General features: G+C 74.9%; 182 protein-coding genes, 1 tRNA gene, 3 pseudogenes and 2 riboswitches. Of the genes and pseudogenes, 88 read left to right on the forward strand and 98 right to left on the reverse strand.

Annotated elements, in window-relative coordinates; all coding sequences use genetic code 11:
* Positions 1-104: 104 nt before the first annotated feature.
* From KJP73_RS08070 to KJP73_RS08085, 4 genes are read left to right on the forward strand one after another with little or no spacing between them, the layout of a single operon-like run.
* Positions 105-257 carry a hypothetical protein gene (locus KJP73_RS08070; protein WP_213282287.1) on the forward strand — a complete coding sequence of 51 codons (153 nt, stop codon included), beginning with the start codon at positions 105-107 and terminating at the stop codon, positions 255-257.
* A gap of 1 nt (position 258) precedes the next feature.
* Positions 259-1971, forward strand: coding sequence for a hypothetical protein (locus tag KJP73_RS08075; RefSeq protein WP_249669214.1), 1713 nt, complete (start codon positions 259-261; stop codon positions 1969-1971).
* Entirely contained in the window at positions 1968-2696 is a 729-nt protein-coding gene (locus KJP73_RS08080) for an ABC transporter ATP-binding protein (RefSeq protein ID WP_213282288.1), read from the forward strand. The genes KJP73_RS08075 and KJP73_RS08080 overlap by 4 nt, the downstream gene beginning before the upstream one ends.
* Entirely contained in the window at positions 2693-3952 is a 1260-nt protein-coding gene (locus tag KJP73_RS08085) for an ABC transporter permease (RefSeq protein WP_213282289.1), read from the forward strand. Before KJP73_RS08080 ends, KJP73_RS08085 begins: the two co-directional genes overlap by 4 nt.
* A 21-nt stretch (positions 3953-3973) precedes the next feature.
* Here the strand turns inward: KJP73_RS08085 and KJP73_RS08090 are convergent, their stop codons facing one another.
* The 7 genes from KJP73_RS08090 to KJP73_RS08120 all read right to left on the reverse strand — a co-directional run bounded on the left by KJP73_RS08090 (position 3974) and on the right by KJP73_RS08120 (position 11066).
* Positions 3974-4405, reverse strand: a complete 432-nt coding sequence (locus KJP73_RS08090) for a heat shock protein transcriptional repressor HspR (protein ID WP_213282290.1) — start codon at positions 4403-4405, stop codon at positions 3974-3976.
* A gap of 46 nt (positions 4406-4451) precedes the next feature.
* Entirely contained in the window at positions 4452-5456 is a 1005-nt protein-coding gene (locus KJP73_RS08095; RefSeq protein WP_213282291.1) for a DnaJ C-terminal domain-containing protein, read from the reverse strand.
* 145 nt (positions 5457-5601) lie between these two features.
* Positions 5602-6240: a nucleotide exchange factor GrpE gene (locus KJP73_RS08100; RefSeq protein WP_213282292.1), complete on the reverse strand. Its 639-nt coding sequence runs from the start codon at positions 6238-6240 to the stop codon at positions 5602-5604.
* Positions 6237-8099: a molecular chaperone DnaK gene (gene dnaK / locus KJP73_RS08105; protein WP_213282293.1), complete on the reverse strand. Its 1863-nt coding sequence runs from the start codon at positions 8097-8099 to the stop codon at positions 6237-6239. Before dnaK ends, KJP73_RS08100 begins: the two co-directional genes overlap by 4 nt.
* Positions 8100-8286: 187 nt before the next feature.
* Positions 8287-9516, reverse strand: a complete 1230-nt coding sequence (locus KJP73_RS08110; RefSeq protein ID WP_213282294.1) for a DUF418 domain-containing protein — start codon at positions 9514-9516, stop codon at positions 8287-8289.
* Between the two features lie 137 nt (positions 9517-9653).
* On the reverse strand, positions 9654-10538 hold the full coding sequence (locus KJP73_RS08115) for an AraC family transcriptional regulator (RefSeq protein WP_213282295.1): 885 nt from the start codon (positions 10536-10538) through the stop codon (positions 9654-9656).
* A gap of 99 nt (positions 10539-10637) precedes the next feature.
* Positions 10638-11066 carry a hypothetical protein gene (locus KJP73_RS08120; RefSeq protein WP_213282296.1) on the reverse strand — a complete coding sequence of 143 codons (429 nt, stop codon included), beginning with the start codon at positions 11064-11066 and terminating at the stop codon, positions 10638-10640.
* Between the two features lie 131 nt (positions 11067-11197).
* On the opposite strand from KJP73_RS08120, the gene KJP73_RS08125 reads away from it, so the two are divergent.
* The gene (locus tag KJP73_RS08125) at positions 11198-11779 is read left to right on the forward strand and encodes a dihydrofolate reductase family protein (protein WP_213282297.1); all 582 of its coding nucleotides are present in this window, start codon (positions 11198-11200) and stop codon (positions 11777-11779) included.
* Between the two features lie 17 nt (positions 11780-11796).
* Here the strand turns inward: KJP73_RS08125 and KJP73_RS08130 are convergent, their stop codons facing one another.
* The gene (locus KJP73_RS08130; protein WP_213282298.1) at positions 11797-12519 is read right to left on the reverse strand and encodes a dienelactone hydrolase family protein; all 723 of its coding nucleotides are present in this window, start codon (positions 12517-12519) and stop codon (positions 11797-11799) included.
* 204 nt (positions 12520-12723) lie between these two features.
* Positions 12724-13713 (reverse strand): cold-shock protein, encoded by a 990-nt coding sequence (locus KJP73_RS19510; protein ID WP_349628299.1) that lies wholly within the window; start codon positions 13711-13713, stop codon positions 12724-12726.
* A gap of 83 nt (positions 13714-13796) precedes the next feature.
* Here KJP73_RS19510 and KJP73_RS08140 point away from each other — a divergent pair, with 83 nt between their 5' ends.
* Together KJP73_RS08140 and KJP73_RS08145 are read left to right on the forward strand one after the other, a co-directional pair.
* The gene (locus KJP73_RS08140; RefSeq protein ID WP_213282299.1) at positions 13797-14186 is read left to right on the forward strand and encodes an HNH endonuclease; all 390 of its coding nucleotides are present in this window, start codon (positions 13797-13799) and stop codon (positions 14184-14186) included.
* A gap of 125 nt (positions 14187-14311) precedes the next feature.
* Positions 14312-15874, forward strand: coding sequence for an SDR family oxidoreductase (locus KJP73_RS08145; protein WP_249669215.1), 1563 nt, complete (start codon positions 14312-14314; stop codon positions 15872-15874).
* Positions 15875-15890: 16 nt separating this feature from the next.
* On the opposite strand, the gene KJP73_RS08150 is transcribed toward KJP73_RS08145, so the two are convergent.
* The 4 genes from KJP73_RS08150 to KJP73_RS08165 form a co-directional block, all read right to left on the reverse strand.
* Positions 15891-16709 carry a class II glutamine amidotransferase gene (locus KJP73_RS08150; RefSeq protein ID WP_433995157.1) on the reverse strand — a complete coding sequence of 273 codons (819 nt, stop codon included), beginning with the start codon at positions 16707-16709 and terminating at the stop codon, positions 15891-15893.
* Between the two features lie 96 nt (positions 16710-16805).
* Positions 16806-17471 (reverse strand): TetR/AcrR family transcriptional regulator, encoded by a 666-nt coding sequence (locus KJP73_RS08155; protein WP_213282301.1) that lies wholly within the window; start codon positions 17469-17471, stop codon positions 16806-16808.
* Positions 17472-17637: 166 nt separating this feature from the next.
* Complete coding sequence (locus KJP73_RS08160) at positions 17638-18876, reverse strand: Nramp family divalent metal transporter (RefSeq protein WP_213282302.1); 1239 nt, start codon at positions 18874-18876, stop codon at positions 17638-17640.
* Between the two features lie 77 nt (positions 18877-18953).
* The gene (locus KJP73_RS08165; RefSeq protein ID WP_213282303.1) at positions 18954-19646 is read right to left on the reverse strand and encodes a hypothetical protein; all 693 of its coding nucleotides are present in this window, start codon (positions 19644-19646) and stop codon (positions 18954-18956) included.
* Between the two features lie 125 nt (positions 19647-19771).
* Between KJP73_RS08165 and KJP73_RS08170 the strand changes: the two genes are divergently transcribed.
* Positions 19772-20926 (forward strand): GNAT family N-acetyltransferase, encoded by a 1155-nt coding sequence (locus KJP73_RS08170; RefSeq protein WP_213282304.1) that lies wholly within the window; start codon positions 19772-19774, stop codon positions 20924-20926.
* A gap of 5 nt (positions 20927-20931) precedes the next feature.
* On the opposite strand, the gene KJP73_RS08175 is transcribed toward KJP73_RS08170, so the two are convergent.
* Genes KJP73_RS08175 through KJP73_RS08185 form a run of 3 tightly spaced genes read right to left on the reverse strand, consistent with a single transcriptional unit; the run spans position 20932 to position 24834 of the window.
* Positions 20932-21972 carry an ABC transporter ATP-binding protein gene (locus tag KJP73_RS08175; protein ID WP_213282305.1) on the reverse strand — a complete coding sequence of 347 codons (1041 nt, stop codon included), beginning with the start codon at positions 21970-21972 and terminating at the stop codon, positions 20932-20934.
* Positions 21969-23723, reverse strand: coding sequence for an ABC transporter permease (locus KJP73_RS08180; RefSeq protein ID WP_213282306.1), 1755 nt, complete (start codon positions 23721-23723; stop codon positions 21969-21971). Before KJP73_RS08180 ends, KJP73_RS08175 begins: the two co-directional genes overlap by 4 nt.
* A gap of 4 nt (positions 23724-23727) precedes the next feature.
* On the reverse strand, positions 23728-24834 hold the full coding sequence (locus KJP73_RS08185) for a thiamine ABC transporter substrate-binding protein (RefSeq protein ID WP_213282307.1): 1107 nt from the start codon (positions 24832-24834) through the stop codon (positions 23728-23730).
* Between the two features lie 72 nt (positions 24835-24906).
* Positions 24907-25039, reverse strand: a riboswitch (TPP riboswitch).
* A 156-nt stretch (positions 25040-25195) separates the two neighbouring features.
* On the opposite strand from KJP73_RS08185, the gene KJP73_RS08190 reads away from it, so the two are divergent.
* Positions 25196-25483 (forward strand): DUF4235 domain-containing protein, encoded by a 288-nt coding sequence (locus KJP73_RS08190; RefSeq protein ID WP_213282308.1) that lies wholly within the window; start codon positions 25196-25198, stop codon positions 25481-25483.
* Between the two features lie 31 nt (positions 25484-25514).
* On the opposite strand, the gene mnhG is transcribed toward KJP73_RS08190, so the two are convergent.
* The 6 genes from mnhG to KJP73_RS08220 are packed head-to-tail and all read right to left on the reverse strand — an operon-like array spanning position 25515 to position 32397.
* A complete protein-coding gene (gene mnhG, locus KJP73_RS08195; RefSeq protein ID WP_213282309.1) occupies positions 25515-25922 on the reverse strand; it encodes a monovalent cation/H(+) antiporter subunit G in 408 nt (135 codons plus the stop codon).
* Positions 25919-26542: a monovalent cation/H+ antiporter complex subunit F gene (locus tag KJP73_RS19225; protein WP_249669216.1), complete on the reverse strand. Its 624-nt coding sequence runs from the start codon at positions 26540-26542 to the stop codon at positions 25919-25921. Before KJP73_RS19225 ends, mnhG begins: the two co-directional genes overlap by 4 nt.
* Positions 26539-27135 carry a Na+/H+ antiporter subunit E gene (locus KJP73_RS08205; protein ID WP_213282310.1) on the reverse strand — a complete coding sequence of 199 codons (597 nt, stop codon included), beginning with the start codon at positions 27133-27135 and terminating at the stop codon, positions 26539-26541. Before KJP73_RS08205 ends, KJP73_RS19225 begins: the two co-directional genes overlap by 4 nt.
* Positions 27132-28760, reverse strand: a complete 1629-nt coding sequence (locus KJP73_RS08210) for a Na+/H+ antiporter subunit D (RefSeq protein ID WP_213282311.1) — start codon at positions 28758-28760, stop codon at positions 27132-27134. Before KJP73_RS08210 ends, KJP73_RS08205 begins: the two co-directional genes overlap by 4 nt.
* Positions 28757-29272 (reverse strand): Na(+)/H(+) antiporter subunit C, encoded by a 516-nt coding sequence (locus KJP73_RS08215; protein WP_249669217.1) that lies wholly within the window; start codon positions 29270-29272, stop codon positions 28757-28759. The genes KJP73_RS08210 and KJP73_RS08215 overlap by 4 nt, the downstream gene beginning before the upstream one ends.
* Positions 29269-32397, reverse strand: coding sequence for a Na+/H+ antiporter subunit A (locus tag KJP73_RS08220; RefSeq protein ID WP_213282312.1), 3129 nt, complete (start codon positions 32395-32397; stop codon positions 29269-29271). Before KJP73_RS08220 ends, KJP73_RS08215 begins: the two co-directional genes overlap by 4 nt.
* 302 nt (positions 32398-32699) lie before the next feature.
* Here KJP73_RS08220 and KJP73_RS08225 point away from each other — a divergent pair, with 302 nt between their 5' ends.
* Positions 32700-34958: a (Fe-S)-binding protein gene (locus tag KJP73_RS08225; protein WP_213282313.1), complete on the forward strand. Its 2259-nt coding sequence runs from the start codon at positions 32700-32702 to the stop codon at positions 34956-34958.
* Between the two features lies 1 nt (position 34959).
* Here KJP73_RS08225 and KJP73_RS08230 read toward each other — a convergent pair whose 3' ends face one another.
* The 3 genes from KJP73_RS08230 to KJP73_RS08240 all read right to left on the reverse strand — a co-directional run bounded on the left by KJP73_RS08230 (position 34960) and on the right by KJP73_RS08240 (position 37191).
* Complete coding sequence (locus KJP73_RS08230) at positions 34960-35169, reverse strand: hypothetical protein (protein WP_213282314.1); 210 nt, start codon at positions 35167-35169, stop codon at positions 34960-34962.
* Entirely contained in the window at positions 35166-35537 is a 372-nt protein-coding gene (locus KJP73_RS08235; RefSeq protein WP_213282315.1) for a hypothetical protein, read from the reverse strand. Before KJP73_RS08235 ends, KJP73_RS08230 begins: the two co-directional genes overlap by 4 nt.
* Positions 35538-35634: 97 nt before the next feature.
* Positions 35635-37191: an MFS transporter gene (locus KJP73_RS08240; protein WP_213282316.1), complete on the reverse strand. Its 1557-nt coding sequence runs from the start codon at positions 37189-37191 to the stop codon at positions 35635-35637.
* An 84-nt stretch (positions 37192-37275) separates the two neighbouring features.
* Here KJP73_RS08240 and KJP73_RS19515 point away from each other — a divergent pair, with 84 nt between their 5' ends.
* Positions 37276-37791, forward strand: coding sequence for a TetR family transcriptional regulator (locus KJP73_RS19515; protein WP_213282317.1), 516 nt, complete (start codon positions 37276-37278; stop codon positions 37789-37791).
* 319 nt (positions 37792-38110) lie between these two features.
* On the opposite strand, the gene KJP73_RS08250 is transcribed toward KJP73_RS19515, so the two are convergent.
* Positions 38111-38566 (reverse strand): MarR family winged helix-turn-helix transcriptional regulator, encoded by a 456-nt coding sequence (locus tag KJP73_RS08250; RefSeq protein ID WP_213282318.1) that lies wholly within the window; start codon positions 38564-38566, stop codon positions 38111-38113.
* Positions 38567-38692: 126 nt separating this feature from the next.
* On the opposite strand from KJP73_RS08250, the gene KJP73_RS08255 reads away from it, so the two are divergent.
* The 3 genes and pseudogenes from KJP73_RS08255 (at position 38693) to KJP73_RS19240 (ending at position 43346) form a co-directional block, all read left to right on the forward strand.
* Positions 38693-39898 carry an MFS transporter gene (locus KJP73_RS08255; protein WP_213282319.1) on the forward strand — a complete coding sequence of 402 codons (1206 nt, stop codon included), beginning with the start codon at positions 38693-38695 and terminating at the stop codon, positions 39896-39898.
* A gap of 151 nt (positions 39899-40049) precedes the next feature.
* Positions 40050-42776: pseudogene (locus tag KJP73_RS08260) on the forward strand (cation-translocating P-type ATPase); the annotation flags it as partial.
* A gap of 42 nt (positions 42777-42818) precedes the next feature.
* Complete coding sequence (locus KJP73_RS19240) at positions 42819-43346, forward strand: type II toxin-antitoxin system Phd/YefM family antitoxin (RefSeq protein WP_433995161.1); 528 nt, start codon at positions 42819-42821, stop codon at positions 43344-43346.
* Between the two features lie 7 nt (positions 43347-43353).
* On the opposite strand, the gene KJP73_RS08265 is transcribed toward KJP73_RS19240, so the two are convergent.
* The 5 genes from KJP73_RS08265 to KJP73_RS08285 all read right to left on the reverse strand — a co-directional run bounded on the left by KJP73_RS08265 (position 43354) and on the right by KJP73_RS08285 (position 48656).
* Positions 43354-45231: a glycoside hydrolase family 15 protein gene (locus tag KJP73_RS08265; RefSeq protein ID WP_213282321.1), complete on the reverse strand. Its 1878-nt coding sequence runs from the start codon at positions 45229-45231 to the stop codon at positions 43354-43356.
* 19 nt (positions 45232-45250) lie between these two features.
* A complete protein-coding gene (locus tag KJP73_RS08270) occupies positions 45251-46144 on the reverse strand; it encodes an SDR family oxidoreductase (protein WP_213282322.1) in 894 nt (297 codons plus the stop codon).
* Positions 46145-46264: 120 nt separating this feature from the next.
* A complete protein-coding gene (locus tag KJP73_RS08275) occupies positions 46265-47380 on the reverse strand; it encodes a hypothetical protein (protein ID WP_249669218.1) in 1116 nt (371 codons plus the stop codon).
* 14 nt (positions 47381-47394) lie between these two features.
* Positions 47395-47970, reverse strand: a complete 576-nt coding sequence (gene dcd, locus KJP73_RS08280; protein WP_213282323.1) for a dCTP deaminase — start codon at positions 47968-47970, stop codon at positions 47395-47397.
* Positions 47971-48125: 155 nt separating this feature from the next.
* A complete protein-coding gene (locus KJP73_RS08285; RefSeq protein WP_213282324.1) occupies positions 48126-48656 on the reverse strand; it encodes a hypothetical protein in 531 nt (176 codons plus the stop codon).
* 215 nt (positions 48657-48871) lie between these two features.
* On the opposite strand from KJP73_RS08285, the gene KJP73_RS08290 reads away from it, so the two are divergent.
* The 3 genes from KJP73_RS08290 to KJP73_RS08300 all read left to right on the forward strand — a co-directional run bounded on the left by KJP73_RS08290 (position 48872) and on the right by KJP73_RS08300 (position 52439).
* Positions 48872-51373 (forward strand): GH36-type glycosyl hydrolase domain-containing protein, encoded by a 2502-nt coding sequence (locus KJP73_RS08290; protein WP_213282325.1) that lies wholly within the window; start codon positions 48872-48874, stop codon positions 51371-51373.
* Positions 51374-51597: 224 nt separating this feature from the next.
* Positions 51598-51671 (forward strand) — tRNA-Gly (locus KJP73_RS08295).
* Between the two features lie 138 nt (positions 51672-51809).
* Positions 51810-52439: a hypothetical protein gene (locus KJP73_RS08300; protein WP_213282326.1), complete on the forward strand. Its 630-nt coding sequence runs from the start codon at positions 51810-51812 to the stop codon at positions 52437-52439.
* Here the strand turns inward: KJP73_RS08300 and KJP73_RS08305 are convergent.
* Entirely contained in the window at positions 52378-52899 is a 522-nt protein-coding gene (locus KJP73_RS08305) for an Lrp/AsnC family transcriptional regulator (RefSeq protein WP_213282327.1), read from the reverse strand. The genes KJP73_RS08300 and KJP73_RS08305 overlap by 62 nt on opposite strands.
* Positions 52900-52948: 49 nt before the next feature.
* Here KJP73_RS08305 and KJP73_RS08310 point away from each other — a divergent pair, with 49 nt between their 5' ends.
* The 3 genes from KJP73_RS08310 to KJP73_RS08320 all read left to right on the forward strand — a co-directional run bounded on the left by KJP73_RS08310 (position 52949) and on the right by KJP73_RS08320 (position 56973).
* Positions 52949-53404 (forward strand): DUF2000 domain-containing protein, encoded by a 456-nt coding sequence (locus tag KJP73_RS08310; protein ID WP_249669219.1) that lies wholly within the window; start codon positions 52949-52951, stop codon positions 53402-53404.
* A gap of 96 nt (positions 53405-53500) precedes the next feature.
* Positions 53501-56029, forward strand: coding sequence for a circularly permuted type 2 ATP-grasp protein (locus KJP73_RS08315; protein WP_213282329.1), 2529 nt, complete (start codon positions 53501-53503; stop codon positions 56027-56029).
* Positions 56026-56973 (forward strand): transglutaminase family protein, encoded by a 948-nt coding sequence (locus KJP73_RS08320; RefSeq protein ID WP_213282330.1) that lies wholly within the window; start codon positions 56026-56028, stop codon positions 56971-56973. The genes KJP73_RS08315 and KJP73_RS08320 overlap by 4 nt, the downstream gene beginning before the upstream one ends.
* A gap of 837 nt (positions 56974-57810) precedes the next feature.
* On the opposite strand, the gene KJP73_RS08325 is transcribed toward KJP73_RS08320, so the two are convergent.
* On the reverse strand, positions 57811-58386 hold the full coding sequence (locus tag KJP73_RS08325; RefSeq protein ID WP_213282331.1) for a DinB family protein: 576 nt from the start codon (positions 58384-58386) through the stop codon (positions 57811-57813).
* Positions 58387-58538: 152 nt separating this feature from the next.
* Between KJP73_RS08325 and KJP73_RS08330 the strand changes: the two genes are divergently transcribed.
* The 3 genes from KJP73_RS08330 to KJP73_RS08340 all read left to right on the forward strand — a co-directional run bounded on the left by KJP73_RS08330 (position 58539) and on the right by KJP73_RS08340 (position 61367).
* Positions 58539-59246 carry a heme oxygenase (biliverdin-producing) gene (locus KJP73_RS08330; RefSeq protein WP_213282332.1) on the forward strand — a complete coding sequence of 236 codons (708 nt, stop codon included), beginning with the start codon at positions 58539-58541 and terminating at the stop codon, positions 59244-59246.
* A 57-nt stretch (positions 59247-59303) separates the two neighbouring features.
* On the forward strand, positions 59304-59933 hold the full coding sequence (locus KJP73_RS08335; protein ID WP_213282333.1) for a TetR/AcrR family transcriptional regulator: 630 nt from the start codon (positions 59304-59306) through the stop codon (positions 59931-59933).
* 93 nt (positions 59934-60026) lie between these two features.
* On the forward strand, positions 60027-61367 hold the full coding sequence (locus KJP73_RS08340) for a GGDEF domain-containing protein (RefSeq protein WP_213282334.1): 1341 nt from the start codon (positions 60027-60029) through the stop codon (positions 61365-61367).
* 141 nt (positions 61368-61508) lie between these two features.
* Here the strand turns inward: KJP73_RS08340 and KJP73_RS08345 are convergent, their stop codons facing one another.
* The 7 genes from KJP73_RS08345 to KJP73_RS08375 form a co-directional block, all read right to left on the reverse strand.
* Positions 61509-63482: an NHL domain-containing thioredoxin family protein gene (locus KJP73_RS08345; protein ID WP_213282335.1), complete on the reverse strand. Its 1974-nt coding sequence runs from the start codon at positions 63480-63482 to the stop codon at positions 61509-61511.
* Positions 63483-63566: 84 nt separating this feature from the next.
* Positions 63567-63785 carry a hypothetical protein gene (locus tag KJP73_RS08350; protein WP_213282336.1) on the reverse strand — a complete coding sequence of 73 codons (219 nt, stop codon included), beginning with the start codon at positions 63783-63785 and terminating at the stop codon, positions 63567-63569.
* Between the two features lie 42 nt (positions 63786-63827).
* The gene (locus KJP73_RS08355) at positions 63828-64859 is read right to left on the reverse strand and encodes a hypothetical protein (RefSeq protein WP_213282337.1); all 1032 of its coding nucleotides are present in this window, start codon (positions 64857-64859) and stop codon (positions 63828-63830) included.
* Between the two features lie 145 nt (positions 64860-65004).
* Positions 65005-65238, reverse strand: coding sequence for a DUF6458 family protein (locus tag KJP73_RS08360; protein WP_213282338.1), 234 nt, complete (start codon positions 65236-65238; stop codon positions 65005-65007).
* 178 nt (positions 65239-65416) lie between these two features.
* Positions 65417-67537 (reverse strand): prolyl oligopeptidase family serine peptidase, encoded by a 2121-nt coding sequence (locus tag KJP73_RS08365; RefSeq protein ID WP_433995158.1) that lies wholly within the window; start codon positions 67535-67537, stop codon positions 65417-65419.
* 12 nt (positions 67538-67549) lie between these two features.
* A complete protein-coding gene (locus KJP73_RS08370; protein ID WP_213282339.1) occupies positions 67550-69694 on the reverse strand; it encodes a cytochrome c oxidase assembly protein in 2145 nt (714 codons plus the stop codon).
* On the reverse strand, positions 69694-70470 hold the full coding sequence (locus KJP73_RS08375) for a copper resistance CopC family protein (RefSeq protein WP_213282340.1): 777 nt from the start codon (positions 70468-70470) through the stop codon (positions 69694-69696). Before KJP73_RS08375 ends, KJP73_RS08370 begins: the two co-directional genes overlap by 1 nt.
* A 170-nt stretch (positions 70471-70640) precedes the next feature.
* On the opposite strand from KJP73_RS08375, the gene KJP73_RS08380 reads away from it, so the two are divergent.
* Both KJP73_RS08380 and KJP73_RS08385 read left to right on the forward strand, forming a co-directional pair.
* Positions 70641-71342 carry a JAB domain-containing protein gene (locus KJP73_RS08380; RefSeq protein WP_213282341.1) on the forward strand — a complete coding sequence of 234 codons (702 nt, stop codon included), beginning with the start codon at positions 70641-70643 and terminating at the stop codon, positions 71340-71342.
* A gap of 5 nt (positions 71343-71347) precedes the next feature.
* Entirely contained in the window at positions 71348-71755 is a 408-nt protein-coding gene (locus KJP73_RS08385; RefSeq protein ID WP_249669220.1) for an NUDIX hydrolase, read from the forward strand.
* A 4-nt stretch (positions 71756-71759) separates the two neighbouring features.
* Here KJP73_RS08385 and KJP73_RS08390 read toward each other — a convergent pair whose 3' ends face one another.
* The 5 genes from KJP73_RS08390 to KJP73_RS08405 form a co-directional block, all read right to left on the reverse strand.
* Positions 71760-72338: a dihydrofolate reductase family protein gene (locus tag KJP73_RS08390; RefSeq protein ID WP_213282343.1), complete on the reverse strand. Its 579-nt coding sequence runs from the start codon at positions 72336-72338 to the stop codon at positions 71760-71762.
* 150 nt (positions 72339-72488) lie between these two features.
* Positions 72489-72878 (reverse strand): hypothetical protein, encoded by a 390-nt coding sequence (locus KJP73_RS08395; protein WP_213282344.1) that lies wholly within the window; start codon positions 72876-72878, stop codon positions 72489-72491.
* A 3-nt stretch (positions 72879-72881) separates the two neighbouring features.
* Positions 72882-73004 (reverse strand): hypothetical protein, encoded by a 123-nt coding sequence (locus tag KJP73_RS19520; protein ID WP_283770225.1) that lies wholly within the window; start codon positions 73002-73004, stop codon positions 72882-72884.
* On the reverse strand, positions 73001-73249 hold the full coding sequence (locus KJP73_RS08400) for a hypothetical protein (RefSeq protein WP_213282345.1): 249 nt from the start codon (positions 73247-73249) through the stop codon (positions 73001-73003). Before KJP73_RS08400 ends, KJP73_RS19520 begins: the two co-directional genes overlap by 4 nt.
* A 66-nt stretch (positions 73250-73315) precedes the next feature.
* Complete coding sequence (locus KJP73_RS08405; RefSeq protein WP_213282346.1) at positions 73316-73504, reverse strand: hypothetical protein; 189 nt, start codon at positions 73502-73504, stop codon at positions 73316-73318.
* Between the two features lie 127 nt (positions 73505-73631).
* Between KJP73_RS08405 and KJP73_RS08410 the strand changes: the two genes are divergently transcribed.
* Entirely contained in the window at positions 73632-74108 is a 477-nt protein-coding gene (locus KJP73_RS08410; RefSeq protein WP_213282347.1) for a PPOX class F420-dependent oxidoreductase, read from the forward strand.
* Positions 74109-74144: 36 nt separating this feature from the next.
* Here the strand turns inward: KJP73_RS08410 and KJP73_RS08415 are convergent, their stop codons facing one another.
* The 12 genes and pseudogenes from KJP73_RS08415 to hisC form a co-directional block, all read right to left on the reverse strand.
* The gene (locus KJP73_RS08415) at positions 74145-74522 is read right to left on the reverse strand and encodes a hypothetical protein (RefSeq protein ID WP_213282348.1); all 378 of its coding nucleotides are present in this window, start codon (positions 74520-74522) and stop codon (positions 74145-74147) included.
* A 73-nt stretch (positions 74523-74595) separates the two neighbouring features.
* Entirely contained in the window at positions 74596-74976 is a 381-nt protein-coding gene (locus KJP73_RS08420; protein ID WP_213282349.1) for a hypothetical protein, read from the reverse strand.
* A complete protein-coding gene (locus tag KJP73_RS08425; RefSeq protein WP_213282350.1) occupies positions 74973-76337 on the reverse strand; it encodes a TNT domain-containing protein in 1365 nt (454 codons plus the stop codon). The genes KJP73_RS08420 and KJP73_RS08425 overlap by 4 nt, the downstream gene beginning before the upstream one ends.
* On the reverse strand, positions 76334-76660 hold the full coding sequence (locus tag KJP73_RS08430; protein WP_213282351.1) for a type VII secretion target: 327 nt from the start codon (positions 76658-76660) through the stop codon (positions 76334-76336). The genes KJP73_RS08425 and KJP73_RS08430 overlap by 4 nt, the downstream gene beginning before the upstream one ends.
* 5 nt (positions 76661-76665) lie before the next feature.
* Complete coding sequence (locus tag KJP73_RS08435) at positions 76666-77037, reverse strand: YbaB/EbfC family nucleoid-associated protein (RefSeq protein WP_213282352.1); 372 nt, start codon at positions 77035-77037, stop codon at positions 76666-76668.
* Between the two features lie 69 nt (positions 77038-77106).
* Positions 77107-78577: pseudogene (locus KJP73_RS19630) on the reverse strand (dihydrolipoamide acetyltransferase family protein).
* Between the two features lie 53 nt (positions 78578-78630).
* On the reverse strand, positions 78631-79608 hold the full coding sequence (locus KJP73_RS08445; RefSeq protein ID WP_213282452.1) for an alpha-ketoacid dehydrogenase subunit beta: 978 nt from the start codon (positions 79606-79608) through the stop codon (positions 78631-78633).
* A gap of 8 nt (positions 79609-79616) precedes the next feature.
* Positions 79617-80744: a pyruvate dehydrogenase (acetyl-transferring) E1 component subunit alpha gene (gene pdhA, locus KJP73_RS08450; RefSeq protein WP_213282353.1), complete on the reverse strand. Its 1128-nt coding sequence runs from the start codon at positions 80742-80744 to the stop codon at positions 79617-79619.
* Positions 80745-80899: 155 nt separating this feature from the next.
* Positions 80900-81340 (reverse strand): response regulator, encoded by a 441-nt coding sequence (locus tag KJP73_RS08455; protein WP_213282354.1) that lies wholly within the window; start codon positions 81338-81340, stop codon positions 80900-80902.
* 2 nt (positions 81341-81342) lie between these two features.
* Positions 81343-82971, reverse strand: coding sequence for a sensor histidine kinase (locus KJP73_RS08460; protein ID WP_249669223.1), 1629 nt, complete (start codon positions 82969-82971; stop codon positions 81343-81345).
* Entirely contained in the window at positions 82968-84200 is a 1233-nt protein-coding gene (locus KJP73_RS08465; protein ID WP_349628300.1) for a PP2C family protein-serine/threonine phosphatase, read from the reverse strand. Before KJP73_RS08465 ends, KJP73_RS08460 begins: the two co-directional genes overlap by 4 nt.
* A gap of 108 nt (positions 84201-84308) precedes the next feature.
* Positions 84309-85373, reverse strand: a complete 1065-nt coding sequence (hisC, locus tag KJP73_RS08470) for a histidinol-phosphate transaminase (protein ID WP_213282356.1) — start codon at positions 85371-85373, stop codon at positions 84309-84311.
* Positions 85374-85495: 122 nt separating this feature from the next.
* Between hisC and KJP73_RS08475 the strand changes: the two genes are divergently transcribed.
* From KJP73_RS08475 to KJP73_RS08485, 3 genes are all read left to right on the forward strand, one after another.
* Positions 85496-85879, forward strand: coding sequence for a phage holin family protein (locus KJP73_RS08475; protein ID WP_213282357.1), 384 nt, complete (start codon positions 85496-85498; stop codon positions 85877-85879).
* Positions 85880-86035: 156 nt separating this feature from the next.
* Positions 86036-87313: a hypothetical protein gene (locus KJP73_RS08480; protein WP_213282358.1), complete on the forward strand. Its 1278-nt coding sequence runs from the start codon at positions 86036-86038 to the stop codon at positions 87311-87313.
* A 96-nt stretch (positions 87314-87409) separates the two neighbouring features.
* Positions 87410-88831 carry a hypothetical protein gene (locus KJP73_RS08485; protein ID WP_213282359.1) on the forward strand — a complete coding sequence of 474 codons (1422 nt, stop codon included), beginning with the start codon at positions 87410-87412 and terminating at the stop codon, positions 88829-88831.
* A 217-nt stretch (positions 88832-89048) separates the two neighbouring features.
* On the opposite strand, the gene KJP73_RS08490 is transcribed toward KJP73_RS08485, so the two are convergent.
* Complete coding sequence (locus KJP73_RS08490; RefSeq protein ID WP_213282360.1) at positions 89049-90608, reverse strand: GAF domain-containing protein; 1560 nt, start codon at positions 90606-90608, stop codon at positions 89049-89051.
* A 178-nt stretch (positions 90609-90786) separates the two neighbouring features.
* Here KJP73_RS08490 and purB point away from each other — a divergent pair, with 178 nt between their 5' ends.
* On the forward strand, positions 90787-92244 hold the full coding sequence (gene purB, locus KJP73_RS08495) for an adenylosuccinate lyase (RefSeq protein ID WP_213282361.1): 1458 nt from the start codon (positions 90787-90789) through the stop codon (positions 92242-92244).
* 31 nt (positions 92245-92275) lie between these two features.
* Here the strand turns inward: purB and KJP73_RS08500 are convergent, their stop codons facing one another.
* Positions 92276-93535: a glutamyl-tRNA reductase gene (locus tag KJP73_RS08500; RefSeq protein ID WP_213282454.1), complete on the reverse strand. Its 1260-nt coding sequence runs from the start codon at positions 93533-93535 to the stop codon at positions 92276-92278.
* A gap of 49 nt (positions 93536-93584) precedes the next feature.
* On the opposite strand from KJP73_RS08500, the gene hemE reads away from it, so the two are divergent.
* The 16 genes from hemE (at position 93585) to KJP73_RS08580 (ending at position 111486) form a co-directional block, all read left to right on the forward strand.
* On the forward strand, positions 93585-94751 hold the full coding sequence (gene hemE, locus KJP73_RS08505) for a uroporphyrinogen decarboxylase (protein WP_249669224.1): 1167 nt from the start codon (positions 93585-93587) through the stop codon (positions 94749-94751).
* A 143-nt stretch (positions 94752-94894) separates the two neighbouring features.
* A complete protein-coding gene (locus tag KJP73_RS08510) occupies positions 94895-96406 on the forward strand; it encodes a protoporphyrinogen/coproporphyrinogen oxidase (RefSeq protein ID WP_213282363.1) in 1512 nt (503 codons plus the stop codon).
* A 65-nt stretch (positions 96407-96471) separates the two neighbouring features.
* Entirely contained in the window at positions 96472-97428 is a 957-nt protein-coding gene (gene hemC, locus KJP73_RS08515) for a hydroxymethylbilane synthase (RefSeq protein ID WP_213282364.1), read from the forward strand.
* Positions 97425-98351: a uroporphyrinogen-III synthase gene (locus KJP73_RS08520; protein ID WP_213282365.1), complete on the forward strand. Its 927-nt coding sequence runs from the start codon at positions 97425-97427 to the stop codon at positions 98349-98351. Before hemC ends, KJP73_RS08520 begins: the two co-directional genes overlap by 4 nt.
* Positions 98348-99388 carry a porphobilinogen synthase gene (gene hemB / locus KJP73_RS08525; RefSeq protein ID WP_213282366.1) on the forward strand — a complete coding sequence of 347 codons (1041 nt, stop codon included), beginning with the start codon at positions 98348-98350 and terminating at the stop codon, positions 99386-99388. The genes KJP73_RS08520 and hemB overlap by 4 nt, the downstream gene beginning before the upstream one ends.
* Complete coding sequence (gene hemL / locus KJP73_RS08530) at positions 99385-100698, forward strand: glutamate-1-semialdehyde 2,1-aminomutase (protein WP_213282367.1); 1314 nt, start codon at positions 99385-99387, stop codon at positions 100696-100698. The genes hemB and hemL overlap by 4 nt, the downstream gene beginning before the upstream one ends.
* 340 nt (positions 100699-101038) lie before the next feature.
* Entirely contained in the window at positions 101039-102709 is a 1671-nt protein-coding gene (locus KJP73_RS08535; protein WP_213282368.1) for an ABC transporter substrate-binding protein, read from the forward strand.
* A 79-nt stretch (positions 102710-102788) separates the two neighbouring features.
* Positions 102789-103916 carry an ABC transporter permease gene (locus KJP73_RS08540; RefSeq protein ID WP_213282369.1) on the forward strand — a complete coding sequence of 376 codons (1128 nt, stop codon included), beginning with the start codon at positions 102789-102791 and terminating at the stop codon, positions 103914-103916.
* A 1-nt stretch (position 103917) separates the two neighbouring features.
* Positions 103918-104973, forward strand: a complete 1056-nt coding sequence (locus tag KJP73_RS08545) for an ABC transporter permease (protein WP_213282370.1) — start codon at positions 103918-103920, stop codon at positions 104971-104973.
* Positions 104970-106682 carry a dipeptide ABC transporter ATP-binding protein gene (locus tag KJP73_RS08550; protein WP_213282371.1) on the forward strand — a complete coding sequence of 571 codons (1713 nt, stop codon included), beginning with the start codon at positions 104970-104972 and terminating at the stop codon, positions 106680-106682. The genes KJP73_RS08545 and KJP73_RS08550 overlap by 4 nt, the downstream gene beginning before the upstream one ends.
* Positions 106683-106842: 160 nt before the next feature.
* Positions 106843-107325 (forward strand): hypothetical protein, encoded by a 483-nt coding sequence (locus KJP73_RS08555; protein ID WP_213282372.1) that lies wholly within the window; start codon positions 106843-106845, stop codon positions 107323-107325.
* Positions 107315-107491 (forward strand): hypothetical protein, encoded by a 177-nt coding sequence (locus KJP73_RS08560; RefSeq protein WP_213282373.1) that lies wholly within the window; start codon positions 107315-107317, stop codon positions 107489-107491. Before KJP73_RS08555 ends, KJP73_RS08560 begins: the two co-directional genes overlap by 11 nt.
* A gap of 72 nt (positions 107492-107563) precedes the next feature.
* Positions 107564-107845 (forward strand): metal-sensitive transcriptional regulator, encoded by a 282-nt coding sequence (locus KJP73_RS08565; protein WP_213282374.1) that lies wholly within the window; start codon positions 107564-107566, stop codon positions 107843-107845.
* Between the two features lie 29 nt (positions 107846-107874).
* On the forward strand, positions 107875-108108 hold the full coding sequence (locus KJP73_RS08570) for a heavy-metal-associated domain-containing protein (protein WP_213282375.1): 234 nt from the start codon (positions 107875-107877) through the stop codon (positions 108106-108108).
* Entirely contained in the window at positions 108105-110648 is a 2544-nt protein-coding gene (locus KJP73_RS08575) for a heavy metal translocating P-type ATPase (protein ID WP_283770226.1), read from the forward strand. Before KJP73_RS08570 ends, KJP73_RS08575 begins: the two co-directional genes overlap by 4 nt.
* Before the next feature lie 85 nt (positions 110649-110733).
* Entirely contained in the window at positions 110734-111486 is a 753-nt protein-coding gene (locus KJP73_RS08580; RefSeq protein ID WP_213282376.1) for a copper homeostasis protein CutC, read from the forward strand.
* An 18-nt stretch (positions 111487-111504) separates the two neighbouring features.
* Here the strand turns inward: KJP73_RS08580 and KJP73_RS08585 are convergent, their stop codons facing one another.
* Genes KJP73_RS08585 through KJP73_RS08600 form a run of 4 tightly spaced genes read right to left on the reverse strand, consistent with a single transcriptional unit; the run spans position 111505 to position 114174 of the window.
* On the reverse strand, positions 111505-112293 hold the full coding sequence (locus KJP73_RS08585; RefSeq protein ID WP_213282377.1) for an ABC transporter permease: 789 nt from the start codon (positions 112291-112293) through the stop codon (positions 111505-111507).
* Complete coding sequence (locus tag KJP73_RS08590; RefSeq protein ID WP_213282378.1) at positions 112290-113189, reverse strand: ABC transporter ATP-binding protein; 900 nt, start codon at positions 113187-113189, stop codon at positions 112290-112292. The genes KJP73_RS08585 and KJP73_RS08590 overlap by 4 nt, the downstream gene beginning before the upstream one ends.
* Positions 113186-113488, reverse strand: a complete 303-nt coding sequence (locus KJP73_RS08595; protein WP_213282379.1) for a transcriptional regulator — start codon at positions 113486-113488, stop codon at positions 113186-113188. Before KJP73_RS08595 ends, KJP73_RS08590 begins: the two co-directional genes overlap by 4 nt.
* The gene (locus tag KJP73_RS08600) at positions 113485-114174 is read right to left on the reverse strand and encodes a hypothetical protein (protein ID WP_213282380.1); all 690 of its coding nucleotides are present in this window, start codon (positions 114172-114174) and stop codon (positions 113485-113487) included. The genes KJP73_RS08595 and KJP73_RS08600 overlap by 4 nt, the downstream gene beginning before the upstream one ends.
* 177 nt (positions 114175-114351) lie before the next feature.
* Between KJP73_RS08600 and KJP73_RS08605 the strand changes: the two genes are divergently transcribed.
* The gene (locus tag KJP73_RS08605) at positions 114352-115224 is read left to right on the forward strand and encodes a CPBP family intramembrane glutamic endopeptidase (protein WP_433995159.1); all 873 of its coding nucleotides are present in this window, start codon (positions 114352-114354) and stop codon (positions 115222-115224) included.
* Positions 115225-115228: 4 nt separating this feature from the next.
* Here the strand turns inward: KJP73_RS08605 and KJP73_RS08610 are convergent, their stop codons facing one another.
* Complete coding sequence (locus tag KJP73_RS08610) at positions 115229-115846, reverse strand: DUF308 domain-containing protein (protein WP_249669225.1); 618 nt, start codon at positions 115844-115846, stop codon at positions 115229-115231.
* A 175-nt stretch (positions 115847-116021) separates the two neighbouring features.
* Between KJP73_RS08610 and KJP73_RS08615 the strand changes: the two genes are divergently transcribed.
* Positions 116022-118562, forward strand: a complete 2541-nt coding sequence (locus tag KJP73_RS08615) for a flippase-like domain-containing protein (protein WP_213282381.1) — start codon at positions 116022-116024, stop codon at positions 118560-118562.
* A 6-nt stretch (positions 118563-118568) separates the two neighbouring features.
* Here KJP73_RS08615 and KJP73_RS08620 read toward each other — a convergent pair whose 3' ends face one another.
* Both KJP73_RS08620 and KJP73_RS08625 read right to left on the reverse strand, forming a co-directional pair.
* A complete protein-coding gene (locus KJP73_RS08620) occupies positions 118569-118745 on the reverse strand; it encodes a hypothetical protein (RefSeq protein WP_213282382.1) in 177 nt (58 codons plus the stop codon).
* 13 nt (positions 118746-118758) lie between these two features.
* A riboswitch (cyclic di-GMP riboswitch) is annotated at positions 118759-118834 on the reverse strand.
* Positions 118835-118970: 136 nt separating this feature from the next.
* Positions 118971-120947, reverse strand: a complete 1977-nt coding sequence (locus tag KJP73_RS08625) for a penicillin-binding transpeptidase domain-containing protein (RefSeq protein WP_249669226.1) — start codon at positions 120945-120947, stop codon at positions 118971-118973.
* A 301-nt stretch (positions 120948-121248) separates the two neighbouring features.
* Here KJP73_RS08625 and KJP73_RS08630 point away from each other — a divergent pair, with 301 nt between their 5' ends.
* From KJP73_RS08630 to KJP73_RS08640, 3 genes are all read left to right on the forward strand, one after another.
* The gene (locus tag KJP73_RS08630) at positions 121249-122556 is read left to right on the forward strand and encodes a hemolysin family protein (protein ID WP_213282383.1); all 1308 of its coding nucleotides are present in this window, start codon (positions 121249-121251) and stop codon (positions 122554-122556) included.
* Between the two features lie 97 nt (positions 122557-122653).
* Positions 122654-123067, forward strand: a complete 414-nt coding sequence (locus KJP73_RS08635; RefSeq protein WP_213282384.1) for an ATP-binding protein — start codon at positions 122654-122656, stop codon at positions 123065-123067.
* Between the two features lie 41 nt (positions 123068-123108).
* Complete coding sequence (locus KJP73_RS08640; protein WP_213282385.1) at positions 123109-123657, forward strand: potassium channel family protein; 549 nt, start codon at positions 123109-123111, stop codon at positions 123655-123657.
* 31 nt (positions 123658-123688) lie between these two features.
* Here KJP73_RS08640 and KJP73_RS08645 read toward each other — a convergent pair whose 3' ends face one another.
* Positions 123689-124144, reverse strand: coding sequence for an SHOCT domain-containing protein (locus KJP73_RS08645; protein ID WP_213282386.1), 456 nt, complete (start codon positions 124142-124144; stop codon positions 123689-123691).
* Between the two features lie 166 nt (positions 124145-124310).
* Between KJP73_RS08645 and KJP73_RS08650 the strand changes: the two genes are divergently transcribed.
* Complete coding sequence (locus KJP73_RS08650) at positions 124311-125234, forward strand: NADP-dependent oxidoreductase (protein WP_213282387.1); 924 nt, start codon at positions 124311-124313, stop codon at positions 125232-125234.
* A 55-nt stretch (positions 125235-125289) separates the two neighbouring features.
* Here KJP73_RS08650 and KJP73_RS08655 read toward each other — a convergent pair whose 3' ends face one another.
* From KJP73_RS08655 to KJP73_RS08670, 4 genes are read right to left on the reverse strand one after another with little or no spacing between them, the layout of a single operon-like run.
* Positions 125290-126897 (reverse strand): ATP-binding cassette domain-containing protein, encoded by a 1608-nt coding sequence (locus tag KJP73_RS08655; protein WP_213282388.1) that lies wholly within the window; start codon positions 126895-126897, stop codon positions 125290-125292.
* A complete protein-coding gene (locus KJP73_RS08660) occupies positions 126894-127754 on the reverse strand; it encodes an ABC transporter permease (protein ID WP_213282389.1) in 861 nt (286 codons plus the stop codon). The genes KJP73_RS08655 and KJP73_RS08660 overlap by 4 nt, the downstream gene beginning before the upstream one ends.
* Complete coding sequence (locus tag KJP73_RS08665; protein ID WP_213282390.1) at positions 127751-128776, reverse strand: ABC transporter permease; 1026 nt, start codon at positions 128774-128776, stop codon at positions 127751-127753. Before KJP73_RS08665 ends, KJP73_RS08660 begins: the two co-directional genes overlap by 4 nt.
* Before the next feature lie 8 nt (positions 128777-128784).
* Positions 128785-130446: an ABC transporter substrate-binding protein gene (locus KJP73_RS08670; protein ID WP_213282391.1), complete on the reverse strand. Its 1662-nt coding sequence runs from the start codon at positions 130444-130446 to the stop codon at positions 128785-128787.
* 127 nt (positions 130447-130573) lie between these two features.
* On the opposite strand from KJP73_RS08670, the gene KJP73_RS08675 reads away from it, so the two are divergent.
* From KJP73_RS08675 to KJP73_RS08685, 3 genes are all read left to right on the forward strand, one after another.
* Complete coding sequence (locus KJP73_RS08675) at positions 130574-131161, forward strand: TetR family transcriptional regulator (protein WP_249669227.1); 588 nt, start codon at positions 130574-130576, stop codon at positions 131159-131161.
* Between the two features lie 122 nt (positions 131162-131283).
* Entirely contained in the window at positions 131284-131556 is a 273-nt protein-coding gene (locus KJP73_RS08680) for a hypothetical protein (protein WP_213282393.1), read from the forward strand.
* Between the two features lie 78 nt (positions 131557-131634).
* The gene (locus KJP73_RS08685) at positions 131635-133017 is read left to right on the forward strand and encodes a UTP--glucose-1-phosphate uridylyltransferase (protein ID WP_213282394.1); all 1383 of its coding nucleotides are present in this window, start codon (positions 131635-131637) and stop codon (positions 133015-133017) included.
* An 82-nt stretch (positions 133018-133099) separates the two neighbouring features.
* Here the strand turns inward: KJP73_RS08685 and KJP73_RS08690 are convergent, their stop codons facing one another.
* Positions 133100-136762, reverse strand: a complete 3663-nt coding sequence (locus tag KJP73_RS08690; RefSeq protein ID WP_213282395.1) for an immunoglobulin domain-containing protein — start codon at positions 136760-136762, stop codon at positions 133100-133102.
* Positions 136763-136864: 102 nt separating this feature from the next.
* Between KJP73_RS08690 and KJP73_RS08695 the strand changes: the two genes are divergently transcribed.
* From KJP73_RS08695 to KJP73_RS08710, 4 genes are all read left to right on the forward strand, one after another.
* Positions 136865-137227, forward strand: coding sequence for a DUF6916 family protein (locus KJP73_RS08695; protein ID WP_213282396.1), 363 nt, complete (start codon positions 136865-136867; stop codon positions 137225-137227).
* A gap of 50 nt (positions 137228-137277) precedes the next feature.
* Positions 137278-137775, forward strand: coding sequence for a phage tail protein (locus KJP73_RS08700; protein ID WP_213282397.1), 498 nt, complete (start codon positions 137278-137280; stop codon positions 137773-137775).
* Between the two features lie 10 nt (positions 137776-137785).
* Entirely contained in the window at positions 137786-138820 is a 1035-nt protein-coding gene (locus KJP73_RS08705) for a phage tail protein (RefSeq protein WP_213282398.1), read from the forward strand.
* A 180-nt stretch (positions 138821-139000) separates the two neighbouring features.
* Positions 139001-140254, forward strand: coding sequence for an APC family permease (locus tag KJP73_RS08710; RefSeq protein WP_213282399.1), 1254 nt, complete (start codon positions 139001-139003; stop codon positions 140252-140254).
* Positions 140255-140265: 11 nt separating this feature from the next.
* Here KJP73_RS08710 and KJP73_RS08715 read toward each other — a convergent pair whose 3' ends face one another.
* Together KJP73_RS08715 and KJP73_RS08720 are read right to left on the reverse strand one after the other, a co-directional pair.
* Positions 140266-141255, reverse strand: a complete 990-nt coding sequence (locus tag KJP73_RS08715) for a Gfo/Idh/MocA family protein (protein ID WP_213282400.1) — start codon at positions 141253-141255, stop codon at positions 140266-140268.
* 10 nt (positions 141256-141265) lie between these two features.
* A complete protein-coding gene (locus tag KJP73_RS08720; protein WP_213282401.1) occupies positions 141266-143551 on the reverse strand; it encodes an ATP-binding protein in 2286 nt (761 codons plus the stop codon).
* Positions 143552-143712: 161 nt separating this feature from the next.
* Between KJP73_RS08720 and KJP73_RS08725 the strand changes: the two genes are divergently transcribed.
* Positions 143713-144534 (forward strand): alpha/beta fold hydrolase, encoded by an 822-nt coding sequence (locus tag KJP73_RS08725; RefSeq protein ID WP_213282402.1) that lies wholly within the window; start codon positions 143713-143715, stop codon positions 144532-144534.
* A 132-nt stretch (positions 144535-144666) separates the two neighbouring features.
* Entirely contained in the window at positions 144667-145515 is an 849-nt protein-coding gene (locus KJP73_RS08730; protein WP_213282403.1) for a PhzF family phenazine biosynthesis protein, read from the forward strand.
* A 37-nt stretch (positions 145516-145552) separates the two neighbouring features.
* On the opposite strand, the gene KJP73_RS08735 is transcribed toward KJP73_RS08730, so the two are convergent.
* From KJP73_RS08735 to KJP73_RS08760, 6 genes are all read right to left on the reverse strand, one after another.
* Positions 145553-146509 carry a glycoside hydrolase family 113 gene (locus tag KJP73_RS08735; RefSeq protein ID WP_349628301.1) on the reverse strand — a complete coding sequence of 319 codons (957 nt, stop codon included), beginning with the start codon at positions 146507-146509 and terminating at the stop codon, positions 145553-145555.
* The gene (locus KJP73_RS08740) at positions 146506-148977 is read right to left on the reverse strand and encodes a glycoside hydrolase family 2 protein (protein WP_213282404.1); all 2472 of its coding nucleotides are present in this window, start codon (positions 148975-148977) and stop codon (positions 146506-146508) included. The genes KJP73_RS08735 and KJP73_RS08740 overlap by 4 nt, the downstream gene beginning before the upstream one ends.
* The gene (locus tag KJP73_RS08745) at positions 148974-149828 is read right to left on the reverse strand and encodes a carbohydrate ABC transporter permease (RefSeq protein WP_249669228.1); all 855 of its coding nucleotides are present in this window, start codon (positions 149826-149828) and stop codon (positions 148974-148976) included. The genes KJP73_RS08740 and KJP73_RS08745 overlap by 4 nt, the downstream gene beginning before the upstream one ends.
* The gene (locus tag KJP73_RS08750) at positions 149825-150754 is read right to left on the reverse strand and encodes a carbohydrate ABC transporter permease (RefSeq protein ID WP_433995162.1); all 930 of its coding nucleotides are present in this window, start codon (positions 150752-150754) and stop codon (positions 149825-149827) included. The genes KJP73_RS08745 and KJP73_RS08750 overlap by 4 nt, the downstream gene beginning before the upstream one ends.
* 93 nt (positions 150755-150847) lie before the next feature.
* Complete coding sequence (locus tag KJP73_RS08755; RefSeq protein ID WP_213282406.1) at positions 150848-152155, reverse strand: ABC transporter substrate-binding protein; 1308 nt, start codon at positions 152153-152155, stop codon at positions 150848-150850.
* Positions 152156-152293: 138 nt separating this feature from the next.
* A complete protein-coding gene (locus KJP73_RS08760) occupies positions 152294-153310 on the reverse strand; it encodes a LacI family DNA-binding transcriptional regulator (protein ID WP_249669229.1) in 1017 nt (338 codons plus the stop codon).
* A 101-nt stretch (positions 153311-153411) separates the two neighbouring features.
* Here KJP73_RS08760 and KJP73_RS08765 point away from each other — a divergent pair, with 101 nt between their 5' ends.
* On the forward strand, positions 153412-153900 hold the full coding sequence (locus KJP73_RS08765; RefSeq protein ID WP_213282407.1) for an NUDIX domain-containing protein: 489 nt from the start codon (positions 153412-153414) through the stop codon (positions 153898-153900).
* A gap of 12 nt (positions 153901-153912) precedes the next feature.
* On the opposite strand, the gene KJP73_RS08770 is transcribed toward KJP73_RS08765, so the two are convergent.
* Positions 153913-155391 (reverse strand): amidase, encoded by a 1479-nt coding sequence (locus tag KJP73_RS08770; protein ID WP_213282408.1) that lies wholly within the window; start codon positions 155389-155391, stop codon positions 153913-153915.
* Positions 155392-155479: 88 nt separating this feature from the next.
* Here KJP73_RS08770 and KJP73_RS08775 point away from each other — a divergent pair, with 88 nt between their 5' ends.
* Positions 155480-156160: a M23 family metallopeptidase gene (locus tag KJP73_RS08775; RefSeq protein WP_213282409.1), complete on the forward strand. Its 681-nt coding sequence runs from the start codon at positions 155480-155482 to the stop codon at positions 156158-156160.
* Between the two features lie 89 nt (positions 156161-156249).
* Here the strand turns inward: KJP73_RS08775 and KJP73_RS08780 are convergent, their stop codons facing one another.
* On the reverse strand, positions 156250-156540 hold the full coding sequence (locus KJP73_RS08780) for a hypothetical protein (protein WP_213282410.1): 291 nt from the start codon (positions 156538-156540) through the stop codon (positions 156250-156252).
* A gap of 372 nt (positions 156541-156912) precedes the next feature.
* On the opposite strand from KJP73_RS08780, the gene KJP73_RS08785 reads away from it, so the two are divergent.
* Positions 156913-157932 carry an LLM class flavin-dependent oxidoreductase gene (locus KJP73_RS08785; protein WP_213282411.1) on the forward strand — a complete coding sequence of 340 codons (1020 nt, stop codon included), beginning with the start codon at positions 156913-156915 and terminating at the stop codon, positions 157930-157932.
* 50 nt (positions 157933-157982) lie between these two features.
* Here KJP73_RS08785 and KJP73_RS08790 read toward each other — a convergent pair whose 3' ends face one another.
* Positions 157983-159227: a threonine/serine ThrE exporter family protein gene (locus KJP73_RS08790; RefSeq protein WP_249669230.1), complete on the reverse strand. Its 1245-nt coding sequence runs from the start codon at positions 159225-159227 to the stop codon at positions 157983-157985.
* Positions 159228-159410: 183 nt separating this feature from the next.
* Here KJP73_RS08790 and KJP73_RS08795 point away from each other — a divergent pair, with 183 nt between their 5' ends.
* The 6 genes from KJP73_RS08795 (at position 159411) to KJP73_RS08820 (ending at position 166283) form a co-directional block, all read left to right on the forward strand.
* Entirely contained in the window at positions 159411-160928 is a 1518-nt protein-coding gene (locus tag KJP73_RS08795) for an MFS transporter (protein ID WP_213282412.1), read from the forward strand.
* Between the two features lie 35 nt (positions 160929-160963).
* Positions 160964-162040, forward strand: a complete 1077-nt coding sequence (locus tag KJP73_RS08800; protein WP_213282463.1) for a M24 family metallopeptidase — start codon at positions 160964-160966, stop codon at positions 162038-162040.
* Between the two features lie 80 nt (positions 162041-162120).
* Entirely contained in the window at positions 162121-163587 is a 1467-nt protein-coding gene (locus tag KJP73_RS08805; protein WP_249669231.1) for an APC family permease, read from the forward strand.
* Entirely contained in the window at positions 163584-164036 is a 453-nt protein-coding gene (locus tag KJP73_RS08810) for a hypothetical protein (protein WP_213282413.1), read from the forward strand. The genes KJP73_RS08805 and KJP73_RS08810 overlap by 4 nt, the downstream gene beginning before the upstream one ends.
* A 4-nt stretch (positions 164037-164040) precedes the next feature.
* Positions 164041-165384: a dipeptidase gene (locus tag KJP73_RS08815; RefSeq protein ID WP_213282414.1), complete on the forward strand. Its 1344-nt coding sequence runs from the start codon at positions 164041-164043 to the stop codon at positions 165382-165384.
* A gap of 83 nt (positions 165385-165467) precedes the next feature.
* Entirely contained in the window at positions 165468-166283 is an 816-nt protein-coding gene (locus KJP73_RS08820) for a transglutaminase-like domain-containing protein (protein ID WP_213282415.1), read from the forward strand.
* Here the strand turns inward: KJP73_RS08820 and KJP73_RS08825 are convergent.
* Positions 166280-166891: a TetR/AcrR family transcriptional regulator gene (locus KJP73_RS08825; protein WP_213282416.1), complete on the reverse strand. Its 612-nt coding sequence runs from the start codon at positions 166889-166891 to the stop codon at positions 166280-166282. The genes KJP73_RS08820 and KJP73_RS08825 overlap by 4 nt on opposite strands.
* A 141-nt stretch (positions 166892-167032) precedes the next feature.
* On the opposite strand from KJP73_RS08825, the gene KJP73_RS08830 reads away from it, so the two are divergent.
* A complete protein-coding gene (locus tag KJP73_RS08830; RefSeq protein ID WP_213282417.1) occupies positions 167033-168508 on the forward strand; it encodes a DHA2 family efflux MFS transporter permease subunit in 1476 nt (491 codons plus the stop codon).
* Between the two features lie 40 nt (positions 168509-168548).
* Positions 168549-169313: pseudogene (locus tag KJP73_RS08835) on the forward strand (NADPH-dependent F420 reductase); the annotation flags it as partial.
* A gap of 19 nt (positions 169314-169332) precedes the next feature.
* Here KJP73_RS08835 and KJP73_RS08840 read toward each other — a convergent pair.
* On the reverse strand, positions 169333-170319 hold the full coding sequence (locus KJP73_RS08840) for an aldo/keto reductase (RefSeq protein ID WP_213282419.1): 987 nt from the start codon (positions 170317-170319) through the stop codon (positions 169333-169335).
* Between the two features lie 155 nt (positions 170320-170474).
* Between KJP73_RS08840 and KJP73_RS08845 the strand changes: the two genes are divergently transcribed.
* The 8 genes from KJP73_RS08845 (at position 170475) to KJP73_RS08880 (ending at position 178887) form a co-directional block, all read left to right on the forward strand.
* The gene (locus KJP73_RS08845; protein WP_213282420.1) at positions 170475-171350 is read left to right on the forward strand and encodes a helix-turn-helix domain-containing protein; all 876 of its coding nucleotides are present in this window, start codon (positions 170475-170477) and stop codon (positions 171348-171350) included.
* Between the two features lie 154 nt (positions 171351-171504).
* Entirely contained in the window at positions 171505-172542 is a 1038-nt protein-coding gene (locus KJP73_RS08850) for a LacI family DNA-binding transcriptional regulator (protein ID WP_213282421.1), read from the forward strand.
* 83 nt (positions 172543-172625) lie between these two features.
* Positions 172626-173921 (forward strand): sugar ABC transporter substrate-binding protein, encoded by a 1296-nt coding sequence (locus KJP73_RS08855; protein WP_249669232.1) that lies wholly within the window; start codon positions 172626-172628, stop codon positions 173919-173921.
* 157 nt (positions 173922-174078) lie between these two features.
* Positions 174079-175008: a carbohydrate ABC transporter permease gene (locus tag KJP73_RS08860; protein ID WP_249669233.1), complete on the forward strand. Its 930-nt coding sequence runs from the start codon at positions 174079-174081 to the stop codon at positions 175006-175008.
* Position 175009: 1 nt separating this feature from the next.
* On the forward strand, positions 175010-175975 hold the full coding sequence (locus tag KJP73_RS08865) for a carbohydrate ABC transporter permease (RefSeq protein WP_213282423.1): 966 nt from the start codon (positions 175010-175012) through the stop codon (positions 175973-175975).
* A 1-nt stretch (position 175976) separates the two neighbouring features.
* On the forward strand, positions 175977-177356 hold the full coding sequence (locus tag KJP73_RS08870) for a glycoside hydrolase family 32 protein (protein WP_213282424.1): 1380 nt from the start codon (positions 175977-175979) through the stop codon (positions 177354-177356).
* Between the two features lie 50 nt (positions 177357-177406).
* Positions 177407-178345, forward strand: a complete 939-nt coding sequence (locus KJP73_RS08875; RefSeq protein ID WP_213282425.1) for a carbohydrate kinase family protein — start codon at positions 177407-177409, stop codon at positions 178343-178345.
* 104 nt (positions 178346-178449) lie between these two features.
* A complete protein-coding gene (locus tag KJP73_RS08880; RefSeq protein WP_213282426.1) occupies positions 178450-178887 on the forward strand; it encodes a hypothetical protein in 438 nt (145 codons plus the stop codon).
* 14 nt (positions 178888-178901) lie between these two features.
* Here KJP73_RS08880 and KJP73_RS08885 read toward each other — a convergent pair whose 3' ends face one another.
* From KJP73_RS08885 to dnaB, 5 genes are all read right to left on the reverse strand, one after another.
* The gene (locus KJP73_RS08885) at positions 178902-179066 is read right to left on the reverse strand and encodes a hypothetical protein (RefSeq protein WP_213282427.1); all 165 of its coding nucleotides are present in this window, start codon (positions 179064-179066) and stop codon (positions 178902-178904) included.
* A 638-nt stretch (positions 179067-179704) separates the two neighbouring features.
* On the reverse strand, positions 179705-181450 hold the full coding sequence (locus tag KJP73_RS08890) for an ABC-three component system protein (RefSeq protein WP_213282428.1): 1746 nt from the start codon (positions 181448-181450) through the stop codon (positions 179705-179707).
* Positions 181440-181691, reverse strand: coding sequence for an ABC-three component system middle component 6 (locus tag KJP73_RS19710; protein WP_433995160.1), 252 nt, complete (start codon positions 181689-181691; stop codon positions 181440-181442). Before KJP73_RS19710 ends, KJP73_RS08890 begins: the two co-directional genes overlap by 11 nt.
* Positions 181675-182622, reverse strand: a complete 948-nt coding sequence (locus KJP73_RS08895) for an ABC-three component system protein (protein WP_213282429.1) — start codon at positions 182620-182622, stop codon at positions 181675-181677. The genes KJP73_RS19710 and KJP73_RS08895 overlap by 17 nt, the downstream gene beginning before the upstream one ends.
* Before the next feature lie 745 nt (positions 182623-183367).
* Complete coding sequence (dnaB, locus tag KJP73_RS08900; RefSeq protein ID WP_213282430.1) at positions 183368-184738, reverse strand: replicative DNA helicase; 1371 nt, start codon at positions 184736-184738, stop codon at positions 183368-183370.
* A 362-nt stretch (positions 184739-185100) separates the two neighbouring features.
* Here dnaB and KJP73_RS08905 point away from each other — a divergent pair, with 362 nt between their 5' ends.
* Complete coding sequence (locus KJP73_RS08905) at positions 185101-186417, forward strand: MATE family efflux transporter (protein WP_249669234.1); 1317 nt, start codon at positions 185101-185103, stop codon at positions 186415-186417.
* Here the strand turns inward: KJP73_RS08905 and KJP73_RS08910 are convergent.
* From KJP73_RS08910 to KJP73_RS08935, 6 genes are all read right to left on the reverse strand, one after another.
* On the reverse strand, positions 186404-186700 hold the full coding sequence (locus KJP73_RS08910; protein ID WP_213282432.1) for a hypothetical protein: 297 nt from the start codon (positions 186698-186700) through the stop codon (positions 186404-186406). The two genes, KJP73_RS08905 and KJP73_RS08910, sit on opposite strands and share 14 nt — an antisense overlap.
* Positions 186701-186821: 121 nt before the next feature.
* On the reverse strand, positions 186822-187271 hold the full coding sequence (rplI, locus tag KJP73_RS08915; protein ID WP_213282433.1) for a 50S ribosomal protein L9: 450 nt from the start codon (positions 187269-187271) through the stop codon (positions 186822-186824).
* Between the two features lie 14 nt (positions 187272-187285).
* Positions 187286-187522, reverse strand: a complete 237-nt coding sequence (gene rpsR, locus KJP73_RS08920) for a 30S ribosomal protein S18 (protein WP_013772910.1) — start codon at positions 187520-187522, stop codon at positions 187286-187288.
* 125 nt (positions 187523-187647) lie between these two features.
* Positions 187648-188181, reverse strand: coding sequence for a single-stranded DNA-binding protein (locus KJP73_RS08925; protein WP_213282434.1), 534 nt, complete (start codon positions 188179-188181; stop codon positions 187648-187650).
* Between the two features lie 68 nt (positions 188182-188249).
* Complete coding sequence (gene rpsF, locus KJP73_RS08930; RefSeq protein WP_213282435.1) at positions 188250-188543, reverse strand: 30S ribosomal protein S6; 294 nt, start codon at positions 188541-188543, stop codon at positions 188250-188252.
* Between the two features lie 163 nt (positions 188544-188706).
* Entirely contained in the window at positions 188707-191076 is a 2370-nt protein-coding gene (locus tag KJP73_RS08935; RefSeq protein WP_213282436.1) for a penicillin-binding protein, read from the reverse strand.
* Positions 191077-191427: 351 nt separating this feature from the next.
* On the opposite strand from KJP73_RS08935, the gene KJP73_RS08940 reads away from it, so the two are divergent.
* On the forward strand, positions 191428-192084 hold the full coding sequence (locus tag KJP73_RS08940; RefSeq protein WP_213282437.1) for a PadR family transcriptional regulator: 657 nt from the start codon (positions 191428-191430) through the stop codon (positions 192082-192084).
* Positions 192081-193175 carry an inositol-3-phosphate synthase gene (locus KJP73_RS08945; RefSeq protein ID WP_213282438.1) on the forward strand — a complete coding sequence of 365 codons (1095 nt, stop codon included), beginning with the start codon at positions 192081-192083 and terminating at the stop codon, positions 193173-193175. Before KJP73_RS08940 ends, KJP73_RS08945 begins: the two co-directional genes overlap by 4 nt.
* 120 nt (positions 193176-193295) lie before the next feature.
* Here KJP73_RS08945 and KJP73_RS08950 read toward each other — a convergent pair whose 3' ends face one another.
* Positions 193296-193772 (reverse strand): hypothetical protein, encoded by a 477-nt coding sequence (locus tag KJP73_RS08950; RefSeq protein ID WP_213282439.1) that lies wholly within the window; start codon positions 193770-193772, stop codon positions 193296-193298.
* Positions 193773-193831: 59 nt separating this feature from the next.
* Here KJP73_RS08950 and KJP73_RS08955 point away from each other — a divergent pair, with 59 nt between their 5' ends.
* A complete protein-coding gene (locus KJP73_RS08955) occupies positions 193832-195127 on the forward strand; it encodes an MFS transporter (protein ID WP_213282440.1) in 1296 nt (431 codons plus the stop codon).
* A gap of 25 nt (positions 195128-195152) precedes the next feature.
* On the opposite strand, the gene KJP73_RS08960 is transcribed toward KJP73_RS08955, so the two are convergent.
* Positions 195153-196622, reverse strand: coding sequence for a CCA tRNA nucleotidyltransferase (locus KJP73_RS08960; protein WP_433995163.1), 1470 nt, complete (start codon positions 196620-196622; stop codon positions 195153-195155).
* Positions 196623-196777: 155 nt separating this feature from the next.
* Between KJP73_RS08960 and KJP73_RS08965 the strand changes: the two genes are divergently transcribed.
* From KJP73_RS08965 to KJP73_RS08980, 4 genes are all read left to right on the forward strand, one after another.
* Positions 196778-197326: an NUDIX hydrolase gene (locus tag KJP73_RS08965; RefSeq protein WP_213282442.1), complete on the forward strand. Its 549-nt coding sequence runs from the start codon at positions 196778-196780 to the stop codon at positions 197324-197326.
* Positions 197323-199668: a DUF6049 family protein gene (locus KJP73_RS08970; RefSeq protein WP_213282443.1), complete on the forward strand. Its 2346-nt coding sequence runs from the start codon at positions 197323-197325 to the stop codon at positions 199666-199668. Before KJP73_RS08965 ends, KJP73_RS08970 begins: the two co-directional genes overlap by 4 nt.
* The gene (gene murJ, locus KJP73_RS08975; RefSeq protein ID WP_213282444.1) at positions 199665-201374 is read left to right on the forward strand and encodes a murein biosynthesis integral membrane protein MurJ; all 1710 of its coding nucleotides are present in this window, start codon (positions 199665-199667) and stop codon (positions 201372-201374) included. Before KJP73_RS08970 ends, murJ begins: the two co-directional genes overlap by 4 nt.
* Positions 201375-201560: 186 nt before the next feature.
* The coding region (locus KJP73_RS08980; RefSeq protein ID WP_213282445.1) for a protein kinase family protein at positions 201561-202901 on the forward strand (1341 nt) is incomplete at its 3' end.

Genomic DNA, 202901 nt, shown 5'->3' on the forward strand with positions numbered 1-202901 from the left:
CCTGCTGCACCTCGTGGTTCACCGCCATGGACGCCTTGACGTAGTCGATCTCCTCCTGGCAGGTGAAGTCGGCCCTCGCCGCGTTCACCGACAAGGAGATCGCGATGGCGACGGCCGACTTCACCTGCCAGGAGGAGATCGACTACGTCAAGGCGTCCATGGCGGTGAACCACGAGGTGCAGCAGGAGTTCGTCGACACCCACCGCGACGAGCTCGAGGCGTGGGCCGAGGCCGCCACCGCCGCGCGGGACGCCTGACGTGCGGGCAGGGCACGAGACCGGCACCGAGGACCTGGGCGAGCCGGATGCCGGGCGTCGCGGTGCCCTCGGCACGTGGTGGCGCAACGGCAACCGCACCCTGCCCCTGCTGGGCGCCGTCGCGGTCGTCAGCCTGGTGGCGGGGCTGGGGCTGAGCCGGCTGGTGATCAACCCGGCCGACGCGGCGGCCCGCACCGCGCCGCCCGCCGCCGGCCCGATCACCGTCCCGGTCGAGAGCCGGGAGCTCAGCAACGACGTGACCATCCGCGGCGACGTGGTGTTCGACGGGGCCGCCGAGGTCCGGGTCGAGACGGCGGACCTGGGCGAGCGCGCGGTCGTCACCGGCCAGGTCCCGGAGGTCGGCGCGACGTTCGACCCCGGCTCCGTCGCCCTGGAGATCGCCGGGCGGCCCGTCATCGTGCTGCCCGGTGCCCTGCCGACCTACCGGACCCTGCGCGTCGGTGTCTCCGGGCCGGACGTGCTGCAGCTCAAGGCCGCCCTCGGGGCCCTGGGCATCGGCGCGGGCGACCCGACCTCCGACGACTACGACGCGGCGACGGCCGCCGGCGTGGCGGCCCTGTACCAGCGGGTCGGCTACCCCGTGGCGCCGGCCTCGGACGAGGAGACGGAGGCGGTCGACGCCGCCGAGCAGGCCGTGCGCTCCGCCCAGGCGGAGGTCGCCGCCGCCGAGGGCGCCCTCGGCGGCGCCGGTCGCGGCGGCACGACGGCCGCGCAGGTCGCGGAGGCCGACGCGGCGGTCCGCGCCGCGCAGCGCGCCCGCGAGGTCGCCGAGGCCGCGCTCGCCGACCTGCAGGCCGGGTGCGGCACGGGGGCGGTCACGGAGTGCGGGTCCGCCGCGTTCGCCGCCGCGCGCAACGCCGTCGCGGACGCCGCCGACCAGGTGGGTGTGGCCGCCGCCGCCCGGGCGCAGCTCGACGCCGCGCCCGACACCTCCGCGGAGCGCGCGGCCGTGACCGCGGCCCGCCAGGCGCTCGCCGACGCCCGGACGGCGCTGACCGAGGCGCAGCAGCAGACCCTGACGACCCTGCCCGCGAGCGAGGTCGTGTACCTCGAGACGCTGCCCCGGCGCGTCGACTCCGTGGACGTCCGCCGCGGCGGCACCGTCGACGGCCCGGTGATGAGCGTCTCGGGCGCCACCCTGCAGGTGGAGGCGAGCGCCGCCCGCGCCGACGCCGCCCTGCTCACGGTCGGCGCCACCGGCACCGTCGTCGCCGGGGACCTGGAGGTCCCGGTCACCGTCACCGAGATCCGCGCGGCCGGCGACGACCCGGGCTCCGGCGGCTCGGGCGAGGGCGAGGGCGGCGAGGGCGACGGCGGGTCCGGTGACGGCGAGTCGTCCGCCGGCCGCTCCACGGTCGTGCTCGTCCCCGGCGAGCTCCCGCCCGAGCAGGTCGCGGCGCTCCAGGGCAGCAACGTCCGGGTGACCATCCCGGTGTCGTCCACGGGCGGCGCGGTGCTCGCCGTCCCGCTCGCCGCCCTCACGGCCGGCCCGGGAGGCGAGTCGCGCGTGGAGGTCATGGACGACGACGGCACCACCGCGCTGGTCGAGGTGACCACCGGCCTGGCCGCCGACGGGTACGTCGAGGTCACGGGCGTCGAGCGGGACCTGTCCGAGGGCGAGCTCGTCGTCATCGGCGAGGCCGGCTCCGGCGACCAGGCGACCGCCGGCCCGACGTCCGGGTCGGACGGGTGACGGAGCTCGACGCCCGGCTCGACCCCGTCGAGCCGGGCGACCTGGCGCCGCCGCCGCCCGTCGTGGAGCTGCGGCAGGTCACCCGCGTGTTCCCCGGCGACCCGCCGGTGCACGCCCTGCACGCCAGCGACCTGCGCGTGGACGCCGGCGACTACCTCTCCGTCGTGGGGCCCTCCGGCTCGGGCAAGTCGACGCTGCTCAACCTGCTGGGGCTGCTGGACCGGCCGAGCTCGGGCGAGTACCTGCTGGACGGCGTCCCGACCGGCACCTCCTCCGAGGCGGTGCGCTCGGCCCTGCGCGGCGGCCGCATCGGCTTCGTGTTCCAGTCGTTCCACCTGCTCCCGCACCGCACGGTGCTCGACAACGTCCTGCTGGCCACCCTGTACAGCGGCGTGCCGCGCGCCGAGCGCCGGGAGCGGGCCCTCGCGGCGCTCGACCGGGTGCACCTGTCCCACCGGCTCGGGTTCCGGCCGACCGTCCTGTCCGGCGGGGAGCGGCAGCGGGTGGCCGTCGCCCGGGCCGTCGTCACGTCCCCGCAGGTGCTGCTGGCGGACGAGCCGACCGGCAACCTCGACACGCACAACTCCGCCGACGTCCTGGACCTGTTCGACGAGCTGCACGCCGACGGCCTCACCCTCGTCGTCATCACCCACGACGCCGCCGTGTCCGCCCGGGCGCAGCGGCGGGTGCGCATCGCCGATGGCCGCCTGAGCGAGCTCGCATGAGGGGCGCCGTGCTGACCGCCCCGCCCCGGCCGCCCCGCGCGGACCGGTTCGGGCTGCGGGACCTGGTCGGGGAGGCCGCCGCCGGCGTCGACGCGCGGCCCGGGCGGCTGTTCCTCACCATCCTCGGGACGGTGCTCGGCATCGCGTCCGTCGTGGTGACCGTGGGGCTCGCGCAGACCGCGGCGGGGCAGATCGCCCGCCAGTTCGACGCCGTCGCCGCCACGCAGGCCATGGCCACCGCGAGCACCACCCGCACGGCCGACGGGTCCCAGCGGGCGAACGCCCCCCTGCCGTGGGACGCCGACGAGCGCGCCGGGCGGCTGGCCGGGGTCGAGGCCGCCGGCCTGGTCGCGGCCGTCGACACCGGGGACGCCACCGTCACCGCCGTGCCCGTGAACGACCCGTCCCAGCCGGAGCCGGTGTCCCCGCCGGTCCTCGCGGGCAGCGGCGGGCTGCTCGACGCCGTCCGCGGGACCGTCGTCACGGGCCGGTTCTTCGACGCCGGCCACGACGCGCGCGCGGACCGGGTCGTCGTGCTCGGCGCCCGCGCGGCGGACCGGCTCGGCGTCGCGCGGGTGGACCGCCAGCCGTCGGTGTTCATCGGCGACCGCTCCTACACGGTCATCGGCGTGGTCGACGACGTGCGGCGCCGCAGCGACCTCCTGGACGCCGTGATCCTGCCGCTCGGCACCGCGCGGGCCGACTTCGGGCTCGCCGCACCCGAGGAGCTGCACCTGCGGATCGCGGTCGGCGCGGGGCCGGTCGTCGGCGACCAGGTGCCCGTCGCGCTGAGCCCGAACGCCCCGGAGACCGTCACCATGCAGGTCCCCGCGAGCGGCTCCCGCGTCCAGGAGTCGGTCCAGGCGGACGTCAACACGATCTTCCTCGCGCTCGGCGGCGTCGCCCTGCTCATCGGCGGGCTCGGCATCGCGAACGTCACGCTGCTGTCCGTGATGGAGCGCGTCGGGGAGATCGGCCTGCGGCGGGCCCTCGGCGCGCGGCGGCGGGACATCGGAGCGCAGTTCATGCTCGAGTCCGTCGCCGTCGGCCTGCTCGGCGGGCTCATCGGGGCGGCGCTCGGCGTCGCGACGGTCGTGATCGTGTCGGCCGCGCAGTCCTGGACGCCGATCCTCGACACGGCGGTCGTGCTGGCGTCCGCCGCCGGCGGCGGGGTCATCGGGCTGCTGGCGGGGATCTACCCGGCGCTGAAGGCGGCCTCGGTCGAGCCGATCACCGCGCTGCGCGGCGGCGTCTAGGCGCAGCGTCGTCCGGGCGTGTCAGCGACCGCCCGGCCGCCAGAGCACGATCGCCCCGGCCTGCCGCTCGGCGTCGCCGGCGGGCTCCCGCGCGGCGCGCCGCTGCCCGCGGCCCATCGCCACCACGTCCCCGGACGGGTGCGCGGTGAACACCCGGCGCCCGGGCTCGGCGAACGCCCGCAGGTACTCGACCTGCCGGCGCAGCCGCTCCACCTCGTTCTCCAGCTCGAGGATCCGCTTGATCCCCGCGAGGTTCACGCCCTCCTCCTGGGAGAGGCGCTGCACCTCGCGGAGCGTGGCGATGTCCCGCAGGGAGTACCGGCGGCCGCGCCCGCGGGTCCGGCCGGGCTGCACGAGCCCCAGCCGGTCGTACTGCCGCAGGGTCTGCGGGTGCATCCCCGCGAGCTCGGCGGCCACGGAGATCACGTAGACCTGTGCCTCGTCGGACACCATCACGACCACCTCCCCCGGATCCGTCGGGCGACCGGTGCCGCCCGCCTCACTCCTTGGCGCGCGCGAGCAGCTCGGCCCGCGGGTCCTCGCCGGACGTCGCGATGCCGAACGCCTGCACGGCCTCCTTCGCCGCGGCGCTCAGCCGCTGCGGCACGACCACCTGGACCGTGACGAGCAGGTCCCCGGTGCCGGCGGGCGTCTTCACGCCGCGGCCCTTGACCCGCAGGGTGCGCCCGGACGGGGTGCCCGCGGGGATCTTCAGCCGCACGGAGCCGCCGTCGAGCGTCGGCACGGCCACCTCGGCGCCGAGCGCCGCCTCGTCGAACGCGACCGGCAGCGTCACCCGCAGGTTGCTGCCGTCGAGCGCGAACACCGGGTGCGGGGTCACGCGGACGGTCACCTCGAGGTCACCGGCGGGTGCGCCGTTCTCCCCGGGCCGGCCCTTGCCGCGCAGCCGGATCTTCTGCCCGTCGCGCACGCCGGCCGGGATGCGGGCCTTCACGGTCCGCCCCTCGACGCCCAGCGCCACGGTCGAGCCCTCGACCGCCTGCCGGAACGGCAGGGTCGTCACGGCGGACAGGTCGGCGCCGCGTCGGCCGCCGCGGGGCTGGCCGAAGCCGCCACCGCCGCCGCCGAACAGCCCGCCCAGCAGGTCCTCGAACCCGCCGTTGCTGCCGCCGCCCGTGGTCGCACCCTGCGGGAACCGCACGCGGCTGCCGCCGCCGGCACCGCCGAACACGCCGCCGAACAGGTCCTCGAAGCCGCCGGCCTGCGCGCCCCCGGGGCCACCGGCACCGGCGCGGAACCGCGCCCCGCCGGCCATCGCGCGCAGCTGGTCGTACTGCTGGCGCTGCTCCGGGTCGGACAGCACGGCGTACGCCTCGCCGACCTCCTTGAACTTCGACTCCGCGACGGCGTCCCCCGGGTTGTGGTCGGGGTGCATCGTCCGGGCGAGCTTGCGGTACGCCTTCTTGATCGTCGCGGCGTCGGCGTCCTTGGAGACGCCGAGCACGGCGTAGAAGTCCTTCTCCAGCCAGTCCTGCCCGCTCATCACGCCTCCTTCCTCGTCGTCGTCCCGCTCATCCTGGCCTGTGCCGGCGCCTGCGCGGGCCGTTCCGCGGTCAGGGGCGGGGTGAACCCGGCGGGCACGGTCGCGTGGGTGCGCGACCGTGCCCGGCGGGTCCTGCTGCTGCTCGTCACGCCTCCGGGTCGACCACGGCCACCCGGGCGGCCCGCACGATGCGGTCGCCCATCCGGTAGCCGGGCTGGAGGACCTGCTGCACGGTGGGCTCCGTGACGTCGGCCGAGTGGCCGTGCATCAGGGCCTCGTGCACCGTCGGGTCGAACGCCTCGCCGGCGGAGCCGAACCGCTCGATGCCGAACCGGCCGAGCGTCGCCTCCAGCTTCTCGGCGATCGACGCGAACGGTCCGACCAGGTCGCCGTGCTGGCGGGCGAGCTCGATGTCGTCGAGGACGCTGATCAGCGCCTCGGCGACCGCGGCGACGCCCTGGTCCCGGGCGGAGGCCGCCTCGGTCTTGGACCGCTTCACGTAGGCCGAGTACTGCTGCTCGAGGTTGAAGTAGTCGGCGTTGCGCCGCTGCAGCTCGTCCAGCCGCTCGGCGGCCAGCTTCTGCGCCTCCACCAGGCCCTCCAGCACCACGGCCTCCTCGGCGGCGTTCGCCGCCTCCTCGGCCTCGGCGAGGACCTGCTCCTCGGGCGTCGGCTCGCGCAGCTGCCCCGTCTCCGGGTCGATGCGGCGCTTGTCGGTCACGCGGGGGCCCTCCTCGGGGTCGGGCTGACCCGACCCCGAGGCGGCGGTGAACTCGTCGCTCACTTCTTCTCACCCTCGTCGTCGACGATCTCGGCGTCCACCACGTCGTCGTCCTGCGACGCACCGGCGTCCGCCGCGCCCTCGGCCGGCTGCTCACCGGCGGGGGCCTGCTGGTTCGCGGAGTACAGCGCCTCGCCGATCTTCTGGCTGGCGGTGACCAGGGCGGTCTGCTTGGCGGTGACCTCGGCGAGGTCGGTGCCCTCCAGCGCCTTCTTCAGGCCGTCCACCGCGGAGCGGACCTCGGACTTCACGTCGTCGGACAGCTTGTCGTCGTTGTCGGTCAGCAGCTTCTCCGTGGAGTACACGAGCTGCTCGGCGGAGTTGCGGGTCTCCGCCTCCTCGCGACGCTGCTTGTCCTCGGCGGCGTGCGCCTCGGCCTCCTTGACCATGCGGTCGATCTCGTCCTTCGGCAGGCCGGAGCCGCCGGAGATCGTCATCGACTGCTCCTTGCCCGTGCCGCGGTCCTTGGCGGACACGTGCACGATGCCGTTCGCGTCGATGTCGAAGGTGACCTCGACCTGCGGGACGCCGCGCGGGGCCGGCGCGATGCCGGTCAGCTCGAACGTGCCCAGCGGCTTGTTGTCCCGCGCGAACTCGCGCTCGCCCTGGAACACCTGGATCAGCACCGACGGCTGGTTGTCCTCGGCCGTCGAGAAGATCTCGCTGCGCTTGGTCGGGATGGCCGTGTTGCGCTCGATGAGCTTGGTCATCACGCCGCCCTTGGTCTCGATGCCGAGGCTCAGCGGGGTGACGTCGATCAGCAGGACGTCCTTGCGGTCGCCCTTGATGACACCGGCCTGCAGGGCGGCACCGACGGCCACGACCTCGTCCGGGTTGACGCCCTTGTTGGGCTCCTGGCCACCGGTGAGCTCGCGCACGACGTCGGCGACGGCCGGCATGCGCGTCGAGCCGCCGACGAGGACGACGTGGTCGATGTCCGCGACCTTGATGCCGGCGTCGCGGATGACCGCGTGGAACGGCGCCTTGGTGCGCTCGAGCAGGTCGGCCGTCATCTGCTGGAACTGCGCCCGGGTGAGCTTCTCGTCCAGGTGGATGGGGCCGTTCTCGCTCATCGACAGGTACTGCAGGCTGATGCTGGTGCTGGTCGCGGACGACAGCTCCTTCTTGGCCTGCTCCGCCGCCTCGCGCAGCCGCTGCACGGCGATCTTGTCCTTCGACAGGTCGACACCGGTGGAGTTCTTCACCTGGCCGACCAGCCAGTCGACGATCCGGTTGTCCCAGTCGTCGCCGCCGAGGCGGTTGTCGCCGGAGGTCGCGCGGACCTCGATGGTCGAGAAGTCGTCGTCCTTGCCCACCTCGAGCAGGGAGACGTCGAACGTGCCGCCGCCGAGGTCGAAGACGAGGATGAGCTCGTCCTCCTTGCCCTTCTCGAGGCCGTAGGCGAGGGCCGCCGCGGTGGGCTCGTTGACGATGCGCAGGACGTTCAGGCCCGCGATCTGGCCGGCGTCCTTGGTCGCCTGGCGCTCGGCGTCGTTGAAGTACGCCGGGACGGTGATGACCGCGTCGGTGACGGGCTCGCCCAGGTACTCCTCGGCGTCGCGCTTCAGCTTGCCGAGGACGCGGGCGGAGATCTCCGGCGCGGAGTACTTCTTGTCGTCGATCTCGACGGTCCAGTCCGTGCCCATGTGGCGCTTGACGGACGAGATGGTCCGGTCGACGTTGGTGACGGCCTGGCGCTTGGCGACCTCGCCGACCAGCACCTCGCCGGTCTTGGAGAACGCGACGACCGACGGGGTCGTGCGGGCGCCCTCGGCGTTGGCGATGACGGTGGGCTCGCCACCCTCGAGGACGGCGACCACCGAGTTCGTGGTGCCCAGGTCGATACCGACTGCTCGTGCCATGTGAGTGCCTCTTCCTTCGTCGTGCTGCGTCGCCCGGCGCTCGCGTCGCGCACGGGACGCGGCGCTCCGGACTGCCTTGAGCCTGCTGCACTCAAGTCTGCGACGCGGCCGCGCTCCTGGCAACTTCCCGGCGTCGAACTTGAGTCCACCCCGCTCAACATGGCGACGGCGGCGGGCATTCCCGGGATCATGACCCTGACGGCCGCACCGCCGCCCGCGGCCGGCCGTAGGCGAGTCGCCGGAGGGCCACCTCGAACGGGCCCCGGCGCCCGGCCCGACGCAGCGCGACGGCGACCGCCACCGTGACCAGCCACACCCCGACGGCGAGCAGGGCGGCCTGCGCGGTGGAGATGCGTCCGCCCAGGCCCAGCCCCCAGTCGCTCAGGAGCGGCGCGAAGATCACCGACTGCAGCAGGTAGCAGGTGAGGGACCGCTCACCCACGGCCGTGACCGCGGACACGGCGCCCCGGCCGGTCCGCCCGCCCCACACCGCGGCGACCCAGCCGAACAGGCACACGTAGCCCAGGCCCATCACGTCCCCGGCGACGTGGTGGACCAGCTCGGCGAGCGCCAGCGGCGTGTGCCCCGGACGCCACACCTGCGCGACGGCCAGCGCGTACGGGAGGCTGCCGAGGAGGCTCAGCGCGGCCGCCCCCGCGGCGACCTGCCCGAGCCGGCGTCGGTGCTCGGCCGGCCGCGTGAGCCAGCCGGCTCGCGCCAGGAGGATCCCGACCACCAGGTGCGGGACGAACATCAGCGTCAGCGTGTACAGGGACGTCACGGTCGCCGTCGCGCCGACGCGCTCCAGCGCCGAGGACAGGTACGTCGTCGTCGCCTCCGCCCCGGCGACGTCGCCGCCCCCGGGGTCCGAGGGCAGGAGCAGGACGAGCCCTCCGACCGTCATCGAGACGGCGTACGCGACCCCGGCCCACCACAGCAGTGCCGTGCGGGAGCGGTGCAGGAAGAGCAGCGCCACCAGACCGGCGGCTCCGTACGGGGCCAGGATGTCGCCGCCGTAGAGCAGGGCCGCGTGCAGCAGCCCGAGCACGACGAGTCCCACGCCGCGGCGCGCGAGGACCCCGCGGGTCGCCCTCCGGTCGGCACCCCGCGCGGCGAGCCGCCCCGCGATCGTGGCCAGCCCGAAGCCGTAGAGGATCGCGAACATGGGCCTGCTGTGGCTGTCGGCGACGAGCGTGACGACGCCGTCGACGAGGTGGTCCAGCGCCGAGCCGCCGGCCGGGCGCCCACCGGCCTCGTTCCAGCCGTCGTCCGGCCAGAGGTAGCCCCACACGTTCGCCGACGCGATCAGCAGCAGCAGCATCCCGCGGGCCAGGTCCGGCGCGAGGGAGCGCGGCGGAGGTGGGGACGCAGGGGCGTCTCGCGGCTTCGGTGCCGTCAGGGTCTCGTCGTGGCTCATGTCCGTGACGCTAGGGACGCGGGAGGAGCAGCCCCATGGGGCAGACCCCCGGATGCGCAGGGAGGCAGACCCACGGGTGGCGCCCGAGGTCGCGCCCCTGGCGACCGTCCGTCGAGCCGGCGTGACCGCACGTGCGCTCAGCCAGCCTCCACCGGCAGCCAGAGCTCGACCGTCGCGGTGCTGAAGTCCTCCGCGCGGTCGAGCACCGCGACGACCTCGGGGCCGGGTCGCAGGCGCCACGGGTTCGACGGGAACCACTCGGTCGCCGTCGCCACCCACAGGTCCTGGAGCGCCGCGGGGTAGGGGCCGGCGGCACGGAAGACCGCCCACGACCCGGCCCCGACCGCGAGCACGTCGAGGTCGCCGGGGACGTCCACCGCGTCCGTGACGGCCACGCCGTGCAGGTACGTCAGGTCGGTGCCCTCCCGGCGGTCGGGGTCGAGGTCGGCGCTCACGGCGAGCAGGCCGCGGGGCTCCGTGTCGCCGAGGGCCTTCAGCCGCAGGTGCTCCTGCGGGTCCAGCGAGGCGACGTGCCGCTGCACGGCGGGGTTGACGCCCTCGTGGACGAGGGGGACCCGGGTGGCATGCCCCGCCAGGCGGAAGTCGGGGCGGGAGACGATGCGGACGTCCATGGGAGACGCTCCTTCGACGGTCAGGCGGAACCTCAGGCGAGGCTGGGCGCGGAAGGGGCCACCGTCACGTCGTGCCCTGCCCGGGCTGACCCCGTGCACGGCGTGGAACGCGCGGCCGAACGCCTCGGCCGACCCGTACCCGTAGCGCACGGCGATGCTCAGCAGGTCCTCCGACCGGCCGACGACGTCCGCTGCGGCCACCGTCATCCGCCGGCGGCGCACGTACTCCGACAGCGGCATCCCCGCCAGCGACGAGAACATGCGCCGCAGGTGGTACTCGGTCGTCCCGACGGCGGTGGCCAGGCGGGCGACGTCGAGCTCCTCGGTGCGGTCGGCCTCGGTGAGGTCGGCCTCGACGAGGTCCACGAGCCGGTTGAGCGAGGTGATCACGGTGCTCCCTTCCGCCCACGACTCTGCCGCGCGCGGACGTCGCCGGACCCGATCATCGCGGTCCGGTGCGATCAAGCGCCCGGTGCCCGGCGCGACGGGTCAGTCGACGTCGAGCGACAGCAGCAGGATCTCCCGGTCCACTGCAGCGGGCGGCCCCCACACCGTCAGTCCCTCGTCGGTCCGCAGCCAGGCGGCCGTCCCGTCGCCGCCCCAGTTCGAGGCGGCCCACTCCTCGCCGGGCCGGTCCGTGCTGCTGGCCGACCCGTTCGCGACGCCGACCTCGATCGTCTGCCCGTCGGGGAACGTCAGCGTCCAGCCGCGCAGGTCGCACGTCGTGTGCTCGGCGAGCTCCTCGACGGGGAGCACCCGCACGTGCCGGCACAGCGGCAGCGTGCCGCGGACGTCCACGCCGGTCGGGGCGCAGCCGGCTACCACGAGCACCGACAGCGCGAGCGTCACCAGGACCGGACCCGCGCCGTCCCCGCGCACCGCCCTCGCCAGCGCCGTCCTCATCGCGACCCCACCCACGGCGCGATCGTACGGCTCACGCCGCCGACGCCGAGGCAGAACCGGGGTCCGCACCTGGCCGTGGGCGGCACCGCGCGAGTAGCGTTCCGCGCCTGGGTCCGGAGCAGCACCCACGGCGAGGAGCAGCAGCGATGACGGCGACCTACACCTTCGACGTGTTCATGAGCCTCGACGGCTACGGCTCCTACGGGCCGCCCGGGGACTGGGGCGGGTACTGGGGCAAGCAGGGCCCGGAGCTGCTCGACCGCCGCAGCGCGCTGTACGACGGCGAGCAGCGCACGGTGTTCGGGGCCACGACGTTCCGCCAGTTCGTGACGATGCTCGCCGAGAGCACCGAGGAGTCCGAGGTCCGCGACGCCTGGGTCGACCGGATGCGGCACCTGCCGGCGACGGTGGTGTCCTCGACCCTCCGGGAGCCGCTGGACTGGCCCGACGCGACGGTGGTGGACGGCGACGCGGTCGAGGTCGTGACCCGGCTGAAGGCGGAGTCCGACGTGCCGCTGCGGTCGCACGGGAGCCTGTCGCTGAACCGGGCGCTGCTCGCCGCCGGCCTGGTCGACCGGCTGCACGTCACGGTGTTCCCGGTGGTCACGGGCAGGAGCGGGACGAGCCCGGTGCTCGCCGGCGCCCCTGACCTGGACCTCGAGCTGCTGGAGAGCCGGCTGCTCGACGGGCGCACGCAAGAGCTGGTCTACCGGCCCGCCGCGCGCTGACGGCGGGCCGGCAGCCGTCACCTCAGGTGCCGGTCGAGGAACCGGGCGCCGTCCGCCAGCTCGAACCGCGGCGTGCCGAGGTGCCCGCCGGGGTTGGCGTGCAGCGTCTTCTCGGCGCTGCCGAACGCGTCGAACAGGCCGAGGGCCCGGTCCCGCGGGTTGCCCTCGTCGTCCCACTGCAGCAGGAGCAGCAGCGGGACCGTCACCCGAGGGGCCAGCTCCCGGACGGCGCGCGGCACGTAGCCCCCGGCGAACAGGCAGGCGGCCGCGACGCGCGGCTCGGCGACGGCCAGGCGGATGCCCAGCGCCGCCCAGCCGGAGTACCCGACGGGTCCGGTGATCCCGGGCAGCGTGAGCAGGGCGTCCAGGGTCGCCCGCCACTCCGGCACCGCGCCGTCGACCAGCGGGCCGACGAGGGACTCGAGGATCTCGTCGACCGGCTCGCCGGCCTGCAGGGCCCGGCGCAGATCGGCCCGGGCCCGCTGGGCGGCGGCGGGCACGGGCCGCTCGCCGCAGCCCGCCGCGTCGATGGAGGCGACCGCGTAGCCGTGCTCCGCCGCGTGGAACCGGGCGCGCGCCACGAGCCTGGCGTCCGACCGGGGCAGCCCGTTGTTGTGCGCGATGAGGACCAGCGGAGCCGCGGCGGGCCCGCGGGTCCAGAGGGTGCCGGGGATGTCGCCGAACGCGAAGTCGCGCTCGAGGACGCCGCCGTCGAGGGGTCGTTCAGAGGTGAAGTGCATGGTCGTGCCTCTCAGGAGCGTGGACGGCGCTCCCGGACGACCTACCGCCCGACCGTGACCCCGCAGGGGAGCACCCATGTCGTCGCTGCGTCCACGGGTACCACCTCCTCGGTCTCTCGCACGGTTCCGGCAGGCTAGCCGCGGGGCGGGCGGCCGGGACAGCACATTTCCCGGCCGCGCCGCCCCGCACCGCCCCGCGCGAGGTCAGGCCAGGTCGACGCGGTCGGCCTGCGGCCCGCGGTCGCTCTGCCGCACCTGGTACCGGACCCGGTCGCCCTCGTAGAGCGCGTCGGTGTTCTGCAGGACCGACACGTGCACGAACAGGTCCGGCCCGCCGTCGTCGGGCGTGATGAAGCCGAAGCCGCGGTCCGCGTCGTAGCGCGCGACCACGCCGGCGCCACCGCGCGCCGAGCCCCGGGACGCCGTGGGGCGACCCGACGCGCCACGGCCTGCCCCGCCACCCGGCGCGCCACGCCCGCGGGACGCCGAGCCGCCCACGAGCCGCACGTCCTGGGCCTGCGTGCCCTTCTCGCCGACGGTGACGCGGTACGTCACGCGGTCGCCCTCGGCCAGCTCGGTGGCGCCCCCGGCCAGCGACCGGGCGTGCACGAAGACGTCGTCGCCGCCGGTGTCGGGCGTGACGAAGCCGAAGCCCTTGCCCGCGTCGTACCAGGTCACGGTGCCGTCGGCGCCGTCGGACGGCACGCCCTGCCGGCGGGCGTCGGCGCCGAGCGGCAGCAGGTGGTCGGCCTGCGGGCCCTTCTCGCCCTCGACGACGAGGAACGCGACGCGCTGCCCCTCCTCGATCACCCCGCCGCCCACGATCGCGGAGCTGTGCACGAAGATCTGGTCGTCGCCGCCGTCGGGCGTCAGGAAGCCGTAGCCCTTGGCCGGCTCGTACCAGGCGACCGTGCCGAGCCGGCCGAGGGCCGCGTCGACGGCGCTCCCGCCCGTGACCCGGACCTGCCGGGCCTGCGGGCCGCGGTCACCCTCGCCGACCTCGAACTCGACGGTCTGCCCCTCCCGGAGCGACGACGTCCCGTCGTCGTTGCCGACGATCTCGGACGCGTGCACGAACAGGTCCTCGGCGTCGTCGTCGAGGGCGAGGAAGCCGAACCCCCGCTCGGCGTCGAACCAGCGGACAGTTCCCTGGGGCACGGTGGTACTCCTCGTGGTGATGGCGGTTGCTGCCACCCAGTGTCCCCCGACGCGATCGCAGACGCGTCACCGCCGCCGGCCGGACCCGCCGCGGGGTCCCAGGGCGGTAGCGTCGCCGCGTGGTCCGACGCCGCACGCTCTCCTCCGCCACGGCCTCGCCGTCGACCCGCGCGCGCTACGCGAGGCGCCGTCGCCGCCGGGTCGCCCTCGCGGACAACGACCTGAGCCCGGCGGAGTGGGACGACCTCGTCGCGGCCTGGGGCGGGTGCGCCTACTGCGGGGCGCGGACCACCGCGCTGCAACGGGACTGCGTGCTGCCGATCTCGCGCGGCGGTCGCTACACGCTCGGCAACGTCGTCCCGGCGTGCGCCTCCTGCAACGCGAGCAAGCACAACGACGAGGTCACCGGGTGGCTCCGGCGCAAGAAGCTCGACGAGCGGGCCTTCCTGGTCCGGCACGCGACGATCGTCCGGGCCCTGCTCCCGGCCGAGCCGGCCGAGCCCGCCTGAGCCGTCCTGAGTCGTCGTCAGCCCGGTGTGACCGGACGCACCGTCGGTTCCGCGACCCCTCCGCGTACGATCTTCGGGGCCCCGCGCGACCGCGGCGCCCTCTCCCCTCCCAGGACGGACGGCGCATGAGCGCGCAGACGACCACGCCCGGGCAGCACCCCGGCGAGGCCCCCGACGGCACGACGGATGCGACGGCTCCCGAGCTGCCCGGTGTCGACGTGCCCGGTGCCGAGCTGCCCGGCGTCGACCCCGCGGACTTCGCGACGTTCCTGCGGGTCGCCGACCAGGTCGCCGCGCTCGACCAGACGCACCCGCAGCACGCCGCTGCCCGCCGCGCTGCCTCCGGCATGTTCAAGGCCGCCAAGAAGCACCGCCGGACCGAGAAGCGCCGCGCGATCTCGGACGCCGACGCCGCGGTCGTCGCCGCGACCGCGACCGGCAGCCCGGGCCGGATCGACGACGAGACCAACGGCCTGGGGCTGACGTCCGCGGCGACCGGCGCCACCGCCGGCGTCCTGCTGCGCCCGCGGGCCTGCTACGTCTGCAAGCAGGACTACACCGTCGTCGACGCGTTCTACCACCAGCTCTGCCCGGACTGCGCGGCGCTGCACCACGCCAAGCGGGACGCCCGCACGGACCTGACCGGCCGCCGCGCGCTGCTCACCGGCGGGCGCGCCAAGATCGGCATGTACATCGCGCTGCGGCTGCTGCGCGACGGCGCGGACCTGACGATCACCACGCGGTTCCCCCGTGACGCGGTCCGCCGGTTCAGCGCGATGGAGGACGCGGGCGACTGGCTGCACCGCCTGCACGTCGTCGGGATCGACCTGCGCGACCCGGCGCAGGTGGTCTCGCTCGCCGACCACGTCGCCGCGCAGGGGCCTCTGGACATCCTCATCAACAACGCCGCGCAGACCGTCCGCCGCTCACCCGGCGCGTACGCGCGGATCGCCGAGGCCGAGCTGGCGCCGCTCGCCGACGACGCCGCGCGGATGATCACGACGTTCGGACGCACGAGCGACGCCCACCCGCGCGCGCTCGCCGGGTCCGTCAGCGAGCTCACCAGCCCGGCCCTGGCGATCGAGCGGGCGGCGCGGGAGGCGGACGAGCTCGTCGCGCAGTCGCTGACCGCGCAGGCCGCGAGCCTCGAGCGGCTCGTCGCGGGCACCTCCATCGACGCCGGCGGGCTGGTGCCCGACGTCGCCGAGTCGAACAGCTGGGTCGCGACGGTCGACGAGGTCGACCCGATGGAGCTGCTCGAGGTGCAGCTCTGCAACCAGACCGCGCCGTTCATCCTGGTCAGCCGCCTGCGCCCGGCCCTCGCCGCGTCGCCCGCCCGCCGGACCTACATCGTCAACGTCTCCGCCATGGAGGGCGTGTTCTCCCGCGGCTACAAGGGCCCCGGGCACCCGCACACCAACATGAGCAAGGCCGCGCTCAACATGCTGACCCGCACGAGCGCGGGCGAGATGCTGGCCGACGGCATCCTCATGACGGCCGTCGACACCGGCTGGATCACGGACGAGCGGCCGCACCCCACGAAGGTGCGGCTCGCGGAGGAGGGCTTCCACGCCCCGCTCGACCTGGTCGACGGCGCGGCGCGGGTCTACGACCCGATCGTCCGCGGCGAGGCCGGCGAGGACCTGTACGGCTGCTTCCTCAAGGACTACGCGCGCTCGCAGTGGTGACCGGGCCGCGCCGCGCTCACGCCACGGAGACCGCCGGCGCGAACGGCAGCAGCTCCTCCTGCCCGTCCTCGACCACGAGGCAGGTGCTCTCCGGCACCTCGAGCCACGCACCGCGCAGGTCGCCGAGCGGCTCCGAGACCACCACCCGCGTGTCGTCGGACAGCCCGTGCAGCACCGGGTTGTCCGGGTACTGGGCGCGCAGCACGGAGACGTCGCGGTTCCGGAACAGCGACCGCGACCGCCCCTCGGAGGAGTAGCGGCAGGCCCACAGCCGCTGCCCGTCCGTGACGGTGACGGTGCCCTGCATCGGGAACGCGATCCCGTGCTTGTGCCCGACGTCCTCGACCAGCCCGACGGCCGCCGCGAGGGCGGCCGGCGGGTCGTCCGTCAGGCCCATCGAGAGCGCGAGGAAGAACAGCGTCTCGGAGTCCGTGGACCCCTCGATCAGCGGGAACAGGCTCGGGTCGACGGCCATCTGCAGGTCCCGCTTGAGCGTGCTGAACGCCGTGATGCCCCCGTTGTGCATCCCCAGCCACTGGCCGTACCGGAACGGGTGGCAGTTGGTCCGCTGCACCGGGGTGCCCGTCGTCGCCCGCACGTGCGCGAACACGACGCCCGACCGGATGTGCAGCGAGAGCTCGCGGAGGTTCTGGTCGCTCCACGCCGGCTCGACGCTGCGGAACAGCCCGGGGATCGGCGAGTGCTCGTCGTACCAGCCGACGCCGAAGCCGTCGCCGTTGATCGGCTCGACCCCCAGGTGGCTCTCGCGGCTCTGCATCACGAGCGAGTTGGCAGGCTTGTACAGCAGCTCGTCGAGCGTCACGGGCGAACCCATGTAAGCGATCCAGCGACACATGTCGGCCTCCTGGCGTGGGGTCCGCGCCGGTGCGGACCCGGTGCGCCTCACTGTGCACCGTGCCCTCGCAGGGGCTCAGGCCTCCGGGTCGAACCGCGACGGCACGAGGTCGGCCAGCAGGGCGCGGTGCGCCCACCTCGCCCACGCCAGGCTGCTCCACCCGGCACGCCGGACGAGGGCGTTCCACGTCTCCGGGCCGAGGACCAGCGTGACCAGGTCCGTGGCCTGCTCCGCGGAAAGGCCGGGGCGCAGCACCCCGTCCCGCTCGCAGGCCTCGACGAGGGCACGGTGCACCTCCCGGCGCCGCCCCTCGTCGCGGGCCCACGCGTCGGCGAGCACCGACTCCCCCGCGGCGCCGAGCCGGACGAGGTCCAGCACCGGGCCCGCGCGGCCCATGAGCTCTGCCGAGCCCCGGACGTGCAGGAACACGCGGCGCACCGGGTCGGGCTCGTCCGCCACGGCCCGCACCCACGGCTGGTCGGCGAGGTCCCGGGAGGCGTCGCGCCGGTCCGCCCCGTCGACGGCGTGGTCGAGGCACCCGACGAGGATGTCGGCCTTGGTCGGGTAGGAGTAGTAGACGGTCTGCACGCCGACCCCTGCCTCCCGGGCGACGGCGGTGATGGCGGTGCCGCCGTACCCGTCGGCGAGGAACAGCCGGGTCGCCGCGGCGGCGACGCGCGCGCGGGTCGCGACGGCGCGCCGGGTGCGGCCGTCGACCGGGGCGGTGTCGCTGCTGCTCACGCTGCAAACGGTAGCAGCGCTACGGAATCCATTCGGTAGTACTGCTCCAACAACACCGAGAGGACACCCCTCGCCTGTCGACGCAACGGCTCGCAGAGGCGCGTTCTGCCATCTCGGCGCAGGTCAGGGCGTGGGCGTTGTTTCCGGAGCGGCACTACCGAAAGGCTCATGCGCCCGTCGCGAGGAGCACCAGCAGCGCGACGTTGAGCACCACCACCAGCGCCACCACCACGACGAGCGCCGCCTGCAGCCTCGGGCCGTTCGCGTGCGCGCCCATGAGGGACCGGTCACGGTTCAGCCGCACCAGCGGGATCGCGGCGAACGGGATGCCGAAGCTCAGCACCACCTGGCTGACCACGAGCGTCCACGTCGGGTCGGCGCCGACCCCGAGCAGCACCAGCGCCGGGACCAGCGTGATCGCCCGCCGCAGCAGCAGCGGGATCCGCCGGTGGATCAGGCCCTCCATCACCGCGGCGCCGGCGTAGCAGCCGACCGACGTCGAGGCCAGCCCGGAGGCCAGCAGCCCGAGGGCGAACACCACGCCGATGCCGCCGCCCAGCGCCCCGGAGATGGCGGCGTGCGCGCCCTCGATCGTGTCGGTGCCCTCGACGCCGCGCAGGTTCGCCGCGGCGAGCAGCAGCAGGCCGATGTTCACCGTGCCGGCCACCGTCAGCGCCGACCCGACGTCCCACCGCGTCGCGCGCAGCAGCCGGTCGCGGGTGCCGGCGTCCGGGACGGGCCCGAAGCGGTCCCGGCTGAGCGCCGAGTGCACGTAGATCGCGTGCGGCATCACGGTCGCGCCCAGCATCGACGCCGCCAGCAGCACCGAGTCCGTCCCGGCGAACCGCGGGACGAGGCCCCCGAGCATGCCGGCAGGGTCGGGCGGGCCGACCAGCAGGCCGCACAGGAAGCCCACGACGATGACGAGCAGCAGCCCGGCGATCACCGCCTCGAACCGCCGCTGCCCGTACCGGTTCTGCGTGGCGAGCAGCAGCATCGAGACCACCCCGACGATGACGCCGCCGAGCACGAGCGGCAGCCCGAACAGCAGGTGCAGCGCGATCGCGCCGCCGACGACCTCCGCGATGTCGGTCGCCGCCGCCACCACCTCGGCCTGCGCCCAGTACGCGAGGCGCGGCCCGCGGCGCAGCCGCCGGCCCAGGACGCCGGGCAGGGACTCCCCCGTGACGATGCCGAGCTTGGCGGACTGGTACTGCACGAGGACGGCCATCGCGTTCGCGGCGACGAGGACCCACAGCAGCAGGTACCCGTAGCGGGCGCCGGCCGTGAGGTTCGCGGCCACGTTCCCGGGGTCGACGTACGCGATCGCCGCGACGAACGCGGGTCCGAGCAGCGGCAGCAGCCGCCCCCGCGAGGCCGTGCTCCGGTCAGCTGTGGTGGTCACCGCACCTCCAAGTTCGGGTGTCCGAACTCAGTCTAGGGGCGCGCTGTCCCGGGCCGCACGGCCGGCACCCCGGCGCGTCAGGCCGCGGCAGGCTCCAGCTCGCGGCGCCACCGGCCGGCGACCCGCCGGAAGCCCACCCGCTCGAGGTAGGCGCCGGTGTCGCGGGCGTCGTCCGCGACGACCAGCGCGCGCAGGCCCGTGCCGGCGAACACCCCGCTGCGCCGGTACACGAACTCGCCCGGCGTGAAGTCGCGGAATCGCGGCGTGACGTAGTCGAGCTCCACCTCGCCGACCTCGCCGCCGGTGTCGCGGACCACTACGACGCCCACGGTCTCGTCGCCCCGGAGCACCAGGTACGCCCACCGTCGCCCGGTCGCCTCGGCGCCGGTCGCCCCGGCACCGGTCGCCTCGGCACCGGGGGCCTCGGCACCGGGGGCCGGCACCGCGAACGACGGGTAGAAGCCGGCGATGTCGTCGGCGTGCACGCCCAGGACGTGCCGCAGGTAGTGGTCGCCGGCGCCGACGGGCACGACCTCGTACACCTCGGCGTCGTGCCGCTCGCGGGTCAGCCGCCACAGCCAGTACGCGTCGATGACGGCGATGACGGCGTTCATCACCGCGAACGGCCAGATCCCGACGACGGCGTTGTAGGCCGCCGCGATCACGGACCCGGCGAAGTTCATCCAGCGGAATCGCAGGACACGCGCCTGCATCAGCGACACGACGACGAGGGCGGAACCGACCCACCCGATGATCTCCAGCAGCGGCATGGCGCGACGGTACCGGTTCGGCGCGCCGCGGCACGCGGGACGTGAATCAGTGGCGTCACTACGAGAACCCGCGACGGCCCGAATTGCCCTCGACCACGCCCGCGCGGCGGGCCGACGATGGCCGCATGGCCACCGACGCCCTGCCCTCCGCCGCCACCGCCCGGACGAGCCCGCCCGTGCACCTCGCGCCGCTCCCGGTCCCCGCCGCGCTGGACGCCCCGGACGCCTGGCTCCTGCACGGCATGGTCGAGGCGGCCAACGCGGCGCGGCTCGCGACCTTCGGGAACCTCGACGAGGCCCGCCTCCCCGGTGAGACCCTGGCGAGCCTGCAGCACCAGGAGTACGAGCAGAAGCTCCGGTTCGTCGCGCTCGACGCGCCGGAGCCCGACGGGCCGGCGGACCCCGCGCGGGTGCTCGGCTACGCCGCGCTGAACCTGCCCCGGCAGGACAACACGCACACGGCGTACGTGCAGGTCGACGTCCGGCCCGAGCACCGCGGCCGGGGTGTGGGCTCCGCGCTGCACGACCTCGCGCTCGCCACCGCACGGGAGCACGGCCGCACGACGGTCACCGCCGCCACCGACCAGGCCTCCGAGCCGGAGGCGGGGCCCGGCACGGTCGTCCCGGGGACCGGCACCGGGCGGGTGCGCGCCACCGACCCGGGCGTCGCGTTCCTCCTGCACCGCGGGTGGCAGCTCGAGCAGGTGGAGCGGCGCTCGATGCTGGACGTCCCCGTGCCGCCGATCGCGCTCGCCACGCACGCGGACGCCGCCGCCCGCGCGGCCGGGCCCGACTACCGCGTGGTGACGTGGGAGCGGCGCTGCCCCGACGAGTGGGTCGACCACTTCGCCCACCTGCAGACCCGGATGAGCACCGACGTCCCGCTGGGCGGGCTGGACCTGCGGGAGGACGCGTGGGACGCGGCGCGGGTGCGGGCCGCCGAGGAGCAGTACGCGGCGCGCGGGATGACGTACCGGGTGGCAGCGGCGGTGCACGAGCCCACCGGCGCCCTCGTCGCGTACACCGCCCTGGTCAGCCGCCCGGACACCGACGCGTACGTCTACCAGGACGACACCCTGGTCCTGCGCGAGCACCGCGGCCACCGCCTGGGCATGCTGGTGAAGACGGCGAACCTCGCCCGGCTCGCGCAGGTGCAGCCGGGCGCGCGGCGGGTCGGCACGTGGAACGCCGAGGAGAACGCGCACATGCTCGCGATCAACGTCGCCCTGGGCTTCCGGCCGGCCGGCGGGTCCGGGGAGTGGCAGCGGCGCCTGGACTGAGCGCGTCAGCCCCCGACGACCGCCACCGCACCCTCGTCCGCGACCAGGCGCACCGTCGCCCCCGCGTCGGGGACCGTGCCGCCGGCCGGCAGCCCGGCGGTCACCCGCACGTCCTCCGGGTCGAGCACGGCGACGACCTCGACCCGGCCGCGCCGGGTGCGCCGGTCCGCGACGACCGCCGACCGCAGCGGCGCCCCCTGCGGCGCGGGCTCGTCCGCACCGAGAACGCGCCACCCGCCGGGGGCGACGGCCAGGGTGCCGGGCACCAGGTCGCCCTCCAGCGCGGCGGCCGACCCCCACCCGGCGGCCGCGAGGAACGTCCGGTACCCCAGGAACTCCGCGACCTCGCGATCCGCCGGGCGCCGCCACAGCGCCTCGGGGGCGTCGACCTGCAGCAGCCGGCCCGCGGCCATCACCGCCACCCGGTCGGCGACCGTGAACGCCTCGTCCTGGTCGTGCGTGACGAACAGCGCGGTGGTGCCGGTGGCGACGAGGACGCGGCGCAGGTCGTCGGCCAGCCGCTCGCGCAGGGACCGGTCGAGCGCCGACAGCGGCTCGTCGAGCAGGAGCAGCCGCGGGCGGGGCGCGAGCGACCGGGCCAGGGCGACGCGCTGCCGCTCGCCCCCGGACAGCGTCGCCACCGGGCGGTCGCCGTAGCCGGGCAGCCCCACCAGGTCGAGCAGCTCGGCGACACGGGCGGCGCGGGCCGCGCGGTCGACCCCGGGCAGCCCGTACGCGACGTTGCCGGCGACGTCGCGGTGCGGGAACAGCTGGCCGTCCTGGAACACCAGCCCGAACCCGCGCCGGTGCACGGGCACGGGCGCCAGGTCCTCCCCCGCCCAGCGCAGGCTCCCGGCGGCGGGCGGTTCGAGGCCGGCGACCACGCGCAGCAGCGAGGACTTCCCGCAGCCGGACGGACCGAGCAGCGCGAGCACCTCCCCCGCGGGCACGTCGAGGCTCACCCCGTCGACGGCGACGACGTCGGGCGCCCCGCGGTGCGGCCCGGGGTACCGGACCACGACGTCGCGCACGTGCAGTCCGGTCACAGCTCTCCTCCCACCGGCCCGCGCAACCGCTCCGCGAGCGCCATCACGCCCGCGGTCAGCCCGGCGAGCACCACGCCGGCCGCGAGCGCCATCCCGTAGTTGTCGGCACCCGGCTGGCCGATCAGCCGGAAGATCACGACCGGCAGCGTGGGCCGGTCCGGGCGGGCCAGGAACGCGGTCGCCCCGAACTCCCCGAGCGACACCGCGAACGCGAACCCGATCGCGAGCCCGACCGAGCGGGCCACCAGCGCGCCGTCGACGGTCGCGAGCACCCGGGCGGGCCCGGCGCCGAGCGTCCCGGCCGCCTCGCGCAGCCGGGGGTCGATCGCGCGCAGCACCGGCAGCACGGTCCGCACCACCAGCGGCACGGCGACGACAGCCTGCACGACCGGGACGAGCACGCCGCTGGTCCGCAGGTCGGTGGTGATGCCGAACGGGTGGCCCAGCGTCAGCAGCGCGCCGAACCCGACCGTCACGGCCGACACCCCGAGCGGCAGCATGAACACCCCGTCCAGCACCCCGACGGCGCGGCGGGCGGCCGGCCGGCGGGGCCGTCGTGACACCACGAGCGCGACGAGGCACCCCACGACCAGGGCGATCAGCGCGGCGTCGACGGCCGCGCGCAGCGAGTTCCCCAGCGCCTCCCACACCGTCACGGTGAGCGCGTTGCGCCCGCCGGTCGTCCCGAGCGCCCGGTAGTGGTCGAGGCCCCAGCCGTCCGGGGTGCGCAACGACCCGGCGACCAGGTTCCCGAGCGGCAGGGCCAGCAGCAGGAGGACGACGGCGGTGACGGCACCGGGCAGCGGGTGCGGGCGCCCACCGGCGGCGGCCGCGGTCTCCACCAGGGACAGCGCGCGCTCCCGCCGGGCCCGGGCGCGTCCGGCGAGCGCCAGCGCCCCCGCCACGACGACCACCTGCACCACGGACAGCACCGCCGCGGCGCGCAGGTCGAGGAACTGCGTCGTCTGGATCCAGATCTCCGTCTCCACCGTCCCGAACCGCATGCCGCCCAGCACCAGCACGGTGCCGAACGCCGTGGCGCAGAACAGGAACACCAGCGAGGCGGCCGAGGCGATCGCCGGGGCCAGCGCGGGCAGCGTCACGGTGCAGAACGCCCGCGCGGGCGACGCGCCCAGCGACCGGGCCGCCTGCTCCGGGCGCCGGTCCAGCCGCTCCCACATGCCGCCGACCGTGCGGACGACGACCGCGTAGTTGAAGAACACCAGGGCGGCGACGATGGCGGCGAACGTCCCGTCCAGGTGCAGGAACCCGAGCGGGCCGTTCTCCCGCAGCAGGGCGCGGAACGCGACGCCCACCACGACGGTGGGCAGCACGAACGGCACGGTGACGAACGCACGCAGCACCCCGCGGCCCGGGAACCGGCACCGGTAGAGCACGTAGGCCCCCGGGACGCCGAGCAGCACGGACAGCACCGTGCCGATCGCGCCCTGGGCCAGGGTCAGGCCGACGATGCGCCAGGTGCGGGGCCGGGCGAACACCTCCGCGAACCCGGACAGGTCGAGCGACCCGTCCACCACGAAGCCCCGGGCGACCAGCGTCACCACCGGCCACGCGAAGAACACCCCGAGGAACACGAGCGGCACCGCGCCGGCGAGCGTCCACAGCGCCGTGCGGCCCACGACCCAGCCGCGGGCCGGGGGGCGGAGCGGCGGGAGGTCCGGGACCTGCGGACGCGCGGACGTCCCCGGCCGGCCGGAGCCGGTCGGGGACGGTCGCGTCGTCGTGCTCATGCGGTCAGCCGGTCACCAGGTCGGTCCACTCGCGGAGCCAGGCGTCCCGGTTCGCGGCGATCTCGGCCGGCGCCACCTCGTGCGGCGCGTCGGACAGGGGCGCCCACTGCTCCCACTCCTGCGGCAGGTCGACCGCGGAGCTGACCGGGTACATGTACATGGAGCCGGGGATGTCCGCCTGGACCTCGTCCGACAGCAGCCAGTCGATCAGCTGCTGCGCGCCCTCGGGGTTCTGCGCCCCGGCGAGGACGCCCGCGTACTCGACCTGGCGGAAGCACGTGTCGAGGAGCGCGCCCGTGGTCGGCTCGCCGCCGCCCTCGGGGATCGTCTCGGGCGGGGAGGAGGCGTAGGACAGCGCGATGGGCCGCGGGCCGCCGCCCCCGCCGCCGGAGAAGTCCGTGTAGTACGCGTCGGACCAGCCCTCGGCGACCTTCAGCCCGTTCGCCGTCAGGTCCGTCCAGTACTGCTGCCACCCGTCCTCGCCGAACGCGCCGACGGTCGCCAGCAGGAACGCCAGGCCCGGGCTGCTCGTCGCGGCGTTGGTGACCACCGTGAGGTCCTTGTACCGCGGGTCCGTCAGGTCCTCGAGCGTCGTCGGCTCGGGGATCCCCTGGGCGGTGAACCAGGCGTGGTCCACGTTGAGGCACACGTCGCCCTTGTCGATCGCGGTCAGCGAGCCGGAGTCGTCGGGCGCGAGCGCCGCGGCGTCCTCGGCCGCGGGGACCTGCGACGTGTACGGCTCCAGGACGCCCTCCTCGATCGCCCGCGACGCGAAGGTCGTGTCGATCCCGTACACCGCGTCGCCCAGCGGGGCGTCCTTGGTGAGGATCAGCTGGTTGACCAGCGCCCCGCCGTCACCGGGCGCGACCTGCTGCACGGTGAGGCCGGACTCCTGCTCGAACTGCTCCAGCAGGCCGTCGCTCACGTGGAACGAGTCGTGCGTGACCAGCGTGACGGTCCCGGCGCCGCCGGACGCGTCGCCCGACGCCTCCGGGTCCGACCCGCCGCCCGTGACGGAGCACGCGGTCAGCGCGAGGGCCGTCGCCGCGAGGGCGGCCGAGGCCGCGGTGGTGCGCCGGGACGTCCGGCGGTGTGCGCGCGTGCGCGCCATGGTGTCCTCCTCGAGAAGCAGGAGGGGGTCGCCGCGCGTCGTCGCACCACGGTCGTGGCACGACGGCACGAGGCGACTGAGATCCCGACTCCCTACGCCGGTGCTAACCGGATCAGGTGCGAGGGTCTGCGGTCCGTCCGCACTCTCAGCGTCGGTCGGGCGCCACCTCGCGGTGGCTGTCCGGGACGCTCCCCTGTCGTTCGCAGGCGAGAGTACACCGCCCGTGCGCACCCGGTCGGGGGCGACCGCCGGGCGCCCGTGACCTGCGGCGCGGCAGCCGCGGCGCTAGCGTGGGGCGAGCACCCGCCGGACGGCAGCCGCCGTCCGAGCCGTCCGCGCACAGCCCGACGCAGGAGGTCCCGTGGCCGACGAAGAGACCCAGTCCACCCTCGCGAAGGTCACCGGCCTCATCGTGGCCGGCGCCGTGGCCTGGATCGCCAGCAAGGCGGTCGACACCGCCTGGAAGGCCGCGGTCGGGCACAAGCCGCCGAAGCCCGAGGACGACGCCCCGGACATCCGGATCGGCGAGGTCGTGGCCGCGTCCGCGATCACCGCCGCTGCCGTGACGATCGCGCGGGTGTTCGCCACCCGCGGGACCAAGAAGTTCGTCCAGCGCGTCGACAGGAACCGCCGCCTGCCGCAGCACTGAGGTACCGCAGCACGGCCCTCGCACCCCGGGGTCAGCGGCCGTCGGCGTCCCGCCGGTGGTCCGACTCGCCGTCGCTGTCCCCGGTGTGCGACCCGGCGCGCTCCTGCGCCGCGGTCAGCTCGTCCACGACGAGCAGGTCCCGGCGCACCTTGCCTGTCCGGAACCCGGCGCGTCCGACGAGGTGCGCGGCGACCGGTGCCGTCAGCATCTGGAACAGCGCGACCAGGACGAGCGCCCACACGGCGCTGCCGGACCGCAGCCGCAGCGACAGCCCGATCAGCACGAGCACCAGCCCGAGCACCTGCGGCTTGGTGCCCGCGTGCATCCGGGACAGCAGGTCGGGGAACCGCAGCACGCCCACGCCGGCGGCGAACGCGAGCAGCGCGCCGCCCAGCAGGCACACGGCGGCGGCCACGTCGGCGACGGCGTCCCAGCTCATCGGGTCCCTCCCTGGTCGTGGTCGCGGCGGCGGCCCGCCACCGGGTCGTCCTCGGCCCCGTGCATCCCGGCGTCCCGCGCGGCGGCGTCGTCCCGGTCGTCCTCGCGGGCGACGGCCTCACCGGCGTCGTCCTTGCGGGCGACCGACCGCTCCTCGTCGTCGCGCCCGCCGTCCTCACCGACGGCGGCGTGCTCCGCCCGGGCCTCGTGGGCCTCGCGGGCGGGCGCCGGCGCCTCGACGGGCGAGGCGTCGGCCTCCCGGGCGCGGCGGGCGCGTCGCTGCGCCTGGGCCTCCTCCTCGGCGCGGATCCGCTCGGCCTCCTCCTGGGCGATCTCCTCGCGGGACCGCACCCGGCCCTCGCCGGCCGGTTCGACGGACGCGAAGCGGGAGATCGTCACCGACCCGACGAAGCCGACCAGGGACAGCACCACGAGGATCGGGACGACGTCGGTGCGCCGCTCCACCGACGCGTACAGCGCCAGCGCCGCGACCACGACGGTCACCAGGATGTCCAGCGCGACGGTCCGGTCCAGCATCGACGGCCCGCGCTCGGCGCGGATCAGCGCGAGCGCCCCGGCCGCGGTGAGCAGGACCGCGCAGATCACGACGACGGCGGTCATGCGCGCACCTCCGTGCGGTCGGGTCCGGCCGGGCCGGTCCGTCGGCGCCGCGGCTCCAGGCCGGCGGCGCGCATCTCGGCGTCCGAGGCGAAGGCCCGCAGCACGCGCTCCTCCTGGTCGAGCACCGACTGCCGCGCCGCCTCGACGCCTCCCGACTGCTCGACGTCCAGCACGTGCAGGTACAGCATCCCCGTGAGGCGGTGCGCCTCGACGACGAGCGAGCCCGGCACCAGCGAGCACAGCTCGGCGGTCATCGTCAGGTAGAGGTCCGAGTGGCTGCGCAGCTGCACGCCGATGACGGCGCCGTGCGGGGTGTGCCGGGGGCGCAGCGCGACCCACGAGACCTCGACGGACGCCCGCACGAGGTCCCACGCGAATCGCGCGACCAGCACGACGAGGCCCCACGGGTGCACCCGGCCGTGGAAGTCGATCGGGGTCATCCGCAGCAGGCCGGTCACCAGCACCGCGACCACGGCGCCGGCGAGCACGTTGCCCACCGTGAAGTCGCCCCAGAGCAGCACCCAGACCACGACGAGCCAGATCATCGTGGGCCACTGGGTGGCGAGCCGCCGGCGGCGGGGGTGCAGGCTCACGGGCCCTCCCCCTCGGCGTCGGCGGGCACGGCCTCGGCGGGCGCCGAGTCATCAGCCACGGTGGCGTCAGGCACGGTGTCCTCGTGCGCCGCCTCGGCGACGTCCGCGGACTCGCCCTCGCCGCGCCCGCCCTCGGGCAGCACCGCCTCGACGTACCCGGACCGGTCGGACAGCGCCTCGGAGGCGCGCTCCGCGTACCCGTACAGCGGGCCGGCGCCGATCGTCAGCGCGAGGCCGAGCCCCACCAGGGCCGCGGCGGAGCCGACCATCCCGACGGGCAGGTGCGTGTCGGGCAGCGGCTCGGGCGGCGTCTGCCAGAACGCCTTGTTCCACGCCTTGATCAGCGCGTACAGCGTCAGCAGGGAGGTCAGCACTCCGCCGACGACCAGCGCCAGCGCCAGCGGCGTGCCGTCCTGGACGCCCGCCTGCAGCAGCCCGACCTTCCCGAGGAACCCGGACAGCGGCGGGATGCCGCCGAGGTTCATCGCCGGGATGAAGAACAGGATCGCCAGCACCGGCGCGATCTTCGCGAGCCCGCCCAGGGACTCCAGCGACGTCGACCCGCCCCGCCGCTCGATCAGCCCCGCGACCAGGAACAGGCCGGTCTGCACGATGATGTGGTGCGCCACGTAGTAGATGGCCGCGGCCCAGCCGGACTGCGACGCGAGCGCGATGCCGAAGATCATGTAGCCGATGTGGCTGACCAGCGTGAACGAGAGCAGCCGCTTGAGGTCGTCCTGCGCGACGGCGCCCAGGATGCCGACCACCATCGTCGCGAGCGCCGCCCACATGAGCACGTCGTCCATGCGGCCCTCGGGGAACAGCAGGGACTGCGTGCGGATGATCGCGTACACGCCGACCTTGGTCAGCAGGCCGGCGAACACGGCCGTGACCGGCGCGGGTGCGGTCGGGTACGAGTCGGGCAGCCACGCCGACAGCGGGAAGATCGCCGCCTTGATCCCGAACGCCAGCAGCAGCATCACCTGCAGCACCAGGCGCACGCCGGGGTCGATCTCGGGCAGCCGCTCCGCGAGCTGCGCCAGGTTCACCGTCCCCGTCGCGGCGTAGATCATGGCGATCGCCACCAGGAACAGCAGCGACGAGAGCAGCGCGACGACGACGTAGATGCTGCCCGCGCGGATCCGCTCCCCCGTGCCGCCGAGCGTGAGCAGCACGTAGGAGGCCGCGAGCAGGATCTCGAAGCCGACGTAGATGTTGAACAGGTCCCCGGACAGGAACGCGTTCGCGACGCCCGCCGCCAGGATCAGGTACGTGGGGTGGTAGATCGACACGGGCGCGGCCTCGTCGCCGTCGGCCTCGCCCTGCGCCAGCGAGTACAGCTGGACGCACAGCGTGACCGCCGCGGAGACGGTCAGCATCAGCGCCGACAGCCGGTCCGCGACCAGGTCGATGCCGACGGGCGCCGCCCAGCCGCCGATGTCGACCACGAGCGGCCCGTCGTCGGCGAGCACGAGCAGGCTCGCCGCGACCACCAGCACGATGCTGAGCGCGGCGACGCTGATGATCCGCTGCAGCCGGGGCCGGCGGTACAGCGCGAGCGCGAGCCCCGCGCCGAACAGCGGCACGACGACGGGCAGCGGCACCAGCCAGGTGAACTCGTTCATCGGCCCGCCTGCCCCTGCTCGCCGGCGCCCGCGGGCACGGGGCCGCCGTCGTCGTCGGTCTCGTCGCGGGTCTCCGCGGCCTCCTCGTCGAGCGTGGTCGTGGTGTCCTCGGTGTCGGCGTCCTCGAAGGCGCGCTCGTCGCGGGCCGCGAGGCGGGCGATGCGGCGGTCCTCGACGTCGTCCTGCACCTCGTCGTGCCGGTGCAGCTGCCAGGACCGGTAGGCCATCGCCAGCAGGAACGCCGTCATGCCGAGCGTGATGACGATCGCGGTCAGCACCATGGCCTGCGGGAGGGGGTCGCTCATCCGCCCCTCCTGCTCCAGGCCGACGATGGGCGGCCGGCCCGCGGCACCCCCCGCGACCAGGAACAGCAGGTTCGCGCCGTTGCCGATGAGGATGACGCCCAGCAGGACGCGGGACAGGCTCCGCTCGAGCAGCAGGTACACCCCGGCGGTCACCAGGACGACGATGACGCCGACCAGCACCAGGTTCGGGCTCATGTCGATGCTCATGCCGGGCTCCCGTCGCCGTGCCGCGCGCCGGCAGCGCCGGACCTGCCGGAGGGTGCGCCGCCGTCCCCGACCAGGCCCGCCGCCGCGGCGTCCACCGTCACCTGCTCGCCCGGGTCCGCGTCGCCGCCCACGGCGCTGTCGACGTCGCCCTCGCCGTCCGCCTCCGCCTGCCGGTCGATCTCGGCCCCGAGGCTGCGCAGGATGTCGAGGACCAGCCCGACGACCACCAGGTAGACGCCGATGTCGAAGAACAGGGACGTCACGAGGTGCAGGTCGCCGATCAGCGGCAGGTGGATGTCGATGATCCACGACTGCAGCACCGTGCCGCCGAAGACCAGCGCGCCCAGGCCCACGCCGGCCGAGAGGAACAGGCCGCTGCCGAGCAGCAGACCGGGCTGCACGGGCGCCGCCTCGCCGAGCTCGTACCGGCCGCCCGCGAGATAGCGGACGATCAGCGCGATGCCCGTGACCAGGCCCGCCGCGAACCCGCCGCCGGGGGCGTTGTGCCCGGAGAACAGCAGGAACAGCGAGTACACGATCATCGTGTGGAACAGCAGGCGGACGACCACCTCGAAGACGACGGACCGTCGCCGCGGCGCCAGGGTCCGCCCGGCCCGCAGCCACTCGCCCGAGCGGTACGAGGGACGCTCCTGCGCCGGGCGGCGCACCGCGGCCATCGGGTCCTCGCCGCCGCCCCACACCTGGCGCTGCTCCGGGGCGTCGCCCGCGCGGAAGATCGCCCCGCCGCGGCGCCGGAGGAACACCAGCGAGGCCACGCCCGTCGCCGCCACGAGCAGCACCGAGATCTCGCCCATCGTGTCCCACGCGCGGATGTCGACGAGGGTCACGTTCACGATGTTCTTGCCGCCGCCGAACGCGTACGCCTCCTCGGCGAAGTCGACCGACACGGGCTCGTGCACCCGGGCGCCGGGCACGACGAGCGCCAGCGCGCCGACGGTCAGCCCCACGGCGAGCCCGATGCCGAGCCGCACCCAGCGGGAGCCGACCAGCGGGCGGTCCGAGAAGTACGGCGGCAGCCGGCGCATGACCAGCACGAACACCACCAGGGTGACGGTCTCGACCAGCACCTGCGTGAGCGCCAGGTCCGGGGCGCCGTGCAGCAGGAACAGCGCCGCGACGCCGTACCCGGAGACGCCCAGCAGGATGACCGCCTTGAGCCGGCGGCGGGCGCGGGCGACCAGCACCGCGGCGACGGCGACGAACAGCCCGACGACGAGCTGCGCGGGGCCGTCCCAGGGGCGCGTCTGCGCGGGCAGCCGCGTGTACGCGACCAGCGGGACGGCGACCGCCACGACGAACACCACGAGGATCCCGCCCAGGTAGAACGGCAGCGAGCCGCGCTGGGTGAGGGCGGTGACGTCGGCGGCGACGTCGTCCAGGCGGCGCATCAGCCGCCGGTACACCCGGTCGGCCTCCGGCACGTGCGGCACCGCGGCCTGGGCGACCTCGACCGGGCGGCGCGCGAGGAACAGCAGCACACCGGTGACCAGCACCGCCACGGTGATCCCGAGCGCGGGGGTGACGCCGGCCCAGAGCACCAGGTGCCCGGGCTCGCCGGCCGGGTACGCGTCGGCCTGCGGGGCGAGCAGCTCCTCGCCGAGCCCCGGCAGCAGCGCCACCGCGAGCCCGAGGACGGCGAGCAGCAGGGCCGGCCACACGAGCAGCAGAGAGGGGCGGCCGACCGGGGCGGGCTCGGCGCGGTCGTCGTCCGGGTGGGCGGAGTGGTCGACCGGCTCCTTCGCGTCCTTCCCGTCCTTGCCCGCGTCGCGCGCGGCGGACAGGGCGCGGACGGCGGCCGGGGACAGCACCGGCTTCGTCGCGAACGCGCCCCACCACAGCCGCAGGCCGTACGCGACGGTGAGGGCGGAGCCGACCGCGACGGCGGCCAGGACCACCAGGCTGAGGGTGTCGCCGCCGTGCAGGAACGCCTCGAGCGCCGCCTCCTTCGCCACGTACCCGGCGAACGGCGGCGCGCCGATCATCGAGAGCGTCGCCAGCCCGCCGGCCAGCGCGGTGACGGGCAGCGCGCGGCCCACCCCGGACAGGCGGCGCAGGTCACGGGTGCCGGTCGCCGCGTCGACCACGCCGACCACGAGGAACAGCGCCGCCTTGAACATCGCGTGCGCGCCGACGAGCGCCAGGCCCGCCAGCGCGGTCGCGCGGGTGCCGAACCCGATCAGCAGCACGATCAGCCCCAGCTGGCTGACGGTTCCGAACGCGAGGATGAGCTTGAGGTCGTGCTGCCGCAGCGCGCGGTACCCCCCGAGCAGCAGCGTCCCGCAGCCGAGCACCACGACGATCCAGCGCCAGGCGGGCAGGTCCGAGTAGGCGGGGGCGAACCGCGCGACCAGGTAGACGCCTGCCTTCACCATCGCCGCGGCGTGCAGGTAGGCACTCACCGGCGTCGGCGCGGCCATCGCCGCGGGCAGCCAGAAGTGCAGCGGGATCAGCGCCGACTTGCTGATCGCCCCCACCAGCACGCAGACCACGCCGGCCGTCACCAGGCCGCCGTGCGGCGGGTCGGCGATCAGCGCGGACAGCCGGTACGTCCCGGCGGCCTCGCCGAGCATGACGAGGCCCAGCAGCATCGTCAGGCCGCCGGCCGTCGTGACGACGATCGCCTGCATGGCCGCCCGGCGGCTCGCCTTGCGCTCGTGGTAGTGCCCGATGAGCAGGTAGGAGAAGACCGTCGTCAGCTCCCAGAACACGAACAGCAGCAGGGTGTCGTCGGCGGTGACGAGCCCGAGCATCGCCCCGGCGAACGCGACCAGCACCCCGCTGAACCGGCCGAGGCCGCTGGCGTGCTCCTTGAAGTACGCGGAGCAGTACACGAGGACCACCGCGCCGACGCCCCCGACCAGCAGCGTCATCAGCCACGACAGCGTGTCGAGCCGGAACGCGAGATCCAGGCCCAGGCCGGGGATCCACTGCACGACCTGCGTGGGTCCGTCGCCGTCCACCACCGCGCCCGTGAGCGACAGCGCCCACACCGCGGCGGACAGCGGCGCGAGCGCGAGCACCCAGAACGCCTTCCGGCCGATCCACGCGACGAGCGCGGGCGCGACGAGGGCTGCGACGAGGTGCACCGCGAGGAGCTGCAGCACGTCCGCTCCGTCCTGTCGTGGGCGGGTGGTCGGTCGGTCGGGCCCACCGGCCCGGGCCCGCGCCGCGAGGGCGGACGCACCGGCGGCCGGCGGTGGTGTGGTGTTGTCAGCGGGCGTCGAGAGGCAGGTACAGCGACGCACGGCGACGCGCTGCGCGCAAGCGAGCAGGTGCCGACCGTGGTCGAGGGATTACCTGCACTCTATCAACCGATGGCTCAGCGGCCCGGGTGAGGTGCGCCACCGGGGGGGCCGACCAGGACCTCCGGGCACCGGGGCCACGGGCGGGCGGTTAGCGTGGGCGGGTGGACGCGCTCCGGATCACCTGCCTCGCCGTGGTGGTGGCCGCCACGGTCGTCGGCGTCGCGGTGTTCGCCCGCGGAGCGCTCCGCCTGACGCGCACGATCCGGATGGGCCGCCCCGCCCCGGGCCGCCTCGCACCCGTCGGCCGGCGGACCCGGCAGGTGGTGCGCGAGATGCTCGGGCACGGCCGGTTCCAGCACACCCCGGTCGTGAAGGTCGCCCACTGGACCGTCATGGTGTCGTTCCCGGTGCTGTTCTTCACGCTCGTCACCGGGTACGCGCAGGTGGTCGAGCCCCGGGCGACGCTGCCGCTGCTCGGGCACCTCGCGCCGTGGGAGTGGCTGACCGAGGGCATCGCGTGGCTGTCGCTCGCCGGCATCCTCGCCCTGATCGCCGTCCGGGTCCGCACGACCCCCCGGGACCTCCCGCCCACCCCGGCGCGCGCGATCGCCGCCGCGGGCGCCGGGCGGGGCGACGGCACGGGACCGGCCGCCACGGAGCCCGCGCGACGCTCCCGGTTCTTCGGGTCGCACACCGGCCAGGCCGTGGTCGTCGAGGCGACCGTGCTGCTGGTCGTGCTCGCCGTGCTCCTGCTGCGCGGCCTCGAGCACGAGCTCGCCGTGCGCGACGGCTCCGCGCTCGCGAGCGTCTGGCACTTCCCGACCACCGCGTGGATCGGCGGGCTCTGGTCCGGCGCCGCGACCTCCGCGGTGGAGGCGGCGGTCGTCGTGTGCGCGACCGTGAAGATCGTCGTCTCGATGACGTGGTTCGTCGTCGTGGGCCTGCAGCCGACGATGGGCGTCGCGTGGCACCGGTTCCTGGCGGTGCTCAACGTGTACGCGCGCCGCACCCCGGACGGCGCCCCCGCGCTCGGCCCGCTGCCGCCCGTGCGGGTCGGCGACCGCGACCTCGACGTCGCGGCCCTCGAGGACCTGCCGGACGACGCGCGGCTCGGCGTGCGCGCGGTCGAGGACCTCACCTGGAAGGGCCTGCTGGACGTCACCACGTGCACCGAGTGCGGCCGCTGCCAGGACCAGTGCCCGGCGTGGGCGACCGGCAAGCCGCTGTCCCCCAAGCTCGTCACGCTCGCGCTGCGCGACCACGCCGCGGCGACCGCCCCCTACCTGCGCGCCGCCCGCGCCGGGCAGGACGTCGAGCCGGGGCACGTCGACGTCGACCTGGTGGCCTCCGGGATCATCGACGCCGACGCGCTGTGGGCGTGCACGACCTGCGGCGCGTGCGTCCAGCAGTGCCCCGTCGACATCGAGCACGTCGACACCATCGTCGACATCCGCCGCTACCAGACCCTCATGGAGTCGGCGTTCCCCGCCGAGCTCGGCGGGACGTTCACGAAGCTCGAGCGGCGCGGCAACCCGTGGGGGCTCCCCGCCCGCCAGCGGCTGGACTGGGCGAAGGACCTGGACTTCGACGTGCCCGTCGTCGGGGCGGACGTCGGGTCGGCGGCCGAGGTCGACTACCTGTTCTGGGTCGGCTGCGCCGGCGCCTACGAGGAGAAGGCCCGCCGCACGACCCGCGCCGTCGCGGAGCTGCTGCACACCGCCGGGGTCTCCTTCGCGGTGCTCGGGGACGGCGAGGGCTGCACCGGCGACCCGGCCCGGCGCGCGGGCAACGAGGTGCTCTACCAGATGCTCGCGTCCGCGAACGTGGAGACCCTCACCGCCGCGCAGGCCCGTGCCGTGGTCGTCACGTGCGCGCACTGCTTCAACACGCTGTCCCGGGAGTACCCGCAGCTCGGCGGCCGGTACGACGTGGTCCACCACACCGAGCTGCTGAACCGGCTCGTCGCGGAGGGCCGGCTCACCCCCGTCGACCGCTCCCCGGGCACGGACGCCCAGCGCGTGACCTACCACGACCCGTGCTACCTCGGCCGGCACAACGAGGTGTACGAGCCGCCGCGGGAGCTGCTCGCCGCGATCCCCGGCGTCGAGGCCGTCGAGATGCCCCGCACGCGCGAGCGCTCCTTCTGCTGCGGCGCCGGCGGGGCGCGGATGTGGATGGAGGAGTCGATCGGCACGCGCATCGGGACGGCCCGTGCCGCCGAGGCGGTGGCGACCGGGGCGGACGTGGTCGCGACGGCCTGCCCCTACTGCACGGTCATGCTGACCGACGGGGTGGCTGCGGCGGCCTCCCCGGCTGCCTCGGGCACGACCGGGGACGGCGTGGACCGCGCGGGGGTCGGCGTCCCGGAGGTCACCGACATCGCGCTGCTGCTGCTCGACCGGGTGCGCGCGGCGGGTTGAGTCAGCGGCGTGGCCACGGCCAGCGCCACCGTCGCTGCCTGCGCGGCACGACGAACGGCTGGCTGTACGGCAGCGGCGTGTGCGCCATCCGCATGATCCACGCCGGTGTCTCCCGACCGGCCTTCGCGTTGGCCCGCACGAGGATGCGCGCGGCGTACACGTCCGACTCCTCCACCGCCCGCGTCAGCCGGACACCGTCGTCGGGAGTCACCGGGCCACCTCGGGCTCGTCCCCGGCCGGCGGCACCGCGGTCGAGCCGTCCGCGGTCGAGCCGTCCTCGGTCGAGCCGTCCTCGGTCGCGCCGTCCTCGGTCATGTCGTCCAGCCGGGCGACGGCGAACCTCGCCAGGACGTCGACCTCCTCGAAGCCGGCAAGAGCGCTGCTCGAGAGCGCGTCGGTCAGCGCGAGCCCAACCGCCCGCTGCGCCGGGGTCCCGGCCATCACGTGGTCGAGCGACCACTGCGCCCGGCGCCACCACTCCGCGCGCCGGTCGGCGCGGTCACGCTGGACGATCGCGCCGATCCCGACGAGCAGCGCCACGGTCGGTGCGAGCAGCACCACCCACGCCGTCGAGGTCATCGGCCTCTCGCTCCGTCGTCCATCACGGCACCGTAGCCAGGGCCCAGAGCGCGAGCGCAAGTCCACTTCCCGCGCCTGGGGACGCCGGGCTCCGTCCTCAGCCCGCCGTCGCCCGCCGGAGGGTCACGAACGACACGACCGCCGCCGCCACCGCCACGACCGCGCCGACCGCCGCCGCGTGCTGCGTCCCCGCGTCGAACGCCAGCCGCGCCGACTCGAGCAGCGCGTCCCCGGTGGTCGCGTCGAGCCCGTCCGCGACGGACACCGCGCCGCCGAGCGTCTCCCCGGCGGCCTCCGCCTGGTCCGCGGTGAGCGTGCCCGGCAGGCCGACCCGCGCCCGGTAGGTGGCGTTGAGCACCGACCCGAGCAGCGCCACGCCGAGCGTGGTCCCGAGCTCGTAGGCGGTCTCCGAGATCGCCGACGCCGCACCCGCCTTCTCCGGCGGGACGGCGGTGGTGATCTGGTCGTTGGTCAGCGTCTCCGCGAGCCCGACCCCGACCCCCATGACGACGAACGTCACGGCGACGGTGACGGGCGTGGGGACGTCCCCGACGAGCGTGAGGACCCCGTAGCCGACCGCGGCCAGCAGGAAGCTCGACCCGATCAGCGTCCCCGGGCGCACGTACCGCACCAGCCGCACGGCCAGCAGGCCCGCGAGCACGGACGCCGCCAGCCCGGGCACCAGCACGAGCCCGGCGTCCATCGGGCTGAGGCCCGCGGCGAGCTGCAGGAACTGCGAGACGACGACGAGCAGCCCGGAGAAGCCCAGCACCGACAGGAGGTTCGCCGCGACCGCGCCCGAGAACGTCGGCCGGGTGAACAGCGCCACGTCGAGCATCGGTGACGCGAGCCGGCGCTGCCGGCGCACGAACGCCCAGCCCGCCGCGAGGCCGACCAGCACCCCGGCGACGGTCGAGCCGGTCACGCCGTGCTCCCCCACCGCGATCACCGCGTGCACCAGGGGCAGCATCGTGGCGAGCGACAGCACGATGCTCCACGGGTCCAGCGGGCCGGGCGCCGGGTCCTTCGACTCCGGCACGAGCAGCAGCGCGAGCGGCAGCAGCACCAGGAGCACCGGCACGTTGAGCAGGAAGACGGACCCCCACCAGAAGTGGGTGAGCAGCGCACCGCCGACGACCGGCCCCAGCGCGGCACCCCCCGCGAAGGCGGACGCCCAGATCGCGATGGCCAGCCGGCGCTGCCCGCGCTCGAGGAACACGTTCCGGATCAGCGACAGGGTGGACGGCATGAGCGTCGCGCCGAAGACGCCGAGCAGGGCCCGGGACGCGATGAGGAGCGCGGGGCTGGTCGACCACGCCGCGAGCAGCGACACCAGCGCGAACCCGGTGGCCCCGACGAGCAGCAGCCGGCGCCGGCCCACCCGGTCGCCGAGGCTCCCCATGGGCACCAGCAGGCCCGCGAGCATCAGGGGGTACGCGTCGACGATCCACAGCAGCTCGGAGCCCGACGCCCCGAGGGCGGCCGTGATCGAGGGCAGCGCGAAGCTGAGGACGGTGTTGTCGACCGAGATGAGCAGCACGGGCAGCATCAGCACGACGAGCACCGCCCAGGGGCGGACGGGGCGCCCGCGGTGCGTCAGCGGAGCGGGCGTGGCGGTGCGGGCGGAGGGGCCGGTGGTGGCCGGGGCGGACATGGTGGTGACCTCGTTCGTCGGGGCTGGACGACGGTTACTGTACCGTCTGGACGGTATAGCGTCACGGCCGGTACGGTCATTCCCATGTCCGCGACCCGCGACCGCCTGCTCGACGCGTTCGAGGGCCTGCTGATCGCCCACGGACCGCGCGCCGCCACGCTGGACGCGGTCGCCGCCGCGGCCGAGGTGTCGAAGGGCGGGCTGCTCTACCACTTCCCCAGCAAGGCGGCCCTGGTGCAGGGGCAGCGCGAGCGCCTCGCGCTGCTGGGGGAGGCCGACGTCGCCGCGATGCGCACGGCACCCGAGGGCGCGGCGGAGTACTACCTGCGCGGGTCGACGGAGTCCGGCGGCCCGCTGGATCGCGCGCTGATCGCGGCCGTCCGGCTCGCCGAGGAGTCCGACGACGACGCCACGGCGGTGCTCGACGAGCTCCGTGGCCGCTGGTACGAGGCCCTGCTCGCCGAGCTCGAGGACCCCGCGGTGGCCCACGTCGTCCAGCTCGTCGGGGACGGGATGTACTACAACGCGGTCACCGGGGTCCGGGACGACACGGCACTGGCCGACGCCCGCGCGGTGCTCGCCCGCCTGCGCGACCGCTGAGGCCCGCGGGCGGCACTCGCCCACGGCAGCACGACGAGAGCCCCGCGGCAGGTGCCGCGGGGCTCTCGGAGGTCATGGCGTCCGGCGCGTCAGATGCGCACGCGCCGGGGGTTGCTCACCGACGTCCAGGCGATCTCCTCGCGCTGCGCGTCCGCCGCCTGCTGGTCCTTGGTCGTGTGCTCCATGACTCGCCCCCCTCGATCCGGATCCGTTCACCCATCCTGCTGGGCGAATTGCCCGGTTGCACCCCCTGCGGGTGAACAGCACGTAAAACATGGCGAGGATCACTCACCCCGGCCCGGCCCGCCGGCCGCACGCGTCAGACGACCGCGGCCACCGGGAGCGCGTGCAGCGCACCGACGAGCGGCGCCAGCTCGGGCGTGGCCTCCCCCTGCGCGAGCGCGTCCGCGAGCGCCACGTCGTGCGTCGGCCGGGCAGCCCGGAGCAGGGCCTCGCCGGCCGGCGTCAGCTCGGTGTAGATCCCGCGCCGGTCGTCCTGGCACAGGACGCGGGTCAGCAGCCCGCGGTCCTCCAGCCGCGTCACCAGCCTGGTGGTGGCGCTGGCGCTGAGCGCGGCGGCGCGGGCGAGCTGCTGCATCCGCATGTGCCAGCCGTCCTGGCGCGACAGCGCGTCGAGCACCGTGAACTCCACGACCGACAGCTCGTGGCCGGACTGGAGCGCGCGCTCGAGCGCCCCCTCGATCAGCCCGTGCAGCGCCGCGAGCGAGCGCCAGCCCTGCGCGCGCACCTGCACCGCGTCGTCGGCGATCCCCATGAGTCCTCCTCGTCCGGCGGTCATCGTAGCGCGCTTGCGCCGATAGGGCGCGCGTGCAAGCATCGGCTCTTGCGTCTGCAACTAGTGCAGACGCGGGATGTTGCACTCACCAGCACGGAGGCCCGGATGCCACTCGCCCTGCTCGCCCTCGCCGTCGGCGGCTTCGGGATCGGGCTCACAGAGTTCGTCATCATGGGCCTGCTGCCCGAGGTGGCCGCGGACTTCGGGGTCACGGAGCCGGTCGCCGGCTACCTCATCTCCGGCTACGCGATCGCCGTGGCCGTGGGCGCGGTGGGCCTGACCGCCGCCGTCACCCGGTTCGACCGCAAGCGGGTGCTCGTCGGGCTCATGGTCCTGTTCATCGCGGGCAACCTGCTGTCCGCGCTGGCCCCCACCTACGGCGTCATGATGGGCGGCCGCATCCTGGCCGCCCTGTGCCACGGCGCCTTCTTCGGGATCGGCGCGGTCGTCGCGGCGGGCCTGGTCGCACCGGAACGGCGCGCGGGTGCCGTCGCCACCATGTTCGCGGGCCTGACCACCGCCAACGTGCTGGGCGTGCCGTTCGGCACGCTGCTCGGCCAGGAGCTCGGGTGGCGCTCGACGTTCTGGGCCATCACGGCGATCGGTGTCGTGGCGCTGGTCGGCATCCTCCTGCTGGTGCCCGCCGCCTCCGCCCAGGACGGCGCACCGGTCACGAGCGTCCGCGCCGAGCTCGCGGCGTTCCGGGAGCCGCAGGTCTGGTGGTCCGTGGTCATCACCGTGCTCGGCTACGGCGGCATGTTCGGCGGGTTCACCTACATCGCGTTCACGCTGACGGACGTCTCCGGCTTCGCCTCCTCCACCGTCCCGTGGTTGCTGGTGGTGTTCGGCGTCGGCATGTTCGCCGGCAACCTGCTCGGCGGGCGCGGTGCGGACCGCGCGCTCACCCCGACGCTGGTCGGCGTGCTCGTCGCGCTCACGCTCGTGCTCGTCGCCTTCGCCCTCACGGCGGGCAGCCGGCCCCTCACCGTCGTCTGGCTCGTGCTGATGGGCGCGTTCGGGTTCGCCGCCGTCCCGGGCCTGCAGATGCGGATCATGCGGCACGCCGCCGGTGCCCCCACCCTCGCGTCCGGCGCCAACATCGCGGCGTTCAACATCGGCAACGCGCTCGGCGCCTGGATCGGCGGCCTGACCATCGGGGCCGGGCTGGGCTACACCTCACCGCTCTGGGCCGGCGCGGCCATCACGGTGCTCGGCGTCGTGGCGCTGCTCGCCGCGTCCGGCTTCGAGCGTCGCGCCGCCGCGTCGCCGGCCGTCCCGCCCGCCGCCGAACCGGCCGTCGCGGCCTCCTGACCGCCGGGACCACCGTCCCGCACGTGGGTGCCGCGGGGCATGGCATCCCGCGCGCGACCCCCGCCCGTCGTCCCCAGGGAGACGGCGGGGCTCGATCCGGACGGACGGGGCGTGCCACGATGGCCGGGCAGCCGACCCGTCAGGTGGTGACATGACGACGACCTCCGTGCCCGCGACAGCCTCGTCCGCGAGCCCCGCAGCACCCGTCCCGATCCCGTACGCCGAGCCGCCCGCCGCCGTCCTGGCGCAGCTGCGCTCGGACCCGGGCGGCCTGGGCGCCGCCGAGGCGGAGCGCCGGCTCGCCGACGTGGGCCGGAACCGGCTCCCCGCGCCGTCCCGGCCCAGCGCCCTGCGCCGGCTCCTCGGGCACTTCGACGACATCCTCATCTACATCCTGCTGGCGTCGGCGGTGCTCAAGGCGATCCTCGGCGACTGGATCGACTTCACGGTGATCCTCGCGGTGGCCGTGATCAACGCCGCCGTCGGGTTCCTCCAGGAGGGCCAGGCCGAGCGGGCGCTCGACGGCATCCGCACGATGCTCTCGCTGGACGCCCAGGTGCGGCGCGACGGCGAGTGGCGGGTCGTCGACGCCGAGACCCTGGTGCCGGGAGACGTCGTCCGGGTCCGCTCGGGCGACCGCGTCCCCGCGGACCTCCGCCTGATCGAGGCGACGAACCTCCAGGTCGAGGAGGCCGCGCTCACCGGCGAGTCGGTCCCCGCCGCGAAGCACGTCGACGCGGTCGGCGCCGACGCCGGACTGGGCGACCGGGCCTCGATGCTCTACTCGAGCACCATCGTCGCGGTGGGCACCGGCGTGGGCGTCGTCACCGCGACCGGCTCCGGCACGGAGATCGGGCGCATCCAGTCGATGATCGCCGAGGTCGACCACCTCGACACCCCGCTGTCCCGGCAGCTCGCGAAGTTCGGCCGGACGCTGTCGCTCGGCATCCTCGCGATGGCGGCGTTCATGCTGGTGGTCGGCCGGGTCATCCACCAGTGGGACATCCCCGAGCTCGTGTCGGCCGCCATCGGCTTCGCGGTGGCGGCGGTCCCCGAGGGCCTGCCCGCCCTGGTGACGGTCACGCTCGCGCTCGGGGTGCAGCAGATGGCCCGCCGCAACGCGATCACGCGCAAGCTCACCGCGGTCGAGGCTCTGGGCTCGGTGACGACGATCTGCTCCGACAAGACCGGCACGCTCACCAAGAACGAGATGACCACGCGGACCGTCGTGACCGCCGCCGCGACGTACCAGGTGGAGGGCCTCGGCTACGCGCCGGAGGGGCGCGTCACGCTCGACGGCGCCGCCGCCCCGCTCGACGCGCACCCCGATCTCAGGGCCCTGGTCACGGCCGCGGCCGCCGCGAACGACGCGCGCATCGTGCAGGAGAACGGGCAGTGGAAGGTCGTCGGGCAGCCCACCGAGGGAGCGATCGCCACCCTCGCGCTCAAGGCCGGCGCGGACGTCTCCGGGGTGGAGCGGCTGGCCGAGCTGCCGTTCGAGTCGGCGACGAAGTTCATGGCGACGCTCGACCGCGTGCCCGGCGCCGGTACCCGGGTCCGCACGGTCGGCGCGCCCGACCGGCTCCTGGACCGGTGCAGCCACCAGCGGGGAGCCGACGGCCGTGCCGAGCCCCTGGACCGCGCCCACTGGGAGGGCGTCATCGACCGGCTCGGCGGCCAGGGCCTGCGCACGCTCGCGGCGGCGGAGCGGCCCGCCGCCGACGACGCCACGTCGCTCGACGCGGCCGACGTCGAGGAGGGCCTCGTCTTCCTGGGCGTGTTCGGCATCGTCGACCCCCCGCGGCCGGAAGCCGTGCAGGCCATCGCGGACTGCCACCGCGCGGGCATCCGCGTCAAGATGATCACCGGAGACCACGCCGGCACCGCGACCGCCATCGCCCGCGAGCTCGGGATCGTCGCGGCGGACGGCGACGTCCACGCCCTCACCGGGGCGGACCTGGAGGCGATGACCCAGGAGCAGCTGCGCACGCGCGTCCGGGACGTCGACGTCTACGCGCGCACCAGCCCCGAGCACAAGATCCGCATCGTCCGCGCCCTCCAGTCGCACGGCGAGGTCGTGGCGATGACCGGGGACGGCGTGAACGACGCACCCGCGCTCACCCGCGCGGACGTCGGCATCGCGATGGGCATCAAGGGCACCGAGGCGACCAAGGAGTCCGCCGAGATCGTCCTGGCCGACGACAACTTCGCGACCATCGAGCGGGCCGTCGAGGAGGGGCGGCGGATCTACGACAACATCCGCAAGTCCGTCGTGTTCCTGCTGCCCACCAACGGGGCCCAGTCCCTGGTCATCCTGGTGGCGGTGCTGTTCGGCCTCACGCTGCCGCTGGCGCCCGTCCAGATCCTGTGGGTCAACCTCGTCACCGCCGTGACGCTCTCGCTCGCGCTGGCGTACGAGCCGGCCGAGCCCGGCGTCATGTCGCGTCCGCCGCGCAAGCCGGGCGGATCGGTGCTCTCGCGCGAGTCGCTCGAGCACGTCGTCGTCGCGTCGTTGCTCATCGGCGGCGCGACCCTCGGGGTCTTCGCGATCGAGCGCGCCCGCGGTACCGCCACGGACGTCGCCCAGACGACGGCGGTCACGATGCTCGCCCTCGGGCAGCTCGCCTACCTGTTCAACTGCCGGTTCCTCGGCGAGTCGAGCCTCACGCCGCGGGTCCTCCGCGGGAACCGCGTCGTGTGGATCGCGTCCGGCGCGCTCATCGTGCTGCAGCTGGTGTTCACGTACGTCCCGTTCATGAACTCCTGGTTCGACTCCGCACCCATCGGGCCGCGCGAGTGGGCGCTCACGCTCGGGTTCGCGATCATCGTCTTCCTGCTGATCGAGGCGATGAAGGCCGTCACCCGCGCGCAGGACGCCCGCCGGCACGCGCGCTTGGCTGCCGCTGCCGGCCCCGGCGCAGTGACCGTCGAGGAGGCCGGTGCGCGGCTGCCGGAGCTGCTCCGGTCCGTGGAGCACGGCGACGAGGTCACGCTGACCCGCGACGGGAAGCCGGTCGCGCGGATCGTCCCGGCGCGGGCCGCCCCGGCACGGCGCACCAGCGGCCGGCGGGGTCCGGCGGTCGCGCCCTCCGCGACCACCACGGCGATCCAGCTCACGCCGCCGCCGGCGGACGAGACCCCGGACGCCGGCCCGGCGGACCGTCTGCCGGCCGACGCCCCCGCGGGCGCGGCGGCCGTGCCCGGCTCCTCCGCTGCCGGCGCCTCCGCGCTCGACGCTGCTCCCGCGGAGCCGGAGGTCCCCGGTGCGCGGGCGGCGGGCGGTCGACCGACGGGGTCGACCGACGCGACGATCGTGCTGGAGCCCGTCGACCCGGACGGCACCCCCGCGCCCGGCACGCCGACCCGGCGACGCGAGCGCCGGAGCGCGACGGCGGCGACGGAGCAGCTCGGCCAGGTGGACCCGGAGGGACCGACGACGGCCGGCTGACCGCGGCTCAGCCGCCCGCCGCGTCCTCCCGCAGCGCGGGCGCCAGCGTGAGCGCCGCCTGGACCAGCGCCAGGTGGCTGAGCGCCTGCGGCAGGTTGCCGAGGAAGTCCCCCGTCCTGGCGTCCACCATCTCCGGCCACACGCCCACGTCGTTCGCGAGACCCAGGAGCTCGTCCATCCACTCCCGCGCCTCGTCGGTGCGGCCGACCAGCGCGAGCGCGGACACCCCCCAGAACGCGCACGCGACGAACGCCCCCTCCTCGTCCTGCATGCCGGAGTACCGGTGCAGCAGCGGCCCGTCGCCGAGCTCGGCCCGCAGCGCGTCGACCGTCCGGCTCATCCGCTCCCCGGTGTCGAACCCGCTGCGCGCGTGCAGCAGGATCGAGGCGTCCAGGGCGTCGCTGCCGGGGTGCATGACGTACGCGCCGCGCTCCGGCGACCAGCAGTTCTGCTCGACCCAGGCGCGGATCCGCTCCGCCTCCGCGCGCCAGCGGTCGGCGTCGCCGGGGATCTGCCCGGCCTCCGCCAGGTGCACGGCGCACTGCAGCGCCTGCCAGCACCCGAGCTTCGAGGTGGTGTGGTGCTGGTCGTCGGGCAGCTCCCACATGCCGGCGTCCGGGCGCTGCCACGCGTCGCACGCCTCGTCCGCCACGGCCGCGAGCAGCCGCGCGGTGTCGGCGTCCAGCAGGTTCCCGGCGTCGACGTAGCCCCGCACGACGGCCAGCACGTCCCCGTACACCCCGAGCTGCCGCTGCCCGTCCGCGCGGTTGCCGGTGACCACGGGGCCGATCCCCCGCCAGCCCGGCACGTCGGTCCGCTCCCGCTCGGGCGGCAGCCCGCCGCCGAGCGTGAAGAACACCTGCAGCCCGTGCTCCCGCAGGGTCCGGAGCACCCACGAGATCGAGGCGTGCACCTCCTCCCGGAGCCCGAAGCCGATCCAGGCGTCGAGCGTGTACGCGGCGTCCCGGACCCACGCGTACCGGTAGTCCCAGTTCTTCCCGCCCGCGCGGCTCTCCGGCAGCGACGTCGTCCCCGCGGCGGCGATCGCGCCCGTCGGGGAGTACAGCAGGAGCTTCAGCGCGAGGGCGCTGCGCTGCACGGCCTTGCCCCACGGCCCGTCGTAGTGGAACTCCCGCGTCCAGGCCCGCCAGTTCTCGATCGTGCGGTCGACGCCGCGGTCCACGTCCGCGGGGTCGGGCAGCAGCACCGGCTCACGCTCGGTACCCACGACCGCGACGAGGTGCCGGGAGCCGGCCGTCGCCTCGAAGACGCCGGTGCACGCGCGGTCGTCGGACGTCGTGGTCATCTCGCCGAGCGTCCGAACGGACAGGGTCAGGCCGTCGGCCCGGAGCACCGGCCCGTGCAGCGTCGTCTGCACCCAGGGGGAGGCGGTCCCGAGCACCGTCCCGGGCGCGACGCGCCACGCCATCGGGACGGACCCGGACAGGCCGTCCACACGGCGGGCGAGCTCCGTCCACGGCAGCCGCCCCGCCACGCCCGTGTTCATCGCGTCGGTCACCCGCACCGAGCCGCCGTCCGTCACGTAGGTGGTGACGAGCACGTTCGTCCCGACCACGTACTGGCGCCGCAGCCGGAACGGGACCGTGGGGGCGAGCTCGACCCGCCCGCCCCCGTCCGCGTCGAGCAGCGCCGCGAACACCGGCGGCGTGTCGAGGTCGGGCAGGGGGAACCAGTCGACCCGGCCGTCGTCGGCGACCAGGGCGAGGGTGCGCCCGTCCCCCAGCGCCGCGTACGCGCGCAGGTCCGCGTACCCGTCGGTGCGGGGGGTCGGGTCGCGCAGGTCCTCCGCGGCGGCGTGCCCGGAGCCCTCGGTCGCGTGCCCCGCGTCGCCGTCGAGGTTCTGCAGCCCCGGCTGCTCGGTCACGCGCGCTCCCGGTCCGCCGTCACGGGGTCGGCGTCCCCCCGTTGACGTTCAGGGTCTCGCCGCTGACGTAGCTGGACTCCGGCGACGCGAGGAACACGTACGCGGGCGCCAGCTCGGCGGGCTGCCCGGCGCGCTCGAACGGCGTCTGCTTCCCGAAGTCCGGCAGCTTCTCCGGCGGCTGGCCGCCCGCGGTCTGCAGCGGGGTCCAGATCGGGCCCGGGGCGACCACGTTGACGCGGATGCCCTTCGGGGCGAGCTGCTGCGCGAGCGCCTTCGACATCGTGTTGATCGCGGCCTTCGTGGTCGCGTAGTCGACCAGGATCGGCGACGGGTTGTACGCCTGGATCGACGACGTGTTGATGATGCTCGCGCCCTTCGGCAGGTGCGGGAGCGCCTCCTGGATGATCCAGAACATCGCGTGCACGTTGGTCCGGAACGTCAGGTCGAACGACTCCGACGTCAGGTCCGCGAGGTCCTCGACGTACTGCTGCCGCCCCGCGATGTTCGCGACGACGTCCAGCCCGCCCAGCTCGTCGACGGCGGTCCGCACCAGCGAGCGGGCGTACGACTCGTCCGCGATGTCACCCGGGGCCAGGACGATCGTCCGGCCGGCCGCACGCACGACCTCGGCGACGTGGTCGGCGTCCTCCTGCTCCTCGGGCAGGTAGCTGAGCACGATGTCCGCGCCCTCCCGCGCGAACGCGATCGCCACAGCTCGCCCGATGCCCGAGTCACCGCCCGTGACCAGCGCCTTGCGGCCCGTCAGCCGGCCGGTCCCCCGGTAGGTGTCCTCGCCGTGGTCGGCCTGCGGGCGGAGGTCCGCGTCGAGCCCCGGTCCGTCCTGGCTCTGCGCGGGCGGCTCCGGCATCCGGTACTGGGTGATCGGGTCCTGGAAGGTGAACTGGTCGGCCATGCGAGGTCCTCCGTGCTCGGACGGGTGCGAACGCGCCACGCCCGCCGCAGTCGTGCTCGGCGGGCGTGCGCCGCCATCGTCGGACGGGGCCCAGCGGGCCGCAACCGCGGGCGGAGAGCGTCAGAGGTCCACCGGGTCGACCAGGAACCCGGCCATGTCGGCGATCTCCCCGCCGACGTCGGCGTGCACCTCCCGGGCAACCCCACGGACCACCCGGGCGGCGCGGCCGCGGGCGACGCGGTGCGGCAGCGACGGCCGCTCGGACTCCAGCTGCTCGACGTCCGGGGGCTCCCACCGCACGCGGTACGCGACGACCTCGCCCTGGGCCCAGTCCAGCGCGGACAGCACGACCGGGACGTCCAGCTCCGCGGCGACCTCGACGACGACGATCCCGTCGACCCCGAGGTCGATCTGGACGCCGAACGCCTCGGACGGCGGCGGGTTCGCGCGCATGTGCGCGTCGTAGGCGTCGGCCTCCGCGTGCAGCCGGCGCCGCTCCTCGGGGTCGGCGACGCCCGCACCGGCCCGGTCCCGGGCGGCGAGGGCAGCGCCCGCCTCCTCGGGCGTGGCGCGCACGGGGACGTCCACGTCCGTCGCGACACCGGGTCCGTCGAGCCGGGCCCGGGGCGCGACGCGCCGCACCGCGGTGAGGACGACCCTCGGCTCCACCCAGCGGTCGGTGAGCACGGCGAGGTCGAGCGCCGCGTCCATCTCGGGCTCCAGGACGACCCCGGACTCGACCCGCAGGGCGCCGCCCAGGCGGCGGGCGGCGGCGACGAGCCACTGGACCACCCGCTGCTCCTCACGGACCGGCCCCGCGGTGCCGAACGCGCGGCGCAGGCCGTCGCGGTCACCGCCGAACGCCGGGCCCTCCGCGCGCTCGCGCGGGCAGTCCACCACCCAGGCGGTCCGGCTGCCGGTCGGCAGACCCCAGCGCGCGACCTGCGCCGGTTCCAGCGCGTACGGGCCGGTGAGCGTCGAGAGCCGGCCGAGCCGCAGCACTCCCGGCGTCGCGAGCGGCACCACGCCCCGGGCGGCGCCGGAGGCACGCCGGCCGGACGGCACCCGTGGGGGGCGCTCCCAGCGCGCGGACGGGAACCGGCTGGCGGCGAGCACCTCGACCTCGTCCGGCGCGACGCCCTCGGGCAGCACCAGGAGGTGCCGGCCGGGCGGGGGCGTCACGGCGGCACGCGCGCCGGCCGCGACCTCCGGCAGCGGGGGGAGCAGGCTGGTCACGTCCGGGACCGCCGTCAGACCTGCGTGCGGTGGAAGTTCTGCCAGGACCGCGAGGCGGTCGGGCCGCGCTGACCCTGGTAGCGGGAGCCGGTCGCCCCGGAGCCGTACGGCTGCAGCGCCGGCGACGACAGCCGGAAGAAGCACATCTGCCCGATCTTCATCCCGGGCCAGAGCGTGATCGGCAGCGTCGCCACGTTCGACAGCTCGAGCGTCACGTGCCCGGTGAAGCCCGGGTCGATGAACCCCGCGGTCGAGTGGGTGAGCAGGCCCAGCCGGCCGAGGGACGACTTCCCCTCCAGGCGGGCCGCGATGTCGTCGGGCAGCGTGACCTGCTCGTACGTCGCCCCGAGCACGAACTCCCCGGGGTGCAGCACGAACGGCTCGTCCGGGTCGACCTCGACCAGCCGCGTGAGGTCGGGCTGGTCCTGCGACGGGTCGATGACCGGGTACTTGTGGTTGTCGAACAGCCGGAAGAACCGGTCCAGGCGCACGTCGATGCTCGACGGCTGCAGCATCGCGGGGTCGTAGGGGTCGAGGACCACCCGTCCGGAGTCGAGCTCGGCGGTGATGTCGCGGTCGGAGAGCAGCACGGGACCACGGTACCGACCCGGTGCGGGCCGGAGGTCCTTCCCGGCGGCAGCGCGGCTCCGGTAGCGTCGTGACATCGCCCAGGGAGCTGATCCCCGTGGAAGTCGAGGGCCCGGGACCATGTCCGGAGGACGTGGCGCCCGGGCCCTACGCACGCCTAGACGTCGACGACCGCAGTGACGATGCCGGACGCACGCCGCCGCCACTCCCCGCCACGCGCCCACGACCAGGCGACGACGTCCGGCACCGACAGCAGCGGCTCCTGGCCCGCACGCAGGTGCTCGTACCGGAGCGTGTCGCGGCACCCTGCGGCGCGCGTGAGCTCGATGAGGTCGCGTCGGTCGCGGGCGTCCTGCGTCTCGTCGGACTCGATCACGAGCCGGTCGCTCCGCCCGGCGACGTCAGCGACGAGCCGGGCAAGGCAGGCCCGTCGGCGCTCGATCTGCGTCGACGCAGGTGAGGCAGCTGCGCGGTAGAGCGTCGTGGCGACATCGAGCCGTCCGAGCGCGGACAGGATCGTCCGCCGGCGGCGGTCCGGCTCGTGGCGCATGTGCAGGCGGTTCTGCCGCGGGGGCACGAGCGCGCGGACGGCGGACCGCGCCGCCGGGACACGTCCGGGCTCGACCATCGTCGCCGCGAGCAGGTAGTCGGCGGCCTTCGACTCGTCGACGTACACGTGGACCGTCACGGCGGGCAGCCACGGGTGGAGGGCATGCCGGGACGCTAGGCGCCGCCGGGCGCCGCTGAGTGGGACCTCCGCTCCGGCCGGCCCGCGGTTCCGCGGTGTGCCGGAGGCCCCGAGGGTCCTGGCGGAGCCGCCTCGGACGGGCGCTATGCTGACCGGCGTCGCGGGTGTGGGAGCGCTCCCGCGCGGCAGAGCACCCGACACCGAGAGGCGCAACGATGCGGTACGGCCACTTCGACGACGAGGCACGCGAGTACGTCATCACGACGCCGCACACGCCCTACCCGTGGATCAACTACCTCGGCTCGGAGGAGTTCTTCTCCCTGCTCTCGCACACGGGCGGCGGCTACTCGTTCTACCGCGACGCGAAGATGCGCCGCCTCACGCGCTACCGGTACAACAACATCCCCACCGACGAGGGCGGCCGCTACTTCTACGTCAACGACGGCGGCGACGTCTGGACCCCCGGCTGGCTGCCGGTGAAGGCGGACCTCGACCACTTCGAGACGCGGCACGGCCTCGGCTACTCCCGGATCACCGGCGAGCGCGGCGGCCTGCGCGTCGACACGCTGTTCTTCGTGCCGCTCGGCGAGACCGCCGAGGTGCAGCACGTGACGCTCACCAACACCTCCGACGCCGAGAAGACCGTCAGCCTGTTCTCGTTCGTCGAGTTCTGCCTGTGGAACGCCCAGGACGACCAGACCAACTACCAGCGCAACCTGTCGCTGGCCGAGGTCGAGGTGGAGCTGGACGGCCCGAGCGGCTCCGCGATCTACCACAAGACCGAGTACCGCGAGCGGCGCGACCACTACGCCGTGTACGGCGTGAACACCCGGGCCGACGGCTTCGACACGGACCGTGACACGTTCGTGGGTCCCTGGAACGGGCTCGGCGAGGCGGCCGTCCCCCGCGCCGGCAGGTCGGCGGGCTCCGTGGCCTCCGGCTGGTACCCGATCGGGTCGCACCAGGTCGACGTCACGCTCGCGCCCGGCGAGAGCCGCTCGCTCACCTACGTGCTCGGCTACGTCGAGAACCCGCACGAGGAGAAGTGGGCGCCGGCCGACGAGGCCGCGGGCGTCAAGGCGCTGCAGGTGGTGAACAAGGAGCGGGCGCACGCGCTGCTCGCCCGGTTCGCGACCACCGAGCAGACGCTGGCGGCGTTCGAGGCGCTGCGCGCGTACTGGACCGACCTGCTGTCCACCTACTCGGTGCGCTCCACCGACGAGAAGCTGGACCGGATGGTCAACATCTGGAACCAGTACCAGTGCATGGTCACGTTCAACATGTCCCGCTCGGCGTCGTACTTCGAGACCGGCATCGGCCGCGGCATGGGCTTCCGCGACTCGAACCAGGACCTGCTGGGCTTCGTGCACCTGGTCCCGGAGCGCGCGCGGCAGCGGATCATCGACATCGCGTCGACGCAGTTCCCCGACGGCTCGGCCTACCACCAGTACCAGCCGCTGACGAAGCGCGGGAACAACGACATCGGGTCCGGCTTCAACGACGACCCGCTGTGGCTGATCCTCGGCGTCGCGGCCTACATCAAGGAGACCGGTGACACCGGGATCCTCGACGAGCCCGTGCCGTTCGACAACGAGCCCGGCTCCGAGGTCCCGCTGTTCGAGCACCTGACCCGCTCGTTCCGGTTCACCGTCGAGAACCGCGGCCCGCACGGGCTGCCGCTGATCGGCCGCGCCGACTGGAACGACTGCCTCAACCTCAACTGCTTCTCGACCGAGCCGGGCGAGTCCTTCCAGACGACCGAGAACCAGGCGGGCGGCGTCGCCGAGTCCGTGTTCATCGCCGCGATGTTCGTGCACATCGGCCCGGAGTACGCCGAGCTCGCCGAGCGCCGCGGGCTCACCGAGCTGGCCGCGAGCGCCCGCGCCGACGTCGAGGCCATGCGCGCCGCGGTGCTGGAGCACGGCTGGGACGGCGAGTGGTTCCTGCGCGCGTACGACTTCTACGGCAACCCGATCGGCACGGACGCGAAGCCGGAGGGCAAGATCTGGATCGAGCCGCAGGGCTTCGCCGTCATGGCGGGCATCGGCGTCGACTCCACCGACCCCACCGCCCCGGAGCACGCCGCCAGCCCCGCGGTCCGCGCGCTGGACTCGGTCGAGGAGCACCTGGCGACCCCGCACGGCATGGTCCTGCAGCACCCCGCCTACACGAGCTACCAGATCGAGCTCGGCGAGGTCTCCACCTACCCGCCCGGGTACAAGGAGAACGGCGGCATCTTCTGCCACAACAACCCGTGGGTGATCATCGGCGAGACCGTCGTCGGCCGCGGCGAGAAGGCGTTCGACTACTACCGCCGGATCACGCCCGCGTACCGCGAGGACATCTCCGACGTCCACAAGCTCGAGCCCTACGTGTACGCGCAGATGATCGCGGGCAAGGAGGCAATCCGGCACGGCGAGGCGAAGAACTCGTGGCTCACCGGCACCGCGGCGTGGAACTTCGTGGCCGTCTCGCAGCACCTCCTCGGCGTGCGGCCCGCGTACGACGGCCTGGTCGTCGACCCGCAGATCGGCCCGGACGTGCCGTCGTTCACCGTGACCCGTGTGGCCCGCGGTGCCCGGTACGAGATCACGGTGACCAACTCCGGGACGCCGGGCGCGCGCGGCCGGCTGGTCGTGGACGGCGCGCCGGTCGAGGGCTCGACGGTCCCCTACGCCCCCGCGGGCAGCACGGTGCGCGTCGAGGTCACCGTCTGACGCGGTCGTGCGGCGCCGGGGTCGTCCGGTCGGCACGAGGTCGTCACACGAGCACGAGGTCGTCACACGAGCACGAGGTCGTCACTCCTGCGTGACGACCTCGTGCCGAGGTGACGACCTCGGCGACCGACGGCGACCGACGGGGGCGGACGGGGCGGACCGGGCCCGGGCGGGGCGGCGGACCCGCTATGCTGGACGCGCGTTCCCCCGGCGACGGGGGTCACGCGGGTGTAGTTCAATGGTAGAACTTCAGCTTCCCAAGCTGATAGCGCGGGTTCGATTCCCGTCACCCGCTCCACCGAGGGCCAGGCCGGCAGTGTCCGGACCTGGCCTTCGTCGTCCCCGCCCTGCGCGACTGAGTGGTCCCCCTACGCAGGCCGGAGGGGCCCGCGGCCGTCGCTACGGTTCCGTCGCAAGCGCCGACGGAAGGGCACCCATGAACCCCCGCCAGATCTCCCGGATCGACCTGCGCCTGCCTCGACGCTGGTGCGGGTGGCGCCCCGGCGACGGTCTCCGGGCCGCGCACCGGGCGGCCGACGCGCTCACCGCCGGACCGGTCGCGGCGGCGCGGCTGCGGTCCGCCCTGGAGGCCGTCGACCGGGTCGTCGCGGGGCACGGCGGCCGGCCGGTCCGCGCGGGCGCGTGGGTCCCCGACCCGAGCGGCGACGTCGTGGCGGGGCTGGCGTGCGAGCTGCTGGCGGACGTCCCCGCCGGCCCCGACGCCGCGGGCACCTACCTGGACCTGGTCCGGCGCCGGGTCCGCCGCTCGCACCGCACGCCGACGCGGGTGGGGTACCACGCGGTCACCCGGCGCGACCTCCCGGCGGGACCGGCGGTCGTCGCGCTGCGCAGCCACGGGGCCCACCGGCACGAGGTCGTGTGGACGGTGTTCCCGCCTGGTGCCGCGGAGGCCGTCGAGCTGCGGTTCGACACGCTCGACCAGGACCGCTACCCGCACCTCGTCGACGCCGCGGACGGCATCGCGCAGGAGCTCCGCGTCACCCTCACCGCCCCGTCGGTCGCCGGCGCGTCGGCGGGTCGCCCCGGGGAGCTCGGCCCGCGCTGACCACGGGCTCGACCCGCCGCTTGCGCAGGTGCTCGTAGACCACGGACGTGCGGACGTCGGCGATCTCGGGGCGTTCGGTCAGCCGGTCGATCACGAAGGCGTAGAGGCTCTCGTTGTCCGGGACGGCCACGTGCACCAGGAAGTCCTCGGTGCCGCTCGTGACGAACACCCCGAGCGTCTCGGGCAGCCCCACCACCCACGACCGGAAGCCCTCGATGTTGCGCCGCGACGGCGGCCGGATGCGGACGGCGACGAGGGCCTGCACGGGCCGGCCGATCTCCGCGAGGTCCACCTCGAGCGTCGCGCCGCGGATCACGCCGCGGTCGCGGAGCGCCCGGGTGCGGTCGAGGGCGGTCGTCGGCGCGACACCCACGGCGGCGGCCACGTCCCGGTTGGTGCGCCGTGCATCGTCCTGCAGCTCCCGCAGGATCGCCGTGTCGAGTGCGTCGAGATCGGCCATGCGACGAGCGTATCCGTATGACGTACGGGCTCGTTGCTGTGCCGTCGCCGTGGGCTTCGACCCCGAGGAGATCCGCACCGGCGAGCCGACCCGCGCCGCCCGGCTCAAGTGGGTCGTCGTCGTCGACGACCAGCTGGCCCCGGGTCAGGCCGCCAACGCCGTCGTGTGCGTCACGGCGGCCACCGCCTCGGGCGTGACCGGCCTGCTCGGCCCCGACGCCGCCGACGCGGACGGCACCGTGCACCCCGGGCTCCCCTGGGCGGGCTGCACCGTGCTGGGCGCGTCCCGCGCCGAGCTCGCCGCGGTGCGGGCGAAGGCCCACGCGGCCCCGGGCGTGCACGTGAGCGACATGCCCGCCGCCGCCCAGCGCACGCGCGTGTACGACGAGTACCTCGCGGAGGTCGCCGCCCGCCCGTCCGAGGACCAGGAGTACCTCGCGGTCAGCCTCGTCGGGCCGCGCAACCGGGTGGACAAGGTGGTGGGCCGGCTGCGCCTGCTCGGCTGAGCGGACCCCCGGCTGCCACACTGGGCCGCGCGCCGCCCACGCGGCGATCCGCGGGCTCGACGCGCCCGGGAGGCGACGGACGCGCGGAGGCGGCGGATGACGGACGTGCTGTCCACCGGCGGCGTCGGCCTGCGCCCTGCTGCCGTGGACCCGTCGGGTGCCGGCCCCGACCGCCTCCCCGCGCTGCGGGAGGCCGCCGATCGGCTGCTCGCGGACCACGGCGTCACCTACGGCTCCCCGGCGGACGACGACGGGGACGGGGACGCCGCCGCGAGCGCCTGGCGCCTCGACCCGCTCCCGGTCGTGCTGGACGACGCGGACTGGGCTCCCCTGGAGGCGGCGCTCGTGCAGCGGGCGGAGCTGCTCGACGCCGTGCTGGCCGACCTCTACGGCCCGCGGCTGCTGCTCCGGGACGACCTGCTGCCGCCCGAGCTCGTCCTCGGGCACCCCGGGTTCCTGCGCGCGGTCGACGGCCTGCACCTGCCGGGCGGGCACGACCTCGTGCTCACCGCGACCGACCTGTGCCGCGCGCCCGACGGCTCGTGGGTCGCGGTGTCGGACCACACGCAGGCCCCGTCCGGTGCGGGCTACGCGATGGAGGACCGCCGCGTCGTCGCGCAGGTGCTGGCCGACGTGTACCGGCAGACCCCCATCGCCCGGATCGGCCCGTTCTTCCACGCGCTGCGACAGGGACTCGCGCACGCCGCCCCGCCCGGGGACCACGAGCCACGGGTCGTCCTGCTCACCTCCGGCCCGTCCTCCGCGACGGCGTTCGACCAGGCGTACCTCGCGTCGATGCTGGGGCTGCCGCTCGTCGAGGGCAGCGACCTGGTGGTCCGCGACGGGCGCCTGTGGCTGCGGGGGCTCGGCGGGCGGGAGCCGGTGGACGTGGTGCTGCGCCGCGTCGACGCGGACTGGTGCGATCCGCTGGACCTGCGCGCCGGGAGCCGCCTCGGGGTGCCCGGGCTCGTCCGCGCGGTGCAGGCGGGCACGGTGAGCGTCGTGAACCCGCTGGGCGCCTCGGTGCTGGAGAACCCGGGCCTGCTGGCGCACCTGCCGGCGCTCGCCCGGACGGTCCTCGGGCGGGACCTGCTGCTGCCGCAGGCCGCCACCACCTGGTGCGGGCGCCCCGAGGGGCTCGCGCACGTGCTCGCGCACCTGGACCGCCTCGTGCTCGAGCCCGTCGCCCGGGGGACCGACCCGGTGCAGGGCTGGACGCTGGACGCCGCCGCCCGCGAGCGCCTGCGCGACCGCATCGCCGCCGAGCCCGCCGCGTGGGTCGGGCAGGAGCCCGTCGGGGGCGCCGCGCGGTCCCGGTCCGCGGTGCTGCGGACGTTCGCGGTCGCGGCACCCGACGGCTACCGCGTGATGGCCGGCGGGCTGGCGCGGCTGGCGCCCGACGACGACCACCCCGTCGTGTCGCACGCGCACGGCGCCGTGGCGCGGGACGTGTGGGTGCTGTCCGGCGGTGCCGACCCCGCGCCGGACGAGGCGCCGGACGAGGCGGCGGACGAGGCGCCGGACGGCGCCGGCACGGCCGCCCGGGCGGGCAGGGCCCCCGGGAGCGGCATCGCGCCGCGCTCGGCGGAGAGCCTGTTCTGGCTGGGCCGGTACACCGAGCGGGCCGACGGCACCGTCCGGGTCCTGCGCGCCCTCGCCGACCGCTGGGACGACTTCCACCGCACGCCCGCCAGCCCCGGCGGCCGCGCGCTCGCGGTGCTGCTCGACGCGGTCGGCGCCCGCGCGCCCGGGTCCTCCGACGACGACCGCCCGGACCTGCACGCCCTGCTCGTGGACCGGGCGCTGCCGGGCAGCGTCGCGTTCGCGGTCCGCCGGCTGGCCGAGGCGCAGGCCGTCGTCCGGGACCAGATGTCGGCGGACCTCTGGCTGCCGCTGGCCAGCATGGCCCGCACGCTGGCCGCCCAGCGGCGCACCGCCGCCGCCGGGACCCCCCGGCCGACCGACCTGCGCGCCGCCCTGGACCGCATGCTGGAGGCGCTGCTCGCGGTCGCGGGGATCGAGGGCGAGGGGCTGGTCCGGGACGTCGGGTGGCGGCTGCTCGACGCCGGCCGCCGGGTCGAGCGCGCGCAGGCCCTCGTCGCCGCGCTCGCCGCCACGGTCACCGCACCGCGGCCGCCGGACGTCGAGGCGCTCGTGCTGGAGTCGGTGCTCCTCGCGCACGAGTCGGCCATCACCTACCGGCGGCGCTACCAGACCCGACCCGCGGTCCCGGGCGTGCTGGACCTGCTCCTGCTGGACGCGGACAACCCGCGGTCGCTCGCCTACCAGCTCGACCGGCTGCGGGACGACCTGGCCCGGGTGCCGGCCCCCGCGGGCGCGACGGAGCAGCAGGACCGGCTGCTCGCCGACGTCCGGGACCTGCTCGCGGAGCTGGACCCCGTGGCGGTGGGCGCGGCCGCGGTCGTCCCCACGGCCGCCACGGCGGCACCGGCCACCGGGCGCGAGCGGCTCGCCGAGATCCTGGACTCGCTCGCGTGGCGGCTGCGGGCGATCGCCGACGAGGTCGCCCGGGTGCACTTCGCGCAGCCCGCCCCGGCGCGGTCCGTGGCCGAGGAGTGGGGCGTCGGCGCCTCGCCGCAGGACCGGTCGGGGACGGGGGCGTGACCGGCCGCCGCTACGAGCTCGTCCACACGACGACCTACCGCTACCCCGGCCCCGTGACCACCTCCTACGGCCGGGCGCTCCTGCTGCCCCGCGACCTGCCCGACCAGCGGCGCCACACCGCCGCCGTCACCGTGGACCCCGCCCCCGCCGACGCCGCCGAGCACCGGGACTGGTTCGGCAACACCTCGTCGTACTTCGCCGTCACCACCGCGCACACCACGCTCACCGTCACTGCCGCCGCGACGCTCACCGTGAGCCGCCGGCGCGCCGAGGTCGCCGCGCTCCCGGGGCTCGCGTGGGAGGCGGTGGCGCGGCTGGTGGCGGACGGCGGGACGGGCCCGGACGGCGTGCCGCTCGTGGACCGGCGGGAGGCGCTGCTGCCGTCGCGGCACGTCCTGCCGTCGGACCCGGTGCGCGCGTGGGCGGCGGCCTCGTTCACGCCCGGGCGCGCGTACCCCGAGGTGCTCGCGGACCTCGCGCACCGCATCCGCACGGAGCTGACGTACCGGTCCGGGTCCACGACGATCGCCACGACGCAGGCGGAGCTGCTGGAGTCCCGCACCGGCGTCTGCCAGGACTTCGCGCACCTCATGCTCGCCGCGCTGCGGTCGTACGGGCTGCCCGCGCGGTACACGAGCGGGTACGTCGAGACGCTGCCACCCCCCGGCCGCCCGAAGATCCGCGGCGCCGACGCGTCGCACGCCTGGGTGTCCGCCTGGGTGCCGGGCGCGGGGTGGGTGGAGGTCGACCCGACGAACGACCAGTTCGTCGGGGACCGGTACGTCGTGCTGGGCTGGGGACGGGACTACGGCGACGTCCCGCCGCTGCGGGGGGTCATCTTCACGGAGGGCGGCGGCGCACGCCCGGAGGTGTCGGTGGACCTGCACCCCCTCGACGCCGACCCGGACCCGGCGTCCGCCCCGACGTCCGTCCCCATGCCCTGAGCGGACCCCGGCCTGCGTCCACCGGGCGTGCACACGGCGTCCACAGGCCGCGCCCGCACGTCACGCTCGGCCCGTGACCCCGTGCACAAGCTGGGGACAACTCCTGTGGACTGAACCGGACATATCGCCCTTTGGGGTGGTGGGGAGGGCCGTTCGGGCGACGCCGCCCTGTGGACAAGTGGACATCCCTGTGGGCAACCGTCCCCGGGCACCAAGAAGGGCCCCTCGGAGTAAGCGTCCGAGGGGCCCTTCCCTGACCGTCGTCCTCTCGTCCCCGACGGGTCGGGGACCGGCGACCGCGCTGACGGTGCGGCTCCGTCCCGGCACCCGGTGGCGACCCCAGGGGGACACCGCCGCGGGCGGGACGGCGACGATCCGGCCTTCGGGCCTCCTACGAACCGCTGCGTCGTCATCCGCAGCCCTCCAGGTCGCCCTGGCGGGGTGGTCCGTCGTTCTCCGTCCGGCCTCGACCCCGCCGGTGACGCCGCCGCGCGAGCCCCGTCGAGCGGGTCCTCCCGCGGCGGGCAGTACGTCCGCCGAGATCGATGGAGCAGTTCTAGTCCCGCCCTCCGGAGCGCCGCAAGGGTCTGACGGACCGGATTCTCGTCCACCGCGCCGTGCACATGTTGTCCACAGGCTCACCCGCGTGAACGTGCGGAGATCACAGCCCTGTGCACAACATCTGTGGACGACGGAGGCGTCGGCGCGCCTCCGCAGCGGGCTCTGCGCGCGCCCGTAGCGTCGCCCGCAGAGCGAGGCCCCTCGGAGTAAGCGTCCGAGGGGCCTCGTCGCGCTCCGGGGCCCCGGACCCGGTCCGGAGCCGTAGCCGCTGCCGGGTCAGGCGCGCACGTCGTGCAGGTGGTGCACCACGTCGTGCAGGAAGTACTGCCCCAGGGTCGTCACGGTGAACGACGAGCCGTTCGACCGCCGGCCCGACCGGTCCCACTCGTCGGGACGGACCGCGGCGAACCGGGCGGCCAGTGCCGCGGCGGCGTCGGCGAGCTCGTCGGCGACGCGGCCCGGGTCCTGCAGGTCGTACCGCTCGGCGACGGCGGTGGCGTCCTGGTCCCAGTTCGGGAACTCCGGGTCGTCCTGCTCCAGCATCAGCCGCAGCCGCTCGCCGAACACCCGGTGCACGTCGCGCACGTGGGCGCCGTACTCGAGGGTCGACCACACGGTCGGGGCGGGCCGCTCCCGCACGTCGAGCCGGTTCAGCGCCGCCCGCCACCGCGGGACGAGGTCGTGCACGGTGCCGGCGATGTCCGGTCCCGCGACGTCCGCGCCGGTGAAGCCGCACTCGGGGCAGCGCTCCCGCAGGACCCAGGTCCAGTCCTTGGCGTCGGGCTCGGCCGGGGTGTACGCGTCCGCGGCGGACGGAGGCTGGTCGGGTGCGGGGGCGGCGTCTGCAGTCACCACCGCACGCTAACCCGCGCGGCCTGCGGCACGGGAGCCCTTCCGCCGACCCCCGTCACCGGAGTACAACAGAGGGTAGGCAATCCTTACTTCATCCGGTACGTTCTGACACGACGTCATATCGACGTCCGCCGACCGGCCCAGGAGCCTTGATGACCACCACGCACGACCTGCCCGCCGCGGTGCCGCACGCCGTCCTGGCGGGAACCGGGGACGCCGCGGCGACGCCGCCCCTGTCGCTCCTGCTGCGCGAGGGCACGCGCGCGGAGCACGAGGCGGCCGAGGGCGCCGCCTTCGTCGACGACCTGCTCACCGGCCGCCTCACCACCGCGGCGTACGTCGACCTCGCCCTCCAGCTCCACACGGTCTACGTCGCGCTCGAGGAGGTCGCCGAGGACGTCCGCCGCACGCCGGAGGGCGCCGGCGTCGTGTTCGACGAGCTGCGCCGCGCCCCGGCCATCGCCGCCGACCTGGAGCACCTCGTCGGTCCAGGGTGGCGCGCGCAGGCCGCTCCCCTGCCCGCGACGGCCGCGTACGCCGACCGCATCCGCGCCGGTGGGTCCTCCGTCGGCCGGTACGTGGCGCACTCGTACACGCGCTACCTCGGCGACCTGTCGGGCGGGCAGGTCATCGGCCGGATGGTCCAGCGGCACTACGGCGTGGCGGACGCGGGGGTCGGGTTCTACGCGTTCCCGCAGATCCCGAAGCCGAAGCCGTTCAAGGACCTGTACCGCGAGCGCGTCGACGCCCTGGGGTTCACGACCGCCGAGCGGGAGGCCGTGGTCGAGGAGGCCCGCGCCGCGTTCCGGCACAACCGCGCCCTGTTCGCCGCGCTCGGCGAGGTGCACCGGGCGGCCTGACGTCCGGTTCGCCCGAGTTCCGCCCCGGGTGCTGACGTTCCGTGCGAGAATGTCAGCATGCCCAAGATCATCGGCGGCTCGCTGCACGAGCACCGCGAGCAGACGCGGCTCAAGCTGTTCGGCGCGCTGTCCCGGCTCATGGCCGAGCGCGGGTTCGACGCGATCACCCTGGCGGACATCGCCCAGGCGGCCGGCGTGGGGCGCACCGCGGTGTACAACCACTTCGCCGACAAGGAGTCGATGCTCGTCGGCTTCATCATGCACGAGACGGCGCAGTACGTGGCGGCCCTCGAGGCGGAGCTCGCCGGCGTCGACGACCCCACCGACCAGCTGCGCGCCTACGTCCGCGCGCAGTGCGTCCTCAAGCGCGACTACCACCTGGCCCCCGGCCCGGACCTGCGGTCGGTGCTGTCCCGCAGCACGCAGCAGCGGGTGCGCGAGCACGTCGTCATGGTCGAGGCCATGCTCCGGCGCATCCTCGCCGCCGGCATCGAGTCCGGCGAGTTCCCCGAGCAGGACCTCGGCACCACGGTGTCCCTGGTCAACGCGTGCCTCAGCAGCCGCGCCCTGCCGGAGGAGGGCCCGGCCCGGGACCGGGCCATCGAGTCAACCGTCCTGTTCGTCCTGCGCGCCGTCGGCGCCGGCGACCGCGTCCGCGCCCGTCTGCCCGAGGCCGTCCCCGCCTGATCCGCCGCGTGAGGACGCGCCGTTCACCCGCACGGCGGCGCCCGTCCGGTGCGCCCGGGTGTGGTCGGGCCCGTGACGGGCGATGATGGGCGCGTGACCGACGCCCAGCCGCCGGCCCGGACGAGCGCGCCCCGCGGTGACGGGGACGACGCCCGGCACTTCGCCCTGCTCGCGCACCGCCTCGGCGGCTGCACCACGCTGCCCGAGGTCCACGAGGCCGCCGTCGTCGCCGCCCGGGACGTCCTGGGCGCCGGGGTCGCGGCCATCGCCCGCATCGAGCAGGACGACTGGGAGGTCCAGGCCGCCGAGCCGGCCGACGAGGTCGCCGCCGCGCAGGACGCCCTGAAGGACGGGGAGGCCGTGCGCGCCCTCGTCCGGCACCAGGAGACATGGCTCTCCGCGCCGGGCGACGACCCCGTGCGGCCGCACCCCGCGCTCGCCGCTCCCGTCGTGGTCAACGGAGACCTGTGGGGGCTGCTGTGCGCCGTCCGCGACGAGCGCGCGGCGGCGTTCACCCCCGACGACGCCGCCCGCGGCGAGGTGCTCGGCGCCCTGGTCGGCGCGCACGTCGCCCGCCTGGACCTGGCCGAGCAGGTGCGGCACCTCGTCTCGGACGACGCGCTGACCGGGCTGAGCACGCGCCGGGTCGCCGACGAGGCCGCGCACGCCGCCATCGCGTCCGGCGACGAGACCTGCATCGTCATGTGCGACGTCGACGGCCTCAAGCGGGTGAACGACGAGCTCGGCCACGACGCCGGGGACGAGCTGCTGCGCAGCGTGGCCGGTGTGCTCCGCCGCGCGAGCAGCGGGCTGCCCGGGTCCACCGCCGCCCGCATCGGCGGCGACGAGTTCTGCATCGTGACGTCGGGGATCCCCCGGACGACCGTCGTGCAGGTGATGGACGCGACCGTCAACGACAGCGCGCTCCCGCACGGCGCCTCGCTGTCCTACGGCATCGCGTCCTCCGCGCGCGGCTCCCTGGGGGCCGCGCCGACGCCCCGGTCGCTGTTCCGGCGGGCCGACGCCGCGCAGTACCACGCCAAGCGCTCCCACGCGGCGGCGCGCGCACGCCAGTACCGGGCCGACGACCCCGGCGCCGTGCTCAGCCGCACCGTGTCCGCCGCCGTCACCGCGCTCTCCGCGACCGGGCCCGCGGTGCTCACGCGGCTGTGCGCCCTGGCGGCCGCGACCACCGAGGCCATGGGCGGGTCCGGGTGGTCCGTCGCGCGCGAGCCCGGGCCCGAGGGCGAGGGGCGGGTGGTCGTCGCGCGCGGCGGGACGTCGTCGCTGCACGTGAGCGGGATGCGGCAGCTGGAGCTCACCCGCGGCCCGTGGACGGCCACCGTCGAGTCCACCCTGCCCGCGACGGACGACGGCACCGTCGAGTCGACGCTGGACACGCTGGTGTCGCTGGCGGTGCTCGGCGCGTCCTGACGATCGCCCGAGCGCCGGCCGGTCGGCGGGCGCGGGGGTCGACGGGCGCGGCCGAGGTCGTCAGTCGTGCACGAGGTCGTCAGTCCTGCGGGACGACCTCGTGCCGGTGTGACGACCTCGGGCCGGCTCGGCGGCGCCGCGTCAGCCGTGCAGCGGGAGCGTCAGGGTCGCCGGGGCGGCCGCGGCGACGCGCACCGGCACGCCCCAGTCCTGGGAGTTCAGGTGGCAGGCGGGGAACTCGATCGCGGGGTCGGCGTCGCAGCTGGCCGCGCGGGCCGTCACGTGGAGCACGCCCTCGCCGACCTCCGGGTTGATCCGCAGCGTCCGGGTGAGCGGCACGTCGTCGCCCGCGCCGTCGAGCAGCAGCTCCGGCGGGGTGGCCGACACGCGCAGCATCGTGGACGCCCCGTACCGGTCGTCGTACTTCTGCCCCGCGGCGGGGGTGAACACGACGTCGAGCGCGAGCTCCCCGGGCGCGATCTCGGTGACGGGGCGCTGCGTCCGGTGCGCCCCGGAGTCGAGGACCTCGCCGGCCAGCGTGGCCGGCAGGGCCACCCGGGTGAGCCGGTGCGCCGCGGACTCCACGACGAGCAGCGTCACGCCGCCCGCCTCGGGGTCGGTCTGCACGACGATGCCGCTGGGCTCCGCGAGCCCCGTCGCGAGGGTGCTGACCTCCCCCGGCGTGCCGGCGTCGCCGGGCGCGAACCGGCGGACCGCGCCGTTGTAGGTGTCGGCCACCACCACGGAGCCGTCGGGCAGCACCGCGACGCCCAGCGGGTGCTGCAGCAGCGCCTGGTCGGCGGAGCCGTCCCGGTGCCCGAAGTCGAACAGCCCCTCCCCGACGGCCGTGCCCACGGTGGCGGCGGCGTACGCGTCGGCGGGCCCGGCGCGACCGGCGTCCGGGGCCTCGACGCCCGGGTCGATCCAGCGCAGCGCCGACACCTCGGAGTCCGCCAGCCACAGCCGGCCGCCCGGGGCGAGCGCGACGCCGGAGGTCTGGGCGAACCAGGCCTCGCGGGGGTCGCCGTCGACGAGGCCCTCGTTCATCGTCCCGGCGACGGGCTCGACGGCACCGGCCACGGGGTCGAACGCCCAGAGCTGGTGGTTGCCCGCCATCGCGACGAGCGCCGTGCCGGTCTGCGGGGACCACGCCACGTCCCACGGGGACGACAGCGGCACCGACGTGGCCGCCCGCGGCGCGCCGTCGGTGCGCCACAGGTCCGTGCGCCCGGGCAGCGGCGACGGCACGGTCGGCTCCCCGACCAGGTACTGCGCGCCCGTGCCCGCGACGGTGGTCACCCGGCCGTCCGACAGGCGCACCCCGCGCAGGGCGTGGTTCACCGTGTCGGCGACCAGCACGTCGTACCCGACCGCCGCGGCGACGTCCTCCGGCAGCAGCGCCAGCCCGTTCGGCTCACTGAACCGGGCGTCGCCCGGCTCGCCGTCCACCAGGCCGCGCTCCCCCGACCCGATGCGGCGCAGCAGCGTCTCGCCGTCGGCGGCGAGCTCCGCCACCGAGTGGTGCCCGGCATCGGCGACCAGGAACGTCCCGCCCGGCAGGGCGACCGCCTTCGCGGGGAACCGCAGCGTCCCGGCGGTCGGCTCCGGCGGGACGTACGGGCCGGCGCCGCGGTGCAGCGTGCCCTTCGCGTCGTGCTCGGCGACGAGGTCCTCGACCAGGCGCTCGACGTTGGTCTGGTGCCCCTCGCCGGCCATCTGCGCGACGACGTAGCCCTCGGGGTCGATGACGACCAGCGTCGGCCAGGCGCGGGCCGTGTAGGCGGACCAGGTCACCAGCTCGGGGTCGTCCAGGACGGGGTGGTGCACCTCGTACCGCTCGACCGCCGCGGCCAGGGCCACCGGGTCGGCCTCGTGCACGAACTTCGGCGAGTGCACCCCGACGATCACGAGGACGTCGCGGTACCGCTCCTCGAGCTCACGCAGCTCGTCCAGGACGTGCAGGCAGTTGATGCAGCAGAACGTCCAGAAGTCGAGCAGGACGATCTTGCCGCGGAGGTCCGCGAGCGCGACGTCCTGGCCGCCGGTGTTGAGCCAGCCGCGGCCGACGAGCTCGGACGCGCGGACCTTCGGGAGACGGGTGCTGCTGGTGGTCACGGGGACAGTCAACACGACGCGCGGGGACGGTGTGCCGCACCGTCCGGAGCGCGAGCGGACGGGTCGTCAGCCACGCCGCCGCGGTCAGGCCTGCGCCTCGACCGCCCCGACGACGCGCACCCGCACGGCGACCCCGTCGACCGCGGCGGGCAGCCCGGCGGCGTCCGCACGCGACGCGACGCTGACCTGCAGCCGGTAGCCGTCGTCCCCCCGGGCCAGTCCGATGCCCCGGACCCCGTCCCGGCCCCCCAGGTCGCGTCGCAGGTGCTGCTTGGCAGCGCGGGCGCGGTCGATGTCGGCCATGCGGTCACCGCCCTCGCCCCTCGTGCCGGTCGCGGCGGGGCGTCAGGCGGGGGGCGGACCCACCAGCCGGGCGCCGAGCGCCGTGAGCACGGCGTCGATCGGGTTGACGTACGTCAGCCCGGTGCCATTCTCGCCCCCCGTCTCGGACCCCGCAAAGAGCAGCCCCAGGGCGACGCCGTCCGCCCGGTAGACGAGCGAGCCCGAGTCCCCGCCGCGGGAGAACGGGCCGCCACCGGTGGACTCCACCTCGATCTGGTCGTCGAAGCGCAGCTCGCCGAGCTCCTCGCCGTAGCCGACGACGACGTCGTCGAGCTCGATGGCGGTCACCCGGCCCTGCGTGACGGCGGTGGTGCGGCCGATCTTCCCGACGCTCTCCCCGCCGACCGCGACGGCCGTCCGGGTCACCGCGCCGACGGGGTAGGTGGGCTCGACGGCCGGGTCGTCCAGCAGCGCGACCGCGCAGTCGACGGTCCCGGTGCGGCCGGGCACCAGGGGGACGGTCGCGGCGAGCGTGCCGACGCGGTCCTCGGGCGCCGTGCCGCCGTCCGCCGGGCCGGGCTGGAGCACGAGGTCGCCGGTCCGGGCGCGGGGTGAGCCGGCGAGCACGTGGTAGTTCGAGAGCGCGTGGACGGCCCCGTCGACGGTCACGAACGCGCCGAGGGTGCCGGCGCTGACGTCCACGTGCGCGATCGACACCCCGGGGCGCAGCGGGCGGACGCGTCCCGTCTCGCCGACGGCCTGCGCGGTCGCGACGGGCGGCCGCGGGGTCGGGATGCCGGTGCCGGTGTCCGTGCCGGCGGCGAGCGCCCGGATCCTGCCGGTGCGTCGCACGTCGGCGACGGGCCCGACCTGCTCGGCGACGCGCCGGGCGACGCTGCGGACGCCCGGCACGCCCAGCCGGTACCGCACGGCCACGCCGTACGAGCCGTCGAGCCGCGGTGCGAGCCCGAGGGCGACCGCCGCCGGGCGGGGGGCATCCACGGCGGACGCCTCCGCCACCACGCCCCGCTGCGCGAGCTCCGCCACGTACGCCGCGAGCTGCTGCTTCAGCCGGCGCGCCTCGTCCTGGTCCATGTGCCCTCCCCCTGCCGGCCCTGCACCGGCGGGCCCATCCTCACGCCGACCACCGACACCCCGGTCCTGCCCTCGCAGTGGAGCGTCCGGCCCGACTCGCCGCGGCGTGTCCGGCCGGACGCTCCACCCGGGTGCGAGGAGCGGGTCAGACCGCCGGCGGGGGCGGCGGGGTGCGGCCCTCGTAGCGCTCGACGACCTCGCGGTGCGAGGTGTTCGCCCGCTGCCGGGTGAGCACGAGGGCGAGGATCAGCGCGAGGATCCCCGCGCCCATGCAGATGTAGCCGATGACCGTGAGGTCGACGTTCGCGATGTTGTCGCTCACGCCGAACGCGAGGATCGCGCCGATGACGATCAGGGCGATGCCGCCTCCGATGCCCATGGTCGGACTCCTTCCACCGGCCCGGGCGCGGATGCCCGGGTCTGGGGACGAGTGTGGCGTCGGACCTGCGATCACGCGCGCCGAGCCACCGTCGCGAGGGACGAGCCGTCCGGTTGCTCAACATTCCGGTTGAGCAACGCCGGGGTGTCCGACCGGTCGCGGGACACCCCGGTCCGCGTCAGCCGAGCACCTCCGGCAGCGGGGGCAGCTCGTCGCCGGACAGGCCCAGCACGTGCTCCGCGAGGAACGCGTCGACCACCTGGTACCAGACCTTCGCGTGCTGCGGCGTGAGCACCCAGTGGTTCTCGTCCGGGAAGTACAGGAACCGGTGCGGCGTCCGCCCGTCCTCGTCGGCCGCGAGCGCGGACCGGGACAGCAGCTCGTACCAGAGCCGCAGACCCTCGCCGATCGGCACCCGGTAGTCCTTGTCGCCGTGCACGACCAGCATCGGCGTGACGATCTTGTCGACCGACAGGTGCGGGGAGTTGGCCAGCGCCATCTCCGGTGTCATCTCCCGCTCCCAGTAGAAGGAGTGGTCGGTGGTCGGGCCGAACTGGTCGAGCGCCCACAGGCTGGCGTGCGTGACGATCGCGCGGAACCGGTCGGTGTGCCCGGCGACCCAGTTGGCCATGTAGCCGCCGAACGAGCCGCCCATCGCCGCGGTGCGGGTCTCGTCGACGTCCGCCCGCGCGACGGTCGCGTCGGTGACCGCCATCAGGTCGGTGAACGGGGCGGAGCCCCAGGCGCCCCAGCCGCGCTGGACGAAGTCCTGGCCGTAGCCGGTGGACAGCGCGGGGTCGGGCAGCAGCACCGCGTAGCCGCGGGCCGCCATGATCCAGGGGTTCCACCGCCACGACCAGGCGTTCCAGGACCCGAGCGGCCCGCCGTGGATCCACAGCAGCAGGGGCGCGGGCGACGCGGCCGACGCGCCGTCGGGCAGCACGAGCCACGCGCGCACCTCCGCGCCGTCCTCGGCGGTCGCGGTGACCTCCGTGAGCGTGCCGGGCAGCTCGGGCAGCGGCGCCGGCGCGGGCAGGGCCACGGCCTCGACCGGGGTGCCGGTGGCGAGCGCGACCGCGAGGTCCACGCGCACGGGGTGCGACGGCTGCGTGTACGACGTCCGCAGCGCGTACAGGGTGCGGCCGTCGGGGCTCACCTGCAGCTCGTTGAGCACGGCGTCGTCGGCGGTCACCCGCGTCACCGCGCCGGAGTCGAGCGCGACGTGGAACACCGGCCCGCGGCCGAGGTCGTCGGCCTGGACGAGCAGGCCCGCGCCGTCCGGGGTCCACACGACCTCGTGCGGCCAGCGGTCCCAGTCGGGGGCCACGCGCTGCGGCTCGGCGCCCGCCGTCGTCAGGTCCAGCACCCACAGCTCCACGCGCGGCGCCTCGGTCGGCGTGGTGATCGTCTCCCGGACGTAGGCCACGCGACGGGAGTCCGGCGAGACCACCGGGGACGAGACGTCGGCCGCCGGGTCGTCGACGAGCACGCGGCGGGTCCCCGTGGCGACGTCCACGGCCACCAGCTGCTGCCGGACGGCTCCGCGCGCACCGGCGCGGGTCCAGGACGTCACCAGCGTCCGCCCGTCGGGCGACAGCACCGCGTCCTGGTGCTGCAGGGCGGCGCCGGCGTCGGGCGCGAGGTCCCGCAGGTCCAGGCGGGGCGCGGGCGCACCGGCCTCCGGCGACGCGGCCACGGTGGTCAGGTCACCGGCGAACAGGTGCGGCGCGGCGGGACCGAGGTCGTGGTCCCAGTACCGCACGGGGTACGTGCTGTGCAGGATCGCGCTGACCTTGGCGTCCTTGCGGGCGCCGATCAGGCGCTCGTCCTCGGCGTCGTCGGTCGCGCGGGGCAGGACGTCGGAGGCGACGACCACGACGGGGGCGTCCTGCGCGACGACGACGCCGCCCACGCCCGCCTTCCGGCCGGCGACGACCCGCGCCTCGGCGCCGTCGGCGGGCAGCAGCCAGAGCGCAGCCGGCGGCTCGTCGTCCGGTGCCTCGGCGTCGGCGTCGGGTCGCCCGGAGGTGAACAGCAGGTCCCCCGTCGAGGCGAACCGGGCGGACGACTCGCCCTTCGCGGAGCGCGTCAGGCGCCGCGCGGGCCGGATCCCCTCGGGGTCGACCTCCCACAGGGCGGTGACGTAGCGGGTGCGCTTCGCGTCGAGCGTCGACACGGCCGTGACGAGCCGGGTGCCGTCCGGGGACAGCGCCAGGCCCGACATCCGGGGCAGGGCGACGTAGGCGTCGAGGTCGTGGAAGGGGGTGGGCGGCGTGGGCTCAGCTGCGGCGTCGGTCACCCCGCCGTCCTATCACGACCGGCGCGGCTCGCTCTCGGGAACGGCCTGGTCGTCCCCAGCCGCGCCCCCGGCGGGACCGGCCACGGCCCGCCCGTCCCGCGCCGCCAGCCGCGCGAGCATCGCGTTGTACTCGTCCATCTCGACGTCGCCGTCGCGGTCGACCTTGCGGTCGCGGCGCCTCGCGGTGCGGTCGTCGTCGCGGGCCCACGCGAACGCGACGCCGATCGCCAGCGCGAGCGTCGGCAGCTCGCCGATCCCCCACGCCACGCCGCCGCCGCGCTGCTGGTCCTCGATCGCCGACGGGCCCCACTCGCGGCCCAGCAGGCCGAACCACTCGGGCACCAGCAGCACGTCGCCGGACGTGAGGGCGACGCCGAAGAACGCGTGGAACGCCATCGTGGCGAACAGGAGCAGCAGCCGCTGCGGATACGGCGGCCGCTGCGGACCGGGGTCGATGCCGACCAGGGCGTTGACGAACAGGTACCCGGCGAGCGAGAAGTGCACGACCATCACGTAGTGGCCGACCTCGGAGGTCAGCGCCCACGCGAACACGTCGGTGTAGTAGAAGACGATCATCGACCCGGCGAAGTTCACCGCGGCGACGACCGGGTTCGCGAAGAACCGCCCCCAGGGGCTGTGGACCAGCAGCAGCAGCCACTCGCGCGGCCCCCGGGACAGGTCCGGCCCGGCCTTCCCCGCGCCGGACCGCGTCCCGCGTGACGGCAGCGCCCGGAGCGCGAGGGTCACCGGCGCCGACAGGGCCAGCAGCACCGGCACGACCATCGCCAGGATCATGTGCTCGACCATGTGGGCGCTGAACAGCACGTGCCCGTACATCGCCGGGCCGCCGGAGGTCGTCCAGAAGAACAGCACCATGCCCGCGACCCACGACACCGTGCGCAGCCACGGCCACGTGTCGCCGCGCCGCCGCAGGCGCACCACCCACCGCACGTAGACGACCAGGCCGGCGACGGCCGCAGACGCCAGCAGGACGTCCCACCGCCACTGCGTGACCCAGCTGAGCGTCGTCGGCTCGGGCGGCAGGGCGTGGCCGGTGACGATCTCCGCGGGAGTCGGGTCGGTGATCGCCTCGTCGGGGACCGGCGGCGGGGACGCACCCAGCGCCACGGCCACCCCGGACACCGCGCCCATGACCGTCAGCTCCACCAGCACGAGGCGCCAGAACAGCCACGTGGCGGGGGCGCGCTCGTCGCCGGCCAGCCGGGACACCACCCGCCGCCGGTGCGCCAGCCCGAGCAGCCCGAGGACGCCGAACAGGGCGATCTTCGCGAGCAGCAGCACGCCGTACCTGGTCCCCAGGTCGGCCCACGACCCCACGCGGATGATCGAGTTCACCGTGCCGGACACCGCGACCGCGGCGAAGCACCAGCCGGCGATCACGGAGAACCGGGCGACCGCCGGCGCGAGGTCGGACCCGAGCCGGTGGGCCAGCGGCGACAGGGCCGTCAGGGTGCCGATCCACAGCGCCGCGCCCAGCAGGTGCAGGAACATCGAGGAGGTCGCGAGGTCGTGGCTCGCGGCACCGGCCGCGTGGCCGGTCTGCGCGGCCTGCCACAGCGCGACGACGACGACCGCGGCGATGCCGGCGGCACCGAGCGGCGACGTCGTCATCAGCGCGAGCGCCGTGACCACCGCCGCGGCGACCGCCACGAACAGCAGCACCCGCCCGAGCTCGAACTGCGTGACGAACTGGCCGAGCTCCCCGCCGAACGCCGGGTCGGTGAGCGGCAGCCCCGCGACGTTCGCGTAGGTCAGGACCAGCTCGACGACGGCCGCGAGCGTCCACACCGCCGCGGCGACCGCGGTGACCCCGGAGGCGACGCGCGCGGCGGCACCGTCCTGCCGCCGGACCAGCACGGTGATCAGCAGCACCAGGCCGCCGAGGGTGGCGGACGCCGCGAGCTCGGAGGCGGTCGAGGCGACCGGGAGTCCCCACCGCACGAGCGCGCCCGGGTCCCGCAGCGCCGTCGGGGCGGCCGCACCGGTGAACGCCACGCCCGCGACCACGGTCGCCAGCGCCGCGACGGCGAGGGCCGCCAGCCGCAGCCAGCGGTCGGAGCCGCCGGCGGGGTCCGTCCCGCGGGTCGTGCGCGCGGGGCGGGGTCCTGCCGGTGCTGCGGCGACGCCGGGAGCCATCAGTCCTCCGCCCGGCCGTCCCTCGCCCGGCGCCGCTCGCGCACGACGAACACGGTCACGGCGCCGGCGGCGAGGACCGCGACGACGATCGCGACGAGCACGCCGGCCTCGAGGCCGGCGCCCTCGTCCTCCGCGAGCTCCTCGGACTCAGGAGCCAGCGTGGCGAAGGTCTTCCCCTGGGGGCTCGCCTGGCTGGTCGTCGACGGCTCCGGGGCCGCCTGCACCGGTGCGGCCGAACCGGCGGACGCCGTGAAGCCCAGCTCCCCTGACAGCGGGTGCCCGTCGGCGGAGGTGACGCGCCACTGCACGGTGTAGTCCCCGGCGGGCAGGCCGGCCGCGAGCGCCTGCGAGACCGTGGTGTCGACCAGCTCCGGGGTGCCGGTGCTCACCGTGCTCCCGTCGGGTCCGACCACGACGATCTCCGTGCCGAGCGCCTGCGCCGGCTGGTCGAACGTCAGCGTCACGTGGGTCGGCGGCGTCGCGACGGTCGACCCGTCCGCGGGGTCGGTGCCCTGCAGGGCGTTGTGGGCGTCGGCGCGCGTCGCCGTCGCCAGCACCGCCGCGAGCCCGAGCAGCACGGCGAGCAGCAGCGCGGCGACGCGAGGCGCGACGGCCGGGGCCGGGCGGGCCACCGCGCGGGCGCGGACGGGGCGGGACGGGGCGGCGGGCGCGGACCGGCGCTCGGGAGACATCACCCGCCCATCATCTCCCGGGTCCCCGGCGGACCGCTCCGCGGGCGGAGCACCGGCGGGGGTGATGTCGGTGGTGTGCGTCATAGTGGCGGCCTGCACGTGCCGCCGGCCTCCCGCCGGCACACCCGGTCCGGCCGGCACCCGCTCTCCCCGCTCCTCCCCGGGAGGTCCACCGTGACCCCGTGCAGCGCGCCGGCGAACCCGGCCTGTGGACGACGGCGTCGGGCCCGGGTCCCGACCCTAGGGTCGAGAAGGTGACGACCCCGATGCTCGCCGACCTCGACCCCGACCAGCGCCCGCGCGAGCGGATGCTGCGGCTGGGCGCCGACGCGCTCTCGGACGTCGAGCTCGTCGCGCTGCTGCTCGGTTCCGGACGGCGCGGGTCCAGCGCGCTGGACACCTCCCGCGACCTGCTGGCGGCGCACGGCGGGCTGACCGGTCTCGCGCGGGCCGACTCCGCCGCCCTCCTCGCGACGCCCGGCGTGGGACCGGCGAAGGCGACGCGGGTGGTCGCCGCGCTGGCACTCGCCCGCCGGTTCGGCACGTCGACCGACCGCCGGGAGACCGTGCGGACCCCCGCCGACGTCGCGCGGATCGCCCGCCCGCTGCTGCGTGGCCCCGCGGACGGCCGGGTGGTGGCGGTGGCGGGCGACCGCGCGTCCCGGCTGCTCGGGGCCGTCGTCGTGCCGGGCGCCGACGCGCACGCGACGCCGTTCGCCGTCCGGGAGGTGCTGGCCGAGACGCTGCGCCGCGGCGGCGTCACCCTGGCGCTCGTGCACCGGCACGACCCCGGCGACCGGCGCCCGCACCCGGCGGACCTCCTGGCGACCGCCGCGGTCGCCGAGGCCGCCGCGGTCACCGGTGTCCGGCTGCTCGACCACCTCGTCCTCACCCCCGACGCCTGGACCAGCGCGGCACCCGGTGCAGCACCCGGCGCCGAGAGCGCGGCAGGATGAGCGGCGTGACCGACCTCGAGCAGCAGCCCCTCATCCGGATCGCCGCGGCGGTCATCGTCGACGACGCCGGCCGGTGGCTGCTCGTCCGCAAGCGCGGCACGACCGCGTTCATGCAGGCGGGCGGCAAGATCGAGCCCGGCGAGGACCCGCGCGCGGCCGTGGTCCGGGAGGTCGGCGAGGAGCTCGCGGTGGTCGTCGACCCGGCGCGCGTGCGCGACCTCGGGCGGCGCGACGCGGCTGCCGCGAACGAGCCCGGCCACCGGCTGGAGGCCCACGTGTTCGCGGTCGACGGGGTGACCGGCGCGGTGGCGACCGCGGAGATCGAGGAGGCGGTGTGGGTGACCCCCTCGGAGGCGGCCCGGCTGCCGCTGGCGCCGCTCACCGTGGACCTGCTGGCGGCCGCCGGCGCCTAGGGCGTCAGCGCGACGACTCCGACGAGGGCCGCGGGCGGTAGCGGAGCAGCAGGACACCGTTGCCGAACCGGCGCTCGTCGAGGAGCTCCAGGCCGAGACCGGCGTCGGTCGGGAGCGCGGGCTTGCCGCCGCCCACGGTGACCGGCCAGACGAACAGGTGGCACTCGTCGACGAGCCCCGCGGCGAGCGCCTGCGCCGCCAGGTCGGCGCCCCCCACGGTCAGGTCACCGCCCGCCTCAGCCTTGAGCCGGCGGACGGCGTCGACGTCGAAGACGCGCTCGATCGACGTGCGAGCGGTCGGCACCGTCGTCAGGGTCGTGGAGTAGACGATCTTGCGGGGTGCCTGCCAGACGCCCGCGAACTCCGCCGAGAGCTCGGACTGCGCCGCGAGCTCGGGCATGGTCTCCCAGCCGGCCATCGCCTCGTACAGGCGGCGTCCGTACAGGAACGTCTCGACGGGCCGGATCAGCTCGGTGTACGCGGCGAGCAGGCCGTCGTCCATCGGGCCGAAGTCGAAGGCGCCTCGGCGGTCCTCGATGTAGCCGTCGAGGGACATGTTCGTGATGTACGTGAGCGTGGCCATCTGCTACCCCCTCGGAGACGATGGCACGGAGCATCCCACCGCCGCCGCGACCCGGGAAGAGGTTCTTGCGGGTCTCCGCCGCTCACGGCACCTCTTTCACGTGGGAGGTGGGTGCCCGACGACGCGGGCTCGCACCCGGCTGACGGCGGCTCAGTCCCGTGCCTCGCGACGCCCGCGCTGCTCCCGCTCGAACCGCTCGATCAGCTGCTCCTCGGTCATGGTGTCCCGCCAATCCACGTGCTCCTCGCGCACCCCGGCACGCGGTCCGCGGTTCCGTCCTGCCGCCAGTCGCGTCACCTGCTCGATGAAGAGCTCCCGTGCCTCGGCCAAGGACGCGGACCTCCCCACGAGGGTCTTCCGCCCCATGTCGGCGTACCGGACCTCGTAACCCTCAGCGGTGAGCCGAAGATCCACGTACTCGCTGCTGAGGACCGTCGGAAAGCCATCGACGTGGAAGTCGAGGCCTTCCAGGAACCCCATACCCAGGCACTCGGCCCGAATAGTCGCGAGCGCCGCGTGGTCGGCCTTGTCCTCACTCACCGTTCACACCTCCCGGAGTCGAAGGCGCCACGGCGGTCTTCGATGCGTCTGGTAGCGGGCCAGCTTCTCCGCGGGTGACAGCGCCAGCCACTCGTCGATGCTGTCGTACGGGTCTCCGCCGCTCACGGCACCTCTTCCCCGCCCGCTGCCGGCCTGACGACCTCGGTGACCGTCGGCAGCCGACCCTTCTCGCTGCTGATGTCCCCCGGTCGCAGGGGGCGTCCTCGACGGCGGACGGCGTCGTCCAGCGCTCGGGCGTGGAGCGCGGCGATCTCGGCGCGTCGCTCGTCCTCGCTCATGGCGTCCAGCACGTCGGAGCTCCAGGTGCTCGGGTCCGGACCGGCGTCGTGATCTCCGCCCTCCGCGGTCATCGACTGCCCTTTCTGCCCGCCGAAGCGGACCTGTGCTCTGGTGCCGTCGGGCTGAGCCGACACGCCTCAGCGTGTCGAGTAGCTGAACTGCCAGTCGAGTGCGGAAAGAGCGTCGAGACTCAGCTCGGGGTGCCGCTGCCGCATGGTCGCAAGCGCGACATCGCAGCCCTTCTGCCATCCGAGCGACGCCCAGTCGATGTCGATCAGGTGCATCTCGCGTGCGAGCGCCAGGACGCGGTCGATGGTCGGCGCCACATGGAGACCGCGATCATCCCGGTCATCGAGAGAGCAGCGTAGCCGCGGATTCCGCGCGACGGCCGCGCGGACCACGCGCAGCCCCTCCGGAAGGACGCCGTGGGCCGCGCGGCCTAGGGTCGGCGGCATGGCCCGATCCATCGCGACGACGCGCACCGTCGACCTGCCCGAGCTCCTCGACTTCGTCCGCCCCCGGCACCACCTGCTCCTCGTGACCACGCGGCGCGACGGCCGGCCCCAGGTCTCACCGGTCAGCGGTGGGGTCGACACCGAGGGCCGCATCGTCATCTCGACGTACCCGGGGCGCGCGAAGACCGTCAACGCCGAGCGCGACCCGCACGTGTCGGTCTGCGTGCTGTCCGACGACTGGAACGGCGCCTGGGTGCAGGTCGACGGCGACGCCGAGGTCCTGCACATGCCAGAAGCGGAGGATGCCCTCGTAGACTACTACCGCTGCATCGCGGGCGAGCACCCCGACTGGGACGAGTACCGCGCCGCGATGCGGGTGCAGGGCAAGAGCCTGATCCGCGTCACGCCGACCCGCTGGAGCCCGATCGCGACCGGCGGGTTCCCGGCCGACGTGGCTGCGCGGCTCGACGGCTGACACCCGACCCTGTAACTGAACCTGCCGGGTCGGGTGTCAGCGCGGCGGGCCGTACTTCCGCTCGAACTCGGCCAGGTACTCCTCGTCGCTGAGGCCGGCGCCCCAGTGCACGACAGGCCGGGTCTGCCCGGCGTACGGCCCGCGCCCGCGCCCGGCGGCGAGCCACGCGACCTCCTCGACGAACTGGGCGGCGACCGCGTCCACGGTCGACGCAGTCGCCACCGTCCGGTGCCGGCCCATGTCGACGTAGTCGACGGTGCACATACCAGGTTCGGCGCGCAGCTCGACGTGCTCGCTGCTGAGCGAGGTCGGGAAGCCGTCGACGTGGAAGTCGAGCCCCTCGACGAACCCGCTGGCGAGGCACTGCTCGCGCAGCTCGGCGAGCCGGGGGTCGGCGGGGGTGGTGGGGCTCACGGGCTGACCTTCCGGAGGATGCCGACGGCGACCAGGCCACCGCGCCAGGGGGCTCGCCTTCCCGCTCGGAGCGCTACACGGTGCCCGGACCGAAGTCACGCTCGAACGCCGCCACCGCCTCGTCGTACGACAAGGGTGGGACGGTCTCGCTACGGGAGCGTCCCGCATACGGTCCTCGCCTGCGCCCCGCCGCCAGCCACGCCACCTCCTCCAGGAAGACGTCTCGCACGCTCTCGATCGTGGCGCCTTCCGCGATGACGCTCTCGCGCCCCATGTCCGAGTAGAGCGCCTGCCATCCGGAGGGTGTTTTGACGAGGACGATCAGCTCGCTGCTCAGCGGCGCATGCGAGCCCTCGATGAAGAAGTCGACCCCGCTGACGAAGCCGCGCGCGAGACACTCGTCGTAGAGCTCGCGAGCCGCATGACCCGTGGGCGGGGGTGTCGCGTCGCTCATGTCGCCTTCCTGATGATCCCTAGACGTTCCAGCATGTCCTGCTTGAGTGCTTGGGTGACTACCGACCCGTCGGGCTGGACCGCGGTCGTGACGAACTGGTGCTGGACGCCCCCACCATCCTGACCGAACCATCCCGCGATGCGCGACGTCTCCAGCTGCACGCGCCCGGACTGCACGAGCGGGTGGTTCGTGTCGACGGTCCAGCCGGTCCGCTCGAAATTCAACCGGTCCGGAGGGAGGGACCGCGCACCGAAGGGAGTATCAGCGGGCGAGAAGTAGGTACCGCCACCACCACCGATCCGGTCCAGCGGGAGGTGGTCCGTCCCGGTGAGCGGGCGGACCGACACCGTTCCCGGAACAGCACCGTCATGGGGAGGCCAGTTCCAGGACGGCTCCCCGTGGCTGGTGTGCGAGTGGTACTGCTCCGCGAACTCCTCGCGGGTCAGTCCGCCGAAAGGGTCGTAGTCCGGTTCGACGATCCGGACGTTGTCCGGGTGGATGTGCGGGTCGAGCAGCTGGTCGTACGTCGACCGGCGCGCCCCATCTCCGACCGTCATCCCGCTCGGGTGCGTCGGCACGCCGTCCCCGGCACCCCGAGCTGAGCCGGGCAGCCGACCGCGGACACTGCCCGCCAGCTCGGCCAGCGCGTCCTTCAGTGCCGACAGCAGGTTCTTGAGCGACCGCGCCGAGGTCAGCACGTCGGTCACGGACGTCCCGACCCGTGCCGCGAGCTGCCCGACCCGGGTGGTGACCTGGCCGACGACGTACGGGGTGGCGAGCCCGACGGTGACGACGAGCTCCGCGGCCCAGGAGATGATCGCGCCGACGAGCGAGGCGAGGGTGTCGCGGACCAGGTCGTGCACGACCTGCACCACGGTGGAGCAGGTGCGCAGCGCGGAGCCCATCGCGGAGGCGGAGCCGCCGGCGGCACGGACCCGGTCGGCCAGACCGTTGGCGTAGGCGGCGTAGGCGGCCACGGACGCGCCGGACATGGCCTCGAGGTCGGCCGTCACCACGCGGTTGAGCTCGTCGCCTGCGGAGGCCATGGACGCGGCGATGTTGTCCCAGGTGGCCGCGTGGCCGAGGACCGCGCCGGCGTCCCCGGTCAGGTCGTTCAGCCAGCCCTTCAGCGGCTCGAGGTGTTCCATCAGCCAGCCGAGACCGGCCCCGATCAGTGAGCCCAGCGGGTCCATGACGGTGGCGGCGGTGTCCATGGCGACGCCGACGCCGGACAGGCCGGCGGCGAGCCAGTCACCGGACTCCAGGGAGGACGACAGGTCGGTCAGCGACTCGAGCAGGCCTGCCCCGCCGAACGCGGTGGACGTGTCGACCGGCGCGGCGACGAGGGGGTTGGCCGTCATCGGTGCCCACCCAGGCCCTGGGCCAGCGTGTGCATCCGCTGCTCGACCCGCGCGTCGGCCTCGTCCATGGAACGGGCCATCGCGCCGAGCTCGGTGACCATCGCGTCGGTCGCCTCCCGCACGGCTGACACGGCGTCGCGGGCGGTGGCGTCGACGCCCGACACGATGCCGGGCAGGAACGAGCACAGGACACCGAACGCGCCGTCGTGCAGCTTCACCGACGCGGCTGCACTCTGGGCGACGCCGAGCTCGTCGGCGACCTGGGCCACCCGCGAGGCGTGCCGGCGCAGGACGTCGGTGTCGACACGGAGCTCGGCAACCACAGCCGTCACCGCAGACGCGCGGCGAGCTCGCCGCGCAGGTGCTCGGTGACCCCTGAATCCGGTCCGAAGGCCTGCTCGGTGAGCTGCAGGGCCTGCCGCCCGGCGTCCCGTGCCGCAGTCCGCACGGTGTCGAGGACGAGCGCCGACAGGTCGCGGGCGGTGAGGTCGACGGCGGCGTCGGCGAGCACCAGGTCGAGCAGCTGGCCCGACGGGTCCACCTCCGCGGTGACCTCGCCGCGCGGGCTCCGTGCGGTGCCGCGCACCCGGGCGAGCTGCTCCTGAACCTGCTGCGCCAGCACCGCGCGCTGCTGGGCAGCGGCGATGTCCGCCTGCACCCGCTCGATGGCCGCGTCCGGGTCGTCGAAGAAGGAGGTCACGCCGGGCAGGCTACCTGGGCTCGCGCCGTGCGCGCGCGAGGTGACCGGCACGGTTCACCCGACCGCCCGTCATCCCCAGACGAGCGCCTGCGCCGGGTCCGCGAGCACCGCCGCGACGTCCGCCAGCACCAGCGACCCGAGCGCCCCGTCCACCAGGCGGTGGTCGACGCTGAGCGCGAGCTGCGTGACGTGGCGGATCTTGATCTTGCCCTTGTGCACCCACGGCTGCTCCCGGATGGCGCCGAACGCGAGGATCGCCGCCTCCCCGGGGTTGAGGATCGGGGTGCCGGTGTCGATGCCGAAGACGCCGACGTTGGTGATCGTGATGGTGCCGTCGGACATGTCCCGCGGGGTGGTCTTGCCGGCCCGGGCGGTGGACGTGAGGGAGGCGAGGCCCTCCGCGAGCTCGTGCAGGCCGAGGCGGTGCGCGTCCTTGATGTTCGGGACGACGAGGCCGCGCGGGGTGGCCGCCGCGATGCCCAGGTTCACGTAGTGCTTGTAGACGATCTCCTGGGCGGCGTCGTCCCAGGACGCGTTGACGTCCGGGTGCCGGCGCACGGCCATGAGCAGGGCCTTCGCGGCGATGAGCAGCGGCGTGACGCGGACGTCCGCGAACTCGCGGTCCTCGCGCAGGCGGGCGACGAGCTTCATGGTGCGGGTGACGTCGACGGTGTGGAACACGGTGACGTGCGGCGCGGTGAACGCGGAGGTGACCATCGCCTCGGCGGTGCGCTTGCGGACCGACTTCACCGGGACGCGCGTCTGCCGGCCGTCTGGCGACACGGTGCCGGACGCGAGCCACGGCTGGTCGTCACCGGCGTAGGTCGCCAGGGTGCGGGGCTCGGCGCTCGCCTGCTGGGCCAGCACGTCCTCGCGGGTGACGATGCCGCCGGGGCCGGTGGGCTGCACGGAGTCGAGGTCCACGCCGAGGTCCCGGGCGAGCTTGCGCACCGGAGGCTTCGCGAGGGCGTGGCCGTTGGCGCGCGGCAGCGGGGGGAGCCGTCACCGGCCGCACCTCCACGGCGCCCGCGGAGGAGTCCGGTCCCGCCGCTCCGGCCACGGGGTCGCCCTCGGCGGAGGTGAACCGCGCGCGACGCCGGGTCGGTGCGGACGCGGTGCCGTACCCCACGAGCACCGCGCCGCCGGCCTCCTCGTCAGCGGGGGCGGCGGCACCCGGAGCCCCGGACGGCGCCGCGGCCGCGACGGGGTCCGCGTCCGACGTCGGCCCGGACACCTCGACCTCGGGGCCGGCCCCCACGGCGCCGGGCGTCCCGCCGGCAGGCGCCTCCCCGGACGGGTCGGTGTCGATCTCGATGATCGGTGTCCCGACCTCGACGGTCTCGCCCTCGGCGACGAGCAGCCGCGTGACGACCCCGGCGTACGGGCTCGGCAGGTCGACGAGCGACTTCGCGGTCTCGATCTCGACGATCGTCTGGTTGATCGCGACGGTGTCCCCGACGGCGACGTGCCAGGCGGCGATCTCGGCCTCGGTCAGGCCCTCGCCGGCGTCGGGGAGGCGGAACTGCTGGTAGGACGGCACGGGTGCTGCTCCTCGGGTGGTGCGGGAGGCCGGATGGGGCGGTCGGCGGTGGCTCAGTGCGCGAGCACGCGGTCGACGGCGTCCAGGACGCGGTCGAGGCCGGGCAGGTACTCGTGCTCGAGCTTCGCGACGGGGTACGGGGTGTGGAACCCGCCGACGCGGAGCACCGGCGCCTCCAGGTGGTAGAAGCACTCCTCCGTGACCCGCGCGGCGACCTCGGCCCCCGTCCCGTACAGGACGGGCGCCTCGTGGACCACGACGCAGCGGCCGGTGCGGCGCACCGACGCGGCGACGGTCGTGATGTCGAGCGGGGAGATCGTGCGCAGGTCGACGACCTCGACGCTCCGGCCCTCGGCGGCGGCCGCGTCGGCCACCTTCAGCGCGGTGGCGACGGTCGGGCCGTGCGCGACGAGCGTGACGTCGGTGCCGGGGCGCAGCACGCGCGCGCCGTCCATCGTCGACGGGGCGGTCAGCGCGTCGGCGTCGGTGTCGACGTCGCCCTTGTCCCAGTACCGGCCCTTCGGCTCGAAGAACAGCACCGGGTCCGGGGAGGCGATGGCCTGCTGGATCATCGTGAACGCGTCCTGCGGGTCCGACGGGCTGACCACGCGGAGCCCGGCGGTGTGCGCGAACAGCACCTCGGGGGACTCGCTGTGGTGCTCGACCGCGCCGATGCCGCCGCCGAACGGCACCCGGATGACGACCGGGAGGGTGAGGCGGCCGCGGGAGCGGTAGTGCATCTTCGACAGCTGCGTGGTGATCTGGTCGAACGCCGGGAAGATGAACCCGTCGAACTGGATCTCGCAGACCGGGCGGTAGCCGCGCAGCGCGAGGCCGATCGCCGTGCCGATGATGCCGGACTCCGCGAGCGGGGTGTCGACCACGCGCTCGGTGCCGAAGTCCTTGGCCAGCCCGTCGGTCACGCGGAACACGCCGCCGAGGGGGCCGATGTCCTCCCCCATGAGCAGGACCTTCGGGTCGCGCTCGAGAGCCTTGCGCAGGCCCGTGTTGATCGCCTTGGCGAACGTCATCCGCTGCGTCACCGGTGGTCACCTCCCGAGAACGAGGCCTCGTACTGCTCGAACCAGGCACGCTCGGCGTCCACCACGGCGTGGGGGGTCGCGTACACGTGCTCGAACATCGTGCTGGTCTCCGGCCGGCCGAGCGCGCGGGTCGTGGTGCGGATCCGCTCGCCCAGGGCGTCGGCCTCCGCGGCCAGCTCGGCTCGGAAGGCGTCGGACAGCTCGCCCGTGGCGACGAGGTGCGCCTCGAGCCGGTCGATCGGGTCCCGCTGGCGCCAGTAGTCCTCCTCGGCGGAGGACCGGTACCGCGACGGGTCGTCGGACGTGGTGTGCGCGCCCATCCGGTACGTGAACGCCTCGACGAGGGTCGGGCCGCCGCCGGACCGGGCGCGCTCCAGCGCCTCCGCGGTGACGGCGTAGCAGGCCAGGACGTCGTTGCCGTCGACGCGGACGCTCGGCACGCCGAAGCCCGGGCCCCGGGCGGCGAGCGGCACGCGCGCCTGCTTGGTGGTCGGCTCGGAGATCGCCCACTGGTTGTTCTGCAGGAACAGCACGAGCGGCGCGTTGTTCACCGCCGCGAAGACGAGCGCCTCGCTGACGTCGCCCTGCGAGGTCGCGCCGTCGCCGAAGTAGGTGACGACGGCGGTGTCCCGCTCGGGATCGCCGGTGCCGACCGCGCCGTCACGCTGGACGCCCATGGCGTACCCGGTCGCGTGCAGCGTGTGCGAGCCGATCACCAGGGTGTACAGGTGGAAGTTGAACTCCTCGGTGTCCCAGCCGCCGTGGTCGACGCCCCGGAACAGCCGCAGGACCTGCGTGAGGTCCAGGCCGCGGGTGTGCGCGACGCCGTGCTCGCGGTAGGAGGGGAACACGTAGTCCTGCGGGGCGAGCGCGCGGCCGGAGCCGATCTGCGCGGCCTCCTGGCCGAGCGACTGCGCCCAGAGGCCGAGCTCGCCCTGCCGCTGCAGCGCGGTGGCCTCGGTGTCGAACCGCCGGACCAGCACCATGTCGCGGTACAGACCGCGCAGGGCCTCCGCGTCGAGGTGCGCGACCCGGTGCGCGTAGTCGGGGTGGTCCACACGCTCGCCCGTGGGCGTCAGCAGCTGGACCAGGCCGTCGTCGGTGAGCGGACCGCTGGGGCTCACGCGGTACTCCTTCGCCTGGGGGGCGCCCTCGGGGACCGGGGGCCTGTCTAACCTACGCCAGCGTAGGCTACGCAACCGTAGGTCCACGGTCCCGGGCCCCGTCAAGACGGGACCGCCCCCGTTGTGGGGTCCCGACAACCCCCGCCGCCCGCGCCTCAGCGCTGGGGCAGGCGCACGACCTCGACGAAGAACTCGTCGATCTGGCGGACGACCTCGATGAACCGGTCGAAGTCGACGGGCTTGGTCACGTAGGCGTTCGCGTGCAGGGAGTACGACCGCACGACGTCCTCCTCCGCCTCCGACGTGGTCAGCACGACGACCGGGATGCTGCGCAGCGCCTCGTCGTTCTTCATCGCCTCCAGGACCTCGCGCCCGTCCATCCGCGGCAGGTTGAGGTCGAGCAGGACCAGGTCCGGGGTGGGGGCGTCGGCGTGCTCGCCCTCCTTGCGCAGGAACGCCAGCGCGCTGACGCCGTCGGACACGACCTGCAGGCGGTTGGCGACCTTGTTGTCCTCGAACGCCTCACGCGTCATGAGGACGTCACCCGGGTCGTCCTCGACGAGCAGGACGTCGATGACCTTGCCGGTGCGTGCCACGTTCACTCCGATTCCTGGGCGGCCTGCGCCGCCACGGGGACCTCGGCGGGGACCGCGGCCGGCAGCGTCCAGCGGATGCTGGTGCCGGGCCCGTCGGTCTCCCCGAGCCAGATGCGACCGCCGTGGTACTCGACGATCTTCTTGCACAGGGCCAGGCCGATGCCCGTCCCCTCGTACACGTCCTTGGGGTGCAGCCGCTGGAAGATCACGAAGACCCGCTCGGCGTACTGCTGGTCGATCCCGATGCCGTTGTCGCGGCACTCGAGCTCCCAGGAGTCTCCCACCTGCGACGCCGTGATCCGGACGGTCGGGACGCGCTCGGGGTCGCGGAACTTGATCGCGTTGCCGACCAGGTTCTGCAGGAGCTGCACGAGCAGCGCGCGCTCCCCCCGCACGACCGGCAGGGGGTCGTGGGTGACGACGGCGCCGGACTCCTCGACCAGGTGCTCCAGGTTGTCGAGCGCGCCCGCGAGCGCGTCCTCCAGGGGCACGTCGGCGAGCTCCCCGCCGATCCGGCCCACCCGCGAGAAGCCGAGCAGGTCCTGGATGAGCTGCTGCATCCGCTTCGCCCCGTCCACCGCGAAGGCGATGTACTGGTCGGCGCGCTCGTCCATCTGGCCGCCGTACCGCTTCTGCAGCAGCTGCGTGAACGACGCGACCTTCCGCAGCGGCTCCTGCAGGTCGTGCGACGCGACGTACGCGAACTGCTCCAGGTCCCGGTTCGACCGGCGCAGCTCCTCGGCCTGCTCGGTGAGGCGGTCGTGCGCCTCGGCGATCTCGGCGCGCGACCGCTCGACCTCCTGCACCTGGACCACCAGACCCAGGCGCATCCGCTCGACGTCCGCGGCCAGACCCGCGATCTCGCCGGGCCCGGTGGACGTGACGGGGTGGTGCAGGTCCCCCTCGCTCACCGCGCGCGCGTCGGCGGCCAGGGCGTCCAGCGGCTCGGTGATCCAGGACCGCAGCGTCCGCCACAGCACCGCGCCGGCGACGAGGCCGGCGATCACGAGCGCGACCAGGGAGCCGATGACGATCCGGGTCCACGCCGCGAGGTCCGAGGCGGCCTCGTCGCGCCGGTCGCGCAGCACGTCGAGGTAGTCCTCGACCGCCGCCCGCGTCCGGTCGAACAGGACCCGGCCCTGCTCGATCTCCTCCGGGGTGACCGCCGCGGGACCGCCCTCGGCGACCGCGGCGATGGTCGGCCGGGCCCACTCGACGTCCCACCGCTCCGCGGCCTCGACCGCCACGGCGGCGGCGTCCTGGACCCCCGGGTCCGAGGCGGCCGCGGACCGCGTGACGGCGGCCAGCGACGACGTCGAGTCCATTGCGCGCTCGTACGGCTCGAGCGTGCCCTCGAACCCCGTGAGGGCGTAGCCGCGCACGGCCGTCTCGGCGTCGACCAGGCGGGTGTACGAGGTCTCGCCCTCGGTGATCGCCGTGAAGTACCGGTCCGTGACGGCCTCCTGGGCGTCGAGCATCCGCCACAGCGCGATGCCCGAGCCCACGAACACCAGGCCCAGGACGACCCCCGCGGCGACGAGCGCGAGCCCGAGGCGGCGGTGCAGCGTGACACCGGCGCGCGCGGGGGCGGGCCTCGTGGCGGTGGGCGCCCCGGGCAGGGTCGCGGTCACCGGGCGTCCCCGTCCCAGCCGAGCACGACGAGCGCGGTGTCGTCGACGAGCTCGCCGCCGTGCCGCCGCCGGACCTCGTGCAGCACCTCGTCCACCACGCCGGCGGGCACCGTGCCGAGCGCGTCGTCCACCAGGGCCAGCAGCCCCTCCTTGCCGATCCGCTCCTGCGTCCCACCGACGGTCGCCTCCAGCACCCCGTCGGTGTACATCATCAGGCGCCACCGGGACCCGAGCTCCAGGCGCCGGGGCTCCCACGTGCCGTCGACCGGGATGCCGAGCGCGCGCCCGCGCAGCTCCGTCGGCAGCAGCACGGACGGGCGCCCCGCGGCCGGGTCGCCGAGCAGGAACGGCACGGGGTGCCCGGCCAGGTACAGGTCCGCGGCCGTGCGGTCGGCCGACACCTCGATCATCGACATCGTCGTGAAGACCTCGTCGCGCGCCCGCTCGGACGCCAGCACCCGCTCCAGCAGCGGCAGCAGGTCCGCCGTGGGGGTGTCGGCCAGCACGAGCGTCCGCCACGCCGTGCGCAGCACCGCCCCGAGCGCGGCCTCGTCCGGGCCGTGCCCGCACACGTCGCCGACCACGGCCAGGACGCTGCCGTCGGGGCGCTCGACCACGTCGTAGAAGTCGCCGCCGAGCACGCCGTCGCGGCCGGCGCGGTAGCCGACCAGCACCTCGAGGCGGTCGTCGCGCACGGACGGGCGGGGCAGCAGCGCGCTCTCGAACCGCACCGTCTCCTCCGCGCGGACCATCGAGCGGTACAGCGCCCGGTCCGCGGCCTGGAGCCGGCGGCGCTGGACGGCGTACCGCACGGACCGCCCGAGCAGCTCGCCGTCGACCTCGCCCTTGACGAGGTAGTCCTGGGCGCCCGCGGTGACGGCCTGCAGGCCGGTCTCGGTGTCGGTGCGGCCGGTGAGGACGACGACCGCGGGGGCGCCGGCGGCCAGGAGCCGCTCCAGGGCGCCGAGGCCGACGGAGTCCGGCAGCCCCAGGTCGAGCAGCACGCAGTCGACGTCGAGGCGGGGCGTGGCCTCGTCCAGCGTGCGGGCGCGCTCCAGGCGGACGTCGAGCCCGGCGTCCGCCAGGTGCTCCTCCACGAGGAGCGCGTCGCCGTCGTCGTCCTCGACGAGCAGGATGGCGATAGGTCCGTCGTCGGTGAGGCCGATGGGGTCGCCGGAGCGGGCGGTCCAGGACGGGGCGTGCCCGTCCGGGGTCGTGCTCTGCGTCACCCGTCCACCTCTCTGCGCTGCCCGCAGCATAGGCGCCGGGCGCCCGCGGGCGGGCAATTCGGACCGGCATCCCGGGCGCCGTCGGCAGGCCCGGGGGTGCCCGGGGCGTCAGCGACGGAAGTCGCGCGCCACCTCGAGGACGACGTCCGTGGCCTCCGGCTCGCCGACGCTGATCCGCACGCCGTCCCCGCCGAACGGCCGGACGAGCACGCCGGCCCGGGAGGCCTCCTGGGCGAACCTCGCGGCGTCGTCGCGCAGGTCGAGCCACACGAAGTTCGCCTGGCTGTCCGGCACCTCCCAGCCGTGCGCGCGCAGCCCCGCGAGCATGCGGGTGCGCTCGCGGACGATGCCGTCGACCCGCGCGAGCAGCTCGTCGGTCGCCCGCAGCGACGCCACGCCCGCGAGCTGGGCGAGGTGCGACACCCCGAACGGCGTCGACGCGGACCGGATGCCCGCGGCGAGCCGCTCGTCCGCGACCGCGAAGCCCACCCGCAGGCCCGCGAGCCCGTACGCCTTGGAGAACGTCCGCAGGAGCACCACGTTCTTGTGCGCCGCGAGCACCGCGAGCCCGTCCGGCGCCTCGGGGTCGCGCACGAACTCGACGTACGCCTCGTCGAGCACGACCAGCACGTCGCGCGGGACCGCGGCGAGGAACGCGTCGAGCTCGTCGGCGTGCACCGCCGGGCCGGTCGGGTTGTTCGGGGTGCAGACCAGGACCACGCGGGTGCGGTCGGTCACCGCGGCGGCCATCGCCGGGAGGTCCAGCCGGCCGTCCGCGCCGACCGGTACGGGCACGCCGACGGCCCCGGCCAGCGTCACCGCGATCGGGTACGCCTCGAACGAGCGCCACGGGTGGACCACCTGGTCCCCCGCATCGCAGAACGCCGCCAGCACGTGGCCGAGGACCGCGACCGAGCCGCAACCCGCCACGACCTGCCCCGGCCGCACCCCGAGGTGGTCCGCGACCGCCTCGGTCAGCTCCGTGGCGTACATGTCGGGGTAGCGGTTCACGTCCACCGCGCCGTCCGCGATCGCCGCGACGACCGACGGCAGCGGGGGGTACGGGTTCTCGTTCGAGGACAGCTTGAACGCCGCCGCCCCGACGGGCACCCGGGCACCCGGGACGTACGGCGGCAGGCTCGCGAGGGCGGGGCGCAGGGGGACGTGCTTCACGCCGCCAGGATGCCACCGTGCGCGCCGCCGCCGGCACGGGCGGCCACCCCTCGGGCACGACGCGACCGCGGCGTCCCGCCGACGGGCTGCCGCGAGGAGGGCCTCGATGGCAGGATCGGCGCATGAGCTTCGTGCTGCGGGTCCTGATCAGCGGTGTCGCCCTGTGGCTGGCCGAGGTGCTGCTCTCGGGCATCACGATCGTCGGCGCCGACACGACGTGGGGCAGGATCGGGGTCATCCTGGCGGTCGCCCTGGTGTTCGGGATCGTGAACGCGGTCGTCAAGCCGATCGTGAACGTGCTGTCGATCCCGCTCTACATCCTCACGCTCGGCCTGTTCACGCTGGTGGTCAACGCGCTGATGCTCATGCTGACGGCCTGGATCACCGAGCAGACGTCGTGGGGCCTGCGGATCGACGACTTCGGCGACGCCTTCCTCGGCGCGCTCATCGTGTCCGTCGTGTCCTTCGGCCTGAGCGTCGCGATCCCGCGCAGCCGCGAGAGCTGACGACTTCCGCCGCGTCGCCGCAGGTCGCGGCGGCGCGGTCACCCGACCGGGGTAACGCCCTCTTGCCGACCCCGGGAAGCCCTCCTACGGTCGATGTGACCGGGGCCACACCGAGGTGGTGCGGGCCCACGGCGTGAGCCATCAGGGGGAGCCACCATGACGACGCGAGAGCCGGACGCACCGCGTGTGCGCTCGCTCGCGTCGCGGTGGCTCCGGCGCGGCCTGTACGCGGCGGGCGGGCTGACGCTCGCCGGTGCGGCGATGGTCGGCCTCGCACCCGCCGCCTCCGCCCAGGACGCCCCGCCCCCGCACGCCCCCGCCGGGGGGCTGCTCGGCGGCGTCGCCCAGGCCGCCGCCGCGGTGGTCCATCCCGTCGTCGCGCCGGTCGTGCACGCCGTCACGCCGCCCCCGGCCGCACCCACGCCTCCTGCGGCACCGCCCGCGGCAGCCGCTCCGGCGTCCGCCGCTCCGGCGTCCGCCGCTCCGGCCGTGCCGGCGCACGCCACCCCCGCACCGGCGACACCGCCGGCCGCCGCCGAGCCCGTTGCGCCTGCCGTGCCAGCCACTCCCCCCACGCCCGCTCCGCCGGCCGGGCCCGCCGCGACCGGGATCGGGCACGCGCTCGCCGCGGTCACGACACCGGTCGCCGACCACGTCGTGCGGCCCGCCGCCGCGGCGGTGCGGCCCCTCGTCGAGGACGCAGCCGCGACCCTGGTGGCGCCCGTCGCCGAGGCCACGCAGCCCCTGTCCCCGGTGGTCGGCCCCGTCGCCTCCGAGGCGGTCGTACCGGCGGCCTCGCACGTGCCGGCGTTCGTCCACGACCTCGTCGGCCCGCTGCTGGACCCGGTGGCCGGGACCGCGGGGCCGGCGCTCCGGCCCGTGGCCGACGCCGTGAGCGACGGCGTGCTCGGCCCCGTGCGCGGCGCGGTCGACGGCACGCCCGTCGGCGACCTGCTCGACCCCCTGCTCGGCGTCCTCGGCCCCGTCGTGGGTGCTGTCCTGCCCACCGGGCCGGCGGTCCTCGGCCCGCTGCCGGCGCCCCTGGTCGGGCCGGTGCTGGGCTCTGACGGGGCGTGGTGGACCACCGCGCGCGACCACGAGGCCCCTGGCGCGGCCGGGACGCCCGCCTCGGGCGTCGACGCCCCCTCGGCCACCAGCGCCTCCGCCGACCCCACCCGGCCCGGCGACGACCAGCGCTCGGGCGCCTTCCCCGTGGGCGGCGACAGCCGGCCCGGTGCGCCCGAGCCGAGCGCCCCGGCACCGACCGGCTCCGGCGGCTCCGGCACGCCGCTGCGCTCCCCCGCCACGCCGGACGTGCTGGCGGTCCTCACCGCCGCCGCCCTGGTGCTCGGCGGCTCCCGTCTCCTCGCCGTGGCCCGTGGCCGCGTCGAGCTCCCCCTCCGCCTGCGTGAGGTCCCCGTCTTCCCTGCTTGAGTCCGGCCCCCGCGCCGGTGGCGTCCTCCGCCACCGCAGCGCGCACGGCCAGCGCGCCCCACCGTGGCGCACCGACTCATCGCAGGGAGAACGACCATGCACGCATCCATCCGACGGGCGTGGCAGACCACGCTCCTCGCCGGCGGCCTCGTCGTCGTCGGAGCCGTCGCGGCGCACGCCGCCGAGGACGACGGCATCCTGTCCGGCACCGACGTCGCCGCCCCGGCCGACGTCTCGGTCGACATCACCGGCCTCGCCCTGGGCGTCCTGGGCGACGCCACGTCCACCACGCCGGCGGCGGCGCCCAGCGCCCCCGCCGCGGCACCCACGGCCACCGTCGCAGGGGGTGACGCCTCGGGCGTCGCCTCGGGCACCGCGGTCGCCGCACCCGTCCAGGTGCCGGTCGACGTCTCGTCCGTCGCGGTCGGCGTCCTCGGCGACGCGTCCACCACCGGCACGACCACGGCGAGCGCCCCGGCCGCCGCACCGGCACCCGCCGCCACCGTGGTGCCGGGCGACAGCGAGGGCATCGCCTCCGGCACGGCGGTCGCCGCGCCGGTGCAGGTCCCGGTCGACGTCGACGGCGTCGCCCTCGGCGTCCTGGGCGACGCCACGACGACCGGCGCCGCCGAGGCGCCCGCCACGGGTGCGACGACCGGCGCGCCGGCGGCGACGGTGGGCGGCGGGGACTCCGACGGGGTCGCCACCGGTACCGCGATCGCCGCGCCGGTCAGCATCCCCGTGACCATCGGCGACGTGGCGCTCGGCGTCCTCGGCGACGCGGCCACGACCGGCAGCACCGGCACCGGGTCGGGCAGCAGCACCGCACCGACGGCCACCACCGGCACGGGCGACGCCGAGGGCATCGCCTCCGGCACCGTCGTCGCCGCGCCGGTCTCCGCGCCCGTCACCGTCGACGGGCTGGCGCTGGGCGTCCTCGGAGACGCCGCCACGACCGGCTCGGGCTCCGGCTCCACGACGGGGTCCGGGGAGACTGCCCCGACCGTCGCCAGCAGCCGCCTGGTCCCGCGCCTCCTCGCCGCTGTCCCGGTCGCCGTGCCGGTGACGGTCGGCGACGTCGCCCTGGGCCTCGCCGCCGACGCGACCGTGCCCGCCGGCGTCGGGACGGGGAGCACCGTGCCCGGCACCGCCACCCCGGGCACCGCCACCCCGGGCACCACCGCCCCGGGCACCACCACGCCGGGCACCACGGCCGGGACCGGCATGCCCACCACGGGCACGCCGACCACGGGCGTCACCACCGGCGGCACGACCACGGGCACCGCGACCGACGGCGGGGCGACGACCGTCACCGACGCGGCCTTCCTCTCCGCGGTCCTCGCGGCGGGCGACCTCGCCGCCGCGCTCGGGTCGTCGGCCGCGGTCGCGGCGGGCGTGACCGCTCCGGCGACGCTCGCCACGACGGGCGCCCCCGCCGGGCTCGTCCCGATCGCGGCGGTGGCCCTCGTCGGCCTCGGCGTCCTGCTCCGCCGCCTCCCCCGCGTGGTGCTCACCTGACCACGGGGCTCTGATCCCATCGACCGGCGGCGGGTGCGGGACCTCCGCCGGTCGATGGTCCGCTGACACCCCTGACCTCCCGCACCGACCGGGCCGCACGCAGGCCCGTCGTCCGTGGCGAAAGGAGCCACACAGCGAGCGACCACCGGCCGGTGACGGGTGCGGGCCCGTCACCGGCCGGAGGCCTGCCCGCGGGGGGCCGTCAGGACGTGGCGGCTCAGGAGGCGCGGAAGGACTGCGCCATCTCGCGCTGCTGGTCGAGCACGTCGCTCATCCGCGCCTGGACCTCGTCCATGCGGCGGATCGTCGTGCTCACCGACTCGATGCCCCGTGACACCGCGGCGGTGTTCGCCTGGATGTCCGCGACCTGCTGCTCCACGCGGGCGGTCGCGGACGACGTGCCCCCGGCGAGGTCCTTGACCTCCGTTGCGACGACGGCGAACCCCCGGCCGGCCTGGCCGGCGCGGGCTGCCTCGATCGTCGCGTTGAGCGCCAGCAGGTTGGTCTGGTCCGCGATGGAGGAGATCACGCGGATGACGTCGCCGACCGCGGACGACGACTCCTCGAGCGTCCGGACCTCCTCGGCCATCGCGGCGGTCTGCGAGACGGCCTCCTCGGCGACCCGCACGGCCTCCGCGGCGCTCTCCGAGAGCTGCGCGACGCTGCCGAGCAGGGCCTCCGACGCGGCGCGGTCGCGGGCCGACGCGCGCAGGATGTCGAGCCGCTGCGACACGAGGCGGGCGACGTTGCGCAGGGACCCGCGCCGGCTGTCGCTCAGCTCGATGGTCTGGGTCGTGAAGAAGTCCATGGTGCCCAGGACCTCGTCGCCGACGATCACGGGGATGCAGACGCCCGACCGGACGCCGGCGCGCTGCGCGGCGGGGGCCCGCACGCAGTCGGTGAGCTCGCCGAGGTCGCGGACGAACACGAGGTCCCGGGCCCGCCAGGCGCGGCCGGCCAGGCCCACGCCCTCCGCGAAGCTCGCGGTCAGGGTGACGCGCCGGAACTCCTCGCCGGCGGTCCCGGACTCCACCGCGAACCGCAGGACGCGCGCCTCGGGGTCGACGGTCCAGTACGAGCCGTAGTCCCAGCCGAACTCCTCACGCACCGTGTCGAGCGCGGTCTTCAGCGCGTCGGCCTCGTCGCGGCACGCGCCGACCTTGGCCACCGAGGTCGTCACCGCCTGCTGGTCGCGGGCGACCTGGGCGATCGCGTCCGCGGCGCTCTGGGCGACGAGCGCCTGGGACACCGTCCGCGCCAGCACGTCGAGCACGAGCACCTGGTCGGGACCCGCCGCGCGGACCTGACGCGACAGGAAGTCGAGCACGGCGACGACCTTGCCCTCTCGCCACAGCGGCATCGTCATAGCGCCGCGCGCGCCGGCCCGCAGGAACACCTCGCCGCGCTCGCAGTTCGGCGGGTGCTGCTGCAGGTCGGCGACGGGCAGGACGCCGTCGCGCTGCCACGCGAGCCCGCACAGCCCCACGCCCTTGCGCATGCGGTAGCTCGGGGACATCCCGGTCAGCTCGCGGGACAGCTCGCCGCTCTGCGCCGCGAACACCAGGTCGCCGCTCGCCTCGTCGACCTGCCACGCGGACGCGTAGTCGTACCCGAGGCCGGTGCGGATGGCCTCCAGGACGTCGGGGAAGCCGCCGGTGCCGCTCAGCGTGCCGAGCGCCCGCACCACGTCGTCGAGGGCCCGCAGCTCGCGGCGCACGTCCGCGGTCTCCGGAGCGGCCTCGACCGCGCGGCGCCGTCGCCCCATCAGTCCTGCCATGTCGTTCCCCTCGCGTCGCTCACCGTGCACCTTGCGTCCTCGCGCACGGCATCCCCCTGAGTGGCCTGCCGATCGGTCGTGCGGAGACATTGCTGAGGGATACACGCGTACGCCCGCGACGGTGCTGGTCAGACCCACGGACCCGGGCGTCGTGCGGGTCCGTGGGAGGATGCGGCCCATGCCCGCGCACGACAGCAGCCCGTCCGCCGCCGCCCGCACCTCCCTCGCGGACGCCCGGCCGCCGATCGCCCTCGGCCCGCTCGACGGCCGGTACCGCCGGACCGTCGCGCCGCTGGTCGACCACCTGTCCGAGGCGGCGCTGAACCGCGAGCGCGTGCACGTCGAGGTCGAGTGGCTGATCCACCTCACCTCCCACGGCGTCGTCCCGGGCGCGCCCGCCCTCTCGGACGCCGAGCAGGCGTACCTGCGCGCGGTGGTGACGGACTTCGACGCCGACGACGTCGCCCGGCTCGCGGAGATCGAGCGCACGACGGTGCACGACGTGAAGGCGGTCGAGTACTTCCTCAAGGAGAAGATCGCCGCCGCCCCGGGCGTGCTGGGCGAGACCGTCCTGCCGTCCGTCTCGGAGCTCGTGCACTTCTGCTGCACCAGCGAGGACGTCAACAACCTGTCCTACGCCCTGATGGTGCGCGGGGCGGTGCACGACGTGTGGCTGCCCGCGGCCGACGGGCTCGTCGACGACCTCGCCGCCATGGCGCGCGACCTGGCCGACGCCCCGCTGCTGGCGCTCACGCACGGGCAGCCGGCGACCCCGACCACCCTCGGCAAGGAGCTGGCCGTCCTCGCGCACCGCCTGCGGCGCCAGCTGCGCCGCGTCGAGGGCGCGGAGTTCCTGGGCAAGCTCAACGGCGCCACCGGCACGTACGGGGCGCACGTCGTCGCGGTGCCGGGCGCCGACTGGCCCGAGGTCAGCCGCACGTTCGTCGAGCACCTCGGCCTCACGTGGAACCCGCTGACCACGCAGATCGAGTCCCACGACTGGCAGGCCGAGCTCTACGCGGACGTCGCGCGGTTCAACCGCGTCCTGCACAACCTGGCCACCGACGTGTGGACCTACATCTCGCGCGGGGTGTTCATCCAGATCCCCGTCGCGGGCGCGACCGGGTCCTCGACCATGCCGCACAAGGTCAACCCGATCCGGTTCGAGAACGCCGAGGCGAACCTCGAGCTGTCGTGCGCCCTGCTCGACACCCTGGGGGCGACGCTCGTGACGAGCCGCCTGCAGCGGGACCTCACCGACTCGACTACCCAGCGGAACATCGGGCCGGCGTTCGGGCACTCGCTGCTCGCGATCGACAACGTCCGGCGCGGGCTCGGCGCCCTGTCCGTCGACCGCGCGCTGCTGGAGCGCGAGCTCGACCAGAACTGGGAGGTCCTGGGCGAGCCCGTCCAGTCCGCGATGCGCGCCGCGTCCGTCGCCGGGGTGACCGGCATGGAGAACCCGTACGAGCGGCTCAAGGAGCTGACCCGCGGCCGGCGCCTCACCGCCGACGACATGCGCGAGTTCATCGGCGGGCTGGGCCTGCCGGCCGACGTGACCGAGCGGCTGCAGGCCCTGACGCCCGCCGGCTACACCGGCCTGGCCGCCGAGCTGGTCGCGTACCTCGACCGCTGAGCGCGGCTCGGGCTCAGGCTCAGGCTCAGGCTCAGCGCCCGGCGGGCACCGCGTCGCGGGCGGGGGCCGGCACCGTCACCGCGGCCAGGTCCGCGAGCGCCGTCGCGTAGGCCGCCACGTCGCCGGCCCGCGCGGCCTCGCGTGCGCGGACGGTCGGGCCGTGCAGCGCGGACCGCACCCGGCGGCGCAGCGCCCGGGCCGCGCGCTCGTCCAGCCCGTCGACGGCTGCGGCGAGCTCCTCGTGCACGCGGCGGCGCTCGGCGACGACCGGCGGGTTCCACTGGCGGGTGCGCAGGTCGCGCTCGAAGGTCGCGGCCTGCTCGGCGACGAGCGCGCGGGCCTCGGCGACCGTGGCGGAGTGGCCGTCGGGCGCGTGCTCCGCGACGGTCGTGAGGCTGACCAGCCGGACGCCGGGCAGCTCGCCGACGGCCGGGTCCACGTCGTGCTGCAGGGCCAGGTCGACGACGGCCAGCGGCCGGGCGCCGACGGCCGCCTCGGCCGACCGCGCACGGACCAGGGCGTCCACGTCCAGCACGGCCCCGGACGCCCCGCTGCACGCGACCACGAGGTCGACCCCGGCGAGGCTGGCGGCCAGGTCGTCGGTCGCGGCGGTGACCCCGCGCTGCGCCGCGAACTGCCCGGCCCGGCCGCTGGCGGAGTAGACGAGGACCTCGCCGCAGCCGCGGGCCTTGAGCGCGGCGAGGCTCGCCCCGGCGTAGGAGCCGGTGCCGATGAGCAGGCACCGCACGTCCGCCCAGTCGGGCAGCCCGTCCTCGACGAGGTCCAGCGCGACACCCACGACGGAGCGGCCCGCGGCGCCCAGGCCGGTGCGGTGCTCGACCGCGCGCGACGTGCGGGAGGCGGCCTGGAACAGCCCCTCGAGGTCGGACGTCGTGGTGCCGTCGCGGCGGGCAGAGGTCAGCGCTCGGCGCACCTGCCCGGCGATCTCGCGCTCCCCGACGACCATCGACTCCAGGCCCGAGGCCACCGCGAACAGGTGCTCGACGACGCCGGGCCCGGTCGCGGGGGCGAGGGAGGCCTCGACGCGCTCGGTGGTGTAGCCGGAGCGGGCGGCGACGGTCGCGGCGACGGCGGTCCGGGCGGCGGTGGCGTCGGCGGCGTCGTCGACGTCCAGGTACAGCTCGAAGCGGTTGCAGGTCGCCAGGACGACCGCCCCCGCGACCGAGTCGCAGCCCGTCACGATCTCCCGTCCGACCGCGTGAGTATCGGCGGACAGCCGCTCCAGCACGGACAGGTCGAGGTCGTGATGGCTCGCCACCAACGACAGCATCACCACGCCTACGATTGAATCACTCCAGGGAAGACGGGGCACAATCGCTGTGATGTCGACTTCGTCACGCCCCTCCGCGCCGCCCGCCGGCGCCCCGGCGATCCCCGAGCCCCCCGCCCCGCTGCCCTCGCTGCCGGACGGCACGGGCCTGCCCGCCGACCACCCGCTGGTCGACGGCCGGACCGCGCACGCCCCGCTGGTCGACGCCTACCGCGGCCGCACCCCGGCACGGCGCCCCGTGTGGTTCATGCGGCAGGCGGGCCGGTCGCTGCCCGAGTACCGCGAGGCCCGCCGCGGCACCGCGATGCTCGACGCCTGCCTCACCCCGGACCTGGCGTCCGAGATCACGCTGCAGCCCGTGCGGCGGCACGGGGTCGACGCGGCGATCTTCTTCTCGGACATCGTGATCCCGCTGCGGCTCGCGGGCGTCGACGTCGAGATCGAGCCCGGCGTCGGGCCGGTGCTGGGCGCGGCGGTGCGCACGGCGGACGACGTGGCGCGGCTGCGGGCCGGGTCGCCGGCGGAGTCGCTGACCGCCGAGGTGCTCGCCCCGGTCACCGAGGCGGTGCGCCTGACCGTCGCCGCGCTGGGCAGCACCCCGCTGATCGGGTTCGCCGGCGCGCCGTTCACCCTGGCCGCGTACCTGGTCGAGGGCCGCCCGTCGCGGGACCACCTCGCCGCCCGGACGCTCATGCACGCGGACCCGGACACGTGGCGCGCGCTGACCGAGTGGGCCGCGGACGTCACCGGCGCGTTCCTGCGCGCGCAGGTGCTGGCCGGCACGAGCGCCGCGCAGCTGTTCGACTCCTGGGCCGGCTCCCTGTCGCTGGCCGACTACACGCAGCGCGTGGCGCCGGCGTCCACCCGGGCGCTGTCGCACGTCGCCGACCTCGGGGTCCCCCGGGTGCACTTCGGCACCGGCACCGGCGAGCTGCTCGCCGCCATGCGCGACGTCGGGGCGGACGTCGTCGGCGTCGACCACCGCATCGGACTGGACGAGGCGGTCCGCCGGCTCGACGGCCGGGTGCCCGTGCAGGGCAACATCGACCCCGCGCTGCTCGCCGCCCCCTGGCCGGTGCTGGAGGCGCACGTGCGGGACGTGGTGGCGCGCGGCGCCGTCGCGCCCGGGCACGTGGTCAACCTCGGCCACGGCGTCCCGCCCGAGACCGACCCCGACGTGCTGACGCGCGTCGTGCGGCTGGTGCACGAGATCTGACCCGGAGGTCCCACCCGCGCGCGCCGCGGGACCGGCAGGGTGGGCACGAGCACGAGGCGAAGGAGCGGACCACGAGCGAGCAGGACGACCGCGCGACGGACGGCGGACGCACGCACGCGGCGGACGCGGCGGACGCGCCGGACATGCTGGACGGCGGGGGCCGCCTGGTGGCCGGCGCGGACCGGCCGGACCGGCCGCACCAGGCCGGCCAGGTGCACGACGCGGTCGTGGTCGGCGGCGGGGTCGCCGGGCTGGTGGCCGCGCGCGAGCTGGCCCTCGCCGGGCTGCGCCCGCTGGTGCTGGAGGCGTGGCGGGCCCCCGGCGGCGTCGTCGGCCGGCACGAGGTCGACGGCCTGCTGCTGGACGCCGGCGCCGAGTCCTTCGCGACGCGCGGCGGCGTGGTCGCGGCGCTCGCGGACGAGCTCGGCCTCACGGACCGCGTCGTCACCCCGGAGCCGCACGGCGCCTGGGTGCGGCTGCCGCACGGCGCGGGCCCGCTGCCCCGCACCGGCCTGCTCGGCATCCCCGCGGACCCGTGGGCCCCCGACGTCCGGCGCACCTTGGGGACGGTCGGCTCGCTGCGCGCCGCGCTCGACCGGGTGCTGCCCGCGTCGGTGGGCCTGCGCGCGGAGGTCCCGACCCTCGGCGGCCTGGTGCGGGCCCGGATGGGCGCGCGCGTCCTCGACCGGCTGGTCCGGCCCGTGGTCGCCGGGGTGCACGCGGCCGAGCCGGACGACGTCGCCGCGGACGCGGTCGCGCCGGGTCTGGCCGCGGCCGTGCGGCGCGAGGGTTCGCTCGCCGGCGCCGTGGCGGCCATGCGCGCGCTCGCCCCGGCGGGCTCGGCGGTCGCCGGGTTCCGGGGCGGGCTGCACGTGCTCGTCGACGCGCTCGCGTCGGACGTCGAGGCGCGCGGCGGGGTCGTCCGCACGGGCACCCCGGTCGTGGCGGTCGAGCGCACCGACGGGATGTTCCACGTGACGGTGACCGGCGGGGCCGACGGGACCGGCGGGGCCGACGGGCCGGAGGTGCTGCGCGCGCGGCGGCTCGTCGTCGCCACCCCGCGCGCGGTCGACCTGCTCGCCGGCGTCGCGCCCGACCTCGCCGGGCTGCACACCGACCCCGGCGCGGACATCGTGCTGGTCACCCTCGTGCTCGACGCCCCGGAGCTGGACTCCGCGCCCCGCGGCACCGGCGTGCTGGTGGCACGCGGCGTCCAGGGCGTCCGAGCCAAGGCGCTGACGCACGCGACCGCGAAGTGGGGCTGGCTCGCCGAGGCCGCGGGACCCGGCCGGCACGTCGTGCGGCTGTCGTACGGCCGGGCCGGCGACGACGCGGGCGACCCCCTTCCCCGGGACCTCGGCGCGCTCACCGACCTGGCCCTGCGCGACGCCGCGGCCGTGCTGGGCGTCCCGCTCACGTCGGCCCAGGTCCGGGCCGCCGCGCGGGTCCCGTGGTCCCAGGGGCTGCCCGTGCCGAGCGCCGCGCACCGCCGCACCGTCCAGCAGGTGCGCGCGGCCGTCGCGGAGGTGCCCGGGCTCGCCGTGGTGGGCGCGTGGGTGTCCGGGAACGGGCTCGCCTCCGTGGTGCCGGACGCCCGGGCGACCGCGGCCGCGGTCGCCGCCGTCGGTGCGCCCGCCGCGCCCGACGCGCCGTGAGCGCCGTCCCCAGGGCTGACCAGGCCGTTTCGACATCCTCGCCGAGGGTGACCGACACTGGGGTCATGCCCCTGACGGTCCGGGTCGGAACCCGTGCGAGCGCGCTCGCCCTGACGCAGACGGGACACGTGGCCGACGCGTTGACCGCCCTCGGCGCGGGCGAGCACGAGCTGGTCCGGGTCCGCACCGACGGCGACCGGCTCACCGGGTCGCTCGCGACGCTCGGCGGCACCGGCGTGTTCGTGACCGCGCTCCGCGACGCCCTCCTGGACGGCCGGTGCGACGTGGCGGTCCACTCGTTCAAGGACCTGCCGACCGCGGCCTCCCCGGGGCTCGTGGTCGCCGCCGTGCCGCTCCGGCAGGACCCGCGCGACGCCCTGTGCGCCCGCGACGGCCGGACGTTGGCGACGCTGCCCGAGGGGGCGTCCGTCGGCACGGGCTCCCCGCGCCGGGCCGCCCAGCTCCGGGCCGCGCGGCCCGACCTGAAGGTGGTCGACATCCGCGGCAACGTGGACACGCGGCTGCGGCGCATCGAGGACGACCTGGACGCGGTCGTGCTGGCCAGTGCGGGGCTCGCCCGGCTCGGGCGGCTGGACGCGGTGACGGAGGCCCTCCCGTTCGACGTGATGACCCCCGCCCCCGCCCAGGGCGCACTCGCCGTCGAGGTGCGCACCGAGGACGCCGCGGACGGCAGCCCCCTCGCCCGGGCCCTCGCCACGCTGGACCACCGCCCCACGCACCTCGCCGTGCTGGCCGAGCGCGCGCTGCTCAGCCGGCTCGAGGCCGGGTGCGCCGCGCCGGTCGGGGCGCACGCCCGGCTCGGCGACGACGACGTGCTGACCCTCGAGGCGGTGGTCCTGCGGCCGGACGGCTCCGCCTCCCTGCGCCGCACAGGCTCCACCACGCTGGCGGGCACCGAGGACCACGCGCGCTCGGCGCTGGCCGCCGCCGCGCTGGGCACCCGCCTGGCCGACGAGCTGCTCGCCGACGGCGCCGCCGACCTGGCGGGACTCGGGGCGTGACGGGCCCGCAGACGCCGCAGGTCGTCACCGCCGGGCCGCTCGCCGGGCGCACGGTGCTGGTCCCGCGCGAGACCCCCGGCCCCGACCCGCTGGTGATCGCCCTGCACGCCGCCGGTGCCCAGCCGCTCGTCGTGCCGCTGATCCAGACCGTGCCGCCGCTCGACCCGACGGAGCTCGACGACGCGCTCCTCGCCCTCGAGGTCGGCTACTACGCGTGGGTCGCCGTCACGAGCGCCGCCGCCGTGCCCGTGCTCGTGGACCGCGCGGACGAGACCGGCAACACGCTGCCGGACCTGCTCGCCGGGTGCCGCGTCGCCGCCGTCGGGGGGACGACCGCGCGGGCGCTGCGCGAGGCCGGCGTCCGGGTCGACCTCGTCCCCGTCGGCACGTCCTCCGCCGCGACGCTGCTCGCCGCGTGGCCGCCCGTGGGCGACGAGCCGCAGCGCGTCCTCCTGCCGCTCGGCGACCTCGCGTCGCCCACGCTCGCCGAGGGGCTGACCGCCCACGGGTGGCTCGTCGACGTCGTCGTGACCTACCGGACGGTGCCCGGGCCGGCCCCGGAGCCCGAGACGCGCGCGTCCTGGGCGGCGGGCGACGTCGACGCCGTCCTGCTGACCTCCGGCAGCACGGCCCGCAACCTGCTCACGATGCTCGGCGCCCCGCCCGCGGGCACGCTCGTGTGCTGCATCGGCGAGTCCACGGCCGCGGAGGCGCGCCGCGCCGGCCTCCGGGTGGACGCCGTCGCCCAGGACCAGACGCCGGGCGGCCTCGTCGCGGCGCTGGCCGGGGCGGCACTGGCCTCCGCGGCCCCGGCGGCCGGCACGAGCAGCCCGGACACCCCCGCACCCGACCCCGACGGCTCCGCGGCCCACCCCGCCGCGCAGCCCACGACGGGCCCCGACCCCGACGGAGAGCACGCATGACCACGCAGCCGACCGACATCCCCACCCTCGCGGCCGCCGCCGTCGCCGCGGCGCGGCCCGGGCGGAGCCGCCCGCGCCGCCTGCGCGGCACGCCGGCGCTGCGCCGCTCGGTCAGCGAGGTGCGCCTGCACCCTGCCGAGCTCGTGCTGCCGATGTTCGTCAAGGAGGGCCTCTCCGAGCCGCAGCCGATCGCCTCGATGCCGGGCGTCGTGCAGCACACGCGCGACTCGCTGCGCCGCGCCGCCGCCGAGGCCGCCGCGGCGGGGATCGCGGGCGTCAACCTGTTCGGCGTCCCGCAGGTCCGGGACGCCGTCGGCTCGGGCGCCACGGACCCCGACGGCGTCCTGAACGCCGCCATCGCGGACGTCCGGTCCGAGGTCGGGGACGCGCTCGTGATCCAGGCCGACCTCTGCCTGGACGAGTTCACCGACCACGGCCACTGCGGGGTCCTCACCGCGGACGGCACGGTCGACAACGACGCCACGCTCGTGCGCTACGCCGAGATGGCGCTGGTCCAGGCCGAGGCGGGCGCCCACATGGTCGCGCCCAGCGGCATGATGGACGGCCAGGTCGGCGTGATCCGCGACGTGCTCGACGCCGCGGGGCGCACCGACGTCGCCGTGCTCGCGTACGCCGCGAAGTTCGCGAGCGTGCTGTACGGGCCGTTCCGGGACGCCGTCGAGTCCACGCTGGAGGGCGACCGCCGCACGTACCAGATGGACCCCGCCAACCGGCGCGAGGCGGTCCGCGAGGTCGAGCTCGACATCGCCGAGGGCGCCGACGTCGTCATGGTGAAGCCGGCAGGGGCGTACCTGGACGTGCTGGCCGACGTCGCCGCGATGAGCACCGTGCCCGTCGCGGCCTACCAGGTGTCCGGCGAGTACGCGATGGTCGAGGCCGCCGCCGCGCAGGGCTGGCTGGACCGGCGGCGCGCGATCACCGAGTCGGTGCTCGGCATCCGCCGCGCCGGCGCGGACCAGGTGCTGACCTACTGGGCCGTCGAGCTGGCCTGCTGGCTGCGGGAGGAGTGGCGATGACCACGTCTGAGGAGCTGTTCGAGCGGGCCCGGGCCTCGGTGCCCGGCGGGGTGAACTCGCCGGTGCGCGCGTTCGGGTCGGTCGGCGGGGCGCCCCGGTTCCTCGCGTCCGCGCGCGGCGCGTACGTCACGGACGTCGACGGGCGCGAGTACGTCGACCTCGTCGGGTCCTGGGGTCCGGCGCTGCTGGGGCACGCGCACCCGGAGGTCGTCGAGGCGGTCCGCGAGGCCGCCGGGCGCGGCCTGTCGTTCGGTGCGCCGACGCTCGGGGAGGTGGAGCTCGCCGAGGCCGTGCGCGCCCGCGTGCCCATGATCGAGCGGCTGCGCCTGGTGTCCACCGGCACCGAGGCCACGATGACCGCGATCCGGCTCGCCCGCGGCCTGACCGGGCGGGACCGGGTGGTGAAGTTCGCCGGCTGCTACCACGGGCACTCCGACGGCCTGCTGGCGGCCGCGGGCTCGGGGGTCGCGACGCTCGCGCTGCCCGGGTCCGCCGGGGTGCCGGCGTCGATCGCCGCCGAGACCATCGTGCTGCCCTACAACGACCTGGCGGCCGTCGAGGCGGCGTTCGCCGAGCACGGCCCCACGATCGCCGCGGTCATCACGGAGGCGGCGCCCGCGAACATGGGCGTCGTCCCGCCGGCGCCCGGCTTCAACGCCGCGCTCGCCCGCATCACGCACGCCCACGGCGCGCTGCTCATCCAGGACGAGGTGCTCACCGGCTTCCGCGTCGGCCCCGCCGGCTGGTGGGGGCTCGAGGCGCAGCGCGAGGGCTGGGACCCGGACCTCCTGACGTTCGGCAAGGTCGTCGGCGGCGGCCTGCCGGTCGCGGCGCTCGGCGGCCGGGCGGAGGTCATGGACGCGCTCGCGCCGGTCGGCCCGGTGTACCAGGCCGGCACGCTGTCCGGGAACCCGGTGGCGGTCGCCGCGGGGCTCGCGACCCTGCGGCTCGCGGACGACGCGGTGTACGCGCGGGTGGACGTCGCCTCCGCGACGCTCCAGGCGGCGGTGGACGACGCGTTCGCCGCGGCGGGCCTGCCGCACGCGGTGCAGCACGCCGGGAACCTGTTCAGCACGGTGCTCGGCACCGACGCCGGCGCCCGCGACTACGCGGAGATGCTCGCCTCGGAGTCGTGGCGCTATCCCGCGTTCTTCCACAGCCTGCTGCGCGACGGCGTCTACGCGGCGCCGTCGGCGTTCGAGGCGTGGTTCCTGTCGGCGGCGCACGACGACGCGGCGCTGGAGCGGGTCGTCGACGCACTCCCCGCTGCGGCCCGCGCGGCGGCAGCGGCGACCCCGCCGACCCCCTGACGCGCCGCCACTGCCACCCCACCCCCCACCACCCGGCGAGGTCGTCACACCGGCACGAGGTCGTCAGTCCTGCGGGACGACCTCGTGCCGGACTGACGACCTCGGCGCCCCGCCAGGGCGCGGCGTCGCTGACCTCGATCGTGACCGGTCTGAAATGCGTCCGTAACACAGGAATGTCCTGTTCGTACGTTCTCTGTGCTATCCCTAAGACCCTCGTCACGTGCGCCCCCGCGCTCGTGTGCGCACGACCACCCCGCCGCAGGGCGTCGCCGGGCTCCGGCCGGGCGGATCTGCCACCGGCAGCGGGTAGGGGCCATCACTTCAGGGAAGAGGTACACGCATGACTGCGGTTCCCCACGGCCGCCGACGCGGCTTCGCGACCGGCGCCGGCCTCGTCGCCACCGCCCTGGTCCTCGCCGCGTGCGGCGGCGGGTCCGGGAGCGACGACGACGCCTCGGACGGCGGCGACGGCGGCGGCAGCGGCTCGCTGCTCATCGGCACGACGGACAAGATCACGACGATCGACCCCGCCGGCTCGTACGACAACGGCTCGTTCGCCGTCATGAACCAGGTCTACCCGTTCCTGATGAACACGCCGTTCGGCAGCCCGGACGTCGAGCCGGACATCGCCGAGTCGGCCGAGTTCACCTCGCCCACCGAGTACACGGTGACGCTGAAGCCGGGTCTGACCTTCGCGAACGGCAACGAGCTCACGTCCTCCGACGTGAAGTTCACGTTCGACCGCCAGCTCGCGATCTTCGAGTCGGGCGCGGACGAGGGCAACGGCCCCGGCTCGCTGCTCTACAACCTGGCCAGCGTCGCCGCGCCGGACGACACCACCGTCGTGTTCACCCTGAAGTCCCCGGACGACCAGGTGTTCCCGCAGATCCTGTCGAGCCCCGCGGGCCCGATCGTCGACGAGGACGTCTTCGCCGCCGACGCGCTGACGCCGGACGACGAGATCGTGGCGGGCGAGGCCTTCGCCGGCCCGTACACGATCACGGACTACAGCCAGAACGAGCTGATCACGTACCAGGCCAACCCGGAGTACCAGGGCCTGCTCGGCGCGCCGAAGACCGAGGAGGTCAGCGTCCAGTACTACGCCGACTCCTCGAACCTGAAGCTCGACGTCCAGGAGGGCAACGTCGACGTCGCGTTCCGCAGCCTGTCCGCCACGGACATCGAGGACCTGCGCGGCGACGACAACGTGAAGGTCGTGGACGGCCCCGGCGGCGAGATCCGCTACATCACGTTCAACTTCAACACGCAGCCGTTCGGCGCGACGACGCCGGAGGCCGACGCGGCCAAGGCGCTCGCCGTCCGCCAGGCCGTCGCGGACCTGGTCGACCGCGAGGAGATCGCGGACCAGGTCTACAAGGGCACCTACACCCCGCTGTACTCGTTCGTCCCCGAGGGCCTGACCGGCGCCACCGACGCGCTCAAGCCCCTCTACGGCGACGGTGAGGGCGGCCCGGACGCCGACAAGGCGGCCGAGCGCCTCGAGGCCGCGGGCGTCGAGACCCCGGTCCAGCTGTCGCTGCAGTACAGCAACGACCACTACGGCCCGTCCTCCGGCGAGGAGTACGCGCTGATCAAGGACCAGCTCGAGTCGACCGGCCTGTTCGCGGTCGACCTGCAGACCACCGAGTGGGTGCAGTACGCGAAGGACCGCACGTCCGACGTCTACCCGGCCTACCAGCTCGGCTGGTTCCCGGACTACTCCGACGCGGACAACTACCTGACGCCGTTCTTCCTCACGGAGAACTTCCTGGGCAACCACTACGACAACCAGGAGGTGAACGACCTGATCCTCCAGCAGGCCGTCACCGCCGACCCCGCCGAGCGCACCGCGCTCATCGAGCAGATCCAGGAGACGGTGGCCGGGGACCTGTCCACGGTGCCGCTGCTCCAGGGCGCGCAGGTCGCCGTCGTGGGCTCCGGCGTTGAGGGGGCCGAGGACACCCTCGACGCCTCGTTCAAGTTCCGCTACGGCGCACTGTCCAACAGCTGATCGACTCACCCGACACCCGACGCGGGCCGCTCACCTCCCGAGCGGCCCGCGTCGGGCGTCACAGGGACGAACGAGAGACATGACCTCCACCTCACTGACCGGACCGCAGCAGCCCACGGGCGTGCCGTCCGGGACCGCACCCGACGGCGACTCCCCCGTCGTCCGACAGGCCCGCAGGCGCTCCGGCGGCGGGCTCGGCCGGTACCTCCTGGTCCGGTTCCTCCTGATCATCCCGACCGTCTTCATCCTCGTGACGGTCGTGTTCTTCCTGATGCGTGCCACCGGTGACCCGATCACCGCCGCGCAGGGCGGCCGGCTCCCCGCCGACCAGCTCGCGGAGCGCATCCACCAGGCCGGCTACGACCGGCCGGTGCTCACCCAGTACGTCGAGTACCTCGGGCAGCTGCTGCGCGGCGACTTCGGCACCACGCTGAGCGACACGCGACCGGTCACCGAGGTCATCACGACCTTCGGTGCCGCGACGCTCGAGCTGGCGTTCTACGCCCTGATCGTCGCGTTCGTCGTGGGCATCCCGTTCGGGCTGGCCGCCGCGTACTTCCGCGACCGCGTCCCGGACGCCGTGCTCCGCGTGTTCGCGATCGCCTGCTACGCCACCCCGGTGTTCTTCTCCGGCCTGCTGTTCAAGCTCGTGTTCGCCGTGCAGCTCGACTGGCTCCCGGTCGCCGGGCGCGCGTCGACGCGCTCCGAGATCGAGATGCGGCAGCTCGACGACCCGACCGGCATCTACCTGATCGACGCCATCCGCACCGGGAACCCCGACGTCGTCGTCGACGTCCTCCAGCACGCGATCCTCCCCGCGCTGGCCCTCGGCCTGCTGACCGCCGGTGTGTTCCTGCGGCTCGTCCGGACCAACGTCATCGGCACGCTCGGCTCGGGCTACGTCGACGCGGCCCGGTCGCGCGGCGTCGCGGAGTCCCGGCTGCTGCGCAAGCACGCGTACCGGCCGGCGCTCATCCCGATCGTCACGGTCATCGGCATGCAGATCGCGATGCTGCTGGTGGGGGCGGTGCTGACCGAGACGACCTTCGAGTGGCGCGGTCTCGGCTTCCAGCTCTCGGAGTACCTGCAGGCCCGCGACTTCGTGGCCGTGCAGGGCATCGTCGTCATGCTCGCGGTGATCGTCGCCGTCACGAACTTCCTGGTCGACGTCATCGCGGCGCTGATCGACCCGAGGGTGAGGTACTGACATGGCGACCGCGACCCCCGCCCCCGTGGCGGCCCCCGTGCGCCGCACCTGGCGCAACCTGCCCGTCGTGCACCAGCTCCGGCAGTCCGTCGGCCTGCAGCGCGGCATGCTCATCACCGGCCTCGTGCTCACGGCGCTGCTGATCCTGGGGGCGATCTTCGCCCCGCTGCTCGCGCCCTACGGCTACGGCCAGCTCCGCGACGCGGACGGGCGCTTCGGCGCGCAGCAGCCGCCGTCGGCCGAGCACTGGTTCGGCACGACCGTCGGCGGCTACGACGTGCTGTCCCGCGTGATCTGGGGCTCCCGCACGGCGCTGCTCGTCATCGTGATCGCCATCGTCGCGTCGCTGTTCATCGGCGTGCTGCTGGGCCTGATCTCGGGGTACTTCGGCGGCTGGCTGGACCGCGTCCTCGTCGTGATCGCCGACGCGGTCTACGCGTTCCCGAGCCTGCTGCTCGCGATCGTGCTGGCCATCGTCATCAGCGGCGGCCAGTCGAGCATGATGGGCGGCGTCCTCGCGGCGGCGTTGTCGATCACGGTGGTGTTCACCCCGCAGTACCTGCGTGTCGTGCGGGCCGAGACCATCCGCATCAAGTCCGAGGCGTTCGTCGAGTCCGCCCGCGTCATCGGCGCGAGCAACTGGCGCATCATGACCAAGCACGTGCTCCGGAACGCCACGCGCACCCTGCCGCTGATCATCACGCTGAACGCGTCCGAGGCGATCCTCACGCTGGCCGGTCTCGGCTTCCTGGGCTTCGGCATCGAGCCGACCAAGGCCGCCGAGTGGGGCTACGACCTCAACCGCGCGGTCGCCGACGTCACCAGCGGCATCTGGTGGACCGCCGTGTTCCCGGGTGTCGCCATCGTGCTGTCCGTGCTGGGCATGACCCTGGTCGGCGAGTCGCTGAACGACCTGGCGGACCCGCGGCTGCGCAACCGCCGCGCGTCGGCCGACGTGGCCGGGGACGTCGCCGCGACGTCCGTCGTGCCGGGCGGTGCGCTCACCGCGCCCGGCGGCCTGGAGGGCCTCGAGCCCGGGACGGAGGCGGGCCGATGAGCACCGCGACGAGCAGCACCGGCCCGGCGTCCGCGCCGCTGGTCGAGATCACCGGCCTGTCGGTGTCGTTCGCGACCGACGCCGGCGACGTCCGGGCCGTCGACGACGTGTCCCTGTCGGTCGGCGCCGGTGAGGTCCTCGCCGTCGTCGGCGAGTCCGGCAGCGGCAAGTCGGTCACCGCCAAGACGATCCTGGGCCTCCTGCCGGAGACCGCCACCACGCGCGGCGCCGTCGTGCTGTCCTCCCGGGACGGCGAGCACCGCAACGACGTCATCGCGCTCGACAAGCCGGGCCTGCGCCGGGTGCGCGGGCGGGACGCCGCGATGGTGTTCCAGGAGCCGTCGACCGCGCTGAACCCCGTCTACACGGTCGGCTGGCAGATCATCGAGGGCCTGCGCGCCCACGAGAAGCTCAGCCGCGCGGAGGCGAAGACCAAGGCGGTCGACATCCTGCGCCGCGTCGGCATCCCCGACCCGGAGCACCGGATCGACCACTACCCGCACCAGTTCTCCGGCGGCCAGAAGCAGCGCATCGTCATCGCGCAGGCCCTGGTCCTGGAGCCGGGCGTGATCATCGCCGACGAGCCGACGACCGCGCTCGACGTCACCGTGCAGGCCGAGATCCTCGACCTGCTGCGCCGGTGCCGCGACGAGTTCGGTGCGGCGATCGTGCTGATCACGCACAACATGGGCGTGGTGGCCGACCTGGCCGACCGCGTCGCGGTCATGTACCAGGGCGAGATCGTCGAGCAGGCGCCGGTCGCGCAGCTGTTCGGCGCGCCCGCGCACCCGTACACCCGGGCGCTGCTCGACGCCGTGCCCCGGATCGGCCAGGGCGGCGCGCACGCCCGGGCCCGTGCGGAGGCCCGTGCGCCCGGCTGGGCGGAGCAGGCGCCGGTCGTCGCCGCGCGTGACCTGGAGATCACCTACCCCGGCCGGCTCCGGCAGCCCGGGTTCCGGGCCGTGGACAAGGTGTCGCTGTCGATCCGCCCGGGCGAGGTCGTCGGCCTCGTCGGCGAGTCCGGCTCCGGCAAGACGACGATCGGCCGGGCGATCGCGGGGCTCACCCGGGTGACCGGTGGCTCCCTGGAGGTGCTGGGCGTCGAGATGAACGGCGTCAAGGAGCGGCAGCTGCGGCCCGTCCGGCCCCGGATCGGGTTCGTGTTCCAGGACCCGGCGACGTCGTTCAACCCGCTGCTCACCATCGCGGAGTGCGTCGCGGAGCCGCTCGTCGTGCACGGCCGGGCGTCCGACGCCCGCGCCGCCCGGGCACGGGTCGACGAGCTGCTGGAGTCCGTGCAGCTGCCGAAGGCGTACGGCGACCGGTTCCCGCACGAGCTGTCCGGCGGCCAGCGCCAGCGCGCGTCGCTCGCCCGGGCGCTGGCGCTCGACCCGGAGCTGCTGATCGCCGACGAGCCGACCTCCGCGCTGGACGTGTCGGTGCAGGCGCGGGTGCTCGAGCTGTTCGCCGAGCTCCAGGAGTCCCTCGGGTTCGCGTGCCTGTTCATCAGCCACGACCTGGCGGTCGTCGACCTGCTCGCCGACCGGATCGCGGTGCTGCACCGCGGGAAGCTCGTCGAGCAGGGCACCGGCGAGGAGGTGCTCGGCGCCCCGCGCGAGGAGTACACCCGCCGGCTGCTCGCGAGCCTCCCGGTCCCGGACCCCGCCGAGCAGGCGCGGCGCCGCGAGGCGTGGCGGGCGCTGGCCTGACCTCCGCGCGCCGCGACGGCGCACCCGGCACGGCGAGGGCGTACTCCACGGAGTGCGCCCTCGCCGTTTCTCGTGCGCGGGGAGATCCGTCCTGGGGACGACGGCGGCGCCCGGCGCGCCGGGTGGCACGGTGGTGTCCACGGCATCGCGGGGAGGTGGCATGGAGCGGGTCATCGGGTGGCAGCGCGCCGCGCGGACCACGGCGGTGGTCGCCCTGCTGCTGACGGTCACGGTCCTCGCCGTCCGGGCCATGGGCAGCGAGATCCTGCTCGCCGTCCTGCGGTGGACCGACACCTTCGTGCGGAGCCCCGGCCTGGGCGGGCTCGCTGCCGCCGGTGCTGCCGTGGTGGCATTCGGCCAGTGGCGCAGGCAGGAGCGGTCGGAGGCACGTGGCCGCCGGGACCGCGCGACGGCGGGGCGTGATGCTCGCCGGGACCAGCAGTGGTGGGAGGTGTACCGGCTCGTCCGAGGCGACCGCCGACCTGGCTCGTCCCCGTCGACCGCCCAGGACGAAAGGCTGTTGCAGCAGCTGTCCGCTGATGCCGAGACTGAGCTGCAGGTCAGGGCGGCGGCCGTGCTCATCGCGTCCTACGCGCGACCGGCCCCGCCAGAGGACGACGAAGGAGCCCCGCATGTCGGCTGACCACTCGCCCGAGGTCGCGGCGCAGACCGTCGGCGACCGCGACGCCGATGAGCAGCACGCGCGACGGCTGCGGCTGCTCGCGCTCGTCGACGAGCTGGAGGCGCGGGCCGTCGCGATGCGTGCCGAGCGGCTCCGACGGGGCGAGCCCTTCAGCCGCCGCATCTAAGGAATACCCCCGGGGGGTATAGCGTTGGACCCCGTGGCGGGTGCGTCGGCACCTGCACGGAGGGAGCGCGACGTGCACGGCTACAGCGGCGACAAGGACGAGTACCTCAAGCGCCTGAAGCGCATCGAGGGCCAGGTGCGGGGCATCGCCCGCATGGTCGACGAGGACGTCTACTGCATCGACGTCCTCACCCAGGTCGCCGCCGTGACCAAGGCGCTGCAGGCCGTGAGCATCGGCCTCGTCGAGGACCACCTGGGCCACTGCGTCGTGGACGCCGCCCGGCAGTCCCCCGAGGCCGGCGCCGAGAAGGTCCGCGAGGCCTCCGAGGCCATCGCCCGGCTCGTCCGCTCCTGACCCCCACCGCACCCGAGAGGACCACCCCCATGAGCCAGACCACCACCTTCGCCGTCGACGGCATGACCTGCGGCAACTGCGTACGCCACGTCACCGAGGAGCTCACGGCGCTGCCCGGCGTCACCGACGTGCAGGTCCAGCTGGTCGCCGGGGGCTCGTCCCCGGTCACCGTGACGTCCGACGCCCCGCTCGCCGACGACGCGATCGCCGCCGCCGTCGACGAGGCCGGGTACGCCGTCACCCCGAGGGGGTCGCTGCTGTGACCACCGACGAGTCCACCCCCGCACGCCCGCTGCCCGTCGCCACGGTCGACCTGGCCGTCGAGGGCATGACCTGCGCGTCCTGCGTGGCGCGCGTCGAGAAGCGGCTGAACCGGGTGCCCGGCGCCCGGGCCACGGTCAACCTCGCGCTGGAGAGCGCGCACGTCGAGGTGTCGGCCGCCGAGGACGGCAGCACCCCCGGCACCGACGCGCTGGTCGAGGCCGTGCGCGCCGCCGGGTACGACGCCCGGGTGACCGGGCGCCGGGACGTCCCCGGGGCGCCCGCTGCGTCGGCCGAGCACGCCGCGCACTCGGAGCACGTCGCGCACTCCGCGCACTCCGCGCAGCCCACGGACACCGGGCACGGGCACGCCATGGTCGGCCACGACATGGCCGGCATGGACCCGCGCGAGCACGCGCTGTCCGGCCACAGCATGGCCCCGGGCCACGACATGGACCCCGACGAGGACACCTCCGCCCCGACCGACGCGCGCGGCACCGACCTGCGCCGCCGGCTGCGGGTGGCGACGGTGCTGACCGTCCCGGTGCTGCTGCTGTCGATGGTCCCGGCGTGGCAGTTCCGCGGCTGGCAGTGGCTGGTTGCGGTGCTCGCGCTCCCGGTGGCGACCTGGGCGGCGTACCCCTTCCACCGGGCGGCCGTGCGGGCCGCGCGGCACGGGGCGTCGACGATGGACACGCTCGTGTCGATCGGCATCGTCGCGGCGACCGGCTGGTCGCTGTGGGCGCTGCTGCTCGGCGGGGCGGGCGAGCTCGGCATGACCATGGAGCCGACGCTCTGGCCCGCGGCCGACATGGGCGGCCACATGCCCGAGCTGTACTTCGAGGTCGCCGCGGTCGTCGCGACGTTCCTGCTGGCCGGCCGCTACGCCGAGCACCGGTCCCGCCGCCGCGCCGGCGACGCCCTCCGGGCGCTGCTGGACCTCGGCGCGAAGGACGTCGCCCTGCTCGTCACGGGCACGGACGGCCGGCGCACGGAGCAGCGCGTGCCCGTCGACCGCCTGCGCGCGGGTGACGAGTTCGCGGTGCGCCCGGGCGAGAAGGTGGCCACGGACGGCGTCGTCGTCTCCGGCACCAGCGCCGTCGACACCAGCCTGCTGACCGGCGAGCCGGTGCCCGTCGACGTCGGCCCCGGCGACGAGGTGACCGGCGCGACGATCAACACCGGGGGCCACCTCGTGGTCCGCGCGACGCGGGTCGGCGACGAGACGCGCCTCGCGCAGATCGGCCGGCTGGTCGCCGCCGCGCAGACCGGCAAGGCGCCCGTGCAGCGGCTGGCCGACCGGATCTCCGCCGTGTTCGTCCCCGTGGTGCTGGTGCTCGCGCTGGCGACGCTCGGCGTGTGGCTGCTGTCCGGCTCCTCGGCCCAGGCGGCGTTCACCGCGGCCGTCGCGGTGCTGATCATCGCGTGCCCGTGCGCCCTCGGCCTCGCGACGCCCACGGCGCTGCTGGTCGGCACCGGCCGCGGCGCTCAGCTCGGCGTGCTCATCAAGGGCCCGGAGACGCTCGAGCAGACCCGGACCGTCGACACCGTCGTGCTGGACAAGACGGGGACCGTCACCGAGGGCCGCATGGCGCTCGTCGACGTGCTGGTCCCGGACGGTGCGGACGCCGACGAGGTGCTCCGGTACGCCGGGGCGGTCGAGGCGCTCGCCGAGCACCCGATCGCGCGGGCCGTCGCCGAGGCCGCGGCCGCCGTGTCGCCCGTGACCGCGGGTGTCGGCGGTGACGGCGTGGGCATCGGCTCCGACCAGGTGCACGAGTTCCGTGCGACCGCGGGGCTCGGGGTCAGCGGGGTCGTCCGGGCCGCGCACTCCGGCGTCGGGCTGTCCCGCCGGGTGCTCGTCGGGCGCCCCGCGTGGCTGGCCCAGGAGGGCGTGCCCGCCGACGACGACCTCGCTACCCGGTTCGCGGCAGCGGAGTCCGACGGTGCCACCGCCGTGCTGGTCGCGTGGGACGGCGCCGCGCGCGGCGTGCTGGTGCTGCGCGACCCCGTGAAGGCGACGTCCCGGCAGGCGGTCGACGAGCTGCGCGCGCTCGGCCTGCGCCCGGTGCTGCTCACCGGGGACAACGCCGGCGCGGCCCGCGCGGTCGCCCGCGAGGTCGGCATCCCGGAGGCGGACGTCATCGCCGAGGTGCTGCCGGCCGACAAGGTCGACGTCGTCCGCCGGCTCCAGTCCGAGGGCCGCCGGGTCGCGATGGTCGGCGACGGCGTGAACGACGCCGCGGCGCTCGCCACCGCGGACCTCGGCCTCGCGATGGGCACCGGCACGGACGTGGCCATCGAGGCCGCCGACGTGACGCTCGTCCGCGGGGACCTCCGGTCGGCCGCCCAGGCGGTGCGCCTGTCCCGGTCGACGCTGCGGGTGATCAAGCAGAACCTGTTCTGGGCCTTCGCGTACAACGTCGCGGCGATCCCGCTCGCGGCGCTCGGCCTGCTCAACCCGATGATCGCGGGCGCGGCGATGGCGTTCTCGTCGGTGCTGGTCGTGGCGAACTCGCTGCGGCTGCGCCGGTTCTCCTGAACGGTCCCGCCGCGGGGCGGCGGTCAGCCGCTACGGTGCACCTGACCGCCGCCGGTCCGCCCGGCGCCCAGTGAAGGAGATCTGCGTGACCGCGCGCCGCCCCGTCCTCGAGATCGCCGTGCAGGACCTGGCGGGCTACCGCATCGCGGCCGACGCCGGGGCCGCGCGCACCGAGGTCTGCGCGGCCCTCGCCGCGACGGGTGGCATCACCCCGAGCGCGGGCCTGCTGGCGACGCTGGTCGCCGAGCGGGACGCGCGCGCCGCCGCCGGCGGGACGCCCCCCGGCATCCACGTGCTCGTCCGGCCGCGCCCCGGGTCGTTCGTCTACGACGCCGACGAGCTCGACGTCCAGGTCCGCGACGTCCGCGCGTGCGTCGAGGCGGGCGTGGACGGCGTCGTCGTCGGGGTGCTCACGGAGTCGGGCGCGGTCGACACGGCCGCCCTGGGCGTGCTCGTCGCGGCCGCCGACGGCCGCGAGGTGACCTTCCACCGGGCCGTCGACGCGGTCGAGGACCCGTTCGCCGTGCTCGACGACCTGGCCGCGGCGGGCGTCACGCGCGTCCTGACCTCCGGCGGCGCCTCGCGGAGCATCGACGGGGTGCGACGGCTCGCCGCGATGGTGGAGCACACCGCCGGGGCCGTGCAGATCCAGGCCGGCGGCGGCGTGCGCCCGGTCGACATCGGGGCACTGGTCGCGGCCGGGGTCGACGCGGTGCACCTGTCGGCCAGTCGGGCGGTCGCCGGAGACGGCGGGCCCGGCGGCGGTGGGGCGTCGGGGCACACCGTGACGGACCCGGACGTGGTCGCCGCGGCGGTGGCGGCGCTCGCGCGGGACTGAGGCGCCTCGCAGCACCGCTCAGCGGAACCGGCGCCCCTCGTCCCGCCGGTACGCCAGCACGGCGAGGACCGCGAACACCGCCGTCCACCCCAGCAGCACCGGCAGCGCCACCGCCGAGCCCTCGAGGCCGGTCGTCACCTGGACCACCAGGTCCCGCGCGGCGCGCGACGGCAGCGCCTGCGACAGCGCGTCCAGCCAGTCGGGGAACGCCTGCGGCGGGAGGAACAGCCCGCCGGCGAACGCGAGCGGGAACAGGACCGCCTGCACCACGGCGATGGCCGCCTTGGCGGACAGGGAGTACCCGATCGCCAGCCCGAGGAGCAGGAACGGCACCGCGACGACCGGCACCAGCGCGATCCCCGCGACGGCCCGCCACGGCTCGGTCGACGCGTCCGTGAGCAGCCACGCGATCAGGAGCACGGGGACCTGCGCACCGAGGCAGAACACGATGCCGTTGACGATCCGGCCCGCGAGCCGCGGCCCTGCGCCGGCCGGGAGGGTCCGGACGTACGGGTCGAACGCGAGCTGGCGGTCCTCGGACACCCCGGCGCCCAGCGTGAACAGGCACGCCGACATGACGGCGAACGTGCCGAGCTGAGCGACGGCGGCCACCGCGGCGAGCGGGTCCCCGGACACCGCCGGCTGCGGCACCACGAAGAACAGGAGGGCGAGCGACGGGAACAGCAGGTTCCCGATCACGGCGATCGGGACGCGCACGGACTCGAGGAGCTGGAACTTCGTGTGCAGCCACGCGAGCGCCAGCCAGGACCGGGTGCCGGCCCGCGGCGGGAGGGGGACGGTGCTCATCGGGTCTCCTCCGGTGCGGTGGTGGTGAGGGCCAGGAAGGCCTCCTCGAGCGAGGCGCCACGCACCTCGAGGCCGCGGAACGGCACGTCGTCGCGCACCAGCGCGCGGACCACGGCGTCGGCGTCGGACGCGAGCAGGACGGTGCGCCGGCCCTCCCGCTGCACGTCGAGCACGCCGGAGAGGGCCGCGAGCGCGGGCTCGGCGCCCTCGGGCACCTCCAGGAGCACCCGCCGGGCGGCGGCCATCGCGAGGACGGCGGCGAGCTGGTCGTCGACGAGCACGCGGCCGGAGCCGATCACCACCACGCGGCGGGCGAGCGCCTCGATCTCCTCCAGGTAGTGGCTGGTCACGACGACCGTCGCACCGTCGGACTGGTAGTCGCGCAGCGCCTCCCACAGGGTGTGCCGCGCCTCGACGTCCAGCCCGGTGGTCGGCTCGTCCAGCAGCACGACGCGGGGCCGGCCGACCAGGGACAGCGCCACGGCGAGCCGGCGCCGCTGCCCGCCGGACAGCCCCCCGGTCTGGCGCCGGGCCAGGCCGGTGAGCCCGAACCGCTCCAGCACCTCCCCGCGCGGCATCGGGTCGCGGTAGTGCCCGGCCACGAGGTCGACCACCTCGCCGACCCGGAGCGTCGACGGCAGCCCGGTCTCCTGCGGTGTGGTGCCCAGCGCGACGCGGGCGGCGGGGTCGCGCGGGTCGCCCCCGCAGAGCCGCACGGTGCCGCCGTCGGGACGCCGCAGCCCGCTGACCAGGGACAGCAGGGTCGACTTGCCGGCGCCGTTCGGGCCGAGCAGGCCGACGAGCTCGCCCTCGTGCACCCGAAGGGACACGTCGTCCAGCGCGACGACGTCGCCGTACCGGCGGGTCACGTGGTCGAGCTCGACGAGGGCGGTCATCGCGCACCCCCGAGCAGCTCGGTCAGGGCCCGGGAGTACCGCTCGAACGCGGCACGCCCCACGGGCGACAGCTCGACGTACGTCGCGGGCGTGCGGCCCTCGAAGGTCTTCTGCACGGTCACGTACTCCGCCTCCTCCAGCTTGCGCAGGTGCGTGGACAGGTTCCCGGCCGTCATGTCGAGCAGCTGCTGCAGGCGGGGGAAGGTCAGGCGGTCCCCGGGGGCGAGTGCCGCGAGCGTCGCGACGACCCGCAGCCGGGACTGGGCGTGGATCACGGGGTCGAGGTCCGCGTCGGTCATGCGAGCGCCCCGCGCCGGACGGACCCGCCGCGCCGCCGTGCCGCGTGGGCCAGGACCGCACCGAGCGCCATGCCGCCGCCGCCCGCCACGCACATGACGGCGAAGGTCGCCGGCATGCCCACGACGGTCGCGGCAGCGGCGACGATCACCATCCAGACGCCGAGGGCGAACTGCGCCCGGTCCTGCCAGAGCGCGCCCCCGGCCATGTACAGGACGCCGACGATCAGGGCGGCGACGCCGTTGGCGAGCAGCGTGATGGTCTCGTCCGGCAAGCCGGTGTCCGCCAGGCCGGCCACGATCCCCTGCCCGCCGACGAACGCGACGAACCACGACCAGCCGTACAGGGCGCCTGTGGTGCGGCTGACTCCGTCCAGTCCGGACATCCGGCGCAGCGAGTGCACGATCGTCGTCGCGACCCCCGCGGCGATGAGGACGCCGAACACCGCCCACGCCCACCACGGCATCGCGTCGACCCCGTCCCGGCTGGTCGCCCACAGGACGCCGTAGCCGACGGACCAGGCGACGGCCCAGACGCCGAAGATGACGCGGTCGTCGGTGTACGCCCCGGTCCGGACGCGGGTGCGCTGGGCGGCGATGATGGCGCGCGCCGCCGCCGGGTCGAGCGGGGCGTCGAGCGGGGCGTCGAGCGGGGCGTCCGCCGGGTCGGCGTCGGTGGGCTGCGTCATGCGGGTGTCCTTCGACCGGGGCGCTCGGGTCGGCGCCAACAACTTTGCGCTGCAAACTAGTCGCTGACCGGTGCGCCGCGCAAGGGGTAGAGGCCGGGACCCGCGGTTCCGGCACCGTCCAGGAGCCGTCCGGGGCTCGTCCGGGCGTCGTCCAGCGCCGCGTCCTACGCTGCGCGGGTGACCGCCGCCCCCGTGCCCGCAGCGCCCGAGCCCGAGCCCGCCGCACCCGCACCCGCCGCACCCGCGCCCGCGCCCGCAGCGACCCGGCCCGGCACGCCGCCCGTCTCGGACCGCGCCTGGCGCCGACGGCTCACCGTCGAGATCTGGATCGTCCTGGGCCTGTCGCTCGGGCGGTCCGGCGTGTACGCCCTGGTGAACATCGTCGCGCGCCTCACCGAGGGCACCCCGCTCGCGGAGCAGTCGGCGACCCTGAACGCCAGCCGGTCGCCGCGGCCGTACCTCGACCTGACCTACCAGCTCCTGTCGATCGGGTTCGCGCTCGTGCCCGTCGCGCTCGCGCTGTACCTGCTGTCGGCGAACGGGCGCAGCGCGGTGCGGCGCATCGGCCTGGACGGCACCCGCCCGGGCCGCGACCTCGGCGTCGGGCTGGGGCTCGCGGCGCTGATCGGGCTCCCGGGCCTGGGGCTGTACGCCCTCGGGCGGGTCGTGGGGATCACGGTGGAGGTGCAGGCGGCCGCGCTCAACGCGGCGTGGTGGACCGTGCCGGTGCTGGTGCTGGCCGCCCTGCAGAACGCGCTGCTCGAGGAGGTCGTCGTGGTCGGCTACCTGATGGAGCGGCTGCGGGACCTGCGGTGGCGCACCCCGGCGGTGCTGGCCGCGAGCGCCCTCCTGCGCGGCTCCTACCACCTGTACCAGGGCATCGGGCCGTTCGTCGGGAACGTCGTGATGGGTCTGGTGTTCGCCGAGTACTACCGGAGGCGCCGGCGGACCATGCCGCTCGTCGTGGCGCACACGGTGCTCGACGTGGTGGCGTTCGTCGGGTACGCGCTCGTGCCGGCGGAGTGGCGGGCGGCGCTGGGTCTGGCCTGACGCCTCAGGGCAGGTCCGCGGCCGTGGACCCGGCCGTCGGAGGCGCGCCACCGGACGACAGCTGCCGCGCCAGCGTCCGCGTCGCGAAGCCGGACACCAGCATCACGACGCCGGCGACGAACGCGAACAGCCCGTACACCGTGAGGATCACGTCGACCGTGCCCTGCGGCTTGATCGCCAGCAGCAGGCCGAACAGGAACCCGACCAGGCCGAACACCAGCGTCCCGGACCACGCCAGGTCGCGCGCCCGGTACTGGACCACGGCGACGACGACGGCGGTGACCCCCAGCACGAGCACCCACAGGGCCAGCAGGTAGAACAGGACGAGCGCGGTCACGTCGGGCCAGAGCATGATCAGCGCGCCGAACGCGATGTCGACCAGGCCCTCGGCGACGAGCCACCCGAACCCCGGCTTCCCCCGGGCCAGCAGCGCCTGCAGCAGCACGACGACCCCGTCGACGACCGCGAACACGCCGAACACCCACACGAGCGCGACGAGGGTGCCGAGCGGCTCCACCAGCAGCAGCAGGCCGAGCACGATCATCAGCAGCCCGCGGAGCACCGGCAGCCACCACACCGAGCGCAGCACCGATGCCAGCCGGTCGTCCAGGTCCTGGGCCACGTGCGCCTCCCGCTCGTCGAACGTGCCGTGCTCCTCGTGCTCGCCACGCTAGTCCGCGCAGGTCATCCCCGCGACGGAGGCGCCACCCGGCCGCCGTCATCCTCAGGGACGGACATTCGGCCGGGTGCGGCGGGGACCCTCTCTGAGTGGCGCCGCGCTGCCTAGACTCCACGTCATGCCCGACGCCTCGACCAGCGCGCCGGCGGCGCCCGGTCGACCGGGGGGCGCCGCCACGGGACCGCGCATCCTGACGCCCGCCGGCGGGCTCGACCGGCCGCAGGTCGTCGACACCCCCGAGGTGCGGGTGCACCACCCGAGCGACCTGCTGGGCGTCGTGTTCAGCCTGCTCGGTGCGGTCGCGGTGATGGTGCTCGCCACCTACGCGCACAACACCACGACGGGCGTCGCCGAGGACGTCCAGGGCTTCGCGACGCTGCTGCGCCGGCTGCTCATCGTGCCGGTCGCCCTGCTCGAGAGCGTCGTCACCTTCATCGTCCCGGTGGCCGTGCTGACCGAGCTGGCCCTGCGGCGGCTCGGCCGGCAGATGATCGAGGCGTCGGTCGCGGCGATCGCGGCGGTGCTCGTGACCTCGGGCGTCGCGTGGCTGATCGAGAGCCTCGGGTCGGACCAGCTCGTCGCCGGCCTCTCGGTGCGGCTGGCGGGCGAGCTCACGCTCACGATCCCGGGGTACATCGCGCTCATCGCGGGCCTGCTCACCGCGACCGGCCCGCGCACCCGCCGCCGGACGGTCGCGTGGTCCTGGAACATGGTGTGGGTCGCGGTCGGGATCATGGTGATCACCGCGGGCGTGTCCCTGCCGGGGGTCGCGGTGGCGCTGCTGCTCGGCCGGGCGACGGGCCTCGCGGTCCGGTACGTGTCCGGCGTGCGGTCCGAGCGCGCGTACGGCTCGAGCCTGGTGGCCGGGGTGCGCCGTGCCGGCTGGCACCCGCGCCTGCTGGTCCGGGTCGCCGGCGAGGACGAGGACCGGCCCGACGGCGAGAGCGCCCAGGTGGCGCGCACCGCGGGCACCCCGGCGGCGCGCGCGGTCGTGCGGTCCGCGGACCACCGCGTGTACGAGATGACGACGACCGACGGGCAGCTCCTCGACGTCCTGGTGCTCGACGGCGACCGGCAGGTGGTCGGCTCGCTGAGCCGGCTGTGGCGGTCGCTGCGGCTGCGCGGCCTGGACGGCCGGTCGGTGGTGTCGCTGCGGCAGGCGGCCGAGCGCGCGGCGCTGCTGTCCTACACGGCCACCGCCGCGGGCGTCCGGACCCCCCGGCTCCGCGGCATCGCAGAGGCCGACTCGTCGATGATCCTCGTGCAGGACCGGGTGGCGGACGCCGTGCCGCTCGCCGACCTCGACCCCGAGCACATCAGCGACGACGTGCTGCGGGAGATCTGGGCGCAGCTCGGCCGGGCCCACGAGGCCGGGCTCGCGCACCGCGCGCTGACCAGCGACGTGATCCTCGTGTCGGACGGCGGCGCGCGGCCCACGGTCTGGCTGGTCGGGTGGGAGCAGGGCGACGTCGCGTCCTCGGACCTCGCGCGCCGGATGGACCGGACCCAGCTGGTGGCGCTGCTCGCGCTGCGCGTGGGGACGACCCGGGCGCTCGAGTCGGCGGTCGCCGTGCTGCGCGAGGACCAGATCGCCGCGATCGGCCCGCTGCTGCAGACCATCGCGCTGCCCCGCCGGACCCGCGACGAGCTGCGCGCCCACAAGGAGGTGCTGACCGAGCTGCGCTCCGCGCTGGTCGCGCGCCTGCCCGAGGCCGACCTCGAGCCGGTGCAGCTGGTGCGGTTCGGGGCCCGGGCTGTCCTGACGATCCTGCTGACGACGGTCGCGGTCATCATCCTGCTGACGTCGATCAACCTGCGGACGATCCTCGACGCGCTCGCGACGACCGACTGGCGGCTCAGCGTCCTGGCGTTCGCGCTCGGCATGCTCACGCTGCTCGGCGCCGGGCTCTCGCTGGTCGCGTTCTCCCCGGTGAAGCTGTCGATCTGGCGCGCGACGGTCGCGCAGTCCGCCGCGACGTTCGTGGCGCTGGCCGCCCCCGCGGGCATCGGCCCGGCCGCGCTGAACCTGCGGCTGCTCACCCGGCGGGGCACGTCGACGTCCCTCGCGACGGCGACGGTCGCGCTGGTCCAGGTGGCGCAGTTCATCGTCACGATGCTGCTGCTGCTCGTGCTGTCGGTGGCCTCCGGGACCAACCAGCTCGAGCGGTTCACGGTCTCCCCGACGGTGATCGTCGCGGTCGGGGTCCTCGCGGCGCTCGTCGCCGCGGCCATGCTCGTGCCCCGGGTGCGGCAGTGGGTGGGCACCAAGACGCTGCCCACGCTGCGGCAGACCTGGCCGCGGCTGATCGAGGTGGTCGGGCAGCCGACCCGCCTGGCGATCGGCCTGGGCGGCAACGTGCTGACCACGTTCGGCTACGTGCTCGCGTTCGAGGTGTGCCTGCGCGCGTTCGGGCAGGAGCTGTCGCTCGTGCAGGTCGCCATCGTGTTCCTCGTGGGGAACACCGCCGGGTCGGTCGCCCCGACCCCGGGCGGCATCGGCACGACGGAGATCGCCCTCGCCGGCGCGCTGTCGGTCGTGGGCGTGAACCCCGGCGTCGCCACCTCGGTCGCCGTGCTGTTCCGGGTGCTCACCTACTGGCTGCGGATCCCGGTCGGCTGGGCGTCGATGCGGTACCTGCAGCGCGTCGGCGAGCTGTAGCGCCGGTCAGGACGCCGCGGTGCACTCCCGCTGGGTCGGGACGAGGTCACCGCTGGCCGCGAGCGCCGCAGCGACCCGGGACCAGGAGGTGAGGCGGGAGGCGGTGCGTCCCGTGACGTCGGGGCGGAGGCCGGAACCGGTGCGGTCCCGCTCGGCCGGCTCGTAGAAGCCGCGCTGTTCCATGACGAGTCCTTCGTTCGGCAGCCCGGCTGACCTGCGGGGGTCCCGTGGCTTTGCGTCCCCTCCTCGCGGAGGGTTTGCCCTTGTCGCTGACGATCCCGACTGTAGGCCCGCGGCCCGCCGCGACGGAAGGGTTCGTCCAGCAGATCGAGGAACAGACGCCGCATTTCACCCACTCAGGCCAAATCGGGCATATGCCCCAGGCTCGACGGGGTGCGGCGGGGCGGCTCAGCCCTGCGGCACCGCGCGCAGGAACGCGTCGAGCAGCGGGCCCGAGGTCGTCGACCCGAAGTCGCCCGTCTCGACGAACACCGCCACCGCGAGGTCCCCCTGCGCGGCGATCATCCAGGCGTGGTTCTGCAGGTCGGCGCCGGTCCCGTACTGCGCCGTGCCGGACTTCGCGATGACCTCGGGACCGGGGACGCCCTGCAGGAACGTCGCGCCGCCCTCGGTCACGACGGCCCGCATCATCGACCGCAGCGCCTCCGCCTCCGGTGCGGTGAGCGGCTGGGCAGGCTCCGGCGCGGGGGTGGGCGCCGCGCCCTCGTCCAGCAGGAGCCGCGGGGTGACGCGCGCGCCGGCCGCGACGGACGCCGCCACCGTGGCCATGCCCAGCGGCGTGGCCTGCACGCGCGCCTGCCCGATCATCGATGCGGCGTGGTCGGTGCCCCCGGTGGCCTCGGCGGGCACGGAGCCGAGGGCCCCGGCGAAGCCCAGGTCGGCGTCCTCCACCAGGCCGAGCGCCTGCGCGGCGGAGGCCAGCGCCTCCTGCGGCGCCTGGTCCGCGGCGGTGAGGAAGGCGGTGTTGCACGACTCCGCCACCGCGGTGCGCAGGGTGATGTCGCCCAGCGCGGACGCCGGGTAGCCGGGGTAGTTCTGGAAGTCCCGGCCGTCGACCGAGGCCGTCTCGGGGCACGTCACCACGCTGTCGGGCGTCAGGCCCGCCCGGAGCAGTGCGAGGGACGTCGCCACCTTGAACGTCGAGCCGGGCGCGTAGAGCCCGAGCGTCGCCGTGCTCTGGCCGCCGCCCGCGGGGCCGCTCGCCGCGGCGAGCACGTCGCCCGTCGACGGCCGGATGGCGACGACCGCGCTCGCGCTGCCGGTCACCGTCGCGACCACGTCCTCGGCCGCCTGCTGCACCGCCGGGTCCAGCGTCGTGCGCAGCGGCTGGCCAGCCGTCGGTTCCACGTGGAACAGCTGCCGCTCGGCGGCGCCGCCCGTCGTCGCCACGACGGTCAGCCCGGGCAGCCCGCGCAGCTGCTCGTCGAACTGCTTCTGCAGTCCGCCGAGGCCGGTGAGGTCGCCGCCCTGGACGGCACCCTCGGACTCCTCGACGATCTCCGCGGTGGCCGGGCCCACCGTGCCCAGCACCGGCCGCGCGAACGCCCGGGTGGGCGCCAGGGGCAGCTCCGCGGACACGGCGTTGACGCCGGGCAGCGCCGACAGCGCCGCCACGTCGTACGCGGGGTCGCCCTCGCGCACGACGATCGCCTCGACGAAGGCCTTCTCCCCCGCCGCCGCCACCTGGCCCGCGTAGGCCTCGGCGTCCAGCCCGAGCGCGCCCGCCAGTCCCCGCGCCGCCGCGTCGGCCTCGGCGGCCGGGACGCGGGTCTTGTCGATGCCGACGCGGAAGACCGGCCGCGCCTCGACGATCACCGCGTCGCCCGCGCCCAGCACGTCCGCGCGCTCCGCCTGCACCCGCCGGACCGACAGCACCTCGGCGTCGGTGAGGTCGGGCGCCAGCAGCATCGGCGACCACGCGGCCCGCCACTCGTCGTCGACGCGCACCAGACGGGCGTGCGTCGTGTAGGTCCAGTCCGCGTCGCTGCTGTCGACGTCCCAGGTGAAGGCCAGCTCGACCGACGCGGTGGTCTCGTCCTCCTCCGCGGCCACGACCTCGCCGGGCTCGACCTGCGGCACCCACGGGTCCAGGCCCTCGTACGCCGCGGCGCGCCGCTCGCCGGCCTCGCCCGCCGTCGCGCCGTCCAGGGGGACGTCCGCGAAGTCACCCGTGGCCAGCGCCCCGGCGAGCGCCGCGGCCACCTGCTGCCGCTCGTCGTCGTCGCCCCCGCTGCACGCACCGAGCGCGATCACCAGAGCCGCGACGGTGAGCACCGCGAGCGGCCGGCGCGCGCGGGCACCGCCGGACCACCGGCCCGGCCCGTCACCGCGGCGCACCGCTCCCTGCACCCAGCGTGCTGCCACGTCGACCACTCCTGCCTCACCCCGTCCCGCACGACGCCGCGCCGTCCGCCGCGGCACGCGTCCGCCGGTCCCAGGTGGTCCGGCGCCAGGTCAGCCTAGGGATGCCGACCAGCCGGGACGGCCCGAACGGCGAACGGATTCGCGCGGGTGCTGTGCGCATCCTGTGCGAGGCGCCGGGCCGTCCGGTTGACGTCGCCGGGAGCGTTGTCTGAAATGGGGCGATGTCCCCTCCTGATCTGCCCTGCAGTCCCGTGCGGCGAGCCCGCACCCCGCGCGCGTCCGGCACGGGGGCTCGCCGCTGATGGACTCCGAGACCTGGGGCAGCATCGCCCTCGTCCTGCTCTTCATCCTCGTGGGCGGCGTGTTCGCCGGCACCGAGATCGCGCTCGTCTCCCTGCGCGAGACCCAGATCAACCACCTCGAGCGGCAGAGCGCCCGCGGAGCGCGCGTCGCGTCCGTCGCGCGGGACCCGAACCGGTTCCTCGCCGCCGTCCAGATCGGCGTCACCGTCGCCGGCTTCTTCTCGGCGGCTTACGGCGCGTCCACGATCGCGCCGGACTTCGCCCCGGCCATCGAGGCGCTCGGGGCCTCCCCCGGCCTGGCGAACACCGTCGCGCTGATCGTGCTGACGCTGATCATCGCCTACCTGTCGCTCGTGCTCGGCGAGCTCGTGCCCAAGCGCATCGGCCTGCAGCAGTCCGCCCGGGTGGCGCTGGCCGTCGCGCCGCCGCTCGACCGGTTCGCGTCCCTCATGCGGCCGGTCGTCTGGCTGCTGTCGACGTCCACGAACCTGCTGGTCAAGCTGTTCGGCGGCGACCCGCACGCGACCGGCGAGGAGATGACGGAGTCCGAGCTCCGGGACCTCGTCATCGCCCACCAGGGTCTGCCCGAGGACGAGCGCCGGATCCTCACCGACGTCTTCGAGGCCACCGACCGGTCCGTCGCCGAGGTGATGCGCCCGCGCGGCGAGGTGCACTTCCTGGAGGCCCGGCTGTCGCTCGCCGAGGCGCTCGACCGGGTGCGTGACCAGCCGTGGTCGCGGTACCCCGTCATCGGGGAGGACTTCGACGACGTGCTCGGGTTCCTGCACATCCGCGAGCTTCTCGAGGCCCAGGGCCGCGACGGCGTCCACGTGCGCGACGTGATGCGGGAGATCGTCGTGCTGCCCGGCACCAACAAGCTGCTCCCGTCGCTGTCCCGGATGCGGCGCGAGGGCGTGCACATCGCCGTCGTCGTCGACGAGTACGGCGGCACCGACGGGATCGTCACCCTGGAGGACCTGGTCGAGGAGCTCGTCGGCGACATCCGCGACGAGTACGACATGCCGGGCTCCTCGGGCGCCGAGGCCCGCGAGGGCGCGCCCGGGTCGTACGACGCCGGCATCACGATCGAGGAGTTCACCGAGCTCACCGGCGTGCGGCTCGCGGACGGGCCGTACGAGACGGTCGCGGGGTTCGTGATCGCGCGCCTCGGGCGGCTCGGCGACGTCGGCGACGCGGTGGAGGTCGACGGGCACCGGATCGAGGTGACCGCGGTCGACGGCCGCCGCATCGCCCGGGTGCGGGTGGTGCCCCCGCCGGAGGACCCGCCCGCGGCCGAGGCCGGGTGACCGCGGGGGTGATCCCGCCCCCGCCCGGATGCGCGCAGCCCGTCGCTGCCGCACCCTGGACCGGACGTCGTGAGCGGAACGACCGGGAGGAGCGACCATGACCCACCGTCCGGACCGGCTCGTCCTGGAGCCGGAACCGCACGCCGTGGCCGAGGGCCGCACCTGGGTCGTGCAGCGGGCGACGCGCGCGCACGCCAGCGCCGAGGAGGCCGCCACGGTCGAGCTGCTGACCAGCGAGGTGCTGACCAACGCGGTCGTGCACACGCGGGCCCACCGGCACATCTCGCTGACCGCGGAGTGCCACGACGACTGCGTCCGCGTCACGGTCACCGACCCCGACCCCACGCTGCCGGTCGTCCGCCCGGGCAACGCCGGGCGCACCGGCGGCAACGGGATGCGGATCGTGGACGCGCTGGCGTCCCGGTGGGGCATCGACCTGCACCCGGGCCGCGGCAAGACCGTGTGGTTCGAGACGCCGGTCGCGGCGATGCCGCACCTGCTCACCGCCTGAGACCTCCCGCCAGGGCGCCGGGGCGGCCATGATGTCGTTCCATGACGGCACCGCCGGCGTCCACCCGCCCAGGACCTCCCGCTCTCCCGCCCCCGCGCGCGGAGCAGGCCCGGGCGGTCGCGCGCACCGCAGCCACCACGCTCCTGCTGCTGCTCGTGTACGTGGCACGCCCGGTCGACCGGCCGACCGCCGCGGTGCTCACGCTGCTGGTCGTCGGGCTGGTGGTGCTCGTGGCCGTCCTGGTGTGGCAGGTCCGGACCGTCATCCGGTCGCCGTACCCCATGCTGCGCGCGGTCGAGGCGTTCGTGGTGGCCGCCGTGCTGTTCGTGACGGTGTTCGCGACCGGGTACGCGGCGCTCTCGGAGGCGGCGCCGGCGTCGTTCACCGAGCCGCTGGACAAGCTGGGCGCGCTGTACTTCACGATGACGGTGCTCGCGACGGTCGGGTTCGGCGACATCGCGCCGGTCTCCGGGGCCGCGCGCGTCGTCACCACGGTGCAGATGGTGTGCGGGCTCGCGTTCCTGGGGGTCGTCGGACGGCTGTTCCTCGCGGCGGTGCAGCGCTCGCAGCGCGCGGGCCGGCCGGACTGAGCCCGGCCGGCCCGGACGCCGGCAGGCGCCGTCAGGCCGTGGCGGCGGGCGCCCGGTGCACCCCCGAGCCGTCCGACCCGTTGCTCGACGCGCCCCGCGCCTGCGCCAGGGCGTGCGCCTTGAGCGACTCGAACTCCGCGCGGTCGATCGCGCCGTCGTCGAGCAGGATCTTGGCCTGCGCGATCTGCTGACCCGGCGCGGCCCCGGCCACGTCGCGGATGTACTCCTCGCCGGCGGCGCGGGCGGTGCTCGCCGCGCGGGCGCTGCGCTCGGCCATCCCCCTGCCGCGGGCGATCAGGTACACGAGCGCGGTCACGAAGGGCAGCACCACCAGGAAGACCAGCCAGACGGCCTTCCACCAGCCGGAGAGCTCCCGGTCGCGGAACAGGTCCCCGATGATCGAGAACAGGGCGAACAGGTACGCGATGAACGCGAACGCCCACACGAACCACCAGATGATGTCCCAGAAGTCGGTCCAGAAATCCATCTCGACCACGCCTCTCGAGTCGCGCCGAGAGTCTTCCGGCGGGGTGTCGACGACATCCCCCGTGCCCTCGGACGCCTCCACCGTAGAACCGCGGGGTGTCCGCGGTCACGCCTTTCCCGGCACCCGCGACGGAATGCGCCGCGCGGGCGCCGGGTTCGCAGTCGGTATGAAGGCAGTCGTGTACGAGAAGTTCGGCGGGGCCGAGGTCCTGCAGGTCGTCGAGCGCCCGGAGCCGCACATCGGCCCGGACACCGTCCTGGTGAAGGTGGTCGCCGTGGGGCTGAACCCCGTGGACTACAAGGTCCGGGAGGGGTACCTGCAGGGGCTGATCGACACCCACCTGCCCGCAGTGCCCGCGTGGGACGTCGCGGGCGTGGTCGTGAAGCCCGGGCTGGACACCCCGGAGTTCGAGGCCGGCGACGAGATCCTGGCGTACGCGCGCAAGGACGTCGTGTCGGACGGGACGCTCGCGGAGTACGTGTCCGTGCCGGTGCGCACCGCCGCGAAGAAGCCCGCGGGCCTGTCGTTCGAGGCGGCGGCGGGCCTGCCGCTCGCGGGGCTGACCGCGCTGCAGACGGTGCGCCGCTCGGGGCTCGGCGAGGGGTCGACGGTGCTGGTGCACGCGGCCGCCGGCGGTGTCGGGTCCATCGCCGTGCAGCTCGCGGTGCACGCCGGGGCGCGCGTCGTCGGGACGGCGTCGGAGGGCAACCACGCGTACCTGCGCGAGCTCGGCGCGGAGCCGGTGGCGTACGGCGACGGGCTCGTCGAGGCTGCGCGGGCCGTCGCGCCCGGGGGCTTCGACGTGATCCTCGACTACGTCGGCGGCCAGGCGATCGACACCGCCCCGGACCTGCTGGCCCCGGGCGGCACCATCGTGTCGATCACCGACGCGCGGGCCCGCGACGAGCTGGGCGGCCAGTACGTCTGGGTACGCCCCGACCCCGCCGGCCTGGCCGAGCTCGCGGACCTCGCGGCGCGGGGGGTCGTGCAGGTCGAGGTCTCGCAGACCTTCGACCTCGACCACGCCGCGGACGCGTTCCGCGCCCTGGAGACCGGGCACACGCGCGGCAAGATCGTCGTCACGGTCTGACCGGTCCGCGGCGCCCCGCACCCCGGGGCGCCGCAGGCCCGGCCCGCCCGCGGCGTCAGAACGCGCGGGCCGCGACCAGGTCCCGCGTGACGTCGTGCCGGGGGGCGCCGAGCACCTCGGCGACCGTGCCCTGCTCGACGACGCCGCCGGCGCTCATGACGAGCACCCGGTCGCACACCCGCCGGACCACGCCGAGGTCGTGGGAGACGAGCACCATCGCGATCCCGTGCTCGCGCCGCAGCTCCACCAGCAGGTCGAGCACCGCCGCCTGCACCTGCACGTCGAGCGCGGACACCGGCTCGTCCAGCAGCAGCACCCGCGGGTCCGACGCGAGCGCCCGGGCGATCGCGACGCGCTGCCGCTGACCGCCCGAGAGCGTGCGCGGCCGGCGGTCCAGCACCGACGCGGGCAGGTGCACCCGGTCGAGCAGCGCCGTCGCCGCCGCGTCCCGGTCCGCGCGGGCCGGGGGCCGCGGCGCCGTCGCGAGGGCGGACCGCAGCACGTCCCGCACGGTCAGGCGCGGGTCGACGGTGCCGAGCGGGTCCTGGGGCACCAGCCGCACCCCGGAGCGCAGCGGCCGGCGCGCGCGCTCGGGCAGCGCGGACCACGGCCGGCCGTCGAGCAGCACCTCCCCCGCGTCGGGGACGTCGGCGGCGAGCAGCAGGCGGGCGAGCGTGGTCTTGCCCGAGCCGGACTCGCCGACCAGCCCGACGGCCTCGCCGGCCCGGACCTGCACGTCCACGCCGTCGACCGCGTCGACCCTGCCGCCCTCGGGCAGCGGGAACGCCCGCCGCAGACCGCGCCCCTCGAGGACGATCTCCCCCGGCGGCGGCATCGCGCCGGGCCCCTCGCCCAGCCGTGCGGCGGCCACGAGGTCGCGGGTGTACTGCTCCTGCGGCGCGTCCAGGACCGCAGCCGTCGCGCCCTCCTCGACGACGAGCCCGTCGCGGAGCACCACGACGCGGTCCGCGACCCGCGCGACGGCACCGAGGTCGTGCGTCACCAGCAGCACGGCCGTCCCGCGGTCGCGCAGACCCGCGAGCAGGTCCAGCACCCGGGCGGCGACGGTCGCGTCGAGCGCGGTGGTCGGCTCGTCCGCGACGAGCAGGGGCGGGTCCGCGACCAGCGCGGACGCGATCAGGGCGCGCTGCCGCATGCCGCCCGACAGCTCGCCCGGCCGCTGCCGCGCGCGCACCGCCGGGTCCGGCAGGCCGGCGTCCGCCAGCGCCGCCAGCACCCGCTCCGCGCGGTCCACCCGTGACGGCCGGGAGCCACCGGGCCGCGGCACGTCGAGCGCCTCGCCGACCTCCGCGCCGACGGTGCGCAGGGGGTCCAGCGACCCGAGCGCGTCCTGCAGGACCAGGCCGACGTCCCGCCCGCGCACGGACCGCCACTGGCGCGCGGTGAGCGCGGCGGCGTCCCGGCCCAGCAGCCGGAACCGCTCCGCACGGACCTGCGCCCGGGCGCCCTCGGCCGCGAGCCCGACGAGCGTCCGGGCCAGGACCGACTTGCCGGCCCCGGAACCGCCGACCACGGCCACGCACTCCCCGGGGCCGACGCGGAGGTCGACGCCGCGCAGCACCTCGGGGCCGCCGGGGAACTGCACCCGCAGTCCGGCGACGTCCAGCACGGCCTCGCCGGCCCGGCCCCCCGCCCGCGTCACGCGGCCACCGCCCCGACGCGCCGCCCCAGGACCGTCAGGGACGCCGCCGTCACGGTGATCGCGAGCCCGGGGAACACGGTCAGCCACCACGCGGTGTCGATGTACACCCGGCCGGCGTTGAGCATCGCGCCCCACTCCGGCGACGGCGGCAGCGTCCCCAGGCCGAGGAAGCTCAGCGCGCACACCCACACGACGGCCTGCCCGATCCCGAGGGTCGCGACGGACACCAGCGGCCACAGGGTGTTGGGCACGACGTGCCGGAGCAGCACCCGCGCCGGCCCGTGCCCCTCCAGGCGCGCGGCCTCCACGTAGCCGCTGGACGCGACCGACCGGACCCGTGCCCGGAGCATCCGCGCGTACCCGGGCGCCGTCGCCGCGCCGACCGCCAGCACGGACGCCTCGACGCCCGCGCCCAGCACCGCGACGAGCAGCAGCGCCAGCACCAGGGTCGGCAGCGCGAACAGCACCTCCAGCACCCGGCCGATCGCGGCGTCCAGCCAGCGCGGTCCCAGCCCGGCGGCGAACCCGAGCACGAGCCCCGCCCCGACGCCGATGGCCGTGGCCGCAGCGCCGATGCCCAGGGAGGCGGCGGCGCCGTGCACGACGCGCGTGTAGACGTCGCGGCCGGACTCGTCGGTGCCGAACCAGTGTGCGGCGCCCGGGGCGGTGAAGGCCGCCCGCGCGGCGATGGCGTTCGGGTCGCCCGGTGCGAGGACGTCCGGCCACAGCACGGCGACGACCATCCAGACGACCGCGAGCGCCGCCAGCACCCCGGGGACGCCGAGACCGCGCAGGACCACGCCGGTGCGGCCGGCCGGACGGACGGCACGCGCCCGGTCGAGCGTCGCGGCGGTCATCCGAGCACCGCCGGCTCCCCTGCGCCGGGCACGCGCGCACCCGGGGCGCCGGACGTGCCGGGGGCACCAGCCGCCCCCCGCAGGCGCGGGTCCAGCGCCCGCTCGGCGAGGTCGACCAGCAGCATCACCAGCACGTACGCGACGGCGACCACGACGACGGCCCCGACCACCACGGGCACGTCCCGCTGCATCGTCGCGTCGAGCAGCAGCCGGCCCAGACCGGGGCGGCCGAAGAGCGTCTCCACCACCACGGCGCCGCTGAGCAGGGACCCGAACGCCCAGCCGGACAGCGACACCGCGGGCAGCACCCCGTGCCGCAGGGTGTGGCGCCACAGCACCCGCGTCGGCGACGCCCCGCGCGCGCGGGCGCTGGTGGCGAACGGCGCGGCGGCGGCCTCCTCCAGGGAGTCCCGCATCACCTGGCCGAGGAACCCCGCGACGGGCACGGCGAGCGTCAGGGTCGGCAGCACGAGCCCGGCCGGGTCGGTACCGCTGCTCGTGGCGGGGAACCAGCCCAGCGTCGAGGAGAACACCACGATGAGCACCGCCCCCAGCCAGAAGTGCGGGACCACCGCGGCGACCACCTCGGCGCCGCGCAGCACGGCCGCGCAGGCCCGCCCGACCGGGCCCGTCGCCCGGACGGCGAGCGTCGCGACCGCGAGCGCCAGCACCCACGCGACGACGAGCGCGAGCACGGCGAGCAGCATCGTCCCGGGCAGCTGCTCGGCGAGCAGGTCCGCGACGGGCACCTTGCGGGAGTACGAGTCCCCGAGGTCGAGCGTCAGCACCCGCCACAGCTGCACGAGGTACTGGACGAGCAGCGGCTGGTCGAGCCCGTACTCGGCCCGCGCCCGCTCGACCGCCTCCGGCCCGGCCTGCGAGCCCGGTCCGCCGAGGATGGCCTCGGTCGGGTCCCCGCCGGCGGCCCGCAGGGCGAAGAACACCGCGGTGGCGACGACCCACGCGACCAGCACGGCGGAGCCGAGGCGGCCGAGCAGCCAGCGGAGCCACCCCGGCGTCATCGCGGTCGTCAGGCCCCCAGCCGCGCGTCGAGGAACGTCGGCGTCGACACCGTGTCGAGGGTCCGCACGCCCGTCACGCCACGGGTGAGGAAGTGGTTCTGCTGGTCGTAGAGCGGGAGGATGTAGTAGCCCTCGAGCACGATCTTCTGCGCCTGCTCGTAGAGGTCCGCGCGCTCGGCGTCGTCCGACGTGGTCGCGGCGCGGTCCAGCAGGTCGTCCAGCGCCGGGTCGGTGACGCCGGCGTGGTTCGCGAAGTACCCGCTGGGCGCGGGGACGGTGCCCTCCGAGTGGTAGAGGATCCGCAGGACGTCCGGGCCCACCTTCGTGTACGGCGCGGACACGGCCTCGTACTCGTGGGCGCCCAGGGCGCCGTACCAGCCGGACAGGTCCATCGGCTCCAGGACGACCTCGAAACCGACCTCCTTGGTGTTCGCCTGGATCTGCTCGAACAGCGACTGCTCCGCCGCGACCGACTGGTTGGTGCTCACCGGGAACCGCACGGTCAGGCGCTGCCCGTCCCTGGTGCGGTACCCCTCGTCGTCGCGCTCCGTCCAGCCCGCCTCGTCCAGCAGCGCGTCGGCCGCGTCGGCGTCGGTCGTGAACAGGTCCGCGTCGGAGTACGCGACCGGCTCGACGCTGGACAGCGGGGAGGTCGAGCGCGTGGCCGTGCCGGCGAACAGCGTCTCGATGCCCGGCTCCGGGTCGGCCGCGCGGACGAACGCCTCGCGCACCCGCACGTCGTCGAACGGCGCCTGCAGGCTGTTCAGCTCGATGCGGTTGGACGACCCGGGCCGCGGGGCGTCGACGTGCGTGATGTCCCCGCCCTCGTCGGCCTGCGCGATGGCGTCGGGCTGCGGGTTGTCGATCACCTGCACCTCGCCGGAGCGCAGCGCCGCGTACCGGGTCGCGGCGTCGGGGATGAACCGCCACACGATCTGGTCGAGGTGCGCGACGCCGTCGTGGTCGGACTGCGGGTCCCGGTTGACGTACTCGTCGTTGCGGACCAGCACGACCTGCTGCTGCGGCGTCCACTCGTCCACGACGAACGGGCCCGTGCCGACCGGCTCCGCGCAGTTCGCGTCCATGCCGCGGGCGATCCCCGCCGGCGACTCCATCGCGGTCCACTGCTGGCTGAGCGACTCCAGCAGCGCCGCGTCCGGCTCGGTCAGGTGGAACCGCGCGTGCGTCGCGTCGACGACCTCGACCTGCTGGACCTTCTGCATCGCCAGGTAGCCCGTCGACGACTGCGTGTCCGGGTCCTGCAGGTGCTCCACGTTGACCTTGACGGCCTCCGCGTCGAACGGCGTGCCGTCGGTGAACGTGACGTCGTCGGCCAGCGTGAAGTCCCAGGTGAGGCCGTCCTCGGACGTGGTCCACTCCGTCGCGAGCCACGGCAGGATCGTCCCGTCGGCGTCGCGCCCGACCAGCGGCTCGAGGTACTGGGTGCTGATCAGCGCCTGGGGGTAGTTGCCGCCCACGTGCGGGTCGAGGCAGGTCGGCTCGGCGTCGCCGGTGGCGTAGACCAGGGTGCCGCCGTCGGTCGTCGCGGCGGCGTCGTCGGAGCCGCCCGAGCCGCCCGAGCCGCCGGAGCAGGCGGCGAGGGTCAGGACGAGGCCGCCGGCCAGGGCGCCGGCGAGGCGCGCACGGGTGGGTCGCAGCGAGTGGAGCACGGGGTCCGCCTTCGGGTCCGGGGTCGGCGCGGCACTCGGCGCCGTTGTTGCACTGCGTCCAACAATAGGCCCGGTCAGGCGCGTCGACCCGACTCCGCGGTGTGATCCGCGTCCTACGATGACGGGCGTGCCCGACCCCGCCGCCCGCCGCACGGGCCGACCGCCGGCCTCGTCCCGCGCGATGCTGGAGGAGGCCGCGGGCGAGCTGTTCCTGGAGCGCGGCTACGCCGCGACCTCCGTCGCGGACATCACGCAGCGCGCGGGCGTCAGCCGCAGCACCTTCTTCAACTACTTCCCCGCCAAGTCCGACCTCCTGTGGGCCGGGTTCGACGAGCGCGTCGACCGGCTGCGCGCCGCACTGGCCGGGCGGACGTCCGGCACCGTCGGGGAGGCCGTCGCACGTGCCCTGCACGAGCTGGCCGCCGACCTGCCCGCGGAGCACGTCGCGCTCGCCTTCACCCAGGCCGACGCGATGGGCCTCGGCGACGACCTCCGGCTCGCGGCCGCGCGCCGGACCGCCGACCTGGGCGGGGTGCTCGCCGCCTACGCGGCCGCGCGGGGGGTCGAGCCGCTGCACGCGCGCGTCGCCGGGACGGCGTGGGCCGGGGCGCTGGTGGCGGCGGTCGAGGCCTGGGCGCACGCCGGCGCCGGGCGGACTCGGCTTCCGGAGCTGCTGGACCGGGCGCTGGCGCCGGTGCGGGCCGCGCTGGACTGACCACCCGCCCCGCGAACGGGCCTGTGGACGACGGCCTTGCGCCTTCCCACTGCGCCGCCCACAAGTTACCTTGTACCAGCCGGGCACCCTGCCCGCACGAAGTTCCTCCGGAGGTGACGACGATGCCCCGATCGCTCGACGAGATCCTGGCCAGGTCCGAGCAGCTCGCCGACGAGTTCGAGTCCTACGAGCCGGAGCCGGGCGACCGCGGGACCGTCTCGCCCGTCACCGCGGTGCGCCTCGCGGCCTACCGGCGCGCGGAGGCGGAGCGCGACCTCGCCGACGCGATCGCCGCCGCGCGGCAGGAGCACACGTCGTGGAAGGTCATCGGGGAGCTGGTCGGCACGTCCGGCGAAGCCGCGCGGCAGCGGTACGGCAAGCACGTCGGCGACTGACGGCGGCGGGTCGTCCGTCCGGCACGTCACAGCACCGGCGGTCGCCGCGCCTCACCCGGTGTTCCTAGGATCAGGGTCATGAGCGACTCCGGACTGCGGCAGGCCCAGGACAAGATGGCGGCGGCGGGCGTCGCCCCCACCGCCATCGACGTGTTCACCCACTACTACCGCGAGCTCGAGGCGGGGGCGACCGGCCTCATCCCCGAGGGCACCATCGACCCGCTGCTGGACCCGCCGAAGCTGGCGGACCTCGACATCGACCCCGAGGCGGCGCGCGAGGCCTTCGCGAAGACCGCCGTCATCAAGCTCAACGGCGGCCTCGGCACCTCGATGGGCATGGACAAGGCGAAGTCGCTGCTGGAGGTGCGCGACGGGAAGACGTTCCTCGACCTCATCGTCGAGCAGGTGCAGCACGCGCGCGCCGAGACCGGCGCCCGGCTCCCGCTGATCCTCATGAACTCGTTCCGCACCCAGGAGGACTCGCTCGCCGCGCTGGCGAAGCACGAGGGCCTCGCGGTCGACGGCCTGCCCCTGGACTTCCTGCAGAACCAGGAGCCGAAGCTCCTCACCTCGGACCTGACCCCGGTGTCCTGGCCGGCCGACCCGACGCTCGAGTGGTGCCCCCCGGGCCACGGGGACCTGTACACGGCGCTGCTCGCGTCCGGCGTGCTGCAGCAGCTGCTCGACGCGGGCTTCCGGTACGCCTCGGTGTCGAACTCCGACAACCTGGGCGCTGCGCCGGACCCGACGATCGCCGGCTGGTTCGCCGCGTCGGGCGCCCCGTACGCCGCGGAGCTGTGCCGCCGCACCGCCGCGGACCGCAAGGGCGGGCACCTCGCGGTCCGGAAGTCCGACGGCCGCCTCATCCTGCGCGACACCGCGCAGACCCCGGCGGACGAGATGGACTACTTCACCGACGAGCACCGGCACCCGTACTTCCACACGAACAACCTGTGGTTCGACCTGGAGCAGATCGCCGCGGCGCTGGAGGCCCGGGGCGCCGTGCTCGGCCTGCCGCTGATCCGCAACGTCAAGACGGTCGACCCGACGGACCCCTCCTCCCCCGAGGTGTTCCAGATCGAGACCGCCATGGGCGCCGCCATCGAGGTGTTCGAGGGCGCGACGGCCATCGCCGTGGGCCGGGAGCGGTTCCTGCCCGTCAAGACCACCAACGACCTGCTGCTGATCCGGTCCGACGCGTACGACCTGGCCGAGGACTCGACGCTGCGGCTGGCGGTCGAGAAGGCCCCGCTCGTGGACCTCGACACGAAGGTCTACAAGACCGTCGGGAAGTTCGAGCAGCGGTTCGCCGGCGGTGCCCCGTCGCTGCGCGGCGCGACGTCGTTCACTGTGCACGGCGACTGGACGTTCGGCGCGGGCGTCGTCGCGACGGGCACGGCGGTCGTCGAGGCCGACGGCGCACCCGGCCAGATCCCGGCGGGCACGACGATCGAGGGCTGACCCCGGCGTTCGACCACGCGAGCCCGGCCCGGCGCGCTGCTGCGTGCCGCGCCGGGCTCTCGTGCGTCCGGGGGGTCGTCGCTCAGGCGCGTCGGCGACGCACGGCCAGCACGACCACCGCGCCGCCCACCAGCAGCACCACGGCGGCCGCGGCGAGCGCACCGGCGTCGGAGCCCGTGACGCCCAGCGCGGGGCGTGCGGCGGACGGGGTGCCGGCCGCCGGACCGCCGCCGGGGGTGCCCGGTGCGGCCGAGGGCTGCCCGGGTGCGGCCGACACCCGGAACGTCACGGCGTCCGTCGAGACCGCCCCCGCGGGGTTCGTGACGGTGAGCCGCACCATCAGCCCGTCGTCCGCGGCCGTCGGCGTGTAGGTCAGGGTGTGGCGGACCTTCCCGGACGTCGGCAGCGCCGCCAGCCGCAGCGCCACCTGCCGTACGCCGTCGGTCACGACCTCCTGCGTGGCACGGGCGCCGTCCGGGACCGGACCCCACGTGCGGCCGGCGTCGCGGGAGGCCTCCCAGAGAGCCGTGCCGGCCTCGGCGTCGACGACCCAGGTCAGCGCGGCGGGCCGCCCGGCCACCGCCCGGAAGATGCCGTCGGCGGACACCCCCTCGGGCGTGGCCACCACGTCCGGGGGTGCGACGACCTCGAGCGTGGCGGCGGCGCTGGTGACGCGGACGGGCCCGGCGACGAGCGTCGCGGTGGCCACGGCACGGACACGGAGGCCGTCCTGCGAGGCGTCCGGCACGAGCGCGAGGACGGGGCCGGTCGCCCCGGGCACCGCGGTCCACGTCACGCCGTCCGGTGAGGTCTCCCAGGTGACCACGGGCGCCGGGTCGCCGGTCGCCGTGACGGTGAAGCGCGCTGTCCCGCCGGCCGGGACGGAGGCGTCCGCGGGGTCGCTGACGACCGGCGCGCGGAGCACGTCCAGCGTGGCGGCGGCGCTCGGGACGTCCGCGGCGACGGCGTTCGACGCCAGGGCGCGGTACAGGGTGCCGTCGGCCTCGGCGGTCGCCGGCACGGCGAGCGTGCCGGCGGTCGCGCCGGGCAGGTCGGTCCAGGCGGCGCCCGGTGCGCGGCTCTGCCAGCGGAGGGCCGGCGCGGGCGTCCCGGAGGCGGACGCGGTGAACGTGGCGACGCCGCCCTCGTCGACGGTGGCGTCCGCGGGCTGCACGACGAACACCGGCGTGGTGTGCACGTCGAGCCGGGCGGCCGCGGTGGTCACGGTGCCCCCGGCGCCCGACACGACGGCGCGCACGACCGTCCCGTGGTCCGCGGGGGACGCCGGCCGCTCGTAGACGCTCGCGGTCGCGCCCGGCACGTCGGCCCACGAGCCGTCACCCGCGCCGGTCTGCCACTGCACGGTCGGTGCGGGGAACCCGGCGGCCGTGATCGTGAACCGAGCGGTCCCGCCGGCGACGACGGTCACGTCCTGGGGACCGGTGACCTCGGGGCCCCAGTGCACGACGAGCGCGGCCTCGGCGGACGTCGCGCTGCCGGAGGGGCTGGTGGCCACGGCACGGAACCGAGCACCCTGGTCGGCGCGGCCCGCGATCACGGTGAGCTCGCCGGTGGTCGCGCCCGGCACGTCGGTCCACGAGGAGGACCCGGCCTCGGCCCGCTGCCACGTGAGCGCGGGCGCGGGCACCCCGGACGCCGCCGCGCGGAAGGTCGCGGTGCCGCCCTCGGCGACCGTCACGTCCGCAGGGAGCGTCGTCCACGCCGGGGCGGTGTGCAGCGTGAGGGTCGCGGGCGCGCTCGGGACCTCGCCCGTGGCACCGGTCAGCACCGCCCGCACCTGGAGGCCGTCGTCGCCGGTCCCGACGACGCGCTCGTAGCGGGTCCCCGTCGCGCCCGGCACGTCGGTCCAGGTGCCGTCACCGCCGGTCTGCCACCGGACGGACGGCAGCGGGTCGCCCGCCACGCCGACCTCGAACCGCGCCGTGGCACCCGCGAGCGCCGCGGTGTCGTCGGGCTGGTCGGTGACCTCCGGGCCCCACGTCACCGACAGCGTCGCCGCCCCGCTGGTCACCGTCCCCGCGGAGCTCGTCGCGACGACCCGGTACCGCGTGCCGGTAGCCGCGCGCTCGGCGGTGACGACGAGCGTCGGGTCCGTCGCCCCGGGGACGGTGGTCCACGCGGACGCGCCGGGCGCGGACCGCTCCCACCGGAGCGCGGGTGCCGGCGACCCGGTCGCGGTCACGGTGAACGTGGCGTCGGTGCCCTCGACCGCGGTCACGCCGGCCGGGTCCGTGACGGCAGGGGGGACGGGCTGCGTGAGCGTCGTCGTCCCCGTCACGGCGTCCACGGTCGCGCGCACCGTGAGGGCGGCAGCCGGGCCGCGGGTGAACCGCGCCGAGGCGGTCGCGTCGCCGCCGAGCACCGCGTCCTGCTGGACGGCGCCCGCGTCGGCGACCGGGTCGAACGCCCACGCGACCGCGCGGCCCGCGAGCGCCGGCAGCAGCGCCGCGGGCGCCGGCGTGCCGTCCGCGAGCACGACGCCCACAGTCGCGACGACCTCGTCGCCCGCGACCGGCCGCTCCACGTCGGCGGTCACCGCGAGGGTCGCACGCGGCTCGATGCCGGTGACGCCCACGGCCCCGCACCCTGCGGCGTCCGTGCCGGCGGGGCAGCCCCACCAGCTGGTCGCCGCCTGGACGGGCCCGACCACGGACGCCGCGCGGGAGGTCCCGGTGACGGTGTCGGTGTTGCCGACCAGGACGGAGGCCGCCACGGTGCCGCCGCCCAGCCAGAGAGCCCCGCCGTCGCCCGGCCCGCCCGACCCGGAGACCCGGTTGCCCTCGACCCGCGTCCCCTGCACCGACGCCGTCCCGGTGGCGAGCACCGCGCCGCCGCGGGCCGCGGCCACCGCACCGGACGTGACCAGGTTGCCGGTGAGCGTCGAGCCCTGGACGGTCAGGAGCGCACCGTCGACGAACAGCGCCCCGCCGCCGAGCACGCCGGACGCGGACCCGCCCGTCACGGTGTTGCCGTCGAACGTCGAGCCGGTGACCAGGACGCGGTCGGGCGCGCCGACGCCGAGCATGGCGACCGCACCGCCGGGCGCACCGTCGGCGGTGTTGCCCGAGAAGGTGCAGCGGTCGATCGTCAGGGTCCCGCCGGACATCTGCACGGCGCCACCGGCCGCGGCGGCGTCCCCCGCGCCGACGGCGTTCGCGTTGTCGCGCACGACGCAGTCGCGCAGCGTGAGCGCGTCCGGACGGTCGGGGTCGCCGGTGCCCGCGAGCACCGCGCCGCCCCCGGGGGTGACCGCGGCGTCGGCGGCGCTCGGCACGCCACCCCGGAGCTCCACACCCTCGAGCGTCACGTCGACGCCGCCGACCAGCCGCGGGTCGAGATCGAGGATCCGGCGGCCCGCTCCGTCGACGGTCCACGAACCGGTGGAGGTCACCCTCAGCGTGGCGGGACCGGCCGGCGCGTACGTCAGCGGACCGGCGGCGAGCGTCACCGTCGTCCCCGCCGGCACCGACACGACCGCGCTCGGCTCCGCCGCGGCGAGGCAGAGCGCCTCGCGCAGCGTGGTCCCCGCGGCACCGTCGGAGCAGCCCGTCGCGAGCGCCGCGTCGGAGCCGGTCGTGACCGCGACGGCCACGGGGTCCGCAGCGGCCGCCGCCGTCGCCGCGAACGGGGCCCCGGCCGACGCCACCGTCCCGGCGGACGCCACGACGGCGGCCAGCGCCAGCGTCGCGAGGGCGCGCCGCAGCGCGGGTCGAGGGGGGAGCACGCAGGAAGACTAGGTGTTTCACCCGGTCAGCGGGCACGCCGTCTGGGTGAATTCTCGTAGGCTCACCCCCGCTCACCATCCCCGCAAGGTCCTGGAGTCCCCGTGCCCACGCGCCGCACCGTGCTAGTGGCGGGTGCCACCGTCGCCGTCGCGGCGGCCACCGGCGGCGTGGCCCTCGGGGTGCGGCGTCCCCGGCTCGCGCTGACCGTCGCGGCGCTGCGACCGCTCGTCGGCTCCCGGTTCGACGTCGATGGCGTGCCGTTCACCCTCAGCGACCTCACCGGGCTGAGCGACGCGACGCCGCGCGACGACGCGTTCCGCCTCGTGCTGACCGCGGACCGTCCCGTCGAGCTCCCGGGCGGCACCCGCACGTTCACGCACGCGAGCGGGGACCTGCTCCTGTCCACCGAGCCCGTCGGCCCCGAGGGGACGACCCTCGAGGCCGTCGTGCACCGCGCGGCCTGACGCGACGCCCGCCGCCGACCGCACCGACAGCCCGACCCGGAGGCAGATGCATGGAGCCCTACATCGGTGAGATCCGCATGTTCGCCGGGAGCTTCGCCCCCGCCGGGTGGGCGCTGTGCGACGGCCAGGTGCTGCAGATCAGCGACAACGAGACGCTGTTCTCGCTCCTCGGCACGCGGTACGGCGGCGACGGCTCGACCACGTTCGCCCTCCCCGACCTGCGCGGCCGGTTCGCCGTGCACGCGTCCGACGCCGCGTCCCGTGGGGGCGTCGGCGGCTCCGCGTCGGTGACGCTGACCACGGACCACCTGCCGCCGCACACCCACACCGTGCTCGCGTCCGCGGCCGCCGCGACGTCCGGCGACCCCCGCTCGGGCGTGTGGGCGGCCTCCACCGCGCCGGCGTTCTCCCCGGACGCCCCGGCCCGGGACATGGCCGCCGACGTCGTCGCGCCGGCGGGTGGCGGCGCCCCGGTCGGCACGCTGCCCCCGCACACCGGCCTGACGTTCATCATCGCGCTCGCCGGCATCTTCCCTCCGCAGCCCTGAGGACGCTCCCGTGGACCCCTTCATCGCCGAGATCCGGCTCTTCCCCTACGGCCACGTCCCGCGAGGGTGGGCGGCGTGCGACGGGACCGTGCTGCAGGTGACCCAGTGGCCGGCGCTGTTCTCGCTGCTCGGCACCACGTACGGCGGCGACGGCCGGACCACGTTCGCCCTGCCCGACCTGCGGGGCGCCGTACCCGTGCACCCGGGCACGGAGGTCCAGCACGGCCAGCGCGGCGGCTCGACCACGCACACCCTCACGGCCGGCGAGATGCCGCGGCACTCGCACCCGCTGTCGGCCGACGCGGGCGCGGCCGACACCGCGGACCCCGCCGGTGCACGCTGGGCGGCCACCGAGCGGCCGCACTACGGCACCGCCGCGCAGGTGGCCATGCACCCCTCCGCGCTGGGCCCGGCCGGTGGCGGCCAGCCCTTCAGCACCATGCCGCCGCACCTCAGGCTCTGCTACGCCATCGCGCTCCAGGGCGTCTTCCCCTCGCGGGACACCGACCAGGCGCTCGACTCGTTCCTCGGGGAGGTCCGGCTGTTCGCGGGCACGTTCACCCCCGCCGGGTGGGCGCGGTGCGACGGCCAGATCCTCGCCATCCAGCAGCAGACGGCCCTGTACGCGCTGCTCGGCGTCCAGCACGGCGGCGACGGCACGAGCACCTTCGCCCTGCCGGACCTGCGGGACCGCACACCGGTGCACCAGGGGACGCGGCCCGGCGGCAGCACGCTCGCGGTCGGCGAGCGGGCCGGGTCGGCCACCGTCCAGCTCACCGCGCAGCACCTGCCGCCGCACACCCACCCGGCCCGCGCGGCGGGCGGGGCGCGGGGCACGACCGGCAACCCCTCGGGCGCCACGTGGGCCGTCGCCCAGCAGGGCCGGGCACGCGAGGAGCTGTACACGACCCAGCACACCGACCCGGTGGCGCTGGGCGCCGTCGTCGGCGACGCCGGTGGTGGCCAGCCGTTCTCCGTGCGGCCGCCCTACACCGGGATCTCGATGATCCTGTCCCTCACGGGCGACTACCCGATGCGCGACTGAGCCGCGGCTGCCCTGCCCCTCACGGCCACCGAGTGGAGCGTCCGGCCCGACTCGCCGGTGCGTGTCCGGCCGGACGCTCCACCCGACCCCGTCCCGGGCCTCGCGTCGACCCTCGCGTCACCTCCCGGACACCCGGGTCCGGCACACTGACGCCGGGGTCGACGCGGGAGGGGACGCACGGTGACGGACGCAGGGCTGGTGCGGCGCCTCGGGACGGGCGACGCGGTGCTGATCGGCCTCGGCTCGATGGTCGGCGCCGGGGTGTTCGCCGCGTTCGCGCCCGCGGCGCAGGCGGCGGGGTCGGCGCTGCTGGTCGGGCTCGTGATCGCCGCCGCCGTCGCGTACGCCAACGCCACCGCGTCCGCGCAGCTCGCCGCGCAGTACCCGACGTCCGGCGGCACGTACGTGTTCGGGCGCGAGCGCCTCGGCCCGTGGTGGGGGTTCGTGGCGGGGTGGTCGTTCGTGGTCGGCAAGACGGCGAGCTGCGCGGCGATGGCGCTCACGTTCGCGGCGTACGCGGTGCCGCCCGGCTGGCAGCGGCCCGCCGCGGCCGGGGCGGTCGTGGCGCTCACCGCCGTGAACCTGCGCGGGATCACGCGCACCGCCCGGCTGACGCGGGTCGTCGTGGCCGTGGCGCTCGCCGCGCTGGTGACGGCCGTGCTCGCGGCCCTGCTGGGCGGCGACCCGTCCTGGGCCCGCGTCACGGCTCCCGGCGGCGCGGTCTGGTCCGGGGTGCTCGGGTCGGCGGGGCTGCTGTTCTTCGCGTTCGCCGGTTACGCGCGCCTGGCCACGATGGGCGAGGAGGTGCGGGACCCGGCGCGGACCATCCCGCGCGCGATCCAGGTGGCGCTCGGCCTGGCGTTGCTCGTGTACGCCGCGGTCGCCGTGGCGCTGCTGACGGTGCTGGGCCCCGACGGCGTCGCGTCGAGCGCGGCACCCGTCGCGGCGATGGCGGACGCCACCGGGTGGTCCTGGGCCGTGCCGGTGGTGCGCCTCGGCGCGGTGGCGGCGTCCCTCGGGGCGCTGCTGGCCCTCGTCGCCGGCGTCAGCCGGACCGCGCTCGCGATGGCGCGCACGGGCGACCTCCCGACGGCGCTCGCCGCCGTGCACCCGCGGTACCGGGTGCCGCACCGGGCGGAGCTCGCGCTGGGCGCGGTGGTCGTGGTCCTCGTGCTGACCGTCGACCTGCGCGGCGCCATCGGCTTCTCGTCGTTCGGCGTCCTGGTCTACTACCTGGTCGCGAACCTCGCCGCCCTCACGCAGGACCGCGCCCACCGGCGGTTCCCGCGCGCGTTGCAGGTGCTCGGCGTGGCCGGTTGCGCGGTGCTCGCGGCGACGCTCCCCGTGGGTGCGGTCGTCGGCGGCATCGCGGTGCTGGCGGTCGGGGTCGCCGGCCGGGCCCTGCGGCTCCGGCTCCGCGACGGGCGCGGGTAGCCGCGGGTGGCTCAGCGCAGCGGCGCGGGCTGCCGCGGCGCCATCCCCGCGGCGCGGTAGGCGTCGTCCACGAGCCGCATCGCCGCCACCGCCTGCGTGGTCCCGGACACGGGGTCGCCGCCGCGCAGCACCGCGTCCGCGAACGACCGCAGCATCCAGACGTACGAGCCGGTCGGGTCCACCGGCTCCTCGCGGGTCTCCCCGTCGCGCTCGACCAGGATCCGGCCGCCGTTCTGAGGGGCGTACGGCGCCTCGACGGTGATCGTCCCGGCGGTGCCGGTGATCCGCGCCCGCACCTGGTGGTCCTCGGCCTGCACCATGCTCGCGCGGACGGTGCCGTCCACCCCGCCCGGCAGGTCCAGGTGCACCACGATCGACGCGTCGACGCCGTCCACCTCGACGGCCTCGGCGGACCGCACCGTGGGCGCACCGAGCACGTGGGTGAGGAACCGCAGGGGGTAGACGCCCAGGTCCATGAGGGCGCCGCCGCCCATCGACTCCTGCCAGCGGATGTCCGACCGGTCGGCGATCTCGACGCAGAAGTCCGCCTCGGCGCTGACCACGTCCCCGATCGCGCCCTCGGCCAGCAGCTCGCGCAGCCGGGCCCACGACGGGTGGTGCTGGGAGTGGAACGCCTCCATGACGACCAGGCCAGAGCCGGCGGCGGCGGCCGCGACGTCCTCGGCCTCGTCGGCGTTCGCGGTGAACGGCTTCTCGCACAGCACGTGCTTGCCGGCGGCGATCGCCCGCAGCATCCACACCCCGTGCAGGGCGGCGGGGGTCGGCACGTACACCGCGTCCACGTCGGGGTCGGCGAGCAGCGCGTCGTAGTCGTCCAGCACGCGGGGGATGCCGTCGCGCTCCGCCATCTCCTGGGCCCGGGACCGGTCGCGGGCCGCGATGGCCGTGACCTCGATCTCCGGGACGGATGCGGCGGGCGTGACCACCGCGTTCTGCAGGATGCGGGCAGCACCCAGGACTCCGAGACGCACCGTCGACATGCCTCGCACCCTAACCCGCGACGGATCCCGCCGGCTCACCGGCACCGCGGGCACCGCGCACCCCCTCGAGCGCGGCGATCGCCGCGGCCAGCGGCCCGTCCAGGCCGAGCTCGCGCCGGGTGGCGACAGCCACCTCGATGTCGGCGAGCGCCGCGTCGTCCTCCCCCAGCGCCGCGAGCGCCCGCCCGCGGGCCAGCCGCGCGGACGCGACGATCCGCGGCACCTCGAGCGGCGCGGCCAGCCGCAGGGCCTCGGACGCCACCGCCCGCGCCTCGGACCAGCGCCCCGCCTCGACCAGGGTCATCGCCAGGTGCACGTGCGCGTTGGCCTCGGTGTACGCGGCGACCTGCGCCCGGGGGCGGGTGCGCGGGTCGGTGACCCGGGCGATCGTCGCGCGCGCCGTGGCGACCGCGTCGTCGTAGCGGCCCAGGCGGGACTGGGCCTTCGCCAGGGAGAGCATCGCCTGCGGGGCGCCCTCGCGGTCGTCGACCTCGACCATGCGCTCCACGGCCTCGCGGGCGTCCTGCTCGGCGGCGGCGAGGTCGCCGCCCTGGGAGGAGATCCACGACCGGTAGCTGAGCGCCCAGCCCTCCTGCGCGGTGTCCCCGCACCGCCGGGCGGCCGCGAGCGCCCGGTCCGCCGCCGCCCGCGCGCGGGGCAGGTCGCCCCGGCAGATCGACTGCGCCCACGCCCGGTAGCCCTCGTGCACCGCGATCAGCCGGTCGTCGCCCAGGGCCGTCGCGGCGTCGGCGGAGCGGTCGTAGATCTCGGCCCAGCGGTCCCACGTCGCCCAGAGGTCGGAGAACCAGTGCAGCGCGTCGGCGACCTCCATGACCCGGGCGTGCTCGCCCGCGTCCGACGCCCGCCGCAGCGCCGCGAGCCAGCTCACCGACTCCCCCCGCAGCCACGTCTGCGCCGCCGCCTGGTCCCGGACGTCGACGTCCCCGGGTCCGGTCCCGCCGTCGTCGGGGTCGTCCGCGTGCTCCGGCTCGAACCGGCGGCCGGCGCGCACCGTCGTCGTCAGGAGCCAGTCGTCCGCGGCGGCCCGCACCGCGGCGTGGGTGGCGGCGTCCTCCTGGTGGTCGAGCTCCGAGCGCGCGTACAGGCGCAGCAGGTCGTGCAGCTGGTACCGGTCCCCCGGCAGGTGCTGGACGAGGCTGAGGTCGACGAGCTCGTCCAGCAGGTCCTCGGTGCGCCAGACCGTCTCCCCCACCAGCGCGGCGGCCAGCCCGGCTCCCGCCGAGGGCGCGTCGACCAGGGCCAGGCGCCGGAACAGCCGTTGCGCACCGGGGCCGAGCTGCTCGTAGGACGACGTGAACGCGGCCCGGACCCGCAGGTCACCGGCGGCCAGCGAGTCCAGGCGCCGCTCGTCCACCGACATGCGCCGCACGAGGCCACCGATGGACCAGCCCTCCCGCGCGGCGAGCCGGTTCCCGGCGATCCGCAGGGCCAGCGGCACGTCGTCGCACAGCGTCGCGAGCCGGGCGAGGTCCGCGGGGCTGCCCCGCCCCGGCAGGATCGCGTCCAGCAGCGCGACCGAGTCCGCGGGCGCGAGCCGGTCCAGCGTGGTGCGGTGCACACCGTCCAGCCCGGCGAGCACCCGCCGGCTCGTGACCAGGACGGCCGCGGGGCCCTCCGCGGGCACGAGCGGCCGGACCTGGTCCTCCGACGCGGCGTTGTCGAGCACCAGCAGCACGGGCCGGCCGACGAGGAGCGCGCGGACGTGCTCCACCGCCGCGACCGGGTCGGGCGGCACGGTCCCGGGGGCGAGCGCCTCGGCGACCCGGCGGACCGCCGCGTCCGGTGCGACCGGCTCCCGGTCGACGCCCCGCAGGTCCAGGAACAGCTGCTCGGCGAACGGCCCGCGCAGGTCGCGCGCCACCTGGGCGGCGAGCGTGGTCTTGCCGAACCCCGGCGGCCCGGTCAGGACGGCGACCGGTGCGGCCTCACCCACGCGCGCCCGGGACAGGACGCCGGACAGCGCGGCGCGCTCCGCCTCCCGGCCCGTGAAGTCCGGCACGCGCCGGGGCAGCGGCAGGGCGTGCGGGGCGGTGGTCCCCGGCCGGCGGCGGCCGTCGCGCGCGAGGCGCAGGATCGCCGCCCGGTCCTCGGGCCCCAGCCGCAGCGCGTCCGCCAGTGCCTCGACGGTCCGGTGCTGCGGGCCCCGGCTGACGCCGCGCTCGATGTCACCGATACCCCGGTCGCTGACGCCCGAGGCCGCGGCCAGCTCCTCGATCGTCAGGTCCGCGTCGGTGCGGTGCCCCCGCAGCACCTCGCCCAGCGCCTGCTCGCCCACGTGTCCCGCCCTCGCTCGCGGCAGCCCGCGCGCCGCGAGTTCTGCCGGTCTTCTTCCTGGTGACCACGCCACGCCGCGCGGTCCAATCGTCACCGGGGACGGACGTCCCGGGCAAGCGTCCCGGGGCCGGTCGGTCCGGACCCCGACCCGAAGGAGGACCCATGCCCTACATCACCACGCCCGACGGCGCCGAGATCTTCTACCAGGACTACGGCCAGGGCCGTCCCGTCGTGCTCAGCCACGGCTGGCCGCTGAGCTCCGAGGGCTGGGCGTACGAGCTCAAGGTCCTCGCCGACAACGGCTACCGCGCCATCGCGCACGACCGCCGCGGCCACGGCCGCTCGTCCCGCACCAACGGCGGGAACGACATGGACACCTACGCCCGCGACCTCGCGGCGCTGGTCGAGCAGCTCGACCTCACGGACCTCACGGTCGTCGGGCACTCCACCGGTGGCGGCGAGGTCGTCCGCTACGCCGCGCAGCACGGCAAGGGCCGCGTGTCGAAGGTCGTCACCGCCGGCGCCGTCCCGCCGATCATGGTGAAGTCCGAGTCGAACCCCGAGGGCACGCCCATCGAGGTGTTCGACGGCATCCGCGAGGGCGTCCTGAAGGACCGCTCGCAGTTCTACCAGGACCTCTCGGAGAGCTTCTACGGCGCGAACCGCGAGGGCTCCACGATCAGCCAGGGCCTGCGGGACGACTTCTGGCGGATGGGCATGCAGGCCGAGCTCCAGGCCGCCTACGACTGCGTCAAGCAGTTCTCCGAGACGGACTTCACCGAGGACCTCAAGGCGCTCGACGTGCCGATCCTCATCGCGCACGGCGACGACGACCAGATCGTCCCGATCGCCGCGGCGGCCGAGAAGACGATCGACCTGGTCAAGCTCGGCACCCTGAAGGTCTACCCGGGCGCCCCGCACGGCATCTCCGGCGCCTACCAGGAGGCCCTCATCAAGGACATCCTGGCGTTCATCGCCGACTGACTCGCACCCCCGGCCCGCACCCCCGGCCCGCGAGGTCGTCACTCCCGGCCGAGGTCGCCACTCCTGCGTGACGACCTCGTGCCGGAGTGACGACCTCGGTGTCCCGGACCCCGCGCGTCGTACCGTGACGGCATGGCACCCGCTGACTCCCGCCGCTTCTCGCAGGTCGACGTGTTCACCGCCGAGCCCTACCTCGGCAACCCGGTGGCCGTGGTGCACGACGCCGACGGGCTCAGCGACGAGGCGATGGCAGCATTCGCGCGCTGGACGAACCTGTCGGAGACGACGTTCCTGCTGCGGCCCACCGACCCGGCGGCCGACTACCGGCTGCGGATCTTCACGCCCGGCGGGGAGCTGCCGTTCGCCGGGCACCCGACGCTCGGGTCCTGCCACGCCTGGCTGGCGGCGGGCGGCCGGCCCGCGGGCGCGACCGATGTCGTCCAGGAGTGCGGCGTCGGCCTGGTGACGCTGCGGCAGGGCGCGCACGGCCTGCGGTTCGCCGCCCCGCCCCCGAGCACCGACGCCCCGATCGCCGAGGACCTGCTCCGGGGCTTCGTCGCCGCGCTCGGCATCCCGCCGGAGAGCGTGGTCGACCACCGGTTCCTCGACAACGGCCCCCGCTGGAACGTCCTGCTGCTCGACTCCGCGGAGCGCGTCCTGACGCTGACGCCCGACTTCACCCGCCTGGACGCCGAGCACCTGGGCGTCGTCGGCCCGTACCCGGACGGCGGGCCCGCCGCGTTCGAGCTGCGCGGGTTCGCGCCCGGCATCGGCGTGCCCGAGGACCCGGTCACGGGGAGCCTCAACGCCGTCGTCGGCCAGTGGCTCACCTCGACCGGCCGCGCACCGGCGGAGTACCTCGCGTCGCAGGGCACCGTCCTGGGCCGCCGCGGCCGGATCCACGTGGAGCGCGACGCCGACGGCACCGTGTGGGTGGGCGGCGCGACCGTCACCTGCATCGAGGGCACGGTCCGGGTCTGACGGCCCGGGCCCGGTCCGACGCGCGCAGGGCCGCGCCTCAGGCGGTCATCGCCCGGTACGCCGCGTCGACCACCTCCGCCCCCGGCTTCCCGTAGACGCAGTACGCCCCGTCGACGGCCGCGGCACCGCGGTCCGGCAGCCGCGCCGGCCAGTCCCACAGGAAGAACCCCGCCACCCACGGCCGTGAGGAGCAGGCGCGGAACATCTGCGCCAGGTAGGACGCCTGCTCCTCCCCCGAGGGTCCGCCCGGGTGCGTCCAGTCGTTCGGCCGGGCGGCGGCGCCCTCCCGAGCGGGGCAGCCGGCCTCCAGGAACACGAACGGCTTGCGCTCCCGCGCCACGACGCGCTCGATCCGGTCGAGGTTCTGGTCCCAGGTGCCGGCCGGGTAGTAGCCGGACGCACCGATGACGTCCACGGCGTCCCACCAGGTCAGCCGGTCCTCCTGGTACTTGTCGCAGTTGTAGGTGACCAGGCCGGGGTAGACCGCGCGGACCTGCCGGACGAGCTCGCGCCACTCAGCCTCGTGCGCGTCGGCCCGGACCATCTCGCAGCCCACGCAGAACATCTCGGCGCCCTCCTCGGTGGCGATGCGCGCGTGGTGCACCACGTAGGCGGTGTAGGACGCGAACCACTCGCCCCACGTCGGCTCGCCGGGGACGTCGGCGTCGAAGAAACCGATGTGCGCGCGCCACGTCCCGTCCGCGCAGTCGACGACCGGCTTCAGGCAGACGCGCCATCCCCGGTCGTGCGCGTCCCGGACGGCGCGCCGGATCTCGTCGTCCGTGACCACCCTGCCGTCGTCCACCGGGACCTGCGTGGACTGCGCGGTGGCCTGCTGGACCGCGTACGCCAGCGCGACCCACCGCACCCCGCTCAGTCCGGCCAGCTCGTCCGCCGACCGCGCGGCCTCCGCGCCCATCCACGTGCCGCGGACGCCCGTCCACCCCCACGTCATGCCGGTGACCGGCGCGCCCTCGATCGCCGGGGTGCTCACCGGCGCGACCCCCCGACGAGCTGGTTGGTGTGCCGCAGGACGCGCGGGTCCGCGAGCGCCGCGACATCGAGCCCCGGCCCCGCCGTGACGTCGAACGTCACGCTCTCCCCGGGCAGGAGCGTCACCAGCATGTCGTCTACCACCGCGTCGGGGTCCACCCGGTCGACCAGCAGCGCGAGGTCCTGCACGAGCACGTCCGTGGTCACGCGGACCCGCGCCCCGGAGGGTGTGGCGACGGCCTCGACCCGCAGGTCCGGCTGCTGCAGGGCGCTGTCGCGGGGCTCGGCGTAGAACCACGTCGCGCGCTCCCCGTCCACCGTCGCGACCAGCACCTCCGCGGCCCGGTCGCCCGGCGTGGCCGGCCCCGCGGGCACCGGCACCGTGACCGCCGACCGCGCCGCGACCTCGACGGCGACCTTGATCCCGTCGAGCTCGACGCCGTCGAACCGGTGCCGGCGCACCACCAGGTCGGCGTGCCACGGCTCCGGCGCGTCGTTGACCACGACCACCGCGAGCGTGCGCGCGCCGTCGACGTCCCGGGGCTGGATCGTCACGAGCCGGTCCGCGTAGGCGTGCCGCAGCGCGTACAGGAGCGGCTTCGCGCGGCCGTCGCCGTCGATCGCGGACCACGACGTCACCGGCCAGCAGTCGTTCAGCTGCCACACCACGGAGCCGGAGCACACCGGGGACCACGACCGCAGGTGCTCGACCGCGAGCCGGACGGCCGCCGCCTGGTTGAGCGACATCGCCCAGTGCCAGTCGGCCATGTCGTCGGGCAGCGGCAGGTGCCGCACGAGCCCGTCGGTCAGCTTGTCGTTGCCCTGCATCGCCTTCTGGTGCACGAGCATCCCGGGGGACTCCGGGGTCAGCGGGTCGTCACTCACCGCCCGCGTGAGGGTCGACCAGGCGGGCGGGCCCTGCCAGCCGTACTCCGCGAGGAACCGCGGCACCACGTCCCGGTAGTGCGGGTAGTCCTGGCGGTTCCACAGGTCCCAGGAGTGCATCGAGCCGTGCGCCGGGTCGTTCGGGGCTGTGTCGAGGCTGCCCGACCACGGGCTCGACGGCGTGTACGGACGGTCCGGGTCGAGCTCGGCGAGCAGCGCGGGCAGCAGCCCTGTGTAGTAGCCGAGGCCCCAGGTGCGCCCGTCGAGCCGCGGCTCCCACCCCCACTCCTGGAAGCCCCAGATGTTCTCGTTGCTGCCGTTCCACAGCACCAGGGAGGCGTGGTGCGCGAGGCGGGCCACGTTGTCCCGCACCTCGGCCTCGACCTCCCCGCGCAGCGGCTCCTCCTCCGCGTACGCCGCGCACGCGAACAGGAAGTCCTGCCAGGTCAGCACGCCGCGCTCGTCGCACAGGTCGTAGAAGTCGTCGGCCTCGTAGATCCCGCCGCCCCACACGCGCAGCAGGTTGACGTGCGCGCGCTCGGCCTGAGCGATGCGGGCGGCGTACCGCTCGCGCGTCACCCGGTGCGGGAACGCGTCGTCGGGGATCCAGTTGGCCCCGCGCACCCAGACCGGCACGTCGTTGACCACGAACGTGAACGACGTCCCGTGGTCGTCGGGCAGCAGGTCCAGGCGCACCGTGCGGAAGCCGACCCGCCGCCGCCGGGTCTCCAGGACGGTGCCGGCCCCCGCGAGCTCGACGTCCACGTCGTACAGCGGCTGGGCGCCGTGGCCGCGGGGCCACCACCGCTCGACGGCGGGCAGGTCGACGTCGACGGTCACCGCGTCACGCGTGACGGGCACGGTGGCCGCCCGCCCGCCGGCCCGCACGGTCAGCGTGAGCGCCTCCGAGCCGTCCCGCTCCAGCCGCGACCGGACCCGCACGCGGCCGTCCTCGCCGTCCACGGTGGCCTCGACCCGCACGTCCGCGAGGCGGGCGGTGGACCAGGACTCGAGCCGCACGGGCCGCCAGATGCCCGAGGTCGCCGTGTCCGGTCCCCAGTCCCAGCCGAAGCTGCACGCCATCTTCCGGATCGCGTTGAACGGGTGCCGGTTCACCTGCGGCCGGTACCCGAGGGCGAGGCTCTGCGCGTCGGCGTACCGCACGGGCGACGCGAACCGGACGACCAGCTCGTTGTCCCCCGGCACGAGCAGCTGCGCGACCGCGTACCGGTACGTCCGGTGCATGTTCGCGCTCCGGCCGACCTCCGTGCCGTTCACCAGCACGGTGGCGACCGTGTCGAGCCCGTCGAAGACCAGGTCGTGGTGCGTGTGGCCGTCGGGCTGCCAGGCGAACCGCGTGCGGTACTCCCAGTCGCACCGGCCGATCCAGCCGAGGACCGCCTCGTTGTCGTCCAGGTACGGGTCGTCGATCAGGCCGGCGGCCATCAGGTCGGTGTGCACGCTGCCCGGCACGGTGGCGGGGACCTCGTCGAGCCGCAGGCCCCGCGGGACCGGGCCCGCGGCCGCCCGCACGGTCCAGCCGTCGTGCAGGTCTCGGGTGGCGCTCGGCCGGGGGTCGCTCACTTCGTCGCTCCTGAGGTCAGTCCGTTGTAGATGTGCCGCTGCAGCAGGAGGAACGCGACCACCGTCGGCACGATCACCAGGATGGTCCCGGCCGCGATGACTTCCCACTGGGAGCCGAAGGGCCCCTTGAACCGGAACAGGGACGTCGAGATGACGCCGAGGTCCCGCGAGGGCATGTAGAGGAAGGGGATGTAGAACTCGTTGTAGACCGCGATGCCCTTGATGATCACGACGGTGGCGACCGCCGGCCGCAGCAGCGGGAAGATGATCCGGGCGTAGATGGTCAGCCGGTTGGCGCCGTCGAGCATCGCGGCCTCGTCCAGCGAGCGCGGGATCGAGCGCATGAACTGCAGGAAGATGTAGATCGCGATGATGTCCGTGCCCATGAACAGCACGACCGCCGCCCACCGGGTGTTGAACAGGCCCAGCCCCGTGACGATCTGGAACGTCGCGACCTGCGTGGTCACCGCCGGGACGAGCGTCGCCAGCAGGAACAGCCCCATGACCAGCCGGCGGCCGCGGAACTCGAACCGGTCGACCGCGTAGGCCGTCATCGTGCCGATGAGGATGGTCCCCACCAGCGCGATCACGAGGATGACCGTCGTGTTCACGAATCCCTGCAGCATGTGCCCGCGCGTGAACGCGGTGACGAAGTTGTCGAGGTTGACCCAGCTCGCGGGCGGGTCCAGCGGGCTGGTTGTCGCGTACTCCTCGCGGGTCTTGAACGCCGCCATGAAGACCGTCGCGAGCGGGATCAGCGCGACCGCGCACGCCACGAGCAGCGAGGCGTACTTCAGCACGGTGCCGACGGGCCCGAGCAGCGGGGCCAGCCGGCCGCGGACGGCGCTCACGCCAGGTCCCCCTGCTCGTCGGGGAGCAGCCGGCGCTGCACCCACGTGATCACGAGCACCAGGACCAGCAGCACGACCGCCATCGCCGACGCCAGCCCCACCTTGGAGAACGTGAAGGCCGTGGTGACGGTCTGGATCACGAACGTCTCGGACCCGTTCGCGCCGCCGGTCATGATGAACGGGATCTCGAACACCGACAGGGCGCCGGACACCGCCAGCACCAGCGACAGGCCCACGATCTGCCGGATGCCGGGGAAGATGATGAACCGGAACTTCTGCCAGGACGTCGCACCGTCCAGGTCCGCCGCCTCGTACAGCTCCGCGGGGATCGCCTGGATCGCGCCGAGGAACAGCACGAAGTTCAGGCCCATGTACCGCCACACCGACGTGCCGGCCAGTGACACGTTCACCAGCGAGGGGTCGCCGAGCCACTGCGGCGGGTCGGCCACCCCGACCAGGGCGAGCAGCGCGTCGAGCGTCCCGCCGGGCCGGAAGAAGAACAGGAACACCAGCCCGATCGCGACGCCGTTGAGCAGGTACGGGAAGAACAGGACGCCCTTGAACACATTCCGCAGGCGGGTGCGGAAGCTGAGGACCGTCGCGAAGTACAGGGCGAGCGCCAGCTGCAGGAGCGCGCCGCCGAGGTAGTAGAGGCTGACCAGTAACACCCGGAACATCTCCGGCCGGGTGAAGATCTGCACGTAGTTGTCCAGCCCCACCGGCTCCTTCACCGGGTCGATCCCGTCCCACGACGTGACGCTGTACCAGACCATGTTCGCCACGGGGACGTAGGTGAACAGGATCAGCAGGCCCAGCGGCACGACCAGGAAGAGCCACGGGGTGATCCGCCACCCGTGGCGGGAGGTCCCGTGCGTCGCAGCACGGGGCGCAGGGGGCACCGACGCGGGTGCGCGGGTTCCGTTCATGACGGCCATGAGGTGCTCATCTCTCCGAGTGCTCCGCACGCCGGTCCCGGCCGGGGCGTGCCGGTGCGGGACCGGCGTGCGACGCGTGTGCTCTCAGCCGGCGACCGTGGCGCGAGCCTGCGCCCAGCGGGCGTTCAGGTCGTCGAAGAACGACGCCTTGTCACCCGACGCCGCGCCACGGGCGACGTCGACGAGCTGCCGCCGGTACTGGTCGCCGAACAGGTCGATCTCCGCCGCCTGGTAGATGTCGGAGTCGAGCGACTCCTCCCCCTCCGGCGCCGGGGCGATCTCCACCTGCTCCACACCGACGGCCTCGAAGTCGGTGAGCGTCGCGGGAGCGTCCGCGCCGACGAGCGGGGAGATGCCGCCCTGGTCCTCGGCGAACGTCGACTCGTCGAGGAACCAGTCGACCCAGGCCCGCGCCGCCTCCTTGTTGCCGGAGTGCTTGGAGATGCCGATCTTGTAGTCGCCGCCGACCGTGCTCCGGAACGTGCCGTCCGTCTGCCACGGCATCGGCCAGAACCCGATGTCGTCCGGGGACCCGCCCACCGCCTCGGCCGCGGCCTGCATCTGCGGGACCGCCCACGAGCCGAGCACCATCGTCGCGATCTCCCCGGAGCCGAGCAGGTTCTTCGACTCCTCCCAGTTCGTCGTCGTCGGGTCCTCCTCGGTCAGACCCTCCGCGACCACGTCGAAGAGCAGCCCGTCGATCGCGTACTGCTCCTTCCCCTCGCTCCAGGGCGCGTCGTCGGCGTCCCGCTCCTGGATGGCCGTGGGGCCGGCCACCGAGCCCTGGTTGCTCTGCCACTGCGACAGTGGCCACCCGTCGGCGTAGTTCGTGTAGTAGGGCACCGCGTCCGTCTTCTCGTCGATCGCCCGCAGCGCGTCGAGGAACTCCTCCTCCGTCGCCGGCGGCTCCGTGATCCCGGCCTCGGCCCACACCTTCGTGTTGAGCGCGTAGCCCATCGCGGTGCCGAATGTCGCGATCCCGTACACCTGGCCGTCGTACGACTGCTCGGGCAGGAACCGGTAGGTCCCCTCCAGCTCGGCGGTGGTGCCCAGCGGCTCGAAGAACTGCGGGAGCTGGTCCTTGGTCACCGTGTTGGGGATCAGCAGGACGTCGCCGTAGTCCTGCGAGCTCAGCCGGATCGACACGTCGCCCTCGTAGTCGGTCAGGGCCTCGAACTCGACGTCCACGTCGGGGTAGGTCTCCTGGAACTGGGCGACGTAGTCCTGCAGCGTCGTGTCGACGATGTCGGTGCGGTTCGTGAGCACGGTGATCTCCCCGGAGACCCCGCCCTCACCGCCCGACCCGTTCCCGTCGTCCCCGCCCGAGCAGGCCGTCGTCAGTGCCAGCGTCGTCAGGGCCACCATCGCGGTGACCGCGTGCTTCCTCGCCATCGTGCTTCCCATCTCGCTGTCGTCATTGACGCGCGCCGGGAGCGGCGGGACCGTCGGTCCCCGCCCGGAGCAACGAGACCGAGTGAAGCGGTTAAGTTGTGTTAAGTCAACGCCCTCCGTCGACCGGGTCCGGCGTCCTCAGCCCGCGACGCGTGCCGTCGTGCCGCGCGGCCGCAGCAGCGGCGTCGAGTCGAGGAAGCTGCCCGCCGGGGCGCCGTCCATCCGCTCGAACAGGCGGCGCGCCACGTGCGCGCCGTACCGGGTCACGTCGTGACTGAGGGCCGACAGCCGCGGGTACGTCGCCTCGCACAGCGGCGAGTCGTCCCAGGCGATCAGCGAGACGTCGTCCGGGACCCGCAGCCCCACCTCGTGCGCGACGCCGAGGCCCGCGACGGCCATGACGTCGTTGTCGTAGATCAGCGCCGTGGGCCGCCGGTCCCCGGTCAGCAGCGCGCGGGTCACGCCCGCGCCCTGAACCGCCGTGTAGTCGGTGCGGGCGATCACGCCGTCGACCCCGAGAAGCGCGGTCTCAGCCACGAACGCGTCGTCGCGGATGTGCGTGTGCCCGAACGTCTCCACGCCGCCGACCCGGGCGATCCTGCGGTGCCCCATCGCGTGCAGGTACCGCACGGACTCCCGCATCGCCGACGCGTCGTCCGTCCAGACGGTGGTGAGGCCGGCGGCGAGCGACGGGTCCCCGACGACCACCGCAGGCAGGGCGCCCGGCGCACCCAGCAGAGCCACGCGGGGGTCGTCGACGCGCGGGTCCACCATGACGACGCCGTCGACCCGCCGCGCGGCCTGCCACGCGCGGTACGTCTCGAGCTCGGTCCCGACGTCGGGGACCACCTGGAGCAGCAGCGCGTGCGAACGCTTGGTCAGCTCCGTCTCGATGCCCGCGAGGAACTGCATGTAGAACGACTCGACCCCCAGCGTCCGCGGGTCGCGGGCCAGCACGAAGCCGATCGTCTCCGTGCGCGCTCCGGACAGCGACCGCGCGGCGGAGCTCGGCGCCCACCCCAGCTCGGTCGCGATCCGCAGCACCCGCGCCCGGGTCTCGTCGGACACGCCGGGCCGGTTGTTCAGCGCGTACGACACCGCACCCGTCGACACACCGGCCTGCCGCGCGATGTCCGCGATCGTGATCCGCGCCACCGCTCCTCCTCCGTGCCGGGGCCCGCGCCGGGGCGCGACGACCCTACCGCCGGCGCCGCGTCCGCCGCGCACCCGCGTGTGGGCGCTGCCAGAGTGCAGCCATGACCACCACCGCCCGCACCAGCGCGGGCCTGCTGCTGCACCGCCCCGCGCCGGCGGGCGTCGAGGTCCTGCTCGGCCACATGGGCGGCCCGTTCTGGGCCCGCAAGCAGCAGGGTGCGTGGACCGTGCCGAAGGGCGAGCCGCTCGACGGGGAGGACCCGCACGACACGGCGCTGCGCGAGTTCGCGGAGGAGGTCGGCGTGCCCGCACCGCCCGGCGACGAGGTGGACCTCGGGGAGGTCCGGCAGCGCGCCGGCAAGGTCGTGCGGGTGTGGGCGCGGGCGGCGGACCTGGACCTGGACGGGCTCGCGTCCGCGCGGGGGCCGGTCAGCGAGGTGACCGTCGACTGGCCGCCCCGCAGCGGGCGGACGGTCACCTTCCCGGAGCTGGACGAGCTGCGGTGGCTGCCCGTCGAGGACGCCCGGCCGCTGGTGGTCGCGGCGCAGGCGGCGTTCCTGGACCGGCTGCTCGACCACCTCGCGGGCTGAGCAGGCCCCTCGTCACCACACCGGCGGCCGCCGGTCCGGCCACCGCAGCCGGTCCTCCAGCTGCGCCGCGAGCGCCAGCAGCGTGTGCTCCCCGCCGGGGCGCCCGACGAGCTGCACGCCCATGGGCAGCCCGGCGGGCGCGGCGGCGTCCGGGGTCGTCCAGGTGACGGGCACGGTGATCGCGGGCAGCCCGGCGACGTTGATCATCGACGTGTACGGCGTGTACCGGCACTGCTGCTCGAAGTTCCGCTCGGGGTCCTGCGCGTCGTACCAGCCGATCGGCCGGGGGGTCATCGCCATCGCCGGCAGCAGCACCGCGTCGTGCTCGTCGACCCGCGCCACGAGGGTCCGCTCGAACCGGGCGAGGGCCGCGAGCGCCTCGGCCAGCGCGCGGGCCGGGACGGCGCGGCCGCTCTCGACCAGCCAGCGCGTCAGCGGTTCGAGCAGCGCGAGCCGTTCCGGGTCGTCGACCGGCACGGCGGCGGCGCCGGCCATCCACAGCGTCCGGAACGCGGGCGCGTAGGCGGGGTCGGGCTCCCACTCCGGCGGCTCCGTCAGGTCGTGCCCGAGCGCGGCCAGCGTGGCCGCCGCGGTGTCGAACGCCGCCCGCGCCTCGGGGTCGAGGGCGATGTCGTAGGTCGCCGACCACGCGCTGAAGGTGCTGACCCCGATCCGGAAGGTCGTGCGCCCGTCGGGGGTCGACCCGCGGCGCGCGGCGTCCAGGTACGAGCCCGGCGCCCCGGCGAGGGTCCGCAGCGTGCGGGGGTGCGGCACCGAGCCGTCGGCGCGGCGCGGGAGCATCCCCTCCAGCAGCAGCGCCGCGTCCGCCGTGGTCCGGGCGAGGGGTCCGTGCACGACGAGCCCGCCGAGGGACTCCACCCCGCCGCCGGCCGGCAGCAGCCCGCGGGTCGGCTTCAGCCCGACGAGCCCGCACGCCGCCGCGGGGATCCGGATCGACCCGCCGCCGTCCGACCCGGGCGCGACCGGCAGCATCCCGGCCGCGACCGCTGCTGCCGCGCCCCCGCTGGACCCCCCGGCCCCGCGCGTGAGGTCCCACGGGTTGCGCGCGGGCGGGCCGGCGAGCGGCTCGGTGTGCGACGGGAAGCCCAGCTCCGGCGCGGCCGTCTTGCCCAGCGACACGCTCCCGGCCGCGTCGAGCACCTGCACGACGTCGCTGCTGACCTCGGGGACGTACCGGTGCGGCCCGGCGAACGCGCGCGAGCCGAAGCCCGTGGGGACACCGGCGCGGTCGCCGAGGTCCTTGTCGCCGGTCGGCAGCCCCCACAGCACCGCGCCGGCGTCGGGTCCCCGGTGCCCCAGGTCCGCGGCCCGCCGCCGCGCCGCGTCCGCCGTCACCGTGCTGAACGCCCCGAGCGCCGGGTTCAGCCGCTCGACGCGCGCGAGGTAGTGGTCGACGACGTCCTCGGGGTCGAGCGACCCGGCACGCAGGCCGTCCCGCAGGTCCAGGGCGGTCCGGTCGTGCAGCGTCATCCGGTCAGCGTAGGTCGCGCGCCGCGGCCGCCGGGCCGGTGCGCTGCTCTACGGTGGGCGCGTCGACCCCCGACCCGGGAGGGCACCGATGCCCGAGACCGCCACCGTCACCCTGTCCCTGCCGTTCACCGGCCGCTGGGCGGTGCAGAACAGCCCCGCGCGCCGCGTGCCCAGCCACGGGACCGACCTGTACGGCATGCAGTACGCCATCGACTTCGTGGGCGTGGACGACCGGCGGCGCACCGCGCGCCGCAACGACTGGCGCACCGCGATCGCCACGGAGCCGCCCGAGCGGTTCGTCGCGTTCGGCAGGCCGCTGCTGGCACCGGCGGACGGGGTCGTGGTGGCGGCGGTCGACGGGGAGCCCGACCACCACGCCCGCCGGTCGCCGATCACGCTGGCCTCCTACGCGATGGGCCAGGCCTCCCGCGTGCGGCACGGCCTGCGGGCGGTCGCGGGGAACCACGTGGTGCTCGAGCTCGCGGACGGCGGCGGTTTCGTCGCGCTGGTGCACCTGCGGTCCGGGTCGGTCGCCGTGGAGCCGGGTCAGCCCGTGACGACGGGTCAGCCGCTCGGCGCCTGCGGGAACTCCGGCAACTCCACCCAGCCGCACGTGCACCTGCAGGTCACGGACAGCGCGGACTTCGCCACCGCGCGCGGCGTGCCCGTCGCGTTCCGGTCGTTCCGGGAGTGGCCCCGGGGCGGCGGCGCGCAGGACCGCGCGGTCGGCGTCCCGGACGAGGGCGCGGTGGTCGAGCCGCTCGGTTGAGCGCGCCCACGGGCCGGCGGGCCCACCTGGCGTCATCACGGACCGCTTCTCGCCACGAGGAACGACGTCCGCGGTGAGGGTAGGGCGGGCTACGGCGTCGAGCTCGGGCTCGGCGCGGGTGCCGGCATGCCCGCGTCCAGCCGGGCGTCGTCGAGCTCGGTCTGGCTGATCGTCCAGTGGTCCTCGTCGCACACGGGCGCACCGACGGTCGCCGCCTCCACCCCGTCGACGGTCGTGGCGTGCAGCGTCCACTCGGTGCAGTCGCCCTCGTGGCCGCCCAGCGAGAAGCCGAGCGTCTCCCCGGGGTCGACGGTGTACCTCGGCGGACCACTCTCGATGGTGATCGCCAGGGGCTCCTCGGTGTCGTTGGTGATCGCCATCGCGGCTCGCGGGGGGTTGCCCACCCCGCACCCGATCAACGCCAGCGACCCGAGCACTGCGACGGTAGCCGCGCGGGCGCGCGCCGCCCGGTGGGGCGTCAGGGGGCCACGCAGCCGATGGTCACCGCGGCGGCAGCCACCCGCCACACAGCGTGCTTCCGACTCACCAGCACAGCAGCCTCCACCAGCTCCCCCTCGGCTCGCTCTCGCGAGCGAACACTCGCAGCGCGGACCCGGGTCGCGTGGCCGAACGGTGCGCAGGTCACCCGGACGGCTCACCGGCTGCCGCCGCGCAGGAGCGCCGACGCGTCGCATGACGTCCATCTCACCGCCACCCGGAACACGACCGGCGAGCTGGCGGTTACCCCGACCATGACCCTCCGCCTCTCGATCCTCGACCTCGCCCCCATCGCCCCCGGGGAGACGGCGGCAGACAGCTTCGCGGCGTCCGTCGCGCTGGCGCAGCAGGCCGAGAAGAGCGGCTACCGGCGGGTCTGGTACGCGGAGCACCACAACATGAGCTCCATCGCGTCGAGCGCCACCTCGGTGCTCATCGCCCACGTCGCGAGCCAGACCTCGACGATCCGGCTCGGCGCCGGAGGCGTGATGCTGCCGAACCACTCGCCCCTGACCATCGCCGAGCAGTTCGGCACCCTCGAGGCCCTGCACCCGGGGCGGATCGACCTCGGCCTCGGCCGCGCACCGGGCGGGGACCAGGCGACCTTCCGCGCCCTGCGGCGCGACCCTGCTGCGTCGGACCAGTTCCCCCAGGACGTCGTCGAGCTCCAGGCCTTCCTCGCCGGTCGGTCGCGCGTCCCCGGCGTGACCGCCACCCCGGGGGCCGGGTCCGACGTCCCGCTCTACATCCTGGGATCGTCGCTGTTCGGCGCGCACCTCGCAGCCGCGCTCGGGCTCCCCTACGCCTTCGCCTCCCACTTCGCACCGGCCGCGCTGCACGACGCCGTCGCCGCCTACCGGCGCGAGTTCCAGCCGTCGCGCCAGCTCGAGCAGCCGTACGTGATCGCCGGCGTCAACGCCATCGCGTCGGCCGACCACGACGACGCGCTCGAGCAGCACACGCAGGTCAAGCGCGCGCGCCTCCTGATGATGCTGCGGCAGAGCGGTCAGATCCCGCTGGACCACACGTTCGACGACGACGAGCTCGACCTCCTGCTCGCGTCGCCCGTGGGAGCGCAGGTGGCGAGCATGACGACCTACACGGGCGTCGGCACCGGCCCCGAGGTCGCCGCGTACGTCGAGGACTTCGCGCGGACGGCGGACGCCGACGAGGTCATCGTCGCGCACTCCTCGCTGAGGACAGCCGCGCGCATCCGGTCCGTCGAGCTGCTGGCGGCGCACGCCGGCATCGAGGCGCCCTCACCGCTGAGGTGACCCGGCGTCCCGGACGAGGGCGCGGTGGTCGAGGCGCCTGACGGACCGTCCTACAGCCCGCGCCACCCGCCGGTCGCCCGGCCGACGCGCTCGGACAGCCCGCTCCCCACGAGCACCCCGACGGCGACCGCGACGACGGTGAGCAGCGCGTTGAGGAAGTCGCCCAGGCCCGCGGCGGCGTCCGCCCCGACGATCTCCGTGACCCCCTGCAGCCCGAGCGCGCCCGGCACCAGCAGCCAGAACGCCGGCAGGAACGTGACGGGGACGGGCGGCCCGGAGGGGCGCTGCTGGATGGCGTACGCGAGCGGCAGCACGACGGCGCCGGCCGCGCAGCTGGCGCCGAGCGGCCCGAGCACGAGACCCGCCGCGGCCTGCGCGCCGTACGCGGCGCCGAGGACGACCAGCAGCCAGGGCAGCGTGCGGGGGGCGACCGAGTACGCGACGAAGACGCCGAGGCCGAACACCAGCACCCCGAGCCACGGCGCCCACGCCCCGAGCGGGACGTCCTGCGCCGGCGCCTGCGGGAGCCCGGCGACCTCCACGCCGAGCGCGATGCCGAACGTGAGGAGCAGCAGGCGCTCGAGGCCGAACACGAGCCGCGACGCCCCGGAGACCATCGACCCCGACGCCAGCTCGATGGTCGCCATCGTGAGCGCGGCGCCGGGCAGCAGCGTCACGAGCGACGGGATCACGATGTCGAGCGGCGCGGCGTGCAGGACGGGCTCGGCGAACGTGAAGGCGAGCCAGGTGACGACGACGGCGGTGAGCATCGGGAGGACCACGGCGACCCCCGGGGACCGTTCCGCCCAGAGCCCGAGGAGACCGACGAGGACCCCGAGCACGACGTAGGCGGGCAGCGCCGAGGCGGTGGGGTTCAGCAGCAGCCCCAGCCCGAGGGTGAGCACGCTCGTCCCGGCGACCCGCCACCACGGCGGGAAGCGGGCCGGCGCGGTCAGCAGCTCCCGGAGCCGGGAGGCGGCGTCCGCCACCGCCACCTCGCCGTGCCGGATGTCGTCGATGAGCCGGTACAGCGCGTCGACCTGGTCGAGGCGGAGGGCAGCGCGGGCGACGGGCGCGAAGTCCACCCGGGTCGAGTCGCCCGCGGCGATGCGGACGAACACCCCGGTCGGCAGCACGAAGAATCGGACCTGCGCCGCGGCGTAGACCCGGGCGACGTCGTCGAGGATCAGCGTGACCCGGTCGGCGGCGTCGCCCGCCCGCTGCATCGCGACCCCGAGGTGGCGCAGGAGGTCGAGGACGGCCTCCGGCGGCTGCTCGGCCACCTGCGGCAGCACGGGCGGGTCCGGCGACAGACGCCGCGCGAGGGCGACCCTGGCACGGAGGAGCCGGCGGCGTCCCGGAGCAGCCACGTCCCCAGGATGGTCGGCGCCGCGGGGGCCGCGATCACCCCCGCCGGGTGATCGCCGCCGCCGTGACCGGCTCTAGCGTCGTGACGGACGCACAGCGAGGGGCAGCCGATGCCGGACGGACGACGCACGTCGACGCGCGGGGTGCTGGCCGCCACGTGCCTGTCGACGCTCGTGGTCAACGCGAACACGTCGGCGGTGAGCATCCTGCTGCCGGCGATCAGCGAGGACACCGGGACCCCGGTCGACACGCTGCAGTGGGCGGTCACCGGCTACTCCCTGGTCGGGGCGGCGGTCATCATCACGTCGGGCTCGCTGGGTGACGTGTTCGGCCGCAAGCGGGTGTTCCAGCTCGGGCTGCTGCTGTTCGTGGCGTCGTGCGTGCTCATCGCGCTGTCGGACAGCGGCGCCGGGGTGATCGCCGGCCGCCTGATCCAGGGCGCCGCGGGCGCGACGATCCTCGCCTGCGGGCTGAGCCTGCTCTCGGTCGCCGCCGACGGCGAGGAGCAGCTGCGCTGGGTCTCGCTGTGGGGGGCCGCCGCCGCGGTGGGCGCCGCCGCGGGCCCGCTGGTCGGCGGCGTGCTGGTCGACGTGACCGGCTGGCAGGGGCTGTTCTGGATCGACGCCGCGGTGGGCGTGCTGTGCATGGGCATCACCTGGGCCACCGTCGCCGAGTCGCGCGACCCGGACCGGCCGCGGTCCATCGACTACCTGGGCACCGTCCTGGTCGCGCTGACGCTGATGCCGCTGATCCTGGGCGTCAGCAAGAGCGGCGACTGGGGGTGGCTGTCCGCGGCCACGCTCGGCTGCTTCGCGGTCAGCGTCGTCGCCGGCTGGCTGTTCGTCGTCGTCGAGAAGCGGGTCGCGGTCCCCCTGCTGCACCTGGAGCTGCTGCGCAACCGGGTCCTGGTCGGCGCGACGCTCGCGATCCTCATCGGCGCCGGCACGATCAACGCGTTGATGTACCTGCTGAGCCTGTACTTCCAGAGCCCCGTGGCCCTCGGCTTCAGCCCGCTGGAGGCCGGCCTGGCCACCCTGCCGGCGACCGTCGGGCTCGTGCTGGTGGCCCCGCTGGTGCCGCGGCTCGCGATGCGGCTCGGCGGCCGGCAGGTCATCGGGGTGGGCTTCGCGCTCACCACGGCCGGGTTCGTGGTCGTCGGCCTGACCGACGCGTCGTGGACGTACCTGGCGTTCCTTGTGCCGCTGGTGGCGATCGCGGTCGGCATGGGGCTGTCGAACGGACCGTCCTCCTCCGCGGCGACCGCGTCCGTGCCGGAGGAGCAGGTCGGCGAGGCGTCCGGGGTGTCGAACATGGCCCGGTACGTCGGTGCGGCGGTCGCCACCGCCCTGGCCGCGACGATCTACTCCTCGGTCGACGCGAACCGGCGCGCCGACGGTGCGGCCGAGGGGGACGCCCTCGCCGCCGGGCTCGCCTCCGCCTCGTGGGTGATGGCGGTGCTCAGCGCCGTCGGCGTCCTGCTCACGTTCGTCGCGATCCGCCGGCACCCTGCGGGGACCGGGACCTTCCGCGACGCGGCCGCGGCTGCCTCCGCGCACCTCATCACCCTGCCGGCACCGGCGAGCGCCACGCCCACGCAGCCCGGTCCGGTCGCCGGGGGTGCCCCGTGACCGAGCCGTTCACGCGCGGGGACTACGCCGCCCGGATGGCGCGGGTGGTCGCCGACGCCCGCGCCGCCGGGCTGGACGGCGTGCTCGTCACTCCGGGGCCCGATCTGGTGTGGCTGACCGGCTACCGCCCGACCGCGGTCACCGAGCGCCTGACGATGCTGCTGCTGACCGGCGACCGGGAGCCGACCCTGCTCGTCCCGCGGCTGGAGCGCCCCGACGCCGAGGGCGCCGTCGGCGCGGCCGCCGCGACGCTGGCCGACTGGCCCGACGGCGCCGACCCGTACGCGGCCGCGTCGGCGCTGCTGCGCCCCGACGGGCGGTACGGGGTCTCGGACAACGCGTGGGCCCTGCACCTCCTGCACCTCCAGCGGGCCCTGCCGGGCACCTCCTACGACCCGCTCACGGGGTGCCTGCCGATGCTCCGCGCGGTGAAGGACGAGGACGAGCTCGTCCGGATGGCTGCCGCCGCTGCCGCCGCTGACGCGACGTACGAGGAGATCGTGCACGTCCCGTTCGCCGGGCGCCGGGAGACGGAGGTCGCGGGCGACCTCGCCGACCTGCTGCGCCGGTACGGGCACGAGCAGGTCGACTTCACCGTCGTCGGCTCCGGGCCGAACGGCGCGAACCCGCACCACGAGGCCGGGGACCGGGTGATCCGGGACGGCGACTGCGTGGTGCTCGACTTCGGCGGCCTGATGGCGGGGTACGGCTCCGACACCAGCCGCACGGTCAGCGTCGGCGAGCCGACGCCGGAGGTCCGGGCCGTCCACGACGTCGTCCGCCGGGCGCAGGAGGCCGGCGTCGCGGCGGTGCGCCCGGGCGTCGCGTGCCAGGAGGTCGACCGCGCCGCGCGGGCGGTCATCACCGAGGCCGGGTACGGCGAGCAGTTCATCCACCGGACCGGGCACGGCATCGGCGTCACCACCCACGAGCCGCCGTACATGATCGAGGGCGAGGAGCTGCCGCTCGTCCCGGGGATGTGCTTCTCCGTCGAGCCCGGCGTGTACCTCGCCGGGCGGTTCGGCGTCCGCATCGAGGACATCGTCACCGTCACCGAGGACGGTGGCCGGCGGCTCAACACGACCAGCCGCGAGCTGCGGGTGGTCGCCTGATTCACCCGCACGAGGTGACGCGGCTCCGGAAGGGGCCCACGACGGTGGACGTGAGCAGCACCCGTGGCGAGGAGGCAGCGATGAGCACGATGGACGTTCCCGCCGGCCAGCCGGTGGCGGCGGGCCGGACCCGCGCCGCGGCGCCCGCGACCCACTGGATCTCGTGGGTCGCGCTGGCGATGATGACGACGAGCTCCGTCGCCAGCCTGCGGGCCGCGCCGACGATGGCGGTCTACGGCCTCGCCTGCGTGTTCCTCTACATCGTCCCCGCGATCGTGTTCCTGCTGCCGACCTCGCTGGTCTCCGCGGAGCTGGCGTCGGGCTACAAGGGCGGCATCTACAACTGGGTGTCCCGCGGCATCTCGAAGCCGATGGGCTTCCTCGCCGTCTGGTGCCAGTTCGCCATGACGATCTTCTACTACCCGAGCCTGCTCGGGTTCGTCGCCAGCACGCTGGCCTACGTCATCAACCCCGCCCTGGCCACGAGCGGCGTGTGGACGGCCTGCGTGATCGTGGTCGTCTACTGGTCCGGCGTCTGGGTGTCGTCCCGCGGGACCTCCGGCGTCGCGGGGCTGGCGAGCGGCGGGCTCATCATCGGCACGCTGATCCCCGGCGTCGTGCTCGTGACGCTGGGCGTCGTGTTCCTCGGCCAGGGCAACGCCCCGGCGGCGCCGATGGACGCGAGCCACATCCTGCCCGCGTGGGCGGGGCTGTCCAGCCTGGTGCTGATCGTCAACAACTTCCTGTCGTACTCCGGCATGGAGATGAACGCGGTGCACGTGGGCTCGCTGAAGAAGCCCGACAAGGAGTTCCCGCGCGCGATGTTCCTGGCGATGGCCCTGGTCCTGACGATCTTCATCCTGCCGGCCCTGGTGATCAGCTGGATCGTCCCGGCGGAGGAGCTGTCGCTGACCGCCGGCGTGATGCAGGCGTTCGACGCGGTGTTCGCCCAGTTCGGCGTGCAGGCGCTGACGCCGATCTTCGGGATCATGCTGGTGGCCGCCTCGCTCGGCGGCATGCTCACCTGGCTGGCCGGGCCGTCCAAGGGGCTGCTGCTGATCTCTCGGCAGGAGGGCTACCTGCCGCCCTACCTGCAGCGGCTGAACAAGCACGGCGTGCAGCAGAACATCCTCGTCACGCAGGGCGTCGTCACGACGGTCATCGCCCTCGGCTACGCGCTGATCCCGGACGTGTCGAGCGCCTACTGGATCTTCTCGGTCATCACCACGCAGGTGTACCTGATCATGTACCTGCTGATGTTCGTCGCGGCCGTCCGGCTCCGGCGCCACGACCCCGACCACCCCCGCGGCTACCGGGCGCCGATGCTCGTGGGGCTGTGCGGCGTCGGCTTCGCGGCGTCGCTGGCCGCCCTGCTCGTCGGGTTCGTCCCGCCCTCGCAGTTCGGCGGCGGCAACCCGTGGGTCTACCTGCTCATCGTCGGCGGCGGCGCGCTCGGGCTCGGGCTGCTGGTGCCGTTCATCTTCTACCGGCTGCGCAAGCCGTCGTGGAAGCAGCCCGTGGCGGACGAGGAGGTGGCGGCGTCATGACCGAGGTCGAGCAGGACGTGGGCCCGGGGCCCCGCAACACGCTGCTCTACTGGATCACGGGCGCGATCCTGGCCGTGCTCACGGTGGTCGCGCTGATCGCGTACCGGGGCGCGCAGGAGGACGAGGCGGCCTCCGCGAAGGCCGACGAGCTCCTCGTCGTGCTCGAGGAGGCCGGCGTGGAGCGCCTGCCCGACAAGGACCAGGTCGTGCGGGTGCTCGGCGACGACGGCGGGTCCGTCTGCCAGGACCCGGGCCACGCGCTGCGGCAGGCCACCCTGTTCTCGATGCTGACGAACGGGGCGACCGGTCCGGGCATGCGTCCCGTCATCGCCGACAGCCGCCTGGTGCGGGGCCAGCTCGCCGTGATGAGCGTGTACTGCCCCGACGAGATCGAGGACGTCAGGCAGTGGCTCGACGACCTCCCCACCGACGACCACGTGCGGGGCTGACGCCGTGGACCTGGCCGAGCGGGTGGCCCAGCAGATGCCGCGCGTCCGGGACGAGCTGGCCGAGCTCGTCGCGATCCCGTCCGTGGCCGACCCCCGGCAGTTCCCCGCCGAGAACTGCGCGCGGGCGGCGCAGTGGGTGGTCGACGCCTTCCGCGACGCCGGGTTCGCGGACATCGGGCTGCACCGGACGGCCGACGGCAGCGACGCCGTCGTGGGGTCGCGCCCGGCCGCCGACCCCGCCGCCCCGACCGTCCTGCTCTACGCCCACTACGACGTCCAGCCGCCGCTCGACGACGCGGCCTGGCGCACGCCGCCGTTCGAGCTGACCGAGGCCGACGGCCGCTGGTACGGCCGCGGCGCGGCCGACTGCAAGGGCAACATCGTCATGCACCTCGCGGCGCTGCGGGCGCTGGGGGACGACGTGCCCGTCCACCTGCGGCTGGTGGTCGAGGGCTCCGAGGAGCAGGGCACGGGCGGGCTCGAGGACTTCGTCCCGGGGCACGCGGACCTGCTGCGCGCCGACGCGATCCTGGTGTGCGACACCGGGGACGCCGCCGTCGGCGTGCCGGCCGTCACCGTCAGCCTCCGCGGGATGGTCAACGTGGTCGTGCGCGTCGACGCCCTGCCGACCGAGCTGCACTCCGGCATGTTCGGCGGACCCGCGCCCGACGCCCTGGCCGCCCTCGTCACGGTGCTCGCGTCACTGCGGGACGCGAAGGGCGACACCACGGTCCAGGGCCTGGACAACTCGCAGACGTGGACCGGCGCGCCGTACGACCCGGACGCGTTCCGCGCCGACATCGGGCTCGCCGCCGGGGGGACGCTGCTGGGCTCCGGCACCGTCTCCGACATGCTCTGGGCGCGCCCCGCCCTGACGGTCCTCGGCATCGACTGCCCGCCCGTCGTCGGGTCGGCGGCGGCGATCGTCCCGCGCGCGGCGGCGCGGCTCAACCTCCGCATCCCGCCCGGCACCCTGCCGGACCAGGCGCTCGCGGCGCTGACCGAGCACCTCACGCGCGCCGCGCCGTGGGGCGTGGCCGTCACCGTCGAGACCGAGGCCGTGGGGATGCCGTTCCGCGCGGACACCAGCGGTCCGGCCTACACGGCGATGCGCTCCGCCATGCAGGACGCGTTCGGCCGCGACATGACCCTGCTCGGCCAGGGCGGCTCGATCCCGCTGTGCAACGTCTTCGCGGAGACGTACCCCGGGGCCGAGATCCTGCTGCTCGGGGTGGAGGAGCCGCAGGCGCTCATCCACGCGCCGAACGAGAGCGTCGACCCGGACGAGATCCGGCGCCTCGCCACGGCGGAGGCGCTGTTCCTCCAGCGGTACGCTCGCCGCGGTTGACGCGCAGCAGCGGGAGGTCCGGGATGGTGCCGGCGGGACGTGGGGAGCCGGGCGTCGACGCCGCGTGGTCGGAGCCCGGGCTCATGACCGACGCCGGAGCGTCCAGCCACCTCCTGGCGGGCCTCCCCGGGGACCCCGCCGGGATCGCGCGGGTCGTCCAGGGCCTGCTCGTGCACGAGTTCTGGGCCGCCGCGTACGGCGTCTCGCTCGCCGAGCCCGAGCGCGACCTGGTCAACCTGCGGCGGGTCGAGCAGGTGCTCGACGCGGTCACGCGTCGCGACGACCGGCCGCTCGACGTCACCCGTGAGCCGCACCAGCGGGTCGCGACGAACTGCCGCGGTTTCACCGTCATGGCCGTGACCCTGCTCCGCACCGCCGGTGTGCCGGCCCGGGCGCGCTGCGGCTTCGGGGCCTACTTCGCTCCCGGCTGGTACGAGGACCACTGGGTGGCCGAGTACCACGACGGGGACCGGTGGAAGCTGCTCGACGCCCAGGTCGACGAGCTCCAGCGGCGGCAGCTGGGGATCGACTTCGACCTGACGGACGTGCCGCGCGACGAGTTCGTGATCGCGGGCGACGCCTGGACCATGACGCGGGCGGGGCGCGCGGACCCGGACCGGTTCGGCCTGACCTCTCTCCACGAGGCCGGGGCGTGGTGGATCGCCGCGAACCTGATGCGCGACGCCGCTGCCCTGGACGGCGTCGAGCTGCTGCCCTGGGACCTGTGGGGCGGCATGCCGGGACCTGACGACGCCATCGACGTGGCGCTCTTCGACGAGCTCGCCGACGCGACCGCCGGTCCGTCGATGGCCGACGTCCGGCGGTTGCTGGCCGACGACCGCCTGCGGGTGCCGGACGAGGTCTTCAACGTCCAGCACCGCCGCAGGGAGGTCCTCTAGGGAGCCGCTGCGGCGGCCTGGTGCCGCGGCGCCGACCACCCGGTGCGCAGCAGGGCCGCCAGCCCGGGACCGGACGACTCGTCCGCCATGGCGGCGCCCCGCACCCAGCTGATGGCCAGCACGGCCAGGAAGAGGTCCCGGCCGCGGACGTCGGCCCGCGCGCTGCCCTCCTGCTGGGCCGCTCCCAGGAACTCGTCCGTCACCGAGACGAAGCCCTGGCAGGTCAGCGCGAGCGGGGAGGTCTCCTCGTCCAGCGCGGCGCGCAGCGGCTCGGGCAGGCCGTCGAAGGCGCTCGCCCACGCCGCGAGCGCGTCCAGCCACCGCGCGAGGGCGTCGGCCGCGTCGGTCTGCTCGGTGGCGATGTCCAAGCGCCGCTGCTCCAGCTCGTCGGCGCGGGCGTCCAGCAGCGCGGCGAGCAGCGCGCCCCGGTTCGGGAAGTGCCGGTACAGCGTCCCGGGCCCGACCCCCGCCTGCTTGGCGATCGCGTCCAGCGAGCCCCCGACGCCGTGCTCGGCGAAGTAGTGCTCGGCCGTGTCGAGGATGTGGCTGCGGTTGCGCTGCGCGTCGGTGCGCGGCCTGCGGGCTCCGCCGGTCGCCGTCTGGGACACCTGTGCCGCCTTCCCGTTGACAATCCGGAGACACTCTCCGTATGGTCGTTCCGCCTAACCGGAGACTATCTCCATCTCGCTGCCGTCACCACCCCCGCACGACGGCGGCCAGCTCCGACGACCGGGAGACCACGCCCAGCGATGACCACCACCCCGACCTCGACGGCGACCGCAGCAGCCGTCCCGCAGGCACCCGACGCCGATCCCCACGCACGGCTGCCCCGTGGCGACGCCCTGGTCATCGGCCTGCTGATGGGCTCGTCCTTCATCGTCCTGCTCAACGAGATGCTGCTCGGGGTGGCGCTGCCCACCCTGATCGCGGACCTGGGCATCACCCCGGCGACCGGCCAGTGGCTGACCACGGGCTACCTGCTGACGCTGGCCGTGCTGGTCCCGGCCACCGGGTTCGTGATGCAGCGGTTCCACGTCCGCACGATCTTCCTCGGTGCGATGTCGCTGTTCGTCGTGGGGACCGCTGTCGCCGCGGCCGCGCCCGGCTTCGGCGTGCTGCTGGCCGGCCGGATCGTCCAGGCGGTGGGCACCGCCGTGTTCGTCCCGCTGCTGATGACGACCGCCATGCGCCTGGTCCCCGCCGCTCGCCGGGGCACCACGATGGCCCTGGTCACGGCGGTGCCGGCGATCGCGCCCGCCGTCGGCCCGGCGGTGTCCGGGCTCGTGCTGTCGCAGCTGCCCTGGCGGTGGCTGTTCCTCCTGGTCCTGCCGATCGCGCTGGCGGGCCTGGCGCTCGGCGCGGCGAAGCTGAGGAACATCACCACGCCGGAGCCGGTCACGCTCGACCTGCTGTCGCTGGCCCTGTCCGCCGTCGGGTTCGGGGCGCTGGTCTTCGGCCTGGCCTCGATCGGCGAGTCGGTCACCGGCCACGTCCTCGTCCCGCCGCTGGTCCCGATCGCGGTCGGCCTGGTCGGCGTCGCGGCGTTCGTGCTGCGCCAGCTCGCGCTGCGACGGCACGCCGAGCCGTTCCTCGACATGCGGATCTTCCGCACGCGGCCCTTCGCGCTGTCCCTGGTCGTGATGATCGTCGTCGCGATGAACGGGTTCGGCACCGCGCTCGTCCTGCCCCTGGTCCTCACCGGCGTGCAGGGCCTCAGCACGCTCGCGATCGGGCTGTTCCTGGTCCCGAGCGGAGCGGTCATCGCCCTGGTGTCGGGCCTCGGCGGCCGGGTCTACGACCGGGTCGGGCCGCGCCCGCTGGCCATCCCCGGCGCGCTGATCTGGACGGCGTCGCTGTGGTTCCTCAGCACACTCGACCGCGGCACCGGCGTCGGCACGCTGCTCGTCGCGTACCTGGTGATGTCCGCCGCCCAGGCGATGATGTGGGCGCCGCTGACCACCACCGCGCTGTCCTCGCTGCGCGCGAACCTCTACCCGCACGGCACCGCGGCGTTCACGACCGCGCAGCAGCTCGCCGGGGCCGCGGGCGGCGCGGTGCTCGTCTCGGCCTACACGATCGCCTCCCGCGCGGCGGACGCCGGCGCCCTCAGCGTCGACGAGGCGGTCGCGGCGGGCCGCGGGGCCTTCACCGCCGCCGCGGTCATCGCGCTCGGCGCCGTCGTCGGGACCCTCTTCATCGGGAAGCCGGCCCCGACCTCCCGCTGACCGGCCGGATCGACCCGGTCCGGCACGACCTCGCACCTCGACCAGAAGGAGACACACCATGCGCATCGGCATCCTCGGCGTGGGGAACATCGGAGCCGTCCTCACCCAGCGGCTCAGCGAGCGCGGCCACGAGGTGAAGGTCGCGAACTCCCGCGGACCGCACACCATCCCCGCCGACCTCCTCACCTCCGGCGCCCGGGCCGTCGAGGCGGCCGACGTCGTCACCGACGTCGACGCCCTGATCATCTCCGTCCCGCTCGCCCGCGTGCCAGACATCCGGCCGCTCGTCGACCGCCTGCCGGACGCCGCGGTCGTGCTGGACACCTCCAACTACTACCCGCAGCGGGACGGGCACGTCGCCGCGCTCGACGCGGGCCAGGTCGAGAGCCTGTGGGTGTCCGAGCAGCTCGGCGGCCGCCGCGTCGTCAAGGCGTGGAACGCGATCCTCGCCTCGTCGTTCCGCACCCGGGCGACCCCTGCCGGCGACCCCGACCGGATCGCGGTGCCCGTCGCCGCGGACCGCGACGAGGACCGCAGGCTCGGCATGGCGCTGGTGGAGGACACCGGTTTCGAGGGGTTCGACGCCGGCACCCTCGCGGACTCGTGGCGGCAGCAGCCCGGCACGCCCGCCTACTGCACCGACCTGACCGGCCCCGCGCTGGGCGCCGCACTGGCAGCCGCGGTCCCCGGCCGAGCCCCGCGGCGCCGGGACCTCGGGGCGACCGTCATCGCCGAGCTGATGGACGGCGGCACCGAGCGCGGCGACGACTTCTTCGTCGAGCTCAACCGGCTCCTGTCCAGCTGAGCCGGCGGCCCTCCCCGGGTCAGCGGTCGATGGTCGCCATGTTGGCCTCGTCGTGCCGCTCACCGGCCGCGGGCTCCAGGCGGTCCAGGCGGGCGAGCTGGTCGCGGGTGAGCTCGACGTCGTCGGCGGCGGTGTTCTCCTCCACCCGTGAGACCCGTCGCGTGCCGGGGATCGGGGCGATGTCCTCGCCACGGCTGAGGATCCAGGCGAGGGCGGTCTGGGCCGGGGTGGCACCGATCTCCGCGCCGATCGCCCGGACCTCGTCGACGAGCGCGAGGTTGCGCCGGAAGTTCTCCCCGGTGAAGCGCGGGTTGGTCCGGCGCCAGTCGTCCTCGGCGAAGTCGGCCACGGTGCGGATCTGCCCGGTCAGCAGGCCGTGGCCGAGCGGGGAGTACGGCACGAACCCGATGCCGAGCTCCCGCAGCAGCGGCAGGATCTCCGCCTCGACGTCGCGGGTCCACAGCGAGTACTCGGTCTGCAGCGCCGTGACCGGGTGCACGGCGTGCGCGCGGCGGACGGTCTGCGGGCTCGCCTCGGACAGGCCGATGTGCCGGACCTTGCCCGCGGCGACCAGGTCCGCGAGCGCACCGACGGTGTCCTCGATCGGCGTGCTCCGGTCGACGCGGTGCTGGTAGTACAGGTCGATGTGGTCGGTGCCGAGCCGGCGCAGGGCGCCCTCGACGGCAGCCCGCACGTTCGCGGGGCTGCTGTCGGTCACGCCGGGCGCGGGGTCGCCGTGCCCGTGGCTGACGAGGCCGAACTTGGTCGCGATGACGACCTGGTCCCGCCGGCCCCGGACGGCCCGGCCGACGACCTCCTCGCTGTGGAACGGGCCGTAGATCTCGGCCGTGTCGATGTGGGTGACCCCGAGGTCCAGGGCGCGGTGGATCGTGCGGATCGACTCGTCGTCGTCCACGGCGCCCTCGCTCGTGTACGTGCCGGCCATCGTCATGGCCCCCAGGCCGATGCGGGAGACCTCGAGGCCTCCGAGCCGTGCGGTCTTCATGGTGCGTGCCCTCCGTCGTCGGGCCGGCGCCCGTGTCGCGGGGCCGGCGTGCTCACGACCCAGGGGACCGCGCCGCCGGGGTCCGGAGAAGTCACTGTCGGAGCGTGTACCGGCAGCCCACCCCGGGCCGCGCGGCCCGGCCGTACGGTGACGGTGTGGACAACCGCGAGGAGGTCAAGGACTTCCTGACGAGCCGCCGCGCCCGGCTCACCCCGGCCGCCGCCGGGCTCACCGCCTACGCGGCGAACCGGCGGGTGCCGGGCCTGCGGCGCAGCGAGGTCGCGGACCTGGCCGGCGTGAGCGTGGAGTACTACGCGCAGCTGGAGCGCGGTGACCTCGCGGGCGTGTCCGACGGCGTCCTGGACGCGCTCGCCCGCGCGCTGCAGCTCGACGAGGCGGAGCGCGGGCACCTGGCCGACCTCGCCCGCGCCGCCGGACCGGGGAGGCGCCGACGACGCGGGCCGGACCCGGGCGAGGTCCGGCCGGGCGTGCAGCGCCTCCTCGACCTCATGGGCGACGCCGTGCCGGTGATCGTCAACAACGGCCGCCTGGACCTGGTGGGCGCGAACGCGCTGGGCCGCGTCCTGTTCTCCCCCGTCCTCGCCGCGCCCCGGCCGGCCGGCGCCGCCGCGAACCACGCCCGGTTCACCTTCCTGGACGACCGCGCCCGCGACTTCTGGACCCACTGGAAGCGGGCCGCGGACGACGCGGTCTCCCAGCTGCGCACCGAGGCGGGACGCGACCCGTACGACCGCGACCTGACCGACCTCGTCGGCGAGCTCAGCACCCGGAGCCCCGAGTTCCGCACCCGCTGGGCGGCGCACGAGGTCCGCCTGCACCGCACCGGGCGCAAGGACGTCCGGCACCCCGTCGTCGGTGACCTGCACCTCGACTTCGAGGTCCTGGAGCTGCCCGCCGACCCCGGCCTGACGCTGATCACGTTCACCACGCGCGCCGGGTCCCCGGACGAGGACGCCCTCCGCGTCCTCGCGACCTGGTCGGCCACCCGGACCGCGTCGACCCCGGGCTGACGGTTCCCGGCTCACCACCCGGGCGAGGGGCCCCGCGCGACGCGGCTGCCGGACGCGCGTGGTTGACACGGTCGCGTCCTGTGCGCCATCGTTCTGCCACGACGCTGACAAAACGGTTTGGCAGCGATTCCCACGACGAGGTGAGGAGGCAGCCGTGGCGCCACGCGTGAGCATCCGCGACGTCGCGACGCGCGCCGGCGTCTCCCCCACCACCGTCTCCCACGTGCTCAACCGCACCCCCGGGACCCGCACCTCGGCCACGACGCAGGAGCGCGTCCGGCGCGCCGCCACCGAGCTCGGCTACTCCGCCAACGCCGTGGCACGCACACTGCGGACCCGCCGGTCCAACTCCGTCGGGTTCGTCGGCGACGAGATCGCCACCACCCCGTACGCCGGACAGCTGATCGCCGGGGCGCAGGAGGTCGTGCGCACGCACGACGGCGTGCTCCTCGTGACGAACACGGAGTACGACGCCGACCTGGAGGCCCGCGAGGTCCGCGAGCTCCTCGACCGCGAGGTCGACGGCGTGCTCTACGCCGCCATGTACCACCGCCTGGTCCGGGTCCCCGAGGCGCTCGACGGCGTCCCCGTCGTCGTGCTCAACGCCGAGGCCGTCGGCGGCACCCACTCCTGGGTGACGCCGGACGAGGTCGCCGGCGGACTCGACGCGGCGGAGGCCCTGCTGGGGGCGGGACACCGGCGCCTGGCCATGCTCAACAACGCCGACGACATCCCCGCCGCGAAGGGCCGCCCGGAGGGGTTCCTGGCCGCGTGCCGGCAGGCCGGCCTCCCGGGCGCGGACGTGTCCGTGATCGTGAGCGAGCAGACGTACGACGCGGCCCACCGCGCGGCGCTCGACGTCCTGGGCCGACCGGACCGGCCCACGGGCCTGTTCTGCTTCAACGACCGGATGGCCATGGGGGCCTACCGCGCGGCGCACGAGCTCGGCCTCCGCATCGGCCGGGACGTGTCGGTCGTCGGGTTCGACGACATGCAGATCATCACCGAGGCCGTCGACCCGCCGCTGACCTCCGTCGCGCTCCCGCACCGCGCGATGGGCGCCTGGGCGGCCGAGCAGCTCTACCTGCAGATCTCCGCGCTCGACGAGGGCCACGAGCCCGAGCCGCGCTCGGTCCGGCTCCGCGGCCCGGTGGTGCACCGGGCCTCCGTCGGAACGCCGCCCCGGGAATGAGCCCGGGGCGGCGCCCCGGTGACGCGTTGCAGCGCGTCACCTCCACCAGATGTGCGACATCCAGTGATCCGGAGGACCATCCTGTGTCTCTTCACACCGTCCGGCGCCTCGCAGCCGCCAGCCTAACCGTCGGCGCCATCGCCGCCCTGACCGCCTGCTCCGGCGGCTCGACCGGTTCCGGGGGCAGCGGCCCCGCCACCATCACGCTGTGGACCCACAACGGCGGCAACGACGCCGAGCTCGCGGTGAACCAGCAGATCGTCGACGACTTCAACGCCAGCCAGACCGACTACGAGGTCGAGCTGGAGTCGTTCCCGCAGACCTCGTACAACGACGCCGTCGTCGCCGCCGCGTCGTCCAAGAAGCTGCCGTGCGTGCTGGACATCGACTCGCCCAACGTGCCGAACTGGGCGTGGGCGGGCTACATCCAGCCGCTCGGGCTCGACGACGCCGAGTTCGAGGGCCAGCTGCCGAGCACGGTCGGGGAGGTCGACGGCGAGGTCTACTCGTTCGGCCACTACGACGTCGCGCTCGCCTACTTCACGCGGGCATCCGCACTGGAGGCGGTCGGCGCGCGCATCCCCACGACCGAGGACCCCTGGACCCAGGAGGAGCTCGACGACGTCCTGGCCAAGCTGAAGGCGACGGGCCAGTACGACTACCCGCTCGACCTCGGCACCGGCGGCACCGGCGAGTGGATCACCTACGCGTACTCGCCGTTCCTGCAGTCGGCGGGCGGCGACCTGATCGACCGCGACGGGTACACGACGGCCTCCGGGGCCCTCGACGGGGAGGCGGCGCTGGACTGGGCCGCCTGGATGCAGGGGCTGGTCTCCGACGGGTACATCTCGGCGAAGTCCGGCGAGGACGCCACGGTCGACTTCGTCAACGGCACGTCCGCGATCCTCTACAGCGGCTCGTGGGCGTACGACTCCGTCCGGGAGGCGTTCGGCGAGGACGCGATCGTCATCCCCCCGGTGGACCTGGGCGAGGGGCCGAAGATCGGCGGCGGCTCGTGGCAGTGGGCGATGAGCTCGCAGTGCGAGGAGGTCGAGGGTGCGCGCGCGTACCTCGAGTTCAGCCACCAGACCGAGTACGTCGTCGCGCTGGCCGACGCCACGGGCACCATCCCGGCGACCGACGAGGCCGCGGCGGAGCTGCAGGACTACGCCCCGGGCGGGGACAAGGAGGTCTTCCGGACCTTCGCCCAGGACTACGCCGTCGTCCGGCCCGCGACCCCCGCGTACCCGTACATCACGTCGGTCTTCCAGAAGGCGACCCAGGACATCCTGTCCGGCGGGGACGCCGCGTCGATCCTCGACAAGGCCGTCTCCGACATCGACAACGACATCGCCCAGAACGGCGACTACGCCTTCTGACGGCACCCGGCCGGCGCCCCCCGGGCCCTGCCACCGGCGACCCCGCCGCACGCGGGGTCCGGCCGGGGCGCCGGCACCAGCCGCCGCACGGCTTCCCTCACCGACCTGCGTCCTGGGCGACCTGCGCCCCGACGCGTCCCACGCGAAAGGTTCCTCCATGGCCATCGCCAGCGGATCCGCCCGCCTGCGCCCCCGGCCCCGCGCCGAGGGCCGGGCCACCCGCGGCCACGAGGCGCGCACCGCGATGTGGATGGTGGCGCCCGCCACCCTTCTCCTGCTCGTGTTCCTCGTCGTCCCGGTCGTCCTGACGTTCGTCCTGGCGTTCACCAACGCCCGGCTCATCTCGCCGCGCCCCGCCGAGTTCATCGGCCTGCACAACTTCAGCACCCTGTGGGGCGACCCCACGTTCTGGGCGTCGCTGCGCAACACGTTCCTGTTCGGGCTGGTGGTCGTCCCCGTGCAGGCGGGGCTCGCGCTGGTCCTGGCGCTGCTGGTCAACGCGAAGGTCCGGGGCACGAACTTCTTCCGGACGCTGTACTTCGTCCCCGTCGTGACGTCCATGGTCGTGGTGTCGCTGCTGTGGCGGTTCCTGTACCAGAAGGACGGGCTGCTCAACGCGCTCATCGCGGTCGTCCACCCCTCGTACCAGCCGATCGACTGGCTCAACGACACGCGGACCGCGCTGCCCGCGATCATCGTCATGTCCATCTGGCAGGCCGTCGGCTTCCACATGATCATCTGGCTCTCGGGCCTGCAGACGATCCCCGGCGAGCTGTACGAGGCCGGCGACCTGGACGGCGCCACCGGGTGGAAGCGGTTCCGGTACATCACCTGGCCGGGCCTGGCGGCGACCCGCACGTTCATCCTCATCACCATCACGATCGCCGCGTTCAGCCTCTTCACGCAGGTCAACGTCATGACGCAGGGCGGCCCCCTCGACTCGACGACCACCGTCGTCTACATGGCGGTGCGGACCGGGTACCAGCAGCTGTCGACCGGCTACGCGTCCGCGATCTCCCTCGTCTTCTTCGTGCTGGTGCTGCTCGTCTCGGGCATCCAGCGGTTCCTCACCCGTGAGAAGGACTGACATGACCACCGTCACGCCGCACCCGGGCACGTCGCGGCCCGACCGGACCACCCCGCCCGCCCCGGCGACGGAACCGCCTCGCCACGGCCGCGCCTCGGGTCGCCGCCGCCGTTCCTGGCTGACCCAGACCGGGCGGGTGCTGCTGGGAGTCGTGTTCGTCGGCCCCCTGCTGTTCCTGTTCGTGTCGTCCCTGAAGCCGGACCTGCAGATCTTCGCGGACCTCGGCAGCTGGCGGGCGTTCCTCCCGGTCGGCGACGTCTCGCTCGACAACTACACCGCCGTGTTCGACCGGGTCCCGTTCCCGCGACTGCTGCTGAACTCGATCGGCATCTCCGCCGTGACCGTCGTGCTCGGTCTGGTGATCAACTCGCTCGCCGCGTTCGGGCTGGCGCGGCTGCGGTGGCGCGGAAAGCAGATCGTCCTCACGCTGATCATCGCGACGCTGATCGTGCCGTTCGAGACCCTGGCGCTGCCGCTGGTCTGGTGGGTGAACAAGCTGCCGAGCCTCCGGATGGAGGGCTTCCAGCTCGAGCTCACGCAGGGCTGGCTCGACACGTACCAGGTGCAGATCATCCCGTTCGTCGCGAACGCCTTCTCGATCTACCTCTTCTACCAGTACTTCACGTCGATCCCCACGGAGCTGGACGAGGCGGCACGGATGGACGGCGCCGGCTGGTTCCGCATCTACCGGACCGTGGTGATGCCCCTGTCCGGGCCCGCGGTCGCCACCGTCGCGATCCTCACGTTCCTGCCCGCGTGGAACTCGTACCTGTGGCCGCTGATGGTCGTGCAGTCCGAGGAGCTGCGTCCCGTGATGATCGGGATCCAGTACTTCTTCCAGCTGAACGTGTCGTGGGGCCAGATCATGGCCTACGCGTCGATGATCACCCTGCCCGTCCTGGCGCTGTTCCTCGCGTTCCAGAAGGCGTTCATCGGGTCCATCGCCTCCTCGGGGGTGAAGGGCTGACATGACCGCCGACGCGACGACCACCACGACCGGCACGACCGCCACGACCCCGCACCTGCGCCCCGCCTGGCACTTCACCACGGCGGACCGCTGGCTCAACGACCCGAACGGCCTCGTCTTCGCCGACGGCGTCTACCACCTGTTCTTCCAGACGAACCCGCACGGTCCCACCTGGGGGGACATCTCCTGGGGGCACGCCACCTCGACCGACCTCGTCACCTGGACCGAGCACCCGATCGCGATCCCCGAGCAGGACGGCGAGATGGTCTTCTCCGGCTCGGCCGTGCTGGACCGCGAGGACACCGCGGGCTTCGGACCGGGGGCGATGGTCGCCGTCTGGACCGCCGCGCGCGACGCCACCGCCGGCCGCCCGGCGTCGCAGGCCCAGGCGCTCGCCTACTCCCGCGACGGGGGCCGGACGTTCACCCGCTACGCGGGCAACCCCGTGCTCGACATCGGGTCGACCGAGTTCCGGGACCCGTACGTCTTCCGGCACGACGACCACTGGGTGATGGCCGTGGTCGAGGCCGACCGGTACCGCGTCGCCCTCTACACCTCGCCCGACCTGCGCGACTGGACGCTGGCCTCCCACGTCGGACCGGTCGGCGCCGTCGACGGGATCTGGGAGTGCCCGGCGCTGTTCACCGTGCCGGTGCACGGCGGCGCCCCGGACGAGCGCGCGTGGGTGCTGCTCGTCTCGCTGAACCCCGGCGGCGCGACCGGCGGGTCCGGCATGCAGTACCTCGTCGGGGACTTCGACGGGTACCGCTTCACACCCGCCACCGCCCCAGGGCGGGCCCCGCGCTGGGTCGACCACGGCCACGACTACTACGCGGCCGTCGCCTGGGGGGACGCCCCCGACGCGCGCGCCCTCACCATCGGGTGGGCCTCCTCGTGGGCGTACGCGAGGCACGTGCCGACCGGCCCGTGGCGGTCCTCGATGACGCTCGCGCGCGAGCTGGGACTCATCCGCGCCGACGGCGAGCTCGTGCTCGTGCAGCACCCCGTCCTGCCGGCAGGCGTGTCCCCGCTGCCGCTCGGGCCGGCGGCCGGGGCCGTCCCGTGCTCGGGCCCGACGGTCGTGGACGTCACCCTGCCCCGTGCCGGCCGGCTCACGGTCGTGGCCGAGGACGGGCGGCCCACCCTCACCCTCACCCTCGACGACGCCGGCCTCACCGCGACCCGCCCGGCACCCGCGGGCGACCTCGGGCCGCACTTCGCCGCACCCGCGCACGCGCCGCTGCCGGGGCGGGCGGCCGTGGACCTGCGCGTGGTCGTCGACGGGGACGTGGTGGAGGTGTTCACCGCCGACGGCCGGATCACGTTCTGCGAGCTCGTCCTGCCGGACACGCCGCTCGCGCAGCTCCGGCTCACGACCTGACCGGGCACCCCCGCACCGTGCCTCCCACCGCGTCCCCGAGGTCCTCCGTCATGCCGTCCGCACCCCCGCCCGCCACCCGCACCCTCGTCGTCGGGGAGTCCGTCGCGGACGTGGTGCAGCCCCTCCAGGGGGCCGCCACCACGCACCCCGGCGGCAGTCCCGCCAACGTCGCGTACGGGCTCGCCCGCCTGGGGCACCCCGTCACCCTGCTCACCGAGCTCGGGCACGACCCGCACGGGGCGCTCCTGCGCGAGCACCTCGCCTCGGCGGGCGTCGACGTGCTGGTGCAGCCGTCCTCCACCCCACGCCGCACGCCGACGGCCACGGCGCGGCTGGGCGCGGACGGTGCCGCGACCTACGAGTTCGCCATCAACTGGACGCTCGACGCGACACCGCTGCCCCCGGGGACCAGGCACGTGCACGCCGGCTCGATCGCGGCGTACCTCGCGCCGGGAGCGGACGCCGTCGCCGAGCTGCTCACCACAGCCCGTGCGGACGCCACGGTGAGCTTCGACCCCAACATCCGCCCCGGGCTGCTGGTCGACCACGCCGACGCCGTCGTCCGGACCGCCCGGCTCGTCGCCGCGGCCGACGTCATCAAGGCCAGCGACGAGGACCTCGCGTGGCTGTACCCGGGCGAGGACCCGCTCGCCGTCGCCCGGCGGTGGTCCGGCGCGGGCGCCGGCCTGGTCGTGGTCACGCACGGCGCCGACGGTGCCGTGGCCGTGGCCGGTGGCCGCACCCTGCGGGTCGCGCCGGTCGCGGTCCGGGTCGCGGACACCGTCGGAGCAGGCGACGCGTTCATGGCCGCGCTGCTCCACGGCCTGCACATGCGCGACGTCCTGGGGCCGGGACCCGCACGCGACCGCCTGCACGCGGCGGGGGCCGACGCCCTCGGGGACGTCCTGGCGACAGCCGCCCGTGCGGCGGCCGTGACGGTCAGCCGGGCGGGCGCGAACCCACCGACGCTCGCCGAGCTGGAGGCGTGAGCGGCAGGGTCTTGTGCTGTGGCGGACCCGCTCAGCTCGTTCGTCGTGGAGGTCTGAGCACGCCGGTGCGGGCGTCCCGGCGCCGATCGCGCATGATGAGCCGCATGGGCCTGATCAACGACTACTTCGCCGCGCCGTCCGACGAGTCCGCCGCCGAGGTCGTCGACCACGACGGCGGCCCGGCGTCCCCGACCGTCCCCGGCGGCCGCATCGACTCGATCGTCGTGCTGGGCACGGTCACCGCTCTGCTGACCGGCCGCACCTTCGACGAGGTGCTCGCCGCGGGCGACCGGCGTGACCCGGTGGCGATGCAGCACGACGGGACGGAGCTGGTGCTGCGGGTCGACGACGTCGTCGTGGACGCCCTCACCGGCGCGGACGACGACGCGCTCGCTGCGGCGGCCGTCCCCTGGTCGCGGACCGAGGAGCTCGCCGGGGTGTCGGACCCGGAGGAGCTGGCGGACTTCTTGCGGGAGCTGGCCGGGCTCGCGCGGGACGCGCGTGCGCGCGGCGGGGCGCTGTACTGCTGGGTGTGCGTCTGACCGTCGGCGTCGGCCTAGGAGCCGGTGTCGCGTGGTTCCGAGGGCGGCCTCGCGCCGTCGACCAGCACCGCGATGCCGTCGGGCAGCCGCGCCAGGCCGAACTCGAACGCCCGGCGTGGTTCGTACGCCGCCTGCAGCGCCTCGCCCGCGACCGGCCCCACGCGCGTCGTGACGGGCACCACTCCGGGTCGTAGGGCCCAGCCGGCGCTCGCGACGGCCTCCAGCCGCGCGCGCCAGTCCTCGGCGGCCGGGCGTACAGCGACGGGAACGCCGGGGCGACAATCAGGTCCAGCAGCTCGGCCTTGGCGGGGACGTACGTGTACAGCTCGCGTTCTGTGAGCAGCAGCAGCCTCGACGTGCAGCGTAGATTTCGCAGACACGCCGCTAGACCTTGCGTGATCGCAGGCGTGTCGCCGTGGCTGCGAAAGTAGCTCGCACACCCACGCAGCCGGCGGAGCGCACCGTCGACGGCCGTCCCACTACGGTAACGGCTCGCCCATCTCCGCGAGGAAGGCCGCTGCGAGGTCCATCCACTCCTGCGGATCGCACCCTCCACCCAGATCTCGAAGTACTCCTCCGGGGTCAGACCCGTCGGTGCGGTGTTCAGCGACGGCGGTCGTAGCCACCGAACGGTGAAGTGATCTTCACGGCGAACAGGATGTCCCGCGCCTGCGACGTGCGACCGTCGGCGGAGCCACCCAGCCAAAACCTGCGGAACACCTTGGTGTTCCTCCCCGGCGCGCAGCTGACACCCGCCGCGGCCCCAGCACTCCGCCGATCCCACCGCTGACCGCCGGCTGGCATCCCCCATGCGTCGTCAGTTGAACCGAAAGCCGAAGAGCCCGCCCTCGTCCGTTTCGTCCGTAAGCCTCGTCGACATGATGTAAGGCTCGGCGTCGAATGCTCCATCGCTCTGCGCTTCGACAAGGTCGATGAAGTCCGAGTTGAGAGTCACGACGTACTGGAACCCGTGCTGCTCGGCCAGCCGAGCACCGATATTCAGGCACGACGCAATTTGCCGACCGTCGATCGAGTCGAAGAGGTGGCTGTCATGGACAAGAATCCGGGGAGCTCGATCATTCTTGATCGCAGAGACCAAGCAGACCATGTCGAAAATAAACGTCTCGACGTTCTTCACACCCATGCTGGCATCACCCGACAGGTAGGGCGTGACCTTGAGGATGCCCTTGTCTGTCGGCTCAATCAGCAAGCTTGCCTCGCGATCGGTGTAGATCTCCGCGCCCAGTTCTCCGAAGAGTGCAATGGGTGCATCCAGCGACTCGGAGCGCTCGCGCAGCTCTGCTCGAACGGACGTCACCAGTTCGGCAGTCTTCAACTTCACTTGATCGCCGATCTGGCTGACGCGTGCCGCTGCCTCGACGCGACGCTCAAGATCCGCGACATCGGCCTCGAGTCCGGCGAGGTCGCGCTGGACGGCAAGGAAGGTGTCGAGCGCGACGGTCTCGGCCAAGAGTCGCAGCACTTCAGATCGCTCGCTGTCGAGAGCGGATCGCTCGCTGTCTATCTCCACGAGGCGGGCCTCTACAGCGTCAAGTTCCTGCTGCAGGAAGACGCGCCGGTTCCTCACGACAGACCGATGGAAATCGGCGACCTCCTCGTAGCGTCGCGTGACGAGGTCGGGAAGCACGACGCCGAGCTCGGTGTAGACCCGTGCGAGCTTCATGCGGAGCTCCGCTTCGTCAGCAGGGTCGACCTCATCACGCAGTGCTTCCCGGAGTTCCCGTAGTCGCCGCTGGAGCGCAATGCCCTCGTCATTGAGCTTCTGGATTGAAGCGGTCAGTTCGTCTGCGCGGCGCTGATGGTCCGCGTACTGCTCGTCGACTCTGTATGAGCTGATGGAGTTTTGGGCGGCGTCGCGCCGGTGCCGTGCCGACGCGAGTCGCGCACGCAGTTTCGCCTCATCGAGTGCTAGATGGGGTAGTGCTCCTTCCTTGACGGCCTTCCGGATCGCCTTGCCCTGCTTTGCTAACTGCTCGACCTCGCCAGACTTGGCAAGGATCTCAGATGACAGACCGAGGAGGTGTCCGATCCGAACACCCGATTCCCAGTCGGGCTCCGTCGCGTGAACCTTTGTGGGGTGGGCAAAGAGGTTGCGGATTGCCTGCCCCCAGAGCTGTCCAGGCGTAGGCCGGTTCACGCCCTCGGGGATCTCGAATAGGTGCTTCGCCTGCAGCGCCTTCCAGTCGTCAACGTGGAGCGACTGACGGTCGGTGACGACAGACCAGCCATCCACGTCGACCCGTGTCTGCGGGGAGACGGCTCGTGTCACCGTGACGGTGTCCACGCCCACGCCCCCTGCGGCAGGAAGCTCGAGGACCGCAGTGAACTTGTGCTCCGCCAGCTCAGGCACCTTCAACTCCTTGGGCAGGTCGCCACCCAGGAGATATCGGAGCACCTTGACTGAACTCGTCTTGCCGATGCTGTTGCGGCTGTCGCCCTGTTCTGAAGACTCTGTCCGATCAGCAACCAGGATATTGAGACCGTCACGGAACCGCAGTGTCTTGAAGCGCCGGTCGGAGGAGCTGAGCGAGTTAATGAACACTGGCCCTCCTCAGGTGCCCAGCTGCGGTCCACTGGACCAGGTCGATAGCGAAGAGTGAGGCAAGGGCGAGGGAGAACCAGTCGAAGGTGATCCTGTCGCCGTCGTTTACTGAGTCCGATCGGGATGAGTACTGCTCCCACAGGGCTGACACGGACTTCGGAGTACGGAGCAGCTCAAGCAGTTCGGACCCGATTGTCATCAACGCGCGCTCAGTTGAGACGCCTTTAGTCGGCAGGAGCATTGGAACCTCCGGCTCCAGCGGGCGGCATTTCGAAGATGTGGCACGAGTCGAAGAAATAGGCAACCACGGCGTATGTGGCGTTCGCGCGCTTACGGTCCATGCGGAAGTTTGGGCCCGCTACCGCGACATAGATCCGCTCCAGGATCTCGCCTGGGTCGGTGACAACCCGTCGTGCGTCGCGGTAGATCTCTCGGAAGCGTTCGGCGTGCTCGTCAGACGCCGCGGGGTCCGCGGACTCCGCGTACCAACGGTCGATCCGGGGTGCCATCGTGCGACCGGAGTTGAACTCCAGGCGCGCGTCCTCTGGGATCTCGTTGAAGTCCATCTTCGTCGGAGGCACAGGAAGGATCGCCGTTGTGACATCGTCGGCGTCCGAAGGGTCGCCCAGCGCCTCGAGAAGGGGAACCAGGTCCGCGAGCTCAAGGTCGGCGATCCCAGGCGCGCCGGGGAACAACTCGTCAAGGACTTCGATGGGCAGCCCTGCGATTGCTTCGCGCCAAAGGACATCGGCCGTCCAGATGCGCAGGGTAAGCGGCCGGGCGGAGCCCGGACCGTGCTGTCTCTGAAGCGAGATAAGCGCCTGAGTGGCTTGGGGACCAACGGGTGCGTTCGTCACGAAACGCCACGTGTCAAAGTCCGGCCAGGAACCCCTGGCTCGTGTGAAGTCGGCCTCGAGCTTGCTGCGGAGCTCGCCTTCCGCGTTTCGGCCTGGCCGCTGCCCGTAGCACGCGTAGAGCACGCTGCCGGACTCCGCGAGGCCATCAGCCCCCCCATCACCAAGACGCCCTGTCGGGGCCGGGTTCATGAAGTCGTCGTGGAACCGCGCGAGGACGCGCGTGACGTACGCCTCGAACTCCGTCCCGGAGGAGATACACGCCTCCTTGTGGCGGAAGTGGTACCACTCGCGCCAGTTGGCGGTGAGCAGCACCATCGTGAGCTCCTCCTTCTGGTCACAGGCCGCGTTGCTCCGCAGCGTATCGGCTGGCAGCGCCTGGTCCTGCATCCGCCCCCCGAGTGGCGAAGATGATCTGGCGCCGGCGCACTGGACCGGGACCTGGATCGCCCCCTTCCAACCCGACTAGCGGACGGTCGCCCTCATGCCCACTGGCGTGAGGGCGCTCATCAGCGATCAGATGCGCATCGTCTTGCCGCACTTGCCGCGGTTGATGAGACCGTGCTTGGTGACCCGCGTACCGATGAACTTGGGTGGCAGTACGGACGGGTGATCGTCGGAACGGTGGCCATCGCGGCTCCTTCGACAACCGCGCTGTGGCGGCGTCCCCGCCGACCCGATCGGGCCGACAGCGCGAAGGTATCTGCCGCCGCCGACACGACTGGCGATGGCAACCGTGTCACCACGAACGCAAAGCCACCAGGTGGTCGCCTCAATCACCGGTGGGGGGACATGGGTGGTCGGGGCGGCCCACCAATACTCCACTCTGACCGGAACGACCCGGTCCGGCCGTCCGAGATCTCGAACATGAACCCCCATTCGGGCGCTTCAGCCGGAAGGCCCTCGGGGCACGCGTGTCGTCGTACCTTTCTCCGCCAGCGGCTCTCCCGAGTCCGCCAAGACGTACCGCTGCGCGACCCTTACTGGTGCCGTGATTTTCGGCTGTACTTACGAAACATATCTGCGCAATTTCGAGAACTGTGTGGCACGTCGACAGCAGCGATCAGGCCTGCATGTCCACGAACCGCGAGTAGTGCCCCTGGAACGCCACCGTGATCACGTCGGTGGGCCCGTTACGGTGCTTCGCCACGATCAGGTCGGCCTCACCGGCGCGCGGCGACTCCCGCTCGTACGCGTCCTCGCGGTGCAGCAGCACGACCATGTCCGCGTCCTGCTCGATGGACCCGGACTCACGCAGGTCGCTCATCGCGGGCTTCTTGTCGGTGCGCTGCTCCGGACCACGGTTCAGCTGCGACAGCGCGATGACCGGGACCTCGAGCTCCTTGGCGAGCAGCTTGAGCGCACGGGAGAACTCGGAGACCTCCTGCTGGCGGGACTCGACGCGCTTGCCCGACGACATCAGCTGCAGGTAGTCGATGATCACGAGCTTGAGGTCGTGCTTCTGCTTGAGCCGCCGGCACTTGGCGCGGATCTCCATCAGCGACATGTTGGGCGAGTCGTCGATGAACAGCGGCGCCTCGGTGAGCTTGCCCTGGATCGTGGCGAGCTTCTGCCAGTCGTCGTCGCCCATCTGGCCGGTGCGCATCTTCTGCAGCGGCACGCGGGCCTCGGCGGAGAGCAGGCGCATGGTGATCTCGCTGCGGCTCATCTCGAGCGAGAACACGACGGACGCCTGGTTGTGCTTGATGGACGCGGCCCGCGCGAAGTCGAGCGCGAGCGTGGACTTGCCGATGGCCGGTCGGGCGGCGATGACGATCATCTGGCCGGGGTGCAGGCCGTTGGTCAGCCGGTCGAGGTCGGCGAAGCCGGTCGGCACACCGATCATGCCCTCGCCGCGGTGCCCCGCCGACTCGATCTCGTCCAGGGTGCCGGCGACGACCTCGCCGAGCCGGTGGTAGTCCTCGGTGGTGCGCCGCTCGCTGACCGCGTAGACCTCGGCCTGCGCGTTGTTCACGATGTCGTCGACGTCGCCGCCGTCGGTCGCGTAGCCGAGCTGGACGATCCGGGTGCCGGCCTCGACCAGGCGGCGCAGGACGGCGCGCTCCTTGACGATGCGCGCGTAGTACCCGGCGTTCGCGGCGGTCGGCACCATCGAGATGAGCGTGTGCAGGTACGGCACGCCACCGACGCGGCCGATCTCGCCGCGCTTGGTGAGCTCGTCGGCCACGGTCACGGCGTCGGCGGGCTCGCCGCGGCCGTACAGGTCTAGCACCGCGTCGTAGATGGCCTCGTGCGCCGGGCGGTAGAAGTCGGTGCCGCGGATCTCCTCGACGACGTCCGCGATGGCGTCCTTCGAGATCATCATGCCGCCGAGCACGCTCTGCTCGGCCTCGAGGTCCTGCGGTGGCGTCCGGTCGAACGCCGGCCGCGCCGTCCCCGAGGGTGCCCCGTACTCCAGCTCCTCGATCGTCACAGTGCCGCCCGCCCACCTTCGGTTGTCATGCCGCCGCCGTCGAACACCAGTTCTAGCACCGGCCGCCGACACGCCCCTCGACCGGTGTGGCGGGGACCTGCCGACGCTGCCGAGCCCAGACGGGCTCGCGCGCCGACGTGAGGTTATGCGCGAGCCGGACCGCCCATCAAGCGAGACGTGCACAGGGCCTGGGGACGAGCCTGTGGAAGGCTGTGGACGCAGACCGCGCACTGTCCACAGGTCGTGGACACAGGTGTGGATGAACTCGGACGGCGCCTCCGACCAGGGCGTTCTCACCGGCGCAAACGCCATGAACCGATGTGGACAGGAATCAGTTGGCCGCCATTTCACGCCTCGGACACGTGCCGTCCACCGTCGACCGCCAGATCCTCGCGCTCGCCGTCCCCGCACTCGGCGCGCTCGTCGCCGAGCCGCTGTTCGTGCTGGTCGACTCGGCCGTGGTCGGGCGGCTCGGCACCACCGAGCTCGCCGGTCTGTCCCTGGCGTCGACGCTGCTGGTCACGGTCGTCGGGCTGTGCGTGTTCCTGGCGTACGCGACCACCGCCGCGGTCGCCCGGCGGCTCGGTGCGGGCGACCGCTCGGGCGCGCTGCAGGTCGGCGTGGACGGCCTCTGGCTGGCCGCAGGGCTCGGCGTGCTCCTGACCGCGGCGACGCTCCTGCTCGCCCCGTGGGCCGTCGGTGCCCTGGGGGCGACGGGCGACGTGGCGGACCAGGCCGTGACGTACCTGCGTGCCTCCGCGCCGGGGCTGCCGGGCATGCTGCTCGTCCTCGCCGCCACGGGGGCGCTGCGCGGCCTGCAGGACACCCGCACGCCCCTGGTCGTCGCCGGGGTCGGCGCGGTGGTCAACGCCGTGCTCAACGTGGTCCTGGTGCACGGCGTCCACCTGGGCATCGCCGGCTCTGGCCTCGGCACCGCCGTCACGCAGCTCGCGATGGGCGCGGCGCTCGTGGTCGTCGTGGTGCGCGGCGCCCGGGCCGCCGGTGCGTCGCTGGCCCCCGCGGCGGGCGGCATCCTCGCCGGCGTGCGGACCGGCACCCCGCTGCTCCTGCGCACGCTGTCCCTGCGCGCCGCGATCCTGCTGACGGTGTGGGTGGCGACCGGGCTCGGGCCCGTGGCGCTCGCCGGGCATCAGGTGGTCAACGCGGTGTGGGGCTTCGTGGCGTTCGCGCTCGACGCCCTCGCGATCGCCGCGCAGGCGCTCGTCGGGCACGCGCTCGGCGCCGGGGACGTACCGCTCGTCCGAGCGCTGCTGCGGCGCACCCTGGCCTGGGGGGTCGGCGCCGGCGCGGTGCTCGGCGTCGTGACGGGTGCCGCCGGCTGGTGGCTGTCCGCCGCGTTCACCACGGACCCCGACGTCCGGCACGCCGTCACCGTCAGCCTGGTCGTCGCCGCGGTGCTGATGCCGATGGCCGGCTGGGTGTTCGTGCTCGACGGCGTCCTCATCGGCGCGGGCGACGGGCGGTTCCTCGCGGCGGCCGGCATGGTGACGCTGGTGGCCTACGTGCCGTTCGCGCTGGCGGTGCGGGCCTGGGCGCCGGAGGGCTGGGTCGGGCTGGCGTGGCTGTGGGCGGCGTTCGCGGGCGTGTTCATGCTCGCGCGAGCCGTCACCACCGGCCTGCGGGCGCGCGGGGGTGCCTGGATGGTCACCGGGGCGTGACGTCGGGTCCCGGCTCGCCGCCGGCACCCGGCTGGTCCTCCTGGCCCGCCTCGGGGCCGGCCGGTGCCCCGCCCGTGCCGCCCTTCCGCATGCTGAGGACCAGGAACGTGACGCCGACGGGGATGAACGCGAAGGACGCGCCGCGCATCGAGTCGTTCGCCAGCCAGGACAGGCCGAGCACGAGGAACACGACGCCGATGGGCAGGAACGCGACGTTCGGGTTCGTCGTGCCGGCGACCGGTTCCGGCGACGGCTGGTCCGGGTCGGCGGGCTGATCGGGCATCCGCCCACGCTACGGGCCACGAGGGCCTGAGCGCCTCCGCCCCGGGACGGAGAACCGGCCCCGGGACGACGAACGCCCCGCCCCGGGTGACCGGGACGGGGCGTGCGTCGTGCGGGCTACGTCAGGCCGCGACGACCTTGACGGTCAGCTTCGCGGAGACGTCGGCGTGCAGGCGGACCTTCACCTCGTACTCGCCGGTCGCCTTGATCGGCTGCGCGACCTCGACCTTGCGGCGGTCGATCGACGGGCCACCGGCCGCCTTGACGGCGTCGGCGATCTCGGCGGTCGTGATGGCGCCGAACAGCCGGCCGGACTCGCCGGCCTTGGCGGAGACGGTCACCGGGTTGCCCTGGAGGGAGTCACGCACCGCGCGAGCCTCCTCGAGGGTCTCGATCTCGCGCACCTTGCGGGCACGGCGGATCTGGGTGACCTCCTTCTCGGCTCCCTTGCTCCACGCGGTCGCGAGACCGCGGGGGACGAGGTAGTTCCGGGCGTAACCGTCCTTGACGTCGACGACGTCGCCGGGAGCGCCGAGGCCCGTGACCTCGTGGGTCAGGATGAGCTTGGCCATCTGTGTGCTCCTTCTCAGCGAGCCGACGACGAGTACGGCAGGAGCGCCATCTCGCGGGCGTTCTTGACGGCCCGCGCGATCGCGCGCTGCTCCTGGACGGACACGCCGGTCACGCGGCGGGCGCGGATCTTCCCGCGGTCGGAGATGAACTTCCGCAGCAGGGCGGTGTCCTTGTAGTCGACCGACTCGATCTTCGCCGCCTTGAGCGGGTTCTGCTTCTTCTTGGGCTTCCGGACAACGGCCTTGGCCATCGTGGTGCTCCTTGTTCTACGTGCGGAGCCCGGGGCGTTGCCATGCCCCGGGATGGGATGTGCTGTGCGGGCGCGCGCCCGTGGTGCCGACCCGGCAGGTCAGCGGTGCTCGTCGAGGACGGCGATCAGAACGGGGGCTCGTCGGAGTAGCCGCCGGCGCCACCACCCGCGGGCGTGGCCCACGGGTCGTCCTGCGCCTGGCCGCCGCCTCCGTTGAAGCCGCCGCCACCGCCGCCGCCACCGTTGAAGCCGCCACCGCCGCCGCCGCCGAAGCCACCGCCGCCGCCACCCTGACGCTGGGTCCGGGTGACCTTGGCCGAGGCGTAGCGGAGCGACGGGCCGACCTCGTCGACCTGCAGCTCGTACACGGTCCGCTTCTCGCCCTCGCGGGTCTCGTAGGACCGCTGGACGAGCCGGCCGCTGACGATCACGCGGGTGCCCTTGGTGAGCGACTCGGCGACGTTCTCCGCCGCCTCCCGCCAGATCGAGCAGCGGAGGAACAGCGTGTCGCCGTCCTTCCACTCGTTGCTCTGGCGGTCGAACGTGCGCGGCGTGGACGCCACGGTGAAGTTCGCGACCGCAGCCCCGGACGGCGTGAACCGCAGCTCCGGGTCGGCGGTCAGGTTCCCGATCACCGTGATGGTGGTGTCACCAGCCATGCCAGCTCCTCGTTCTCGTCGAATGCTCGTCGAAGGGTGTCCCGCACGGTACGCGCGCGGTCCGACACTCAGGCGTCCTGGCGGAGGACCTTCGTGCGGAGGACGGCCTCGTTGAGGCCCAGCTGACGGTCGAGCTCCTTGGCCGTGTCCGACGTCGAGGAGAAGTCGACGACGGCGTAGATGCCCTCGGACTTCTTCTGGATGTCGTACGCCAGGCGGCGGCGGCCCCAGATGTCGACCTTGTCGACGGTGCCACCGTCGGTCTTGACCACCGACAGGTACTTGTCGAGCGACGGTGCGACCGTGCGCTCTTCGATGTCGGGGTCGAGGATGATCATGATCTCGTACTGACGCAGGCTCATACCCACCTCCTCTGGTCTCGGCGGCCACGGTCGTTCCGTGGCAGGAGGGTGTCGTGCGTCGCGGCGCCCCGGCCCGGGGTGTCGATCGGCGACGTCCGGAGGGCACAGCAGCGGTCCAGTCTAGCGGGTCCTGCCGCCGCCCGGCGACGGGCGGCGGGCCGGCTCAGGGCGCGGCGTTGCCGCCGGCGTTCCCGCCGCCCTGACCCTGGTCGGCGGCGGGCTGGGTGGGCGTCGGGTTCGGGGCGGGCTGCGCGGGCGCCTTCGCGACCCGGATCGTGACCGTCGACCCGGGGGCGACCTGCGTCCCGGCACCCGGCTCGACGCTCAGCACGGTCCCAGGACTGACGCTGCCGTCCTCCACCTCGACCACGCTCGGCACGAGGCCGGCGTTGTTGATCGCCGCCTCGGCGTCGCCCCGCAGCGACCCCGCGCCGACGTTGGGCACCGCCACGGTCGTCGGCTGCTCGGGCTCGGGCTCCTGGGTCGGCGTGGGCGCGGACGTCGTCGGGGCCTGCGTCGGCGCCTTGGTCGCGTTGACGTTCGCGCGCTCCGGGAACGGCACGGGCGTCGCGTACTTCGGGGACTGCAGCACCGGCCTCATGTACTCGGCCCAGAGCGCAGCAGGCCACGTCGATCCGGTGACCTCGTCGACCCCGCCCCACGGCGTGATCGTGACCTGGTCCTTGCCGTTCTCACCGACCTGGCTGAGGGCGACGGCGGTGGCGATCTGCGGGGTGAAGCCGACGAACCACGCCGACTTGTTCTCCTGCGACGTGCCGGTCTTGCCGGCGATGTCCCGGTCGAGCGGGTTCACGTACCGCTTGCCGGAGCCCTTCTCGACGACCTGCGTCATGGCGTAGGTGGTGTCCGCCATCACGCCGGCGTCGAACGCCTGGGTGGGCTGCGTCGCACCCGTGTACGCCACGTCCCCGTCGGGGTACACGGCCTGGGCCACCATGAACGGCTTGTGGTAGACGCCCTGGGCGGCGATCGTCGCGTACGCGGAGGCCATCTCGAGCGGGCTCACCACGTCGCTGCCGAGCACGTTGGACGGGACGGCGGTCAGCGGGCTGGAGACGCCGGCGCGCTGCGCGACCTCGACGGTCTTCTCCGGGCCGACCTCGAGGTTCATCTGCGCGTAGACGGTGTTGACCGACTGCTCCGTGGCCTTGACCAGGTCGATGTTGCCGAAGTCCTCGAAGCCGAAGTTGTTGACCTTCCAGTCGCCGAACGTCTGCGGCGACGCCCCGTTGAACCGGTCGGTCAGCGCCATGCCGTTCTCCAGCGACGCGATCAGCGTGAAGGGCTTGAACGTCGAACCGCCCTGGACCCGGTCGCGGCTCGCCCGGTCGATCTGGTCGGCGAGGAAGTCCTCGCCGCCGTACATCGACACGATGCCGCCGTTCGCGGGGTCGACCGAGACCACGCCGACCTTCAGCGCGGCCGACGGCGTGGCGCCGTCCGACAGCGCGCCGCCGCGGAGCTGGCCGACGGCGTCCACGGCCGCCTGCTGCGTCCCGGGCTCGATCGTCGTCGTGATCTTCAGGCCACCGCTGCTGATCGTCTCGTCGGTGATGGACCCCGTCGCGGTGAGCTCCTGCTTCACGTACTGGAGCAGGTAGCCGTTCGTGCCGCCGTAGGTCTCGTTGCGCTCGTACGTGATGGTCGGCGGGAACACCTGCGCGTCCCGGTCGGCCTGCGTGAGGTAGCCGTCGCGGACCATGCCGTCCAGGACGTACTCCCAGCGCTGCGTCGCCTTCTCCGGGCTGACGGCCGGGTCCCAGTTGTTCGGGGACGGGATGATGCCGGCCAGGAGCGCCGCCTCGGAGACGGTGAGCTCGGCGGAGGGCTTGCCGAAGTAGGACTGCGCGGCGGCCTCGATGCCGTACGAGTCGCGGCCGAAGTAGATCGTGTTGAGGTACCGGCCGAGGATCTGCTCCTTGGTCTCGGTCTGCGCGATCTTGATCGCGAGCAGGGTCTCCTTGGCCTTGCCGACGTAGCTGGTGGTCGTCTCGCCGACGTAGTACCGCTCGACGTACTGCTGCGTCAGCGTCGACCCGCCCTGCGTGTCCCCGCCCCGGAGGTTGTTGATCAGCGCGCGGCCCATGCCGGTGATGGAGACGCCCTGGTTCTCGAAGAACGTCCGGTCCTCGGCGGACACCACGGCCTGCCCGACGAACGCCGGCAGCGCCTCGTAGTCGACGATCGTCCGGTTCGGGCCCGGGAAGGTCCCCAGCTCCGTGCCGTCCGAGAAGTAGACGGTCGACGTCTGCGCCTCGACGAACTCGTCGGGCGCGGGCACGTCGGTCATCGCGTAGGCGGCGACACCGAGGCCCAGGCAGAGGAAGACGAAGCCGGTGACGGCGCCGACGACGAACCGCCACGAGGGCAGCCAGCGGTGCACACCGCGGTAGCCCCGGCGGGGGTAGTCGATGATCCGGCGGCGACCGCCGGTGGTGCCGGTCGCGCCGGACGAGCCGGTCCGGGTCCCCCGCGGGGCGGGTCCGGTGGACCGTCGGGTCGTGCCTGCCAACGCACTGCCTTCCTGTGGACTGCTGGGCGGGCGTCGAGCGGCAGGAGCCGGCCGGGCCCCGATCAGTATGCGCGAGGGGAGGGAGCCGCCCCGCGGCCGGACGGCCGGTCACGCGGACTTTCACGTGATCGCCACGAGGCGCGCGCGGGGGCTACCTGAGCCGCCTCGGATCCTCGCAGGACGCCGCACCGGAAGCACGCGGACGGGCCGTGAACCGGCGCAGAACCGCCCGGACGGGGTCGGCGACGCGCCGCGGGCGGCGGCGTGTTGCCCGGATCGCCTGCTTCGCCCTACTCTCCTCGATGTATCAGTTCGATACATCGAGGTACGGACGACCCGAGGGAGGCGACGATGCGCGCACGCTCCGACGTGCTCGAGTCGGCCATCCTCGGCCTGCTGCACGACTCCCCGATGCACGGGTACGAGCTGCGCAAGCGGCTCAACCTGCTCCTGGGATCGTTCCGCGCGCTGTCCTACGGCTCGCTGTACCCCTGCCTCAAGGCGCTCGTCGCCCGCGGCTGGATCGTCGGCTCCGACCCGCAGGAGGCGCCGGCGCACGGGCTGGCGGGCAAGCGCGCCCGCATCGTCTACCAGCTCACGTCGGAGGGCAAGGAGCAGTTCCAGCACGTGCTGGCCTCCTCCGGGCCCGCCGCGTGGGAGGACGAGAACTTCGGCTTCCGGTTCGCCTTCTTCGGGCAGACGGACGCCGACACCCGGCTGCGCATCCTGGAGGGCCGGCGCACCCGGCTCACCGAGCGGCTGGAGCAGATCCGCGACTCCGTGTCCCGGACCCGCGTCCGCATGGACGAGTACACCCTCGAGCTCCAGCGTCACGGGCTCGAGCAGGTCGAGCGCGAGGTGCGCTGGCTCGACGACCTCATCGACCACGAGCGCAGCACCAGCAGCGCCCGTCCCCGCGGCGACGGCCAGCCGGCCGACGCCCGCACAGCAGCTGTCGAGGATGACCCCATCGTCGCGGCACAACACCCTCAGAAGGAGCGAGGATGACTGCCATCCGCGTTGCTATCGCCGGCGTGGGCAACTGCGCCGCGTCGCTGATCCAGGGCGTGCAGTTCTACGCCGACGCCGACCCGAGCGCCAAGGTGCCCGGCCTGATGCACGTCCAGTTCGGGGACTACCACGTCCGCGACCTGGAGTTCGTGGCCGCGTTCGACGTCGACGCGAAGAAGGTCGGCTTCGACCTGTCCGAGGCGATCGGCGCGTCCGAGAACAACACCATCAAGATCGCCGACGTCCCGCCGCTGGGCGTGACCGTGCAGCGCGGCCCGACGATGGACGGCATCGGCAAGTACTACGCGATGACCATCGAGGAGTCCGACGCCGAGCCCGTGGACGTCGTCCAGGTGCTCAAGGACGCCAAGGTCGACGTGCTCGTCTCCTACCTGCCGGTGGGCTCCGAGGAGGCCGACAAGTTCTACGCGCAGGCCGCCATCGACGCGGGCGTCGCGTTCGTCAACGCCCTCCCGGTCTTCATCGCGTCCGACCCCGAGTGGGCCGCGAAGTTCGAGGCCGCCGGTGTCCCGATCGTCGGCGACGACATCAAGTCCCAGGTCGGCGCGACCATCACGCACCGCGTGCTCGCCCGCCTGTTCGAGGACCGCGGCGTCATCCTGGACCGCACGTACCAGCTGAACGTCGGCGGCAACATGGACTTCAAGAACATGCTCGAGCGCGAGCGCCTGGAGTCCAAGAAGGTCTCGAAGACGCAGGCCGTCACCTCGAACCTGCACGACGGCCCGCTGGCCGGCAAGAAGGACGACCGCAACGTCCACATCGGCCCGTCGGACTACGTCGCCTGGCTGGACGACCGCAAGTGGGCGTACGTCCGCCTCGAGGGCCGCGCGTTCGGCGAGGTGCCCCTGAACCTGGAGTACAAGCTCGAGGTCTGGGACTCCCCGAACTCGGCCGGCATCATCATCGACGCCGTCCGCGCCGCGAAGATCGCGAAGGACCGCGGCATCGGCGGCCCGATCCTGTCGGCCTCGACCTACTTCATGAAGTCCCCGCCGGTCCAGAACGAGGACATGCACGGCCGGGAGCTCGTGGAGGCGTTCATCCGCGGTGACATCGAGCGCTGACGTCGAGCGCTGACCCAGCACCACCCCGGGAGCCCCGGTGACGTCCGCGTCACCGGGGCTCCGGCGTGCGGTGACCGCGGGGCGCCGGCGACCGGCCGGCTCGCTCGACCGGCTCGGCGGTCAGGACGCGCCGATCTCCGCGCGGAGGGCGCCGAGGAGCTCGGCGAGCCCGTCCCCGAGCGCCTCGGCCTGCGCCCGGGTCGCCGTGGCCGACAGGGTCCAGACCGTCGCCGGCCCGCCGTCCGCGCCGGGGACGGCGACGAACTCCTGCACCTGCGTCATCGGCACCGCGGCGCCGTCGACGGTGGTGGTGAAGTGCACCTCCTGCGCGACCGCCAGGTCGCCCCGCTGCTCGCGGCGGGCCAGCGTCACGTCCTGCTCCGCCGCCTCGATCGCCCGGAGGGCCTCCGCGCCGAGCAGGACGGCGAGCGCCGGGTCGTCGCTGCGCTGGACCCCGACCGTCACGTTCGCGGTGAAGCCGGCGTCGGGGCGCTCGTGCGCGGCGGCGAACGCGATGCCCGGCGTGCCGAGCGTCTCGGGTGGGATCAGGTGCCAGCCCTCGGGCAGCGGGGCGGCGTCCTGGCTGTCGGCGGTCATGCAGCTCCTCGGTCGGACGGGCGCACCGAGTCTAGGTGCGGCCCCGATAGCCTGGCCGGGTGCAGGTGGTCGCGGATCTGAAGCAGCTCTGGCCCCTCGTCGACTTCCGGCGGCTCCTGTCGGTCCGCCTGGTCAGCCAGTGCTCGGACGGCCTGTTCCAGGCCGGGCTCGCCACCCTGTTCTTCTTCTCCCCCGAGAACGCCACGACGGCGACCGGCGTCGCGGCGGCCTTCGCGGTGCTGCTGCTGCCCTTCACGGTGGTCGGCCCGTGGGCGGGCGTCCTGCTGGACCGGTGGCGGCGTCGGCAGGTGCTGCTGGTCGGCAACCTGGTCCGCACGGGGCTCACGCTGGTCGTCGCGCTGATCATGGCGACGGCCGGTGTCGGTCCGGCGGTGTACGTGCTCGCGCTGGTGACGCTGTCGGTCAACCGGTTCCTGCTCTCGGCGCTCTCCGCGTCGCAGCCGCGGGTCGTCGCGGGGCCGCTGCTGCTGACCGCGAACTCCATCACCCCCACGCTGGGCACCGTCTCCGCCGGGATCGGCGCGGGCGTCGGTGTGCTGCTCGGCCTGGTGCTGCCCGAGGGGCGGACCAAGGACGTCGCCGCGCTGGTCGTCGCGGCCGTGCTCATGTCGGTGGCCGCGTTCCTCGCGTCGCGCATCGCCCGCGACCGGCTCGGCCCGGACGCCCGCGCGGACGCCGGGGAGGTGCGCCGGGCCCTCAGCACGCTGGCGCACGGCCTGGTCGACGGCGCGCGGTACCTCGTGCGGCGCGGGACCCCCGCCCGGGCGCTGGCGGTCATGGCGGTGCACCGGTTCCTCTACGGCGCGGTGTTCATCGCGAGCATCCTCATCTCCCGGAACCTTCTGGCCGACCCGGCCGACGCCCGCGCCGGGCTCCTCACGTTCGCGCTGGTCGGGGGCGTCACCGGGGTCGGGTTCGCGCTCGCGATCGTCGTCACGCCGGTCGTGTCCCCGCTGATCGGCCCGCACTCCTGGATCGCCGTCTGCCTGGCGCTGGCCGCCGCGACCCAGGCGCTGCTCGCTGTCACGGTCGCCCGCCCCGCCGTCCTGGTGGGGTCGCTCGTCCTGGGCCTCGCGGCGCAGGGCGCGAAGATCGCGGTCGACACGATCGTCCAGCGGGACACCGCCGACGAGTACAGGGGGCGCGCGTTCGCCCTCTACGACGTGCTCTACAACGCGGCGTTCGTCGGGGCGGCCGCGCTGGCCGCCGTCGCCCTGCCCGACACCGGGTGGTCGCGCGGGGTGTTCGCGCTGATCGCGGCGGCGTACCTGGCGGCCGCGCTGGTGTACCGGACGCGGTCGACGGAACCGACGGCGGTCCCCGTCGCGGCCTGAGGCGGCCCTGCCCCGCGGCCGGCGCTCAGCCCTGCGGCTGCCGCTCCGCCCACCACGCCAGCAGCGCCGCGCGGGCCGCCTCCGGCTCCATCGGCCCGTGCTCCATCCGGAGCTCGAGCAGGTGCTTGTACGCCGCGCCGACCTCGCGCCCCGGCCCGATGCCGAGGATCTCCATGATCTGCGTGCCGTCCAGGTCCGGGCGGATCGCGTTCAGCTCCTCCTGCTCGCGCAGGTCCGCGATCCGCTGCTCCAGGTCGTCGTAGGCCTCGGACAGCCGCCGGGCCTTGCGCTGGTTCCGCGTGGTGCAGTCCGAGCGGGTGAGCCGGTGCAGCCGCTCCAGCAACGGCCCGGCGTCGGTGACGTAGCGGCGCACGGCCGAGTCCGTCCACGCGCCCTCGCCGTACCCGTGGAACCGCAGGTGCAGCTCCGTCAGCCGGGCGACCGCCTGCACCGTGGCCTTGTCGAAGTGCAGGGCCTTCAGCCGCCGGGCGACCATCTTGGCGCCGACCACCTCGTGGTGGTGGAACGAGACGCCGCCGCCGGCCTCGAACCGCCGGGTCGGCGGCTTGCCGATGTCGTGCAGCAGCGCGGCGAGGCGGAGCACCAGGTCCGGCCCGGGCACCGGCCCGTCCGGCCCCGTCTCCAGGGCGATCGCCTTGTCGAGCACGGTCAGCGAGTGCTCGTAGACGTCCTTGTGCCGGTGGTGCTCGTCGATCTCGAGCCGCAGCGCCGGCAGCTCGGGCAGCACGTGCTCGGCCAGCCCGGTGTCGACCAGCACGCGCAGGCCGGGGCGGGGCTGGGGCGACATCAGCAGCTTGACCAGCTCGTCCCGCACCCGCTCCGCGGACACGATCGACAGCCGCTCCGCCATGTCCGTGGCGGCCGCGAGCGCCGCCTCGTCCACCCGGAAGCCGAGCTGGGCGGCGAACCGCGCGGCGCGCAGCATCCGCAGGGGGTCGTCGTCGAAGGACTGCCGCGGGTCGACCGGGGTGCGCAGGACGCCGCGGGCGAGGTCCGTCAGGCCGTCGAACGGGTCGACGAACGTCAGCTCCGGCAGCCGGATCGCCATGGAGTTCACGGTGAAGTCGCGTCGGGACAGGTCGCCCTCGAGGCTGTCGCCGAACGCCACCTCCGGCTTGCGGGACGTCGCGTCGTACGCGTCGGTCCGGTAGGTCGTCACCTCGACGACGACGTCCTGCGTCCCCCGGCGCGCGTGCCGGCGGGCGCCGATCGTGCCGAACGCCCGGCCGATGTCCCAGTGCGCGTCGCCCCACGCGGCGAGGATCCGCTCCGTCTCGTCCGGCGTCGCCGACGTCGTGAAGTCCAGGTCGACGCTCGGCCGGCCCAGGAACGCGTCGCGGACGGGGCCGCCGACCAGCGCCAGCTCGTGCCCCGCCCGCTGGAACAGGTCGCCGAGCTCGAGCGCGGCCGGCGCGAGCCCGGTGATCACGCCGAGCGCCCGCTTGCGCAGGGCGTCGAGCGCCGCGGCGTCCACGGCGGCCGGGTCGCCGGCGGCGGGGCGGGGGGTCAGGTCGGGGGACGGCACGACGACCAAGCCTGCCAGATCCCCGCCCCACCGGACGCGTGCGTCCACAGGTCCTCCACGCGGACGGGGCCGGGGCCAGGGGTGGAGTCGTTACAGTGGCCTGCATGCCCGAGCCCGCGCGTGCCCTGCCACCGGAGGGCGTCCCCGCGCCGCCGGGCGGCCACGCGCTGCGGATCGACCCGCGGTCGACCCGGACGCGGCACGCCCACCTGCCCGTCGTCGAGGAGACCTCCGCCGGCGGGCTCGTGGTGCGCCAGGAGGCCGGCGTGCACGTCGCCGCGGTGATCGCGCGCCGCAACCGCGCCGGCCGGCTCGAGTGGTGCCTCCCCAAGGGGCACCTCGAGGGCGACGAGACGCCGGAGCAGGCAGCGGTCCGCGAGATCGCCGAGGAGACCGGGATCGTCGGGCGGATCGTGCGCGGCCTCGGCGTCATCGACTACTGGTTCACCGGTGACGACCGGCGGGTGCACAAGATGGTCCACCACTACCTGCTGGGTGCGGTGGGCGGCGAGCTCACCGTGGAGGGGGACCCGGACGGCGAGGCAGAGGACGTGGCGTGGGTGCCGGTGCTCGAGCTGCCCGCTCGCCTGGCGTACCCCAACGAGCGACGACTGGCCGAGACCGCGCACGTGGTCCTCGTCGGCGGGGCATGAGGCTGCAGGGGGCGGCGGCACGGGGCCGGGCGTTCGCGGCGGCGCTGCTGGCCGCGGGCGTGCTCGCGCTCTCCGGGGCGCCGGCGGTCGCGACCGGGTCGACGCCGTCGTCGCCCACCGTGCCGACCGGGCAGACCGTGCAGACCGCGCAGACCGGGCAGACCGGCAGCGCGCAGGCCGGGGCCGCGCGGCCCGCCTCGCCGTCGACCGACACCCTGCCCGTGAGCGTCTCCGTCACGGCCGTCACGCCGCAGGTGCTCCAGCCCGGTGAGGACCTCACGGTCACCGCGACGCTCCGGAACGACGGCGACGAGGCCGTCGAGGCCCCCCGCGCGTCGGTGCGGATCTACCGGTACCGGATCTCCGACCGGGACGAGCTGGCCGCCTGGGCCGACGCCGGGGTGACCAGCCCGATCGGTGACGTCGCCGCGACCACCCCGCTCGACGCCCCGCTCGCACCGGGGGCGAGCGTCTCCGTGCAGGTCGTCGTGCCCGCCGCCGACATCCGCCTGCTGCGGACCGACGACGCGTGGGGTCCGCGCGGCATCACGTTCGACGTCGGCGACGGCTCCAGGAGGGTTGGCGTCGACCGGACCTTCCTGCTGTGGGCGTCCGCCGACGAGGTGCCGACCGCCCACGTGAGCGTGCTGTCCTCGGTCGTGGGCCCGGCCGCCCGGCCGACGGGCGAGGACGACGCCGAGGACGAGGCCGGTGACGACTCCGGTGATGAGGCCACGGGCGCGGAAGGCGCGGAGGGTGCGGAGCCGTCGCCGACGCCGACCGCCACCGCTCCCCCGGCGGACGACGCGGCCGAGGAGGACGACGCGCTCGAGGCGCTCACGGCGTCCGGCGGCCGGCTGGGCCGGGTCCTGCAGGCGACGGCGGACTTCCCCTTCGTGTCCTGGGCGGTCGACCCGGCCCTGGTCGACCGGGCCGCGGCCGGCTCCCGGTCCGCGCAGGCCTGGCTCACCGGGCTGACCGGGGCCGCGGCCGACCGCGAGGTGCTGCGGCTGCCCTGGGCCGACCCGGACCTGGCGGCGATCGCGCACGCCGGGCAGGACTCCTCGACCGACCTGCTGCGCCTGGCGGCCGGCGTCACCGGCGACCAGGAGTCGAGCACCCTGTGGCGGGACGCACGGCCCGTGCTGTGGGCGGCCGACGACGTGCCCGACGAGGTCACGGCGGCGCGTGCCGCCGGCTCCGGGGACGGCGCACCGCTGGTGGTCGGCCCCGACGCGCTGCCCGCGACCGGGTCCAGCACGCCGAGCGCACCGGCGACCGTGCGCACCGCCGCGGGTGCGCTGACCGCCCTGGTGCCGGACGAGACGCTCACCGAGCTGCTCGCCGAGCCGGCCACGGCCCAGCCCGGGCTCACCCCCGCGACCGCGGCGCAGCGGATGCTCGCCGAGACGGCCGTCGTCGCGCGGTCCGACGACGCCGACACCACCTACCTCCTGGCGACCACCCCCCGCGACTGGGAGCCGTCCACCGCGGTCACCGAGGCGCAGCTCGCGGCCCTGCGCGACGCGCCCTGGGTCGACACCGAGACCGTCGCGGACGTCCTGGCGGCGCACGCAGCCGGTGAGGCGGACGGGGACGGCGCGGACCGTGCGGACCTGCCGGCCTCGGAGCGGTCCGGGACCGAGCTGACCCCCGCGTGGACGAACGCCCTGGCCGCGCAGTGGCGCGCCGCCGGCGAGTTCGCGAGCGTCGTCGACGACCCCGCGGCGCTCCTCGACGGCCTCGACGCCGACCTGGTCGCGCCCCTGGCCGTCGCCTGGCGGCTGGACCCCGACGGACGCACGGTCGCCGTGAACGAGGCGATCGCCGAGGGCAAGGCCCACCAGACCGGACTGTCCGTCCTGCTGAACGAGCAGTTCACGGTGATCTCCAGCTCCGCGCAGATCAGCGTCGCCGTGCAGAACGAGCTGGACCAGAGCGCGCGCGTCCGCGTCGAGCTGCGGCCGCACAAGGGCTGCCTCGACACGACCCGCTCCGAGCTGACCGACGTGCCCCCGAAGAGCGAGAAGGCCGTGTCGCTGACCCTGCGCGCCACCGCCAACTGCGACGTGGAGGTCGACGTCAGCCTCGTCTCGGAGAGCGGCCGCGAGCTCGCGACGCCCGTCACCTTCTCCGCCCGCGTCGCCCCCACCATCGAGAGCGTCGGGTCGATCGTCGTGGGCGTGCTGCTCGCGCTCGCCCTGGCGTTCGGCATCTGGCGCACGGTGCGCCGGGGCCAGACCGCCCGGCGCGGCGCGCGTGTCGCCCCCGACGCCGAGCAGCCGCCGGCCGGCGCCCCGGACGCCGGTGGCCCGCCTCCCGCACGACAGGACCAGCCATGACCACCCCCGCCACGGCCGCCGGCGGCGCCGACCCCGACGGCACCGCGGCCGGAGCCACCGCCGGCGGCGGCACGGACCCCGCCGCCACCGCGTCCGCCGCACCCCGCTCCTCGGGCCTCGGCCGGTCGTCGCTGATCATGGCGTCCGGGACGGCGGCCTCCCGCGTGCTCGGCGTGGTCAACACGTCCCTGCTGGCGTGGGCGATCGGCCTGACCGGCAGCATCGCGAACGCCTTCTCTGTCGCGAACAAGCTCCCCAACACGCTGTACCTGCTCATCGCGGGCGGCGTCCTCAACGCGGTGCTGGTGCCGCAGGTGGTGCGGGCGTACCGCCGGGCCGACGGCCAGCAGTACGTCGACCGGCTCCTGACCGTGGGCATCGTGCTCCTCGCCGGGCTGACCGTCGTCCTCACGGCGGCCGCGCCGCTGCTCGTGCGGTTCTACTCGCAGTTCCCCGACCCGCGGGTGACGGCGGTCGCCACGGCCCTGGCGTTCTGGTGCATCCCGCAGATCTTCTTCTACGGGCTGTACTCGCTGCTCGGCCAGATCCTGAACGCCCGCGGCTCTTTCGGCCCGTACATGTGGGCGCCGGTGGTGAACAACCTCGTCTTCATCGGCGGGCTGCTGGTGCTGGTCGGCGTGCTCGGCGGGTTCGACGAGGAGATGTCGGTCACCGAGTGGACCGGCTCGCAGACCGCCATGCTCGGCGCCGCGGCCACGCTGGGGATCGTCGTGCAGGCCCTCGTCCTGTTCATCCCGCTGTACCGCAGCGGGTTCCGGTACCGGCCGCGCTGGGGGCTGCGCGGCTCCGGGCTGGGCAGCGCGGGGCGCGTCGCGACGTGGACGTTCCTCGGCCTGCTGATCGGGCAGGTCGGCGTCTGGCGGATCAGCGTCGTCGCGAGCTCCGTCGAGACGGCCGACGCGGCAGGCAACGGCGTGTACGACCGCGCGTTCCTCATCTTCATGCTGCCCCACTCGCTGGTCACGGTGTCCCTGGCGACCGCGCTGTTCACGCGGCTGTCCGGCCGGGCCGCCGCCGGCGACGTCGCGGGGGTGCGGCAGGACCTGTCGCTCGGCCTGCGGACGGTCGGCGTGTTCACCGTGCTGGCGACCGCGGGCATCGCGGTGCTGGCGTTCCCGCTCGGGCGCGCGCTCTTCCCGAGCAACACCGACGCCGAGGTCCACGCGCTCGCGATGTCGGTCTTCGCGCTGGTGCTCGGCCTCGTCGCGTTCGGGGCGTGGTCCCTGTTCCAGCGCGTGTACTACGCGTACGAGGACGCGCGGTCGATGGTGCCGATCCAGCTGCTCATGGCGGCGGTCGTCGTCGGGGGCACCGAGCTGGGTCGCGCGACGCTCGACGACCGGTACTGGGTCGCGGCGGCGTGCGCGTCCATGGCGCTGTCCTACGGCGCCGGCGCCCTGGTCGCGCTCGTGTCGGTGCGGCGGCGCCTGCACGGCGTCGACGGGCGGCGCGTGCTCGTGCTGCACCTCAAGGCGCTGCTCGGCGGCGTCCTGGCCGCAGGAGCCGGGATCGTCCTGCTCGTCGTGCTGGGTCCCGTGCAGGACTGGGGCGACGCGGTGGTGGCGTGCATCGCCGGAGCGGCGCTGATGTCCGCCGTGTACGTCGGTGTCCTCGCCGCGCTGCGGGTGCGCGAGCTCCAGACCGTCGCCGCCCCGCTGCTGCGCCGGTTCGGCCGCGGGCGGTGACCCGACGGGTGCGGAGCGCGCGGGGCGGTCGCCGCGCCGTTCCCGGTCCCCAGCTCGCGCCGTGTGGCGGACGCCGGGAGGCCGGTCCCGTCTAGCATGACGGGGAGCCCGCGGCCGGCGAGGGCCCGGCTCCGCGCACACCCAGGGCGGTCCCCGACCGCCCCCGACGACCGGACGGAGGACCACGTGGCGCAGGCCCGCACCGGTGACCCCGGACGCCGTGACACCCCCGGAGCCGGACGAGCAGGGACCCCCACCGGCCGGCACGGCAGCACCGTCGCCGGCCGCTACCGGCTCGACGAGCCGCGCTCCGGCGACCTCCCCGGCTCGGAGCGCTGGTCCGCGACCGACCAGATCCTCGCCCGCACCGTCACCGTCACGCTCGTCTCCGGTCCCCGCACCGCCGCGGTCCTGGACGCCGCACGCCGCGCCGCCCTCGTCGTCGACCCGCGGCTGGCCCGCATCCTCGACGTCGGCTCGGCCGACGGCACCGGGTACGTCGTGACGGAGGCGGTCGAGGGCCGCAGCCTGTCCGCGCTCGCCGCCCGGGCGCCCCTGACCGCCGACCAGGCGCGTGCCGTGGTCGGCGAGGCCGCCGCCGCGCTCGAGGTCGCGCGGCGCCGCGGAGTCCACCACCTCGCCCTGCGCCCCGAGGCGGTGGTCCTGACCCCCGGCAGCCGCGTCGTGCTCGAGGGCCTCGCCGTCGACGGCGAGCTGCTCGGCGCGTCCGGCGGTGGCGCCCACGCGATGAGCCGCACCGACACCGTCGGCCTCGTCCGGGTGCTCTACGCCGCGCTGACCGGCCGGTGGCCCGGCGTCTCCGCCGGCGCCGAGCCGCCGGTGGTGCCCACGTTCGACGAGTGGTCCGCCTCCAGCGGTCCCGCCGCGCGGCAGCCGGCCGAGGACCCCCAGGTCGACCCGGGCCTGCCCGCGGCACCCGAGCACGACGGCGCGCCCCTGCCCCCGGCCGACCTGGTCGCCGGGGTGCCCGCCGACCTCGACACCCTCTGCGCCGTGACCCTGGGGCCGCACGACGACGGCCCGCACAGCCCCGGGGAGCTCGTGCGCGAGCTCGAACCCTGGCGCGCCGTCCGCGCCGACGAGATCTTCCGCACCGCCGACGCGGGTCGCTGGCCCGCCATGCCGGCACAGGCCGGCGCCCCGGCCGCCGCCACGGCAGCCACCGGCACGACCACCGCACCTCCGACGGGAAGCAGCCCGATGAGCGACGACCAGCACGGCAGCAGCACGGCGCCCGGTGGGCGCCCCGCCGACGACAGCACGCCCGCGACGGGGAGCACCGGTGCGACTGCGGCCGGTGCCGCCGCTGCGGGCGTGACGGCGGCGGGGGCCGCCGCGGCGGGGGGGGGGGGGGGGGCCGCCCCCCGGGCGGGGCCGGCGCGGGGGGGGGCGGGCCGGGGGGGCGGGGGCGGGGGCGGCGCGGGGGGGGGGGCCGCCCGGGGGGGGGGCCCCCGGGAGGGGGCGGGCCCGCGCCGGCCCCGCTCCTTTAAACACCCGGCGCCGCGG

Source organism: Cellulomonas hominis (assembly GCF_901521055.1).
In the GTDB taxonomy this organism is placed as follows: Bacteria; Actinomycetota; Actinomycetes; order Actinomycetales; family Cellulomonadaceae; genus Cellulomonas; species Cellulomonas endometrii.

What these genes read in the sequence shown, in the direction of transcription:
- KJP73_RS08445 (WP_213282452.1), bottom strand. Translation starts at nt 79,608, where the DNA reads ATGACGTTCGCCAAGGCGATCAACACGGGCCTGCGCAAGGCTCTCGAG.
- KJP73_RS08485 (WP_213282359.1), top strand. Translation starts at nt 87,410, where the DNA reads ATGCACGCATCCATCCGACGGGCGTGGCAGACCACGCTCCTCGCCGGC.
- KJP73_RS08145 (WP_249669215.1), top strand. Translation starts at nt 14,312, where the DNA reads ATGAGCGCGCAGACGACCACGCCCGGGCAGCACCCCGGCGAGGCCCCC.
- KJP73_RS08480 (WP_213282358.1), top strand. Translation starts at nt 86,036, where the DNA reads ATGACGACGCGAGAGCCGGACGCACCGCGTGTGCGCTCGCTCGCGTCG.
- KJP73_RS08410 (WP_213282347.1), top strand. Translation starts at nt 73,632, where the DNA reads ATGGCCCGATCCATCGCGACGACGCGCACCGTCGACCTGCCCGAGCTC.
- KJP73_RS08940 (WP_213282437.1), top strand. Translation starts at nt 191,428, where the DNA reads ATGCGCGCACGCTCCGACGTGCTCGAGTCGGCCATCCTCGGCCTGCTG.
- KJP73_RS08730 (WP_213282403.1), top strand. Translation starts at nt 144,667, where the DNA reads ATGGCACCCGCTGACTCCCGCCGCTTCTCGCAGGTCGACGTGTTCACC.
- KJP73_RS08110 (WP_213282294.1), bottom strand. Translation starts at nt 9,516, where the DNA reads ATGAGCCACGACGAGACCCTGACGGCACCGAAGCCGCGAGACGCCCCT.
- KJP73_RS08640 (WP_213282385.1), top strand. Translation starts at nt 123,109, where the DNA reads ATGACGGCACCGCCGGCGTCCACCCGCCCAGGACCTCCCGCTCTCCCG.
- murJ (WP_213282444.1), top strand. Translation starts at nt 199,665, where the DNA reads ATGACCACCCCCGCCACGGCCGCCGGCGGCGCCGACCCCGACGGCACC.
- KJP73_RS08660 (WP_213282389.1), bottom strand. Translation starts at nt 127,754, where the DNA reads ATGACCGCCGCGACGCTCGACCGGGCGCGTGCCGTCCGTCCGGCCGGC.
- KJP73_RS19225 (WP_249669216.1), bottom strand. Translation starts at nt 26,542, where the DNA reads ATGACCGCCGTCGTCGTGATCTGCGCGGTCCTGCTCACCGCGGCCGGG.
- KJP73_RS08970 (WP_213282443.1), top strand. Translation starts at nt 197,323, where the DNA reads ATGAGGCTGCAGGGGGCGGCGGCACGGGGCCGGGCGTTCGCGGCGGCG.
- KJP73_RS08765 (WP_213282407.1), top strand. Translation starts at nt 153,412, where the DNA reads ATGACCACCACCGCCCGCACCAGCGCGGGCCTGCTGCTGCACCGCCCC.
- KJP73_RS08840 (WP_213282419.1), bottom strand. Translation starts at nt 170,319, where the DNA reads ATGAAGACCGCACGGCTCGGAGGCCTCGAGGTCTCCCGCATCGGCCTG.
- KJP73_RS08615 (WP_213282381.1), top strand. Translation starts at nt 116,022, where the DNA reads ATGCCCGACGCCTCGACCAGCGCGCCGGCGGCGCCCGGTCGACCGGGG.
- KJP73_RS08350 (WP_213282336.1), bottom strand. Translation starts at nt 63,785, where the DNA reads ATGGCCGACATCGACCGCGCCCGCGCTGCCAAGCAGCACCTGCGACGC.
- KJP73_RS08645 (WP_213282386.1), bottom strand. Translation starts at nt 124,144, where the DNA reads ATGGATTTCTGGACCGACTTCTGGGACATCATCTGGTGGTTCGTGTGG.
- KJP73_RS08090 (WP_213282290.1), bottom strand. Translation starts at nt 4,405, where the DNA reads ATGGTGTCCGACGAGGCACAGGTCTACGTGATCTCCGTGGCCGCCGAG.
- KJP73_RS08590 (WP_213282378.1), bottom strand. Translation starts at nt 113,189, where the DNA reads ATGACCGCCCTCGTCGAGCTCGACCACGTGACCCGCCGGTACGGCGAC.
- KJP73_RS08545 (WP_213282370.1), top strand. Translation starts at nt 103,918, where the DNA reads ATGGCGACCGCGACCCCCGCCCCCGTGGCGGCCCCCGTGCGCCGCACC.
- KJP73_RS08305 (WP_213282327.1), bottom strand. Translation starts at nt 52,899, where the DNA reads ATGGCCGATCTCGACGCACTCGACACGGCGATCCTGCGGGAGCTGCAG.
- KJP73_RS08830 (WP_213282417.1), top strand. Translation starts at nt 167,033, where the DNA reads ATGACCACCACCCCGACCTCGACGGCGACCGCAGCAGCCGTCCCGCAG.
- KJP73_RS08475 (WP_213282357.1), top strand. Translation starts at nt 85,496, where the DNA reads ATGAGCTTCGTGCTGCGGGTCCTGATCAGCGGTGTCGCCCTGTGGCTG.
- KJP73_RS08780 (WP_213282410.1), bottom strand. Translation starts at nt 156,540, where the DNA reads ATGGCGATCACCAACGACACCGAGGAGCCCCTGGCGATCACCATCGAG.
- KJP73_RS08250 (WP_213282318.1), bottom strand. Translation starts at nt 38,566, where the DNA reads ATGGGGATCGCCGACGACGCGGTGCAGGTGCGCGCGCAGGGCTGGCGC.
- KJP73_RS08945 (WP_213282438.1), top strand. Translation starts at nt 192,081, where the DNA reads ATGACTGCCATCCGCGTTGCTATCGCCGGCGTGGGCAACTGCGCCGCG.
- KJP73_RS08335 (WP_213282333.1), top strand. Translation starts at nt 59,304, where the DNA reads ATGCCCAAGATCATCGGCGGCTCGCTGCACGAGCACCGCGAGCAGACG.
- KJP73_RS08290 (WP_213282325.1), top strand. Translation starts at nt 48,872, where the DNA reads ATGCGGTACGGCCACTTCGACGACGAGGCACGCGAGTACGTCATCACG.
- KJP73_RS08125 (WP_213282297.1), top strand. Translation starts at nt 11,198, where the DNA reads ATGACGGCGACCTACACCTTCGACGTGTTCATGAGCCTCGACGGCTAC.
- KJP73_RS08570 (WP_213282375.1), top strand. Translation starts at nt 107,875, where the DNA reads ATGAGCCAGACCACCACCTTCGCCGTCGACGGCATGACCTGCGGCAAC.
- KJP73_RS08500 (WP_213282454.1), bottom strand. Translation starts at nt 93,535, where the DNA reads ATGCTGTCGTTGGTGGCGAGCCATCACGACCTCGACCTGTCCGTGCTG.
- KJP73_RS08375 (WP_213282340.1), bottom strand. Translation starts at nt 70,470, where the DNA reads ATGACGCACACCACCGACATCACCCCCGCCGGTGCTCCGCCCGCGGAG.
- KJP73_RS08600 (WP_213282380.1), bottom strand. Translation starts at nt 114,174, where the DNA reads ATGACGCAGCCCACCGACGCCGACCCGGCGGACGCCCCGCTCGACGCC.
- KJP73_RS08770 (WP_213282408.1), bottom strand. Translation starts at nt 155,391, where the DNA reads ATGACGCTGCACGACCGGACCGCCCTGGACCTGCGGGACGGCCTGCGT.
- rpsF (WP_213282435.1), bottom strand. Translation starts at nt 188,543, where the DNA reads ATGAGCCTGCGTCAGTACGAGATCATGATCATCCTCGACCCCGACATC.
- rplI (WP_213282433.1), bottom strand. Translation starts at nt 187,271, where the DNA reads ATGGCCAAGCTCATCCTGACCCACGAGGTCACGGGCCTCGGCGCTCCC.
- rpsR (WP_013772910.1), bottom strand. Translation starts at nt 187,522, where the DNA reads ATGGCCAAGGCCGTTGTCCGGAAGCCCAAGAAGAAGCAGAACCCGCTC.
- KJP73_RS08420 (WP_213282349.1), bottom strand. Translation starts at nt 74,976, where the DNA reads ATGAGCGACGCGACACCCCCGCCCACGGGTCATGCGGCTCGCGAGCTC.
- KJP73_RS08235 (WP_213282315.1), bottom strand. Translation starts at nt 35,537, where the DNA reads ATGACCTCGACGGCGTGGGTGGTGCTGCTCGCACCGACCGTGGCGCTG.
- KJP73_RS08550 (WP_213282371.1), top strand. Translation starts at nt 104,970, where the DNA reads ATGAGCACCGCGACGAGCAGCACCGGCCCGGCGTCCGCGCCGCTGGTC.
- KJP73_RS08665 (WP_213282390.1), bottom strand. Translation starts at nt 128,776, where the DNA reads ATGACGCCGGGGTGGCTCCGCTGGCTGCTCGGCCGCCTCGGCTCCGCC.
- KJP73_RS08370 (WP_213282339.1), bottom strand. Translation starts at nt 69,694, where the DNA reads ATGGCTCCCGGCGTCGCCGCAGCACCGGCAGGACCCCGCCCCGCGCGC.
- hemB (WP_213282366.1), top strand. Translation starts at nt 98,348, where the DNA reads ATGACCACGCAGCCGACCGACATCCCCACCCTCGCGGCCGCCGCCGTC.
- dnaK (WP_213282293.1), bottom strand. Translation starts at nt 8,099, where the DNA reads ATGGCACGAGCAGTCGGTATCGACCTGGGCACCACGAACTCGGTGGTC.
- hemL (WP_213282367.1), top strand. Translation starts at nt 99,385, where the DNA reads ATGACCACGTCTGAGGAGCTGTTCGAGCGGGCCCGGGCCTCGGTGCCC.
- KJP73_RS08085 (WP_213282289.1), top strand. Translation starts at nt 2,693, where the DNA reads ATGAGGGGCGCCGTGCTGACCGCCCCGCCCCGGCCGCCCCGCGCGGAC.
- KJP73_RS08795 (WP_213282412.1), top strand. Translation starts at nt 159,411, where the DNA reads ATGCCGGACGGACGACGCACGTCGACGCGCGGGGTGCTGGCCGCCACG.
- KJP73_RS08650 (WP_213282387.1), top strand. Translation starts at nt 124,311, where the DNA reads ATGAAGGCAGTCGTGTACGAGAAGTTCGGCGGGGCCGAGGTCCTGCAG.
- KJP73_RS08070 (WP_213282287.1), top strand. Translation starts at nt 105, where the DNA reads ATGGCGACGGCCGACTTCACCTGCCAGGAGGAGATCGACTACGTCAAG.
- KJP73_RS08150 (WP_433995157.1), bottom strand. Translation starts at nt 16,709, where the DNA reads ATGGGTTCGCCCGTGACGCTCGACGAGCTGCTGTACAAGCCTGCCAAC.
- KJP73_RS08400 (WP_213282345.1), bottom strand. Translation starts at nt 73,249, where the DNA reads ATGACCGCGGAGGGCGGAGATCACGACGCCGGTCCGGACCCGAGCACC.
- KJP73_RS08805 (WP_249669231.1), top strand. Translation starts at nt 162,121, where the DNA reads ATGAGCACGATGGACGTTCCCGCCGGCCAGCCGGTGGCGGCGGGCCGG.
- KJP73_RS08180 (WP_213282306.1), bottom strand. Translation starts at nt 23,723, where the DNA reads ATGAGCACGACGACGCGACCGTCCCCGACCGGCTCCGGCCGGCCGGGG.
- KJP73_RS08165 (WP_213282303.1), bottom strand. Translation starts at nt 19,646, where the DNA reads ATGCCGCTGCTGGAGATCATCGGGTGGGTCGGTTCCGCCCTCGTCGTC.
- KJP73_RS08910 (WP_213282432.1), bottom strand. Translation starts at nt 186,700, where the DNA reads ATGCCCGATCAGCCCGCCGACCCGGACCAGCCGTCGCCGGAACCGGTC.
- KJP73_RS08170 (WP_213282304.1), top strand. Translation starts at nt 19,772, where the DNA reads ATGGCCACCGACGCCCTGCCCTCCGCCGCCACCGCCCGGACGAGCCCG.
- KJP73_RS08715 (WP_213282400.1), bottom strand. Translation starts at nt 141,255, where the DNA reads ATGTCGACGGTGCGTCTCGGAGTCCTGGGTGCTGCCCGCATCCTGCAG.
- KJP73_RS19710 (WP_433995160.1), bottom strand. Translation starts at nt 181,691, where the DNA reads ATGCTCCTGCCGACTAAAGGCGTCTCAACTGAGCGCGCGTTGATGACA.
- KJP73_RS08630 (WP_213282383.1), top strand. Translation starts at nt 121,249, where the DNA reads ATGGACTCCGAGACCTGGGGCAGCATCGCCCTCGTCCTGCTCTTCATC.
- KJP73_RS08595 (WP_213282379.1), bottom strand. Translation starts at nt 113,488, where the DNA reads ATGACCGACGCGGACCTCGACCCCGTGATCCACGCCCAGTCCCGGCTG.
- KJP73_RS08425 (WP_213282350.1), bottom strand. Translation starts at nt 76,337, where the DNA reads ATGACGGCCAACCCCCTCGTCGCCGCGCCGGTCGACACGTCCACCGCG.
- KJP73_RS08390 (WP_213282343.1), bottom strand. Translation starts at nt 72,338, where the DNA reads ATGGCCACGCTCACGTACATCACGAACATGTCCCTCGACGGCTACATC.
- KJP73_RS08965 (WP_213282442.1), top strand. Translation starts at nt 196,778, where the DNA reads ATGCCCGAGCCCGCGCGTGCCCTGCCACCGGAGGGCGTCCCCGCGCCG.
- KJP73_RS08785 (WP_213282411.1), top strand. Translation starts at nt 156,913, where the DNA reads ATGACCCTCCGCCTCTCGATCCTCGACCTCGCCCCCATCGCCCCCGGG.
- KJP73_RS08540 (WP_213282369.1), top strand. Translation starts at nt 102,789, where the DNA reads ATGACCTCCACCTCACTGACCGGACCGCAGCAGCCCACGGGCGTGCCG.
- KJP73_RS08950 (WP_213282439.1), bottom strand. Translation starts at nt 193,772, where the DNA reads ATGACCGCCGACAGCCAGGACGCCGCCCCGCTGCCCGAGGGCTGGCAC.
- KJP73_RS08875 (WP_213282425.1), top strand. Translation starts at nt 177,407, where the DNA reads ATGCCGTCCGCACCCCCGCCCGCCACCCGCACCCTCGTCGTCGGGGAG.
- KJP73_RS08865 (WP_213282423.1), top strand. Translation starts at nt 175,010, where the DNA reads ATGACCACCGTCACGCCGCACCCGGGCACGTCGCGGCCCGACCGGACC.
- KJP73_RS08330 (WP_213282332.1), top strand. Translation starts at nt 58,539, where the DNA reads ATGACCACCACGCACGACCTGCCCGCCGCGGTGCCGCACGCCGTCCTG.
- KJP73_RS08800 (WP_213282463.1), top strand. Translation starts at nt 160,964, where the DNA reads ATGGCGCGGGTGGTCGCCGACGCCCGCGCCGCCGGGCTGGACGGCGTG.
- KJP73_RS08360 (WP_213282338.1), bottom strand. Translation starts at nt 65,238, where the DNA reads ATGGGCATCGGAGGCGGCATCGCCCTGATCGTCATCGGCGCGATCCTC.
- KJP73_RS08895 (WP_213282429.1), bottom strand. Translation starts at nt 182,622, where the DNA reads ATGGTGCTGCTCACCGCCAACTGGCGCGAGTGGTACCACTTCCGCCAC.
- KJP73_RS08925 (WP_213282434.1), bottom strand. Translation starts at nt 188,181, where the DNA reads ATGGCTGGTGACACCACCATCACGGTGATCGGGAACCTGACCGCCGAC.
- KJP73_RS08240 (WP_213282316.1), bottom strand. Translation starts at nt 37,191, where the DNA reads ATGTCCGCCCCGGCCACCACCGGCCCCTCCGCCCGCACCGCCACGCCC.
- KJP73_RS08255 (WP_213282319.1), top strand. Translation starts at nt 38,693, where the DNA reads ATGCCACTCGCCCTGCTCGCCCTCGCCGTCGGCGGCTTCGGGATCGGG.
- KJP73_RS08775 (WP_213282409.1), top strand. Translation starts at nt 155,480, where the DNA reads ATGCCCGAGACCGCCACCGTCACCCTGTCCCTGCCGTTCACCGGCCGC.
- KJP73_RS08620 (WP_213282382.1), bottom strand. Translation starts at nt 118,745, where the DNA reads ATGGAACAGCGCGGCTTCTACGAGCCGGCCGAGCGGGACCGCACCGGT.
- KJP73_RS08585 (WP_213282377.1), bottom strand. Translation starts at nt 112,293, where the DNA reads ATGAGCACCGTCCCCCTCCCGCCGCGGGCCGGCACCCGGTCCTGGCTG.
- KJP73_RS08750 (WP_433995162.1), bottom strand. Translation starts at nt 150,754, where the DNA reads ATGAACGGAACCCGCGCACCCGCGTCGGTGCCCCCTGCGCCCCGTGCT.
- KJP73_RS08095 (WP_213282291.1), bottom strand. Translation starts at nt 5,456, where the DNA reads ATGAGCGGGCAGGACTGGCTGGAGAAGGACTTCTACGCCGTGCTCGGC.
- KJP73_RS08210 (WP_213282311.1), bottom strand. Translation starts at nt 28,760, where the DNA reads ATGAACGAGTTCACCTGGCTGGTGCCGCTGCCCGTCGTCGTGCCGCTG.
- KJP73_RS08725 (WP_213282402.1), top strand. Translation starts at nt 143,713, where the DNA reads ATGCCCTACATCACCACGCCCGACGGCGCCGAGATCTTCTACCAGGAC.
- KJP73_RS08270 (WP_213282322.1), bottom strand. Translation starts at nt 46,144, where the DNA reads ATGGCCGACCAGTTCACCTTCCAGGACCCGATCACCCAGTACCGGATG.
- KJP73_RS08755 (WP_213282406.1), bottom strand. Translation starts at nt 152,155, where the DNA reads ATGGCGAGGAAGCACGCGGTCACCGCGATGGTGGCCCTGACGACGCTG.
- KJP73_RS08555 (WP_213282372.1), top strand. Translation starts at nt 106,843, where the DNA reads ATGGAGCGGGTCATCGGGTGGCAGCGCGCCGCGCGGACCACGGCGGTG.
- KJP73_RS08510 (WP_213282363.1), top strand. Translation starts at nt 94,895, where the DNA reads ATGCTGGACGGCGGGGGCCGCCTGGTGGCCGGCGCGGACCGGCCGGAC.
- KJP73_RS08820 (WP_213282415.1), top strand. Translation starts at nt 165,468, where the DNA reads ATGACCGACGCCGGAGCGTCCAGCCACCTCCTGGCGGGCCTCCCCGGG.
- KJP73_RS08810 (WP_213282413.1), top strand. Translation starts at nt 163,584, where the DNA reads ATGACCGAGGTCGAGCAGGACGTGGGCCCGGGGCCCCGCAACACGCTG.
- purB (WP_213282361.1), top strand. Translation starts at nt 90,787, where the DNA reads ATGCCCGCGCACGACAGCAGCCCGTCCGCCGCCGCCCGCACCTCCCTC.
- KJP73_RS08860 (WP_249669233.1), top strand. Translation starts at nt 174,079, where the DNA reads ATGGCCATCGCCAGCGGATCCGCCCGCCTGCGCCCCCGGCCCCGCGCC.
- KJP73_RS08870 (WP_213282424.1), top strand. Translation starts at nt 175,977, where the DNA reads ATGACCGCCGACGCGACGACCACCACGACCGGCACGACCGCCACGACC.
- mnhG (WP_213282309.1), bottom strand. Translation starts at nt 25,922, where the DNA reads ATGAGCTGGGACGCCGTCGCCGACGTGGCCGCCGCCGTGTGCCTGCTG.
- KJP73_RS08535 (WP_213282368.1), top strand. Translation starts at nt 101,039, where the DNA reads ATGACTGCGGTTCCCCACGGCCGCCGACGCGGCTTCGCGACCGGCGCC.
- KJP73_RS08355 (WP_213282337.1), bottom strand. Translation starts at nt 64,859, where the DNA reads ATGGACCAGGACGAGGCGCGCCGGCTGAAGCAGCAGCTCGCGGCGTAC.
- KJP73_RS08300 (WP_213282326.1), top strand. Translation starts at nt 51,810, where the DNA reads ATGAACCCCCGCCAGATCTCCCGGATCGACCTGCGCCTGCCTCGACGC.
- KJP73_RS08685 (WP_213282394.1), top strand. Translation starts at nt 131,635, where the DNA reads ATGAGCGACTCCGGACTGCGGCAGGCCCAGGACAAGATGGCGGCGGCG.
- hemC (WP_213282364.1), top strand. Translation starts at nt 96,472, where the DNA reads ATGCCCCTGACGGTCCGGGTCGGAACCCGTGCGAGCGCGCTCGCCCTG.
- KJP73_RS08880 (WP_213282426.1), top strand. Translation starts at nt 178,450, where the DNA reads ATGGGCCTGATCAACGACTACTTCGCCGCGCCGTCCGACGAGTCCGCC.
- KJP73_RS08560 (WP_213282373.1), top strand. Translation starts at nt 107,315, where the DNA reads ATGTCGGCTGACCACTCGCCCGAGGTCGCGGCGCAGACCGTCGGCGAC.
- KJP73_RS08130 (WP_213282298.1), bottom strand. Translation starts at nt 12,519, where the DNA reads ATGCACTTCACCTCTGAACGACCCCTCGACGGCGGCGTCCTCGAGCGC.
- KJP73_RS08315 (WP_213282329.1), top strand. Translation starts at nt 53,501, where the DNA reads ATGACGGACGTGCTGTCCACCGGCGGCGTCGGCCTGCGCCCTGCTGCC.
- KJP73_RS08680 (WP_213282393.1), top strand. Translation starts at nt 131,284, where the DNA reads ATGCCCCGATCGCTCGACGAGATCCTGGCCAGGTCCGAGCAGCTCGCC.
- KJP73_RS08635 (WP_213282384.1), top strand. Translation starts at nt 122,654, where the DNA reads ATGACCCACCGTCCGGACCGGCTCGTCCTGGAGCCGGAACCGCACGCC.
- KJP73_RS19515 (WP_213282317.1), top strand. Translation starts at nt 37,276, where the DNA reads ATGTCCGCGACCCGCGACCGCCTGCTCGACGCGTTCGAGGGCCTGCTG.
- KJP73_RS08185 (WP_213282307.1), bottom strand. Translation starts at nt 24,834, where the DNA reads ATGGCGCGCACGCGCGCACACCGCCGGACGTCCCGGCGCACCACCGCG.
- KJP73_RS08490 (WP_213282360.1), bottom strand. Translation starts at nt 90,608, where the DNA reads ATGGCAGGACTGATGGGGCGACGGCGCCGCGCGGTCGAGGCCGCTCCG.
- KJP73_RS08700 (WP_213282397.1), top strand. Translation starts at nt 137,278, where the DNA reads ATGGAGCCCTACATCGGTGAGATCCGCATGTTCGCCGGGAGCTTCGCC.
- KJP73_RS08215 (WP_249669217.1), bottom strand. Translation starts at nt 29,272, where the DNA reads ATGAGCATCGACATGAGCCCGAACCTGGTGCTGGTCGGCGTCATCGTC.